Source organism: Streptomyces sp. NPDC002324, from assembly GCF_053593335.1.
Map to the genome: position 1 here is coordinate 57,672 of NZ_JBSFCF010000003.1, position 228,738 is coordinate 286,409.

General features: G+C 72.1%; 197 protein-coding genes and 4 pseudogenes (2 of these 201 running past the window's edge). 85 read left to right on the forward strand and 116 right to left on the reverse strand.

From position 1 onward, the window contains the following. The 3 genes in view from ACWCRJ_RS06325 to ACWCRJ_RS06335 are tightly spaced (each overlapping or abutting the next) and all read right to left on the reverse strand, a layout consistent with a single transcriptional unit that may run on beyond the window. A protein-coding gene (locus ACWCRJ_RS06325) for a 5-oxoprolinase/urea amidolyase family protein (protein ID WP_450938206.1) crosses the window boundary here: on the reverse strand, positions 1-525 show its 5' end (the start). 2,994 nt of this gene lie to the left of the window's left edge; 525 of the gene's 3,519 nt are visible here — the first part of the coding sequence; it begins with the start codon at positions 523-525; the stop codon falls past the left edge of the window. Further along, the gene (locus ACWCRJ_RS06330; RefSeq protein ID WP_450938207.1) at positions 522-1,193 is read right to left on the reverse strand and encodes an urea amidolyase associated protein UAAP2; all 672 of its coding nucleotides are present in this window, start codon (positions 1,191-1,193) and stop codon (positions 522-524) included. Before ACWCRJ_RS06330 ends, ACWCRJ_RS06325 begins: the two co-directional genes overlap by 4 nt. After that, positions 1,190-2,014 (reverse strand): urea amidolyase associated protein UAAP1, encoded by an 825-nt coding sequence (locus ACWCRJ_RS06335; RefSeq protein ID WP_450938208.1) that lies wholly within the window; start codon positions 2,012-2,014, stop codon positions 1,190-1,192. Before ACWCRJ_RS06335 ends, ACWCRJ_RS06330 begins: the two co-directional genes overlap by 4 nt. Positions 2,015-2,205: 191 nt before the next feature. Between ACWCRJ_RS06335 and ACWCRJ_RS06340 the strand changes: the two genes are divergently transcribed. The 6 genes from ACWCRJ_RS06340 to ACWCRJ_RS06365 all read left to right on the forward strand — a co-directional run bounded on the left by ACWCRJ_RS06340 (position 2,206) and on the right by ACWCRJ_RS06365 (position 7,860). Continuing rightward, positions 2,206-2,841: a TetR/AcrR family transcriptional regulator gene (locus tag ACWCRJ_RS06340; RefSeq protein WP_450938209.1), complete on the forward strand. Its 636-nt coding sequence runs from the start codon at positions 2,206-2,208 to the stop codon at positions 2,839-2,841. A 346-nt stretch (positions 2,842-3,187) separates the two neighbouring features. Continuing rightward, the gene (locus ACWCRJ_RS06345; RefSeq protein WP_450938210.1) at positions 3,188-4,822 is read left to right on the forward strand and encodes a sensor histidine kinase; all 1,635 of its coding nucleotides are present in this window, start codon (positions 3,188-3,190) and stop codon (positions 4,820-4,822) included. Beyond that, positions 4,819-5,226: a roadblock/LC7 domain-containing protein gene (locus ACWCRJ_RS06350; protein WP_046918179.1), complete on the forward strand. Its 408-nt coding sequence runs from the start codon at positions 4,819-4,821 to the stop codon at positions 5,224-5,226. Before ACWCRJ_RS06345 ends, ACWCRJ_RS06350 begins: the two co-directional genes overlap by 4 nt. Next, positions 5,223-5,636 (forward strand): DUF742 domain-containing protein, encoded by a 414-nt coding sequence (locus ACWCRJ_RS06355; protein ID WP_450938211.1) that lies wholly within the window; start codon positions 5,223-5,225, stop codon positions 5,634-5,636. The genes ACWCRJ_RS06350 and ACWCRJ_RS06355 overlap by 4 nt, the downstream gene beginning before the upstream one ends. Then, complete coding sequence (locus ACWCRJ_RS06360) at positions 5,617-6,270, forward strand: GTP-binding protein (protein ID WP_450938212.1); 654 nt, start codon at positions 5,617-5,619, stop codon at positions 6,268-6,270. The genes ACWCRJ_RS06355 and ACWCRJ_RS06360 overlap by 20 nt, the downstream gene beginning before the upstream one ends. 114 nt (positions 6,271-6,384) lie before the next feature. After that, positions 6,385-7,860 (forward strand): cytochrome P450, encoded by a 1,476-nt coding sequence (locus ACWCRJ_RS06365; protein WP_450938213.1) that lies wholly within the window; start codon positions 6,385-6,387, stop codon positions 7,858-7,860. Between the two features lie 18 nt (positions 7,861-7,878). Here ACWCRJ_RS06365 and ACWCRJ_RS06370 read toward each other — a convergent pair whose 3' ends face one another. The 3 genes from ACWCRJ_RS06370 to ACWCRJ_RS06380 form a co-directional block, all read right to left on the reverse strand. Beyond that, positions 7,879-8,820, reverse strand: a complete 942-nt coding sequence (locus tag ACWCRJ_RS06370; RefSeq protein ID WP_450938214.1) for an RluA family pseudouridine synthase — start codon at positions 8,818-8,820, stop codon at positions 7,879-7,881. A gap of 45 nt (positions 8,821-8,865) precedes the next feature. Continuing rightward, the gene (locus tag ACWCRJ_RS06375; protein ID WP_450938215.1) at positions 8,866-9,906 is read right to left on the reverse strand and encodes a hypothetical protein; all 1,041 of its coding nucleotides are present in this window, start codon (positions 9,904-9,906) and stop codon (positions 8,866-8,868) included. 503 nt (positions 9,907-10,409) lie between these two features. Continuing rightward, entirely contained in the window at positions 10,410-11,960 is a 1,551-nt protein-coding gene (locus tag ACWCRJ_RS06380; RefSeq protein WP_450938216.1) for an amino acid permease, read from the reverse strand. 202 nt (positions 11,961-12,162) lie between these two features. Here ACWCRJ_RS06380 and ACWCRJ_RS06385 point away from each other — a divergent pair, with 202 nt between their 5' ends. Further along, entirely contained in the window at positions 12,163-12,963 is an 801-nt protein-coding gene (locus ACWCRJ_RS06385) for an N-formylglutamate amidohydrolase (RefSeq protein ID WP_450938217.1), read from the forward strand. Between the two features lie 75 nt (positions 12,964-13,038). On the opposite strand, the gene ACWCRJ_RS06390 is transcribed toward ACWCRJ_RS06385, so the two are convergent. The 6 genes and pseudogenes from ACWCRJ_RS06390 to ACWCRJ_RS06415 form a co-directional block, all read right to left on the reverse strand. Next, positions 13,039-13,779 carry a hypothetical protein gene (locus ACWCRJ_RS06390; protein WP_450938218.1) on the reverse strand — a complete coding sequence of 247 codons (741 nt, stop codon included), beginning with the start codon at positions 13,777-13,779 and terminating at the stop codon, positions 13,039-13,041. A 152-nt stretch (positions 13,780-13,931) separates the two neighbouring features. After that, the gene (locus ACWCRJ_RS06395) at positions 13,932-15,083 is read right to left on the reverse strand and encodes an ARPP-2 domain-containing protein (RefSeq protein WP_450938219.1); all 1,152 of its coding nucleotides are present in this window, start codon (positions 15,081-15,083) and stop codon (positions 13,932-13,934) included. Further along, a complete protein-coding gene (locus ACWCRJ_RS06400; protein ID WP_450938220.1) occupies positions 15,080-16,519 on the reverse strand; it encodes a hypothetical protein in 1,440 nt (479 codons plus the stop codon). The genes ACWCRJ_RS06395 and ACWCRJ_RS06400 overlap by 4 nt, the downstream gene beginning before the upstream one ends. Before the next feature lie 156 nt (positions 16,520-16,675). Then, a pseudogene (locus ACWCRJ_RS06405) lies at positions 16,676-17,209 on the reverse strand (Tn3 family transposase). A gap of 51 nt (positions 17,210-17,260) precedes the next feature. Further along, positions 17,261-18,106, reverse strand: coding sequence for a siderophore-interacting protein (locus tag ACWCRJ_RS06410; protein ID WP_450938221.1), 846 nt, complete (start codon positions 18,104-18,106; stop codon positions 17,261-17,263). 212 nt (positions 18,107-18,318) lie between these two features. Next, positions 18,319-19,248, reverse strand: a complete 930-nt coding sequence (locus tag ACWCRJ_RS06415) for a 5'-3' exonuclease (RefSeq protein ID WP_450938415.1) — start codon at positions 19,246-19,248, stop codon at positions 18,319-18,321. 716 nt (positions 19,249-19,964) lie between these two features. Here ACWCRJ_RS06415 and ACWCRJ_RS06420 point away from each other — a divergent pair. Both ACWCRJ_RS06420 and ACWCRJ_RS06425 read left to right on the forward strand, forming a co-directional pair. Beyond that, positions 19,965-20,546: a helix-turn-helix domain-containing protein gene (locus tag ACWCRJ_RS06420; protein ID WP_046920096.1), complete on the forward strand. Its 582-nt coding sequence runs from the start codon at positions 19,965-19,967 to the stop codon at positions 20,544-20,546. Positions 20,547-20,553: 7 nt separating this feature from the next. Then, a complete protein-coding gene (locus ACWCRJ_RS06425; RefSeq protein WP_450938222.1) occupies positions 20,554-21,297 on the forward strand; it encodes a helical backbone metal receptor in 744 nt (247 codons plus the stop codon). Here the strand turns inward: ACWCRJ_RS06425 and ACWCRJ_RS06430 are convergent. Next, entirely contained in the window at positions 21,224-22,426 is a 1,203-nt protein-coding gene (locus ACWCRJ_RS06430) for a TDT family transporter (RefSeq protein ID WP_450938223.1), read from the reverse strand. The two genes, ACWCRJ_RS06425 and ACWCRJ_RS06430, sit on opposite strands and share 74 nt — an antisense overlap. 70 nt (positions 22,427-22,496) lie before the next feature. Between ACWCRJ_RS06430 and ACWCRJ_RS06435 the strand changes: the two genes are divergently transcribed. Beyond that, positions 22,497-23,420 carry a LysR family transcriptional regulator gene (locus tag ACWCRJ_RS06435; RefSeq protein WP_450938224.1) on the forward strand — a complete coding sequence of 308 codons (924 nt, stop codon included), beginning with the start codon at positions 22,497-22,499 and terminating at the stop codon, positions 23,418-23,420. Between the two features lie 216 nt (positions 23,421-23,636). After that, positions 23,637-24,590, forward strand: a complete 954-nt coding sequence (locus tag ACWCRJ_RS06440; protein WP_450938225.1) for an aminoglycoside phosphotransferase family protein — start codon at positions 23,637-23,639, stop codon at positions 24,588-24,590. A 142-nt stretch (positions 24,591-24,732) separates the two neighbouring features. Here the strand turns inward: ACWCRJ_RS06440 and ACWCRJ_RS06445 are convergent, their stop codons facing one another. The 3 genes from ACWCRJ_RS06445 to ACWCRJ_RS06455 form a co-directional block, all read right to left on the reverse strand. Next, entirely contained in the window at positions 24,733-25,425 is a 693-nt protein-coding gene (locus ACWCRJ_RS06445) for a gamma-glutamyl-gamma-aminobutyrate hydrolase family protein (RefSeq protein ID WP_450938226.1), read from the reverse strand. Positions 25,426-25,507: 82 nt separating this feature from the next. Then, positions 25,508-26,947 (reverse strand): ethanolamine permease, encoded by a 1,440-nt coding sequence (gene eat / locus ACWCRJ_RS06450; protein ID WP_450938227.1) that lies wholly within the window; start codon positions 26,945-26,947, stop codon positions 25,508-25,510. Between the two features lie 127 nt (positions 26,948-27,074). Further along, positions 27,075-27,821: a FadR/GntR family transcriptional regulator gene (locus ACWCRJ_RS06455; RefSeq protein WP_450938228.1), complete on the reverse strand. Its 747-nt coding sequence runs from the start codon at positions 27,819-27,821 to the stop codon at positions 27,075-27,077. Between the two features lie 105 nt (positions 27,822-27,926). Between ACWCRJ_RS06455 and ACWCRJ_RS06460 the strand changes: the two genes are divergently transcribed. The 4 genes from ACWCRJ_RS06460 to ACWCRJ_RS06475 all read left to right on the forward strand — a co-directional run bounded on the left by ACWCRJ_RS06460 (position 27,927) and on the right by ACWCRJ_RS06475 (position 32,597). Further along, complete coding sequence (locus ACWCRJ_RS06460; protein ID WP_450938229.1) at positions 27,927-29,285, forward strand: glutamine synthetase family protein; 1,359 nt, start codon at positions 27,927-27,929, stop codon at positions 29,283-29,285. Positions 29,286-29,431: 146 nt separating this feature from the next. After that, a complete protein-coding gene (locus tag ACWCRJ_RS06465; protein WP_450938230.1) occupies positions 29,432-30,835 on the forward strand; it encodes an aldehyde dehydrogenase family protein in 1,404 nt (467 codons plus the stop codon). Beyond that, on the forward strand, positions 30,832-31,614 hold the full coding sequence (locus tag ACWCRJ_RS06470; RefSeq protein WP_450938231.1) for a 3-oxoacyl-ACP reductase: 783 nt from the start codon (positions 30,832-30,834) through the stop codon (positions 31,612-31,614). The genes ACWCRJ_RS06465 and ACWCRJ_RS06470 overlap by 4 nt, the downstream gene beginning before the upstream one ends. 56 nt (positions 31,615-31,670) lie before the next feature. Next, positions 31,671-32,597: a DUF2510 domain-containing protein gene (locus ACWCRJ_RS06475; protein ID WP_450938232.1), complete on the forward strand. Its 927-nt coding sequence runs from the start codon at positions 31,671-31,673 to the stop codon at positions 32,595-32,597. A gap of 87 nt (positions 32,598-32,684) precedes the next feature. Here ACWCRJ_RS06475 and ACWCRJ_RS06480 read toward each other — a convergent pair whose 3' ends face one another. Next, complete coding sequence (locus ACWCRJ_RS06480; RefSeq protein ID WP_450938233.1) at positions 32,685-33,887, reverse strand: amino acid deaminase/aldolase; 1,203 nt, start codon at positions 33,885-33,887, stop codon at positions 32,685-32,687. A gap of 866 nt (positions 33,888-34,753) precedes the next feature. Further along, entirely contained in the window at positions 34,754-34,978 is a 225-nt protein-coding gene (locus tag ACWCRJ_RS06485; protein ID WP_450938234.1) for a hypothetical protein, read from the reverse strand. 606 nt (positions 34,979-35,584) lie between these two features. Here ACWCRJ_RS06485 and ACWCRJ_RS06490 point away from each other — a divergent pair. Continuing rightward, the gene (locus ACWCRJ_RS06490; RefSeq protein ID WP_450938235.1) at positions 35,585-36,559 is read left to right on the forward strand and encodes a hypothetical protein; all 975 of its coding nucleotides are present in this window, start codon (positions 35,585-35,587) and stop codon (positions 36,557-36,559) included. Beyond that, entirely contained in the window at positions 36,556-37,824 is a 1,269-nt protein-coding gene (gene mycP / locus ACWCRJ_RS06495) for a type VII secretion-associated serine protease mycosin (protein ID WP_450938236.1), read from the forward strand. The genes ACWCRJ_RS06490 and mycP overlap by 4 nt, the downstream gene beginning before the upstream one ends. Before the next feature lie 9 nt (positions 37,825-37,833). On the opposite strand, the gene ACWCRJ_RS06500 is transcribed toward mycP, so the two are convergent. Continuing rightward, positions 37,834-38,862, reverse strand: coding sequence for a serine hydrolase (locus ACWCRJ_RS06500; RefSeq protein WP_450938237.1), 1,029 nt, complete (start codon positions 38,860-38,862; stop codon positions 37,834-37,836). 149 nt (positions 38,863-39,011) lie between these two features. Between ACWCRJ_RS06500 and ACWCRJ_RS06505 the strand changes: the two genes are divergently transcribed. Further along, on the forward strand, positions 39,012-39,743 hold the full coding sequence (locus tag ACWCRJ_RS06505; RefSeq protein ID WP_450938238.1) for an SseB family protein: 732 nt from the start codon (positions 39,012-39,014) through the stop codon (positions 39,741-39,743). 15 nt (positions 39,744-39,758) lie between these two features. On the opposite strand, the gene ACWCRJ_RS06510 is transcribed toward ACWCRJ_RS06505, so the two are convergent. Then, on the reverse strand, positions 39,759-40,115 hold the full coding sequence (locus tag ACWCRJ_RS06510) for a DUF1844 domain-containing protein (RefSeq protein WP_037701706.1): 357 nt from the start codon (positions 40,113-40,115) through the stop codon (positions 39,759-39,761). Positions 40,116-40,486: 371 nt separating this feature from the next. Between ACWCRJ_RS06510 and infC the strand changes: the two genes are divergently transcribed. From infC to rplT, 3 genes are all read left to right on the forward strand, one after another. Further along, entirely contained in the window at positions 40,487-41,194 is a 708-nt protein-coding gene (gene infC, locus ACWCRJ_RS06515) for a translation initiation factor IF-3 (RefSeq protein ID WP_450938416.1), read from the forward strand. Between the two features lie 130 nt (positions 41,195-41,324). Next, positions 41,325-41,519: a 50S ribosomal protein L35 gene (rpmI, locus tag ACWCRJ_RS06520; RefSeq protein ID WP_003977225.1), complete on the forward strand. Its 195-nt coding sequence runs from the start codon at positions 41,325-41,327 to the stop codon at positions 41,517-41,519. Positions 41,520-41,632: 113 nt separating this feature from the next. Then, positions 41,633-42,016, forward strand: coding sequence for a 50S ribosomal protein L20 (rplT, locus tag ACWCRJ_RS06525; RefSeq protein ID WP_005485307.1), 384 nt, complete (start codon positions 41,633-41,635; stop codon positions 42,014-42,016). Positions 42,017-42,385: 369 nt separating this feature from the next. On the opposite strand, the gene ACWCRJ_RS06530 is transcribed toward rplT, so the two are convergent. Next, positions 42,386-42,868, reverse strand: coding sequence for a phage holin family protein (locus ACWCRJ_RS06530; protein ID WP_450938239.1), 483 nt, complete (start codon positions 42,866-42,868; stop codon positions 42,386-42,388). 145 nt (positions 42,869-43,013) lie between these two features. Here ACWCRJ_RS06530 and ACWCRJ_RS06535 point away from each other — a divergent pair, with 145 nt between their 5' ends. After that, complete coding sequence (locus ACWCRJ_RS06535; protein WP_450938240.1) at positions 43,014-43,367, forward strand: VOC family protein; 354 nt, start codon at positions 43,014-43,016, stop codon at positions 43,365-43,367. Here ACWCRJ_RS06535 and ACWCRJ_RS06540 read toward each other — a convergent pair. The 11 genes from ACWCRJ_RS06540 to ACWCRJ_RS06590 all read right to left on the reverse strand — a co-directional run bounded on the left by ACWCRJ_RS06540 (position 43,364) and on the right by ACWCRJ_RS06590 (position 56,635). Next, positions 43,364-43,861 carry an arginase family protein gene (locus ACWCRJ_RS06540; protein ID WP_450938241.1) on the reverse strand — a complete coding sequence of 166 codons (498 nt, stop codon included), beginning with the start codon at positions 43,859-43,861 and terminating at the stop codon, positions 43,364-43,366. The two genes, ACWCRJ_RS06535 and ACWCRJ_RS06540, sit on opposite strands and share 4 nt — an antisense overlap. Then, positions 43,858-44,421 carry a GNAT family N-acetyltransferase gene (locus ACWCRJ_RS06545; RefSeq protein ID WP_450938242.1) on the reverse strand — a complete coding sequence of 188 codons (564 nt, stop codon included), beginning with the start codon at positions 44,419-44,421 and terminating at the stop codon, positions 43,858-43,860. Before ACWCRJ_RS06545 ends, ACWCRJ_RS06540 begins: the two co-directional genes overlap by 4 nt. A 26-nt stretch (positions 44,422-44,447) precedes the next feature. Beyond that, positions 44,448-44,696 (reverse strand): lipopolysaccharide assembly protein LapA domain-containing protein, encoded by a 249-nt coding sequence (locus tag ACWCRJ_RS06550; protein ID WP_450938243.1) that lies wholly within the window; start codon positions 44,694-44,696, stop codon positions 44,448-44,450. A gap of 70 nt (positions 44,697-44,766) precedes the next feature. Beyond that, entirely contained in the window at positions 44,767-45,696 is a 930-nt protein-coding gene (locus ACWCRJ_RS06555) for a S66 peptidase family protein (protein WP_450938244.1), read from the reverse strand. After that, positions 45,693-47,675, reverse strand: a complete 1,983-nt coding sequence (locus ACWCRJ_RS06560; RefSeq protein ID WP_450938245.1) for an LpqB family beta-propeller domain-containing protein — start codon at positions 47,673-47,675, stop codon at positions 45,693-45,695. Before ACWCRJ_RS06560 ends, ACWCRJ_RS06555 begins: the two co-directional genes overlap by 4 nt. Before the next feature lie 27 nt (positions 47,676-47,702). Further along, entirely contained in the window at positions 47,703-49,052 is a 1,350-nt protein-coding gene (locus ACWCRJ_RS06565) for a M20/M25/M40 family metallo-hydrolase (protein ID WP_450938246.1), read from the reverse strand. After that, positions 49,045-49,878, reverse strand: coding sequence for a M55 family metallopeptidase (locus ACWCRJ_RS06570; RefSeq protein ID WP_450938247.1), 834 nt, complete (start codon positions 49,876-49,878; stop codon positions 49,045-49,047). The genes ACWCRJ_RS06565 and ACWCRJ_RS06570 overlap by 8 nt, the downstream gene beginning before the upstream one ends. 109 nt (positions 49,879-49,987) lie before the next feature. After that, positions 49,988-50,713 (reverse strand): class I SAM-dependent methyltransferase, encoded by a 726-nt coding sequence (locus ACWCRJ_RS06575; protein WP_450938248.1) that lies wholly within the window; start codon positions 50,711-50,713, stop codon positions 49,988-49,990. Positions 50,714-50,901: 188 nt separating this feature from the next. Then, the gene (locus tag ACWCRJ_RS06580; protein WP_450938249.1) at positions 50,902-53,364 is read right to left on the reverse strand and encodes a SpoIIE family protein phosphatase; all 2,463 of its coding nucleotides are present in this window, start codon (positions 53,362-53,364) and stop codon (positions 50,902-50,904) included. A gap of 250 nt (positions 53,365-53,614) precedes the next feature. Further along, positions 53,615-55,999 carry an MFS transporter gene (locus ACWCRJ_RS06585; protein WP_450938250.1) on the reverse strand — a complete coding sequence of 795 codons (2,385 nt, stop codon included), beginning with the start codon at positions 55,997-55,999 and terminating at the stop codon, positions 53,615-53,617. Positions 56,000-56,191: 192 nt separating this feature from the next. Continuing rightward, entirely contained in the window at positions 56,192-56,635 is a 444-nt protein-coding gene (locus ACWCRJ_RS06590) for an SRPBCC family protein (RefSeq protein ID WP_005482334.1), read from the reverse strand. Between the two features lie 210 nt (positions 56,636-56,845). Between ACWCRJ_RS06590 and ACWCRJ_RS06595 the strand changes: the two genes are divergently transcribed. The 3 genes from ACWCRJ_RS06595 to ACWCRJ_RS06605 all read left to right on the forward strand — a co-directional run bounded on the left by ACWCRJ_RS06595 (position 56,846) and on the right by ACWCRJ_RS06605 (position 60,284). After that, positions 56,846-57,889, forward strand: a complete 1,044-nt coding sequence (locus tag ACWCRJ_RS06595) for an Rv2578c family radical SAM protein (RefSeq protein ID WP_450938251.1) — start codon at positions 56,846-56,848, stop codon at positions 57,887-57,889. A gap of 208 nt (positions 57,890-58,097) precedes the next feature. After that, positions 58,098-59,669: an alpha/beta hydrolase gene (locus ACWCRJ_RS06600; protein ID WP_450938252.1), complete on the forward strand. Its 1,572-nt coding sequence runs from the start codon at positions 58,098-58,100 to the stop codon at positions 59,667-59,669. A 69-nt stretch (positions 59,670-59,738) separates the two neighbouring features. Continuing rightward, positions 59,739-60,284, forward strand: a complete 546-nt coding sequence (locus ACWCRJ_RS06605) for an N-acetyltransferase family protein (RefSeq protein ID WP_450938253.1) — start codon at positions 59,739-59,741, stop codon at positions 60,282-60,284. Here the strand turns inward: ACWCRJ_RS06605 and ACWCRJ_RS06610 are convergent. After that, positions 60,281-60,856: an adenylosuccinate lyase gene (locus ACWCRJ_RS06610; protein ID WP_450938254.1), complete on the reverse strand. Its 576-nt coding sequence runs from the start codon at positions 60,854-60,856 to the stop codon at positions 60,281-60,283. The genes ACWCRJ_RS06605 and ACWCRJ_RS06610 overlap by 4 nt on opposite strands. Positions 60,857-61,226: 370 nt before the next feature. Here ACWCRJ_RS06610 and ACWCRJ_RS06615 point away from each other — a divergent pair, with 370 nt between their 5' ends. The 10 genes from ACWCRJ_RS06615 to ACWCRJ_RS06660 all read left to right on the forward strand — a co-directional run bounded on the left by ACWCRJ_RS06615 (position 61,227) and on the right by ACWCRJ_RS06660 (position 73,720). Beyond that, complete coding sequence (locus ACWCRJ_RS06615; RefSeq protein WP_450938255.1) at positions 61,227-63,050, forward strand: 3-hydroxyacyl-CoA dehydrogenase family protein; 1,824 nt, start codon at positions 61,227-61,229, stop codon at positions 63,048-63,050. A 214-nt stretch (positions 63,051-63,264) separates the two neighbouring features. Then, on the forward strand, positions 63,265-64,074 hold the full coding sequence (locus tag ACWCRJ_RS06620) for a TetR family transcriptional regulator (RefSeq protein WP_450938256.1): 810 nt from the start codon (positions 63,265-63,267) through the stop codon (positions 64,072-64,074). Positions 64,075-64,492: 418 nt separating this feature from the next. Beyond that, positions 64,493-65,830: a crotonyl-CoA carboxylase/reductase gene (gene ccrA / locus ACWCRJ_RS06625; RefSeq protein WP_450938257.1), complete on the forward strand. Its 1,338-nt coding sequence runs from the start codon at positions 64,493-64,495 to the stop codon at positions 65,828-65,830. A gap of 8 nt (positions 65,831-65,838) precedes the next feature. Continuing rightward, the gene (locus ACWCRJ_RS06630) at positions 65,839-67,896 is read left to right on the forward strand and encodes a protein meaA (RefSeq protein ID WP_450938258.1); all 2,058 of its coding nucleotides are present in this window, start codon (positions 65,839-65,841) and stop codon (positions 67,894-67,896) included. Beyond that, positions 67,893-68,867, forward strand: coding sequence for an HpcH/HpaI aldolase/citrate lyase family protein (locus ACWCRJ_RS06635; RefSeq protein ID WP_450938259.1), 975 nt, complete (start codon positions 67,893-67,895; stop codon positions 68,865-68,867). Before ACWCRJ_RS06630 ends, ACWCRJ_RS06635 begins: the two co-directional genes overlap by 4 nt. Before the next feature lie 2 nt (positions 68,868-68,869). Further along, positions 68,870-69,382: a MaoC family dehydratase gene (locus ACWCRJ_RS06640; protein ID WP_450938260.1), complete on the forward strand. Its 513-nt coding sequence runs from the start codon at positions 68,870-68,872 to the stop codon at positions 69,380-69,382. A gap of 2 nt (positions 69,383-69,384) precedes the next feature. Beyond that, complete coding sequence (locus ACWCRJ_RS06645; protein ID WP_450938261.1) at positions 69,385-70,590, forward strand: acyl-CoA dehydrogenase family protein; 1,206 nt, start codon at positions 69,385-69,387, stop codon at positions 70,588-70,590. A gap of 192 nt (positions 70,591-70,782) precedes the next feature. Continuing rightward, positions 70,783-71,439, forward strand: a complete 657-nt coding sequence (locus ACWCRJ_RS06650) for a phosphatidylserine decarboxylase (RefSeq protein ID WP_327727039.1) — start codon at positions 70,783-70,785, stop codon at positions 71,437-71,439. 37 nt (positions 71,440-71,476) lie between these two features. After that, positions 71,477-72,295 (forward strand): CDP-diacylglycerol--serine O-phosphatidyltransferase, encoded by an 819-nt coding sequence (gene pssA, locus ACWCRJ_RS06655; RefSeq protein WP_005482314.1) that lies wholly within the window; start codon positions 71,477-71,479, stop codon positions 72,293-72,295. A gap of 204 nt (positions 72,296-72,499) precedes the next feature. Continuing rightward, positions 72,500-73,720 carry an alpha/beta hydrolase gene (locus tag ACWCRJ_RS06660; RefSeq protein WP_450938262.1) on the forward strand — a complete coding sequence of 407 codons (1,221 nt, stop codon included), beginning with the start codon at positions 72,500-72,502 and terminating at the stop codon, positions 73,718-73,720. Positions 73,721-73,723: 3 nt separating this feature from the next. Here ACWCRJ_RS06660 and ACWCRJ_RS06665 read toward each other — a convergent pair whose 3' ends face one another. Beyond that, positions 73,724-74,905 carry a glycerate kinase gene (locus ACWCRJ_RS06665; RefSeq protein ID WP_450938263.1) on the reverse strand — a complete coding sequence of 394 codons (1,182 nt, stop codon included), beginning with the start codon at positions 74,903-74,905 and terminating at the stop codon, positions 73,724-73,726. 153 nt (positions 74,906-75,058) lie between these two features. Between ACWCRJ_RS06665 and ACWCRJ_RS06670 the strand changes: the two genes are divergently transcribed. The 4 genes from ACWCRJ_RS06670 (at position 75,059) to ACWCRJ_RS06685 (ending at position 80,282) form a co-directional block, all read left to right on the forward strand. Then, a complete protein-coding gene (locus tag ACWCRJ_RS06670) occupies positions 75,059-76,156 on the forward strand; it encodes an ADP-ribosylglycohydrolase family protein (RefSeq protein ID WP_450938264.1) in 1,098 nt (365 codons plus the stop codon). Positions 76,157-76,221: 65 nt separating this feature from the next. Continuing rightward, a complete protein-coding gene (locus ACWCRJ_RS06675; RefSeq protein ID WP_450938265.1) occupies positions 76,222-76,713 on the forward strand; it encodes an NUDIX domain-containing protein in 492 nt (163 codons plus the stop codon). Between the two features lie 381 nt (positions 76,714-77,094). After that, entirely contained in the window at positions 77,095-79,479 is a 2,385-nt protein-coding gene (locus ACWCRJ_RS06680) for a protein kinase domain-containing protein (protein WP_450938266.1), read from the forward strand. A 68-nt stretch (positions 79,480-79,547) separates the two neighbouring features. Continuing rightward, positions 79,548-80,282, forward strand: a complete 735-nt coding sequence (locus tag ACWCRJ_RS06685) for an SIR2 family NAD-dependent protein deacylase (RefSeq protein ID WP_450938267.1) — start codon at positions 79,548-79,550, stop codon at positions 80,280-80,282. A gap of 23 nt (positions 80,283-80,305) precedes the next feature. On the opposite strand, the gene ACWCRJ_RS06690 is transcribed toward ACWCRJ_RS06685, so the two are convergent. Next, positions 80,306-81,094: a class I SAM-dependent methyltransferase gene (locus tag ACWCRJ_RS06690; protein ID WP_450938268.1), complete on the reverse strand. Its 789-nt coding sequence runs from the start codon at positions 81,092-81,094 to the stop codon at positions 80,306-80,308. Positions 81,095-81,328: 234 nt separating this feature from the next. On the opposite strand from ACWCRJ_RS06690, the gene ACWCRJ_RS06695 reads away from it, so the two are divergent. Next, positions 81,329-82,582, forward strand: a complete 1,254-nt coding sequence (locus ACWCRJ_RS06695; protein ID WP_450938269.1) for a sensor histidine kinase — start codon at positions 81,329-81,331, stop codon at positions 82,580-82,582. Further along, positions 82,579-83,280 carry a response regulator gene (locus tag ACWCRJ_RS06700; RefSeq protein ID WP_450938270.1) on the forward strand — a complete coding sequence of 234 codons (702 nt, stop codon included), beginning with the start codon at positions 82,579-82,581 and terminating at the stop codon, positions 83,278-83,280. Before ACWCRJ_RS06695 ends, ACWCRJ_RS06700 begins: the two co-directional genes overlap by 4 nt. 65 nt (positions 83,281-83,345) lie before the next feature. On the opposite strand, the gene ACWCRJ_RS06705 is transcribed toward ACWCRJ_RS06700, so the two are convergent. The 3 genes from ACWCRJ_RS06705 to ACWCRJ_RS06715 form a co-directional block, all read right to left on the reverse strand. Further along, complete coding sequence (locus ACWCRJ_RS06705) at positions 83,346-83,849, reverse strand: methylated-DNA--[protein]-cysteine S-methyltransferase (RefSeq protein WP_450938271.1); 504 nt, start codon at positions 83,847-83,849, stop codon at positions 83,346-83,348. Between the two features lie 37 nt (positions 83,850-83,886). Beyond that, positions 83,887-85,383 (reverse strand): AlkA N-terminal domain-containing protein, encoded by a 1,497-nt coding sequence (locus ACWCRJ_RS06710; RefSeq protein WP_450938272.1) that lies wholly within the window; start codon positions 85,381-85,383, stop codon positions 83,887-83,889. A 173-nt stretch (positions 85,384-85,556) separates the two neighbouring features. Further along, positions 85,557-87,506, reverse strand: coding sequence for a heavy metal translocating P-type ATPase (locus ACWCRJ_RS06715; RefSeq protein ID WP_450938417.1), 1,950 nt, complete (start codon positions 87,504-87,506; stop codon positions 85,557-85,559). A gap of 57 nt (positions 87,507-87,563) precedes the next feature. Here ACWCRJ_RS06715 and ACWCRJ_RS06720 point away from each other — a divergent pair, with 57 nt between their 5' ends. Beyond that, positions 87,564-87,932, forward strand: coding sequence for an ArsR/SmtB family transcription factor (locus ACWCRJ_RS06720; protein ID WP_450938273.1), 369 nt, complete (start codon positions 87,564-87,566; stop codon positions 87,930-87,932). A 5-nt stretch (positions 87,933-87,937) separates the two neighbouring features. Here the strand turns inward: ACWCRJ_RS06720 and ACWCRJ_RS06725 are convergent, their stop codons facing one another. The 11 genes and pseudogenes from ACWCRJ_RS06725 to ACWCRJ_RS06775 form a co-directional block, all read right to left on the reverse strand. Next, complete coding sequence (locus tag ACWCRJ_RS06725; protein ID WP_450938274.1) at positions 87,938-88,822, reverse strand: hypothetical protein; 885 nt, start codon at positions 88,820-88,822, stop codon at positions 87,938-87,940. 271 nt (positions 88,823-89,093) lie between these two features. Further along, on the reverse strand, positions 89,094-89,603 hold the full coding sequence (locus tag ACWCRJ_RS06730) for an O-acetyl-ADP-ribose deacetylase (RefSeq protein WP_450938275.1): 510 nt from the start codon (positions 89,601-89,603) through the stop codon (positions 89,094-89,096). Positions 89,604-89,757: 154 nt separating this feature from the next. Continuing rightward, complete coding sequence (locus ACWCRJ_RS06735) at positions 89,758-89,922, reverse strand: hypothetical protein (RefSeq protein ID WP_450938429.1); 165 nt, start codon at positions 89,920-89,922, stop codon at positions 89,758-89,760. A gap of 111 nt (positions 89,923-90,033) precedes the next feature. Beyond that, complete coding sequence (locus ACWCRJ_RS06740; protein WP_450938430.1) at positions 90,034-90,198, reverse strand: hypothetical protein; 165 nt, start codon at positions 90,196-90,198, stop codon at positions 90,034-90,036. Between the two features lie 28 nt (positions 90,199-90,226). Further along, positions 90,227-90,457 (reverse strand): annotated as a pseudogene (locus tag ACWCRJ_RS06745) (sugar phosphate isomerase/epimerase); the annotation flags it as partial. Positions 90,458-90,488: 31 nt separating this feature from the next. Next, positions 90,489-91,484 (reverse strand): SCO3242 family prenyltransferase, encoded by a 996-nt coding sequence (locus ACWCRJ_RS06750; protein WP_450938276.1) that lies wholly within the window; start codon positions 91,482-91,484, stop codon positions 90,489-90,491. Positions 91,485-91,578: 94 nt separating this feature from the next. Next, positions 91,579-92,991, reverse strand: coding sequence for a phytoene desaturase family protein (locus ACWCRJ_RS06755; RefSeq protein WP_450938418.1), 1,413 nt, complete (start codon positions 92,989-92,991; stop codon positions 91,579-91,581). Positions 92,992-93,148: 157 nt separating this feature from the next. Then, positions 93,149-93,994 (reverse strand): inositol monophosphatase family protein, encoded by an 846-nt coding sequence (locus tag ACWCRJ_RS06760; protein WP_450938277.1) that lies wholly within the window; start codon positions 93,992-93,994, stop codon positions 93,149-93,151. Between the two features lie 129 nt (positions 93,995-94,123). Then, entirely contained in the window at positions 94,124-95,950 is a 1,827-nt protein-coding gene (locus ACWCRJ_RS06765; protein ID WP_450938278.1) for a gamma-glutamyltransferase family protein, read from the reverse strand. Positions 95,951-96,053: 103 nt separating this feature from the next. Then, complete coding sequence (locus ACWCRJ_RS06770) at positions 96,054-96,887, reverse strand: class I SAM-dependent methyltransferase (RefSeq protein ID WP_450938279.1); 834 nt, start codon at positions 96,885-96,887, stop codon at positions 96,054-96,056. 40 nt (positions 96,888-96,927) lie between these two features. Continuing rightward, positions 96,928-97,581 (reverse strand): DUF4232 domain-containing protein, encoded by a 654-nt coding sequence (locus ACWCRJ_RS06775; RefSeq protein ID WP_450938280.1) that lies wholly within the window; start codon positions 97,579-97,581, stop codon positions 96,928-96,930. Positions 97,582-97,782: 201 nt separating this feature from the next. On the opposite strand from ACWCRJ_RS06775, the gene ACWCRJ_RS06780 reads away from it, so the two are divergent. Beyond that, the gene (locus ACWCRJ_RS06780) at positions 97,783-98,460 is read left to right on the forward strand and encodes a hypothetical protein (protein ID WP_450938419.1); all 678 of its coding nucleotides are present in this window, start codon (positions 97,783-97,785) and stop codon (positions 98,458-98,460) included. Positions 98,461-98,502: 42 nt separating this feature from the next. Here ACWCRJ_RS06780 and ACWCRJ_RS06785 read toward each other — a convergent pair whose 3' ends face one another. The 9 genes from ACWCRJ_RS06785 to ACWCRJ_RS06825 all read right to left on the reverse strand — a co-directional run bounded on the left by ACWCRJ_RS06785 (position 98,503) and on the right by ACWCRJ_RS06825 (position 109,926). Beyond that, a complete protein-coding gene (locus ACWCRJ_RS06785; RefSeq protein ID WP_450938281.1) occupies positions 98,503-100,071 on the reverse strand; it encodes an NCS1 family nucleobase:cation symporter-1 in 1,569 nt (522 codons plus the stop codon). Between the two features lie 210 nt (positions 100,072-100,281). After that, positions 100,282-101,301, reverse strand: a complete 1,020-nt coding sequence (locus ACWCRJ_RS06790; protein ID WP_450938282.1) for a TIGR03842 family LLM class F420-dependent oxidoreductase — start codon at positions 101,299-101,301, stop codon at positions 100,282-100,284. A gap of 14 nt (positions 101,302-101,315) precedes the next feature. Then, the gene (gene hydA, locus ACWCRJ_RS06795) at positions 101,316-102,719 is read right to left on the reverse strand and encodes a dihydropyrimidinase (protein WP_450938283.1); all 1,404 of its coding nucleotides are present in this window, start codon (positions 102,717-102,719) and stop codon (positions 101,316-101,318) included. A 132-nt stretch (positions 102,720-102,851) separates the two neighbouring features. Further along, positions 102,852-103,694 (reverse strand): nitrilase-related carbon-nitrogen hydrolase, encoded by an 843-nt coding sequence (locus ACWCRJ_RS06800; RefSeq protein ID WP_005482257.1) that lies wholly within the window; start codon positions 103,692-103,694, stop codon positions 102,852-102,854. A gap of 155 nt (positions 103,695-103,849) precedes the next feature. Beyond that, positions 103,850-105,415, reverse strand: coding sequence for a PucR family transcriptional regulator (locus ACWCRJ_RS06805; protein ID WP_450938284.1), 1,566 nt, complete (start codon positions 105,413-105,415; stop codon positions 103,850-103,852). A 104-nt stretch (positions 105,416-105,519) separates the two neighbouring features. Continuing rightward, complete coding sequence (locus ACWCRJ_RS06810; RefSeq protein ID WP_450938285.1) at positions 105,520-106,806, reverse strand: aspartate aminotransferase family protein; 1,287 nt, start codon at positions 106,804-106,806, stop codon at positions 105,520-105,522. Positions 106,807-106,869: 63 nt separating this feature from the next. Next, on the reverse strand, positions 106,870-107,712 hold the full coding sequence (locus ACWCRJ_RS06815; protein ID WP_450938286.1) for a nitrilase-related carbon-nitrogen hydrolase: 843 nt from the start codon (positions 107,710-107,712) through the stop codon (positions 106,870-106,872). 243 nt (positions 107,713-107,955) lie between these two features. Further along, complete coding sequence (locus ACWCRJ_RS06820; RefSeq protein ID WP_450938287.1) at positions 107,956-109,494, reverse strand: hypothetical protein; 1,539 nt, start codon at positions 109,492-109,494, stop codon at positions 107,956-107,958. A gap of 156 nt (positions 109,495-109,650) precedes the next feature. Continuing rightward, positions 109,651-109,926 carry a helix-turn-helix domain-containing protein gene (locus ACWCRJ_RS06825; protein WP_005482250.1) on the reverse strand — a complete coding sequence of 92 codons (276 nt, stop codon included), beginning with the start codon at positions 109,924-109,926 and terminating at the stop codon, positions 109,651-109,653. Positions 109,927-109,999: 73 nt separating this feature from the next. Between ACWCRJ_RS06825 and map the strand changes: the two genes are divergently transcribed. After that, a complete protein-coding gene (gene map / locus ACWCRJ_RS06830; protein WP_450938288.1) occupies positions 110,000-110,767 on the forward strand; it encodes a type I methionyl aminopeptidase in 768 nt (255 codons plus the stop codon). Between the two features lie 295 nt (positions 110,768-111,062). Beyond that, on the forward strand, positions 111,063-113,657 hold the full coding sequence (locus ACWCRJ_RS06835) for an ATP-dependent Clp protease ATP-binding subunit (protein WP_450938289.1): 2,595 nt from the start codon (positions 111,063-111,065) through the stop codon (positions 113,655-113,657). Here the strand turns inward: ACWCRJ_RS06835 and ggt are convergent. Then, positions 113,650-115,455, reverse strand: a complete 1,806-nt coding sequence (gene ggt, locus ACWCRJ_RS06840; RefSeq protein WP_450938290.1) for a gamma-glutamyltransferase — start codon at positions 115,453-115,455, stop codon at positions 113,650-113,652. The two genes, ACWCRJ_RS06835 and ggt, sit on opposite strands and share 8 nt — an antisense overlap. A gap of 182 nt (positions 115,456-115,637) precedes the next feature. On the opposite strand from ggt, the gene ACWCRJ_RS06845 reads away from it, so the two are divergent. Both ACWCRJ_RS06845 and ACWCRJ_RS06850 read left to right on the forward strand, forming a co-directional pair. After that, positions 115,638-116,399, forward strand: a complete 762-nt coding sequence (locus tag ACWCRJ_RS06845; protein WP_450938291.1) for a hypothetical protein — start codon at positions 115,638-115,640, stop codon at positions 116,397-116,399. A 106-nt stretch (positions 116,400-116,505) separates the two neighbouring features. Further along, a complete protein-coding gene (locus ACWCRJ_RS06850; RefSeq protein ID WP_450938292.1) occupies positions 116,506-118,104 on the forward strand; it encodes a CocE/NonD family hydrolase in 1,599 nt (532 codons plus the stop codon). A 155-nt stretch (positions 118,105-118,259) separates the two neighbouring features. Here the strand turns inward: ACWCRJ_RS06850 and ACWCRJ_RS06855 are convergent, their stop codons facing one another. Both ACWCRJ_RS06855 and ACWCRJ_RS06860 read right to left on the reverse strand, forming a co-directional pair. Next, complete coding sequence (locus ACWCRJ_RS06855) at positions 118,260-119,003, reverse strand: amino acid ABC transporter ATP-binding protein (protein ID WP_450938293.1); 744 nt, start codon at positions 119,001-119,003, stop codon at positions 118,260-118,262. 215 nt (positions 119,004-119,218) lie between these two features. Beyond that, positions 119,219-119,665: a DUF6278 family protein gene (locus tag ACWCRJ_RS06860; protein ID WP_046917936.1), complete on the reverse strand. Its 447-nt coding sequence runs from the start codon at positions 119,663-119,665 to the stop codon at positions 119,219-119,221. A gap of 183 nt (positions 119,666-119,848) precedes the next feature. On the opposite strand from ACWCRJ_RS06860, the gene ACWCRJ_RS06865 reads away from it, so the two are divergent. Then, positions 119,849-121,639, forward strand: coding sequence for an SGNH/GDSL hydrolase family protein (locus ACWCRJ_RS06865; RefSeq protein WP_450938294.1), 1,791 nt, complete (start codon positions 119,849-119,851; stop codon positions 121,637-121,639). A 15-nt stretch (positions 121,640-121,654) separates the two neighbouring features. On the opposite strand, the gene ACWCRJ_RS06870 is transcribed toward ACWCRJ_RS06865, so the two are convergent. From ACWCRJ_RS06870 to ACWCRJ_RS06905, 8 genes are all read right to left on the reverse strand, one after another. Then, complete coding sequence (locus ACWCRJ_RS06870) at positions 121,655-122,434, reverse strand: exodeoxyribonuclease III (protein WP_450938295.1); 780 nt, start codon at positions 122,432-122,434, stop codon at positions 121,655-121,657. Positions 122,435-122,506: 72 nt separating this feature from the next. Continuing rightward, positions 122,507-123,142 carry an MBL fold metallo-hydrolase gene (locus tag ACWCRJ_RS06875; RefSeq protein ID WP_450938296.1) on the reverse strand — a complete coding sequence of 212 codons (636 nt, stop codon included), beginning with the start codon at positions 123,140-123,142 and terminating at the stop codon, positions 122,507-122,509. Between the two features lie 59 nt (positions 123,143-123,201). Then, positions 123,202-124,500 (reverse strand): bifunctional 3-oxoadipate enol-lactonase/4-carboxymuconolactone decarboxylase PcaDC, encoded by a 1,299-nt coding sequence (gene pcaDC / locus ACWCRJ_RS06880; RefSeq protein WP_450938297.1) that lies wholly within the window; start codon positions 124,498-124,500, stop codon positions 123,202-123,204. A gap of 236 nt (positions 124,501-124,736) precedes the next feature. After that, on the reverse strand, positions 124,737-126,959 hold the full coding sequence (locus ACWCRJ_RS06885) for an SWIM zinc finger family protein (protein ID WP_450938298.1): 2,223 nt from the start codon (positions 126,957-126,959) through the stop codon (positions 124,737-124,739). Then, positions 126,956-129,802, reverse strand: coding sequence for an SNF2-related protein (locus ACWCRJ_RS06890; protein WP_450938299.1), 2,847 nt, complete (start codon positions 129,800-129,802; stop codon positions 126,956-126,958). Before ACWCRJ_RS06890 ends, ACWCRJ_RS06885 begins: the two co-directional genes overlap by 4 nt. Before the next feature lie 138 nt (positions 129,803-129,940). Continuing rightward, on the reverse strand, positions 129,941-130,522 hold the full coding sequence (locus ACWCRJ_RS06895; protein WP_450938300.1) for a sugar kinase: 582 nt from the start codon (positions 130,520-130,522) through the stop codon (positions 129,941-129,943). Continuing rightward, positions 130,519-131,667: an ROK family glucokinase gene (locus ACWCRJ_RS06900; protein ID WP_450938301.1), complete on the reverse strand. Its 1,149-nt coding sequence runs from the start codon at positions 131,665-131,667 to the stop codon at positions 130,519-130,521. The genes ACWCRJ_RS06895 and ACWCRJ_RS06900 overlap by 4 nt, the downstream gene beginning before the upstream one ends. Before the next feature lie 167 nt (positions 131,668-131,834). Next, positions 131,835-132,572 (reverse strand): GntR family transcriptional regulator, encoded by a 738-nt coding sequence (locus ACWCRJ_RS06905; RefSeq protein ID WP_450938420.1) that lies wholly within the window; start codon positions 132,570-132,572, stop codon positions 131,835-131,837. A 129-nt stretch (positions 132,573-132,701) separates the two neighbouring features. On the opposite strand from ACWCRJ_RS06905, the gene ACWCRJ_RS06910 reads away from it, so the two are divergent. Beyond that, a complete protein-coding gene (locus tag ACWCRJ_RS06910; protein WP_450938302.1) occupies positions 132,702-133,712 on the forward strand; it encodes a Gfo/Idh/MocA family oxidoreductase in 1,011 nt (336 codons plus the stop codon). Positions 133,713-133,887: 175 nt separating this feature from the next. Here ACWCRJ_RS06910 and ACWCRJ_RS06915 read toward each other — a convergent pair whose 3' ends face one another. Both ACWCRJ_RS06915 and ACWCRJ_RS06920 read right to left on the reverse strand, forming a co-directional pair. Beyond that, positions 133,888-135,078 (reverse strand): cytochrome P450 family protein, encoded by a 1,191-nt coding sequence (locus tag ACWCRJ_RS06915; RefSeq protein WP_450938303.1) that lies wholly within the window; start codon positions 135,076-135,078, stop codon positions 133,888-133,890. A gap of 36 nt (positions 135,079-135,114) precedes the next feature. Further along, on the reverse strand, positions 135,115-135,789 hold the full coding sequence (locus ACWCRJ_RS06920; protein ID WP_450938304.1) for a response regulator: 675 nt from the start codon (positions 135,787-135,789) through the stop codon (positions 135,115-135,117). A gap of 171 nt (positions 135,790-135,960) precedes the next feature. On the opposite strand from ACWCRJ_RS06920, the gene ACWCRJ_RS06925 reads away from it, so the two are divergent. Beyond that, a complete protein-coding gene (locus ACWCRJ_RS06925; RefSeq protein WP_450938305.1) occupies positions 135,961-136,989 on the forward strand; it encodes an aldo/keto reductase in 1,029 nt (342 codons plus the stop codon). A gap of 16 nt (positions 136,990-137,005) precedes the next feature. Here the strand turns inward: ACWCRJ_RS06925 and ACWCRJ_RS06930 are convergent, their stop codons facing one another. Both ACWCRJ_RS06930 and ACWCRJ_RS06935 read right to left on the reverse strand, forming a co-directional pair. Continuing rightward, complete coding sequence (locus ACWCRJ_RS06930) at positions 137,006-137,851, reverse strand: hypothetical protein (protein ID WP_450938421.1); 846 nt, start codon at positions 137,849-137,851, stop codon at positions 137,006-137,008. Positions 137,852-138,122: 271 nt separating this feature from the next. Beyond that, positions 138,123-139,424 (reverse strand): sensor histidine kinase, encoded by a 1,302-nt coding sequence (locus ACWCRJ_RS06935; RefSeq protein ID WP_450938306.1) that lies wholly within the window; start codon positions 139,422-139,424, stop codon positions 138,123-138,125. Between the two features lie 179 nt (positions 139,425-139,603). Between ACWCRJ_RS06935 and ACWCRJ_RS06940 the strand changes: the two genes are divergently transcribed. After that, positions 139,604-139,807: a hypothetical protein gene (locus ACWCRJ_RS06940; RefSeq protein ID WP_450938307.1), complete on the forward strand. Its 204-nt coding sequence runs from the start codon at positions 139,604-139,606 to the stop codon at positions 139,805-139,807. Positions 139,808-139,907: 100 nt separating this feature from the next. Here the strand turns inward: ACWCRJ_RS06940 and alc are convergent, their stop codons facing one another. Continuing rightward, positions 139,908-141,047 carry an allantoicase gene (alc, locus tag ACWCRJ_RS06945; protein WP_450938308.1) on the reverse strand — a complete coding sequence of 380 codons (1,140 nt, stop codon included), beginning with the start codon at positions 141,045-141,047 and terminating at the stop codon, positions 139,908-139,910. 52 nt (positions 141,048-141,099) lie between these two features. Continuing rightward, positions 141,100-142,440: an allantoinase AllB gene (gene allB / locus ACWCRJ_RS06950; RefSeq protein ID WP_450938309.1), complete on the reverse strand. Its 1,341-nt coding sequence runs from the start codon at positions 142,438-142,440 to the stop codon at positions 141,100-141,102. A gap of 272 nt (positions 142,441-142,712) precedes the next feature. On the opposite strand from allB, the gene ACWCRJ_RS06955 reads away from it, so the two are divergent. After that, the gene (locus ACWCRJ_RS06955) at positions 142,713-143,510 is read left to right on the forward strand and encodes an IclR family transcriptional regulator (RefSeq protein WP_450938310.1); all 798 of its coding nucleotides are present in this window, start codon (positions 142,713-142,715) and stop codon (positions 143,508-143,510) included. A gap of 68 nt (positions 143,511-143,578) precedes the next feature. On the opposite strand, the gene ACWCRJ_RS06960 is transcribed toward ACWCRJ_RS06955, so the two are convergent. Then, entirely contained in the window at positions 143,579-143,866 is a 288-nt protein-coding gene (locus tag ACWCRJ_RS06960) for a DUF5955 family protein (protein WP_005482211.1), read from the reverse strand. A 259-nt stretch (positions 143,867-144,125) separates the two neighbouring features. Between ACWCRJ_RS06960 and ACWCRJ_RS06965 the strand changes: the two genes are divergently transcribed. Together ACWCRJ_RS06965 and aceB are read left to right on the forward strand one after the other, a co-directional pair. Next, positions 144,126-144,743 (forward strand): nucleotidyltransferase family protein, encoded by a 618-nt coding sequence (locus ACWCRJ_RS06965; RefSeq protein WP_450938311.1) that lies wholly within the window; start codon positions 144,126-144,128, stop codon positions 144,741-144,743. Between the two features lie 186 nt (positions 144,744-144,929). Beyond that, the gene (gene aceB / locus ACWCRJ_RS06970) at positions 144,930-146,564 is read left to right on the forward strand and encodes a malate synthase A (protein WP_450938312.1); all 1,635 of its coding nucleotides are present in this window, start codon (positions 144,930-144,932) and stop codon (positions 146,562-146,564) included. A 5-nt stretch (positions 146,565-146,569) separates the two neighbouring features. On the opposite strand, the gene ACWCRJ_RS06975 is transcribed toward aceB, so the two are convergent. From ACWCRJ_RS06975 to ACWCRJ_RS06985, 3 genes are read right to left on the reverse strand one after another with little or no spacing between them, the layout of a single operon-like run. Further along, entirely contained in the window at positions 146,570-146,851 is a 282-nt protein-coding gene (locus ACWCRJ_RS06975; RefSeq protein ID WP_450938313.1) for a SelT/SelW/SelH family protein, read from the reverse strand. Continuing rightward, complete coding sequence (locus ACWCRJ_RS06980; protein ID WP_450938314.1) at positions 146,848-147,762, reverse strand: HipA family kinase; 915 nt, start codon at positions 147,760-147,762, stop codon at positions 146,848-146,850. The genes ACWCRJ_RS06975 and ACWCRJ_RS06980 overlap by 4 nt, the downstream gene beginning before the upstream one ends. A 34-nt stretch (positions 147,763-147,796) precedes the next feature. Continuing rightward, positions 147,797-149,401 (reverse strand): IucA/IucC family protein, encoded by a 1,605-nt coding sequence (locus ACWCRJ_RS06985; protein ID WP_450938315.1) that lies wholly within the window; start codon positions 149,399-149,401, stop codon positions 147,797-147,799. Between the two features lie 260 nt (positions 149,402-149,661). On the opposite strand from ACWCRJ_RS06985, the gene ACWCRJ_RS06990 reads away from it, so the two are divergent. From ACWCRJ_RS06990 to ACWCRJ_RS07000, 3 genes are all read left to right on the forward strand, one after another. Beyond that, entirely contained in the window at positions 149,662-151,170 is a 1,509-nt protein-coding gene (locus ACWCRJ_RS06990; RefSeq protein WP_450938316.1) for an IucA/IucC family protein, read from the forward strand. A 109-nt stretch (positions 151,171-151,279) separates the two neighbouring features. Then, entirely contained in the window at positions 151,280-152,551 is a 1,272-nt protein-coding gene (locus ACWCRJ_RS06995; RefSeq protein ID WP_450938317.1) for a VWA domain-containing protein, read from the forward strand. After that, complete coding sequence (locus tag ACWCRJ_RS07000) at positions 152,551-153,366, forward strand: hypothetical protein (RefSeq protein ID WP_450938318.1); 816 nt, start codon at positions 152,551-152,553, stop codon at positions 153,364-153,366. The genes ACWCRJ_RS06995 and ACWCRJ_RS07000 overlap by 1 nt, the downstream gene beginning before the upstream one ends. A gap of 207 nt (positions 153,367-153,573) precedes the next feature. Here ACWCRJ_RS07000 and ACWCRJ_RS07005 read toward each other — a convergent pair whose 3' ends face one another. Continuing rightward, positions 153,574-154,206, reverse strand: a complete 633-nt coding sequence (locus ACWCRJ_RS07005) for a winged helix-turn-helix transcriptional regulator (protein ID WP_450938319.1) — start codon at positions 154,204-154,206, stop codon at positions 153,574-153,576. A gap of 85 nt (positions 154,207-154,291) precedes the next feature. On the opposite strand from ACWCRJ_RS07005, the gene ACWCRJ_RS07010 reads away from it, so the two are divergent. Beyond that, the gene (locus tag ACWCRJ_RS07010) at positions 154,292-155,500 is read left to right on the forward strand and encodes a pyridoxal phosphate-dependent aminotransferase (protein ID WP_450938320.1); all 1,209 of its coding nucleotides are present in this window, start codon (positions 154,292-154,294) and stop codon (positions 155,498-155,500) included. An 18-nt stretch (positions 155,501-155,518) separates the two neighbouring features. Here the strand turns inward: ACWCRJ_RS07010 and ACWCRJ_RS07015 are convergent, their stop codons facing one another. Then, positions 155,519-156,172 carry a class I SAM-dependent methyltransferase gene (locus ACWCRJ_RS07015; protein WP_450938321.1) on the reverse strand — a complete coding sequence of 218 codons (654 nt, stop codon included), beginning with the start codon at positions 156,170-156,172 and terminating at the stop codon, positions 155,519-155,521. 125 nt (positions 156,173-156,297) lie between these two features. Between ACWCRJ_RS07015 and ACWCRJ_RS07020 the strand changes: the two genes are divergently transcribed. The 4 genes from ACWCRJ_RS07020 to ACWCRJ_RS07035 all read left to right on the forward strand — a co-directional run bounded on the left by ACWCRJ_RS07020 (position 156,298) and on the right by ACWCRJ_RS07035 (position 158,681). After that, positions 156,298-156,867 (forward strand): hypothetical protein, encoded by a 570-nt coding sequence (locus tag ACWCRJ_RS07020; RefSeq protein WP_450938322.1) that lies wholly within the window; start codon positions 156,298-156,300, stop codon positions 156,865-156,867. A gap of 10 nt (positions 156,868-156,877) precedes the next feature. Next, entirely contained in the window at positions 156,878-157,477 is a 600-nt protein-coding gene (locus tag ACWCRJ_RS07025) for a histidine phosphatase family protein (RefSeq protein ID WP_450938323.1), read from the forward strand. A 46-nt stretch (positions 157,478-157,523) separates the two neighbouring features. Beyond that, positions 157,524-158,165: a hypothetical protein gene (locus tag ACWCRJ_RS07030; protein WP_450938324.1), complete on the forward strand. Its 642-nt coding sequence runs from the start codon at positions 157,524-157,526 to the stop codon at positions 158,163-158,165. A 93-nt stretch (positions 158,166-158,258) separates the two neighbouring features. After that, positions 158,259-158,681, forward strand: coding sequence for an acyl-CoA thioesterase (locus tag ACWCRJ_RS07035; RefSeq protein WP_450938325.1), 423 nt, complete (start codon positions 158,259-158,261; stop codon positions 158,679-158,681). Positions 158,682-158,842: 161 nt separating this feature from the next. On the opposite strand, the gene ACWCRJ_RS07040 is transcribed toward ACWCRJ_RS07035, so the two are convergent. After that, a complete protein-coding gene (locus tag ACWCRJ_RS07040; RefSeq protein ID WP_450938326.1) occupies positions 158,843-160,534 on the reverse strand; it encodes a peroxidase family protein in 1,692 nt (563 codons plus the stop codon). A 466-nt stretch (positions 160,535-161,000) separates the two neighbouring features. Between ACWCRJ_RS07040 and ACWCRJ_RS07045 the strand changes: the two genes are divergently transcribed. Further along, on the forward strand, positions 161,001-163,199 hold the full coding sequence (locus ACWCRJ_RS07045) for an alpha-N-acetylglucosaminidase (protein WP_450938327.1): 2,199 nt from the start codon (positions 161,001-161,003) through the stop codon (positions 163,197-163,199). A gap of 125 nt (positions 163,200-163,324) precedes the next feature. Here ACWCRJ_RS07045 and ACWCRJ_RS07050 read toward each other — a convergent pair whose 3' ends face one another. From ACWCRJ_RS07050 to ACWCRJ_RS07075, 6 genes are all read right to left on the reverse strand, one after another. Further along, complete coding sequence (locus tag ACWCRJ_RS07050; protein WP_450938328.1) at positions 163,325-164,704, reverse strand: 8-oxoguanine deaminase; 1,380 nt, start codon at positions 164,702-164,704, stop codon at positions 163,325-163,327. A 70-nt stretch (positions 164,705-164,774) separates the two neighbouring features. Next, positions 164,775-165,677 (reverse strand): factor-independent urate hydroxylase, encoded by a 903-nt coding sequence (gene pucL, locus ACWCRJ_RS07055; protein WP_450938329.1) that lies wholly within the window; start codon positions 165,675-165,677, stop codon positions 164,775-164,777. Between the two features lie 5 nt (positions 165,678-165,682). Next, positions 165,683-166,084 carry a hydroxyisourate hydrolase gene (gene uraH, locus ACWCRJ_RS07060; protein WP_450938330.1) on the reverse strand — a complete coding sequence of 134 codons (402 nt, stop codon included), beginning with the start codon at positions 166,082-166,084 and terminating at the stop codon, positions 165,683-165,685. After that, positions 166,081-166,605, reverse strand: a complete 525-nt coding sequence (gene uraD / locus ACWCRJ_RS07065; RefSeq protein ID WP_450938331.1) for a 2-oxo-4-hydroxy-4-carboxy-5-ureidoimidazoline decarboxylase — start codon at positions 166,603-166,605, stop codon at positions 166,081-166,083. The genes uraH and uraD overlap by 4 nt, the downstream gene beginning before the upstream one ends. 162 nt (positions 166,606-166,767) lie before the next feature. Then, the gene (locus ACWCRJ_RS07070; RefSeq protein WP_450938332.1) at positions 166,768-167,136 is read right to left on the reverse strand and encodes a helix-turn-helix domain-containing protein; all 369 of its coding nucleotides are present in this window, start codon (positions 167,134-167,136) and stop codon (positions 166,768-166,770) included. Further along, the gene (locus ACWCRJ_RS07075; RefSeq protein ID WP_450938333.1) at positions 167,133-167,384 is read right to left on the reverse strand and encodes a hypothetical protein; all 252 of its coding nucleotides are present in this window, start codon (positions 167,382-167,384) and stop codon (positions 167,133-167,135) included. The genes ACWCRJ_RS07070 and ACWCRJ_RS07075 overlap by 4 nt, the downstream gene beginning before the upstream one ends. 144 nt (positions 167,385-167,528) lie before the next feature. Between ACWCRJ_RS07075 and ACWCRJ_RS07080 the strand changes: the two genes are divergently transcribed. Both ACWCRJ_RS07080 and ACWCRJ_RS07085 read left to right on the forward strand, forming a co-directional pair. Beyond that, complete coding sequence (locus ACWCRJ_RS07080; protein WP_450938422.1) at positions 167,529-168,359, forward strand: TIM barrel protein; 831 nt, start codon at positions 167,529-167,531, stop codon at positions 168,357-168,359. An 80-nt stretch (positions 168,360-168,439) separates the two neighbouring features. Beyond that, positions 168,440-169,330, forward strand: coding sequence for a 2-hydroxy-3-oxopropionate reductase (locus ACWCRJ_RS07085; protein ID WP_450938334.1), 891 nt, complete (start codon positions 168,440-168,442; stop codon positions 169,328-169,330). A 1,030-nt stretch (positions 169,331-170,360) separates the two neighbouring features. On the opposite strand, the gene gcl is transcribed toward ACWCRJ_RS07085, so the two are convergent. Then, on the reverse strand, positions 170,361-172,145 hold the full coding sequence (gcl, locus tag ACWCRJ_RS07090; protein WP_450938335.1) for a glyoxylate carboligase: 1,785 nt from the start codon (positions 172,143-172,145) through the stop codon (positions 170,361-170,363). A gap of 276 nt (positions 172,146-172,421) precedes the next feature. Between gcl and ACWCRJ_RS07095 the strand changes: the two genes are divergently transcribed. Next, a complete protein-coding gene (locus ACWCRJ_RS07095; protein ID WP_450938336.1) occupies positions 172,422-173,126 on the forward strand; it encodes a hypothetical protein in 705 nt (234 codons plus the stop codon). Between the two features lie 21 nt (positions 173,127-173,147). On the opposite strand, the gene ACWCRJ_RS07100 is transcribed toward ACWCRJ_RS07095, so the two are convergent. Further along, positions 173,148-174,740: an AMP-binding protein gene (locus ACWCRJ_RS07100; RefSeq protein WP_450938337.1), complete on the reverse strand. Its 1,593-nt coding sequence runs from the start codon at positions 174,738-174,740 to the stop codon at positions 173,148-173,150. Next, positions 174,737-176,416, reverse strand: a complete 1,680-nt coding sequence (locus ACWCRJ_RS07105) for an AMP-binding protein (protein ID WP_450938338.1) — start codon at positions 176,414-176,416, stop codon at positions 174,737-174,739. The genes ACWCRJ_RS07100 and ACWCRJ_RS07105 overlap by 4 nt, the downstream gene beginning before the upstream one ends. Before the next feature lie 105 nt (positions 176,417-176,521). Here ACWCRJ_RS07105 and ACWCRJ_RS07110 point away from each other — a divergent pair, with 105 nt between their 5' ends. The 3 genes from ACWCRJ_RS07110 (at position 176,522) to ACWCRJ_RS07120 (ending at position 181,643) form a co-directional block, all read left to right on the forward strand. Continuing rightward, entirely contained in the window at positions 176,522-177,421 is a 900-nt protein-coding gene (locus tag ACWCRJ_RS07110) for a response regulator transcription factor (protein ID WP_450938339.1), read from the forward strand. A 213-nt stretch (positions 177,422-177,634) separates the two neighbouring features. Further along, positions 177,635-180,493 carry a helix-turn-helix transcriptional regulator gene (locus ACWCRJ_RS07115; protein WP_450938340.1) on the forward strand — a complete coding sequence of 953 codons (2,859 nt, stop codon included), beginning with the start codon at positions 177,635-177,637 and terminating at the stop codon, positions 180,491-180,493. Between the two features lie 352 nt (positions 180,494-180,845). Continuing rightward, positions 180,846-181,643 carry a S1 family serine peptidase gene (locus ACWCRJ_RS07120; RefSeq protein WP_450938341.1) on the forward strand — a complete coding sequence of 266 codons (798 nt, stop codon included), beginning with the start codon at positions 180,846-180,848 and terminating at the stop codon, positions 181,641-181,643. A gap of 175 nt (positions 181,644-181,818) precedes the next feature. On the opposite strand, the gene ACWCRJ_RS07125 is transcribed toward ACWCRJ_RS07120, so the two are convergent. Next, positions 181,819-182,976, reverse strand: coding sequence for a winged helix DNA-binding domain-containing protein (locus tag ACWCRJ_RS07125; RefSeq protein WP_450938342.1), 1,158 nt, complete (start codon positions 182,974-182,976; stop codon positions 181,819-181,821). Between the two features lie 292 nt (positions 182,977-183,268). On the opposite strand from ACWCRJ_RS07125, the gene ACWCRJ_RS07130 reads away from it, so the two are divergent. Both ACWCRJ_RS07130 and ACWCRJ_RS07135 read left to right on the forward strand, forming a co-directional pair. Further along, positions 183,269-184,453: a magnesium and cobalt transport protein CorA gene (locus ACWCRJ_RS07130; protein ID WP_450938343.1), complete on the forward strand. Its 1,185-nt coding sequence runs from the start codon at positions 183,269-183,271 to the stop codon at positions 184,451-184,453. Between the two features lie 571 nt (positions 184,454-185,024). Then, positions 185,025-186,261 (forward strand): annotated as a pseudogene (locus ACWCRJ_RS07135) (IS110 family transposase). Positions 186,262-186,270: 9 nt separating this feature from the next. On the opposite strand, the gene ACWCRJ_RS07140 reads toward ACWCRJ_RS07135, so the two are convergent. After that, positions 186,271-186,708 (reverse strand): VOC family protein, encoded by a 438-nt coding sequence (locus tag ACWCRJ_RS07140; RefSeq protein WP_037699363.1) that lies wholly within the window; start codon positions 186,706-186,708, stop codon positions 186,271-186,273. A 313-nt stretch (positions 186,709-187,021) separates the two neighbouring features. Here ACWCRJ_RS07140 and ACWCRJ_RS07145 point away from each other — a divergent pair. Next, a pseudogene (locus ACWCRJ_RS07145) lies at positions 187,022-187,297 on the forward strand (hypothetical protein); the annotation flags it as partial. A 101-nt stretch (positions 187,298-187,398) separates the two neighbouring features. Here the strand turns inward: ACWCRJ_RS07145 and ACWCRJ_RS07150 are convergent. The 5 genes from ACWCRJ_RS07150 to ACWCRJ_RS07170 form a co-directional block, all read right to left on the reverse strand. Then, positions 187,399-187,863 (reverse strand): Pycsar system effector family protein, encoded by a 465-nt coding sequence (locus ACWCRJ_RS07150; RefSeq protein ID WP_450938344.1) that lies wholly within the window; start codon positions 187,861-187,863, stop codon positions 187,399-187,401. Between the two features lie 74 nt (positions 187,864-187,937). After that, positions 187,938-188,405, reverse strand: coding sequence for a hypothetical protein (locus ACWCRJ_RS07155; protein WP_450938345.1), 468 nt, complete (start codon positions 188,403-188,405; stop codon positions 187,938-187,940). Positions 188,406-188,857: 452 nt separating this feature from the next. After that, positions 188,858-190,918 (reverse strand): hypothetical protein, encoded by a 2,061-nt coding sequence (locus ACWCRJ_RS07160; RefSeq protein WP_450938346.1) that lies wholly within the window; start codon positions 190,916-190,918, stop codon positions 188,858-188,860. Further along, the gene (locus ACWCRJ_RS07165) at positions 190,915-191,802 is read right to left on the reverse strand and encodes a hypothetical protein (protein ID WP_450938423.1); all 888 of its coding nucleotides are present in this window, start codon (positions 191,800-191,802) and stop codon (positions 190,915-190,917) included. The genes ACWCRJ_RS07160 and ACWCRJ_RS07165 overlap by 4 nt, the downstream gene beginning before the upstream one ends. A gap of 87 nt (positions 191,803-191,889) precedes the next feature. After that, positions 191,890-192,666 (reverse strand): Crp/Fnr family transcriptional regulator, encoded by a 777-nt coding sequence (locus ACWCRJ_RS07170; RefSeq protein WP_450938347.1) that lies wholly within the window; start codon positions 192,664-192,666, stop codon positions 191,890-191,892. 284 nt (positions 192,667-192,950) lie between these two features. Here ACWCRJ_RS07170 and ACWCRJ_RS07175 point away from each other — a divergent pair, with 284 nt between their 5' ends. Beyond that, entirely contained in the window at positions 192,951-193,748 is a 798-nt protein-coding gene (locus ACWCRJ_RS07175; protein WP_450938348.1) for an MBL fold metallo-hydrolase, read from the forward strand. Positions 193,749-193,794: 46 nt separating this feature from the next. Here the strand turns inward: ACWCRJ_RS07175 and ACWCRJ_RS07180 are convergent, their stop codons facing one another. The 4 genes from ACWCRJ_RS07180 to ACWCRJ_RS07195 all read right to left on the reverse strand — a co-directional run bounded on the left by ACWCRJ_RS07180 (position 193,795) and on the right by ACWCRJ_RS07195 (position 197,361). After that, positions 193,795-194,490: an alpha/beta fold hydrolase gene (locus tag ACWCRJ_RS07180; RefSeq protein ID WP_450938424.1), complete on the reverse strand. Its 696-nt coding sequence runs from the start codon at positions 194,488-194,490 to the stop codon at positions 193,795-193,797. Between the two features lie 224 nt (positions 194,491-194,714). Continuing rightward, positions 194,715-195,626, reverse strand: coding sequence for an alpha/beta hydrolase (locus ACWCRJ_RS07185; protein WP_450938349.1), 912 nt, complete (start codon positions 195,624-195,626; stop codon positions 194,715-194,717). 123 nt (positions 195,627-195,749) lie between these two features. After that, positions 195,750-196,565, reverse strand: coding sequence for a VOC family protein (locus tag ACWCRJ_RS07190; RefSeq protein WP_450938350.1), 816 nt, complete (start codon positions 196,563-196,565; stop codon positions 195,750-195,752). A gap of 118 nt (positions 196,566-196,683) precedes the next feature. Further along, entirely contained in the window at positions 196,684-197,361 is a 678-nt protein-coding gene (locus tag ACWCRJ_RS07195; protein ID WP_450938351.1) for an SDR family NAD(P)-dependent oxidoreductase, read from the reverse strand. Between the two features lie 312 nt (positions 197,362-197,673). Between ACWCRJ_RS07195 and ACWCRJ_RS07200 the strand changes: the two genes are divergently transcribed. Beyond that, positions 197,674-198,462: a PaaX family transcriptional regulator gene (locus tag ACWCRJ_RS07200; RefSeq protein ID WP_450938425.1), complete on the forward strand. Its 789-nt coding sequence runs from the start codon at positions 197,674-197,676 to the stop codon at positions 198,460-198,462. Between the two features lie 73 nt (positions 198,463-198,535). Here ACWCRJ_RS07200 and ACWCRJ_RS07205 read toward each other — a convergent pair whose 3' ends face one another. Together ACWCRJ_RS07205 and ACWCRJ_RS07210 are read right to left on the reverse strand one after the other, a co-directional pair. Continuing rightward, positions 198,536-200,833, reverse strand: coding sequence for a SpoIIE family protein phosphatase (locus ACWCRJ_RS07205; protein ID WP_450938352.1), 2,298 nt, complete (start codon positions 200,831-200,833; stop codon positions 198,536-198,538). An 84-nt stretch (positions 200,834-200,917) separates the two neighbouring features. Continuing rightward, the gene (locus tag ACWCRJ_RS07210; protein ID WP_450938353.1) at positions 200,918-201,349 is read right to left on the reverse strand and encodes a PPOX class F420-dependent oxidoreductase; all 432 of its coding nucleotides are present in this window, start codon (positions 201,347-201,349) and stop codon (positions 200,918-200,920) included. Positions 201,350-201,513: 164 nt separating this feature from the next. On the opposite strand from ACWCRJ_RS07210, the gene ACWCRJ_RS07215 reads away from it, so the two are divergent. The 3 genes from ACWCRJ_RS07215 (at position 201,514) to ACWCRJ_RS07225 (ending at position 206,358) form a co-directional block, all read left to right on the forward strand. Beyond that, positions 201,514-203,187 (forward strand): serine/threonine-protein kinase, encoded by a 1,674-nt coding sequence (locus ACWCRJ_RS07215; protein ID WP_450938354.1) that lies wholly within the window; start codon positions 201,514-201,516, stop codon positions 203,185-203,187. Between the two features lie 102 nt (positions 203,188-203,289). Next, positions 203,290-205,077 carry an acyltransferase gene (locus ACWCRJ_RS07220; RefSeq protein ID WP_450938355.1) on the forward strand — a complete coding sequence of 596 codons (1,788 nt, stop codon included), beginning with the start codon at positions 203,290-203,292 and terminating at the stop codon, positions 205,075-205,077. A 342-nt stretch (positions 205,078-205,419) separates the two neighbouring features. Then, complete coding sequence (locus ACWCRJ_RS07225) at positions 205,420-206,358, forward strand: alpha/beta fold hydrolase (RefSeq protein ID WP_450938356.1); 939 nt, start codon at positions 205,420-205,422, stop codon at positions 206,356-206,358. A 73-nt stretch (positions 206,359-206,431) separates the two neighbouring features. Here the strand turns inward: ACWCRJ_RS07225 and fxsT are convergent, their stop codons facing one another. The 8 genes from fxsT to ACWCRJ_RS07265 all read right to left on the reverse strand — a co-directional run bounded on the left by fxsT (position 206,432) and on the right by ACWCRJ_RS07265 (position 218,585). Beyond that, complete coding sequence (fxsT, locus tag ACWCRJ_RS07230; protein WP_450938357.1) at positions 206,432-210,421, reverse strand: FxSxx-COOH system tetratricopeptide repeat protein; 3,990 nt, start codon at positions 210,419-210,421, stop codon at positions 206,432-206,434. Then, on the reverse strand, positions 210,418-211,758 hold the full coding sequence (fsxC, locus tag ACWCRJ_RS07235; protein ID WP_450938358.1) for an FxsC protein: 1,341 nt from the start codon (positions 211,756-211,758) through the stop codon (positions 210,418-210,420). The genes fxsT and fsxC overlap by 4 nt, the downstream gene beginning before the upstream one ends. 4 nt (positions 211,759-211,762) lie before the next feature. Beyond that, complete coding sequence (locus ACWCRJ_RS07240; protein WP_450938359.1) at positions 211,763-212,413, reverse strand: TIR-like protein FxsC; 651 nt, start codon at positions 212,411-212,413, stop codon at positions 211,763-211,765. A gap of 175 nt (positions 212,414-212,588) precedes the next feature. After that, positions 212,589-215,045 (reverse strand): FxsB family cyclophane-forming radical SAM/SPASM peptide maturase, encoded by a 2,457-nt coding sequence (locus ACWCRJ_RS07245; RefSeq protein ID WP_450938360.1) that lies wholly within the window; start codon positions 215,043-215,045, stop codon positions 212,589-212,591. A 33-nt stretch (positions 215,046-215,078) separates the two neighbouring features. After that, positions 215,079-215,234 (reverse strand): FxSxx-COOH cyclophane-containing RiPP peptide, encoded by a 156-nt coding sequence (fxsA, locus tag ACWCRJ_RS07250; RefSeq protein WP_005482117.1) that lies wholly within the window; start codon positions 215,232-215,234, stop codon positions 215,079-215,081. 341 nt (positions 215,235-215,575) lie between these two features. Beyond that, entirely contained in the window at positions 215,576-216,475 is a 900-nt protein-coding gene (locus tag ACWCRJ_RS07255) for an ATP-binding cassette domain-containing protein (RefSeq protein WP_450938361.1), read from the reverse strand. A gap of 8 nt (positions 216,476-216,483) precedes the next feature. Next, complete coding sequence (locus ACWCRJ_RS07260; RefSeq protein ID WP_450938362.1) at positions 216,484-217,560, reverse strand: ABC transporter permease; 1,077 nt, start codon at positions 217,558-217,560, stop codon at positions 216,484-216,486. Positions 217,561-217,565: 5 nt separating this feature from the next. Next, entirely contained in the window at positions 217,566-218,585 is a 1,020-nt protein-coding gene (locus ACWCRJ_RS07265; protein WP_450938363.1) for a sugar ABC transporter substrate-binding protein, read from the reverse strand. Positions 218,586-218,917: 332 nt separating this feature from the next. On the opposite strand from ACWCRJ_RS07265, the gene ACWCRJ_RS07270 reads away from it, so the two are divergent. From ACWCRJ_RS07270 to ACWCRJ_RS07285, 4 genes are all read left to right on the forward strand, one after another. Further along, positions 218,918-219,124, forward strand: a complete 207-nt coding sequence (locus tag ACWCRJ_RS07270; protein WP_450938364.1) for a hypothetical protein — start codon at positions 218,918-218,920, stop codon at positions 219,122-219,124. Between the two features lie 132 nt (positions 219,125-219,256). After that, positions 219,257-220,135 (forward strand): Cgl0159 family (beta/alpha)8-fold protein, encoded by an 879-nt coding sequence (locus ACWCRJ_RS07275; protein WP_450938365.1) that lies wholly within the window; start codon positions 219,257-219,259, stop codon positions 220,133-220,135. Between the two features lie 49 nt (positions 220,136-220,184). After that, a complete protein-coding gene (iolD, locus tag ACWCRJ_RS07280; protein WP_450938366.1) occupies positions 220,185-222,062 on the forward strand; it encodes a 3D-(3,5/4)-trihydroxycyclohexane-1,2-dione acylhydrolase (decyclizing) in 1,878 nt (625 codons plus the stop codon). A 189-nt stretch (positions 222,063-222,251) separates the two neighbouring features. Continuing rightward, positions 222,252-223,022 (forward strand): GntR family transcriptional regulator, encoded by a 771-nt coding sequence (locus ACWCRJ_RS07285; RefSeq protein WP_450938367.1) that lies wholly within the window; start codon positions 222,252-222,254, stop codon positions 223,020-223,022. A gap of 60 nt (positions 223,023-223,082) precedes the next feature. Here ACWCRJ_RS07285 and ACWCRJ_RS07290 read toward each other — a convergent pair whose 3' ends face one another. Then, the gene (locus ACWCRJ_RS07290) at positions 223,083-224,234 is read right to left on the reverse strand and encodes a Gfo/Idh/MocA family protein (protein ID WP_450938368.1); all 1,152 of its coding nucleotides are present in this window, start codon (positions 224,232-224,234) and stop codon (positions 223,083-223,085) included. A 112-nt stretch (positions 224,235-224,346) separates the two neighbouring features. On the opposite strand from ACWCRJ_RS07290, the gene ACWCRJ_RS07295 reads away from it, so the two are divergent. After that, positions 224,347-225,363, forward strand: a complete 1,017-nt coding sequence (locus tag ACWCRJ_RS07295) for a LacI family DNA-binding transcriptional regulator (protein WP_450938369.1) — start codon at positions 224,347-224,349, stop codon at positions 225,361-225,363. A 41-nt stretch (positions 225,364-225,404) separates the two neighbouring features. Here the strand turns inward: ACWCRJ_RS07295 and ACWCRJ_RS07300 are convergent, their stop codons facing one another. Continuing rightward, the gene (locus ACWCRJ_RS07300) at positions 225,405-225,905 is read right to left on the reverse strand and encodes a MarR family winged helix-turn-helix transcriptional regulator (RefSeq protein WP_450938370.1); all 501 of its coding nucleotides are present in this window, start codon (positions 225,903-225,905) and stop codon (positions 225,405-225,407) included. Positions 225,906-226,056: 151 nt separating this feature from the next. On the opposite strand from ACWCRJ_RS07300, the gene ACWCRJ_RS07305 reads away from it, so the two are divergent. Continuing rightward, positions 226,057-226,431, forward strand: a complete 375-nt coding sequence (locus ACWCRJ_RS07305) for a DoxX family protein (RefSeq protein WP_450938426.1) — start codon at positions 226,057-226,059, stop codon at positions 226,429-226,431. 33 nt (positions 226,432-226,464) lie between these two features. On the opposite strand, the gene ACWCRJ_RS07310 is transcribed toward ACWCRJ_RS07305, so the two are convergent. Further along, a complete protein-coding gene (locus tag ACWCRJ_RS07310) occupies positions 226,465-226,884 on the reverse strand; it encodes an ankyrin repeat domain-containing protein (RefSeq protein WP_450938371.1) in 420 nt (139 codons plus the stop codon). A 44-nt stretch (positions 226,885-226,928) separates the two neighbouring features. On the opposite strand from ACWCRJ_RS07310, the gene ACWCRJ_RS07315 reads away from it, so the two are divergent. Then, positions 226,929-227,252, forward strand: a complete 324-nt coding sequence (locus ACWCRJ_RS07315; protein WP_450938372.1) for a hypothetical protein — start codon at positions 226,929-226,931, stop codon at positions 227,250-227,252. 48 nt (positions 227,253-227,300) lie between these two features. Here the strand turns inward: ACWCRJ_RS07315 and ACWCRJ_RS07320 are convergent, their stop codons facing one another. Next, positions 227,301-228,569 carry a cytochrome P450 gene (locus tag ACWCRJ_RS07320; RefSeq protein WP_450938373.1) on the reverse strand — a complete coding sequence of 423 codons (1,269 nt, stop codon included), beginning with the start codon at positions 228,567-228,569 and terminating at the stop codon, positions 227,301-227,303. Positions 228,570-228,709: 140 nt separating this feature from the next. Between ACWCRJ_RS07320 and ACWCRJ_RS07325 the strand changes: the two genes are divergently transcribed. After that, a protein-coding gene (locus ACWCRJ_RS07325) for an SRPBCC family protein (protein ID WP_450938374.1) crosses the window boundary here: on the forward strand, positions 228,710-228,738 show its 5' portion. Its footprint extends 424 nt past the window's final position; 29 of the gene's 453 nt are visible here — the first part of the coding sequence; it begins with the start codon at positions 228,710-228,712; the stop codon falls past the right edge of the window.

Here is a 228,738-nt window from a genome sequence, read left to right on the forward strand (position 1 = left end):
GGCGGCGGACCGGCATGCCGACATACCGATGCCGCCGCCTCCGCCGGTGGCCTTGAGCATCACCGGGTAGCCGATGGCCGAGGCCCGGTCGAGGGCCTCGGCGAGCGAGGGCAGCAGATCGGTGCCGGGCAGGAGCGGGACGCCCGCCGCCTCCGCGGCCTCGCGGGCCGTGTGTTTCGCGCCGAACAGTTCGAGCTGGTCGGGGGTCGGGCCGACGAACACGATGTCGGCGTCCTCGCAGCGGCGGGCGAAGGCCGCGTCCTCGGAGAGGAAGCCGTAGCCGGGGTGGACGGCGCCCGCGCCCGTGTCCTTGGCGGCCTTCAGGATCAGGTCGGCGTCGAGGTACGACTCCTTCGCGGGCGCCGGGCCGAGCCGTACCGCCTCGTCGGCGAGCCGGACATGGGCGGCGGCGCGGTCGGCGTCGGAGTACACGGCGACCGTCCGCAGGCCCAGTTCGCGGGCGGTGCGGATGATCCGGACGGCGATCTCGCCGCGGTTGGCGACGAGCAGGGTGTCGAAGGTCATGTGCCGGCCTCGGTGATCGTCATCTGTACCGCCGTCGGGTCGAAGCCGTTGCAGGGGTTGTTGATCTGGGGGCAGTTGGAGACCAGCACGAGCACATCGCACTCCGCGCGCAGGGTCAGGGCCAGACCGGGGGCGGAGATGCCGTCGACGATGCCGAGGGTGCCGTCCTTCTCGACCGGCACGTTCATGTACCAGTTGATGTTCGACACGAGGTCGCGCTTGCCGAGGCCGTGCTTCGCGCCCTCGGCGAGGAAGTTGTCGACGCAGGCGTGCTGGGACCAGGTGTGGTGGCCGTACCGCAGGGTGTTCGACTCCTTGGAGCAGGCGCCGCCGACCGTGTCGTGGCGGCCCACGTCGTCGGCGGTCACGGTCATCAGCGGGGTGTGCTCGTTCGACATGAGCACGCTGCCGGTGGTGAGGAAGATGCCGCCCTGCGCGTGGATCGTGTCGGGCGCGCTGTAGCGGACGGCCGTGTCATGGGCGTCGTACACGAGGAAGTCGACGGCCTGGTTGCCGTGCAGATCGGTGAGGGTGAGGGTCTGACCTGCCCGTACGACGGAGGACCAGGCGGCCCTCGCCGGGACGACGGTCTTCACGGGGGCAGCTGTCCGTTCCGTGGCCGTGGCTGACGCTGTGGCCGTGGTCTGCGGCGACGCGGCGGTGTTCATGCGATCCCCCTCGCGGTGAGGAACTCGGCGGTGTTCAGGAAGGCGCGGCGGCCCTCGGGGGTGGCGTCCCACAGCGGGTCGCCGGGGCGGGTCGGCTCGGCGCGCCAGGCGAGTACCTCCAGCGGGGTGCTGACGTACGCGGGGCGCGGGTCGGCCGGGTGCGGGACGTTGGCGATCAGCACGGTCACGTCCTGCTCGGTGCGCAGGGTCACGGCGGCGCCGGGGCCGGCGGAGCCGGTGAAGTCGAGGGTGCCGTCCTCGCGTACCGCGACGCCCTGGAAGAAGGAGAGCGAGGGGGGCAGGTCCCGGGGTTCGAGACCGTTCTTGGCGGCGGCCAGCTTGAACAGTTCGCGTCCGGCGGGGGAGGGGGACTGCGGGGTGCCGTCCCCGTACCGCGCGGTGTTGCGTACGAGGGTGCTGGTGCCGCAGAGCGCGTCGTGGCGGCCCGAGGTGTCCGCGACGACCGAGGCGAGGACGCGGCCCTGGTCGGACAGGAGCAGGACGCCCTCGCCCAGGTAGGCGTTCCACTGGACCTTGACGGTGTCGGCGACGTTGAGCCGTTCCCAGGGGCGGTCGGCGTGGTGCAGGAGCAGATGTGCGCACGCGTCGCCGTGTACGTCGGTGAGGCGGATCTCGGTGCCCCGGGCGAGCACTCTGTGGGTGTAGTTGCCGCCCGCCACCGTCTCCGCCCACACCAGCCGTTCCGCCTCGACGGGCGGGGCCGGCCAGTGACCGGCGGGCACCACGGGCATCGCCTCGGCCCGGGCGCCCTCCTGCGCGCGGGCGTGGTCGCGTGCTCCGTACGTCGTCGATGTCGCCATCGTGGGACCTCCGGGTGCGGCGTGTATTTCTGTCGTGCGACAGAAATTAGGGGCCCGGCGGGTCGCGGCCATGTCCCGTGCGTTGCGGTGCGGTTACCGAGCCCTCACGAAGGTCTGCCTCGCCGACGGGTCCGGGAACCGTGCGACCGGTCGTCGGGATCGCGCGGGTGCCGTGTGCGAGGATCGAACGCATGGGAAGCGCGGGCGGCACCGGTGGGCGGCGGGTCGGCAGGCCCCGGGCCGACGGGCGCCCGGCGAGCGGGCTGTCGCCCCGCGACGAACTGCTCGTGGCCGCCGCCGAGTTGTTCACGACACGTGGCTACGCGGCCACCACCACCCGGGCCGTCGCCGAGCGGGCCGGGATGCGGCAGGCGTCCATGTACCACTACGTCTCCGGCAAGGAGGAACTGCTCGCGGAGCTGCTGGAGTCCACCGTCACCCCGTCGCTCGCGTACGCCCGCGAACTCCTCGCCCGGGACCGCGACCGCGCCGAGGGCCGGCTCCGGGAGCTGTGCCGCGCCGACGTCGCCCTCCTGTGCGGCGGCACGCACAACCTCGGCGGTCTGTACCTCCTGCCGGAGGTCCGCGCCGAGCGGTTCGCCGGATTCCATGCCGTGCGTGCCGAACTGAAGGACGCCTACCGGCAGTTGATCGCGACGACGGCCGTGGGCGGAGCGCTCGCCAAGAGTGAGCTGGATCTGCGTACGGATCTGGTCTTCGGGCTGATCGAGGGCGTCATCCTCGTCCATCGCTCCGATCCCGACCGCCCGGTCTCCGCCTTTGCCGAGGCAACGGCGGACGCCGCGCTGCGCATCGTCGGCGTCTGAGGAGGGGCGCCCCGGCGCGCTGCTCTCCGCCACCGGTTCACCCTGTCAAGAGGCTCTTTTCGTACACCCGTGCACCGTCACGCCCTGTGTGCGAATGATGCCCCAGCGTGTAAATGACCAGAGCGTACTCCTGTCGCGAGGGTGATTTCAGGCGGTTGCTGAATATGACACAGCGATGATCCGGTCGGACTAAGCTCGCCCGCAGCGCACCGAGTTGAGATGTATTCGGGCGCTTGTTCCAAAAAATACCGAAGATCCAGTTTGATTCGCGGATGAACCCGAGCAACCTCCGGCAACTCCCCGCAAGTCACCCGACCATCAGCCGAACCGTCTTTAGAGGGCATACATGGTGAGTGTTCAATCGCCTCCCGGTGGCCGTGAACTTCCCTACGCGCGCTTGCTGCCGCTACCGGCGATACTGATGGCCGCGGCGACCGGAACCACCGTCTCCCTGGTGACGGGGCCGGTCCGGCTCACCGTCGGCTTGTGCGGGGCCGTCGCGACGCTCCTGCTGATCGGGGTCGCCGCCCTCGCGGTGCGCGGCGGCCGTCGTACGGTCCGGGAACTGCGCGCCGAACACCAGCGGCGGACCGTCCTGCTCGAACAGCGCATCGCCGCCCACGACCAGGAATTCACCCGGCTGGGCAAGGAGATCCTGCCCGCCGCGCTGTACCGGCTGCGCGGCGGAGAATCCCCCTCAGAGGTGATTCGCCACGTCGTCGACGGTGACCCCGAGTGGCGCGAACTTCCCGCCTCCCAGCGAGACTTGCTGCGCACCCTCCTGACCATCGTCGACCGCGAGGAAGCACTGCGCGACTCCTCGCAGCGGTCCTTCGTCAACATCGCCCGCCGCGTCCAGGCGATCGTCCACCAGCAGAACAACGAACTCCGCGAGATGGAGGAGGACCACGGGCGCAACCCCGAGGTCTTCGACGACCTGCTGCGCATCGACCACGGCACCGCCCTGATCGGCCGCCTCGCCGACTCCATCGCCGTCCTCGGCGGCGGCCGCCCCGGCCGCGTCTGGTCCCGGCCCGTCCCGCTGTACAGCGTGCTGCGCGGCGCCATGTCCCGCATCCTGGAGTACCGCCGCATCGAGCTCGACTCGATCGCCAAGGTCAACGTCGACGGCGTCGGCGTCGAACCCGTCATCCACGCCTGCGCCGAACTCCTCGACAACGCCACCCGCTACTCGCCGCCCCACACCAAGGTGCACGTCACCGCGGTGGAGGTGCAGACCGGCATCGCCATCGAGATCGAGGACGGCGGGATCAGCCTCAGCGAGGAGACCCGCGCCAAGGTCGAGGACATGCTCGCCAAGGCCCAGCAGGGCGTCGACATGCAGGAGATGGGCGACACCCCGCGCCTCGGCCTCGCCGTCGTGGGCCGGCTGTCGACCATGTACAACATGCAGATCTCGCTGCGGTCCTCCGCCTACGGCGGCGTCCGCGCCGTCGTCGTCGTGCCGCGTGACCTGCTCACCGAGGAGCCCGCCCCCGGCCTCGCCCACGGCATCGGCGCCGGCGCCGTGACGACCATGGACATCGACGGCGTCGAGGGCCCCGACCGCAAGGCCAAGCGCCGCCGTCCGACCACCGGACCGCGGATCCCGAGCTCCGCGGAGGACATGGGCGAGGACCGGGAGGACGACGTCCCCGTCGTCACCGAGTGGACGGCCAACGGCCTGCCGCAGCGCCGCAGCCGGAGCAAGATCCCGCTCAGCCAGCGCTACGCCGAGGCCGCCGCCGCGGAGGCCGCCGCCGAGGCCGCCATGGCCGCCGCCCCCGTGTGGCAGGAGCCCGCACCGCAGAAGGAGCAGCCCCCGCCCGGCATGTGGGTCGAGGCGTTCATGGCCGGGCTCAAGGGCGACCCCGACCCGAACGCGTTTCGGAACCCGGACGACCCGACGGCGTCCACCGCACTCACCGCGAACACCGAGCCGGCCCGCACCGAGGCCGACGACGAGGGGGACCTCAAGTGATCCAGCAACGGGCCAATTTCGACTGGCTGCTGAAGGATCTGGCCGACGGCGTGCCCGGCATCCAGCAGATCGTCGTGCTCTCCGCCGACGGCCTGCGGATCGCCCGCCACGGCGGTGACCCGGACGCCGCCGACCGCGTCGCCGCGGCCTGCGCGGGACTGCAGAGCCTGGCCGGTGCCATGGCCGGTGAGATCCCGCAGAGCGACGGCCACATGCGGATGGTCATCATCGAGATCAACGGCGGCTACTTCTACATGATGGCCGCCGGCTCCAACGCCTATCTCGCGGTCCTCGCCAACGAGGTCGCCGAACCGGGCCTGATGAGCAACCGCATGCGTGACCTCGTCGACCGCATCGGCTCCCACCTCACCAGTCCGCCCCGGCGGAACGGGCACACCGTATGACGCCTCCGCGGCGCCAGCGGCGCCAGCCCCAGCACGAACCGCTCCCGCCGCCGGCCGAGGACGCTCCCGCGAGCGGAACGGGGGAGCGCCGGCAACCCGAGCGGCTCTACATCCTCACCGGCGCGGACGGCGAGCGAGCCCCGATCGACCTCGTCACGCTGATCGTGGCGCGCGCCGATCCGCCTCCGTCCGCGGCTCCGGAGCAGTCCGCGCTGCTGCGGATCTGCCAGGCACCCCTGTCCGTGGCCGAGATCTCGGCCTATCTCAACCTGCCGATCAGCGTGGTGACCGTCCTGCTCACCGAGCTGCTGACGGCCGAACTGGTACAGGCACGCGCACCGGTCGTCCGGCAGGCGCGGGCGGACCGTTCCCTCCTCGAAGCGGTGATGCATGGACTTCAAAAGCTCTGACACCATCACGGGTCCACGGACCGAGGACCACCTGCCGCACACCGCGCAGGCCGCGGCGAAGATCGTGATCGTGGGCGGTTTCGGCGTCGGCAAGACGACCATGGTGGGGTCCGTCAGCGAGATCAGGCCGCTGACGACCGAGGAGACCATGACGCAGGCCGGAATCGGGGTCGACGACAACTTCGGCTCCAAGTCCAAGACGGCCACCACCGTGGCCATGGACTTCGGCCGCATCAGCATCACCGACGAGCTGGTGCTCTATCTGTTCGGCACCCCCGGCCAGGAGCGCTTCTGGTTCCTGTGGAACGGCCTGTTCGAGGGCGCTCTGGGCGCGGTCGTCCTGGTCGACACCCGCCGGCTGGAGGTCAGCTTCGACGTCATGGGCCGCCTGGAGGAACGCGGTGTGCCCTTCGTCGTGGCGGTCAACGATTTCCCGGACGGGCCCCGCTACGCCGTCGAGGAACTGCGCCAGGCCCTCGACCTGGCCCGGGAGATCCCGATCGTCCGCTGCGACGCACGCCGCCGGGCGTCCAGCCGGGACGTCCTGATGACCCTCATGACCTTCCTCCACTCCCTGGCGATGTCCGGGGCGTCGGCGGCATCGGGTACGGCGCCGGGGGCGGCGTCGGCATGACCCGCACGCGTGCCCCGTACGACCCGTACGACCCCTACGTCCCCAGTGACCTTCCAGACACAGCCACAGACACAGACACAGACACCGGATCCACCTCAGTTCGGAGCGACCACCGTGACGCCTGAAGCAAACTCCCTGACCGGCACGGACGACCCCACGCTCGGGCCGCCCCCCGGTTGCCCCGCCCACGGCATGGGCCCCGGCGGACTCCGCCGCCTCTACGGCCCCGAGGCGGAGGACCTGGGAGCCGTGTACGAGAAGCTCCGCGCGGAGCACGGTCCGGTGGCTCCGGCCCTTCTCCATGACGATGTGCCGATCTGGGTGGTGCTCGGGCATGGGGAGAACATGCACATGGTGAGCACGCCGTCGCACTTCTGCAAGGACAACCGGCTGTGGGCTCCCATGCGGGAGGGCACGATCAAGCCCGACCATCCGCTCATGCCGCACTTCGCCTGGCAGCCCATCTGCGCCCACGCCGAGGGCGACGAGCACCTGCGGCTGCGCGGCGCGGTCACCGGCGCCATGTCGACCATCGACCACCGGGGCATCCGCCGTTACATCAACCGTGCGACCCAGCACCTCGTCAACAAGTTCTGCGAGGACGGCAGGGCCGACCTGGTCGGCCAGTTCGCCGAGCACCTGCCGATGGCGGTGATGTGCGAGATCCTCGGCATGCCCGACGAGTACGACGACCGGATGGTGCATGCCGCCCGTGACTGCCTGAAGGGCAGTGAGACCGCGCTCGTCAGCCACGCCTATGTCATGGACGCCCTCGACCGGCTCACCGCCCGCCGCCGTGCCCAACCGCAGGAGGACTTCACCAGCCACCTCATCACCCACCCGGCAGGGCTCAGTGACGACGAGGTCAGGGAACACCTGCGCGTGGTGCTCCTCGCCGCCTACGAGGCCACCGCCAACCTCCTCGCCAACGTGCTGCGCGTGGTGCTGACCGACCCCGGCTTCCGCGCGCAGCTGAAGGGCGGTCAGATGACCGTGCCCGAGGCGGTCGAGCAGTCTTTGTGGGACGAACCGCCGTTCAGCACCGTCTTCGCCTACTTCGCCAAGCAGGAGACCGAGCTGGGTGGTCAGCGCATCCGTAAGGGCGACGGACTCCTCCTCGGCATCGCGCCGGGCAACGTCGACCCCCGCGTCCGTCCCGACCTCAAGGCCAACATGCAGGGCAACCGCTCGCACCTCGCCTTCAGCGGCGGCCCCCACGAGTGCCCGGGCCAGGACATCGGCCGCGCCATCGCCGACGTCGGCGTCGACGCGTTGCTGACACGGGTCCCGGACGTCCAGCTCGCCTGCCCGGAGCACGAGTTGCGGTGGCGGGAGTCCATCTCCAACCGCCACCTGGTGGAGTTGCCGGTGACATTCGCGCCGCGGCCCCCTCAGGACGTCATGCAGAGGCCGGCCGTCAATCCGGTGCCTGTGAAGCCACCGCAGCAGCGGAGGGATGCCACACGGCAGCAGGCGAAGGCCGTCTCGCCCGACACCGCGGCCCCGGCTGCCGACTCCGCGCCACAGAACGAACCGGCCCGTAGGCCAGGCAGGCTCCGTCGTGTCCTGCGCTGGTTCGCAGGCAACTGAGCCGACCGGACACCCGGTCTACGTGGCCCATGCCTCGTAGGAGGACCAGGCCTGTAGCACGCGCGGGCTGACGAACCGGTGCTCGCACCCCGTGACCGGGTCGGTGAACTCCAGGCTCCGCGCCAGGAGTTGGAGCGGTCGCCGGAAGTCGCCGGCCGGTACGGGCGGGGTGACCACCGGATAGAGGGGATCGCCGAGAATCGGCACTCCCAACGCGCTCATATGTACCCGCAGTTGATGGGTCTGCCCGGTACTCGGCACCAGCCGGTACCGGGCATGCCCGTTCCGGTGTTCCAGCAACTCGACCCGGCTGACGGCGTTCGGCTCACCCTCGGTCTCGTACGCCGCCATGACCCCCCGCTCCTTGACGATCCGGCTGCGCACGGTGCGGGGCAGGACGAGCGCCGGGTCGTACGGTGCGACCGCCTCGTACTCCTTCCTCACCTTCCTGTCCCGGAACAGCGATTGATACGCACCGCGTTCCCTGGGCCGCACGGTGAAGAGCACCACCCCGGCGGTGAGCCGGTCCAGCCGGTGCGCCGCGCCGAGCGTCGGGACACCCAGCTCCCTGCGCAGCCGGGCCAGCGCCGTCTCGGCCACATGGCTGCCGCGCGGGGTGGTGGCGAGGAAGTGCGGCTTGTCGGCCACCACCACATGCTCGTCCCGGTACAGGACGCCGATCTCGAACGGCACACGCTCCTCGTGGGGCAGCTCCCGGTGGAACCACACGGACATCCCCGGCACGTACGCCATGTCCCTCGGCACCGGACGCCCGGCGACGTCCACGATCGACCCCGCGTCCAGCATCGCGTCGATCACCCCGGACCCGGCCGAGAGGCGCGCCACAAGATGATCCCGTACGGTCGCCCACAGGTCACTGTCCGGCAACCGCACCCGCACCGCGTCCACCCCGTTGCGCTGCGGCAGGGGAGAGGGCGGCGGAGGGGTACGACGTCTCATCACGATCAAGGATACGAGCGGCCGCGGCCGACCCGGCACGTCCGTTCAGGCAAGGAGCCGCGTGTTCCGGGGGGCCTGCCGCTCGCCCGGGTGGAGACGGTGAGGCTGCTCGACGTCATGTGTGTGCGGGGGAGCGGGGAACCCCGCGAGCCGGATTCGATTCGCCGCGGAGAACGCGTCGTCGAGCCATTCGTCCGTCGGTACCGTGCCGAAGAGCCGCTCAAGCTCGCTGACCATCGGCGGGGCCAAGGGGAAGCGCCTCCCCTGGCGGCGCTCTTGATAGCGGTCCTGGATCTGCACGAAGAGGAAACCGCTGCGGCCGAAGTGGACCAGTGGTTCGGGCGCGCCGGTGAAGACCAGATCGTCGATGAGGTCGAGGTAGATCGACCGGTAGCTCGCCTTCCGCTCCTCCGCCTGGTGTTTGCTCGACGTCGGCTGGTGGTCGTCCGCCGAGTAGATGCCGAGCGTGGACTTGCACAGATCCATGGAGAGGCAGTCGCAGATCGCGCTGTCCATGATCCAGGGGAAGGACACGGGCCCCGTCGCGCTGTTCCGGGCCACCATGATGGCGGTCCCGTACGCGTTTCCGGTGTTGCCCCGAAACATGACCCCGTCCCACATGTTCGGCGAGTCGTTCAGCGCGTCCTGGAGTCCGACGTGTTCGTCCCCCGGTCGGAAGTCCATCTTCTCCGCGTACTGGACGATGGCCTGCCGCACCAGCGACAGCAGCGCGTGCACCGCGTCGCGCCCCCAACCGGCTTCGTCCATGGTCCGTATCAGGTCGGGGACGGATCGTCCGTACATGCGAAAGCGGCCGCAGACAAGATCGAGCGGAGGTATGCAGATGTCGTCGATGATCGTGGCGAAGGCTATGTAGTGGAGCCCCAGTGGGTCCGCACCGAAGCGCTCACCGCACCAACAGGCCATCCACTGGACGGTGTCCCGGCAGGCGCGCGACACCGTGTCCGAGGCCTTGGCGTCATGTTTCTTCGTCCAGTCGGCATAGTGCTCGGGAGTCCTGCCGCCTCGTCCCCGCACCGCGTCCCACCGCTCCGTGACCTTCTCCAGCAGTGGCCAGACATTCACTTCATGGCTCTGGGCGACAGGGCCGGCGTACCCGTGGTCACCCATGACGGCGTACAGGTGGGCGGTCTGTTTGTTGTATCGGGACCGTGTGGTCGCGGGACGGACGGTTTCCGCCGGTTTCCGCGGGTAGTGCAGGAACGAGCAGGACGTACCGCGATCACAAGCCGATCCGCACCAGAGTTCGTGCGACCGGTGAAGCAGTTCCTGGATTCCCCTCGTGTATGACAGTTGCTCAAGAGCCTCTGAGGCGGAGCCCTTCCAAGCAAGCATGTCCGGGGTGACCATCGAGACCTCAACGCCACTTTTTGCCATAGCCCGAGCCTCCGCAAGAAGTCCCCACTTCTGGCTGCAATCCCAGCGTGCGGGCGACTGCCGCTCGCCGTGAAGGGGCGTACGACGAGCGTACTGCGGCACATAAGGGGCGCATTCGGTTGAAAATTTGTCATGAATGATACCCAGGTTGGCTGGAGTTGTCCCCTGCTTAGATCGCGAGTGTTCGGGCGTCAGGGGTGGCTGGTCGGCCCCGGAGCGGTCTTCCCGGCGGAACGACCCCGGCGCGCGCGGGTCAGGTGGTACAGGAGGCCGATGGTCAGCGTGGTGAGGAGGAACAGGAGGGTGAACCACTGGAAGTACCAGTGGCCGCCTGCGGGGTCGTAGACCTCCGCGCGGGGCCAGGCCAGGTTGACGGTCATGAAGAGGCCGTAGAGGAGGGCGAGGACGTTGACGGGGATGCCCCAGCGGCCCAGGGAGAAAAGGGGCTTGCCGGTCTCGTCGACGCCGGTGGTGGGGAAGGCGCCCTTCAGGCGGCGGACCAGGAGCGGGCCGGTGACCATCGCGTACGCCAGGTACAGCATCACGATGCAGGTGGTGCCGATCGCCAGGAACGCCTCCGGCGAGGCGAAGTTGAGGAGCAGCAGGGCCCCCGCGAGGACGCCGACGACCAGGGCGGGGGCGGTCGGCATGCCCGTGCGCGGGTTGACGTCGGCGAGCCGCGCGGCGAAGGGGAGCCGGCCGTCGCGGGCCATCGAGAACAGCATGCGGCTGGCCGACGTCTGGATCGCCAGCGTGGCCACGGCGATCGCCACCACCACGTCGGCGAGCAGGAAGCGGCCCACTCCGTCGCCGAGGCTGCTGGTCAGGACGTAGCTGAGACCGTCCACGCCCAGCCTGCCGTCGGTGAGGCTGGGCGCGGCGAGCAGTCCGGCCAGGACGAGGAGACCGCCGAGCAGACCGGCCGCGCCGAGTGCCGTGAGGATCGTGCGGGGCGCGATACGGCGGGGGTGATGGGTCTCCTCGCTCATCTCGCCCGCGCTGTCGAAGCCGATCATCACGTACGCCGCCATGAACGAGCCCACCAGCAGGGCGCCGAGGAGGTCGGTGCTGCCCTCCGCCGTGTGGAAGGTGATGCCGGGCGAGCGCTCGGAGTGGGTGAGCAGGAGGACGACGATCAGGATCGCGCCGATGATCTCCGCGGTCACACCGACCCGGTTGACCACGGACAGCACCCGGTTGTCGAGGACGTTCACGAACGTGGTGAGGGCCAGCAGGATCACACCCAGGACGGCCGCGTTCGCCGCGCCCGTCGCCGTGGTGGGTGCCGGGTCCCCGCCCACGATCTGGAAGCCCGACCAGATCGCCGGCATCACCATCTGCAGCGCCAGCGCGGCCGCCGCGACCACCACGATCTGCCCGATCACCATGATCCAGCCGGCGAACCAGCCGAACGTCGGGTTGGACAGCCGGGACGACCACTGGTAGATCGCGCCCGATATCGGGTAGCGCGCGGCCAGTTCCGCGAAGCACGCGGCCACCAGCAGCTGGCCGATCAGCACCGCCGGCCAGGTCCAGAAGAAGACCGGGCCGCCGAAGGCGTATCCGAAGGCGAAGAACTGGAAGACGGTCGTGAGGACCGAGATGAAGGAGAAACCGGCGGCGAACGAGGCGTACCTGCTCAGGCTGCGGTGCAGTTCCTGGGGGTAGCCGAACTCGTTCAGCGAACCGTCGTCGGGGGAGTGGGGTGGCTCCGGACGGACATCGGGGGCGGTGCTCGTCATGGCGGCAACCTGCTTTCGCACAAGCGGCGCGAGCGTTCGCGCCCGAGCGGCGCGAATTCCTGTCGGGCGACAGAAATTAGGGGAGGCCTGTGTCGCGCGTGTCACGCGACCGTGTCCGGAGCGAGCCCAAATCCTCACGATCGTGCCGGGGGCGCGGCCGTCGCCGTCGGGGGCGCCGGCGACGCCGTGCGAGGATCCCCGGATGGATCACCCCTTGCCCTCCCACCGGCTTCTCGCCGGCGCGCCCGAGTCACCCGTGCTGCTGCACGTGCCGCACGGTGCACGGGTGATCCCCGCCGCCGTCCGGGCCGGGATCGTGCTCGACGACGCCGCGCTGGAGCGGGAGTTGGACCACATCACCGACGCCCACACGGAGCGGATCGCCGAGCGGGCGGCCGAGCGGGCGGTCACGCGCCCCTGGAGGTTCGTCAACGGGCTGTCCCGGCTCGTGGTCGACCCCGAGCGCTTCCCGGACGAGCGGGAGGAGATGCTGGCGGTGGGCATGGGGGCCGTCTACACGCGGACCACGCACCGCGAGGCCCTGCGCGACGCCGGGTACGACGGTCAGCGGCTCCTCGACCGCTACTTCCACCCCTACGCCGCCGCCATGACCGACGCGGTGACCGACCGGCTGGATGCCGTGGGCCGTGCCGTGGTCGTCGACATCCACTCCTATCCGAGCGAGCCGCTGCCCTACGAGCTGCACGGTGACGGTCCCCGCCCGCCCGTCTGTCTGGGCACCGACCCCTTCCACACCCCGGCGGACCTGCTGGCCGCCGCCGAGGACGCGTTCGCCGGCTTCGGTGGCACGGGCGTCGACAGCCCGTTCGGGGGCGCGTACGTCCCGCTGAAGTACTACGGGCAGGATCCCCGGGTGACCGCCCTGATGATCGAGATCCGCCGGGACGTGTACATGGCCGAGCCGGGTGGGGCGGCGGGACCGGGGGCGGTGGCGCTCGCGGACGCGCTCGCCCGGCTGGTGGACGTGCTCACGACCGTCTGAAGGTTCCCGGGCCGGTGCCGTCGAGCGCCTCGATCGTCACCGACGTCGCGTGGCCGTTCCCGTCGCCCTTGAAGGTCACGCCGGACCGGTGGCGTTCTCGCCGACCGTCTCGAAGGAGTACGTGTCGCTGTCGTGGTGGGTCAGGCGGAACGTCATGGGCTTCGGGCCGAGGCGCGTGGTCAGGTCGCCGCCCATGTCTCCGGCTCGTGGATCCCGGCGGCCAGGTCCAGTCGGTCCTCGGTCGGCCTGCCGTGCCGTGTCGAAGAAGCCGAATCGTGGAGCATCTTCCACTGCGTCTTCTCCCGCAGGGCGACGCCGAGGCGTCACAGGGCGGCGATCTGGTTCTCGGCGGGGGCCTCGGTACGGTCGGAGCGGTGCCGGCCGCCGCCCGGTGCCGTTCGTCGGATCGCACTCGATCCAGCCTTGGCACTGCCGCCAGCCGATCGCCTTGCGGGCGATGGACAGTTCCCGGTTGACGGTGTCGGCGCCCATCTCGTCCGCCCGCGCCGCCGCCGGCTCGGCCAGGACCTCCGGCAGCGCCGGGGCGTCGATCACGGCGACGGGGAAGACAGGCGGGTTCGCGCCTCGGCGGGCGGGTCCGGTCGGCGGCGGTTCGCCGGCGAGCGTCCATCCCCACGTCATGAGGGAGATCCGGTGGATCCGCGCGGAGGACTGCGCGATGCCCGCGCCGGTGAGGTACCGCTCGACCGCCGCGGTGTACGACGACGGCGGGGCGGCGGACAGAGGTACGACCCGAGCGCGCGGCAACCGAAGTGCGCCCCCGTTCCCGAGTTCGGTCACCGGTTCGATCGTCATGCCGCCCCGCCCTTCCGATAGTGACGCAGTAAATGCGTTCACCTCGCCCCGGCGGGCCGGATCGGTTCGCAGCAGGTCACGGTGATCTCGGCAGGGGCTCTGCGGCAGTAGAACCGGTATTCACTGCGGCAGGCCAGTTGATTGTGTCGCGCTCAGCCGGTCCGGGTTCGTGCTTGCTTGCGGTATCCATCCATAATGTCCTGGCGGAGCAGGAAATTGAAGCCGACAGACGCCAGGCGTATCCCCAGCTGATAGCACTCGATGCCAAGTTCGTGTGCGGTGTTCGCCAGGTGCCAGTCGTTGGCGGCAAGCCTGCTGAGAAGGTGACCGCGACGGACCTGGGTCTCCGACAGACGAAACGTCTTGAGATAGGCGATCCTGCCGCTGCGGTCGGTGATGGCCTCACCGATGTGGTTCTCCTGCTGAGGACGGAACGTCGGCAGGAAGCGGGAGAGCGTGAAGCCCCGCATCCGGTAGACCGACTGCCAGGTATACGCGTGATCCAGCAGGCCGGCCGCCATGGTTGTGTCGTGAAAACATGTCCAATCATGTTCCTGCTCGGCAACTGCCGTACGCAGGTGGGCCAGGGAGCGGATCTGCGAGTCGGAGATGCGGGCCCGGAAGTCCTGTACCGGTGGCATCAGCATGGCGTAGGTGTAGATCAGTTCGCCGTACAGATCCTGCAGGAGTGTTGGGTGGAGGGCGCGGTAGTCGTCGGGATGCGGGACCACGAAGGCGGACGCGAGTGCGTCGCCGACGTAGAGCATCACACCGCATTGATCGGGGTGGATCTCGAAGATGCGCAGTGCGTCGGCGAGTCCGCTTACTTCGGCACCCGCATAGGCTTCCTCGACGCGCGGGGAGAGCCCTTGGCTGATTGCACGCTGCGACCACTCCTCCCATGCGATGGAGGGGCCGCCGAAGTGCAGTGCCAGGTAGCCTTCCAGCGCCAGGTGCATGGGGAGGAACCGCAGCCGGTCTCTTGCCTGGCGGCGGGCCATCCTGCGGTGGATGTGCAGGCCCATGGTGGCGGCGGGCGCCGCGTTGCCGTCAGCGGAAAGCTGGGTGCCGTAGGCGGCTGCCGGCGTGCCATCGTCAGTCCATGTAGCGACGAATCCATGGGGGATGTAGGAGGTATAGACAGCGCGTGGGCCGACCTCGACCAGACCGGCCCCACCGCCGTAGAGCTGAGGGCGCAGGCGGAGGTCGACGACAGGTTCGTCACGTACGAGCGGCACCAGACGGACGGCACCCCAGACCTGTGAGGGGCGGGCGGTCAGGCCGGTCAGGTCCAGTGTGGTCATCGCGCCTGCTCCTGCTGGTGTCCGCTCAGCATTTGAGCGGCACGGGTGTCCATGTACGTGACCAGTTCGGCCAGACCGGTCCGGCCTTCCGCGAACTGGGCGAGTTCCACCAGGGCGGGAAGGTCCTCGGCGTCACGGATACCCGCGGTGGGCACCGTCGAGGACAGCCGACGTACGTCGAAATCGGCCGCGTCGTAGACGGGGTTGAGATGGACGATGCTGGTGCGACGCTCGGGGTCGAGCCGAGTGCGCCAGATGCGCAGCACCTCGGCGGCCAGGCCAGGAGGTGCGTTGTCCCATCCGTCGGAAACGATCACCAGCCTGGACGGTGTGGTGTCCAGCGCGTCGAGAATCCGCCGGCCCAACGGCGTCGGCCCGTACGGGCGGGTCAGCAGTGCGTCGGTCCGCCCGGACGTCCACAGCCCGGTGTAGGTGCCGGCAAGAGCCGCGAGCAGATAGTGGCAGGCCAGTGCCACGGCCAGCGGTCGACGACGCTTGTGAACCGAACCGAAGGCGGAAAAGCTGTCGTCCAGGACGGCGGTGACCTTGCCCCAGCTCCCCCGGTGCGAGCCGGCCACCCGGTCGGCGGCCGATTCCAGGGCGTGGGTCAGCTCGGCACGTCGGCGCAGCCGGTCCTCGACCGGCAGCGAAAGCACATAGGTTGTCAACCGGGTCAGCGGCATCCGGGACAGGTCTGCCTGTACTCCTGCGATCCCGGTCTTGTGCGCGGACTCCTGCAACCGCAAGGTCTCCAGGCGGGTCATCCGCGGGGCTATGCGCTCCAGGAAAACCTTCCGGGGGATCTTGTGCTTGGCGGCGAAGCCCTCGGCAGTCGTATAGGGCAGCTCGTACAGGGCGGCCTGCTCGTAGTGTGCGCGGCGCCACGTCTCCAGGAGAGGTGTCGCGTAGTGCTTGCGGGTCAGCGGCGCAAATACGAACGCCCCCAGCTCTTCGGTGGCAGGGGCCAGGTGTGCGTGGCGAAGGGCTCGCTTGAGGCCGCTGCGGTACTTCACGGCATCGAACGCCAGGTCCGGGCGGGCGGACAGCCAGTCACGCATGATCGCGCGAGTGCGACGGTTGTTCACCCCGGCCCGGCGTAAGGCATTGAACAGCCCGTACACGCGCTGTGGCGGCAGCGTCGCCAGACGGCACGCGATCAGTCGGCCCTCGCTGCGACGCTGGTCGGCAGTGGCCTCACCGGTGGTCTCCAGCAACTGTCTGATGACGAGGACCGCGTTGTGGTCGTTGATGTCGAGCGCAAGCACTCCGGCGTACAGGTCGCGGTAGTTACCCAGCATGTATGCATGGAGGAAGTCCAAGGACAGCCGCTGCTCGCCCGCGTCGCTGTGGAATTCACGTTGGCCGGTGGAGGTGGTTGCCGCGTTGATGAAGAGCAGTACATCGTCGGCAGCGACGAGGTCCCCGTACGAATCCATCCCGTTCTTTCCTCAAGAGTGCGGATGCCGGCCGGGGAATGGGGGCACGAACTGCGAATCATTGCTGAAATGGCATTTTCCGGAAGTCGCACCGAAGTCCCGCGGCCGGCCCCAGGACCGTAACAGGCCAGCCCACAGGCCCTCTACTGATTTCCTTCACCTCGCCTCCATGCGGGGATCTCCGGAGGCCGACGATGTGCGAGGACTGGGTACCACAACCGCAGGCACCCCGAGATCGAGCGGCTTGTCCATCCCAAGCCCGAAGGTTCTGTAGGGGTTGATGTTCGACCGGAACAATGCAGTCAGCCCGCGCCGTCCCTCTGCGCCGATTTTCCTGGCCCATTCCGGTTCGGCGAGAATGTGCTGGAGCAGCAGGGTGTTGACATGCACGAGCGCGGACCGGAGCACGTGCAGGGCGAGCATGGAGGTCTCGGCGGGCTCCTTGTCCGGGCCGGCCAGGGCGCCGTCCTTGCCGTAGTGGAGCACGGTGTTCGCCGAATTTCAGTTCTCGACGACCTGGAGGCCGCCGTGGATCTCCCGGCGCAGGCCGGGACTGGCCAGGTAGTCGGACGCGAAGATCGTGCGCACCGCGCGGCCGAGTTCTTCGAGCGCCTGGTAGGTGGGGTGCTTGGGGCCGCCGCGGGTGAAGCGTCGTGGTACCTGCTCGGCCTCCGCCGTGCCCAGGCGCAGTCCGCGCCCTCGGGTGAGGGCGCGTCCGGCGGGTCGCCGGGCCCGTGGGGGTCACGCCGTCGTCGGCGTGCCCTCCTGCTCCGCCTCCACGCGCGCGTTCCACTCCTTCTTCGACGCCTGCCAGCCGTCCTCGTCGTGGCCGAGGCGCCAGTAGCCGGAGATCGACAAGTTCTCGCGGGGGACGGCGAGTTCGACGCGGAGCAGACGGCGCAGCTCCTTCACGAAGCCCGCCTCGCCGTGGACGAAGGCGTGCATCCGGCCCTCGGGGAACCGCAGTGCGCGTACGGCCTCGACCAGGGCGGCGCCGACGGGGCGGTCGCCGCGGTGCAGCCAGACGACCTCCACATCGGAGTTGATCTTCTGCTCCTCCTCGGGGCCGGCGACCTCGACGATCGCGTGGGCGCGGGCGCCGTCGGGAAGGGCCTCCAGGGACGCGCCGATCGCCGGCAGGGCGCTCTCGTCGCCGACGAGGAGATGCCAGTCGGCCTCCGGGTCGGGCGCGTAGGCGCCACCGGGGCCGAGGAAACGGATCAGCTCGCCCGGCTGGACACGGGTGGCCCAGGGGCCGGCGATGCCCTCGTCGCCGTGGAGCACGAAGTCGAGGGTCAGCTCGCCCAGTTCGCGGTCCCAGGCACGCACGGTGTACGTCCGGGTCACGGGCCACTGCGCCCGGGGGAACTCCGCGCGGATCCGCTCGATGTCGAACGGCTCCGGATAGGTGACACCCTCGGGGCCGAACAGGAGCTTCACGTAGTGATCGGTGCTGCCGCGCGGGGAGAACTCGGCGAGGCCGTCACCACCGAGTACGACGCGCTGCATGTGCGGGGTGAGCCGCTCGGTGCGCACGACTCGCGCGGAGTGGGGCTTCGGGGTCCTGCGTACCGGACGCTCTGCCATGACGGCCTCCCAAGTACCTAGCTAAGGCATACCTAAGTTATCATCTCCCCCTCGTTGACACCCCACGCCCGAGGCGTATGCGAGGACTTCACGATGTGAATCGTGCCTCAGCGTCCTCACCACCGAGTGTCACCCCACCCTCCGGCGTACGCCCCACCTCCCGGCGTACGCCCCACCCACCGGCGTACCGCCCCGTCCATGGGGCGTGCGCCTCACGCCTGCAGTGTCGTGAGCAGCCGTTGCAGCGATCCGCCGAGTCCCCAGCGTGCCGCGAGCGCCTCCAACGCCGCCGGGTCCCGCGGTTCGCGCGGCAGAGCCGTGTCGACGTCCGGCAAGGGTACGTCCGCCGCCACGAGCACCACCGTGGGTGCGACCGCGACATAGGGGCGCGCCTCGTCGAGCCGTTTGCGCTGCGAAGGCGTGAGCTTCGCCGCCGGGTCGTCGACCGCGGCCATGATCCCGGCCAGGTCGCCGAACTGGTCGAGGAGCTTGGCCGCCGTCTTCTCGCCGATGCCCGGCACGCCCGGCAGCCCGTCGCTCGGGTCGCCGCGCAGCAGAGCCAGATCCGCGTACCCGCGCCCGACCACCCCGTACTTCTCGCGCAGCCACGCCTCGTCGGTCAGCTGCAGCGTGCCCACGCCCTTCAGCGGGTACAGCACGCGCACCCCGCGGGCGTCGTCGACCAGCTGGTACAGGTCGCGGTCGCCGGTGACGATGTCGACCGGCTCCTTCGCGAGGGCGGTGAAGGTGCCGATCACGTCGTCCGCCTCGTACCCGGCGACGCCCACGCGCGCGATGCCGAGGGCGTCCAGGACCGCCTCGATCACCGGCACCTGGGGCGACAGGGTGTCCGGCACCTCCTCCTCGTCCGGCCCGGCCTCGCGCACCTCGGCGACGCGGTGGGCCTTGTAGGAGGGGATCAGGTCGACCCGCCACTGCGGCCGCCAGTCCGCGTCCATGCATGCCACCAGGTCCGTCGGCCGGTGGTCCTTGACCAGCCGGTCGATGAATTCGAGCAGTCCGCGCACGGCGTTCACCGGGGTGCCGTCCGGGGCCTTCACGGACTCCGGCACGCCGAAGTAGGCGCGGAAGTACAACGAGGCGGTGTCGAGAAGCATCAGGCGTCGGGTCACGCCCCGCATCATGCCGTACACCACCGACAGACGGCTCCCGACGCGATCGCGCACGCCGCCGGGACCTGTTGGGTGAGAGCGCGCCGGTCGACTCCGACGCCGAGCCCCGGGCGGACGGTTCGGTCGTGGGCAGGGACCCTCCGTCGCGCGGGGCCGGTCCGAACGGACGCCGGTGGTGCCGTACTGGCGTACGGGAAAGATCCGGACAACCCTCCACGGGGTCCGGCCGCCCGGTTCGGAGTCCCTTCCGACCAGGTGGTACGAGTCGCGCGCGGATCGCCAACTCCGTTCCACGACCCGCGGCTTCACGACCCGGGCGACGGAGGGCGGCCGGGTGGGCCCTGTCGTGGCTGCGCGGGGCGACCTCGGCGGGCGCCGGACGCATGGCCGCGATCCGGTGACGGGGCGTGGCGCGGAGGCCACCGCGTGCGGTCGCCGCGGTCGGGACTCCCTTTCCGGGGCGCGCGAGAGGGCAGTGAAAACAGGGGCGGGACGGTGACGGCGCTGGCGCGAAGTGTGAGCATGGACCCTCGGCCGGTTCACGGGGATGTGACGGGCGCGTGAAACGGTTTGCCGAACATGCGTAGGGTGCAGAGAACTCCTCAGGAGAAGTGCTCCCGATGAGTGCCGGACGGGTGGCCATCCGTACCGGACCAGTAACCGCTCGCACGCCCACCCGTGGGCGTCCGTGAGTCGACCGACGAGCCGAGGAGGGAGCCGGAGCGATGGGCGACCACAAAGAACAGCCCCTTCGGGTGGGCGCGGCCGTCCGGCGGCGGCGCCGGGCACAGCAGCTCACCCTCGCCGCCGTGGCCGAGCGCAGCGGCCTGTCGGTCCCCTTCCTCAGCCAGGTCGAGAACGAACGGGCACGTCCCAGCAAGCCCTCCCTGGAACGCATCGCCGACGCCCTCGGCACCACCGCCGTCGAACTGCTCGCCGCGGCCGACCCGGCGTGCAGCGTCGACGTCGTACGGGCGGCCGACGAGGACGGTTTCACGCCCCCCGATTCCTGCTCGCGCTCCCTGGTGCGCGGTCACCACCAGCTCCACGCCATGGAGTTCACCGGCGACCACGACGAGGGCCGCGAGGTCCAGCATCGCAACGACGAGCTGATGTACGTCGTCGACGGCGCGGTCGAGGTCGAGGCCGAGGGCCGCGCCCACCGCCTCGGCCGCGGCGACACGCTGTACATGTCCGGTGGCGTACGGCATCGCTGGCGGGCCACCGAGCCGGAGACCCGGGTGATCGTGGTGGCCGTCGCGGACCACATCGAGGCCCTGGAAGACCGTCACCGCCGGGGCGCGTGAGGCCGCCGTGCGCTCCGTGTCCCGTGTCGTCTCCCTGGTGCCGTCACTGACGGAGGCCGTCGCCGTCACGCTGCCCGGTGTGCTGGTCGGCGCCACCGACTGGTGCGCCCACCCGGGTGATCTCGATGTCGTACGCATCGGCGGAACCAAGAACCCCAAGACCGACGTCATCGCCCGCCTCGGCCCCGACCTCGTGATCGCCAACGAGGAGGAGAACCGCGAGCCCGATCTCACCGCTCTGCGCGAGGCGGGTGTCGAGGTCCTCGTCACCGAGGTGCGGGACGTGCCGGGCGCCTTCACCGAACTGGACCGGGTGCTGCGCGCCTGCGGAGCCCGGTCCCGGCCGGGCTGGCTGGACGAGGCGGAGTCGGCGTGGTCGGGCCCGCCGGAGGCCGTGGCCGGCCCCGGCCGTCGTACGACCGCCGTGGTGCCCGTCTGGCGCCGGCCCTGGATGGTCCTCGGCCGGGACACCTTCGCCGGTGACGTGCTCGCGCGGCTCGGCGTGGACCATCTGTACGCCGGGCACGCGGAGCGCTACCCCCGTGTCCCCGTCGAGGAGCTGCGGGCCGCCGCGCCGGACGTCGTGGTCCTGCCCGACGAGCCGTACCGCTTCACCGCGGACGACGGGCCCGAGGCGTTCCCCGGGCTGCCGTGCGCCCTGGTGAGCGGGCGCCATCTCACCTGGTACGGGCCGTCGTTGGCCACGGCTCCGCGGGTGCTGGGCGAGGCGCTGCGAGCAGCTCGCCGCTGATCAGTCCGCGCGCGGTGTGCGCGGCGGCCGTCGCCCAGGCCGCCAGCAGCAGCGCGAACAGCGCCACGGCCAGGGCGTCGAGAGCGACGAGCCCGGTGTGCCGGGCCAGCCCCTCCGCGCCGGTCGCGCAGGTGCCCACCGGGAAGGTGAAGGCCCACCACGCCATCGAGAACCCCATGCCCCGCCGGCCGGCCCGCAGGACCAGGGCCACGGCGAGCGCGAGCCAGAGCAGTGCGAAGCCCATGACGGGCACGCCGTAGAGGACGGCGAACGCGGTGAGGACGTGCGGGGACGGGGCCGGCACGGCGCCGGGGGCCGCGTCGGCGAGGTTGGCGACGGCGGTGGTCGACTGCCCGAGCGGTCCGAGGACGAGGAACAGGCTCGGCGTGAGGGCGAGCGGCAGCGGCCCCGCGGTGACCAGCCGGCCGAACACCGGCGGCAGGACGAGCAGCGTGGCCGACAGGCTCAGCCCGAACAGGGCGAGACAGCCGAGCAGCAGCGTCTGCCGGGCCTGCCCGGGCGGCAGATACGGGACCAGCAGCGGGCCGAGCGCGGCGGACACCATGGGTGCGACGAGGGGGAGGAGCAGGACGGGGGTGACGCCGTCCGGCTCGATCCGGTGCCGGACGATCATCAGGTACGGCACCACGACGGCGGCCACCAGGCCCGTGACCGTCCCGGCGCCGAAGAGCACGACGTCCAGCGCGACGGCCGCCCGGAGCCCGATCCAGTCCCGGCCGACGAGGAGGGCGCCGCCGCCGACGGCCGCCAGGGCCATGGACAGACAGCCGTGGAAGGGGGCCACGGCCGGGTCGAGCAGGTGGGCGCGGGCCTGGTCGCGGTGGTGGATCCAGTGCAGGGCGCGGGCGCCGAGCACGGTGACCAGGGCGAGGAGCGCGAGCGCCCAGAACGCCGCGCAGACCGTCCGCCGGCCCGGGAGGTCCAGCGGGAGCCCGGCACCGGCGGCGGCCACGATCGCGGTGCCCATGACCGGGGCGTACCACTGGGGGCCGAGGTGGCGCAGGGCGGGAAGGCGGGGGCGGGTGCCGGGGCGGGGCGGGGAGGGGCGGGTGCGGCGGGCCGTAGGGGCGGGGCGGGCCGTTCGGGGTGGGCGGACTGCGGTGGCCATGTGCCGAGCGTCGCGCCGCCGCGCGGGGCCCGCCAGAGAGTTCGGATGTATGGGGACATAAGCTGGGGTTATGAGTGAGAGCGAGGGGCGGGGCGGGCTGGCTCATCGGGTGCCGGATCTCGGGGCGCTCGAACTGCTGCTGGCCGTGGCCCGGCTGGGTTCGCTCGGGCGGGCGGCCCGGGAGCTGGGGATCACCCAGCCGGCCGCGAGCAGCCGGATCCGCTCCATGGAACGGCAACTGGGTGTCGCCCTGGTCGACCGGTCGCCGCGCGGGTCCCGGCTCACCGACGCGGGGGCGCTGGTCACGGACTGGGCCCGGCGGATCGTGGAGGCGGCCGAGGCGTTCGACGTGGGCGCGCAGGCGCTGCGTGACCGGCGCGACTCCCGGCTGCGGGTGGCGGCGAGCATGACCATCGCCGAGTATCTGCTGCCCGGCTGGCTCATCGCGCTGCGCGCCGCGCGTCCGGACACGGCCGTCTCGCTCCTCGCGGGCAACTCGACGGTCGTCGCGGAGCGGCTGCTCGCGGACGAGGCCGACCTGGGGTTCGTCGAGGGACCCACGGTGCCGGCCGGGCTGGACGCGGTCGTGATCGCGCACGACCACCTGATCGTCGTGACCGCGCCCGGCCATCCCTGGGCCCGTCGCCGCAAGCCCGTGGAGGCGGCCGAGCTGGCCGCCACGCCGCTGATCCTCCGGGAGAAGGGGTCCGGGACGCGGCAGGTCCTGGAGGGGGCGCTCGGGAGCCTGGCCCGCCCCCTCATCGAGCTGTCCTCCACCACGGCGGTCAAGTCCTCCGCGCTGAGCGGCGCCGGGCCGGCCGTCCTGAGCGAGCTGGCCCTCGGCGAGGAGCTGTCCGCCCGCCGCCTGGTTCCCATCCCCGTCGCCGGTGTGCGTCTGCGACGGGCCCTCCGGGCGGTCTGGCCCACCGGACATCGGCCCGCGGGGCCGGCCCGGGATCTGCTGGGGCTGACGCGGGGGCCTGCGGCCGGTTGAGGCCGGCATTTCCTCGCCCCGGCCGCCCCTGCCCGGCCCATCCCCCAGGGGCTGCGCGCCTTCGCCACCCGGCGCGGGTCGGTGGGGCTTCTCGCGCAGTTCCCCGCGCTCGCAAGGGGGCCTGCGGCTCCTTGAGGGGCGCGGGAGCCGAGGGGACAGGCCGCCGCCCGGAAAATCCTTCGCACGGGGCAGCCGGGAACCCCCACCATGGCAGTCATGATCCCCACCGCCCCACCCGCCACCGGTGTCCGGACGCCTTGGCAGGCTCTGCCCGTCGCGGCGCGTGACGCCGTCGCGGACGTGCTCGGTGCGCCGGTGACGGGGGCGGTCACCCAGTCCGGCGGTTTCTCACCCGGCGTCGCCGCGCGGGTCGTCACGGCCGGAGGCCGCCGAGCCTTCGTGAAGGCGGTGAGTGCCCACGCCAACGCCGACAGCCCGGGGATCCACCGCCGCGAGGCCCACAGCGCCGCCGCGCTGCCGACGGACGTACCCGCGCCCCGGCTGCTCGGCACGTACGACGACGGCACCTGGGTGGCTCTGGTGTTCGAGGACGTGGTGGGTCGACAGCCACATGTCCCCTGGCGGGAGGACGAGTTGCGGACCGTCCTGGACGCGGTGGGGGAGCTGAGTCGTACGCTCACGCCCGCGCCCATCGCCGCGCAGCCCCTCGTGGAGAGCCTGACGGACAACTTCCGGGGCTGGCAGCGGATGATCGACCAGGGGGACTCGGGCGAGGGACTCGATCCCTGGGCCGCGCGGCATCTGCCACGACTCGCCGAACTCGCCGCCCGCTGGGCCGATCTCGCTGTCGGGGACACCCTCGCGCACTGCGATCTGCGTGCCGACAACATGCTGTTGACAACGGACGGCCGGGTCGTCTTCGTCGACTGGCCGCACGCCCGCAGCGGGGCCGCGCCCTGGTTCGACCTGCTGTTGCTGCTGCCCTGCGTCAGGGCCCAGGGCGGGCCCGACCCCGAGGCGGTCTTCACGGCGCACCCCCTGGGCCGGGACGCCGACCCCGCCGCCGTCACCGCCACCCTGGCCGCCTTCGCGGGCTTTCTGACCGAGCATTCCCGCAGACCACCGGTCCCCGGCATTCCGACCCTCCGCCCGTTCCAGCGTGCCCAGGGAGACGCGGCACTGGAATGGCTGAGGACACGGCTCGGGTAGGAGGCGGCTCGGGGCCGGGGATCAGATCGGGGCTACATTCACCCCTGTCGCCCCTGTCGCCCCTGTCGCCCCTGTCACCCCCGGCGAGTCAGGCGCCCCCGGCCAGTCAGGTGACCCCGGCGAGTCAGGCGCCCCCGGCGACTCAGGTGACCCGGCAGGCCGATGCCTCTGTCAGGGCTTGCATCACTCGGGTGTCCTCGCCCATTTCGGGGTGCCACTGGACGCCCATGGCCCAGGCGGGGTGGGGGAGTTCGATGGCCTCGATCGTGCCGTCGGAGGCGTGGGCCGAGGGGACGAGGCCGGTGCCGAGGCGGTCCACCGCTTGGTGGTGGTAGGTCGGGACGTCGGTCTCCTCGGCGTTGATGTCCGCGTACCGCGTGCCGGGCACGGGCTTGACGGGGTGGCGGCCGAAGACGCCGACCTCGACGACGTGGTCGTCGAGGTGCTGGACGAGGGTGCCGCCGAGGGCGACGTTCAGCAACTGCATGCCGCGGCAGATGCCGAGCAGGGGCGTACCGGTGTCCAGCGCCGCCCGGATCAGGGCCAGCTCCCACGCGTCGCGCAGCGGCGCGGGCGGGCCGCAGCGCGGGGAGCGCTCGGCGCCGTAGAGGGCGGGGTCCACGTCGGGCCCGCCCGCGATGACCAGGCCGTCGAGGCGGGCGACCGCCCCGGCGGCGTACGACGGATCGTCCGGCGGCAGCATCGCGGCGACGCCGCCCGCCGCCTGTACGAGCCGGGGATAGCCGACCGGCAACAGGGCCGCCTCCAGCTCCCAGACGCCCCAGCGCGCGCCGGACTCCAGATACGTACTCACACCGATCAGCGGCCTGGTCACGCGTGCTCGCTCCCTGCTCGTCACTCGTCGAACCTGTGGAACCCCCGGGACCCGTGGCACCGCGCCGGTGCCATGGCGGCGGTCAGTCCCGTGCCAACTCTGCCTCGGCGGCGGCCAGCGCGGCGAATTCCTCCTCCGGGGCCTTCGCCACCAGGTGCCTGCGGCTGTAGAGACCGAAGTACGCCGCCGCGACCGCGTACACGACGAGCGCGATGATCGCGGCCGTCACGTCCACCAGGAAGGTCGCCACCAGCGCAGAGCACGCGAGGACGAGGGCGACCGAGGAGGTCAGTACACCGCCCGGCGTGCGGTACGGCCGCTCCAGATCCGGCTCCCGGCGGCGCAGGACGATGTGTGACAGCGACATCAGCGCGTAGCTGATCGTGGCGCCGAAGACGGCGATGTTCAGCATCCGGCCGCCGTCCCCGGTGGCGGTGGCCAGCGCGAAGCCGATCGTGCCCGGCACCAGCAGGCCCAGGTAGGGGGCCTTGCGCTTGCTGGTGAGGGACAGGATTCGGGGCAGGTAGCCGGCCCGGGACAGGGCGAACAGCTGCCGGGAGCCCGCGTAGATCAGGGAGAAGAACGAGGCGACGAGGCCGGCCAGACCGGCGTAGTTCACGAACAGGCTGAGCGGGGTGGCCTCTCCGTCCGGCTGGAGCGCCTCGACCAGCGGGTTGCCGGCGTCCTGGATCGCGGCGGAGCCGCGCGCCCCGGCCGCGGCGAAGAAGGTGATCACCGCCAGCACCACGAGGACGCCCATCGACCAGCGGATCGCCTTGGGCAGCGCGCGGGCCGGGTCCTTGGTCTCCTCGGCGGCCAGCGGCACACCCTCGACGCCCAGGAAGAACCACATGCCGAACGGGAACGCCGCCCAGATGCCCAGCAGCCCCATGGGCAGCCATGAACTGGCGCCGAACGCCGAGGAGTCGACCGGGATGTCGTCGAGGGCGGCCACGCTGAAGTCGGGCAGCGCGCCCAGTGCGAACACGATCAGGGCGAAGACCGCGAAGCCGGTGACGACGAAGCTCGCGATCAGTGCCTCGCCGACGCCCCACAGGTGGATGGCGATGAAGAACGCGAAGCAGAACAGATAGACCGGCCAGCTCGACGTCAGGCCGAAGAGGCCCAGTGACTCGACGTAGTCGCCGATGAAGATCACGATGGCGGCCGGGGCGAGCACGTACTCGATCAGGATCGCCGTACCGGTCAGGAAGCCGCCCCACGGGCCGAGCGCCCGGCGTGCGAAGCCGTAGCCGCCGCCAGCCGTGGGCAGGATCGCCGAGAGTTCGGCGAGGGCGAAGACCATGCAGGCGTACATGGTGCCCATCAGCACCGTGGCGATCGCCAGGCCGCCGAAGCCGCCCTCCGCCAGGCCGAGGTTCCAGCCGGAGAAGTCGCCGGAGACGACATAGGCGACGCCGAGGCCGGTCAGCAGTACCCAGCCGGCGCTGCCCCGGCGGAGCGTTCGGCGCTCCAGGTAGTCGTCCGCCGCATCGGCGGTGTCCGTGTCTTTCAGGGACATGGCGCACTCTCCCCACTCAAAGGAATGGATCCATACCTTTGTGGGGTGGGTGGCCGAAAAGCAATACCCCTGCGTTAAGCGAGCGTAAATACGTGCTCATCGGGGAGATCGAGCGGCGGGCGCGCACTCATCCGAGGAAGCCACGCAGCAGGGCCGCCGTGCCGGAGCAGTGCTCCCGCATGATCTCCCGCGCCGCCTCGGCGTCCTCGTCCAGCACCGCCTCCACCAGGGCCGTGTGCTGCTGCTGGGAGTGCTCCAGGTTCCGCACCAGCAGCGGGATGCAGTCCAGCAGGTCGTTGACCCCGGCGCGGACGGCCGCGTACTGACCGGCGAGCGTGGGGGAGCCGGACAGCTCGGCGATCGTGAGATGCAGCAGGGTGTCCAGACGGCGGTACTCCGTGAGCGGCGCGTTGTGCGTGCGGGTCAGGGCCGCCCGCAGCCGCTCGACCTCCTCGCTGGTCAGACCATGTGCCGCGCACAGCCCCGCCGCGCCCACCTCCAGCACCTCGCGGAAGCGCAGCGTGTCCTCGACGTCGATCCCCTTCAGTCGGCGGCGCAGCTCGTCCTCGCCCGGCGTGGCGACCCGCGGCAGCACGAACGTGCCCCCGTACCGCCCGCGCCGTGCCTCGATCAGGCCCTGGTCCTGCAGGACCTTGAGCACCTCGCGCAGCGTCACCCGGCTGATCCCGAGCCGCTCGGCCAACTCGCGTTCCGCCGGCAGCCGTTCGCCGCCCGGCACCAGGCCGAGCCGGACGACCTGCATGATCTGCTCAAGCGCCTCCTCGAAGCCGTTGCCCGCCCGCACCGGCCGCAGTACGGACGCCAGCCGGTCGTCGGCCCAGGGAGTGCCCGGTTCCGCCCCTGTCTGCGACATGTGGACGTTGCCCCTTCCCAACTAATGGTTATGGGTAATACCTTATGGCTCCCGGATGGCTGAATGCCTCCGGGGTGGCCGAAGAAGCCCCTAGGAGGCTTTCCCGTGGCAGACCGCACACCCCCGCTCACCGTCGAGGAGCTGCACACCCTCGTCGCGGCCGGTGAGATCGACACTGTCGTCCTGGCCTTCCCCGACATGCAAGGGCGCCTCCAGGGCAAGCGGTTCGCCGCGCGCTTCTTCCTCGACGACGTGCTCGCCCATGGCACCGAGGGCTGCAACTACCTGCTCGCCGTCGACACCGAGATGAACACCGTCGACGGTTACGCGATGTCCTCCTGGGACCGCGGCTACGGCGACTTCGCCATGCACCCGGACCTGAGCACCCTGCGCCGGGTGCCATGGAACGAGGGTACGGCGATGCTCATCGCCGACCTCGCCTGGAACGACGGCTCACCGGTCGTCGCCGCGCCCCGCCAGATCCTGCGCCGCCAGCTGGAGCGCCTCGCCGAACTGGGCTACACGGCCAACGTCGGCACCGAGCTGGAGTTCATCGTCTTCAAGGACACCTACGAGCAGGCCTGGGACGCCGGTTACAAGGGGCTGACCCCGGCGAATCAGTACAACATCGACTACTCGGTCCTCGGCACCGGCCGTATCGAGCCCCTGCTGCGGCGCATCCGCAACGAGATGGAGGCCGCCGGGCTGACCGTCGAGTCCGCCAAGGGCGAGTGCAACCCCGGCCAGCACGAGATCGTGTTCAAGTACGACGATGCCCTGGTCACCTGCGACCAGCACGCGGTCTACAAGACCGGCGCCAAGGAGATCGCCTCGCAGGAGGGCGTCTCGCTCACCTTCATGGCGAAGTTCAACGAGCGCGAGGGCAACTCCTGCCACATCCACCTGTCCCTGGCGAACGCCGACGGCACCAACGCCATGGCCGACGGCCACGACATGTCGCCGGTGATGCGCCACTTCCTCGCCGGACAGCTCGCCGCGCTCCGCGACTTCTCGCTGCTCTACGCGCCCAACATCAACTCCTACAAGCGGTTCCAGCCGGGCTCCTTCGCGCCGACCGCCGTGGCCTGGGGGTACGACAACCGGACCTGCGCCCTGCGGGTCGTCGGTCACGGCCGCTCGATGCGTTTCGAGAACCGGCTCCCCGGCGGTGACGTCAACCCGCACCTCGCCGTCTCCGGGCTGATCGCGGCCGGGCTGTACGGCATCGAGCAGAAGCTCGAACTGCCGGAGGTGTGCACCGGGAACGCGTACGCCGCCGGGTACGACCAGGTGCCGACCACCCTCCGCGAGGCCGCCGAGCTGTGGGAGAACAGCCCCATCGCCAAGGCCGCCTTCGGCGAGGAGGTCGTCGCGCACTACAGCAACATGGCCCGCGTCGAGCTGGCCGCCTTCGACGCCGCCGTGACCGACTGGGAGCTGCGCCGCTCCTTCGAACGCCTGTGAGTCACCGAGTAGGTCCGTGAGTCACCGACGTAGGTCCGTGAGTAACCGACGTAGGTCCGTGCGTCACCGAGCACGTCCGTGCGTCACCGAGCACGTCCGTGCGTCACCGAGCACGCCGTGACGCACCCGCTGTGAGAGGCCCTGACTTGTCCGAGCAGTCCCAGCAGTCCCAGCAGTACGAGCAGCAGCTCCAGGTACTGAACCCCGCCACCGAGGAGGTCGTCGCCACCGTCGCGGCCGCCACGGCGGCGGACGTCGACGCGGCCGTGGCCCTGGCGACGAAGGCCCAGCGGCTGTGGGCCACCACCGCTCCGGGCGACCGCGCCCGGCTGCTGCGCCGCTTCGCGGTGACCGTGGACGAGCACCTGGAGGAGCTGGCGCTGCTGGAGGTCCGGGAGGCCGGACACACCATCGGCAACGCCCGCTGGGAGGCCGGCAACGTCCGGGACCTGCTCGACTACGCGGCCGGCGGCGTCGAGCGGCTCACCGGCCACCAGATCCCGGTGGCCGGTGGTCTCAACGTCACCTTCCTCGAACCGCTCGGCGTCGTCGCGGTGATCGCCCCCTGGAACTTCCCGATGCCCATCGCGGCGTGGGGCGTCGCCCCCGCGCTCGCGGCAGGCAACGCCGTCCTCCTCAAGCCCGCCGAGACGACACCGCTCACCGCGCTGCGCCTCGCCGAGCTGGCCCGCGAGGCAGGGCTCCCCGAGGGCCTGTTCCAGGTGCTGCCCGGCCACGGCCGCGTCACCGGCAACGCCCTGGTCGAGCACCCCGGCGTCGCGAAGATCGTCTTCACCGGGTCGACGGCCGTGGGCAAGCAGGTGCTGGCCAAGGGCTCGGCACTGCTCAAGCGCGTCACCCTCGAACTCGGCGGCAAGAGCCCCAACATCGTCTTCGCCGACTCCGACCTGGAGGCAGCCGCCGCGGCCGCCCCCATGTCGTTCCTCGACAACTCCGGCCAGGACTGCTGCGCCCGTACCCGCATCCTCGTACAGCGCTCCGCCTACGACCGCTTCCTCGACCTCCTCGCCCCCGGCATCGAGTCCGTCCGCGTCGGCGACCCGGCCGACGAGGCCACCCAGATGGGCCCGCTCATCTCCCGGATCCAGCTGGACCGCGTCCGCGCCTACGTCGACCCGGACGCGCCCGGCATCCGCGGCAAGGCGCCCGAGGGCCCCGGCTTCTGGTTCCCGCCGACCGTCCTGACCGGCGTCGCGCCCGACGCCCGGGTGGCCGCCGAGGAGGTCTTCGGCCCCGTCGCGGTCGTCCTGCCCTTCGAGGACGAGGCCGACGCGATCCGCCTCGCCAACGACACCCCCTACGGCCTCTCCGGCTCCATCTGGACCCGGGACGTCGGGCGCGCGCTGCGCGTCTCCCAGGCCGTCCGCGCGGGCAACCTGTCCGTCAACTCCCACTCCAGCGTCCGCTACTGGACCCCCTTCGGCGGGTTCAAGCAGTCCGGCATCGGCCGCGAACTCGGCCCCGACGCCCTGACCGCCTTCACCGAAACCAAGAACGTCTTCATCAGCACGGAGGGCTCCGCACAGTGACATCGGAAAACATCTGCCGCCGCCTGGTCGGCCGCACCGCCGTCATCACCGGTGCCGGCAGCGGCATCGGCCTCGCCACCGCGCGCCGGCTCGCCGCCGAGGGCGCGCACGTCGTCTGCGGCGACCTGGACGAGGCACGCGGCAAGTCGGCCGCCGAGGAGGTCGGCGGGCTCTTCGTCAAGGTCGACGTCACCGACGCCGAGCAGGTCGACGCGCTGTTCAAGACCGCGTTCGACACCTACGGCAGCGTCGACATCGCCTTCAACAACGCGGGCATCTCGCCGCCCGACGACGACTCCATCCTGGAGACCGGCCTGGATGCCTGGAAGCGGGTCCAGGAGGTCAACCTCACCTCCGTGTACCTGTGCTGCAAGGCCGCGATCCCCTACATGCGCAGCCAGGGCAAGGGCTCGATCATCAACACCGCGTCCTTCGTGGCCCGCATGGGCGCGGCGACCTCCCAGATCTCGTACACGGCCTCCAAGGGCGGTGTGCTGGCCATGTCCCGGGAGCTGGGCGTGCAGTTCGCGCGGGAGGGCATCCGCGTCAACGCGCTCTGCCCGGGGCCGGTCAACACCCCGCTGCTGCAGGAGCTGTTCGCGAAGGACCCGGAGCGGGCCGCGCGCCGGCTCGTGCACATCCCGGTCGGCCGCTTCGCCGAGGCCGACGAGATCGCGGCCGCCGTCGCGTTCCTCGCCAGTGACGACTCGTCCTTCGTCAACGCCACCGACTTCCTGGTCGACGGCGGTATCGCGGGCGCGTATGTCACCCCGGTCTAGACAGTCCGCCCCGGTGACCGGAGCACCGGCACGGTCGGTGTGATTAAAGTGCCGGGATGAGCAGTTCGCCGCCCGGCTGGTACCGCGACCCGTCCTACCCGCTCACCGAACGCTGGTGGGACGGGACCGCGTGGACCGACCACCGGCGCCAGCCGGAGCAGCCCGTGCCGCCGGTGCTCCGGCCGGGGCCGCCCGCGCGCGGCCCCGGCCGCACCAAGGTCGTCGCGCTGGCCGCCGCCGGGGCCGTCCTGGTCGCCGGGGCGGTCACGGGCGGCGTCCTCCTGCTCGGCGGTGACGGGGACGCGGGCGGCGGTCAGGAGACGAGGACCGCGACGACCTCCCCGGCCCCCGACCCCGGCGGAGACGACAGCCCGACCCCGACGAAGCCCGTCACCGGGTCCCCCACCGGCGACCCGACCGTCGTCGTGGACGACCTCAACGGCATCACGTTCCCGATCCCCGACGGCTGGGAGGACGGCGACGGGTCGGCCGAGGACGACGCGGTCCTGGTCACGGACGACGGCCTCTACGACTGCCCCGGCGACAACGGTCTGTGCCGCCGGGGCACGGTCGTCTCACGGACCGTCACCGGCAGCAGCGAGACCTCCCCGAAGGTCCTCGCCGAGAACGACATCGAGGACGCGGCGGACGACGCCTACGACCGCGACGAACTCGACCGGCGCCCGTACAACGGCATCACCGGCCACGAGGTCGTCGGCTCCGGCTCGGTCGCCGTCGCCGGCCGCGCCGGCTACTACGTGCGCTGGCGCGTCACGACCGGGGCCGGACCCGGCGGATACGTCCAGTCCCTCGTCTTCCCGTCCAGCAGCGGTTCCGAGGCACCGGTCCTCGTCCGCTTCGCCATCGACGCGGGCGAGGACGGCCCGCCGGTCGACGACATCGACGAGATCGTCGAGGGCATCCGCGCGGTGGGCGACACGGACGCGGGCGGGGGAGTGGGCAGCAGCCTCGGCCCCTCGTGAGCCCGCCGCGCCCCCCCGGGCGCGTGGAGAGCGGAGAGCGGTGTACGTGGAGGACGGGAGCCCGCGCGGGACTCCCGCCGCCCCCGCCTACAGGAACGTGTGGCCCTCGCCGCGGTATGTCGGCACGGCCGCCGTCACCTCGTCGCCCTCGACCAGGTGCAGCACGTCGAACCGCTCGCACAGCTCACCGGCCTTGGCGTGCCGGAACCACACCTTGTCGCCGAGCAGCAGGTCGTCGGCGGGCGCCCCCAGCAGCGGGGTCTGCACCTCGCCGGGGCCCTCCTGCGGGTCGTACCTCAGCCCCTCGGGCAGATACGGCACCGGCAGCCGGTCGGGGCCGGGCGCGCCGGAGGCCGGGTAACCGCCGCCCAGGACCGTGACGACCCCGACACCGGGACGCCGTACCACCGGCATGGCGAACAGCGCGGCCGGACGCCCGCTGAACGACGTGTAGTTGTCGAAGAGGCGCGGCACGTAGAGCCCGGAGCCGGCACCGATCTCGGTGACCGAGTCCTCCGCCGCCGTGTGCTGCACACTGCCCGTGCCGCCGCCGTTCACGAACTCCAGGTCCGGCGCCACCCGCCGTACGGCGCGCACCACTTCGGCCCGACGCGCGGCCAACTCCTTCTTCGCGGTGGCCTGCATCATCCGGATGGCACGCGAACGCAGCGGCCGTCCGGCCACCGCGTCGCCCACACCGGCGATATGACCCTCGTACGCCATGATTCCGACCAGCTTGAACCCCGGCCGCTCGGCGACCGCGCGGGCCATGTCGGCGACCTGCGCGGGGGAGTGCAGCGGAGAGCGCAGCGCCCCGACCCGCACCCGGCCGCCGAGCAGCTTCAGCGAGGTGTCCAACTCCAGGCAGACACGCACGACTTCGGTGCCGCCCCGCCGGGAGTTGTCGATCAGCTGGAGCTGGGCGGGGTCGTCGACCATGACGGTCACGGCGGCGGCGAGCTTGGGGTCGCTCGCCAGTTCGGCGAAGGCCTCGTGGTCGGCCGACGGGTAGGCGAGGAGCACGTCCTCGAACCCGGAGCGGGCCAGCCACAGGGACTCGGCGAGGGTGAACGACATGATGCCCTCGAAGCCCTCACGGGCCAGGACCCGCTCCAGGAGCGCCCGGCAGCGAACGGACTTGCTCGCGACGCGGATCGGCTTGCCGCCGGCCCTGCGGAGGAGGTCGTCGGCGTTCGCGTCGAAGGCGTCGAGGTCGACGATCGCCAGAGGGGCGTCGAGATGAGCTGTGGCCCGGTCGTACCGGGCCCGGTCGGCGGCGCGCGCAGTCATGCACGAAGCCTGCCAGACATGATTACCGCAGGGTAGGGGGACGTTCCGGGCAGAAGCCACGGGCCGGCGTACTGGTTCCCGTTCGACGGCGGCCAACCCGTAGAGTGACGCGCACGCAGGGACGACCTCGACGGGGATGCGGATCCGCTGCCGCGGGTATGGCTTGCCCGTGGTGACGGCGACCGCGGGCGGGCGAGTCCCGGTACGCGTGACGACCGCTCCCCACGGGCGGTCGGACGCCCGGACGGCCTCCGGGCCGCACGGGACGAGGAAACGGGGGGTGCATGAGCACGGAAGCGCGGCGCGCCTCCATTCCCCCACGCCCGCCGGTCCCGCCCCGCCCGTCCATACCACCGGACCACGAGCCGTCGACCACGCCGCCCGGCACCGCGCCCCGGCCTTCGTCGAGGGAACCCGGGTCCGACAGCGAGGCGCCGGACACGTGCCCGCCGGCCTCGGGCGGCGCGTCCGCCCCGACCACCCGCCCGCTCACCGCGGGTACGCGATCCCCGGCACCGGGTAGGCCCGGTTCGGGTACGCGCGCCTCCGCCTCCGGTGCGACCCCCACGGTTTCCTCTCCACGCGGCTCCGGCCCGGTGGGAGGCTCCTCGGTCCCCCCGCCCCGCCCGGATCGCGCACCCTCGGCCGGGAACGGCCCGACCGTGCCACGCCGCCCGCAGCGGCCCCCCGTGGCGGGCGCGCCCGCACGGCCCAGCGCTCCGCCCCGCCCGTCCTCGGCGCCCTCTTCGACGCCGGGCGCGCCCCGGGACGTTCGGCACCCCCGCACGACGGACGCGCCGAACACCCCGGAGAACAGCCGGAGTTCCAGCGGCCAGGGCGGCACCCCGCCTTCCCGCGCGCACGGCTCAGACCCGGCGGCCCGTCAGGGCGGCCTTCCGCGAGGCTCCCGCCCGCCGGCCGGGCAGGGCCCCCTGCGCGGCTCCGGCGCCACGGCGTCCGGGCGCGATGCCGTACGCGGACCGGGCGAGGCGGGCCGGGCTCCCGCCCGCGGCGCCGCCCAGACGGCCGGCCGGAGCCCCGCGGGCGATGCCGCCGTGGACAGCGCCGCCGCCCCGCGTCGCGGCGAACACCCGCGCTTCTCCGACTTCCGGCGCACCGCCGCCCAGAACGGCGGCACCCCGGCCACCGCGCCGCCGCCCCCGGCCGCCTCCGCCCGCTTCCCCGACGCCCCGCCGGCGGCCTGGACCCGCTTCCTGAAGGCTCCACCGGCGGCTCCGACCCGTTTCCCGGACGCCCCGCCCACGGCGTCGTCCCGCTTCCCGGACGGCCCCCCGGCCGCCGGTCGCCCGGACGACACCCCGCCCCCGGCCTCGGCCCGCTTCCCCGACACCCCACCGGCGGCACGTGACACCGCACGGCGGACGGACGTTCCACGGTCCTCGGGTCGGGCACCGACCTCGGGTCCGGCACCGTCATCGGGCCCGGCACCGTCCTCGGGCCCGGCACGGTCCTCTGGTCCCGCACGGCCCTCGGGAGCCCGGGCGGCCGACCCGGCCCCACCTGTCGGCGGCCGATCGCCCCGACCCTCCGGCCCACCCGCAGAGCAGGCGCCACCACGCTCCTCCGCAAGCGCGCCCTCCCGCCCGGCCGCACAGCCCCCGGCGCAGGCACCCGGTGACGGCGTACCGGGCTCCGGTGGCGCCGTCCCGCCCACCGCGCCGCCCCCGCGTCGGCCCATGCCCCAAGAGCGGGCCCCCGAGGGCACGCCCCACCCGAGGCCCCTCACCCCCGAGCGTCCCGGCGGCTGGCAGCCTCCGTCGGCTTCGTCCCGGCGGTCCGCCGAAGCCCTCGACGGCGTCCTCGGCGCCGCCGCCGGGCGGCCCTTCGTGACGTTCGCGCAGCCGGACACCTCGCCGTGGACCGCGCCGGAGCCGTACACCACGCGCCGCAGGCCGCGCCCCACCAGGGCGAGGGCGGCGGCCGTGGCCGCGTGCGTGGTGCTCGGCATCGGGCTCATCGGCGGTGCGGCGGCCGGGAGTTGGCTCACCGGGGACCCCGGGGCGGACGGCTCCCGCGACACCTTCGCGGTGGCCGGACAGCTGTGGCACGGCGTACCCGTCGACGAACTGTTCCCGCCCACCGTGCGCGGCGAGGGCGCCGGACCCGGCGGCACCGACCGCACCTGGACCCGGATCGCCGTCGCGCGCGACAGCGGCTGCGCGAACGCCTTCGACCCGCTGCTGCGCAAGGTCCTCGCCCCCGTCGGCTGTCTGCGGCTGCTGCGCGCCACCTACACCGACGCGACCCGCAGCAACGTCATCACCGTCGGCCTGATGTTCACCAAGGCCGACGCCGCCGCCATGACCGCGCTCAGGAACCGCTTCGCGAAGGACGAGCTGGACCGCCGCACCGACCTGATGCCGAGGCCGTACGCCGCCGAGGACACCGTCGCGGCCGGCTTCGGCGACGACCAGCGGGCCTCCTGGACGATCTCCGTCCTCACCGACGTCCCCGTCGTCGTCTACGCCGTCTCGGGCTTCGCCGACGGCCGCACCGTCACCGAACCACAGCCGGCCGAGGACGCGATGAAGCCCGGCGCCACCACCGCACCCGCCCAGTCCGGTCTCGGCCACGAGGCGAAGGGCCTCGCCGACCGCATCGAACGCGGCCTGCGCAGGACCGCCGCGTCCGCCACGGAGCAGCCCTCATGACCGCAGGGAAACCCGGAACCCCCGGGACCGCCGTACCGGCAGGAGAGACCGCGCGGGCCGTGACGCCCACCCGGGCCGGCCGCCGTGCCCGGCGTCCGCGACTCCGCCTGCTCAGCCTTCCCCTCGCCGCCTCCCTGGCCCTCCTGCCGTCCACCGCCGCGCACGCCGACGGCATCCGGGACCAGCAGTGGGCGCTGGATGCGATGCACACACAGGAGGCATGGCGTACGACGAAGGGGGCCGGCATCACCGTCGCGGTGCTCGACACCGGCGTCGACGACGAGCACCCGGACCTCGTCGGCAACATCCTGCCGACGAGGGACATGGTCGGCTTCGGGGCCTCGCGCGGCGACCGTGCCTGGGCCCGGCACGGCACGGCCATGGCCGGGATCATCGCCGGGCACGGACACGGCCCGAACAACGCCGACGGCGTCCTCGGCATCGCCCCCGAGGCACGGATCCTCCCTGTCCGCGTCATCCTCGAGGACAAGGACGCGGCCCGCTCCAAGGCCCGCAGCACCCGCGGCAACGCCCTCGCCGAAGGCATCCGCTGGGCCGCCGACCAGGACGTCGACGTCATCAACCTCTCCCTCGGCGACGACTCCGAGTCCGCCCACCCGGAACCCTCCGAGGACGCCGCCGTCCAGTACGCCCTGGCGAAGGGCTCGATCGTCGTCGCCTCGGCCGGCAACGGCGGCGCGAAGGGCGACCACATCTCCTACCCGGCGGCCTACCCGGGCGTGATCGCGGTGACCGCCGTCGACGAGGACGGCGACCGCGCCCCGTTCTCCACCCGTCGCTGGTACGCCACCGTCAGCGCCCCCGGCGTCGACGTCGTCATCGCCGACCCGGACCGCAAGTACTACGAGGGCTGGGGCACCAGCGCCGCCGCGGCCTTCGTCTCCGGCGCCGCCGCCCTCATCAAGGCGGCCCACCCGAGCCTGACCCCCGCCCAGGTCAAACGCCTCCTGGAGGAGACCGCCCGCGAAGCCCCCGCCGGCGGCCGCGACGACTCCCGCGGCTTCGGCTTCGTCGACCCGGCGGCCGCCATCGAGAAGGGCATCGAACTCACCTCCGACGACCTCAAGACCGCGTCGTACGGCGGCAAGTACTTCGGCTCCGGCCCGGACCCGGTCGAGGAGGAGGACCCGACCGTCGGCTGGGCCGCCCCCGCCGCGGGCGGAGTCGGAGCGTTCCTGCTGGTCATGGCCGTGATGGTCTGGCGCGGACGCGGTCGCGGCCGGCCCGACGAGTACATCGTCTGAAGGCGGCGCCTACGAGGTGCCGGCCGCCCCCGCCGCACCCGTCGTGCCCCCGAACACCGAGACGGCCGCCCGCGCGGCCGCCTCCACCAGCGTGACCCCCTTCGCCTTCGTCGTGTTGCCGTGCGACACCACCGCGACCAGGTACGCCCGCCCCTCCACCGTCACCCGGCCGACACTGTTGATGTCCCACAGCCCGGTCGCGGTACGCGGCAACCACCCGTTCTTCAGGGCGAATCCTGATCCTCCGACCCCGCCCGACGCAGCCGCCGAGACGCCCCAGTCCTGCCCCGGGGCGATCCGGCCCATCAGCTCCTGGACGTACGACCGTGCGGCCGCGCTCAGCTCGGACGTGCCGTCGTCCCCGAACACCTGCCGGAGAAGGGCGAGTTGATCGGCCGCCGTGGTCTGGGTGAGGCCCCAGTACAGGCCGTCGCCGCCCTCGGTGTCCGTCAGCCCGAACCGCTCGTTCGCGGCGTCGAGGCCGCCCGCCTGCCCGATGACCTTCCACAGCGCCGTCGCGGACGCGTTGTCGCTGTCCCGGATCATCGCGGAGGCGTACGTCCGCTCCCGCGCCGTGAGCGGCCGGCCCGCGTCCTCGGCCCGCAGCAGCAGGGCCGCCAAGATGTTCAGCTTGACGATGCTCGCGGTGTCGAAGCGCGCGTCCCCGTACCCGGCCGATTCCCCGGAGGCCACGTCCAGCACCGACACCGACACCGCCGCCCCGTCCTCGACGGACACCTCCGCCAGGGCAGCCGCGAGCAGCGCGTCGTGGTCCGCCTCGGGCGCCGCCACAGGTTCCACCGAAGCCTCCTCAGCGACCGCGCCCGCGCCCGGCGCGGTGGAAGCGGAGGCCGGGGGCGGTACCGACGATGACGCCGACGACGATACGGCGGAACCCCCGCCGTCCTGCGCCCGGGCCCTCATGTACACGGACCCGGCGGCCGTGCCGCCCACCAGGACGAGGGCGACGAGCGCGAGGTGGACGAGCGGACGGCGCACGGACGGACGGGCGCGGCGACGGGCTCCGGATGACGGCATGCCGCGATGGTTCTGGACTCCGCTGTGCGTGCGGTGAGGCGCTTGTTAAATGCGTGTCAGGGACGGCTGAGAAAACCGTGAGCGATGTGACCGTCACGTTTCCGGCCTGCCGGACGCCCGGGAGACCTCCCCCGATAGGCTCGACGACCGTGGCGAACAAGAACATTCCCGACCCCGGCTTCTCCGACGACGACGGTTCCGCCGACCCCCGGCTGAGCGCCGCGCTCGCCGCCTGGGCGGAGGACCGCACGGCCGTGGGCCCCGTCCTCGAAGCCCTAGAGGGGGCCCGGCTGCTCGTGCCCGTCGTGGCCGTGCTCGGCGAGGTCGAGGTGGACGAGAGGGGGCTGCGCCGCGAGAAGACCAGCGACATGGCCGTCCCCACGCTGAAGGCCGGCGGCCGCACCGCCCTGCCCGCCTTCACCTCCACCGACTCCCTGGCCCGCTGGGACCCGGCCGCCCGCCCCGTCGCCGTGCCCCTGCGCCAGGCGCTGCAGGCCGCCGCGCACGAGAAGGCGGACACGGTCGTCCTCGACCTCGCCGGTCCCGTCACCTACGAGCTGACCGGCCGCGCCCTGCTCGCGCTCGCCGAGGGACGCACCACCACCGACCCGCTCGCCGACCCCGCCGTCCGCGACGCCGTCCGCGCGGCCGTCGCCGCCGAGCCGGCCGTGCTCAGCGCCCACCTCGGCCCCGGGCGGGCCGACGGAACCCTGGCCCTCGTCCTCGACCCGTCCGCGGACCCGGCCGAGGCCGCGCAGTCCGTCGCGGGCCGCCTCGCCGCCGACGAGACACTACGGGCCCGCCTGGTGCGCGGCCTCGACCTGGCACTGCTGCCGGCCGGGGCGACGCCACCGGGCGAGCCCTTGTACGTACGGGGGTAGCGGTCGCCGCGGGGTCTAGCCGTAGACCGGGCCCGTGTACTTCTCGCCCGGGCCCTGACCCGGCTCGTCCGGTACGACCGACGCCTCGCGGAACGCCAGCTGCAGCGACTTCAGACCGTCGCGCAGCGGGGCCGCGTGGAAGGAGCTGATCTCGGTCGTGGACGCGTCCAGCAGACCGGCGAGGGCGGTGACCAGCTTGCGGGCCTCGTCCAGGTCCTTGTACTTGTCGCCCTCCTCCGTCAGGCCGAGCTTCACCGCGGCGGCGCTCATCAGATTGACGGCGACGGTCACGATCACCTCGACCGCGGGGACCTCGGCGATGTCGCGGGTCATCGAGTCGAAGTCGGGGTTCTCAGGAGGGGTCTCACTCATGCCCCACACGATAGGCCCCGGCGCGCGCGCCCCCACCTGCGGGAGTCCCGCGCAGCCCGATTGGCACGCCAGGTTTCAACCCGGTATGGTGGTGTCAACGACCGGCTGGACACCTGTGTGCCCGGCCCGCAAGTGGAGGCTCCGAACTCCCACCTGACTGTCCTCCGGGACGGCAGGTCAACCGGTCAGACGGCCCCCACCGTTCCGTACGGACGGTGGAGTCGTCCGATACTGCGCCCCGCGGCACACCCGCGGCGGTGCTCCGGCAGTACATGGAGCCCCGCCTGTGTCCCGTCCGGGGCATTTTTCATGGCCCCTGACGGTTGGTCTCTATGTCAACCAGACATAACACGGCGGTCCGCCAGACCGGCGTGTGGTGCTACCGAGGAGGATCCATCAGCACCGAGCCCCGCATCAACGACCGGATTCGCGTTCCCGAAGTGCGACTTGTCGGTCCCAGCGGCGAGCAGGTCGGGATTGTTCCGCTTGCCAAGGCCCTGGAGCTTGCGCAGGAGTACGACCTCGACCTGGTCGAGGTGGCGGCGAGCGCGCGCCCGCCGGTCTGCAAGCTCATGGACTACGGGAAGTTCAAGTACGAGTCGGCCATGAAGGCCCGTGAGGCGCGCAAGAACCAGGCGCACACGGTCATCAAGGAAATGAAGCTCCGGCCGAAGATCGACCCGCACGACTACGACACCAAAAAGGGTCACGTCGTCCGGTTCCTCAAGCAGGGCGACAAGGTCAAGATCACGATCATGTTCCGTGGTCGCGAGCAGTCCCGGCCCGAGCTGGGCTACCGACTGCTGCAGCGTCTCGCCTCGGACGTCGAGGATCTCGGGTTCATCGAGTCGAACCCGAAGCAGGACGGCCGAAACATGATCATGGTTCTCGGTCCGCACAAGAAGAAGACCGAGGCGATGGCCGAGGCCCGCCAGGCGCAGGAAGCCCGGAAGGCGGAAGCGAAGGCCAACCCAGGCAAGTCGCAGAACGCCGCCGAGCACAGCGACGCCGAGGACACCGACGTGGAGCTGGAGCACGTCGAGGCCGAGGCGCCTGCCGAGGAGCCTGCCGAGGCGTAAGTCCCCGGGACGTGAGTCCGGGGGAAGCTCTGGACACCGTCCAGGGTGTCAACCGAAAGAAATGACGTTCCGTCGTGCCCGGTTTCGCGACCGGGCACCGGAGCGCCACTGACGAGGAGAGAACGGCGCTATGCCGAAGAACAAGTCGCACAGCGGTGCCAGCAAGCGCTTCAAGATCACCGGCTCCGGCAAGGTGCTCCGTGAGCGCGCCGGCAAGCGCCACCTGCTCGAGCACAAGTCGTCCCGCGTGACGCGTCGCCTCACCGGCAACGCCGAGATGGCCCCGGGCGACGCCGCGAAGATCAAGAAGCTTCTCGGCAAGTGACGCGGCGGCGCCTGATCGGTTGATCGAAGCGCGCCGTACGTACGTCAGGACCGGGACCCCATCGATTTCGGGTCGTGTGAGGACAACCACGGCCCCGCTACAAGGAGTAAAAAGTGGCACGCGTCAAGCGGGCAGTAAACGCCCACAAGAAGCGCCGGGCGATCCTCGAGGCGGCCTCCGGCTACCGCGGTCAGCGTTCGCGCCTGTACCGCAAGGCCAAGGAGCAGGTCACCCACTCGCTGGTCTACAACTACAACGACCGCAAGAAGCGCAAGGGCGACTTCCGTCAGCTGTGGATCCAGCGCATCAACGCTGCGGCCCGCCAGAACGGCATGACGTACAACCGCCTCATCCAGGGTCTGAAGGCCGCGAACATCGAGGTCGACCGCAAGATCCTCGCCGAGCTGGCCGTCAACGACGCCACGGCGTTCTCCGCGCTGGTCGAGGTCGCGCAGAAGGCGCTGCCGGCGGACGTGAACGCGCCCAAGGCGGCGTGACGCTCGCGTCGGCCTGAGCCGTGTGAGAGGTGACCCGGACCCGCAGGTGCTTGCCGCCTGCGGGTCCGGGTGTTTTTTCGGCGCGTTGTCGGGTGCGGGCCCGGTGGGGCTTCTACGCAGTTCCCCGCGCCCCTGACAGCCCAGGCCCCTGCGGGCCTGAAAGCACGGGGCGCAGCCCCTGCTTCTCAGGGGCGCGGGGAACTGCGCGACCAGCGGCCCCCCCCCCCCCCCCCCCCCGCCCCGGGGGCCCCCCCCGGGGTGGGGGGGTGGGGGGGGGCGGGGGGGGGGGGGCGGGGGGGGGCCCCCCCCCCCCCCCCCGCCGCACGCACACGTACCGGCCTTTCGGTGGCCCTGACTCACAGGCCCCGCTCACAGGCCCCGGTGGCGCCGGTCCTCGACGTCCGCACCTGTCGACGCGGCTCCGCCCGCGGCCCCCGTCACTGCGTCGGTCGCGGTCCCGACACCGGGTGCGACGGGCGGAGGCGGCGGATACCCGGCCGGTCCCTGGCCGCCCGGGGGTGTCCCCGGCGCCGTACCGCCGACGACCCCGTCACGGTCCGCCGAGGGCCGCGCCGCGCCCCTGAGCAGGTACGCGGCCACACCGAGCACCACGGCGGTGATCAGGGCGGCGGCCCAGTCGGGCAGGACCAGACAGAGCGCCAGCCCGACGGCCAGCGCCACGGCGGCACCCGCGTACAGGGCGAGCGCCCCGGATGCCGCGTACAGCGCTGCCCTGCGCCGCTGCTTACGGGTCTGCTGCCGCAGCTCCTCACGGATGGTCTCGCGGGCCACCTGCGCCAACTCGTCGACCAGGTGCCTGTCCAGATGTTCCAGATGATCCAAGCGGTCCATCGCGGCCGAGTACCCGGCCCCCTGCGCACGTAACGCGGCGCACGGCGCTCCGCACGGCACTCCGCACGCGGGCGGAAAAGGCACGCGTTCGGTGATCCCGCGTTTCGATCACCGTCGCCGCCCGGCCCCAACTAGGCTCGTGCGCATGGAGATTCTCGGTACCACGCTCCGCATCTGCGTCGACGACCTGGAAGCGGCGGTCCCGTTCTACGAGAGACTCTCGGGCGGACCGGCGATGCGTTTCGAACGCGGTGGCGTCCAGGTCGCCGCCGTCGGCTGCTTCCTGCTGATGAGCGGCCCGGAGTCCGAGCTGGAGGTCCTGCGGAAGGTCACCGCCACCCTCGCCGTCGAGAACGTCGACGAGGCCGGCCAGATCCTCACCGCCTCAGGCGCCAAGGTGCTGGCCGGCCCGATCCCGACCCCCGTCGGCCGCAACCTCATCGCGGTCCATCCCGACGGCTCGGTCTACGAGTACGCCGACCGCAGGGCGACGGGCTAGCCGTCCGGTCCACCGAGGCGGGTGCCGGTCGGGGGCCCGGCGGCCGGTCGGTCCGTCGGGGCCGGTTCGGCGAAGGCGCGCACGCCGATGTCCGTGGGCAGCGCGCCCGCGGTGCCGTCGGGATCCGGATCGGGGTCGTAGATGGTGACGTCGAGGTCGACGCAGTGCGGTGAGGCGACCAACGGGCGCAGCAGCGCGGTCAGTTCGTCGGGGAGGAGTCCGTCGGGGTCGGGGCTGTCGACGGCGGGCATGACGGACGGGTCCAGCACGTCGGCGTCCAGGTGCACCCAGAAGCCGCTCAGTTCGGGTGTCTCGAAGCGCTGCGCGGTGACCCGGGCGAGATCGTCCGCGCCCCAGGGGCGCGGAGCGCCGACCGTCACGACCGGGATCCTGAGCGCGGCCGGCTCCGCACGGTCGTCCGGCCGACGGCCCCCGTCCGGCCACGCGCCCGTGCCCGCCTGCCCGCGAGCCGGCTCACGGGCCGGCTCGCTCACGACTCCCGAGCGGGTCCCGGGCGTCCCATCTCCACGGTCAGCGCCCACCGCTGATGGTCCCGCCACGCCCCGTCGATGAAGAGGAAGTCCGGCGAGAACCCCTCCAGCCGGAACCCGCAGCGGCGGGCCAGCGCGATGGAGGCGGCGTTGCCGGGCTGGACGTTGATCTCCAGCCGGTGCAGCCCCATGAATTCGAACGCGTAATCGATGACCAGCCCGAGCCCCTCCCCCATGAGCCCCCGTCCGGCGGCATGCGCGAAGGCGCCGTAGCCGAGGGCGCCGCTGCGGAAGCCGCCCTCCACGATGTTGTTGATGTTGATGAACCCGGCGATCCCCCCGCCGTCCCGCTCGCACACCAGGAACCCGGCCTTCGTCGGATCCCCGATGAGCCGCCCCGCGTAAGCCGCGTACGCGGCGGGGGTGGCCGGCGGAAAGAGCCACGGGTGGTGCAGATCCCTGCTCTCCCGCACCCGCGCGGTGAACTCGGAGCCGTCCTCGGGCGTGAAGTGCCGGATGGCCACGCGGGAGCCCGCGATGAGGTGACGAACATGTCCGGACACCCCGCCACGGTACTTCGCTCCAGGTGTCACCTGCGCCGTCTCATGAAGAACGCCCCGCACACCGCCCCCACCAGGCCTGTCCCCAGCAGCGCCATCCACAGCGGCATGGTGACCTCGGTGACCAGCAGCTGGATCTCGGTGTTCTGGGTGTTCTGGAAGACGAAGACGAGCGCCAGGGCCGCCAGCAGCCCCACGACGACCCTGCCGGGTGTCAGCAGATCGCCCCACCGCTTCCGCCGGTGCGTGCCGACCCGTTCCGATGTCTTCGGGCTCATGACTCCAGGATGACGCGAGCCGTCGGAACCCGCCCGGTGGGAGCCTGCCGGCTGCCTCGGCATGCGGCTTTCAGATCAGCGCCGGCTCGTCCAGCGTCAGCGTCCCCGCCTCGGTGTCCAGCTCCGCCGTCACCCCGAACGGGATCGTCAGCGCTCCCTCCCCGTGTCCGAAGCCGAACTCCTCCACCACCGGCACCCCGGCCCCGCCGAGCCGGTCCACGAGCAGCGCCCGCACCTTGTCGTACGGTTCGCACTCCGCCCAGGAGCCGAGGACGATGCCGGCGACGCCGTCGAGCCAGCCCGCGCGGAGCAGCTGGGTGAGGTAGCGGTCCAGGCGATAGGTCTCCTCGCCCACGTCCTCCAGACACAGCAGGGCGCCCCGGGCGGATCGGCGGGCGTGCGGATTGCCGAGTTCGGCGGCGAGCAGGCAGAGGCAGCCGCCGAGGAGGACGCCCCGGGCGCGGCCGGGCACCAGGGCGGTGCTGCCCTCGGCGGCCCGGATCGTGCGTACCGTCTCGGGGGCGAACAGGGTGGCGCGCAGATGCTCCTGGGATCGGGTGTTCTTGATGAAGTCGACACCCGCCGCCATGGGGCCGTGCAGGGTGACCAGCCCGGCACGGGTGGCGAACGCCTCGTGGAGCGCGGTGATGTCACTGAACCCCACGAGTGTCTTGGGGCCCGCCGCGCGGATGGCGTCCCAGTCGAGCAGGTCGACCATGCGCTGGACGCCGTAGCCACCGCGGGCGCACAGCACGGCGGACACGGACGGGTCGCACCAGGCGGCCTGGAGGTCGGCGGCCCGGTCGGCGTCCGTACCGGCGAGGTAGGGGAAATCCGGGTGCCGGTCGAGCGTGTGCGGGGCGACGACGGGGTCGAGATCCCAGCCGCGCAGGATGTCCAGCCCGGCGCTGAGCCGCTCCTCGGCCACCGGCCCGCTGGGGGCGACGACGGCCACGCGGGCACCGGGGGCGAGGCGGGCTGGTCGGGTCAGTGGTGTCACTTGGTGAGCTCCAGAGTAGGGATACCCGGAGGATTCAACCCGAAGACCTGCGCGTACAGCGAAAGCTCCGCCTCGAGGACGCGCACGGTCGTCTCCGCCCGCCGGAAGCCGTGCCCCTCCCCCTCGAAGGCGATGTACGCGTGCGGCACCCGCCGCTCCTCCAACCCGGCCAGGAAACGCTCGCACTGCGCGGGCCGGCAGATCACGTCGTCGAGGCCCTGGAGCAGCAGGAAGGGCGCGGTGATCCGGTCGGCGTGCTCGCTCGGCGACCGCTCCACGTACCGCATCGGTTCCTCCGCGAGCGGCCCCACCAAGCTCTCCAGATACTGGGACTCGAAGTCGTGGGTTTCCCCAGACCCCCACGTCGTGAGGTCGAGAACGGGATACAGGATGGTTCCGCAGGCGTAGACGTCGGTCGTGGTGAGGGACACGGCGGCGGTCCAGCCACCGGCGCTGCCGCCCCTGATGGCGAGCCTGGTCCGGTCGGCGGTGCCCTCGTCGGCGAGGGCGAGGGCCACCGCCGCGCAGTCCTCGACGTCCATGACACCCCACTGCTCGCGCAGCCGGTTGCGGTACTCCCGCCCGTACCCGCTCGACCCCCCGTAGTTGACCTCCGCCACCCCGATGCCGCGTGAGGTGAAGTAGGCGATCGCCAGGTCGAGGACCAGGGGCGCCCGGCTGGTGGGCCCGCCGTGCGCCCAGACCACGTAGGGCGGCAGTTCGGTGCTGAAGGCGACGCAGCCGGGGTGGTGCGGCGGATAGACGTGCGCGTGGATCTCGCGTCCGGCGGGGCCGAGGAAGGAGCGGATCTGGGGTTCCGGGTAGTAGGCGGGGTCGACCGGGTCGTCGTGCGCGGCCCCGATCACGCGGGCGTCGCCGGTGGCCGCGTCCAGCTCGACCACCTCGTAGGCACTGCGGGGGCTGGCCCCGATGCCGATGACCCGGCTGCCGCGCACGGCAAGCGACGGGGCGAACTCGGTCCACGGTCCGGCGGCGTCGACGACCTGGCCGGTGTCCAGGTCGAGGATGCCGAGCGCGGTGGCGCCCCGCCCGTGCACCACGGCGGCGAGTCCGCCGTCCAGCAGCGCGAACCAGCGGTGGCCGACCTTCCACAGCGGTCCGCCGAACTCCTCCTCCCGCGCGCAGAGAGCCGTGCGGTCACCGCTGTCGGGGTCGAGCCGGTAGAGGTTCCAGTAGCCGGTGGTGTCGCTGGAGTGGACGAGGGTCCCGTCGGCCGCCCACTCGACCTGCGCGACCGACTCCTCCGGGCCGCCCGCGACGGCGCGGGGCTCGCCCAGCAGACCGTCGCCGGTCACCTCGGCGACCAGCAGTGAGGTGCCGTCCCACGGCATGGCCGGATGGTCCCAGGCCAGCCAGGCGGCACGGCGGCCGTCGGGCGACAGGCGGGGGCCGGTGACGAACCGGCGGCTGTCGTCGGTGAGTTCGCGTACGGCGTGCCGGTCCTCGGCCGCCGAGCCGTCCAGCGGCACCGCGGCGACGACCCGCCGGACGTCGGTGGGCCCGTCACCGGTGAACTCCTCCAGGACGCACCACACCTCGTCTCGTTCCGGGTGCGGGCGCGGGTCCGCCCAGCGCAGGCCGCCGCCCACCGTCGACACCGGGGTGAGCGGGACGGGCTCGCCGCCCGGTTCGAAGCCGTAGAGGCGCTGGTCGGCGTGGTTGACGAAGACCACGAGGGGACCGGTGTCCCGCAAGACGCCGGTCCAGGGCTGCCCGCCGTACTCCATGACCCGGCTGCGCACGTCCCACGGGGCCGGCAGCACCGACTCCTGGGTGCCGTCGGCCGTGCGCCGGACCAGGGCGCGCCGGCCGCCCTCCGCGGGCCGTGGCTCGGTCCACCACGCCTCGTCGCCGACGAAGCCCACGAACTCGGGATGCCCGTCGTGCGCGGCGGCGAGCGCCGCGTCGATCGGCGAGGGCCACGAACCGTACGCCAGGGTCTGCACCTTGTCCCCCATCTGCCTTGGTCCCCCGTGTGTCATCGCTCAGGCCGTCCGCAGGAAGCGGTCCAGCACATGAACGCCGAAGTGGAGCGCCTCGACCGGGACGCGCTCGTCCACCCCGTGGAACATCGCCGCGTAGTCGAAGCCCTCGGGCAGCTTCAGCGGCGAGAAGCCGTACCCGGTGATGCCGAGGCGCGAGAACTGCTTGGCGTCCGTGCCGCCCGGCATGCAGTACGGCACCACGTGCCCCTCGGGCGCGAACTCCTCGACTGCGGCCCGCATCCGGGCGTAGGTCACCGAGTCCACCGGCGCCTGGAGGGCCACCTCCCGGTGCTCGTACTCCCATTCCACGTCCGGTCCGGTGAGCCGGTCGAGGGTCTGCCGGAACTCGTCCTCGCCACCGGGGAGGTAGCGCCCGTCCACGCGGGCGACGGCCTCCCCCGGGATCACGTTGACCTTGTACCCGGCGTCCAGCATCGTCGGGTTGGCGCTGTTGCGGACGGTGGCCTCCACCAGGGCGGCCGCCGGGCCGAGCTTGTCGAGGAGGCGGTCGACGCCGCCGGGGTCGTCGAGGTCGGCCTCGACGCCGTACAGCTCGGCGAGTGCGGTGAGGGCCGCGCGGACGGTCGGGGTGAGCCGCAGCGGCCATTCGTGCGCGCCGATCCTGGCGATCGCGGCCGCCAGCCGGGTCACCGCGTTGGTGCGGTTCACCTTGGAGCCGTGGCCGGCCCGGCCGTGCGCGGTGAGCTTCAGCCAGCCGGTGCCGCGCTCCCCGGCCGCGATCGGGTAGATCTGCCGCCCCGCGCCGTCGTGGAAGGTGAACGCCCCCGATTCGCTGATGCCCTCGGTGCAGCCCTCGAAGAGTGCGGGGTGCGCGTCGGCGAGGAAGCCGGAGCCGTCCGCGGCGCTCGCCTCCTCGTCGGCGGTGAAGGCGATCACCACGTCCCTGCGGGGCCTGACTCCCGTGCGCGCCCAGTGCCGGGCGACCGCGAGGATCATCGCGTCCATGTTCTTCATGTCGACCGCGCCCCGGCCCCAGACCACGCCGTCGCGGATCTCACCGGAGAACGGGTGCACGGTCCAGTCCGCCGCCTGCGCGGGCACCACGTCCAGATGACCGTGGACGAGCAGCGCGTCCGCCGACGGGTCGGTGCCCTCGATGCGCGCAACGACGTTGGTCCGGCCCTCGGTGCGCTCCAGCAGCGTGGGCTCCAGGCCCGCCTCGGCCAGCAGCGCGGCGGTGTACTCGGCGGCGGGCCGCTCCCGGCAGTCCCCGCCGCCGCGGTTGGTGGTGTCGATGCGGATGAGGTCGGAGGTGAAACGGACGACCTCCTCCAGCGCCTGCCGCTGCGAGGACTCCGCCGCCTGCGGGAGCTTCGCCGACTCAGCCATATGTCTCCTCCACCGCGGCAGAGACGATCGTGGTGACCGCCTTGAAAGTGCGGATTCCCTCGTACATGGTCGGGCTGGTGTACGCGACCTTGCGTTCACCGGTACGGGTCACACCCGGTACGACCGTCGCGGCCATCGCCAGGTGCTCGGCGTCGAACTCCAGCGCCACGGTGAACGGCCCGCCCCTGACGGGTGTGTGCCGCACGGCGAGCGAGACGGCCTGCTTCGCCGCGGCGCGGATGTCGGCGGCCGTTCTCGCCGGGGTGCGGCACACCGCCGCGTACCGCGAGACATGGTCCTTGACCGCCACTTTGAGCGCCTCGGGCGCATACCCGAGGGCGTCCTCGCACGCCACGTCGTCGCCAGTCACCAGCACCACCGGTACCCCGTACTCGGCCACGACATGCGAGTTGAGCAGCCCCTCGCCGGCCCGCTCCTCGTTCACCCACACCCCGGTGATCGAGTTGGCGAGGTAGGTGTGGGCGAGGACGCCCTCCATACCGGCGCCCGCGTGGTAGCCCACGAAGGCGATGCCGTCCACGTCGCCGTGCTGCACGCCCTCCACCATGGACAGCGCCTTGTGCCGGCCGGTCAGCATCTGCGCGCGCTCGTCCAGCTCCTCCAGCAGCAGATTGCGCATGGTCCAGTGCGCCTCGTTGATCAGCACCTCGTCGGCGCCGCCGTCGAAGAAACCGAGCACGGCGGCGTTCACGTCCGAGGTGAACATCGCACGACACCGCTCCCACTGCGGTGTCCCCGGCAGCACGTCGGCCGGCCAGGTGACACCGGTGGCGCCCTCCATGTCGGCGCTGATGAGGATCTTCATGGCTCGAAACCGTACGCGTTCGCGCCGATCCGTGGCAGACCTGTGGATAACTCTCACCACCGCGGCCCATGGACACCCCCGGGACGGCTCACGGACCCGCCCGAGCCCCCTACGCCGGGCGCCCCGCCACGTACCACCTCGACGGCAGTTCGATCAGGGTGCCGTCGGCCGTGAGCTCCGTGGTGATCAGCGGGAGTTCGCCCTCGGCGACGAGGGTGAGGCCGGCCGCCCGCAGATACCGCGGGACCGCGGCGTCGCTGACCTCGCCCGGGGTGATGCCGTGCCGGAAGACCGGGGCGAGTTTGGCGGGAGGGCCGGCGGGGCTCCGCGCGAGGCCCATGAGCACGGGCCCCGCGGCCTCGGCGACTTCGACCAGACAGACCCGGCCGCGCTCACCCACCAGCGTGGCGACGGTGTCGACGAGCCGCTGCCGGTCGTCGGGCTCGCACTGGTGGAGCACACCGCGGACGTAGACGTTGGCGTCGCCGAGGTCGGCGTGCAGGGTCTCGGCGTCCGTGCGGTCGGCCGCGTCCAGCGCCCGGTAGGCGGCCCGGCCGCCGGGGTCGGCGCGGCGGGCCCGGTCGACGGCGGCGGTGGAGAGGTCGACGCCGATCACCCGGGGGAAGCGGTCGGCCAGGTAGCGGGTCTGGGTGCCGTTGCCGCAGCCGAGGTCGACGAAGGGCAGGCCGGGGGCCGTCAGGTGGGGCTCGAACAGGGCGAGGTGGACGGCGGCGGTCCGCTCCGGCCCGGCGTCCCAGAAAACCTCTCCCGGGCCGTCGGGGGCCTCGCGCCAGAACCCCTCCCAGGCCTCCCGGTACCGACTCGTCACACTCATGCGCAACCCCCCGTTGAACGCGTCGTGGCCCGCCGCCGCGGCGAGCCCAGATCGGTCTACCGCGCCCGGCACGCGCGGGCAAGCACCCCGCACGCACCTTCTCCTCGCGTCCAGAACCCGCGTGTCGGTGATCGTGCGTCAGCCACCCCGGCGTCAGCCACCCCGGCCCTACCCGCCCCCGCGGGTGCTCAGCGCCGCCTCGGCAGTGTCAGCTCGAACCAGACCGTCTTGCCCGCGCCCGTCCGGCTGGTCCCCCACTCGCGCGCCAGGGTCGTGAGCACGCGCAGCCCGCGGCCGAACTCGTCCGTGGGCGCCGCGCTGAGCAGGGTCGGCAGGGTGGGGTCGTCGTCGTAGACCTCGCACTGCAGGGTGTCGCCCCGGACGAGGCGCACTTCGACGCGGCGCCCGCGCGCGTGCCGTACGGCGTTGGTGACGAGTTCGCCGACCAGGAGCGCGGTGGTGTCCGCGAGGGCGTCGAGGCCCCAGACGTACAGCTGTTCGCGGACGGCGGCGCGGGCGCGGGCCGCCTCGGCCGGGTCGGGGGCGAGGCGCCACTCGGCGACGTCCTCGGGTCCGATGCCGTTGAGCCGGGCCATCAGCAGGGCCACGTCGTCCTTGCGGCCGCCGCGCGTGTTGAGGGCGCGGATGATCGTGTCGCAGGCGTCGTCCATGGAGGCGGCCGGGTGGGCAGCGGACTCGCAGAGGGTCGCGAGCCCCACGCCGATGTCCTCGCCGCGCACCTCGACCAGCCCGTCGGTGCACATCACGAGCCGGTCGCCGGGCTCCACGCGCACGCGTACCGCCTCGAACGGCACCCCTCCGACACCGATCGGGGCGCCCGTGGGCAGGTCGAGGAGTTCGGTGCGGCCGTCCACCGCGCGGACCAGCACGGGCGGGATGTGCCCGGCGTTGGCGAGGTGCAGCTCGCCCGCGACGGGGTCGTAGACGGCGTAGAGGCAGGTCGCGAGGTAGTGCTCGCCGAGCCGCTGGGCGAGGTCGTCGAGGTTGCGCAGGAGCTGCGCGGGCGGCAGGTCGAGGGCGGCCATGGTCTGCACGGCCGTGCGCAGCTGCCCCATCATCGCGGCGGAGTTGAGGCCGTGCCCCATGACGTCGCCGACGACCAGGGCGGTGCGGGCGCCCGACAGCTTCACCGAGTCGAACCAGTCTCCGCCGACCCGCCCGAGCAGGGTGCCCGGCAGATAGCGGGTGGCGATGTCGCAGCCCGCCATGTGGGCCTCGATCTGCGGGAGCATGCTGTCCTGCAGCGTCTCCGCGACGTTCTCCTGGTAGGTGTACATACGGGCGTTGTCGAGGACGAGGCCCGCGCGGGCGGCGAGTTCGGCGCCGGTGACGCGGTCCATGTCGTCGAAGACCTCGCGCTCCGGGTGGCGCAGAAGGATCATGAAGCCGAGCACCACGTTGCGGGCCTTCAGGGGCACGACCAGCATGGACCGGCCCGTGATCAGCGGCCGGATGTCGCGCTTCTCGAACTGCGCGGCGATCGCGTGGCCCATCTGCTCGCTGATGCGGGGCACGAGGACGGGCTCGCCGGTGGTCATGCACTGGAAGAACGGGGTGTGCGCCGGGAACGGCATGGCCTCGCCGACGGGGACGACGTCGTCCCAGCGGCCCGGCTCGTCCGTGTGCTCCAGGGCCACCCGGTGCCACATGGTCGTCGTGTCCGGCACGCCCTCGGGGAAGCCCTCGCCGGCGACGACCTGCTCGCGCAGATAGGTGCCGGCGACGTCGGTGAATCGGGGCACGACCGCCCGGCTGACCTCGATGATGGTCTGCGACAGATCCAGGGAGGTGCCGATGCGTCCGCTGACCTCGTTGAGGAACTCCAGGCGCTCGCGTACGGCCGCGTATTCGAGGTCCTCGTCCTCCTCCCGCGCGTCCGGGGGGACCGGCAGCCCCTCGGCGACGGCGCGCGCGGCCCGCTCGCGGCGCGCCCGGCGCTCCGCGCGCCGGGGCACGCCCCAGTCGGGGGTGACGGGCACCCGGTCGTTCTGGCTGAACTCCAGCATCGGATAGCCCAGCTCCAGGACCTGGGCGACGATGCGGGCGCTCTCGCCGACGCTCATGCTGGGCAGGATCTCGGGGAGTCTGCGGGCGAGTTCCTCGGCGCCGGGGAAGTCGGTGTGCAGGGCGAAGCCGGGGGCGATGCGCTCGACGGCGACGACCGGCTCGTCGTCCCTTCGACGCAGCGTCTCGGCGTCGGCCGCGAGGACGAGCAGACGCTCCCGGCCGGGGCCGACCAGGGGGTACGCCCACCACAGGACGTCCATCCGGTCGCGGCCGGGCACGGTGAGCCGGGCGCGGCCGGCCGCCGGGTAGGAGAGGTGTCCGTCGAGGGAGGTCTCCAGGTCGTGGCCGAGCGCGTCGTACGCGCCGTACGCCCCATGGGGCGGGATGTCGTCCTCGTCGGGGAGGGCGCCGGAGACGGGCAGCAGGTCCAGGGCGGGCCGGCCCACCGCTTCGTCCTTGGGGGTGGCGAAGAGACGGCGTGCGCCGGTGCTCCAGTGCGACACGAGGCCGGCGCGGTCGACGACGACCACGGCCAGGGGGATACGACCGACCGCGGCCCCCTCCGCCGTGCCGTCACCGGCTCCGTGGCCGGTAGTCGCGCCCGTGTCGGTGCCACGGTCCATGGCCAAGGCCCTCTCTCCCCACGGCTCCCAAGATCTGCGCCGCCCCCACTACCGTACGACCGCGTAGCGTCGCGATGTGTGGCAATACGCGAATTGCTCCCGGGGAGGCTCCGGCGCACGCGCAGGCCACACGGGCGGCGCACGATCACGCGCGCGCCCTCGCACGAACACCGGTTGATCACCGGCCGGTCAGCCGATCACCGGCTGACCGGAGGTCGGCCACCGGCCCGCTCCCCCGGTGGCCGTGGGCTCAGTCCTCGTACCCCAGCCGCAGATCCCGCTCCGTGCCGCCGCCGGCGATCTGGAGCACCGTCGCGACGGGGGGATGGCCGGTGGCGATGACGGTGTACTCGCCGGCGGCGAGGTCGGCGAACCGGAACGTTCCGTCGGCGCCGGTGGTGATCGTGCCGACGACGTCCCCGGCGGCGTCCAGGAGTGTCACGCGCGCCTCCTCCACCGGCCTGCCGCTCCCGGCGCGGACCGTGCCCCGCAGGACGGCGCCCCCGGCGAGTTCGACGTCACGGCGGGTCTCGCGGGCGGCCCGGACGGTGACGGGCAGCGCGGCCGGGCGGTGGGAATGGGTGCTCACGGCGAGGGTGTAGTCCCCGGCGACCAGCTCGGTGATGAGGTAGGCGCCCTCCGCCCCGCTGCGGGTGGTCACGACGACCTCGCCGTGCGCGTCGGTGAGCGTGACGGTCGCGTCGCCGACCGCCCGCCCGTCCGCCGTCCGTACGGTCCCGGCCAGGCGCCCCGCGCCGCCGAGCACGATGTCGACCTCGACGGGCCCGTCCCCGACCGTGACGCTCACGGCCTGCGGCTGGTGGCCGCCCGCGGCCGCGATCAGCACGTACGCCCCCGGCCCGGGGGTGGACAGCGTGTACCGCCCGTCCTCGCCGACGGCGCCGCGCCCGGTCTGCCGGCCGGTGCCGTCGATCAGGGTGAGCGCGGCGCGGGGCACGACGGTGCCGTCGGACTGCCGGACCGTGCCGCGGACGGGGACCCCGGGCACGTACGGGGCCCGTGTCTGCGGCACCCGGGCGGCCGGCCCTGGAGCGGGGGCCGAGGCGGGCGCGGGCCCGGCGGGGACGTCGTCGCGGGCCACCGGCGCCCTCTCCCGGAGGAAGCAGGCCACGAGCGCCCCGAGCACGAGCACCGGCACGAGGTACAGGAAGAGGCTCGGCACGGTCTGCGCGTAGGCCTCGACATGAGCGTCGCGCAGCGGGGCGGGCAGGGCGTGGACGAGTTCCGGGGTGAGGGAGCGGGGGTCGGGGAGCACGGCGCCCGCACGCTCCGGGAGGCGGTCGGCGAGGCGGGTCGTGAGGAGCGCGCCGAAGGCGGCCACGCCGACACTGCCGCCGAGCTGCCGGAAGTAGTCGCCGGCGGCGGTGGCGGCCCCGAGGTCGGCGGGGCGGACGGAGTTCTGCGCCGCGAGGACCAGGACGGGCATCACCATGCCGATACCGGCGCCGAGGAGGGCCGTCCAGATGCCGAACTGCAGCCGGGGCGTGTCCGGCTCCAGGCGGGACAGCAGCCAGACGCCGAGGGCGGCCAGGGCGCTGCCGAGGACCGGGTACGTCCGGTAGTGCCCGGTGCGGGCGATGAGCCGGCCGCAGACGACGGACGCGCCGACGATGCCGGCCGTCATCGGCAGCATGAGCAGGCCGGACTCGGTGGCGGAGATCCCGCCGACCATACGCAGCTGGGTCGGCAGGTATCCGGCGGTGCCGAAGAGGGCGAGACCGACGGCGATCCCGACCAGGCCGGTCACGACGAAGGCCGGGTTCCTGAACAGCCGCAAAGGAAGCAGGGGTTGGATCGCGAACCGCTCGACGACGAGGAGGAGCGCGGTCGCCAGGACCGCGCCGGCGGCGAGAGCGAGGACGAGCCGCGAGTTCCAGGCGTGCGAGGTACCGCCCCAACCGGCCAGGAGAACCAGACAGGTCGAGGCGGCGGCGAGCAACAGCGTGCCCAGGACGTCGAGCCGCCCCCTGGCGGAGGTCCTCGGCAGCCGCAGCGCGAAGGTGACGACGGCCAGGGCGACGAGCCCGCAGGGCACGTTGACGTAGAAGCACCAGCGCCAGGAGAGGTGGTCGGTGAGCCAGCCGCCCAGGAGCGGCCCGGTGACGGAGGCGAGGCCGAACACGGCGCCGACGACGCCCAGATGGCGGCCGCGTCTCCGGGACGGCACGACGGCGGCGACGATCGCCTGCGCACCGGTCATGAGGCCGCCCGCGCCGGCGCCCTGGAGCGCGCGGAACGCGATGAGCTGGTCCATGTTCCGGGCGAGTCCGGCGAGGGCGGAGCCGGTCACGAAGAGCACCAGCGCGCACTGGAACACGCCCTTGGGGCCTCGGAGTTCGCTCAGCGCGGCGTAGACGGGCAGGGTGACGGTCGCGGCGAGGAGATAGGCGGTGATCGCCCAGGACATCCGGTCGACGCCGCGCAGTGCCCCGACGATCTCGGGGAGGGCGGTGGCGACGGCCATCTGCTCCAGCGCGGCGAGGAGCAGGACGAGGAGCAGGGCGAAGAAGACCAGCCGGGTGCGGTGCGGGGCGTGCGGGGGATGGTCGTCCGCCGGTGGTGGTGTCGCGGGTGTGGTGGCCGGATCGCCCTTCACCAGTGTGATCGCGCTCATGCGTACCGCTCCCCTCGTCGCGCTTACCGCACAATTCCCGCGATAAGCGGGAACTGTCGGCAAGTGCGACGAGTTACGGCATTCCGGCGCACGTCATGGAGATCCACTCGAACCGGTGAGGGCGGCAACGCGCCCCCGAGGTGCGGTCGTCGGGCCGGGCACCGCCGGCGACGCGGCTCCCGGCCCAGGAGGTTACTTCTCCACCTCGGCGGCGAGGTTGGCGAGCAGGGCGTCGTAGATCCGGGCGAGACCCTTGGGGGCGAAGGTCTTCTCGAAGAAGCCGCCGATACCGCCGGCGCCCTGCCAGGTGGTGGTGACGACGACACGGGAGCCGCCCTCGCCGGCCGGGGTGACCCGCCAGACGGTGACCATGGAGGAGTTGCGGTCCTTCTCGACGAGTTCGCCGTCGGAGGGCTCGGTGACCTCCAGGAGGCAGTCGCGCACGCGCTTGCTGGTGGCCTGGAGCTTCCAGTGGACGAGGGTGCCCTCGCCGTCGCCGCCCTCGCGCACCTCGTACTCGCTGAAGTGCTGCGGCATCAGCTTCCCGCGCGCGCCGCTGTAGTCGGCCAGGGTGTCGAACACCGTCTCCGCGTCCGCCGCGACGACTCGTTCAGTCGTGGCCTCGACCTGCGCCATTGCACTTCCTCCAGCACTTGGTAACTCGGGGATGTGCGGAAAGCCAACCACCCCCCGGCCGGAGGGCCCAAATCGGGGTGCCCCAAGGGACCCCGGCGGTCCGCCCGGAGGACCACCGACGAGACCTCCACACGATGTTCGAAAACCAGTTCGCACGATCAAGGGAACATGTGTTCTATTCTGGCGGCAGAGCAAACCGAGGAGGCGTCCATGCGCTGGGACCATCTGGCCGAGAACCCCGCCACGGCCCGGGACGCCGCGCTGTTCGGCGCGGACATGGTGACGAGCCGGACCTTCGACACTCCCGAGTTCCGCGGCATGACCTTCCACGAGGTCCGGGCGAGGACGATCGTGAACCGGGTGCCGGGCGCCTCCCGGATGCCGTTCGAGTGGACGGTGAACCCCTACCGGGGCTGCACGCACGCGTGCGTCTACTGCTTCGCCCGCAGCACCCACAGCTACCTGGACCTCGACACGGGTCTCGACTTCGACTCGCAGATCGTCGTGAAGATCAACGCGCCCGACCTGCTGCGCCGGCAGCTGGCCTCGCCGCGCTGGCGGGGCGAGCACATCGCGATGGGCACCAACGTCGACTGCTACCAGCGCGCGGAAGGCCGCTACCGCCTGATGCCGGGCATCATCGCGGCCCTGCGCGACCACGCGAACCCCTTCTCCATCCTGACCAAGGGCACGCTGATCCTGCGCGACCTGGAGCTGATCCGGCAGGCGGCGGAGGTCACCGAGGTCGGCCTGTCGGTCTCCGTCGGCTTCACCGACCACGAGCTGTGGCGCACGGTCGAGCCCGGCACGCCCGCGCCGGAGCGCCGACTCGACGTCGTACGGGCCTTCACCGGCCAGGGGATCGGCTGCGGGGTGCTGATGGCCCCCGTGCTGCCCTTCCTCAGCGACCACCCCGACCGGCTGCGCGAGACCGTGCGGGCCGTCGCGGCCTCCGGCGCCACCTCCGTGACCCCGCTGGTGCTGCATCTGCGGCCCGGCGCGCGGGAGTGGTACATGGCCTGGCTGGAACGCCACCACCCCCGTCTCGTACGGCGTTACGAGCTGCTCTACGCGGAGGGCGCCTACGCCCCGAAGTGGTATCAGCGGCAGATCACCCGTCAGGTCCACGAACTGGCCGAGGAGTACGGCATCGGGCCCCGGCGCGCGGAGCGGCTGCGACGACCGCCGGTGCGCGAGCGTCCCGCGCCGGAGACGGCCCGGGACACGGCACCGACCCAGCTGACCCTGCTCTGACTCTCCCCGGACCCGTCCACGACGCTTCCGGCACTTGCCGAACCCTCCGCGGCCTCCTCCAGCCCCTCGGGGAGCATCCGGGCGCTTCTCCCGCCCCGAACGGGTCAAGTCCCGGGGGAACGCGTTCTTCGCGGGGCCAGATTCGGGACGATGCGACGAAGGCCGTGGCGTGCACGGCCCGAAATCCTCCGTCCTGGGAGGCCTGACGATGAAGAAACGCACGGCTGCTCTGTGCGGTGCCGTCGCCCTGTTGGCCGGAATGGTCACGGCGGTCCCGGCCGGTGCGAGCGGCGCCATGGCCGCCGCCCCGATGGCGAAGCCGGCCTGGAAGAAGTGCGCCACCGCCGACCATCCCAAGCTCCAGTGCGCCACCCTGAAGGTGCCACTGGACCACGGCGAGCCGAACGGCAGAAAGATCACGCTCGCCCTCTCCCGCGTCCCGCACACCGCGAAGACGTACCAGGGCCCCCTGCTGGTCAACCCGGGCGGCCCCGGCGGCAGCGGCCGCACCCTCGCCGGTTTCGTCGCGTCGTCGCTGCCGAAGAAGGTGGCGGCGCAGTACGACGTCATCGGCTTCGACCCGCGCGGCGTCGGCGCCAGCAAGCCCGCGCTGAACTGCAGGCCGGGCCACTTCGCGGCGGTGCGCCCCGACTCCCTGCCGGGCACCCCGAAGGCCGAGCGGGCCAACCTCGCGCGTGCCAAGGCCTTCGCCCAGGCGTGCGCCAAGAGGTACGCGGACGTGCTGCCGTACATCGACACGGTCAGCGCGGTCCGGGACCTGGACGCCATCCGCGCGGCCCTCGGCGCCAAAAAGATCAACTACTTCGGGTACTCGTACGGCACCTACCTCGGCGCCGTGTACGCCAAGCTCTTCCCGAACCGGGTACGACGCGTGGTGCTGGACTCCGTCGTGGACCCCACGGGGGTCTGGTACGACGGCAACCTCCGGCAGGACCAGGCGTTCAACGACCGTCACCGGGCGCTGATGGCCTGGATCGCCCGGCACGACCGGACGTACCGGCTGGGCACCGATCCGGAGAAGATCGAGGCCAAGTGGTACGCGATGCGGTCGGCGCTGGCCGCGCGCCCCGCGGACGGCAAGGTGGGCGCCTCCGAACTGGAGGACACGTTCATGCCCGGCGGCTACTACGACGGCTACTGGCCCTATCTCGCCGAGGCGTTCGCGGCCTTCGTGAACAAGAAGAACGACGATCCACTGGTCGAGGCGTACGAGAACTTCGGCGCCGTCGACGCGTCCGGCGAGAACGGCTACAGCGTCTACGCCTCGGTGCAGTGCCGTGACGCGCGCTGGACCCGCGACTGGGACGAGTGGCGCGACGACAACTGGGCGATGTACGAGAAGGCACCGTTCATGACCTGGAACAACGCCTGGTACAACGCGCCCTGCGCGTTCTGGCCCACCGCGTCCCTGGACCCCGTGGACGTCTCCAACACCGCGCTGCCGCCGGTGCTGATCCTCCAGGCGACGGACGACGCGGCCACCCCCTACGAGGGCGGGGTCGTCACCCACCAGCTGCTGCGCGGGTCCAGCCTGGTCGTCGAGGAGGGCGGCGGGAACCACGGCATCTCGCTGAGCGGCAACGCCTGCCTGGACAAGCACCTGGCGGCCTATCTGACCGACGGCAGGGTGCCGCGCGGCCAGGGCGAGATCGACGCCACCTGCGCGAAGCTCGCCGACCCCAAGCCCCTGAAGAACAAGGCCGCGTCCGCCTCCTCCCGGGGCACGGCGCTGCACGGTCTGCTGGGCTTCCGCGGCTGAGCCGGGGCCGTGGGGGTCCCGCCGGAAAAGCACGGGACTCCCACAGCCCGCCCCGCCTAGGGTGCCGCCATGAACGACACACCCCACGGCCTCGGCGAACTCCGCGTCCGCGAGATGACCCCGTCCGACTGCCGTGCCGTGGCCGAGATCCGCGTGGGCGGCTGGCGGACCGCTTACGCCGGCCTCGTCCCTGGGTCCCACCTCGACGCCATGGACGTGGAGGAGGACGCCGAGAAGCGCCGCGCGATGCTGGCGAAGGCCGGCAACCCCGTGGTGAACCTGATCGCCGAGCGGGCCGGCGAGATCGTCGGCTGGGCGGCGTACGGCCCCTACCGCGACGGCGAAGTCCGCACCGGGGACGCCGAGTTGTACGCCCTCTACACGCGCCCGGGGCACTACGGCACCGGAGTGGGCACCGCGCTGCTGCGGGAGTCCGCCGTGCGCTGCGAGGCGGCCGGCCACGGCGCGGTGCGCCTGTGGGTGCTGAAGGAGAACGTACGGGCCCGCCGCTTCTACGCCCACCACGGCTTCACCGCGGACGGCGCCGAGGAGCCGTTCGAGGTGGACGGAACCGAGGTGCCCGAGGTCCGGTACGTGCGGGAACTCGGCGCCTAACGCTGCCGGGGGATGCGTGCCAGCGCCCGCACCGCCGCCTCCGCGAGCGTGGGGTGCGCGAGGGCGTCGTTCAGTACGGTCCTGGCGCGGGCGTCCCCGAGGGCGCCCAGCCCGTCCACGCACGCGAGCGCCACCCGGCGGTAGGGATCGTGCGGGTTCAGACGGCGCCGGAGTGTGGTGATCAGCGCCGGGACGGACTCGGGGGCGCGGAGTTCGACGAGGAGGCGCACCGGGTGCAGGGCGTAGGCGATCCGGAGTTCGTTGGTCGCGAGGGCGGCCGCCGCGCGCGCGGTGCGTGGGTCGCCGAGCCGGGCGAGCGCGTAGGCGGCCGAGGCGCAGCGCGGTGGATCGCGGTGGTTGAGCAGGAGGACGAGGGACTCGAAGGCCCGGCGGTCCCCCGCGACGCCGAGCCGGAACGCGGCCAACTCCCGTGCCCAGAGCGGCTGCCCCTGCTCGACGAGCACTCCCGCCAGTTCGTCCGTGGACTCGGTCCGCACGAGCCGCTCGTATCCCGCCGCGCCGCCCGACTCGCTCCGCACACGCTCCGTGAGTGATCGCAACTCCTCGTCCATGTCGTCGAGCGTACGGGGGTGGGACGCTCTCGGGGGACGTACGTCACAAACACGGGGGCTGGCGCGCTCGTTACCCACCGGTTAAGCTCAGACGAGCGAGATACCCACTCGTGTTCGCTCCCGACGGTTTGGTGACGCAGCCGTCGTGAGCACAGTCGGTTCGGTACCTGGAGTACCAGTACGGCTCGGCCTCGGGACAGGGCCGGTCGGTTCAGCCGTTCCCCCGGGCGTGTGCACGCCCCGGCGACGGCACCGGGCGTGTGCGTTCATCAGCCCGGCACCACCAACACCCGCACGCCACGCGCCGGTTGCGCGCTCTTCGCGTACCCGCGGCGTATCCCTCAGTCGTCACCTCGTCTGGAGTCCCGCGATGGCCACTCCCCTTTCCGACTCGTCGCTGTCCCCTCTGTCTGCGCACCCCCCGTTCAAGACGATCGCCGTGGTCGGCCTCGGCACCATGGGCACCGGTATCGCCGAAGTGCTGGCCCGGGCCGGCCGTGAGGTCGTCGGCATCGACATCAGCGAGGCCGCCGCCGCCCGCGCCGCCGCCGCGCTGGAGGCCGCCACCGAGCGTGCCGTGGCCCGTGGGCGCCTCACCGAGCAGGAGCGCGGTGACGCCCTCGCCCGCTTCCGCACCTTCACCGACCTCCAGGCCGCGGCCGACGCCGACCTGGTGATCGAGGTGGTCCCGGAGTCGTACGAGATCAAGCAGCAGGTCTTCCGTGAGCTGGACGCGATCGTGCGTCCGGACGCCGTCCTCGCCACCGGCACCAACGCCCTGTCGGTCACACGGCTGGCCGCCGAGTCGGCGCGCCCGGAGCGGGTGCTCGGCCTGCACTTCTTCAACCCGGCGCCGGCGATGAAGCTGGTCGAGGTCGTCTCCTCGGTGCTGACCGCGCCCCAGGCCGTCGCCCGGGTCACGGATCTCGCCCTCGACCTGGGCAAGGAGCCCGTCGCGGTCGGCGACCGGCCCGGATTCGTCGCCGACGGACTGCTGTTCGGCTACCTCAACCAGGCCGCCGCGATGTACGAGGCCAAGTACGCCTCCCGCGAGGACATCGACGCGGCGATGCGGCTCGGCTGCGGCCTGCCGATGGGCCCGCTGGCCCTGCTGGACCTGATCGGCGTCGACACCGCGCGCACGGTCCTGGAAGCCATGTACGCGGCCTCGCACGACCGCCTGCACGCACCGGCGCCGATCCTGCGGCAGCTCAGCGAGGCGGGTCTGACCGGCCGCAAGTCGGGGCGCGGCTTCTACTCCTACGAGGCCCCCGGCTCCGCCACCGTCGTGCGGGACGCGCTGACGCCGCTGGACGGGGTCGTCACGGTCCCCGGCCGTACCGTCCGCTCGGTGGGGGTCGCGGGCTCCGGGACCATGGCGTCCGGGATCGCCGAGGTGTTCGCGAAGTCCGGGTACGAGGTCGTGCTGGCCGCCCGCACCGAGGAGAAGGCGCAGGCCGCGAAGGCCCGTATCGGCAAGTCGCTGGCGCGCTCCGTCGACAAGGGGCGGATGACGGTCGAGGCCGCCGCCGAGACCCTGGACCGGATCACCCCGGCGGGCTCCTACGACGCCTTCGCGGACGTCGATCTGGCGCTGGAGGCCGTGGCCGAGGACCTGGAGGTCAAGCGGCAGCTGTTCGCGACCTTCGACAAGGTCTGCAAGCCGGGCGCGATCCTGGCCACCACCACCTCCTCGCTGCCCGTGGTCGCCTGCGCCCGCGCCACCTCGCGCCCGCAGGACGTGATCGGGATGCACTTCTTCAACCCGGCCCCCGCGATGAAGCTGGTCGAGGTGGTCCGCACGGTCCTGACCGCCGACGACGTGCACGCCACCGTCCGCGAGGTGTGCGCGAAGGTCCGCAAGCACCCGGTGGACTGCGGGGACCGGGCCGGTTTCATCGTGAACGCGCTGCTGTTCCCGTACCTGAACAACGCGATCAAGATGGTCCAGGAGCACTACGCGACGCTGGACGACATCGACGCGGCCATGAAGCTGGGCGGCGGCTACCCGATGGGTCCGTTCGAACTGCTGGACGTGGTCGGCCTGGACGTCTCGCTGGCCATCGAGAAGGTGCTGCACCGCGAGTTCCGCGATCCCGGACTGGCCCCGGCGCCGCTGCTGGAGCACCTGGTGGCCGCGGGCTGCCTCGGCCGCAAGACGGGCCGTGGCTTCCGCGAATATGCCAAGCGCTGAGGGACCGGGCGACGCGGCCGGAGCGGACGCGGGCCGGTACGGCCCGGTGACGGCGGGACCGGACTGGGGAGGGCTGCTCGGTCCGGGCAGCCGTTCCGGGCCGGCCCGCCCCGCCGCCGCCCCGCCCGCCCACCTGGTCGCTTCGCCGTCCGAGCGGGGCGGGGGAAGGGCCGGACACGCGCACTCTCCTGCACGGATGCAGTACGTTCGGGGCATGTCCCAGCCCGCCAAGTCCTCACGTACACCAGCTGCGCCCGACGCTCCGGAGAGCGCCGCGGGAAGTCGCGCCGCCGCCCAACGCCTCAAGATGCGGCGGGAACTGGCGGCCGCGGCCATGGAGCTGTTCTCGACCAAGGGGTACGAGGCGACCACCGTCGACGAGATCGCGGCGGCGGCCGGGGTCGCCCGCCGCACCTTCTTCCGCCACTTCCGCTCCAAGGAAGAGGCGATCTTCCCGGACCACGACGACACCCTGATCCGGGCCGAGGCGGTGCTCAACGCGGCACCCCAGCACGAGCACCCGCTCGACACGGTGTGCCGCGGCATCAAGGAAGTCATGAAGATGTACGCGGCCCGGCCGGAGATCTCGGTCGCCCGCTACAAGCTGACCCGTGAGGTCCCGACCCTGCGGGAGGCGGAGATCGCCTCCGTGGCCCGCTACGAGCGTCTGTTCACCCGTTATCTGCTGGGCCACTTCGACGAGAACGCCCACCACGACGCCGGCAACGACGATCCGCTGCTCGCGGAGGTGGCCGCGTCCGCGGTCGTCACCGCGCACAACCACGTGCTGCGCCGGTGGCTCCGGTCGGGCGGGCAGGGCGACGTGGAGACCCATCTCGACCACGCCTTCGCCATCGTGCGCAGGACGTTCGGCACGGGCACCGGCGCCGGCCGCACCCTGGCACCCGAGCCGGCCGCCGCGACGGCCTCCACCCACGGCGAGGTCCTGGTGACGGTCGCCCGCACCGACGCCCCCCTCGACGAGGTCATGCGGACGATCGAAGAGGCACTCCGGGACCGCTGAACCCGATCCGGACCACGTTCTACTCATCGGTAACTGTGAGGACGGCCACCCTGCGGGGTGGCCGTTTTGCCATGTCAGAGGCCCTTTTGGCTCGTCGTCTGATCGATCATCGCTCACGTGTTACGTAAAGATTTCACCTGAGCGAACTTTCTGGCACTCGGTGCCTTGCGGGGTGACACGGCGTGCCATACGTTGAAGGAGTCCGGGCGGCCGGCGTGCAGAGAACTCCCGTACGCCGGCTGTCCCCGCAGACTCCGGTCCGCGCGCCCGGACGCCTGCGTCACAGGCACCCTCCGCGCCACAAAGCGCCGCCGTAGCACCACCTCCGCCGAACCGACGGCACCACTCCCACCAGCAGCACCCGACGTAACCCTCAACAGCGTCTTCCCTCAGGACGCTCGTCGCCGGAGGCACCACCGTGAAGGAAATCCTGGACGCGATCCAGTCGCCGGACTCCACGTCGGCCGACTTCGCCGCTCTGCCGCTCCCCGAGTCGTACCGCGCGATCACCGTGCACAAGGACGAGACGGAGATGTTCGCCGGGCTCACCACCCGCGACAAGGACCCCCGCAAGTCGATCCACCTCGACGAGGTCCCGCTCCCGGAGCTGGGCCCGGGCGAGGCCCTGGTGGCCGTCATGGCCTCCTCGGTCAACTACAACTCCGTGTGGACCTCGATCTTCGAGCCGCTGTCCACCTTCGGGTTCCTGGAGCGCTACGGCCGCACCAACGAGCTGGCCAAGCGCCACGACCTGCCGTACCACATCATCGGCTCCGACCTCGCGGGCGTCGTCCTGCGCACCGGCCCGGGCGTCAACGCCTGGAAGCCCGGTGACGAGGTCGTCGCGCACTGCCTCTCCGTCGAGCTGGAGTCCTCCGACGGCCACAACGACACGATGCTCGACCCCGAGCAGCGGATCTGGGGCTTCGAGACCAACTTCGGCGGCCTCGCCGAGATCGCGCTCGTCAAGTCCAACCAGCTGATGCCGAAGCCCGACCACCTCAGCTGGGAGGAGGCCGCCGCCCCGGGTCTGGTGAACTCCACCGCCTACCGGCAGCTGGTCTCCCGCAACGGCGCCGGCATGAAGCAGGGCGACAACGTGCTGATCTGGGGCGCCAGCGGCGGCCTCGGCTCGTACGCCACCCAGTTCGCGCTGGCCGGCGGCGCCAACCCGATCTGTGTCGTCTCCAGCGAGCAGAAGGCGAACATCTGCCGCTCGATGGGCGCCGACGCGATCATCGACCGCACCGCCGAGGCCTACAAGTTCTGGAAGGACGAGACCACCCAGGACCCCAAGGAGTGGAAGCGCTTCGGCAAGCGCATCCGCGAACTCACCGGCGGCGAGGACATCGACATCGTCTTCGAGCACCCCGGCCGCGAGACCTTCGGGGCGAGCGTCTTCGTCACGCGCAAGGGCGGCACCATCACCACCTGCGCCTCGACCTCGGGCTACATGCACGAGTACGACAACCGCTACCTGTGGATGTCGCTGAAGCGGATCATCGGCTCGCACTTCGCGAACTACCGCGAGGCGTGGGAGGCCAACCGCCTCATCGCCAAGGGCAAGATCCACCCGACGCTGTCGAAGGTCTACTCCCTGGAGGAGACCGGGCAGGCCGCGTACGACGTGCACCGCAACCTCCACCAGGGCAAGGTCGGCGTCCTCGCGCTGGCCCCCGAGGAGGGCCTGGGCGTCCGCGACCACGACAAGCGGGCCCAGCACATCGACGCCATCAACCGCTTCCGGAACATCTGAGGTCCACGATGAGCGAGCGTCAGCCCGCCGAGGGCGGGAAAGCCAAGGACCGGCCGTGGCTCATGCGCACGTACGCCGGTCACTCCACGGCCGAGGCGTCCAACGAGTTGTACCGGCGCAACCTCGCCAAGGGGCAGACGGGTCTGTCGGTCGCCTTCGACCTGCCGACCCAGACCGGCTACGACTCCGACCACATCCTCGCCCGCGGCGAGGTCGGCCGGGTCGGCGTCCCGGTGGCCCATCTCGGTGACATGCGCAGGCTGTTCCAGGACATCCCCCTGGACCAGATGAACACCTCGATGACCATCAACGCCACCGCCATGTGGCTGCTGGCGCTCTACCAGGTCGTCGCCGAGGAACAGGGTGTGGACATCACCCGGCTCCAGGGCACGACCCAGAACGACATCGTCAAGGAGTACCTGTCGCGGGGCACCCATGTGTTCCCGCCGGGACCCTCGCTCCGGCTGACGACGGACATGATCGCGTACACGGTCTCCCACATACCGAAGTGGAACCCGATCAACATCTGCAGCTACCACCTGCAGGAGGCCGGGGCCACGCCGGTGCAGGAGATCGCGTACGCGATGTCCACGGCGATCGCGGTGCTGGACGCCGTGCGGGACTCCGGGCAGGTCCCGGCCGAGAAGTTCGGTGACGTCGTCGCCCGCATCTCCTTCTTCGTGAACGCGGGCGTCCGCTTCGTCGAGGAGATGTGCAAGATGCGGGCGTTCGGCCGCATCTGGGACCGCATCACCCGCGAGCGGTACGGCATCGAGAACGCCAAGCAACGGCGTTTCCGGTACGGCGTCCAGGTCAACTCCCTCGGTCTGACCGAGGCGCAGCCGGAGAACAACGTCCAGCGGATCGTCCTGGAGATGCTGGCCGTGACCCTCTCCAAGGACGCGCGGGCCAGGGCGGTCCAGCTGCCGGCCTGGAACGAGGCCCTCGGGCTGCCCCGGCCGTGGGACCAGCAGTGGTCGCTGCGGATCCAGCAGGTGCTGGCGCACGAGAGCGATCTGCTGGAGTACGAGGACATCTTCGAGGGCTCGCACGTCATCGAGGCGAAGGTGGCCGAGCTGGTCGAGCAGTCCTTCGCCGAGATCGACCGGATCCAGGAGATGGGCGGCGCGATGGCCGCCGTCGAGTCCGGCTACCTCAAGTCGCAGCTGGTCTCCTCGCACGCCGAGCGCCGGGCCCGGATCGAGTCCGGCCAGGAGAAGATCGTCGGCGTCAACGTCTTCGAGTCGACGGAGCCGAACCCGTTGACCGCCGACCTGGACGCGGCGATCCAGACGGTCGACCCGGCGGTCGAGGCCCGGGTGATCACATCGCTCCGGAACTGGCGTGACACCCGCTACCAGCCGCCCTTCAACCACCCGCGCCCGTGCAAGGCGCTGGAGCGGCTGAAGGAGGCCGCGAAGGGCACCGACAACCTCATGGAGGCCACACTGGAGTGCGCCCGCGCCGGGGTCACGACCGGCGAGTGGGCCGGGGCCCTGCGGGAGGTGTTCGGGGAGTTCCGGGCGCCGACCGGGGTGTCGTCGGCCCCGGTGGCCGTCTCCGCCGAGGAGGGCTCGGCCATGTCGGTGGTCCGCCACAAGGTGGAGCTGACGGCGAAGGACCTGAACGTCGGCAAGCTCCGCTTCCTGGTCGGCAAGCCGGGTCTGGACGGGCACTCCAACGGGGCCGAGCAGATCGCCGTGCGGGCCCGCGACGCGGGCTTCGAGGTGGTCTACCAGGGCATCCGGCTCACCCCGGAGCAGATCGTGGACGCGGCCCTCGCCGAGGACGTGCACGCGGTCGGGCTCTCCACCCTCTCCGGCTCGCACGCCCAGCTGGTCCCGGACGTGCTGGAGCGGCTGCGCGAGGCGGGCGCCCACGACATCCCGGTGATCGCCGGCGGGATCATCCCGAACGCGGACGCCGCGCAGCTCAGGGCCGCCGGAGTGGCCGCCGTGTTCACCCCGAAGGACTTCGACATCACCGGGATCATCGGCCGTATCGTCGACGAGATCCGCAAAGCGAACAAGCTCAACCCCCTCATCAGCACGGAGGTCCCCGCATGACCAGCCCTGTTCCGCAGGTGAACCGCCTTCGTCCGCGGCGCTCCTGCCTCGCGGTGCCGGGAAGCAACCCCCGCTTCCTGGAGAAGGCCCAGGGCCTCCCGGCCGACCAGGTCTTCCTGGACCTGGAGGACGCCTGCGCCCCGCTCGCCAAGCCCGAGGCGCGGCACACCATCGTCAAGTTCCTCAATGAGGGCGACTGGACCGGCAAGACGCGGGTCGTGCGCGTCAACGACTGGACGACGGAGTGGACGTACCGCGATGTCGTGACCGTCGTGGAAGGCGCCGGGCAGAACCTCGACTGCATCATGCTGCCGAAGGTGCAGACGGCCCAGCAGGTCGTCGCCCTCGACCTGCTGCTGACGCAGATCGAGAAGACCATGGGCTTCGAGGTCGGCAGGATCGGCATCGAGGCGCAGATCGAGAACGCGCAGGGCCTGAACAACGTCAACGAGATCGCGACGGCCTCCCAGCGCGTGGAGACGATCATCTTCGGCCCGGCCGACTTCATGGCCTCGATCAACATGAAGTCGCTGGTCGTGGGCGAGCAGCCGCCCGGCTACCCGGCGGACGCCTACCACTACATCCTGATGAAGATCCTGATGGCCGCCCGCGCCAACGACCTCCAGGCGATCGACGGCCCCTACCTGCAGATCCGCAACGTCGACGGCTACCGCGAGGTCGCGCGGCGCGCCGCCGCGCTCGGCTTCGACGGCAAGTGGGTGCTGCACCCGGGCCAGGTCGAGGCGTCCAACGAGATCTTCTCGCCCTCGCAGGAGGACTTCGACCACGCCGAGCTGATCCTGGACGCCTACGACTACTGCACGTCCGAGGCGGGCGGCAAGAAGGGCTCGGCGATGCTCGGCGACGAGATGATCGACGAGGCCAGCCGCAAGATGGCCCTGGTCATCTCCGGCAAGGGGCGGGCCGCCGGCATGCAGCGGACGTCGAAGTTCGAGACCCCGGAGGCGTGAGCATGCAGTTCGGACGCACCTACGAGGAGTTCGAGGTCGGAGCTGTCTACAAGCACTGGCCCGGGAAGACGGTCACGGAGTACGACGACCACCTCTTCTGCCTCCTCACCATGAACCACCACCCGCTCCACATGGACAGCAACTACGCCGAGAAGACGACCGACTTCGGCAGGAACGTCGTGGTCGGGAACTACATCTACTCGCTGCTGCTGGGCATGTCCGTGCCGGACGTCTCCGGCAAGGCGATCGCCAACCTGGAGATCGAGTCGCTGCGCCACGTGGCGCCGACCTTCCACGGCGACACGATCTACGGCCAGACGACCGTGCTCGACAAGTGGCCGTCCAAGTCGAAGAACGACCGCGGGATCGTCCACGTCGAGACCAAGGGCTACAAGCAGGACGGCACGCTGGTGTGCGTGTTCCGCCGCAAGGTCATGGTGCCGACCGAGACGTACATCAAGGAGCGCGGCGGCGAGCAGCCGGGCCGCCCCGAGCTCAGGGAGCAGGAGAAGTAGCCATGGCACGACTCGCCCAGACCCACGGCCTCACGGACGTCCAGCAGGAGATCCTGTCCACCGTCCGTGACTTCGTGGACAAGGAGATCATCCCGGTCGCGACCGAGCTGGAGCACCGGGACGAATACCCGCAGCAGATCGTCGACGGACTCAAGGAACTCGGCCTCTTCGGCCTGATGATCCCCGAGGAGTACGGCGGTCTGGGCGAGTCCCTCCTCACCTACGCGCTGTGCGTGGAGGAGATCGCCCGGGGCTGGATGTCGGTGTCCGGCATCATCAACACGCACTTCATCGTCGCGTACATGCTGAAGCAGCACGGTACGCAGGAGCAGAGGGACCATTTCCTGCCGAGGATGGCGGCCGGTGACATCCGGGGCGCGTTCTCGATGTCGGAGCCGGGCCTCGGCTCCGATGTGTCGGCGATCACGTCCAAGGCGGTCAAGGACGGCGACGAGTACGTCCTGAACGGTCAGAAGATGTGGCTGACGAACGGCGGAACGTCAACACTCGTCGCCGTACTCGTCCGAAGTGACGAAGGACACCCGGAGGGCACGGCCCCCCACAAGTCGATGACGACCTTCCTGGTCGAGAAGGAGCCCGGCTTCGGAGAGGTCCGCCCCGGCCTCACCATTCCCGGGAAGATCGACAAGATGGGCTACAAGGGCGTCGACACGACCGAGCTCATCATGGACGGACTGCGCATTCCGGCCAATCGTGTACTGGGCGGCGCCACCGGCCGAGGGTTTTACCAAATGATGGACGGCGTCGAGGTGGGCCGGGTGAATGTGGCCGCACGTGGCTGCGGTGTCGCTCAGCGTGCATTCGAACTCGGCGTGCGGTACGCCCAGCAGCGCCACACTTTCGGCAAGCAGATCGCCCAGCACCAGGCGATCCAGTTCAAGCTGGCCGAGATGGCTACCAAGGTCGAGGCCGCGCATGCGATGATGGTGAACGCAGCGCGCAAAAAGGACTCGGGCGAACGAAACGACCTCGAAGCAGGGATGGCGAAGTATCTCGCCTCCGAATACTGCAAGGAGGTCGTCGAGGACGCTTTCCGGATTCACGGCGGCTACGGCTTCTCCAAGGAGTACGAGATCGAGCGCCTCTACCGAGAGGCACCGATGCTGCTGATCGGTGAAGGCACCGCCGAAATCCAGAAAATGATCATCGGTCGTCGACTGCTCGAGGAGTATCGGTTCCAGGGTTAGTCAAGGGCTGATCGAGGGCCGGTTGTCCGCTTGGGGGTGTTTTCTTCGAGAAGAAGATCACACCCCGTCAGCACGTTCCGGCTGTCGACTCGGCTTCCTGGCTTGCCCAGTTGCGGTCCGCGACCGGTACGATCCCCAGGAAAGCCGCCGTCCCCAGTCACCGCGCGGCATCATCCGCTACGAAGGTCATCCATGCCCCACAGCCAAACCTCTGCACCTCGCGACAGCCTTGCCGGTGTACGGCTCGCGCGCGGAGCATCGCCGTGGCTTCTCCCGACCGTCGCCACCGCAGCACTCAGCCTCGCCCGTTCGCGCCGCTCCGGTGCGGCACGGGCCGTGGCCGTACCCGCCACCGCGCTGGCGGCGGGCATGCTGTGGTTCTTCCGCGACCCCGAGCGTGAGATCGCCCAGGGCCGGGTCATCTCGCCCGCCGACGGAGTGGTGCAGAGCATCATGCCGTGGAAGGACGGCCGCACCCGCGTCGCGATCTTCATGAGCCCGCTCAACGTCCACGTCAACCGGGCGCCGCTGTCCGGCACGGTGACGTCGGTCGAGCACATCCCGGGCGGGTTCGTACCGGCGTTCAACAAGGAGAGCGAGAACAACGAGCGCGTCGTCTGGCACTTCGACACCGAACTCGGTGACATCGAGATGATCCAGATCGCCGGCGCCGTGGCTCGCCGTATCGTTCCGTACCTCCCCGAGGGCACCAAGGTCGAGCAGGGTGACCGGATCGGGCTGATCCGCTTCGGCTCGCGGGTGGACATCTACCTGCCCGAGGGTGTGGAGATCGACGTCGAGGTGGGGCAGAAGACCGTGGCTGGGGTGACTCGCATTGACCGTGACTGATCCTGAGACCCAACCCGGCCAGACCGGGGCCGGCTGGGTGCCCGAGGTCGACGTGGAGGACGACGCGGAGGAGATGCCGCTGTCGCTCCGCCTGTCGATAGCGGACACCCTCACGCTGGGCAACGCCACGTGCGGCTTCATGGCGGTGTACTTCACCACCACCGGCATCCTGATCCCGCACCTCACCGGCAGCCAGGAGACGGGCATGGCCCGCCACAGCGCGGCCACCGCCGTGATCCTGATGCTGTGCGCGGCGATCTTCGACCTGTTCGACGGGCTGGTGGCGCGCAAGCTCCGCTCCTCGCCGATGGGCGCGGAGCTGGACAACCTCTCCGACCTGATCAGCTTCGGCCTGGCGCCGGCGTACTTCGTCCTCGTCTACGGCATGGTCGCGGACGACGCGCACCAGCGGGTGGCCGCGGTGGGTGCGATCGTCGTGCTCCTGGCCGTGGTGCTGAGGCTCGCGAGATTCTCCTGCGTGACAGTGAAGGACGGCACCTTCCAGGGCATGCCGTCGCCGTTCGGCGCGCTGACCGTCGTGTCGATCGTGCTCCTGGAGCTGCCCTTCGTGGCCACGCTCCTGGCGATCATCGGCACGGCGTGGCTGATGGTGAGCCGGGTCGAGTACCCGAAGCCGCGGGGTCCCCTCGCGGGCGCGATGCTCTCCTGGATCGTCCTGTCGATGGGTCTGCTGATGGCCTGGGCCTTCGACGCCCCCGGCGGTCAGCTCCTCCTCCAGACCGGCTGCGCCCTGCAGCTCGTGATGGGCGCGGTGATCCCCCTCTTCGCCACGGCCCGACGGGTGAACAACTTCCGCGGCAACCGACGCGAGGCCCGCGCGGCACAGCTGCCCTGACCTTCGTTCCCGCTTCGACGGGTGTGGCCCGAGCCTTGATGGCTCGGGCCACACCCGTTTCTGGTTCAAGGGCGTCCGCGGTGTGCCCTTGACGGGTCAACTACCTGGTGTGGGGGTCGGGTTGCTGGGGGTGAGGAAGGGGAGGACGGTGGAAATGGGTGGATGGCACACGAATTGCACCCATGCGACCGTCAGGAGAGGGCCATGGCCGACTATGAACTGAGAGAGCACAAGGTCACGCACACGTCGACGGTCCCGGCGACCGCGGGCGTCGAGCTGGAGCTGCCCGTCCGGGAGTACGACGGCACCCCCGGCAACGGACACGCGCACGACCGCGAGCCGGTGCTGATGCTGCATGGCAGGAGCGTGCCGGCGCTGGCGGGGTTCGACCTCGCACCGGTGCCCGGCGGCAAGCCCACCCGCTACAGCTGGGCCCAGGCCCTCGCGCGGGCCAACTTCGACGTCTTCGTCATGGATCTCCAGGGCTCCGGTCGGTCGCCCCGCCCGGGGCAGATGGACGATCCGTACAACACCAACCCGGCTCAGCAGCAACCGGTCCTCGTCGACCACACCATCCCGGCACCCGGCCCGCCCAAGTACAAGAGCGAACTGGGCAATTCGGAGAGTGACGAGGCAGAGCTGGCCACGGTGGTGGGGTTCATCAAGAAGCAGGTCGGCCCGGGGAAGCGGATCCGCTTCGTCGGCTGGTCAGCCGCCTCGTTCGTCATGGGCCCCTACACCCTCAAGCACCCCGGGGACGTCGAGAGCCTGTTCCTGCTCGCTCCGATGTTCCCGCCGCGAGGACGGTGGTCGGGAAAGCCCGAGGACCCCTTCGGTCGTCCCCCGGGTGTCACCTCACTGCCGGTGGGCAAGCCGCCGCAGTTCAGCTTCCCGATGCACGTCACCAGCAAGACCGGGTTCAAGAGGGCACTGACCGGCACGCCCTCCCTGTGGGAGCCCGGCATCGACGAGCTGGCCTGGGCCGCCTGCATGGAGGACGACCCCGTCGCCAGCAAGTGGGGACCGCTCACGAACGGCGAACACGAGGGTGTTCTGCGGTATCGGAACACCTACTGGTGGGGCTGGAACAGCAAGACCGCCCCGCACAAGCACGAGGGCAAGTACGTGCTCGGCGAGCGGGTCCCCGTCCTCATCGCCTACGGGGAACTGGACCGGACGGCGAACAGCCCGGTCCCGATGCCCGACGACCTGTACTTCTCGGTTCCGGATCTCTACGCGGCGATCGGCGGCTCGAAGAAGCAGATGTTCTGCTTCGAGGGATCCAGTCACTCCCTGGTCTGGGAGACAACCGCCCAGGCCATCCACCACTTCTCGAAGCAATGGTTCAAGCACGGCACGGTGGAGGAGCTCGCCCCCGGCAAGTACTTCAGGGAACTGGACGGCAACCTGATCCCCCTGCCGTAGCCGTCAGGTGAGGAAGTCCCGGCCGATCTGCTCGGCCACCCGCTCCAGGATCGGGCCGGGATCGGCGATGCAGCGCTGGAGGTCCGGCTCGACCTCCGTGAGCGGATACGCCCGGCGGATGCCCGCGCGCCCCAGCGCCTCCGGCGGAAGGGCCAGGCGGCCGCAGACCGCGACGACCTCCTTGCCGGCGGCCCGGGCGGCCGCCGCGACGCCCGCCGGGGCCTTGCCGTGGAGGGTCTGTTCGTCGAGGGACCCCTCGCCGGTGATCACCAGGGTCGCCTTCTCCAGCGCCGCAGCGAAGCCGAGGACGTCGAGCATGACCTCGATGCCGGGGCGGAACCGGGCGCCGAGGACGAGGGCACCGAAGCCGATGCCGCCGGCGGCGCCCGCACCGGGCGCGAGGGCGTGTTCGGCGACCAGTCCGCCGAGGGTCTTCTCCAGGACGGCCGCGAAGTGGGCCAGGTTCGCGTCGAGCGTCGCCACGTCCTCGGGGCTCGCGCCCTTCTGCGGCCCGTACACGGCGGGCGCGCCCTTCGGCCCGGTCAGCGGGTTGTCGACGTCGCTGGCGAGGACGAGGTCGACCGCCGCGAGCCGCTCGTCGAGGCCCGACAGGTCCGCCGTCGCCAGGTCGCGCAGACCTACGCCGCCGGGACCGACGGGCTCCCCCGCCGCGTCCAGGAAGCGTGCCCCGAGCGCGGCGAGCATGCCCGCGCCGCCGTCCGTCGTCGCACTGCCGCCCACGCCGAACACGATCGTCCGGGCACCCGCGTCGAGAGCGGCGCGCAGCAGCTCCCCGGAGCCGTAGGTGGAGGCGGTGAGCGGGGCGAAGGTCCCGGCGGGCAGCCGCTGCAGTCCGCTCGCCTCCGCCATCTCGACGACGGCCGTGCCGTCGCGCAGGGCGTACGCGGCGGTGACGCTCTCACCGAGCGGACCGGCGACCCGTACCTCGCGCTGTTCGAAGCCGGCGGCGACCGCCGCGGCCACCGTGCCGTCACCGCCGTCGGCGACGGGCAGGGCCTCCACCGCCAGCTCGGGCCGGACCCGGCGCAGGCCCGCGGTGACCCGCTCGGCGACCTGGACGGCCGTCAGCGTGCCCTTGAACTTGTCCGCGGCGATCAGCACCCGCGGAACTGCCGTGTCCGTGTCGATGGACGTACCGATCCCGTCCACTGCGGCGTTCGCCACCTTGCGTTCCCCTCGCTCATCGGGCCTTGCGCACGTCAAGGCAGTCGCGCCGCTGCGACCCTAACCGCCCGGGCCCCCGTACGTCATGCCCCGTCCCGCCCACCGAACACCGCCGGACGGGCCGCCGTGCCCGGAAGTGGGTAGACCTGGACCATGACGCCCACGAGCCCCGCGACCCTCACACCCCCGGTGGGGGCCGAACTCGGCGACCGTGTCCTCGGGGGCTGGCTGGGCCGGATCGCCGGGAACATGCTCGGCAAACCGGTCGAGCAGGGCGAGCTGTGGACGCGGGAGCGTATCGACCGGTACCTCCGCGAGGCCGGGGCCCTCCCCCTCACGGACTACCTCCCGGAGCCGGCCACCGAGAGCGACCGGCGCGCGCTGCGGCCGGAGTGGCGCAGCTGCGTCCGGGGCCGGATCCACGGCAGCTGCCGCGACGACGACGTCGACTACGCGATCCTCGGGCTGCACCTGCTGGAGACGCACGGTTTCGGCTTCAGCACCGAGCAGGTCGGCGACCTGTGGCTGCTGCGGCTGCCGTATCTGCAGACGTTCACGGCGGAGCGGGCGGCCTACCGCAACCTCGCCCGGGGTCTGAAGCCGCCGGTGACCGCGACGTACGACAACCCGTACCAGGAGTGGATCGGCGCCCTCATCCGCGCCGACGTCCACGGCTGGACCTGCCCCGGTCTGCCCCGGCGCGCGGCCTCGCTGGCCCGGCGGGACGCGGTGCTCTCGCACACCGGCAACGGGGTGTACGGGGCCATGTGGGCGGCGGCGCTGGTCGCGGCGGCGTTCACGGCCACGGGTGTGCGGGCGGCCGTGGAAGAGGCGCAGGCGGTGATCCCGGCGGGTAGCCGCCTCGCCCGGACCGTGCGCCGGGTCGTCGCCCTGCACGACGCCGGGCTGGACTGGGCGGACACGCTGGCGACGGTGGGCGAGGAGACGGCCGGCCTGGGCTGGATCCATGTCGTGCCGAACGTGGCGGTGCTGACCGCCGGGCTGTTGTACGGCGGGGGCGACTTCACCCGGACGATCGCGCTGACCGTCCGCGGTGGCCTGGACACCGACTCCAACGGGGCCACCGCCGGGTCGGTGGCGGGGGTGCTGTGCGGGGCGGCGGCGATCCCGGACCGGTGGAAGGACCCCCTGGAGGACACCGTGCGCAGCGCCGTGTTCGGTTTCGACGGGGTGCGCATCAGTGAACTCGCGGAGCGCACGGTGCGGTTGGCCGAGGCCGCCGGCTCCTGAGCGCCGGTCGTCGTGCTCCCCGAGCGCCGATTTCCCGCCTCCCGCGGGCCGTCTACCCTGCCTGGATGAGCACTCCGGACTTCGCCGCGTACCTCGCGAGCCTGCCCCGTGTCCTGGCCGGCGCCGCCGCCCTCTTCCGGGACACCGAGGGGCGGATCCTCCTCGTCGAGCCCAACTACCGAGAGGGATGGGCGCTCCCGGGCGGGACGATCGAGTCGGACGACGGGGAGAGCCCGAGGCAGGGGGCGCGGCGCGAGACGCTGGAGGAGATCGGGCTGGACGTCGAGCCGGGGCGGCTGCTCGCCGTGGACTGGGTGCACGGGGTCGGGAGGCCGCCGCTGGTGGCGTACCTGTACGACGGCGGGGTGCTCGGCGAGGAGGATCTGAAGCGGATCCGTCTGCAGGAGGAGGAGTTGCTGTCGTGGCGGCTCGTCCCGCGCGCCGAACTCGCCGGGTACCTCCCGGGGGCGCTCGGCCCGCGGGTGCTCGCCGCCCTCGACGTGCTGGCGGACGGCACGGGTCCGGTCGAGTTGGAGAACGGCTGCCGGGTCGGCTGAACCGGCGATGACCGGCCACGGCGGTGGCGCTCCGCTGTTGACAGGAGTCACCTGACTTCGGGTCAACTGCCCTTGTACAGAACGTGAGAAGGGTGGAGGGGGCATTTAATGCAACTTTGAAGCGCTGGCTGAAAACGCTGCCCGTTCGTCACTCCAGCATCTAGGCTGACATCACCCCCGTCCGAGGGATGGCGCCTCGTGTCCCGCTCAGGAACCGGGGCAGCACTCGGGACACCGTGATCGGCGGCCCGGGCGCGGGCCGTGGCTCCGGGAGACCCGGAGCACCTGGGGGAACGGTCACCGGGAGCCGCCCGGAGCAGTGCGTCTCCTCCGCCCGCGGGCCGATTGTCGCCCGTCCTCACCGAACAGGCAGCTGAGGTCATGGAACCACTGGGCTCAGACGATCCCGAGGAGCTAGGTCCCTACCGTCTCGTGGCCCGGCTCGGCGCAGGAGGAATGGGACGGGTCTATCTGGCGCGCTCCCCCGGGGGACGGACCGTCGCGGTCAAGGCCATCCGTCCCGAGCTGTTGGGGGACAAGAACTTCCGTATCCGTTTCCGCCGGGAGGTGGAGGCCGCCGGAGCGGTCGGCGGCCGGTACACCGCGCCCGTGGTGGACGCCGACCCGGACGGCCCCGTCCCGTGGCTGGCCACGGACTACATCGCCGGCCCCACCCTGGCCGAGGCGGTCGCCGCGCACGGCCCGCTCCCGGTGGAGTCGGTGCTCGTGCTGGGCGCCGGCATCGCCGAGGCGCTGATCTCGGTACAGGCCGCCGGGCTGGTGCACCGCGACCTGAAGCCCTCCAACGTGCTGCTCGCCGCCGACGGCCCGCGCGTCATCGACTTCGGCATCGTCCGGGCGAGCGACGGCTACGACCTCACCCGCTCCGGCGCCCTCTTCGGTTCCTTCGAGTACATGTGCCCCGAGCAGGCCACGGGTGAGCCACTGGGTCCCGAGGGCGACGTCTTCTCGCTGGGCTCGGTGCTCACGTTCGCCGCGACCGGACACGCGCCGTTCAGCGGCACCGCGGCGGCCACGCTCCTCTACCAGGTCGTGCACAGCGCCCCCGATCTGACCGGGGTGCCCGAGCCCCTGGACAAGATCATCAACCTCTGCCTCACCAAGGACCCCCGGCTGCGCATCACTCCCGACAAGCTGGCCGCGGCCTGCGCGCCCGGGGGTGTGGAGCAGTCGACGGGAGACGACTGGCTGCCCGCGTCGGTGACCTCCTCGATCGCGCTGCGCGCGGCGGCGGTGCGGACCCTGGACACCACGCCGTACACCGAGGTCACGTTCCCCTCGGCCGGGACCGGCCCCGAGCCGGACGTCCACACCGCACGGCACAGCCGGGCCGCGTACGACTTCGAGCGGGACGACGAGGGGGCCCGCGACACCCGGAGCCCGTCGGCGACGGAGCCCGGCCGCCCGTACGACGGCTCCGGACTGCCGGGCCGCTCCGCGCAGGAGCCGGCGCCCGGCGGTGCCGGCGGCGAACCGCGCTCGGGAACCGGGCTCCGCGCCCGTGCGGAGCAGTACTCCCCTCCCGAGGAGCCTGAGCCCTACCGGTCCTCCGGCGGACACCGCCGCGCGGTGTCGCGGCCCGGCCCGTCCCGGCGCATGCTCCTGGGCGTGTCGGCCGGCTCCGCCACCGCCGCCGCCGTCGGTGCCGCCGTGGTGCTCGGCCGGCCGGAGAAGACGGCCGCACGCTCCACGAAGCCCGTGGGCCCGCCCCCCAAGCCGCTGTGGACCTATCGGGGCGGCCCGCTGGTCCAGGCGCCCGCAGTCTTCGAGGACGGCACGGCCCTGCTGAAGACCCGCCCGGGTGACATGCTCAGCCTCGATCTCAGGGACGGCACCCGGCCGAGGTGGGTCTACGAGGGCATCAGCCCGTCGCCGACCCCGACCGTGCTGGCCTTCGACGCCGCGGTCGCGCTCGGTGAGGGGGCGACGGTGATCGGAGTCGACCCGGTCGACGGAACGGAACGTTTCACCATCGACTTCGGGCCGGATTTCCGCTTCGACACGCTGCTCGGAGCCACCGACGACCGGGCCATCTCCGTCATCGGCGTCCGCCTCAAGAGACAGTCCGACGAGCAGGGCGTCGCGACCTCCACGGACACGGTGTTCAGCGTCGACCTGGCGGGCCGCCGCGCCGAGGTCATCCCGATCAGCCCGGAGGACGTCGGGGTCCGGCTGGCGCCGGTCATCGTCCCCGGCTTCTTCGTCTACGCCGACGGCCTGCGCAATGTCACCGCCCGGAACCTGGACGACTCCGGCGTCGTGTGGCGCCGCCCCGTCGGCTACGACCTCCGGCCCGGCCTCGCCGTCCTCGACCGTACGGTGTTCGCCATCGGCCGGCAGCTGGAGGCCCTGAACCTGACCACCGGCAAGCTCCGCTGGCGGGTGAAGCCCGAGCGCGGCATGTTCGCCTCCCTCGGCGGCTACGGCAACACGGTCTACGTCACCGGCACCGACCCCGCCGGCGTGTACGCCTTCAACGCCGGTACCGGCGCCCGCCGTTGGTTCTGCCCCACCCCCCGCCTCAACATCGACCAGCCGGTCACCGCGGGCCCGGGCGCCGTCTACGTCCCGGCCTACCAGAACAGGGACGGCATCTACGCGATCGGCGCCGCCAAGGGCCGGCTCCTGTGGAACTTCACCGACGGCGTGGAGACCGGAGTCAACGACTGGCAGCTCGCCTGCGACCACAGCGGCGTCCTGGTCGCCCAGCACTACGACCGCACGTACGGGCTGCCCGCCCCCTGACACCACGCGCCCGGGCGCCGCCCCGTTATCCGCTCGCCCCGGCCGGACCCCCGACCTACCCTCACCCCATGGACAAGCCCCTCGTCGCCCTCCTCAGCGGCGCCGGCATCAGCACCGACTCCGGCATCCCCGACTACCGGGGCCCGAACGGGCTGTGGCGGCGCGATCCCGAGGCCGAGAAGCTGGTGACGTACGCGTACTACATGGCTGATCCCGAGATCCGCAGGCGCGCGTGGCGGATGCGGCGGCAGAACCGGACGCTGCTGGCGGAGCCGAACGTGGCGCACCGGGCGGTGGCCGAGCTGGAGCGGTCCGGGGTGCCGGTGCGGGTGATCACGCAGAACGTGGACGGGCTGCACCAGCTCGCCGGGATGCCCGCCCGCAAGGTCCTCGAACTCCACGGCAGCGCGCGATCCGTGGTGTGCGTCGCGTGCCACGCCCGTACGCCGATGGAGGACGCCCTCGCCCGGGTCGAGGCCGGTGAGGACGATCCGCCGTGCCTGGAGTGCGGCGGCATCCTGAAGTCCGCCACCGTCATGTTCGGCGAGCGCCTGGACCCGGTGGTGCTCGGCCAGGCCGTCTCCATCGCCAAGGCCAGCCAGGTGTTCATCGCCGTCGGCACCAGCCTCCAGGTCCAGCCGGCCGCCGGGCTCGCCGGAGTCGCCGCCGACCACGGGGCACGGCTGATCATCGTCAACGCCGATCCGACCCCGTACGACGAGCGGGCGGACGAGATCGTGCGGGAGCCGATCGGGACCGCGCTGCCGGAGCTGTTGCGGGGGCTCGGTGCCGCGAGCGGCTGACCGGGCCGCCGGGCCCCCGCGCTTCAGGACGCGGCGGGCCGGCTGACGCGGAGCTTGGACTGGCCGTGCGGCAGTTTCTCCCAGTCGTCCATGAAGCGGGCCTGAAGTCCGTGCTTCTCGGCCAGGGCGACGAGCGTCTCGGTGCGGTAGTAGAAGTCCTCCCGCAGGACGTGGTGTTCCGTGCCCTCGGTGCGGTCGAAGGTGAAGTCGAACCAGCCGTTCGGGGTCAGCACCCGGCCGACGTGGGACAGGCACTCCTCGATGACGTGGAGCGGCGAGTGCGAGAAGACGCTGTGCGCGTGCACGACGTCGAAGTGGGCGTCGGGGAGGAACTTGAGGGTCAGGTCGCGTACGGGGGTCAGGGTGGGCAGGCGCGACTGCAGCCCCATCTCGACGATGGTGTCCTGGGCGGCGGCGAGGATGTCGGGCGAGATGTCGAGGCCGTAGTAGTGGCCGGGCTCCAGGTGCCGGATGAACCGCCAGCCGCCGCGCAGGTTGCCGCAGCCGATCTCCAGCATCCGGTGCTCGGGACGCAGGCCGTGGCCGAGCAGGTAGTCGAACTGCATCGCGCCGAGGGCCAGCCATCTCTCCCGGCTGCGGCTGCCGACCGCCGCGTCCGGGTCGGCGCGGGTGTCGGAGCGCATCACCGCGCGGTAGTAGTCGATGTGGTCCGGGTGGCGGTGGCGCAGCCACATGTCGCGGGTCACGCGGACGAGATGGCGCGGCACTCGGCCGGGGTGGCGCAGCGCGTAGGTGACACGGTGGCCGAGGGCGGCCCGGTTGACGGTGAGGTTCTTCTCGGTCGGCGGCACGGGGCTTCCTTCCCTGAGGACTCGGTGGTCGCGTCCCGAGGCGGCTCGGGTCGTGCTGCCAGCCTCGGGGCGCCGGCGGGGTGTTCGGTTCGGTCGACCGGCTCCGGTCCGCGGGCGGTTCGGGCGATCCTCGTATCAGCCGATCGGTTGATGCGGCCGGGAGCCGGTCACGTTAGACACAGGAGGGCGACCTGTGAAGTACCCGAGGAGCACGACAAGAGAGCCGGTGGGGCGATGAGTTGGCCGGAGCAGGAGCGCACGGACCCGGACGGCCGCTGGCTGGCCGCCGTCGTGCACGCCGCGTTCTTCCTGCTGTTGTGCTCCTCGTTCGCCCGGTTCCTGACCCGCGATCAGGGCGGTACGCGCGCCCACTGGGTGATGGCGCTGTTCGCGGTGTTCGGGCTCCTCTACGCCGTCGGGCATCTGCTGGCTCCCGCGCCGCCTCCCGGCAGCCGGCCGTCCACCCGGCATCTGGCCTGGCTGGGGTCGGTGACGGCGGTCTGGGTCGTCCTGCTCGCGCTCGCTCCGAGTGCCACCTGGTGTGCCATGCCGCTGCTGTTCGCCGGGCTCCACACGCTGCCGCCGCGGATGGCCGTGCCGCTGGCGGTGCTGCTGACCACGCTGGTGGTCGCCGCCGAGATACGGGTGTCCGAGGGCACCATCAACCCCAACATGGTCGCCGCCCCGCCGGCCATCGCGGCGGTCGCCACCGCCCTCTTCGTCCATCTGCGGCGGCAGGCGGCCCGGCAGCGCGTCCTCATCGGCGACCTGGTCCGCACCCGCCGGGATCTCGCGGCCACGGAACGGCGGGCGGGGGTCCTCGCGGAGCGGCAGCGGCTGGCCACGGAGATCCACGACACCCTCGCCCAGGGGCTGTCCAGCCAGCGGATGCTGCTCCAGGCCGCCGAACGCGTCTGGGACACGGACCCGGACGCGGCCCGTGGACACATCGGGAGGGCGGCCGAGATCACCTCCCACAGCCTGGCCGAGGCACGCCGGTTCGTGCACGACCTGGCTCCGGCCGACCTCGTGGAGCGCTCGCTCCCCGCCGCGCTCGGCGCCCTCGCCGAACGGGAGAGCGGGCCGGGCCTGACGGTGGAGTTCCGTCTCGACGGCCGCCCCGGGCCGCTCCCCGAACGCGCCGAGGCGGCCCTGCTGCGCATCGCCCAGGGCGCCCTTGCCAACGTCCGCGAACACGCCGCCGCGACCCGGGCCGCACTGACCCTGACCTGCCTCGACGACCAGGTCTCGCTGGACATCGCCGACAACGGGCGGGGCTTCGACGCGGAGCGCCGGACGGCCACCGGGGCGGACGGGGCGGCGCCGGGACGGGAGCGCGGGCACGGGCTGCCGGCCATGCGCATCCGGGCACGGCAGTCGGGCGGCACCCTCACCGTGGAGTCCGCTCCGGGCGAGGGCACGGTGGTGTCGGCGGCCGTCCCCCGTACGCCGATCGTCCGCGACACCGCCGGGGAGTACATCCGATGAGCTGGCCGGTGTCCTCGGGGCCGGCCGGGTCGCCGCCCGTCGCCCGGCCGCCGGTGCGGCTCCTGCTGTGCGACGACCACGCCGTCGTACGCGCCGGGTTGCGCGCGCTGCTGTCCAGTGCCGACGGCATCGAGGTGGTCGGTGAGGCGGGCACCGGCGAGGAGGCGCTCGCGCTGGCCGCCCGTCTGCGCCCCGACGTGGTGCTGATGGACCTGCAACTCGGCGACGGCATGGACGGGGTGACGGCCACCCGGCGGCTGACGGCGCGCCCGGCCGAGGAGGCGGAGACACCCGCCGCGCCGGTGCCCCGCGTTCTCGTGCTCACCATGTTCGACACCGACGCCGACATCAGCCGCGCCATCGAGGCGGGAGCCACCGGCTACCTCCTCAAGGCCGAGCGGCCCGACGAACTGTTCGCGGCGATCCGCGACGCCGCGACCGGCCGCACCGCGCTGTCGGCACCGGTGGCCGACCGGCTGATGGCCCAACTGCGCAGCCCACGGCCCACGTTGTCCGAGCGCGAGCACGAGATCCTGGGCCAGCTGGCCCGCGGTCTGGGCAACCGGGAGATAGCGCGGGCCCTCTTCATCAGCGAGGCGACCGTCAAGACCCACCTCGGCCGCATCTACGCCAAGCTGGGCGTGGAGACGCGGGCGGGCGCGGTGGCCGTGGCGAAGGAGCGCCGTCTGCTGTCGTGATCCGCGCCCCCGCGCCCCCGCGCGCCCGACGCGCTCCCGTTCCCCCGCTCCCCCGCGTCCTCGGGCTAGAACAGGGCCGCCCCCCGCTCGAAGTCCAGCAGCCGCCGCTTGCGTTCGACGCCACCGCCGTAGCCGGTGAGGCTGCCGTCGGAGCCGACCACACGATGGCAGGGCACGATGATGCTGACGGGGTTGCGGCCGTTGGCCAGGCCGACCGCGCGGGACGCCTTGGGGTTGCCGAGGGCGTCGGCGAGATCGCCGTACGCGCGGGTCTCGCCGTAGGGGATCGACACGAGCCGCTCCCAGACCAGACGCTGGAACGGGGTGCCGTGCAGTCGGAGTTCGAGGGTGAACTCCCGCAGCTCGCCCGCGAAGTAGGCCTTCAGCTGCTCCTCCGCCCCGGCGAAGAGCGAGTCGTCACGGGGGCCGAAGTTCTCCTGCGGCGGGCGGTGCCGCTGCTCGGCCATGTAGAGCCCGCAGAGCACACCGTCGTCGTCGGCGACGAGGGTGAGGGGGCCGTAGGGACTGTCGACGACCGTGTGCCGCTTTTGCGACGCCTGGTGCTTCATGAAAGGTCCTTGGGAGATGCGTCGGCCCTGAACGGGCTCATACGGGAAGGTAGTTGATGGGGTGGCTGTCCGTCGCCCACAGATACTGGACGGCGTACGCCCGCCAGGGCCGCCAGGCCGCCGCCCGGGCCGTGAGCGCCGCCGGGGTGGACGGCAGGCCCAACTCCCGGGCCGCGCGCCGGATTCCGAGGTCGCCGGGGAGGAAGGCGTCGGGGTCGCCGAGGGCGCGCATGGCGATGACCTCGACGGTCCAGGGGCCGAAGCCCGGGAGGGCGAGGAGGCGGGCACGGGTCTCGGCCCAGTCGCTGTCGACGCCCAGGTGCAGCTCCCCGTCGGCGAGCCCGCGTACCAGGGTGGAGAAGGTGGTCCGGCGGGTGCCGGGCATCGCGAGGGTCCCGGGGTCGACGGCCGCCAGCGCCTCGGGGGTCGGGAAGAGACGGGTGAGACCGCCTTCGGGGTCGTCGACCGGTTCGCCGTGCGCGACGACCAGCCGGGCCGCGTGCGTGCGGGCCGCTGCTGTGGACACCTGCTGGCCGAGCACGGCCCGCACGGCGAACTCGGCCTCGTCGACGGTACGCGGCACCCGGCGCCCCGGCGCCTTGCCCACCAGGGGCGCAAGGACGGGATCGCCGCTCAGCTGCTCGTCGACGGCGACCGGGTCGGCGTCCAGGTCGAGCAGGCGGCGGCAGCGGCTGATGGCGACGGGGAGGTCGCGCAGATCACCGAGGGTGAGCCGGCAGGCGATGTGGTCGGGCCGCGGTGTGAGGCCCACGATGCCGTGACCGTACGGCAGCCGGAGGGTCCGCCGGTACGCGCCGTCATGCCACTCCTCCACCCCGGGCACGGCGGTCGCGGCGAGGTGACCGAAGAGGTTGTCGGGGTTGAGCGGGGCCCGGAACGGCAGCCGCAGGCTCAGCGCGCCCGAGGTGCCGGGGGAGTCGGCGCGCTGCCTGGCCGAGCGGGTGGCCCGCCCGCGCAGTTCGCTCGGCGACAGCGCGAAGACCTCCCGCACGGTGTCGTTGAACGTCCGGATCGACGCGAACCCGGCGGCGAACGCGATCTCCGCCATCGGCAGCGCGGTCGTCTCGATCAGCAGCCGCGCGGTCTGCGCCCGCTGCGCCCGGGCGAGCGCGAGCGGCCCGGCCCCCAGCTCGGCGAGCAGCTGCCGCTCGACCTGGCGGGAGCTGTACCCGAGGCGCCGCGCCAGCCCCGGCACGCCCTCGCGGTCCACCACCCCGTCCCCCACCAGCCGCATCGCCCGTGCCACGAGGTCCGCCCGCTGATCCCACTCCGGTGATCCGGGGCTCGTGTCCGGCCGGCACCGCTTGCAGGCCCGGAACCCGGCCTGCTGGCAGGCCGCCGCACTCGGATAGAACGTCATGTTCTCCGCCTTCGGCGGCACCACCGGGCAGCTGGGCCGGCAGTAGATCCGCGTGGTCACCACGGCCGTGAAGAACCACCCGTCGAACCGCGCGTCCTTCGACCGCACGGCCCGCACACACCGCTCCGTGTCTTCGTGCATCCCGTTCCGCATGACACCAGCATCAGGGAGGGGAGCAGGGAGGGCTGGCGAGAATCCGACATCGAGGTGCGGGTGCCCCGCGGGCTCCGGGCCCGCCGGGGGCGCGGAGTACCGCGCGACCGGCCCGCGCGACCAGCCGGTGCGGACCCGTGCCACCGTCCCCCGACGAGCCCCCCGGCTCCCCCTCAGTCGCGCGCGGCCCTGCGCCAGGCCGACTCCCTCAGCAAGCGAAGCCCGTTGAGCCCCACCACCACCGTGGACCCCTCGTGCCCCGCCACCCCGAGGGGCAGCGGCAGATGACCCACCAGGTCCCACACCACCAGTACCGCGATGCACACCCCGGCGATCACGAGGTTCTGCACCACCAGCCGCCGGGCCGCCCGCGACAGCCGCACCACCGCCGGGATCGCGCCCAGCTCGTCGCGCACCACCACCGCGTCCGCGGTCTCCAGCGCGAGATCGGACCCGGCCCGGCCCATCGCCACCCCGGAATGGGCGGCGGCGAGGGCGGGCGCGTCGTTGACGCCGTCCCCGACGAACAGCACCTTCCGGCCCTCGTCCTGGAGCCCCCGTACCGCCGCCACCTTCTCCTGCGGCAGCAGCCCGGCCCGCACGTCGGCGATGCCGGTGTCCGCCGCCACCCGGGCCGCGGCACCGGCGTTGTCCCCGGTGAGCAGGACCGGCGACACACCGGTCACGGCCACGAGCGCGGCCACGGCGCCGGGTGCGTCGGGGCGCAGCCGGTCGGCCAGGGTGAGCGTCCCGACGGCCTCCCCGTCCCGTGTGACGGCGACGGTCGTCCCCTCGGCCTCCGCGCCGGAGTCGGCACCCTCGCTCTCCCCGGGCCGTCCCACCGTCACCACGCGCCCCTCGACACTCGCCCGCACACCCCGTCCGGGCAGGGCGGTGAAGTCCCCGGCGGCGGCCACTCGCAGCCCGCGGGCGCCGGCCGCGGCCACCACGGCGCGGGCGAGCGGATGCTCACTGGGGTGCTCGGCGGCGGCGGCCAGCGCCAGCAGCCCGTCCTCGTCGAGCCCGGAGCCGGGCAGCGGCCGTACGGCCGTGATCTCGGGCGCGCCCTCCGTGAGGGTGCCGGTCTTGTCGAGGGCGGCGACGTCGATCTCGCCCAGCCGCTCCATGGCGACGGCGGACTTGACCAGGACACCGTGGCGGCCGGCGTTGGCGATGGCGGAGAGCAGCGGCGGCATGGTGGCGAGGACGACCGCGCAGGGCGAGGCCACGATCATGAAGGTCATGGCGCGGAGCAGCGCGGACGTGAGGTCCTCGCCGAGGGTCAGCGGGACGCCGAAGACGGCGAGGGTCGCGACGACGACGCCGACGGCGTACCGCTGTTCGACCTTCTCGATGAACAGCTGGGTGGGCGCCTTGGTGCGCGAGGCCTCCTCGACGAGGCTCACGATGCGGGCGATCACGGAGTCGGCCGGGTCCCGTTCGACGCGGACGCGCAGCACTCCCGTGCCGTTGAGGGTCCCGGCGAAGACCTCGTCGCCGGGGGCCTTGGGCACGGGCAGGGGTTCGCCGGTGATGGTGGCCTGGTCGGCCTCGCTGTCCCCCTCCAGGACCCGCCCGTCGGCGCCGATGCGCTCGCCGGGGCGGACCAGCACCACGTCGCCGACGGCGAGCCGGTCGGTGGGCACGGTCTCCTCGGCGGAGCCGTCCGCCGGCAGCCGGGTAGCCGTGGTGGGCGCGAGGTCGAGGAGCCCCCGTACCGAGTCGGCGGTGCGGGCGGTGGCCAGGGCCTCCAGGGCTCCGGAGGTGGCGAAGATGACGATCAGCAGACCGCCGTCGAGGACCTGGCCGATCGCGGCCGCGCCCAGCGCCGCGACGATCATCAGCAGGTCGACGTCGAGGCTCTTGTCCCGCAGCGCCCGCAGCCCTTCGAGCGCGGGCTCCCAGCCGCCGGCCACGTACGCGATCGCGTAGAGGGGGCCGTACAGCCAGGCGGAGGCCCCGGCGAGGTCCAGCGGGAAGGCGAGCAGGAAGGCGACGGTCGAGGCCAGCGCCCAGCGGGCCTCGGGCAGGGCGAGGACCCGGGTGCGGCGGCGGGGGGCCGTCGGCATGGACGAACGGGGGGCGGGTGACGGAGCGAGGGTGGCAGACACGCGGCACACCATACAGGAACACATGAAGACTCATTCATGCCTTCATGTGCGATGGGTAGGATACGGGCCATGGGTCATGGAGCCGTCACCTCAGCGCAGGACGCCACCCCTCGCGTGCGCCTGGACGCGGGCAACGTCGCCAAGGTGGCCACCACCCTCCAGGCCCTCTCCACCCCGTCCCGCCTGCTGATCCTGGCCCGGCTGCGCGAAGGCCCGCTCCCGGCGACCGAGTTGGCCGCCGAGGTCGGGATGGAACAGTCGGCCTGCTCCCACCAGCTGCGTCTGCTGCGCAACCTCGGCCTGGTCGTGGGCGAGCGGCGGGGCCGTTCGGTGGTGTACGCGCTGCACGACCACCATGTCGCCGAACTGCTGGACCAGGCCGTCTTCCACGTGGAGCACCTGAGGCTGGGCCTCAGCGACGCTCCCGACGGGGAGTGAGGCGCTCACGCCGCCGGAAGCGCCGGCAGCGTCACGGGCGGCAGACCGCCGAGGAGCCCCCCGACCAGGCCGGTGACCAGGCCGAGCACGGGCTGCAGGAGGCCGGTGACGACCCCGAGGACCGGGGCGAGCAGACCGGTCACCGCGCCCAGTACGGACCCCAGGTCGAGCGAGGCCAGCGCCTTGAGCAGGCCGTCGACCGCGGACTGCAGAGCGGCCAGCAGATCCGCCACCGGGTCGGCCGCCGCGGCGGCGCGGTCGGTGCCGGCCGGGGCCGCCGCCTTCAGCTTCTCCAGCCGCTTCTGCACGGTGGTGTGGGCCGCCCGCAGGGCCGTGGCGTGCCGGGCGGCCTCGGCCGCGTCGAGCCGGCCGGAGTCCAGCTTGGCGATGGTGGTCAGCTCGTCCAGCAGCGGGGCGAGGACATCGCCCTGGTCCATGCGGTCGAGCAGGTCCAGCTGGTCCAGGAGCACGTCCGTGTCGGTCGCGACGGCGTCCGTCTCGGTGACCGTCTCCGTCCCCGTCACCGTCACCGTCTCCGTCTCGGTCGCCGTGGCCGTGGCGGCGTCCACGTCGGCCTCGATGTCCGCCAGCAGCCCGTCCATGTCGAGGTCGAGCCGTGCGAGCAGCGCGTCCACGTCGGCGATCTCCTGGCCGACGAGAGCGTCCGCGTCGGCCTCCTCCTTGGCCAGGAGGGCATCGATCTCCGCGTCCAACGCGTCGAAGAGGGCGTCCAGATCGGGTTCGGGGACCGCGGCGGCCCCGGTCGAGGTGTGGTCCGAGGCGGTGCGGCCCGCGTCGACGGCCGCGGTGGCGGTGCCGACCGGACCGAAGACCAGTGCCCCGCACACCAGGGGCGACAGGAGGAGACCACGGGAGACGAGGGCGCGCATGCACGTTCCTTTCGAAGCAGCTGTCCTTGCGCTCACCGTGGAAGGCCGCACGGCCCGCCGCAACCGATCACGGCGCCGGGGCCCGGTCTGTCAACATGCCACGCCGACGACGCTGACCAGCGTCTTTCTTCTGGCATACGGCTCCCTACGACTCCGTTCGAACCGCTCCGGCCGTTCGTCCGTCGGAGTGCGGCGGGACGACACGCCGGACGTTGCGATTCACCCCGCCGCGCGCTCGGCGCCGCTGTGGGCGCGCCGATCTGAGCCGATGTCAGCCCGTCCGTGCGGCGAAGGCCGCGTACGCCTCGTCGTCGAAGAGGACGAACCTGACCTCCTCGACCGAGGTCTCCGTGGCGCGGACGGTCTCCACGGCGATACGGGCCGCGTCGTCCATCGGCCAGCCGTAGACACCGGCGGACACGGCGGGGAAGGCGACCGTGCGGGCGCCGAGTTCGTCGGCCACGCGGAGGGATTCGCGGTAGCAGGAGACGAGGAGGGCGGAGCGGTCGAGGCTCTGGCTGTGGACCGGGCCGACCGTGTGGATGACCCAGCGCGCGTCCAGGTCGCCCGCCGTCGTGGCGACGGCCTGGCCGGTGGGCAGGCCCCGCCCGTAGTGGGAGGCGCGGAGCGCGCGGCACTCGGCCAGGATGGCCGGGCCGCCTCGCCGGTGGATGGCACCGTCCACTCCTCCCCCGCCGAGGAGGGAGGAGTTCGCGGCGTTCACGATGGCGTCGACGGACTGCTGGGTGATGTCGCCCCGGACGAGGGTGATGGTGGTCATGCCCGCCTCTATATCAGCCGCGGGGCCGTACGAGCCCCCATGTGGCGGTGCCCCGACGGGCCCATGACCCGGCCGACCACCGGCTCGTCGCCCTCCCGGCTCGTCGCCCTCCCGGCTCGGCGACCCGTCGGCCTCGCCCCGCCGGCTCAGCGACCTACCGGCTCACCGGCAACGACCGCACCCCGCGGGTCGTGCTCATCGTGAACGCGAAGTCCTCCGGCGGCGCGGTCAGGCGCAGGTTCGGCAGGCGGCCGAACAGGGCGGGCAGGCCGACCCGCAGCTCCGCGCGGGCGAGGGACTGGCCGACTGGCCGATGCACTGGTGCAGCCCATGGCCGAAGGCAAGATGGCCGGTGGTGTCGCGGCGGACGTCCAGGTGTCGGGGCCGGCGAAGCCGGACGGGTCGCGGTCGGCGGCGTGGACCGCCACGATCACGCCCTCGCCCGCGCGGATGCGGACGCCGGCGACGGGCGCGGCGGTTCCTCCACGGCGCCGGGCCACAGGCCCGCGCGCAGGGCGGCGAGTTGTCCGGGGTGGCGGAGCAGGGCCACGACCGCGAACGGGAACATGTCGGCGGTCGTGTCGTGACCCGCCACCAGCAGCAGCGGACGAGGAGTTCGAGGGGGCGCCGGTCTCGACCGTCACGTCGAGTCCGTGCCGGGCCAGGTCCCGGGCGAGGGCGTCCACCCGTCGGGGCAGGTCCGGCGCGTAGGGGTCGAGGTGGCCGTGGTCGAGGGTGAGCGCGACGCCGTCGTAGCCGAGGTCGGCGAGGACCGCGAGGACGTCGGCGAGCCGGTGGTTGGTGAAGCCGTTGGTGCCGTAGCCGAATCTGAGGGGGGTGGGGGGCGGGGTCATGTCGGATTTCCTCCGCGGAGGTCCGTGCTGTTCAGGTGGGGGAGACGCGCCGCGCGAGCCGTCGCGCGAGGGGGTGGACGACACCCAGGGCCGCCGCCGCGGCGGTGGCGCCGCTCCGTGCGGTCAGCGCCGCCTGCAGGGGCACCAGACCGAGGATCCCGGCCCCGACGGCCCGCCGTACGTTCTCGCCCGACGGCTCCCGTACGGCGCGGGCCTGGGCCGTTCCGTAGCTGCCGAGGTAGGCGAGGGCCCCGGCGGCGACCACGACCGCCCTGGCCGCGGCCGAGGGTGACCCGCCGGCGGTCCCCTGGCGCCCCGCGCGGTGGGCGACGGCCGTGGGGACGGCCGGTAGAGCCGCCGCGAGGGCGGTGGTCGTGGAGGCGGCGAGGGTCGCGGCCGGCAGCCGGGCGGGGGCGCCCGAGATCTCGTGACGGCTCAGCACGGTCAGCGTGTAGGTGTGGGCACCGATCAGCGCGGCGGGGACGGCACCGCGCAGCAGGGCGGTACCGGTCGAGGTCGTACGCTCCCTGCCGCGCCCGGCGGCCAGGGTGCCCGCGAGGACGTCCAGGGCACGTGCGCAGGCCATGGCGGCCGGGCCCGCCGGGGTGGACTTGAGCAACAGGTCGTACGCCCAGACGGCGCCGGCCAGGGGCAGCGCCCCGAGCAGACTCCGGCGACCCCCCGAGGCGGCGGCGAGCGCGAGGCCCCCGGCGGTCAGGGCTACGGCGACGGCGAGGGCGGTGCGGCGCGGGACCCGGCCCGACGGGACGGGGCGTTCGGGGCGCTCGACCGCGTCGATCGTGGCGTCGGCGTAGTCGTTGAGGGCCATGCCGGCCCAGTAGAGGCAGACGGACGAACCCATCACACCGAACGTCCGCGCACCGAGCGGATGTCCCGCCGCGGCGGCACCCGCGAGCACGTCGCCCGGAACGCTCAGGGCGGCGGGTGCGCGCACGAGTTGCGCGAGGTCGGCGAGGCCCACGGCAGGCCGCGAGCCGGAGTCCGGTAACGCACTCCGATCATTCATGGCGGCAACTTACCCAGGTGACTTGAACATGCACACGGAGAAAGCGTGAAGAACTTTGCCGGTTCGTGACATCACCCCGCGCGCCGACGGCACCTCAGCGTTCCTGCCGCAGTCTGCGCCAGACCGCCTTGGCCGCGTTGTGTCCCGACATGCCGTGCACACCGGGGCCGGGCGGGGTCGCCGAGGAGCAGAGGAAGACGGCCGGGTGCGGGGTGCCGTACGGGGCGAGCGAGAGCTTGGGGCGGAGCAGCAGCTGGAGTCCGGAGGCCGCGCCGCAGGCGATGTCGCCGCCCACGTAGTTGGCGTTGTGCGCGGCGAGTTCGGGCGGGCCCGCCGTGGCGCGCGCGAGAACACGGTCGCGGAACCCCGGGGCGAACCGCTCCAGTTGCCGCTCGACGGCGTCGGTCAGATCGCCCGTCCAGCCGTTGGGCACATGGCCGTAGGCCCAGAAGACGTGCTTGCCCTCGGGGGCCCGGCTCGGGTCGACCAGGCTGGGCTGCACGGTGATCAGGAACGGCCTGTCGGGCGCCCGGCCGTGGCGGGAGGCCGCGTCGAGCGCCGCGCCGATCTCGGCCCTGCTCGCCCCGACCTGGACGGTCCCGGCACGGCGCGCCTCCTCGGCGGTCCACGGCACGGGGCCGTCGAGCGCGTAGTCGAGCTTGAAGACGCTCGCACCGTAGCGGTACTGCTCGTAGTGACCGCCGAAGCCCGCGATCCGGGCCAGCGCGGTGGGCGAGGTGTCGAAGACGTACGCGCGCGCGGGCGGCAGGTCGTCGAGGCGCTTGACCTCGTAGTCGGTGTGGACGGTGCCGCCGAGGTCCTTCAGATACGCGGTGAGCGCGTCGGCGATGGCCTGGGAGCCGCCCCGGGCGACCGGCCAGCCCGCGGCGTGCGCGGCCAGCGCGAAGACCAGCCCCACCGCACCGGTGGCGAGGCCGCCGAGCGGGGCGATGACATGGGCGACGAGGCCGGCGAACAGCGCCTTGGCCCGCTCGTCCTTGAAGCGGCGCATCAGCCAGGTGGACGGCGGCAGCCCGGCCAGCCCGAACCGGGCGAGGGTGACCGGGTCGCGGGGCAGCGCGGACAGCGGCAGCGACATGAAGTCCCGGGCGAGCGTGTCCCACTTGGGCAGGAACGGCTCGACCAGCCTGCGGTACGCGCCCGCGTCACGCGGCCCGAACGAGGCGGCCGTCTCCCCCACCGAGCGCGACAGCACGGCCGCCGAGCCGTCGGGGAAGGGGTGCGCCATGGGCAACTCGGCGTGCAGCCACTCCAGGCCGTAGCGGTGCAGCGGCATCGCCTTGAACGCGGGCGAGTTGACGCCGAGCGGGTGCGCGGCCGCGCAGGGGTCGTGGCGGAAGCCCGGCAGGGTCAGCTCCGCGGTGCGGGAGCCCCCGCCCACGGTGGACTTCGCCTCGAACACGGCCACGGAGAAGCCGCGGCGGGCCAGCTCCACGGCAGCCGTCAGGCCGTTCGGCCCCGCCCCCACCACCACCGCGTCGAGCATCGACGGCACGTCCGGACCCCTTCGTCAGCCGATGGCCGTACTCCGCCGACGCAATCCCCGCCCGCGGACAGACCTGCGCTCAGGATATGCCCGGCCACCGACAGGCCCGGGACGAGGCCACGGCCAACCGGCGGAGGTGCTGCTTCCGCTTGTCTCGTCAGGCGCCGCCCGACAGCAGCCCCACCACCCGGCGGGCCGTGGCCGCGTCCCGGGCCGTGGTGAAGGGCAGGGCGTTGCCGCCGGTTATGCGGAAGGGCTCGCCGGACAGGGTGAGGTGGGCACCGCCCGCCTCCTCGACGAGCAGCAGCCCGGCCGCGTGGTCCCAGGCGGCCTCCCAGGAGAACGCGGTCGCGTCCAGCCGGCCCTCGGCGACGGCGAGATACTCCAGCCCGGCCGAACCGCAGGCACGCGGGGCCACGCCGTCCGTCCGGAGGCCGAGCAGGGCCCGCTTCTGCTCCGGCGTGGTGTAGTCCGGGTGCGAGGTGGCGATGTCGAGGTCCCGGCCCGGGTCGGGCGAGCCGGCGCGCAGGGGTACGCCGTCGACGGTGGCACCCCGGCCGCGGATCGCCACGGCGAACCGGTCGAGGGCGGGCGCGTACGTCCAGGAGGCGCGCAGGACACCGCCCCGGGCCAGGGCGACGAGGGTGCAGAAGGCGGGGTCGCCATTGACGAACTGGCGGGTGCCGTCCACCGGGTCGACGATCCAGACGGGCGCGTCGCCCTGGATCGCCTCGTACGACACGGGGTCGGCGTGCACCGCCTCCTCGCCGACGACGACCGAGCCCGGCAGCAGCGCGGAGAGCGCCTCCGTCAGATACAGCTCGGCCTTGCGGTCGGCGTCGGTGACCAGGTCGTGCGGGCCGGCCTTCTGGTCGACCTCGTGCGCGGCGAGCTGCCGGAAGCGGGGCATGATCTCCGCCGCGGCGGCCTTGCGGATCGCTTCCTCGACGTCCGAGGCGTGCCGCGCGAGAAACTCGTCGATGGTTTCGGTGTCTTCGATCATGCCTCCATGACAGCACGCGGCACTGACAATCCCCTCCCGTTCGGTGTATTCGGTAGGGAATCGCCGTGAACACCCGGGGCGGACGGAGCCGCCGCGAGCGCGATCCGCCGTGCGCCCCGCGCTCAGGGCTCAGCGCCCGACCGCGTACCCCTGCATCCCGCGCGGGTTGGCCGCCGCCGACAGCACCCCGCTGCGGGGGTCACGGGCGACCGCGCACAGCCTGCCCTCGGACCAGGCCTCGCCGATCACGAGGTCGTGGCCGCGCCGGCGCAGCTCCTCGACGACCTCCGGGGGCGTCCGGGACTCGACGGTGACGCTGCCGGGGCGCGTGCCGCGCGGGTGGAAAGAGCCGGGGAAGCTGTCGTTGTGCCAGTTCGGGGCGTCGATCGCGCCCTGGAGGTCGAGTCCGCCGCGCACCGGCGGGCGCAGGGCGACGGCGAGGAAGAAGTGCAGCTGCCACTGGTCCTGCTGGTCGCCGCCGGGGGTGCCGAAGGCCATCACCGGCACGCCGTCGCGAAGCGCCAGCGAGGGGGTGAGGGTGGTGCGGGGGCGGCGGCCGGGGGTGAGCGAGTTGGGCAGTCCCTCCTCCAGCCAGGCCATCTGCAGGCGGGTACCGAGCGGGAAGCCCAGTTCGGGGACGACGGGGTTGGACTGCAGCCAGCCGCCGCTGGGCGTGGCCGCGACCATGTTGCCCCAGCGGTCGACGATGTCGAGGTGGCAGGTGTCGCCCCGGGTGCTCCCGTCGGCCGCGACCTCGGGCTCCCCCGGCACCGGCGACCGGGGCCCCTTGGCGACGGTGGGCTCACCGGCCCCCATGGCACCGCCGCCCGGCTCGTCGCCGGCCACCACGCCGGCGTGCGCGCTCAGTCGCGGCGTACGGCCACCCGGGGCGCCCGGCAGCAGCTCGTACGACGCCGAGTCACCGACGAGCGCCCGCCGCACGGCGTTGTACTCGTCGGACAGCAGCTGGTCGAGCGGGACCGGCGCCGCGTCCCCGTACCAGGCCTCCCGGTCCGCCATGGCGAGCTTGCAGCCCTCGATGAGGAGGTGCATGTACGCGGCGGATCCGTGGGCGGGCAGTTCCGGCGGCAGCAGGGCGAGTTGCTGGAGGAGGACCGGGCCCTGGCTCCAGGGACCCGCCTTGCACAGGGTCCAGCCGTTCCAGTCGTACGTCACCGGGGCCTCGTAGGACGCGGACCAGCCGGCGAGGTCGGCCGACGTGAGCGTCCCGGTGTGCCGTTCGCCGCTGGTGTCGAGCGTGGGTCGCCCGGCCTGGCGGACGAGGGCCTCGGCGACGAAGCCGGCGCGCCAGACCTCGCGGGCCGCCTCGATACGGGTCTGCCGGTCCCCCGCCCCCGCGGTCTCGGCGAGGAGCCTGCGCCAGGTCGCGGCCAGCGCCGGGTTGCGGAACAGCTCGCCGGGGCGGGGCGCCCGTCCGTCCGGCAGGTACACCTCCGCCGACGACAGCCACTCCTTCTCGAAGAGGTCCCGTACGGACTCGACCGTCGCCCCGACGTTCTCCACGGGCGCGTGGCCGTGCTCCGCGTACCCGATGGCGTACTTCAGCACGTCGGCCAGGTCCTTGGTGCCGTGGTCGCGCAGCAGGAGCATCCACGCGTCGAACGCGCCCGGCACGGCGGCGGCCAGCGGTCCCGTGCCGGGGACCAGTTCGAGCCCGAGCGCCCGGTAGTGCCCGACCGTCGCCCCGGCGGGCGCCACCCCCTGTCCGCACAGCACCCGGACCTCGCCGTCCGCCGGCGCGAGGAGGATCGGCACCTCGCCGGCGGGCCCGTTGAGGTGGGGTTCCACGACGTGCAGGACGAACCCGGCCGCCACGGCCGCGTCGAACGCGTTGCCGCCGTCCTCCAGGACCGCCATCGCCGACTGGGAGGCGAGCCAGTGCGTGGAGGAGACCATGCCGAAGGTCCCCTGGAGCGTCGGTCGAGTGGTGAACACGGACGGACTCCTCGCTGCGCGACGAACGTCCGATGATCGTACGCAGCCCTCGACCGGCCCCTCAGGGACGACCACCGGCTCCTCAGCGACGACCACCGGCCCCTCAGGGACGCCGTCGCCCCACCGTCAGCACATGTCCGCTCGCCCCGAGGAGCGACGGCTCCGACTCGATCCGCCGGGTCGCCGCGAGGACCGCGTGCCTGCGCTCCGGATCGTCCAGCCAGTCCTCCACCCCGCCCATCAGCCAGGCGACCCCCTCGACGCCGTACTGCCCCTCGTGGGCGAGCCCGGCCTCGGTGAACTCGCCGGGGACGTCGGCGGGGTCGGCGAAGTAGGCGGTGGTGAAATGCGGGTCCGCCGGGGACCACCGGTGCCTGCCGTGGCCCGACACGGCGTCGGTGCGCTCGCGGCGCTCCGGGATGAAGTAGTTCCCCTGCCTGAGGGTGTCGTTGAGCCCGGCGAAGCGGTTGATCGTGGCCGCGACCACCACACCACCGGGGCGGACCACCCGGCCCGCCTCGGCCAACGCCCGCACCCGGTCCGGGCGTTCGGGCAGGTGGTACAGCGGTCCGAGGAACAGCACGACGTCGTACGCGGTGTCCTCCGCGGGCAGCGCCCGGGCGTCGCCGAGGCGCGCGGTGACCCCGGGCAGGCGCCCGGACCGTTCCACGTGCATCGGCACGGGATCGACGACCTCGACCTCGTGCCCGTCCTCGGCCAGCCATTCGGCGTGGATCCCCGTGCCGCCGCCGACGTCGAGCACGCGCGCGGGGGCACCCGGCAGGAGCCGCCGCAGGATGTCCTGGGTGCGCCAGAACTCCAGCCGCCCCGCGCCCTCCCTGAGGCGGGTGTGCTCCCCTCCGCGCTCGTAGTAGGCGAGTATCTCCCCTGGCAGGGGCGGGAGTTGGGGCTGCGTGGTGTCCTGTGACCGCGTCATGCACCCAGGGTGCTGATCGTCCGTGGGGCCCCGCAACCGGTCAAGGCCCCTCCCCGGCGATCTGTGCCCAGGCCGTCGTGCCGAGGCGTCCCGTGGTGCCGAGGTCGATGTCCCCCTCGGGGTCGATGACCTCGGCCGGCCGGCCCGGCTGGGGGGCGATGCTCAGGGTCGGAGCGTAGACGCCGGGTATGTCCGCTTCGGTGACCGTGTTGCGCCAGACCAGTTCGGTCCTGGCGGACTCGCCGGGCTTCAGGGTGACCGGGTGCGGACCGAGGTCGGGCACGCCGGTGGTGATGTGCCGGGAGCCCCGCAGGACACGTACGTCGCCGTAGGGCTCGCCGTGCTCGTCGAGCACCTGGATCGCCGGGTAGCCCTTGAGGGTGTACGGCTCGGTGCCGCAATTGGTGAGCGTGACGCCCATCGCCCGCAGACCCATCGCCGCTTCCACAGGACCGGGGGTCATGCGCACCCCGGAGGGCGGGCATGCGGCCGGGGTGCCGGTCGGCTCCCGGTCCCGCGGTTCCTCGGGCGCGTCCGTGCCGGCCGACGAGGCGGGCGCCGGGGGCCCGGCGCGGTCGGGGTCACGCTCGCGGTCCAGTTCCTCGGAGAGCCCGCAGCCGGCCACGGCCAGCGTCAGCGCCACCACGAGGAGCATGCGGGAGCGAGAGGCCCTGCGATCGCGTATCGGGATCATGAACCCGATCCTGACACGGACGCTCCGCGGAGGTCGCGACTCCGCCGCCACCACGAAGACAGTGGGCCTCTCTTGAACCGGACACCCCGGTCACCACGTATGCACGGAGAGAGTTCGCACTTTCGTCCCACAGAGAGTCATGTGACACTGACGTACCCCACCGCCCGGCGGTACCGCCGCCTCGACCCCGAGAAGTGCGCTGTGCGTGATCTCCCTCTGCCGCTCGCCCTCACCGCGCGACTGCTGCCCGTCGCCGTACTCGCCACCGCGGGCTGGGCGATGTCGTCCGGTCCGCTGTCCGCGAGCCCGGCCGGCAAGGACTCCACGCCGGACACCGCGTCGAATCCCGTCTCGACCTCGGAGTCCGCGCCGTCGACGGTGACCGCCACCAAGACGTACGCGAAGGCGCCGTCGCCCTGCTCCGGCGTCACGACGAAAACAGTCAAATCCCTTGTTCCGGGCGCGAAGACGGCCGGCAAGGAGATCGCGTCGACCAACGAGTCCGTGCGCCGCACCTGCTCGTGGAACGCGCTCAAGGGCTTCGACTACCGCTGGCTCGACGTCTCGTACGAGATCCAGCAATCGGACGAGAAGGCGCAAAGCGCCTACAGGACCCGCACCACGGAGAAGAACGGCGGCGGCGCCGTCCCGGGTCTCGGTGACGAGGCCTACTCCGTGGTGAACCTCACCACCGAGGACAAGCAGCAGACCCGCGAGGGCGTGGTGTACGTCCGCATGTCCAACGCCCTGGTGGTCGTCACCTACAACGGCAGCGACTTCGAGTCCCAGAAGGCGCCCGGCACCGATGTGATCAACAAGGGTGCCATCAAGGCCGCGAAAGAGGCGGCGGCCGTACTGGAGGGCGCCCGCCAGGGGTAGGTCCCTCCGGCACGGCCGCCGCCGCCCCGGTCGGCGTCGCCGTCAGACGGCCGCCTTCGCCGCCTGCTCCCGCACCTTCTTCCTCTCCCCGGCCATCAGCGCCACGTACAGCAGCATCGACGTACCCAGACCCACCGCCCAGCCGTAGTCGGCCAGCGGCTTGAGGAACGGGATGATGCCGTCGTGCGGGAACGGTCCCGAGGCCACACCGTCCTCGGAGACGGTCGAGTAGGAGCCGCCGACCGCGAGGACGCCGCCGACCACGAAGGCCGCTATGGCCCGCCAGTTCCAGCCGGACGCGTACCAGTAGCGCCCTCCGGGCGTGTACAGGTCCGCGAGGTGCAGGACGGTCCGGCGGATGATCCAGTAGTCGGCGATGAGGATGCCGGCCACCGTGCCGAGCAGACCGCCGACGACGCCGAGCCAGGTGAAGATGTAGAACTCGGGCGTCGAGATCAGCTTCCACGGGAAGATCAGGATGCCCACGACACCCGTGATGAGCGCGCCCGTACGGAAGTTGATGAGCTTCGGGGCGAGGTTCGCCAGGTCGTACGCCGGGGAGACCACGTTCGCCGCGATGTTCACGGAGATGGTGGCGACCAGCACGATGATCAGCGCGAAGAGCAGCCCGAAGGCGCTGTCCGTCTTGGCGGCGAGCGCGACCGGGTCCCAGATGGCCTCGCCGTAGACCACCTCGGAGCCCGAGGTGACCAGCACGGCGAGGACCGCGAAGAGCGTCATGGTCGTCGGAAGCCCCAGGGCCTGTCCCCAGGTCTGCGCCTTCTGGCTGGCACCGAAGCGGGTGAAGTCGGGGATGTTCAGGGACAGGGTCGCCCAGAAGCCGATCATGCCCATCAGGGACGGGAAGAAGACCGGCCAGAAGTCGGGGCCCCAGCCGAGCTTGGACGGCTGGTCGAGCAGCGCGCCGAAGCCGTCGGCCTTGACCGCGATCCAGATCAGCAGCACGAGCGCGCCGACGATCACGAAGGGCGCGGCCCAGTTCTCGAAGTGCCGCAGGAAGTCCATGCCCCGGTAGATGATCGCTATCTGCAGCGCCCAGAACAGGAGGAAGCAGAGCCACAGCGGCCAGGGATTGCCCGCGATCTGCCCCGCTTTCTCCCACTCGCCGCCGGTCAGCTTGGAGCCGAGCGCGAAGATGCCGGACCCGCCGATCCAGGTCTGGATGCCGAACCAGCCGCAGGCGACGGCCGCGCGGATCAGCGCCGGGATGTTGGCGCCGCGCAGTCCGAAGGAGGCGCGGGCGAGCACCGGGAAGGGGATGCCGTACTTGGGTCCGGCGTGCCCGGTGGCCAGCATCGGCAGCAGCACGATGATGTTGGCCAGGGCGATGGTGAAGACGGCCTGCTTCCAGTCCATGCCGAGGGCGACCAGGCCGGAGGCCAGGGTCCAGCTGGGGATGCAGTGGGCCATGGAGATCCACAGCGCGGCGAAGTTGTACGTCGTCCACTTGCGCTCGGCGACGGGTACGGGGCGCAGGTCCTCGTTGGCGAAGGGGCTTTCGGCGGGGAAGGCCCCGGGGGCCAGCTCGATCCGGCCGGACGGGTCGGCGGACTGGGATATCGACGACCCCGTGGGGACTGTTTCGGTCATGGGCAGGCCAATCAGGGGAGACGGGACGGGAACGAAAGGCCGTGCGGAGGCCTTGGGCCCCTTCCCTCCGGGACGGCGGAGGGAAGGGAGACAAGGTGTGGGGGGTCGACGGGTGGAGCGGTTGACGCAGGAAGGGGAGTTATCGATTCCGGTTCATTGCGGTGGCCGGATTGTCGCAGTCGCCGACCGGTTCCGGGAAGGGAGAGCGGGTCAGCCGTTGACGGCCGGGATGACCGTCGAGCCGTACACGTCGATCACCCGCTCCTGTGCGTCGTGCATGTCGTAGACGGCGAACTGGTCCACGCCCAGCGCGCGCAGCGCGTCGAGCTTCGCGATGTGCGCCTCGGGGGTGCCGATGACGCAGAACCGGTCGACGATCTCGTCCGGAACGAACTGGGTGTCGGGGTTGTCGGCGCGCCCGTGGTGGGAGTAGTCGTACCCCTCGCGTGCCTTGATGTAGTCCGTCAGCTCCTCGGGGACGGCCGCGGAGTGTTCGCCGTACTTCGAGACGAGGTCGGCGACGTGGTTGCCGACCATCCCGCCGAACCAGCGGCACTGCTCCCGCGCGTGCGCCAGCGCCTCGGGCGAGTCGTCCTCGGTGACGTACGCGGGGGCGGCCACACAGATCTTCACCTCGGACGGGTCGCGCCCGGCGGCGACCGCCGCCTCCTTGACCGCCTTGACCATGTACTCGGTGAGATACAGGTCGGAGAGCTGGAGGATGAAGCCGTCGGCCTCCTCTCCGGTCATTTTCAGGGCCTTGGGGCCGTACGCGGCCATCCAGACCGGGAGTTCGGCGCCGGGCTTGATCCACGGGAAGCTGATGACCGTACCGCCGAGGTCGGCCTCTCCTCCGCTGCCCAGCGACCGGATCACCTTCATGGCCTCGCTGATCCGGGCCAGCGTGTTGGGCTTGCGGCCCGCCACGCGCATCGCCGAGTCGCCGCGGCCGATACCGCAGACCGTGCGGTTGCCGAACATGTCGTTGAGCGTGGCGAAGGTCGAGGCGGTGACCTCCCAGGTGCGGGTGCCCGGGTTGGTGACCATCGGACCGACCGTCAGTTTCGAGGTGCTGGACAGGATCTGGCTGTAGATGACGAACGGCTCCTGCCAGAGCACGGCGGAGTCGAAGGTCCAGCCGTACGTGAAGCCGTTGTCCTCGGCGCGCTTCATCAGCTCGATGACACGCGAGGCCGGCGGGTCGGTCTGCAGGACGAGTCCGAAGTCCATGATGGGCGCCACTCCTAGTTGAGGTACTGACAGGTGGAGCGGGGGGTGTAGACGCCGTGCCCGGCGTGCCCGGTGTACTCCCGCTCGGTGATGACGAGTTCGCCGCGCGAGAGGACCGTCTCGACCCGGCCGGTGGTGCGCTTGCCCTCGTACGCCGAGTAGTCGACGTTCATGTGGTGTGTCTCGGCGGACATGACCTGCTCGGCGTGCGGGTCGTAGATGACGATGTCGGCGTCCGCGCCCGGCGCGATGGTGCCCTTCTTCGGGTACATGCCGAACATGCGGGCCGGGGTGGCACAGGCGATCTCGATCCAGCGGCGGCGCGAGATGTGCCCGTCGACGACCGCCTGGTGGAGGAGATCCATGCGGTTCTCGACGCCCGGAAGACCGTTGGGGATCTTGGAGAAGTCGCCGCGGCCCAGTTCCTTCTGGCCGACGAAGCAGAAGGGGCAGTGGTCGGTGGAGACCACCTGGAGGTCGTTGGTGCGCAGGCCCTGCCAGAGCTTGGCCTGGTGTTCACGCGGCCGCAGGGGCGTGCTGCACACGTACTTGGAGCCCTCGAAGTCCGGCTCCGCGAGGTTGTCGGTGGAGAGGAACAGGTACTGCGGACAGGTCTCGCCGAAGACGTTGAGCCCCTCGTCGCGTGCCCTGGCCAGCTCGGCGACCGCCTCCATCGCCGAGACGTGCACGACGTACAGGGGGGCGCCGGCGACCTGGGCGAGCTTGATGGCGCGGTGGGTGGCCTCGGCCTCCAGGAGGGCCTTGCGGACCTCGCCGTGGTACCGGGGGTCGGTCTCGCCGCGGGCCAGTGCCTGCTCCACCAGCACGTCGATCGCGATGCCGTTCTCCGCGTGCATCATGATCAGTCCGCCGTTCTCGGCGGAGCGCTGCATGGCGCGCAGGATCTGGCCGTCGTCGCTGTAGAAGACGCCGGGGTAGGCCATGAACTGCTTGAAGGAGGTGACCCCCTCCTGCACCAGCAGGTCCATCTCCTTGAGCGTGTCCTGGTTCACGTCGGACACGATCATGTGGAAGCCGTAGTCGATCGCGCAGTTGCCCTCCGCCTTGGCGTGCCACGCGTCGAGGCCCTCGCGCAGGGCGTGGCCGACGCTCTGCACGGCGAAGTCGACGATCGTCGTCGTACCGCCCCAGGCGGCGGCGCGGGTGCCGGTCTCGAAGGTGTCGGAGGCGGAGGTGCCGCCGAAGGGCAGCTCCATGTGGGTGTGGGCGTCGACGCCGCCCGGGATGACGTACTTGCCGGTGGCGTCGAGGGTGCGGTCGGCGGTCCAGGCGTCGGCGGTGCTGGTACCGCTGGCGGCGAGGGCGACGACGCGGCCGTCCTCGATCAGGACATCGGCGTGGGTCTCATCCGAGGCTGTGATGACGAGACCGCCGCGGATGACTGTACGGCCGCTCATTCGGTCACGCTCCGTTCGGTTGTCGGGACAGTGCCGGTCGTTCGTTCGTGGCTGGTCGCGCCCACGCGGCGGTAGCCGCATATCGGGCACCGCCCCGCGCCCCTTGGGAGCAGGGGGCGCGGGGAGGCTTCGCTACGGCGCCGTCAGCGGGCCGTACGCGTCCGGGCGGCGGTCGCGGAAGAACTGCCAGCGGTCGCGGACCTCGCGGAGCTTGGCCAGGTCCAGGTCGCGGACCACCAGTTCGGTCTCCTTGTCGCTGGCGACCTCGCCGACGAACTGTGCCTCGGGGTCCACGAAGTAGGAGGTGCCGTAGAAGTCGTTGTCGCCGAGTTCCTCGACGCCGACCCGGTTGATGGCGCCGATGAAGTACTCGTTGGCGACCGCCGACGCCGGCTGCTCCAGTTGCCACAGGTAGCGGGACAGACCCCGTGAGGTGGCCGACGGGTTGAACACGATCTCGGCGCCGCCGAGGCCCAGCGCACGCCAGCCCTCCGGGAAGTGCCGGTCGTAGCAGATGTAGACGCCGATCTTCCCCACGGCGGTGTCGAAGACGGGCCAGCCCGCGTTGCCGGGGCGGAAGTAGAACTTCTCCCAGAATCCGGGGACCTGCGGGATGTGGTGCTTGCGGTACTTGCCGAGGTACGTGCCGTCCGCGTCGATCACGGCCGCGGTGTTGTAGAGGACGCCCGGCTGCTCCTCCTCGTACATCGGCAGCACGAGGACGAGACCGAGTTCCCTGGCGAGCGCCTGGAAGCGCTTGACGATGGGGCCGTCGGGGATCTGTTCGGCGTACTCGTAGAACGCCTTGTCCTGGACCTGGCAGAAGTAGGGCCCGTAGAACAGCTCCTGGAAGCACATGACCTGCGCGCCCTGCGCGGCGGCGTCGCGGGCCGCCTGCTCGTGGACCTGGATCATCGACTCCTTGTCGCCGGTCCAGGCCGTCTGGAAGATGGCTGCGCGGATGACTCTGCTCATCGGGACCTCCGGTCACTCGGTGTGCAGTGAGAGTAGGAAGTCCGGGAAGCCGGTTTGAGTTGCACGGTGTCACGTCTGCGGGCCTTCTCCGTTCCACCGTGTCACCCCTTCGCGGGCGCATGTTTCACCGCCGTTTTCGCAGGTCCCGGCATGTTTCAGCTCTGTTGCGCGTCGTGCGCGAGGAGGGCGATGTGCACGGACGCGGCCTGTTCGAAGTCGTCGAGGTCCACGCCGAGGCGGGCCTCTATGGCTTCGAGCCGGCGGTACAGCGCGGGCCGGCTGACGTGGTGCAGCTGGGCCGTGTGCGACTTGTTGCGGCCGGTCGCGAGATAGGTGCGCAGCACGGGCAGCAGATCCTGTTCGGCGTGCCCGTCACCGCACAGCAGACCGTCCAGCTCCCGTTCGGCGAAGGCCTGGACGTGCGGGTCGTCCCGCAGCAGCCGGACCAGGCCGCGCAGATGGACATCGCGCAGCCGTACGACGAGGGGCAGGTCGAGCCCGGTCGTCGCGGACTGGGCGACGGCGTCCGCCACATGCCGCGCCTCCCGCAGCCCGCCCGGCACGTCCTCCCAGGTGGTGCGTGCCTCCGCGGCCGCCACGACCGTCCCGCGAGCCCCCGACTCCGACCGCAGCCGGGTCGCGAAGTGTGCGGTGAGCGCGACCGCGTCCTGGTCCCGGGCGAGACTGAGGAGGACGGCGGTGGCGCCCTCCGCCAGTTCGGCGACGAGCCCGGGCAGTCCCAGCATCCTGAGCACACGGTCGAGTTGGGCCGGATCCTCCTCCCGCACGACGAGCGGCACGAAGGTACGGCGGTTGACCGGCAGCCCGGCCGCCCGGGCCCTCGGCAGCAGCTGTCGCGCCGGTACGACCCCGGAGACGAGGTCCGTCAGCAGGCTCTGCGCGGACTGCTCCTCCCAGCTGTGCGCCGAACCGCCGAGCATGCGGTGCAGCACGAGCGCCTCGGCGGCCCGGTCGGCGAGCAGTCGCGCCGTGGCGGTGTCGCCCCGGTGCCCGCACAGCACGATCTGGCCCCAGCGCTCCCCGCGCCCGCCCAGCTCGGCCCGTACCCAGCCGTCGCCCTCGCTGCCGCCCGCCTGCCGGGAGATCCGCTCCCAGTCGCGCAGCACGTCGTCGACGGCCGACCGCTCCCCCGCCGTGGCGAGGACGCGATGGGCGAGATTGGTGACGACGAGCGGACAGCCCGCGTGGTGGGCGATCTCGTCGAGGAGCCGTTGCAGCGGGGCCCCGGCGGTGATCAGGGAGGTCAGGGCCGTGCGGACGGTCTCCGACAGGCTGACGGCCGCGAACTTCCGCCGGACCAGCCGGGACTGGACCTCCTCGGTCAGTTCGGCGAAGGGGAACGGCCGGTGCAGGACCACCATGGGCAGACCGCACCGCTCGGCCGCCCGGCGCATCACGTCGGGCGGCGTGGGGAAGGCCCGGCCGAGGCCGAGGACGACCGCGGCGGCCTCGGCCCGGTACAGCGAGCGGATGTACTCGGCCTGGGCGTCCTCGTTCCCGGCGAGCAGGACCCCGGTGGTGAGGACCATCTCGCCGCCGGTGAGCATCACGCCCACGTCGGGGGCCTCGGCCACGTGCACCCAGCGCACGGGCCGGTCGAGCTGACCGGCGCCGGCCACCACCTCGGGCTCTCCGGCGAGGACCCGGTCCAGGTTGAGGACCTGGCGTACCGACAGGGCGGGTTCCAAGGCGGTGGTCATGCGGCGTGCCCCTTATTTCTGCCGGCTCGGTCGCCGCCGGAGCGCCCCCGTCCGTGTCAACGGGTGCGCTCCTTCGGTTCACTCGCCCTTGCTCGGCTCGTGCGCTACTGGATGCTCCGCAGAGCGCGTTCGAGGGCTTCGGCGCCCTCCTCCGCCTCGGCGACGGTCAGTGACAGCGGGGGCGCGATGCGCAGCGCGCTGGTGTTGTGGCCGCCGCCCTTGCCGATCAGCAGTCCCTCCCGGCGGGCGGCTTCGAGGACGGCGGACGCGGCCTCCGGGTTCGCCTCGTCGGTACCGGGCCTGACCAGCTCGATGCCGATCATGAGGCCCCGGCCGCGCACTTCCCGTACCTCGGGGATCTGGGCGGTGATCGCCCGCAGCCGTTCGATGAGGAGTCCGCCCACGCGCCGCGCGTTGCCCTGGAGGTCGTGCTCGACCAGGTAGTTCAGGTTGGCGAGCCCGGCGGCCATGGTGATCTGGGTGCCGCCGAAGGTCGAGATCGAGTTGCTGTCCAGACAGTTCATGACCTCGGCGCGGGCGACGACGCCGCCGATGGACATGCCGTTGCCGATGCCCTTGGCGAAGGTGAGGATGTCCGGCGGGCCGTTCTGCCCGTGCGCCTGCCAGCCCCAGAAGTTGTCGCCGGTACGGCCCCAGCCGGTCTGCACCTCGTCCGCGATCCACAGCACGCCGTGCCGCTGGAGCACCTCGCGGAAGGCGGCGTACAGGCCGTCCGGCGGTGAGGTGAAGCCGCCGACGCCCTGGATCGGCTCGGCGATCAGCGCGGCGGGCGGGCGGCCGTGACCGAGCAGGTCCTCCAGGTCGGCGACGCAGGCCGTGATGAAGTCGGCGTCGCTCAGGCCGGCGTACGGGCCGCGGGTGCGGACGCCGCCGTGCACGTACAGCGTCTGGAGCGGGGACAGCGAGGTCGGGGACCAGCCCTTGTTGCCGGTGATGCCGACCGCGCTGAACGAGCGGCCGTGGTAGCTGTTGCGCATCGCCAGGATCTGGTTGCTGCGGCGGTAGGTCGTCGCCAGCATCAGCGCGGTGTCGTTGGCCTCGGTGCCGGAGGTCGTGAAGAAGACGCGGGCGTCCGGGATGCCGGACATCTGGGCGATCCGCTCGGCGAGTTCGACCATCGGCCGGTTGAGGTAGAGCGTCGAGGAGTGGATGATCCGCCCGGCCTGCTCGCTCACCGCCTTGCTGACCTCGGGCAGCGCGTGCGCCGTCATCGTGGTCAGGATGCCGCCGAAGAAGTCGAGGTACCTGTTGCCCCCGGCGTCCCAGACGTGCCGGCCCTCGCCGTGGGTGATCTCCAGCGGGTCCGCGTAGTAGAGCGCGAGCCAGTCGGGCAGTACGGCCTTGTGGCGTCCGAGCAGTTCGTCGGTCACGGCTGCACCACTCCTTTCACTCCTGTACGGGTTCTGCGTGTGTCACGGCTGTACGTGCCCACGTCAGGGCTGAACGAGTCCTTCGTACGCGTCGGGCCGGCGGTCCCGGTAGAACGCCCACTGCTGCCGCACGTCCTCGATCAGGTCGAAGTCGAGGTCCCGTACGACCAGTTCCTCGCCCTTGTCGCTCGCGACCTCGCCGACGAACTTGCCGCGCGGGTCGACGAAGTAGGAGGTGCCGTAGAAGTCGTTGTCGCCGTACTCCTCCACGCCGACCCGGTTGATCGCGGCGACGAAGTACTCGTTGGCCACGGCGGCCGCGGGCTGTTCCAGCTGCCACAGGTGGGAGGACAGGCCCCGGTGGGTCGCGGAGGGGTTGTACACGAGCTGGGCGCCGTTCAGACCGAGCTGGCGCCAGCCCTCGGGGAAGTGGCGGTCGTAGCAGATGTAGACGCCGACCTTGCCGACGGCCGTCTCGAAGACCGGCCAGCCGAGGTTCCCGGGCTTGAAGTAGTACTTCTCCCAGAATCCCTTGACCTGGGGGATGTGGTGCTTGCGGTACTTGCCGAGGTAGGTGCCGTCGGAGTCGATCACGGCGGCGGTGTTGTAGTAGAACCCGGACTGCTCGACCTCGAAGACCGGGACGACGATCACCATGCCGGTCTCGCGGGCCAGTTCCCGCATGCGCGTGACGGTGGGGCCGTCGGGCACGGGTTCCGCCCAGGCGTAGTGCTCGGGTTCCTGGACCTGGCAGAAGTAGGGGGCGTTGAAGACTTCCTGGAAGCCGATCACCTTCGCGCCCTGCCGGGCCGCCTCGCGGGCGTGCTCGACGTGCTTGGCGACCATGGATGCGGTGTCGCCGGTCCAGGTCGCCTGGACGAGGGCGGCGCGTACGACGTGGGCCATCTCAGCTGCTCCTTCGACAGGGACCTCAGAGAGCCTCTACGCCCGTAGACGAAGGCCGTAGAGGCTTGAAACTAAGCCCCGTCGACGGGCTGGGCAAGACCATCGTCGTCAACCGGCCGAGTCGATCACGTTTCGCACTCCAGTGGGTGATCACGGCCGTGTTTCGCGTGCGGCACCGGCCCGCGCCGTCGGGCGCGGGCCGGTGGGCCGGGCGGGGTGGACGTGGTGGCCGTGGCCGACGGGTCAGGTGAGTCCCTGCACGCGCAGCGCGTGCACGACGTCCCGGTAGCGCTGCTCCGAGACACCGCGGGCCGCCGCCAGCACGAGGGGCCTGAGCCGTCGCGGATGGGCCTCCGCGGTGCGCGCCGCCTCCTCCGGCGTGCGCACGCGTACGTAGACGTCGAGCAGCGCACGCGCCTCCCGTTCGCGCCCCTCGGCGGTGAAGGCGAGCACCGCCTCGCCGATCTCCTCGGCGGGCCGCGAGACACCCTGCCGCAGCAGCTGCTCGCCGTCCGGGGCGCGGCCCACCACGGTGAGGGCGTCCGCCACCGCGACCAGCCGGTCGGCGGGCAGCGAGCCGGCCTCCCACAGCAGGGTCGCCCAGTCGGCGCCGAGCCCCGCGCGGTGCAGATCGGCCGCGAGCAGCGGGAACCGGGCGGCGGGCCAGCGCGCGGCCTCCACGAGGAGGGCGTGCGCCTCGCCGCTGCGGCTCTCCCGGCGCAGCCGGACCAGTCTCTCCACGGTCTCGGCGACCTCGCGCCGCGCGTCGTCGTCCAGCGGCTGTCGCGCCCGCGGCTGCCGAGGCGCCGGCGCCTCGCTCCGCTCCGCGACACCGGCGTAGCGGGCCCCCCGTGGAGCGCGCCCCTCGCGATCGGCGGCCGGTGCGGCGGCGGGCACGACGGGCGGATCCTGCTCGGCCTCCACCGCCCCGGCGAAACGCGCGCCTCCGCGCGGGCGGCGCTTGGCGCGCTGCCTGGCGGGCGCCTGGGCGGCGGGTTCGGGGTCGGCGCCCCCGGGGGCGGGTCCGGCGGTGCCGGAGCCGGCGACCGGAGCGGTACGGGCGCCCGCGTCGGGCTCGGCGAACACGCCCGCGGCGCCGTAGCGGTCCTCGCGCGCACGCTGTCCGGGGTGCTCCGCCAGGTCGGCCGGGTCGGCCGTGGGTTCGCCCGCCTTCGGTGCTTCCACCCGCGCATCCACCCGTGCTTGCACCCGGAAGACGTCGCCGGCGGTGTTCCCGGAAACGTGTACCGCGTCCCGCACCGGGTCGTGCGGGACGCGGCGGTCGGCGTACTCGATGCGGGTGCGCAGTTCTGTGCAGCGGGCCGTGGCGCGTTCGCGGTCGTCGTGCGCCCAGGCCAGGTCGAGGCGGACGGAGTCGGCCTCGACCTGGGTGGTGGCGGACTGGAGCCGGCGGGTCAGCTCGGCGGTGCGTTCGGCGGCGTAGCGCTGTTCGCGGAGCATGACGTCGAGCCGGTCGCCGAGGGCGTCGCGGCCGCCGGGCCGGGAGTCGTGGGCGGCGAGGGAGGCGCGGTGCAGGGCGCGGGCCCGCTCGGTCTCCTGGGCCGCGGCGGCGGGGCCGTAGGCGGTGTCGAGGTCGTGCATGAGCGCTTCCACGACGTCCCAGGGCGGCACCTCCAGACCGTCCAGGCAGGCGCGCATGCCGTCGGGATCGCGCTGCCAGAAGACGGCGCACCAGCCGCCGCCCTGGTCCAGCTTCGCCATCAGCTTGTTCAGGTATTGCGCGAACTCCCGCACTTGTCCCGGGAGTTGATCCACAGTCATCGCATGCTCCCCGGCCGACTGGAGTGCTCCGACCCGCAAGAAAACACCAGTTGTGTTACGGCGGGGCTACGTGAAGTTTTCGGAGTGGACGCGGTGTGCCGTACGCGGTCGTGTGACGGCTGTGCGTGACGGGTTCCAGCCAGGACGGGATACGAGTCAGGCCACCGCGGCCGTCGGTACGGTCTCGGCGGCCGGTGCGCACCGCGTGACCAGTTCGTCCATGGACAGGCCCAGGGCGCGGGCGAGGGCGGCGATCGTGAAGAAGGCGGGAGTGGGGGCCCGGCCCGTCTCGATCTTCCGCAGGGTCTCCGCGGAGAGGCCCGCGTGAGCGGCGATCTCCGCCATGCTGCGACCACCGCGGGCCTCGCGCAGCAACCGGCCGAGCCGCTCGCCGCGTTCGCGCTCTTCGGGGGTCAGGGGGGTGCGCACCATGACCCCATTCTAATACCGATCCACGCCAATGGACCGGTATTTTAATTGGGTAGTGAGCGGTATAGTAATTGGCATGGTGGAACTGAAGACGGATGCGTCGATGGACGCGATGTACGAGGCCGGGCAGGTCGTGGGGCGTGCGCTGACGGCGGTGCGGAAGGCCGCCGACGTGGGGGTCTCCCTGCTCGAACTGAACGAGGTGGCACACGAGGTGCTGCGGGAGTCGGGGGCCTCGTCGCCGTTCCTCGGCTACCGGCCCTCGTTCGCGCCCACGCCGTTCCCCGCCGTGATCTGCGCCTCCGTCAACGACGCGATCGTGCACGGCATCCCCACCGCGTACCGGCTGCGCGACGGTGACCTCGTCTCCATCGACTGCGGCGCCGTACTGGACGGCTGGGCCGGTGACTCGGCGATCAGCTTCGTGGTGGGCGAGCCGCGCGCGGCCGACCTCCGGCTCGTCGACACGGCCGAACGCGCCCTCGCGGCGGGCATCGACGCGGCCGTCGTCGGCAACCGCATCGGCGACATCGCGCACGCGATCGGCACCGTGTGCCGTGCCGCCGGGTACGGGATCCCCGACGGGTTCGGCGGGCACGGGATCGGGCGCCAGATGCATGAGGACCCGGGCGTGCCGAACGAGGGTCGGGCCGGGCGGGGCATGAAACTGCGGCACGGGATGGTCCTGGCGATCGAGCCGATGGTCCTCGGTGGGGGCGCGGACGGGTTCCACGCGGCACCGGACGGGTGGACGCTCCGCACGGACGACGGATCCCGGGCGGCTCACGCGGAACACACGGTCGCCGTCACGGGGACGGGCCCCCGCGTCCTGACCGCCCGCTAGGGGGCCGGTGGGGGTGGGGTTCGGGTGCTGTTGCGGGTGCGGCTTCGGATGCGACTTCGGGTGCGTGGGGCTTCTCGCGCAGTTCCCCGCGCCCCTGCAAAGGGCAGGCCCTGCGGGCCCGGAGGCGGCGGTGCCGCGCACACCTTGATGATGCGATGAAAAGCCGGGGGCGCAGCCCCGGATCTCAAGGGCGGGGAACCGCGCGGGCCACCACGACGCACCCGCGGTCACACGAGCACCGGGACCCCCACGGCGCCCCCGCATAGCCGAACCGCACCAGGGAACCCGGTGGCGAATGAACAGCGGATTCCCGGGGCCCGAGGGCTACGGTCCGGACCCCTTCAGTGAGTTCCTCGCCCGTTTCTTCGGCGGCCCGCGCCCCCGGCGGATCGAGATCGGCCGCCTGATGAGCGGCCCGGCCCGCCGGCTGGTGGCCGACGCCGCGGCGTACGCGGCGCGGCACGGCAGCACCGACCTGGACACCCAGCACCTGCTGCGCGCCGCGCTCACCGCCGAACCGACCCGAAGTCTGGTGGCCCGCGCGGGCGCGGACCCCGACGCGCTGGCCGGTGAGATCGACGAGCGGTCCGGCCCGGAGCGCCACCGACCGGGCCAGGGACCGGCACCCGCGTCCCTGGCCCTGACCCCCGCGGTCAAACGGGCGCTGCTGGACGCGCACGAACTGGCCCGGGTCACCGGCTCCGGCCACATCGGCCCCGAACACGTCCTGAGCGCCCTCGCCGGCAACCCGGACTCGGCGGCCGGTCACATCCTCGGCGCGGCACGGCTGTCGGCCGCCGCCCCACCGCCGGACGCGTCGGACCCGTCGGCGGACACCCCGCCCGCCGGGATCCCCCTCTCCGGACTGCCGCATTCCGGGCTGCCGCACTCCGACCTGCCGCGCCGCACCCCGACCACGACCACGACCCTCGACCGGTACGGCCGCGATCTGACCGACCTCGCCCGCCAGGGCCGTATCGACCCGGTGATCGGGCGCCAGGAGGAGATCGAGCAGACCGTCGAGGTGCTCTCCCGGCGCGGCAAGAACAACCCCGTGCTCATCGGCGAGGCGGGCGTCGGCAAGACCGCGATCGTGGAGGGGCTGGCCCAGCGGATCGCCGAGGGGGACGTGCCCGACGTGCTGGCCGGACGCCGCGTGGTCGCCGTGGATCTCTCCGGGGTCGTCGCCGGGACCCGCTACCGGGGCGACTTCGAGGAGCGCCTGACGAACATCGTCGACGAGATCCGCGCGCACTCCGAGGAACTGGTCGTCTTCGTCGACGAGTTGCACACGGTCGTGGGCGCCGGTTCGGGCGAGGGCGGCGGCATGGACGCGGGCGACATCCTCAAGCCGGCCCTGGCGCGCGGCGAGCTGAACATCGTCGGGGCGACGACCCTGGAGGAGTACCGGCGGATCGAGAAGGACGCGGCGCTGGCCCGCCGGTTCCAGCCGGTGCTGGTCCCCGAACCCAGCGGCGAGGACGCCCTGGAGATCCTGCGCGGGCTGCGCGACCGGTACGAGGCCCACCACCAGGTCCGCTACCTCGACGAGGCGCTGACGGCCGCCGTCGACCTGTCCGACCGCCATCTCGCCGACCGCCGCCTGCCCGACAAGGCCATCGACCTGATGGACCAGGCCGGGGCCCGGGTCCGGCTGCGCGCCCGGACCAAGGGGACGGATCTGCGCACCCTGGAGCGTGAGATCGAGGAGCTGACCAGGGACAAGGACCAGGCGGTCGCGGGCGAGCAGTACGAACGGGCCACCCGGCTGCGGGACCGGATCGGCGAGCTGCGGCAGCGGATCGGCACGAACCACGCCGGAGGGCGGGCCGACGACGGGCAGAGCCTGGAGATCACCGCCGAGGACATCGCCGAGGTGGTCTCCCGGCAGACCGGAATCCCCGTCAGCAGCCTCACCCAGGAGGAGACACAGCGGCTGCTCGGACTGGCGGAACGGCTGCGTCGGCGGGTCGTCGGGCAGGACGAGGCGGTGGATGTGGTCGCGGACGCCGTGCTGCGCTCGCGCGCCGGGCTCGCCGGACCCGAACGGCCGATCGGCAGCTTCCTCTTCCTGGGCCCGACCGGCGTCGGCAAGACCGAACTGGCCCGCGCGCTGGCGGAGGCCCTCTTCGGCGCCGAGGACCGGATGGTGCGGCTCGACATGAGCGAGTACCAGGAGCGGCACTCGGTCAGCCGGCTGGTCGGCGCCCCGCCCGGCTACATCGGCCACGAGGCGGCCGGCCGGCTGACGGAGACCGTACGGCGGCATCCGTACGCGCTGCTGTTGCTGGACGAGGTGGAGAAGGCCCATCCGGACGTCTTCAACCTGCTGCTGCAGGTCCTCGACGACGGACGGCTCACCGACGCGCAGGGCCGCACGGTCGACTTCACCCACACGGTGATCGTCATGACGAGCAACCTGGGCTCGGAGGCCATCGGCCGCGGCGGGGCCGTACCGGGCTTCGCGGCGGCCGACGCGGAGGCGGCCGAGGAGAACCGGCGCGAGCGGATCCTGCGGCCGCTGCGGGAGCACTTCCGGCCCGAGTTCCTCAACCGCGTCGACGAGATCGTGGTGTTCCGTCGTCTCACCGACGAACGGCTGCGGCGGATCACCGACCTGTTGCTGGAGGGCACCCGGGACCGGCTGCTCGCACGGGGCGTCACCATCGAGTTCGGCGAGCGGGCCGTCGCCTGGCTCGCCCGCCACGGCGACCAGCCCGAGTACGGAGCCCGCCCGCTGCGCCGCACGATCCGGCGCGAGGTCGACAACCCCCTGTCGCGCCTCCTCCTCGACGGCCGGCTGCCGTCCGGCAGCCGGGTGACGGCGGAAGTGGAGGACGGACGGCTCGCCTTCCGTACGACGCCGCCCACCTCCAGCGGCTCTACCTGACGGGGCGCACGACCATCGCCGCGCCGCCCCCGCGCCGTACGGTCTCCGCGGCGGCCAGCCACTTGCCGTCCGACAGGCGTTGGACGGCGGTGGCCGCGCCGATCTCCGGGTTCTGCCGGAAGCCGTGCCCGATCGCTTCGAGGTCCGTCCGCAACGGGCTGTTCCACAGGCCCGGTTCGAGTTCGGTGGTGGTCTGGTTGCGCTGGCTGGCGCGCGGCGCGGCGATCGCGTCGACGAGCGGCAGGCCCCGGTCGAGGAAGCCGGTCAGGGTCTGCAGCACGGTCGTGATGATGGTCGCGCCGCCCGGCGAACCGAGCGCCACCACGGGCTTGTCGTGCCGGTCCAGCACGATCGTCGGCGACATCGACGAGCGCGGCCGCTTGCCCGGACCCGGCAGGTTGGGGTCGTGCACGGCCGGGTTGGCCGGGGTGAAGGAGAAGTCCGTCAGCTCGTTGTTGAGCAGGAAGCCACGGCCCGGCACGGTGATGCCGCTGCCACCGGTCTGCTCGATGGTGAGCGTGTACGAGACGACGTTGCCCCACTTGTCGGCGACCGTGAGATGGGTCGTGCTGTCGCCCTCGTAGGTCGTCGGCGCGGCGGTGCCACCGGTCCCGCAGGCCGCCGGATCACGCGGATCGCCCGGCGCGACGGGGCTGGTGAGCACCGCGTCGTCCTTGATCAGGCACTCGCGCGAGTCGGCGAACTTCTGCGACAGCAGTTCCTTCGTGGGAACGTCCTCGAAGGCGGGGTCGCCGACCCAGCGGCCGCGGTCGGCGAACGCGATACGGCTCGCCTCGATGTAGCGGTGCAGATACCGGACGTCGCTCGCCTTGGACAGGTCGGTCCGCTCAAGGATGTTGAGCGCCTCGGCGACCGTGGTGCCGCCGGAGGAGGAGGGGGCCATCCCGTAGACCCCAAGACCTCGGTACGACGCCTTCGTGGGCGCCTGGCGCTTGGCCCGGTACGCGGCGAGGTCGGCCGCGGTCAGATCGCCGGGCCGGGCGTTGTAGCCCGAACCCGGGTCCACCGGGGGCTTGTTGACCGTGTCGACGATGTCCTCGGCGAGGTCGCCCCGGTACAGGGCGCCGACACCCTTGCGGCCCAGCAACGCGTAGGTGCGGGCCAGATCCGGGTTCTTCAGGGTCGAGCCGACCACCGGCAACTGCCCGCCGGGGAGGAAGAGGTCGGCCGTGGCCGGAAAGTTGCGGAACCTGGCCTCGTTGGAGGCGGTCTGGGCGCGGAAGGTCGCGTCGACGGTGAACCCGTGGCGGGCGAGCTTCACGGCGGGCTTCAGCAGCTTGGCGAGCGGCTTGCTGCCCCAACTGCTCAGCGCCGTCTGCCAGGTCGCCGGGGTGCCGGGCGTGCCGACGCTCAGCCCGCTGGTGACTGCCTCGGCGAACGGGATCGCCGTGCCGTTCTCCAGGAAGAGGCCCTCGTCGGCGCTCAGGGGCGCGGTCTCCCGGCCGTCGATGGTGTGCACCGTACGGGAGCCGGCGTCGTAGTAGACGAAGTAGCCGCCCCCGCCGATACCGGCCGAGTAGGGCTCGGTGACGCCGAGCGCGGCGGCCGTGGCGACGGCCGCGTCCACCGCGTTGCCGCCCTTGCGGAGCACCTCGATACCGGCGGCGGAGGCGTCCGGGTCGACGCTGGAGACGGCACCGCCGTAGCCGACGGCGAGCGGAACCTTCTCCACGGGGTCCGGCGCGGCCGAGGACGGCGGGGCCGCCCCCACCGCGACCACGGCGGACGTCGCCGCCAGTACCGCCAGTTTCCGCGCGACAGGACGACGCAGACGCATCCGTACCTCCAGTCAGGACCGTCCGCGCAGACTAACGCGGGTGCCATGGCCCCGGCAGCGGCGTCTCGGCCATCCGGCGGTGCCGCGTGACCCCCGCGACGGCGGGGCGAACCGGGACACCGAGCCCTGAATCGGACACGGATTCGAGCGCTGTTCGGCCGTGCCCGCTACCATGCGCGGCCATGAATGACGACGTGCGCAATATCGTCCTCGGCGTGATCGCGGCGGGGCTCAGCGCCTCGCTGGGCTGGTTCGTCCGGACGTACCTGTGGAAGCGAAAGCTCCGCCGCAAGCAGACGTTCTTCGGGCTGCCCGACAACTCCGAGTCCCTGCTGGTGGTCAACCGTGACCCGTCCAGCGCGGACCTGGCGGTCCACCGGTACGACGTGTTCGCGCTGCTGGAGCTGTCCGCGCTGATCAAGGACTGCGGCTCGCACGCGCAGATGATCACCCAGGACGCGGCCCAACAGGGGTTCGGCGAGCGCACCGAGTTCTGCGTGGGCGGTCCGATCTCGAACCGCCGGATGGCGGCGCACATATCGGCGATGCTGCCCGGCGTCAGCTTCAACAACGACCCCGAGCCCGGCCCCCACCGGGCCGCCTTCCAGATCGGCGGCGAGCAGTACCGCCTCGACCCCGGCATCACCGAGCACGTCATCCTCGCCCGGCTCACCACCGGCCAGCCCGACCAGGCCCGGCCCGTCTTCCTCTTCTGCGGGCAGCGCGCGATCACCAACCAGGCCGCCACCCGCTACCTCGCCCGCAACCACGAGCGCCTGCACCGCAAGTACGGCACCGGCACCTTCGTCCTGCTGCTGAAGGTCGTCAACTCCCAGGCGTACGGCCCCGACCTGGTCGAACTCGTCGCGGACGTCACCCGCGCGGCCCAGGCCCCGGCCCCTGCCCCTGCCGCGCCGGCCCAGATCTCGCACCGCGCCTCCTAGTTCGCCGCCGAACGTTACCGTCACGTAACTTACCGGGGAGTTACTTCCGGTAAGGGTGTCCGGTTACCGTCGGGTCACTTTGCACTTACACGAGTGAGGCGACCCCATGAGACACCAGCACGGCACCACCTCGCGTACGGCCAGGGCGCTGCGGACGAGCGCCGTGGGCGCCGTCTCGGCCACCCTGATCGCCGGCACGGCCCTCGGTCTCGCCCCCGCCGCCCAGGCGGCGTCCGGCTCCCCCGCCGCCCCCACCACCCGCTTCGTGGACATCGCGGGCGACGGCGGCACCGTCCTCAAGGCCAACGTCGTCGCACCCGCCGACACCTCGCGCGCCTACCCGCTCCTCGTGCTGCCCACGAGCTGGGGCCTCCCGCAGATCGAGTACCTGGCCCAGGCACGGAAACTGGCCGACGCCGGTTATGTCGTGGTCAGTTACAACGTCCGCGGCTTCTGGGAGTCCGGCGGATACATAGAGGTCGCGGGCCCACCCGACACGGCCGACGCCTCCAAGGTGATCGACTGGGCCCTCGCCAACACCCCGGCCGACGCCGCGCACATCGGCATGGCGGGGCTGAGTTACGGGGCGGGCATCAGTCTGCTCACCGCCGCGCACGACAAGCGCGTCAAGGCGGTCGCCGCACTGAGCGGCTGGGCGGACCTGATCGACTCGATCTACGGCGGGCGCACCCAGCACCTCCAGGCCGGCGCCCTGCTGGACGGCGCCGGACGGATCACCGGCCGCCAGGGCCCCGAGATCCAGCAGATCTTCAAGAACTTCTACGCCTCCGACCTGACGACGGAGGAGGAGATGATCGCCTGGGGGAAGAAACGTTCCCCCGAGACCTATCTGGACCAGCTCAACACCAACGGCACGGCCGTCATGCTCGCCAACGCCTGGGGCGACTCCGTCTTCCCGCCCAACCAGTACGCCGACTTCTACGAGAAGCTCACCGGCCCCAAGCGGCTGGAGCTGCGCCCCGGCGACCACGCGACCACGGAGCTGACGGGCCTGTTCGGGCTGCCGAACGACGTGTGGACGGACACCCAGCGCTGGTTCGACCGCTATCTCAAGGGCACCGACAACGGCATCGACCGTGAGCAGCCTGTTCGGCTCAAGTCCCGTACGGGCGGCGCCTTCGAGGGCTATCCGGACTGGAAGTCGGTCACCGCGACCCGTCAGAAGATCGCCCTGACGAGCGGCACCACGATCCGAGCGAACGTCGACTCGGGCGCGAACGGCGGGATCGTCTTCCTGTCCAGCATCCTGGACCAGGTGGCACAACTCCCGCCCGTGGCCTCGATCCCGCTGCTGCCGCGCCGCTGGGCGGCCGTCTGGCAGTCGGAGAAGTACGCGACGGCGCAGGCCGTGCGCGGCACCGCGAAGCTGCACACCACGGTGACCCCCACCAAGGAGAGCGGCACCCTCGTCGCCTATCTGTACGACGTGGGCCCGCTCGGCCTCGGCAAGCTGGTCAGCCACGCGCCGTACACCTTCCACGGCGAGACACCCGGCGAGTCCTTCGGCCTGGACCTGGAGTTGCTCTCCACGGCCTACGACGTTCCGGCGGGCCACCGTCTCGCCCTGGTCGTCGACACGGTCGACCCGCTCTACATCGAGCACAACCCGACCGGCGCGCAGCTGACCTTCTCCTCGCCGCCGAACGACCCGTCGTACGTGTCGATCCCGCTGCGCGAGCAGTGATCTCCGGCTGCCGCCGGACGGGCCTGGCCCCTGGCCGCCGCCTGTCCGGCAGCGGCTTCCCTGTTTCGGCCGGGGTGGCGTCCACGGCCTCGCTCACCCCAAGTGGATGAACCGCTCATCGTAGTCGAGGCCCGCACCCGGTCCGGTGGCGGAGGTCAGTGCTTGAGGATCTTGGAGAGAAAGTCCTTGGCGCGGTCGCTCTCCGGGTCCGTGAAGAACGCGTCCGGAGCGCGGTCCTCGACGATGCGGCCGTCCGCCATGAAGACGACCCGGTTGGCGGCGGAGCGGGCGAAGCCCATCTCATGGGTGACGACGACCATGGTCATGCCCTCGCGCGCCAACTGCTGCATGACTTCCAGGACTTCGTTGATCATCTCCGGGTCGAGGGCCGACGTCGGCTCGTCGAAGAGCATGACCTTGGGGTCCATGGCGAGGGCGCGGGCGATGGCCACGCGCTGTTGCTGACCGCCGGAGAGCTGCGCCGGGTACTTGTCCGCCTGGTCGGCGAGACCGACCCGGTCGAGAAGCTGGCGGGAGCGTCGGTCGGCGTCCTCCTTCTTCCTCTTGCGGACCTTGACCTGACCGAGCGACACGTTCTGCAGGACCGTCTTGTGCGCGAAGAGGTTGAATGCCTGGAAGACCATGCCGACGTCCGCGCGGAGCGCCGCGAGGGGTTTGCCCTCGTCCGGCAGCGGCTGCCCGTCGAGCAGGATCGTGCCGGAGTGAATGGGCTCCAGCCCGTTGATCGCCCTGCACAGCGTCGACTTCCCCGACCCCGACGGGCCGATGACCACGACCACCTCCCCCTTGCCGACGGTGAGGTCGATGTCCTGCAGGACATGCAGCTCGCCGAAGTACTTGTTCACGTCGTGCATCTCGATCAGCGGATCGACCGCCATGCCCTGCCCGCCCTACTCGCTCTCGGCCGTGCGATGGTGTGCCATGTCCTGTCGTGCCCAGGGTGTCGAGCCCTGGCGTGTCGTGCCCTCGCGTGTGTCGTGTCGCAGGTGCCGCAAACTATCCGGACGGCAGTGGCCCCCGTACGCGACACGCGCGGCCGTGGATCAGCCGTATTGTCGGGGACCGACGGCGGCGAGGGCATGGTGAGGGGCCGTCAGCTCTCCGCGACCTCGGCGTACAGCTGGGACAGTTCCGGTGCGCCGCTCGCGGCCCACTCCTGGCCGGCCGCGACCACGTCGATCTCACGGCCGGACACCAGCCGCACCACGGGCTGCCCATTGGGCCAGATCTCCCAGCGGGCGCCGGGGACGGTCCGTACGACGACCGTGCCCAGATAGAGCCCGGCGTCGTTGCCGAGCCAGGCCGCGGTCTCCTCGTCGTCGCGCCAGCGCGGGACGAGCTGGTCGAGGGCTTCCAACGAGGACGCGGAATCGTCCAGTCGCACACCGGCCTGTGCGGCCTGAGCGCGCAGCAGTTCGCATTCGGCGAGGAGTTCGGCGAGGCCTTCGTGACCATCGTCGTCACCGTCGCCGGTGAACACCGCGACCCCGAAGGCGGGACCACGCCTCTTGCGCCAGTTGCCCAGGAAAGAGATGTTCATGCGCTCAGCGTGTCATCCACCTCACCCTCGGCACCACAGGCGCGCGGGTCCCTCTGTTCGTCGGGAGTTCGTTCGCCGTTGACGCACGCCTCATTGACGGGTTCCTGACGCCTCTTTAGGTTCATGACACATCAGCCGCCTCGTCACCGTACCCATGCCGCATCCGTCATCATCGTCGCCATCATGGTCATCAGCGAACGGGAGGGGTCCCGCGTGCGCCCACGCGTCTGGGGAACGGCCTGCGTACTGGCACTCCTGGCGACGGCCGCGCCGCTCGCCACGGCCCGTGCCGCCGACGCCGGAGGGGGCGAACCGGCGCCCCTGGAACGGCTCTTCGACAACCGGGCGGTCAGCGACGACGCGCGGCCGGCCGACGCCGACTTCGACGGACTCGGCGGTTCCCTCTCCGCCGGCGACCTGACGGCCGCCGGGTGGACGCCGGGGCGCGCGCTGACCGTGCAGGGCGCGCGTCTGACCTGGCCGCGCCGCGCGGCGGGCGAGCCCGACAACGTACGCGCCGCCGGCCAGTCCGTCCGCGTACGGGGCCGGGGCGACGCCCTCGTCTTCCTCGTCGCCGCCACGGGCGGCACCGAGGCGACCGGCACCGGGACGGTCCGCTACGCGAACGGCGCCCGCACCGCGTACCGCCTCACCGCGCCCGACTGGCGCACCGGCCCGCTCGCCACCAAGGCCGTCGCGCTCCCCCACATCAACACCCCCGGCGGTCAACTCGCCGAGAAGGCGCGGCTGTACGTCGTCACCGTGCCCGTCGGGCGGGGCCGCGAGGTCGCCTCCGTCACCCTGCCGCGCAACGGCGACCTGCATGTGTTCGCTCTCTCCGTCCGCCCCGAGTCGCGTGGCTGGACCGGCGGTTGGGCCGCGTCCACCTCCGGCTACACGGCCGTCGGCCCCTGGACCGACCGGACGCTTCGGCTGGTCGTGCACACCTCTGCGGGCGGGCCCCGGGTGCGGATCCGGCTCGACAACACCTTCGCGTCGACGCCGGTACGGGTGGGGAGCGCGACGGTGGCGTTGCGGGCGGAGGGCGCCGCCGCCCGCAGCACGCCGGTGGCGCTGTCGTTCGGGGGCGCGGCGGGCACCCGGATCCCGGCGGGGGCACAGGCGTTCAGCGACCCGCTGGGCTTCGAGGTGCCCCCGGACACCGACCTCCTGGTGAGCTTCCATCTGCCGGACACGGTGACGGCCGCGCCCGTGCACCGGCTCGCCCAGCAGACGTCGTACGTGAGCGGGCCGGGCGACCACGCGGGCGAGACCTCGGCGGCGGCTTACACCTCGACGGTGACCGCCTGGCCGCTGCTGACCGGGGTGGACGTGGGCGGCGGGCCCGGCTCGGTGGTCCTGCTCGGGGACTCGATCACCGACGGCGAGAAGGTGACGGTCGACGCGAACCGGCGGTGGCCGGACGTGCTGGCCGGGCGGCTGCGGAACCAGGACGGGGTCCCGCGCTACGGCGTCCTCAACCAGGGGATCTCGGCGAACCGCGTGGTCACCGACCGCTATCCCGGCGACGGCGTCTCCACCGACACGGGCGGCGTGAGCGCCCTGCACCGCCTCGACCGGGACGTCCTCGCCCAGACCTCCGCCCGTACCGTCGTCGTCTTCCAGGGCGTCAACGACGTCCGCTGGGGCACGACGGCCGGCGAGGTCGTCGCCGGGCTGCGGGAGATCGTGGCCCGGGGGCACGAACGGGGCCTGCGCGTGCTGGTGGCGACGATCGCACCGTGCGAGGGAGAGACCCGCTGCACGGCCGCCGCGGACGCGGAACGCGTCGCGGTGAACGAGTGGATCCGGGGCGACGAGGACACCGACGGCGTCCTCGACTTCGACGCGGTGCTGCGCGACCCCGACCGCCCGGCCAGGCTGCTCCCCGCGTACGACAGCGGGGACCATCTGCATCCGAACGAGGCGGGGCTTGCGGCGCTGGCCGGGTCGGTGGACCTCACGCTCCTGTGAGCGTGGGGGGCGGCTCTACACCTCCAGGTCGACCACGACCGGCGCGTGATCCGAGGCGCCCTTGCCCTTGCGCTCCTCGCGGTCCACGTACGAGTCGGTCACGGACTTCGCGAACGCCTCGTTGCCGTACACCAGATCGATGCGCATGCCCCGGTTCTTGGGGAAGCAGAGCTGGCGGTAGTCCCAGTACGTGAAGGGGTGGTCGTACTTCAGGGGGCGGGGGACGACGTCGCTCAGGCCCGCCTCGCGCAGGGAGGCGAGGGCGGCGCGCTCGGCGGGGGTGACATGGGTGAGGCCCTCGAAGGCGGCGACGTCGTACACGTCGTCGTCCGTCGGCGCCACGTTGTAGTCACCCATCACCGCGAAGGGGCGGCTGCCCGCCGCGTCACCGGCGACGGCGGCCTTGAGGGCCTCGAACCACTGGAGCTTGTACGCGTAGTGCGGGTGGTCGACCTCGCGGCCGTTCGGCACGTACACCGACCAGACGCGGACCGGGCCGCAGGTCGCGGAGATCGCGCGGGGCTCCACCGAGCCGTCGTACCCGGGGTCGCCCGGCAGGCCCTTGACCACGTCCTCGATGCCGACGCGGGAGATCACCGCCACGCCGTTCCACCGTCCCGTGGCGTGCACGGCCGCCTCGTAGCCCGCCTCGCGCAGGGCGTCGGACGGGAAGCCGTCCTCGGCGATCTTGGCCTCCTGGAGGCAGAGCACGTCCGTGCCGCTGCTCTCCAGCCAGGCCAGAAGCCTCGGGAGGCGGGCGGTGATCGAGTTCACGTTCCAGGTCGCGATGCGCATGTCCACCAACCTACCGGGCGGGTCCGACAACGCCGGGTCCCGCCCGGTCACGGGCGAGGACGTACGCCCGGCTCAGACGTCCGCCGAGGCGCCGGGGGCCAGGCGCAGGTGGTCCGCGCCGCCCAGGGCGCCGATCTGGCGGTCGTAGATGGGGCGGGCGAGGTCGGTGAGGAGGGCGTCGTGGATGTCGTACGCGCGGTGCGGCTTCACCTCGCGGACGTAGTCGATGACCTCGGAGATCTTGCTCCAGGGGGCCATGACGGGGAGCATCAGCGTCTCGACGGCGTGGTCGGGGACGGTGAGGGCGTCGCCGGGGTGGAAGACGCGGCCGGCGTCGACGAGGTAGCCGACGTTGGTGATGCGGGGGATGTCCGGATGGATCACGGCGTGCAGTTCGCCGTGGACCTGGACGTCGAAGCCCGCGGCGGTGAACGTGTCGCCGTGGCCGACGGTGTGCACCCGGCCGGGAAAGGCGGCGGAGACCTTCTCGGCGACGGAGCGCAGGGTCCAGATCTCGGCGGCCGGGTTGCCCTCCAGGGCCGCCCGCAGCCGTCCCTCGTCGAAATGGTCGGGGTGCTCGTGCGTGACCAGGACGGCGTCCGCGCCGGCCGCGGCGTCCTGCTCGCTGAACCCGCCCGGGTCGATGACGAGCGTGCGTCCGTCCTTCTCCAGACGGACACAGGCGTGCGACTTCTTGGTGAGCTTCATGGGTCCATCCTGCCCCCGTCACCGGTGCCGGGCCCCCCGGCCGCCGGCGCGGTCCGGGCTCACTCGTCGGGGGTGGTCTCCTCACGGATGACCTGCTGGGCCACCCGGAAGGCGCTGTTCGCGGCCGGCACCCCGCAGTAGACGGCGGCCTGCAGAAGGACTTCCTTGATCTCGTCCGGGGTGAGGCCGTTGCGCAGGGCGGCACGGGTGTGGAAGGCGAGTTCGTCCAGGTGTCCGCCGGCGACGAGCGCGGTCAGCGTGACACAGCTGCGGGAGCGGCGGTCGAGGCCGGGCCGGTCCCAGATCTCGCCCCAGGCGTAGCGGGTGATGAACTCCTGGAAGTCGCCGGAGAACTCGTCCGCCGTGGCCAGCGCCCGGTCGACGTGCGCGTCCCCTAGCACCTCGCGGCGGACCTTGAGCCCGGCGTCGTACGGGTCGGGTCTCCCCAGCGCCTCCGGCTGGGCGGCCGCCGGGGCGATCGCGGCGACCGGCCCCGCCTGCGGCGGCACGGCGGCCAGGACCGGCTTGACCGGGGCGGCCGGGACGGCGACCTGGCCGGTGGTGGAGTCGTAGGCGGGCTGCCAGGCCGTGGAGAAGTGCCGGACCAGGAGGTCGGTGACGGCGGCGGGCTGCTCGACCGGGACGAGGTGCGAGGCGCCGGGGACGACGGCGAGCCGGGCGTCCGGGATGCCCGCGACGAGCGTGCGGGCCTCGGCGGGGCCGGTGACCTGGTCGTCGGAGCCGACGAGGACGAGGGTGGGGACGCCGATGCGGCCGAGTTCGGCGCGCACGTCGAAGGAGGCGAGCGCCTCGCACGCGGCGATGTAACAGCCGGGGTCCGTGGTGCGGACCATCTGCACCGCCCACTCGGTGATCGCGGGCTGCGCCGCCGCGAACCCGCCGGTGAACCAGCGGTCCGGGGACGTGCGGGCGATCGGGTCGAGGCCGTTCGACCGGACGATCACTCCGCGCTGGCGGAACTCGTCGGCCGTGCCGAAGCGGGGCGAGGCGGCGATCAGCGCGAGCGAGGCGATGCGCTCGGGGTGACGCAGCGCCAGCTCGGCCCCGATGGCGCCGCCGAGCGCGCAGCCCGCGTAGCCGAAGCGCTGCACCCCTACGGCGTCGAGGGTGGCCAGCAGCCGGGCGGCCAGCTCGGTGACCGAGCCACCGGGGTACGCGGGGGCACCGCCGTGGCCGGGCAGGTCGAAGCGGAAGATCCGCCACTGCTTGGCCAGTTCGGGGACCTGCCGGTCCCACATGTGCCAGGTCGTGCCGAGCGAGGGTCCGAGGATCAGGACCGGGGCGTCGTCCGGCCCGTCGAACCGGTACTGGAGGGCGGGGGTCTGCGTCTCACTCACCGCTCCACGCTAACGTCCCTCGGCCGGTGCTCGGTCCCGGGCCCCCGAATCGGCCCGGACGACTCCCGAACATCGGCGGGCTACTCTCACATCGTCTTCACCTGAGCGCAGGTCACAGGGCGGGCGCGCGGTCCGCGCCGAGCCACGGTCCACGGTGTCGAACACATTTCCCCGCGTGTCGTGTGCCGTGTCGCGGCGCGTTCGGGGTCGCCGGATCGCGTGCGGGCCGGGGCGTGTCAGCCGTCGGTCGCTCCCAGGCCGGTCAGGGCGCCCACCGGGTCGAGGTCCGGGGTGCCTCTCGGCCACCAGTCGTCGTGGCCCGGTTCGGACTCGTACGCGTACCACAGGCCGTCGCGGCCGAGGCGGAGTTGCACGTGGCCGCGGGGGTGGGTGAGGTGGTTGCGCCAGGGGCGGAAGGCCGGCAGGTCGGCGGCGAGGAGCAGCGGGCGGGCGCGGTCGAAGCGGCCGGCCGGCGGGTCCCAGGGTTCCTCCAGGACGGTCAGCGCTTCGAGCCCGCCCTGCCGCCAGGCGGCGACCGCGCGGGCCAGGTCGGCCGGGGTGCGCCCGGTGGCCGCGGCCAGGGACGAGTACAGGGCGCGGGTCGTGGCGGTGAGACCGGAGCCGGGGCGGGCGGCGGCGAGTCGTACCGCGTCCTGCCACAGCGTCAGTTCGGCGACCGGGTCGCGGCCCGTGGTGAGCAGCGCGTGCGCGCGGGCGGCCGCGTCGGTGGCCAACTGGTCCAGTGCGAAGGGGTCCGGGCCGCCGGGCGCGGCCGGGTACACCGGCGGCTGTTCCGGGTGCGGCGGCGGGGGCAGCGGGGCGGGCAGCGGGGGGAGGGTGCGGGGCGCGAGGGCGTCGCGGGCCCGGACCCCCGGCTGTGGGATGGGCTCCTGCTCCTGGGCGGCACGCGCGGCGCGGGCCGCGTTCCGCCGCGACAGGGCGTCCAGCAGCTCCCGCTCGCCCCGGCCCCGCAGCAGCAACAGGACGAACGGGTCCTCGTCCAGCAGCCGCGCCGTCTGGTAGCAGAGCGCGGCCGCGTGCTTGCAGGGGTGCCCGAAGTCGGGGCAGCTGCAACGGGGTTCCAGCTCACCTGGGCCGGGCAGCAGGCGCACGCCGCGTCCGGCGCTGGGTACGGCTCCGGGTGCGGGCTCGGGCTCGGCCCTGGGTACGGCTCCGGGCGCGGGCTCGGGCTCGGCCCCGGGCGCGGGTCCGGGTTCGGCGAGCGTCTGGGGCAGTTCCTTGTCCAGCAGCGCGGCGATGTGGGCCGGCTGCTCCGCCGCCGCGTCCAGGAAGCGGTCCCATTCTTCGTCGCCCAGTGTCCGCAGGCGCAGCTGGACCCGGTAGGGCCGAGCCCTGCCACCGTGCACGTACGCCAGCACCAGCCCCGGTGTGACGGTGACCGCGTCCACCCGCCCCTTGTCGGCGTAGGCCCGCCCACGCGCCAACCGCGCGGGGTCCAACGCGCCCTCCTCCAGCGCCGCCACCCACGCGTTGCCCCACCAGCTCTCCGCGAACGCCTCCCCGGCCGAGGGGCGCGGCGGGAACGGGCGGAAGGTACGCCTCAGTTCACCGTCCCGGGAGGGGGCGGCCATGGTGCGGGGGACACGGCCGCCTGTGGGTGGGGACGGGCGGGGTGACGGTGACCCAACAGCCTCAGGTGACTCGTCAGGTGCCCGACCGGGTTCATCCCACAGCGACTTCGGGTCCCCCGTCTCCGGGCCCGGGCCCGCCGTCTCTCCGGTCATGGTGTCCGGACCCGGCTCGGAGGTCCCGGCACGTTCGTGTGCCGCCTCGGACGGCAACTCGAAAGCGTCGGCCGGCAGTTCGCGTACGGCGCGCACTTGGCCGGCGGAGGCCCGGTCGCGTCCCGTCGCCGCGCGCCGAGGAGTCCGGTCCTCCCCGGCGGTGGCCTCGGCGCGCGTGCTCTCGGCCTCGGCCCTGGCCCGGCCGGTGGCCTCACGGGCGGCCCGCAACGCCTCGCGGGCGATGTCGCCGGGGCGAACGGCGGGCCTGCTTCCCTCCCCTGTCGACGCGCCCGGGCCGGGCCCGCCGGGGAACGGGGGGTCCCCGGGATCGGCGGAAACACGCTCCGCCGGTCGCCGGCCCGGAGCGCTCGGCGTCAACGACCCGTCCTCGACCGGCCGTTCCGTCGGCTCCTCCGCTTCCGGCTTCACCGCTTCCGGCATCGCCGCCGGCTCGTCGAGGCCCGCCGCCCGGGACCGCACGGCCCGGCGCAACGCGTCCCGTGCCGCGTCACCCGGGCGACCGGGGGCCTCGCGAGCCGTCCGGGCCGCGGGCGCACCGCCCGCCGCCGAGTCCTGTGGGTCCTCGGCCTCGGCGCCGTACCTGTCGCGCTCCCGCGCCGCCCGCAAGGCCCGGCGGGCCGCGTCGGCGGGCCGGGTCCCGGCCGCACGATCCGGCCTCTCCTCGCCCGCCGGTGTCTCCTCCTCCCCGCTCACGCCGACCTCCGCAACGACACCAGGTCGGTCAGCTCCCGGTCCGTCAGCTCCGTGAGGGCCGCCTCGCCCGAGCCGAGGATGGCGTCGGAGAGGGCCCGCTTGGACTCCAGCATCTCGGCGATGCGGTCCTCGACGGTGCCCTCGGTGATGAGGCGGTGCACCTGGACGGGCTGGGTCTGGCCGATGCGGTAGGCGCGGTCGGTGGCCTGTTCCTCCACGGCAGGGTTCCACCAGCGGTCGAAGTGGACGACATGACCGGCGCGGGTCAGGTTCAGTCCGGTGCCGGCCGCCTTCAGGGACAGGACGAGCACCGGGGTCGCCCCGCTCTGGAAGCGGTCCACCATGTGTTCGCGGTCCTTGACCGGTGTGCCGCCGTGCAGCAGCTCGACCGGGACGGCGCGGGCGGCGAGGTGTGCGGTGATCAGACGGGCCATGCCGACGTACTGGGTGAAGACCAGCGCGGAGCCGTCCTCGGAGAGCAGCGTGTCCAGCAGCTCGTCCAGCAGGGCCAGTTTGCCGGAGCGGGCGGCGAACCGGTCTCCGGTGGCGCTGCCCGGCTCCTCCTTCAGATACAGCGCCGGGTGGTCGCAGATCTGTTTGAGGGCTCCGAGCAGTTTCAGGACCAGGCCCCGGCGGGCGATGCCCTGCGCCGTCTCGATGGCGAGCAGCGACTCACGGACCACGGCCTCGTACAGCGCGGCCTGTTCGCGGGTGAGGGGGACGGGGTGGTCGGTCTCCGTCTTGGGCGGGAGTTCGGGGACGATGCCCGGGTCGGACTTCTTGCGGCGCAGGAGGAAGGGGCGGACGAGCCGGGCGAGCCGGGTCACGGCCTCGTCGTGGCCGGGGTTCTCGCCGTTCTCCACGGCGCGGGCGTGGCGGGCCCGGAAGGACTTCAGCGGACCGAGGAGCCCCGGTGTCGTCCAGTCGAGGAGGGCCCACAGCTCGGAGAGGTTGTTCTCGACCGGGGTTCCGGTGAGGGCGACGCGCGCGGGGGTCGGGATCGTGCGCAGGGCCTTCGCCGTCGCCGAGTAGGGGTTCTTGACGTGCTGGGCCTCGTCGGCGACGACCATGCCCCAGTCCTGCTGGGCCAGGCGCGGGGCCGTCGAGCGCATGGTGCCGTAGGTGGTGAGGACGAAGCCGCCGTCGAGGTCGTCCAGGGTGCGGTCGGGGCCGTGGAAGCGGCGCACGGGCACGCCGGGGGCGAAGCGGGCGATCTCGCGCTGCCAGTTGCCCAGCAGGGAGGCGGGGCAGATGACCAGGGTGGGTTCGGGGCGGGCCCGGCGCAGATGGAGGGCGATGACCGTGATCGTCTTGCCGAGGCCCATGTCGTCGGCGAGGCAGCCGCCGAGGCCGAGGGAGGTCATGAGGTCCAGCCAGGCGAGGCCCCGGAGCTGGTAGTCGCGGAGGGTGGCGGACAGGCCCGGGGGCGGGTCGACCGGGCCGACGCCGGCCGTCAGCCGGTCGCGGAGGGCCGCCAGCGCGCCCACCGGCACGGCCTCCACCGTCTCCCCGTCGACCTCCGCGGTGCCGGAGAGGGCCACGGACAGGGCGTCCACCGGGTCGAGGAGGCCCAGTTCGCGTTTGCGGGCCTTGCGGACGAGGGCGGGGTCGACGAGGACCCACTGGTCGCGCAGGCGCACGATCGGGCGGTGGGCCTCGGCGAGGGTGTCCATCTCGGCGTCGGTGAGGGGATCGCCGCCGAGCGCCAACTGCCAGCGGAAGCGCAGCAGTTCCTCGCCCTCGAAGAAACCGGTGCCGTCCGTGGCGGAGCCGGGCGCGGGGCGGACCTCGGCGCGGGCGCTCAGGTCGTGGGCCAGGTCCCTGGGCCAGTGCACGGCGACGCCGGCCGCGCCGAGCCGGGTCGCGGCGACGCCGAGCAGGTCGGACAGTTCGTCCTCGGAGAGGGCGAGGACGTCGGGCACGTCCTGTTCGCAGAGCCGGTCCAGGGGCGGCCAGACGCGCGCGGCGCGGCGGACGGCGAGGGCGGCGTCCACGCGTGCGCGGGGCCCGAACGCCGCGTCCGCCTCCCCGGCCCACAGCGCGGCGGCGTCGACGACGAGGGTGGGGTCGGCGAGGCTGTGCACCTGGACGACCGCCGCGCCCGCCCGCAGGGCACCTTCGCTGTCGTCGAAGAGGTCGTGCGCGGCCAGGTCCAGCCGGAGGGAGACGCGTACGCCCGCGTCCATGCCGGCGGCGACCTCGGCCGCCCAGTCACGGGCCTGCGGCAGCCGCTGTCCGGCGTGCGCGGCGAACGGTTTCCCGGAGACGTACGGCGCCGCGGGGCCGCGCGGCAGCGTGTCGGCGACCGCGTCCAGGAAGGACCGCACCAGGGGCTCCGGTTCGGGGAGCCGCAGCGGCCCCTTGCCCGGCAGTGGGACCGCGTGGCCCTCGTACGGCAGTGCAGCGGCGACGGCCCTGAGGTGGGCGATGTCGTCCGGGTCTAGCGGTCCCGCCCGCCACGCGTCGTACCCGTCGGCGGTCAGTCCCGGCAGCAGCCGCCCCCGGGCGACCAGGCGCAGCGCGTGCAGCGCGGCCGCGCCCCAGCAGGCCGTGGCGGGGTGGGCGGCGGGGTCGCGGCGGGCGCGGGTGAGCAGGGGGAGGGCTTCGCCGACCGTCACGTACCTGGCGGGCACGGTGCCTCTGCGCGCTCCGGAGCCGTGCTGTCGTACGACCGTGAGGTCCTCGGTGGCTCCCGGTGGCGGCTCGCCGCCCGCCGGGTCCCAGAACGCGAACCGGCCGTGGCGGGGCAGCGGGGCCGGGAGGAAGACCGCGGCCAGCCGGGCGGGCACGGCCGGCCGCGCGGGGGCGGCCGTGCCGGCCTCGGGAGCAGCCCTGTCCCCCATGTGTCCGGTCACCCGCCTTCGGTCGCGGGAGCCGCCTGGGGTGCGGCTCCGATCAGCTGCCTCCGACTCTACGGGCGGGGTACGACAATCGACGCCGGCGACCGCGGGCGCGCGCGCCCGGACCGGGATTCGCCCTGGTCAGGGCACGGTTCGCGAGACCACGTACACCATCGGATGGTCCGGGTTGGTCCGGTTCACGACGATGTCATGGGTGGGGGCGGGGTTCTTCCGGTCGCTGACGAGGCCGTACCAGGGGCCGACGCCGGTGAAGTCCCAGCCGACGATCCCCCGGTCGCGGGCGTTGATGGCGATCTTGTCCTTCCTCAGGTCGGCGGTGCTGACGCCGACCTGGCCGAGGAAGCTCTCCAGGCCCTCGTTGCTCGTATAGAACTGCACGTAGAGACGGCTGGTCCGCCAGTTGTTCGTCTCGTAGTACGCCACGTGCTTGGAGTACGGCGGGATCGGCACCTGGTAGAGGCGCTGCTGGACCCGGGAGGGCCAGTGGGCGGTGAGACCGGTCGCTGAGTACTTCTCCTCCTTGTCCTTGCCGCTGTCGCGGCTCTGGTTGGCGGAGATCACCAGGTAGCCGGCGGGTACGCCGATGAGCAGCACGATGATCGCCAGGGTGATCGCCCGGCGGCGGTTGCGGTGCACGCGGTCCTCCGCGGGCCGCTCCGGCTCCTCCGGGGAGGAGCCCTGGCGCGGCACCGAGGTGGTCACGCCGTGTCCTGGGTGGTGCGGCGGGCCGCCTCCACGTACCGCGCGTAACGCTCGTAGCGCTCCACCCGGCGCCGGTTGGCGCGACGGAAGCGGCGGGCGACGAGTCTGGCGAGGTCGGCGGCGCCCACCATGCCGGCCTCGGGGCCCAGCTGGGCGCGCGCGATGCGGGCCTCGGGGCGGTAGCCGCGGCCGGTGAGGTGGCGGCGGAAGGCGTCCCGGGCGGGGCCGATCAGCAGGTCGTCGGCGGCCGAGACACCGCCGCCGATGACGAAGCAGGACGGGTCGAGGGCGGCGGCGAGGTTGGCGATGCCGACGCCGAGCCACTGGCCGATGTCCTGGAGCAGCTCGATGCACATCGCGTCGCCCTCACGGGCCAGCTCGGTGATCATCGGGCCGGTGATGTCCCCGATGTTCCCCTTGACGTGCTCGATGATCCCGTACGCCACCGGCGAGTCGGCTGCCGCGAGTTCCCGCGCCTCTCTGACCAGGGCGTTTCCCGAGCTGTACTGCTCCCAGCAGCCGCGGTTGCCGCAGGGGCAACGGTGGCCGCCGGGCACGACCTGCATATGGCCGAACTCGCCCGCGACGCCGAACTTGCCGCGCTTGACCTGACCGTCCTCCAGGATCGCGCCGCCGATGCCGGTGCCCAGCGTGATCATGACCAGGTGGTCCTCGTCGCGGCCGGCGCCGAACCGCCACTCCGCCCAGGCGGCGGCGTTGGCGTCGTTGTCGACCAGGACCGGGACGGCGAGCCGGCCGGCGAGGCGGTCGCGCAGCGGCTCGTTGCGCCAGGACAGGTGGGGGGCGAACAGGACCCGGTTGCGCTCCGCGTCCACCCAGCCGGCGGCGCCGATGCCGACGGCGTGCACGTCGTGCCGGTCGGAGAGGTCCAGGACCAGTTCCGTGATGGTGTCCTCGACGACCTGGGGGCTCTTGGACTTGTCCGGGGTCTCCGTGCGGAGCTTCTCCAGGATGTTGCCGTCGGCGTCCACGACGCCCGCCATCACCTTCGTGCCGCCGATGTCGATGCCGACGGTGGGGACGCGGGGGGCCGTCAGATGGGAGCGGCGCTCGCGCGTTCCCACGGTCCGCAGGACGGTGGCCCGCGCGGAGCCGCGGTGGGTGGAGTCGCGGTAAGTGCTCATCGGGCCGATTCTGCCTTAGCGCTCCGCTTGGTGCGGCGTGGGGGCGGGGGGTGCCGTGGGTTGTTTTTCGGGTGCGGGTGAGTGGGGGCTGGTCGCGCAGTTCCCCGCGCCCCTTTGCGGCGGCTGCGCCGCCTTCCCAGGGGCGCTGCGGGCCGGAAAGGCATTCCTTACGCCCTCACCAGCAATTGGAAGTCGAACGAATAGCGGGACGCCCGGTAGATGTGGGTGCCGTATTCGACGGCGCGGCCCGTGTCGTCGAAGGTGGTGCGCTGCATGGTGAGGAGGGGGGCGCCCTCGGGTTCGGTCAGGCGGCCGGCCTCGTCCGGGGTGGCCGCCTTCGCGCCGATGGTCTGGCGGGCGCTGTGCAGGGTGATGCCCGCGGCGCGCATGAGGCGGTAGAGACCGGTGGCTTCGAGCTGGGGGGAGTCGAGGTCGATGAGGTCGGCGGGGAGGTAGTTGCAGAGGTAGGCCATGGGTTCGCCGTGGGCCAGACGGAGTCGCTCGATACGGTGGACTTCGCCGCCCTCCGCGACGGCCAGGGCCGCTGCGACCTCGGCGGAGGCGGCGACGGTGGTGTTGAGGAGGACGCGGGTGGCCGGGCGCTGGCCGGCGGCCTCCAGGTCGTCGAAGAGGCTGCTCAGTTCCAGGGGGCGTTTGACCTGGCTGTGGACGACCTGGGTGCCCACGCCGCGGCGGCGTACGAGCAGTCCCTTGTCGACCAGGGACTGGATGGCCTGGCGGACGGTCGGGCGGGAGAGGCCGAGGCGGGCGGCCAGCTCGATCTCGTTGCCCAGCAGACTGCCCGGAGTCAGCTCGCCGTGCTCGATCGCCGCCTCCAGCTGCTGGGACAGCTGGAAGTAGAGCGGGACCGGACTGCTGCGGTCGACGCTGAGCTGGAGCGACACGGTCGGAGCCTCTTCTGGTTTCGGCACGGGCCGAGCGTAGCCCCGGTGCCTGGTGACGGGAAGTTGCGTGGTTCGGTTGTCCGGACAAAGCATTGACACAGCGGCGGGTACGACCCCACTTTGTTTCCCATGCGCATCGGACTCATCGGCGCGGGTCGCATCGGGACGTTTCACGCGACCACGCTCAGCCGCCACCGTGATGTCGGCTCTCTGATCATCACGGACGTCGATCCGGCTCGGGCCCACGACCTCGCGGATCGCCTCGGCGAGACGGTGGCGCCGGGAGTGGACGAGATCTTCACCTGGGGTGTGGACGCCGTGGTCATAACGGCCGCGACCTCGGCCCACGGCGAACTGATCGGTCGGGCAGCACGCTCGGGTCTCCCGGTGTTCTGCGAGAAACCCGTCGCCGTGGACCTGCCGAGCACGTTAAGCGCGCTGACCGAGGTCGACGCGGCCGGGACGGTGCTGCAGATGGGCTTCCAGCGGCGCTTCGACTCCGGCTATGTCACCGCGCGGGAGGCGGTACGCGCGGGCCGGCTCGGGCGGTTGCACACCGTACGCGCGCTCACGGCCGACCGGACGCCGCCGCCCGTGCACTACCTGTCGGTGTCCGGCGGGATCTACCGGGACACCCTGATCCACGACTTCGACATCGTGCGGTGGGTGACGGGGCGCGAGGTCGCCACGGTGTACGCCACCGGGTCGGACGCGGGGCACCCGATGTTCCGGGAGGCGCACGACCTGGACACCGCCGCCGCCGTGCTCACGCTGGAGGACGGCACGCTCGTGACGGCGACGGCGGCACGGGTGAACGGTGCCGGGTACGACGTGCGGCTGGAGCTGGCCGGGGAGCTGGACACCGTGGTGGTCGGGCTGGACGACCGTACGCCGGTCGCGTCCACGGAGCCGAAGGGGCCACCGCCGGCGGACAAGCCGTGGACCGGCTTCCTGGAGCGCTTCGCCGCCGCCTACGAGGCCGAGATCGCCGCTTTCGTGGAGGTGGTGCGCGGGGAGCGGGCCAATCCGTGCGACGGGCGTGAGGCGCTCCAGGCGCTGCGGGTCGCCGAGGCGTGCGAGCTGTCCCGGCTGGAGCACCGGCCCGTGAACCTCGGAGAGATCGCGGGGGGTCGGGAGTAGGGGTTGGCCTGCGGCGTGCGGGGTCCGCTTCGTCCGGGGGGCCTGGGTGGGTTTCGCGGCCGCGGGTCCGGTGGGGGCTTGTCGCGAGGTTCCCCGCGCCCTTGAGAAGGTGGGGCTGCGCCCCTGCCGTCTCAGCGCCCCGGCCGGGCTGTCCCGGCTCGGCGCAAACCCGCCCTCACCAGCGCAGCGGCAGGCTCCGTACCCCCCGTATCAGCATGCCCGGCAGCCACTCGCCCGGCGGGCCGTCCGGGGCCAGGTCGGGGCAGCGCCGCAGGAGGGTCCGGAGGGCGACGCCCGCCTCCAGCCGGGCCAGCGGGGCGCCGAGGCAGAAGTGGATGCCGTGGCCGAAGGCGAGGTGGCCACGCGTGTCGCGGTGGAGGTCGAAGCGGTCGGGGGCGGGATACCGGGTGTCGTCGCGGTCGGCGGCGGCCAGGCCGATCAGCACCGAGTCGCCCGCCGGAATGGCCGTGCCCCCTATCTCCAGCGGCTCGGCGGCGAAGCGGAACGTCGCGTTCTCCACTGGGCCCTCGTGCCGCAGGGTCTCCTCCACGACCGCGTCGACCAGGTCCATGTCGGCCCGCACCTCGGCGAGTTGCCCGGGGTGGGTGAGCAGGGCGTGGACGGCGCCGGTGATGAGGTTGACCGTGGTCTCGTGGCCGGCGACGAGGAGGATGAAGGCCATGCCGCGCAGTTCGGCGGGGGACAGCCGGTCGCCGTCCTCGTCGGTCGTCCGGATCAGGGCGCTCAGCAGATCGTCGGCGGGCGGCGCGCAGCGTTTGTCCTCGATCAACTCGCCCAGATAGACGCCGAGTTGCAGGATGGCCTCGTACTCGCTCTCACCGCTGGTCGGCGCCACCGCCTCCGTGGACAGCTTGCGGAAGGCCGCCCGGTCGATCTCGGGCACACCGAGCAGCTCGCAGATGACGGTGAGCGGCAGCGGGTACGCGAACGACTCCACGAGATCGGCGCGGCCCCGCGGCACCATCGCGTCCAGCAGCGAGTCGGTGATCTCCTGGATTCTGGGCCGCAGCCGCTCGACCCGGCGGCCGGTGAACTCGCGGGTGATCAGCCCCCGCAGCCGGGTGTGCCGGGGCGGGTCGGCGACCAGCAGGTACGGGCCGATCAGCTCCTCGTCGAGGAATGTCGTCCCGATCTTCGAGCCGTCCTTGGACAGCCGGGGGTCGGCGAGCGCCGCCCGCGCCTCCTCGTACCCCACGACGAGCCAGACCTCGTGGTGCGCGTCGTGCTTCGGCAGCCGGACCCGGTGCACCGGGCCGCGCTCGCGCAGTTCGGCGTAGACGGGGTGCGGGTTCTCGGTGAACCCCGGCCCGTACTCACCCAGATCGATCACATGCTCATGCCCCATGACTTTCCCCCTCGCCCCTTCAACTCCCCGCCCGGCTCAGGAGTGCCCGTCGTCGTCCAAGAGCCCCGCGTCGTACGTCAACAGGGCGATCTGCACCCGGTTGTTGAGGCCGAGCTTGGCGAGGATGCGGGAGACGTGGGTCTTGACGGTGGCGACGCTCAGGAAGAGTTCACCGGCGATCTCGGCGTTGGAGGCACCCCGGCCGACGGCGACGGCGACCGCGCGTTCGCGGTCGTTGAGGACGGCGACCCGGGAACGGGCGGCGCCGCGGCGGGTGTCGGGGGCGCCGCCGGCGGCGTGGGCCATGAGCCGGCGGGTGACGGCGGGCGAGAGGACGGGGTCGCCGGCCGCGACCCGTCGTACCGCCTCGACGATGTCGGCGGGCGGAGTGTCCTTGAGGACGAAGCCGGCGGCGCCCGCGCGCAGGGCGCGCAGGACCTGGTCGTCGGCGTGGAAGGTGGTGAGGACGACGACCTGCGGCGCCTCCGCGCGGGCGCGCAGCCGCTCGGTGGCCGTGAGGCCGTCCACGGTCGGCATCCGGATGTCCATGAGGACGACGTCGGGGCGGGTGCGGTCGACCAGGGCGTCCACCTCGTCGCCGTCGGCGCCCTCACCGACGATCTCGATGTCGTCGGCGCCGCCCAGCATGAAGGAGAGCCCGGCGCGCACGAGGGGGTCGTCGTCGACGAGGAGCAGTCGGATCGCGGTCATCGGCCCACCGTTCGGGAGTCGGTCGTGAAGCACGTACGGGAGTCGGTCACGGGGCATGCCCGGTGTCGGTCATGGGGTCCTACCGTAATGACGCCCGGCCCGGACCGCCGCGTCGCCACGGCCGACCCGTTAGTGTCGGCCGGTACGGCATTCAACTGACGGAGGTTTTGGGTGCGTTACCGACTCCTGGGCCGGACCGGGCTGCGCGTCTCCGAGCTGTTCCTGGGCGCCATGACGTTCGGGGAGCAGGGTGGGGTGGGGGCGCCCCGGGAGGAGTGCGCGCGGATCCTCGACGTGTACGCGGAGGCCGGCGGCAATGTGATCGACACGGCCGTCAACTACCGGGGCGGGGAGAGCGAGCGGATCGTCGGCGAACTGCTCAAGGGGCGGCGCGACCGGTTCGTGCTCTCCACCAAGTACACCGTCTCCCGCGACGGCAGCGACCCCAACGCCGCCGGCAACCACCGCAAGAATCTCGCGCTGTCCCTGGAGACGAGCCTGCGGCGCCTGAACACCGACTACGTCGACATCTACTGGGTGCACATCTGGGACCGGAACACGCCGGTCGAGGAGACGATGCGCGCCCTCGACGACGCCGTACGGTCCGGGAAGGTGCTCTACACCGGCATCTCGGACGCCCCGGCCTGGGTGGTCGCACGCGCCAACACCCTCGCGGAGTGGCGGGGTTGGTCGGCACTGTCGGCGCTCCAGGTGCCGTACAGCCTGCTCAACCGGGACATCGAGCGCGAGCTGCTGCCGATGGCGGAGGCGTTCGGCATGTCGGTGGCGGCCTGGAGCCCGCTGCAGAACGGCCTCCTGTCCGGCAAGTACACCCGCCCGGGCGGGGTGGCGCCGGGCACCGCGACGCGGCTGTCCGCCGAGGCGGTCGGGGAGCGTGAGCGCGCGGTCGCGGAGGCCGTGCAGAGCGCCGCGGACGAACTCGGGGCCACCCCGGCGCAGATCGCCATCGCCTGGACCATGGCCCACTCCCCCGCCGTGCACCCCATCCTCGGCGCTCGCCGTGTCGAGCAGCTCATGGACAACCTGGGCGCGGCCCGGCTCGTCCTGCCCGAGGAGGTGCTGGCCCGGCTGGAGGAGACCACCGCCTTCCGCCTCGGCTTCCCGGGCGACTTCATCGACGAGGCGTCGGCGTGGGTGTACGGCTCGGCGGGGCAACGGGTGGTGCCGCGCTCGGTGTGACGTCGCCGGGCGCTCCTCAGGCACGCAGGCGTACCCCGTACCGGGTGCGCAGGCGGCGTACCTCCCACCACGCCACGGCGGTCACCGAGGCCGGGCCGCCGATTAGGGCGGCGAGCTGCACCAGGGGCGGGCCCGGCGGCGGCCCGCCGACGGCCAGGCTGAGGGCGGCGAACTCCCACACCAGGGCGCCGGTGAGCAGCGCCGGGAGCGCCGGATGCACATCGGCGGTGTTGAAGGCGCTGCGCACGGCGGGGCCGGAGGCGAAGGCGATGAAGAGCAGTACCCAGAGCAGGGGCACGAGGAGGGCGAACGGCGCCCAGACGTTCATGTCCGGCGCCAAGTGGGTGCGTGCGTAATAGATCGCGCCCGCGAGGAGCGGCACCGCCGTGAAGGCGCCGACGTACCACAGGGCCGATTTCCCGGCGGTGCGCAGCGGGGCGCGCATGGCCCGGCGGGTGGCCGGCGACGACCAGTGGAAGAGGGCGGCGACGACCACGGGCGCGCTGAGCAGCAGCAGCCACGGGGTGACGAACAGCCGCATCGTGAACTGCTGCTGCGCCTGGTCCACGTCCTCGGGCTTGCCGTACACCGCCAGGATCAGCAGGGACATGAGGGTGGCCGTCCAGGCCCGCCGCTTCTGCATCCGCGCCACGTCGTCGTCCACGAGGCGGTGGCGGGCGCGGGAGGGAAAGATCCGCCGGGCCGGGCGGCGGGCGGAACGGGCCAGCGGATAGCCGACCAGCAGGCCGACCACCATCGGCCAGGCGCACATCACGGCCATCGCCCACAGACAGCCGTGCAACCGCAGCCCGCTCAGGAACTCCCGCAGCGGCGGCCATTCGTCCTCCCGCAGCCGCCGCACCAGGGTGGGCGGCACCTGCGGACCGTACGGGTGAGGGGGGTGGGGGTACGGCGGCGGGCCCGGCTGGGGTGGTACGTACGGTCCCGGGGGCGGGGGGTGGGGTCCTCCGTTCGGCTGCCAGGGCGGCTGATACGGGTTGTGTCCCCCGAAACTCACTGCGCTTTCCTCCCGAGACACCAGGTGTGCTGTGCCGCACGGCACGCACGCGTCGGTACGCGTCAACTGGCCATGATGGTGGACGAGATGACGTCGCGCACGCCGTAATCCGTCGTCAGTCCCAGGGCAGCCGGGCCCGCACGTGGTACCCGCCGTCCGGCTCGGGGCCGTGGTCCAGGCTGCCGCCGGCCAGTGTGGCGCGTTCGGTGAGGCCGATGAGGCCCTGGCCGGAGCCGGGGACGTGCGGGACCTCCCCCGGGGGCGCCGGGTTGCGTACGACGACGGTGAGTCCGTCTCCCGGGGCGCCCGTGACGGTGACGGTGACCTCGGCGCCGGGGGCGTGCTTGCGGGCGTTGGTCAGGCACTCCTGGGCGACGCGGTAGGCGGTGCGGCCGATCGAGGCGGGGACGGCGGCGCGGTCGGTGACGTGCTGGTCGAGGGCGACCTTCATACCGGCCTCCCGGCACTCGGAGACGAGCGTGTCGAGCGCGGCGAGGGTGGGCTGGGGGCGGCCCGCGTCGTCCGGTTCGCCGGCGCGCAGTACGCCGATGATCTCCCGCAGGTCCTGGAGGGCCTCGTGGGCGCTCTCCCGGATGACGCCCGCCGCGCGGACGATCTCGGCGCGGGGCGCGTCGGGCCGGAACTCCATTGCGCCCGCGTGCACGCTCAGCAGGGTCAGACGGTGCGCCAGGACGTCGTGCATCTCGCGGGCGATGGCCTCACGGGCGAGCCGTTGCGCCTGCTCGGCCCGCAGCGCCGCCTCCCGCTCGGCGCGCCGGGCGCGGTCCCGGAAGCTGAGCATGAGCTGCCGCTTGGAGCGTACGAACATGCCCCAGCCGACGGTGGCGGCGGTGAGGAGCACGGTGAGGAGGACCGCCCAGGGGTAGGCGACGTCCGGGTCGGGGCGCAGCCAGAAGAACAGCGGGTTCAGGACGAGGCTCGCGCCGCCGATCCAGGCCACGTAGCGGAAGGGCCGGTGCACGGTGAGCGTGAAGAGGGCGACGAGGCCGGCCCCGCCCGCGGTGTTGGACACGAAGCAGACGGGGACCATCGCCACGGCGAGGCCGACGGGCCAGCGGCGGCGCAGCCATACGGCGGCGCAGGCGAGGGCGCCCATGACCTGGTCGAGGACGGCGAAGGCCTGCGGCAGGTCGTGCTCGTTCCTGACCGCCTCCACGCCCAGCAGACCGATGAACACGGCCAGCAGGAAGCAGGTGAAGTCGACGACCCAGTCACGCGCGGTCCGCCCGGGCCGGCGTCCGGGGCGGCCGGACTCCCGCGCGGGTCCGGGGCTGGGGCCAAGGCCGGGGCTTTGGTCGAGCCCGGGGTCGTGGTCGTCGTCGAGCAGGGCCGACGGCAACAGCCAGCTCCGCCCGGGGAAGGCCGGGGGCTCCGGCACCGGCTTGTCACCATTCACGGTCGACAAATCTACGCAGGACCGGAGGCTGCCACCTCCCTCACGCCGGTGGTCGCGACGAAAGTCGCGGTCCGGGCTACTTCGGTCGGTGCCCGGCCCGGTGGATCGGTACTGAGGTCGGACAGGCCTCGCCCCGCGGCCGATGCGGGTGGGGAGGCGGCGGGACGAGGATCCTGGACATGAAGCAGTTGTTGGAGCTTTTCGGATTCCTCGCCCTGCTGCAGGGCACGGGCGGTCTCGTGTACGAACTCACCGGCAGGCTGGGGTGGGGGGTGACGCAGCGGTGGAGCGCCCTGGACGGCTACGAGCTGTACGTGAGCATCGCGCTGATCGTCCTGGCCCTCGCCCTGTTCGCGGCGGCGGAGAGCCGGAAGTCCGGGTGACCCCGCCTGCCGTGACGGGCCGTGCCGCGGGGCGGGCGTTCTGTGAGGCGCAGCCGCCCCAGGCCCCCGCCGAGGGGCTCCGGGGTGGCGGGGGCGCTGCTCAGCCGCCCAGTTCCTGGTGGCGGGTCGACAGGTGGGTGCTGCCCTTCTGCGTCAGGGAGCCGAAGAGGCGCAGGCGGGAGATGCCGCCGTCGGGGTAGATGTCGACGCGGGCGTGGGTGGCCACGACCGGGGTGTCGAGGACGAAGCGGTGCGGGGTGTCGGGCTGGAGGCGGGTGCGGGGGAGGATCTCGGTCCAGTCGCCGTCGTCGCCGTCCTCGCCGTCGCGCACCGAGACCGTGGCCCAGCCCGCCGCGTTGCCCTTGAGGTAGGCCGTGTCGATCTCCAGGGCGCGGATCTCGGACTGGGCGGCGAGGCGGTAGCGGATCCAGTCGTTGCCCCGGTCGCGGCGGCGGCGGGTCTCCCAGCACTCGTGCATCACCCGGGCGCGGCCGGGCTGGATGGTGTTGGTGGCGGGTGAGTAGAAGAGGTTGGAGGCGTCCTCGGCCAGGCCGCCGTTCTCCAGGGCGACCACGTCGAAGGTGCCGAGCGCGGCCAGCCAGGCGGGGTCCGGCACGACCTCGCCGTACACCCGCAGGCGGGCGATGCCGCCGTCGGGGTGCTGGTTCAGGCGGAGGTGGGTGAAGCGCTGCTCGACGGAGACCTGGAATCCGTTGGCCGCGTGGCCGCCGACCGGGGTGCGCGGGACGAGGGTCGTCCACTTCACGTCGTCGGCGAGCAGGTCCTCCGGGGAGGGGGCTCCGGCCACGCACGCGGCCTCGACGGAGACGGCCTGCGGGTAGTTGCCGCGGAAGTGGGCCGTGTCGACGACGATCCCGCGGATCACGCCGGGCGCGCCCAGGCGGATCAGGGCCCAGTCGTGGTCCTCGGCGGTCGGCCAGGGGTGGTCGGCCGAGGCGCCCCGGCGGCGGCGGGTCTCCCAGCCGTCCATGATCTTGCCCTTGTGCCCGAAGTGCTCGGGGTCGAACTCGGCGCGCTCGGGCACCAGCAGGTTCTCGCGGTGGGCGAAGAACTCGTCGTTGGCGGCGATCACACCGGCGCCGAGCCTGCGGTCGGCGAGGTCGGCGTACCGGGTGAAGGGGAAGTCGGCGGTGCGGTAGTCCGCGTACGGGTCGCCGCCGCCGTACGGGTTCGCGTCGCCGGTGAAGCTCGCCGACGGGGAGTGCTGCTGCGCCGTCACGATGATCAGGTCTGCCTTTCGGTGGTCGTCCGCCGCGGGTGCGGTGGGTGGATCAGGGGGTGCGGGTGAGGAGTCGTCCCTTCGGGGCGGTGAACCGGCCGTCCGCGACGATGCGTTCGCCGCGCAGCCAGGTGGACTTGACGACGCCGTACAGGGTCTTGCCGGCGTACGCGGTGACGCGGTTGCGGTGGTGGAGCGCGGCCGGGTCGACGGTGAAGGTCTCGTCGGGGGCGAAGACGGCGAAGTCGGCGTCGCGACCCGCCTCGATGGCGCCCTTGCGGTCGTCGAGGCCCACCAGTTCGGCCGTGCGCGACGACATCCAGCGGACCACGTCCTCCAGGCCGTGGCCGCGCCCCCGGGCCGCCGTCCAGACCGCCGCGAAGCTCAGTTGCAGGCCGGAGATGCCGCCCCAGGCGGTGGCGAAGTCGTCGGTCTTCAGGTCGGCCGTCGACGGGGAGTGGTCGGTGACCACGCAGTCGATCGTGCCGTCCGCGAGGGCCTGCCAGAGGAGGTCCTGGTTGGCCGATTCCCGGATGGGCGGGCAGCACTTGAACTCGCTGGCCCCGTCCGGGACTTCCTCAGCGGTGAGGGTGAGGTAGTGGGGGCAGGTCTCGACGGTGATGCGTACGCCGTCGCGCTTGGCCTCGGCGATCAGCGGGAGCGCGTCGCCGGAGGAGAGGTGCAGGACGTGGACGCGCGCGTCGAGGCGGCGGGCTTCGGCGATGAGGGTCGCGATGGCGGTGTCCTCGGCGTCACGGGGGCGGGAGGCGAGGAAGTCGGCGTAGCGCGGGCCGCCCCGCTGGGGTGCTGCGTCGAGGTGGTGGGGGTCCTCGGCGTGGACGATGAGCAGGCCCCCGAAGCCGGCGATCTCGGCCAGGGAGCGGGCGAGTCCGCCCCTGTCGAGGTGCGGGAACTCGTCCACGCCCGAGGGGGAGAGGAACGCCTTGAAGCCGAAGACCCCGGCGTCGTGCAGCGGCCGCAGGTCCTTGACGTTGTCGGGCAGGGCGCCGCCCCAGAAGCCGACGTCGATGTGCGCCTTGTCGGCGGCCACCTCGCGCTTGGTGCGGAGGTGGTCGGGTGTCGTGGTCGGCGGGAGGGAGTTGAGCGGCATGTCGACGAGGGTGGTGATGCCACCGGCCGCCGCGGCGCGCGTGGCGGTCCAGAAGCCCTCCCAGTGGGTGCGGCCGGGGTCGTTGACATGGACGTGGGTGTCGACGAGGCCGGGCAGCAGGACGTGGTCGCCGAGATCCTCCAGGCGGGCACCGGACGGTACCTCGGCGTCGTACGGGAGTACGGCCGTGATCCTGCCGTCCGCGACGGCGACCGCGGCGGGGCGCGATCCGTCGGGGGTCAGGACACGCGTCGAGCGCACCACCAGTTCAGCCTCGGACACCGGGACCCCTCTCGCCGTACCGCTGTTCACTTCCGCGTCACGGTATTTACTTCCGCGTAACGGAATTCAACGTTCTGTTGAAGGAGTTTTCACCCCCGCCTCCGCCCCGTCAAGGGCGCACCCCTCCACTCTGCCTCGACCGCATCCACTCTGGATGTTTTCACAAGACGGAATTAGAATTCCACTGAGCAGAACGTAGTGACGCACAAGCGAGCAGTCAACGAACTGCCCGGTAGGCTGCGACCTCCCTGCCATCCGAAAGGACCGTGCCCGTGCCGACCTCCAGCGCCAGCGCCACCGAGTCCACCAAGTCGTCCTCCGGTGGCGTCCAGTCCCTGGAGCGCGCCTTCGATCTGCTGGAGCGGATGGCGGACGCCGGCGGCGAGGTGGGCCTCAGCGAGCTGTCCGCGAGCAGCGGGCTGCCGCTGCCGACCATCCACCGGCTGATGCGGACGCTGGTCGTCTGCGGCTACGTGCGCCAGCAGTCCAACCGGCGGTACGCCCTCGGCCCGCGTCTGATCCGTCTCGGCGAGTCCGCGTCCCGGCTGCTCGGCACCTGGGCGCGCCCCTACCTCGCGCGCCTGGTGGAGGAGACCGGCGAGACGGCGAACATGGCACTCCTGGACGGCGACGAGATCGTGTATGTCGCCCAGGTGCCGTCCAAGCACTCCATGCGGATGTTCACCGAGGTGGGCCGGCGGGTGCTGCCCCACTCCACCGGCGTCGGCAAGGCCCTCCTCGCCGACGTCCCGGCCGACGAGGTCCGCGCCCTGCTGGCCCGTACGGGCATGCCGGCCGCCACGGACAAGACGATCACCACCCCCGACGGCTTCCTCGCCGCCCTGGAGGACGTCCGCGCCCTCGGCTACGCGGTCGACGACAACGAACAGGAGATCGGCGTCCGCTGCCTGGCCGTCTCCGTCCCCGACTCCCCCACCGCCGCCGCCATTTCCATCTCCGGCCCGGCGGGCCGCGTCACCGAGGCGGCGACGGAACGCATCGTGCCGGTGCTGCGCCAGGTGGCCGTGGAGCTGTCGGAGGCGCTGGCGAGTTCGGGGACGGGCAACTGAGGCAGTAGGGGCGGGTGTTCGGCTGAGAGTTCAGCGGGGCCGGGCGACGTAGGCCCGGCCCGGCCCGGTCAGCGCCGAGGCGGCTCCCCGAACAGTTCCACCGCCGTACGCACATCGGCCAGCCCCCGCGACAACGCGCTCACCGACCCGATCGACCCCGCGATCAGCAGCAGGGACCGACGCAGTCGCGGCACCTCGGGCATCCCGGTGACCGCCATCGCCGCGAGCGCCGCCAGCTCGTCCTCCGCGATGCCCCGGTCGGGGAACTCGGCCGGATGCGCGGCCAGTTCACGACGCAGCCGGGACACGGCCGACCGCAGCCCCGCCACCTTCGGATCCTCGTCACTGCCGGTCACTGGCCTCTGCCCCAAGCTCCGCAACACAGCTCTCCCCCCTCTCGCCCACTCCCTCGTGCGCGAGCCTGGCCGCGCGCCGGAGCACGGCCGGCCACCCGTGGCGTCGGTCGGGCGCCGGGGGTGGCGCGGGACAGTTAACGCCAACGGTGTGGCGAACGCCACCACGGGGACCGAAATTCAGTCCCGGGGCATCGCAAAGCCCCTCCCCACTCCGTCCGGCCGCGCGGGACAGCTGCGTCCGGTCGGGTATGCAGGAGACATGACGCACCACGAGGCCCGGAGACACCCCGGGAGCCCGGTCGCCGGACTGCTGCTGGCCGCCGGCGGCGGGCGGCGCCTCGGCGGCCGCCCCAAGGCCCTGCTGACCCATCGGGGCCGCCCCCTGGTCGAACACGCGGTCGGGGTACTGAGGGCGGGCGGCTGCACCCGGATCCACGTGGTCCTGGGCGCCGACGCGGCGACCGTACGCGCCCGTGCCGAACTGCCCGGCTGCGTCCTGGTCGACAACCCGGAGTGGGCCGAGGGCATGGGCTCGTCGCTGCGGGCCGGACTGGAGTCCCTGACCGGGACGGGCGCCGACGCCGTCCTGGTCTCGCTCGTCGACCAGCCGGGCATCGGCCCGGAGGCGGTGGCCCGCGTCCTCGCCGCGTACGGGTCGCGAGAGTCGCTCGCGGCGGCCGCGTACGAGGGCGAGCGGGGTCACCCGGTCCTCTTCGGCGCCGGCCACTGGGCGGGGATCGCCGCGACGGCCACCGGCGACCGCGGGGCGCGCGCCTATCTCCGGGCCCACGGCGACGCGCTCGCGCTCGTCGAGTGCGGGGACGTGGCGCGGCCGTACGACATCGACACCGAGGCCGACCTCGGCCACCTGGAGTGAGGGGCGTGGCACCCGGCGCCGCCTGCCTCGACCCGAAGAATCTCGACATCAACAAAAGATTGAACTTCCACCATGAGGAAACTAGTATCCACTGTTCAGAAGCGCCCGACTCATCCGCGGGCGTTCACCGCCCCACCCGGGTCGACCGACACCCGGTGCCGCGCCCGCTGAAGGAAGTGACCGCTCATGTCCGCACCAGCGCCGTCCCCGCTGGCCATCGTCGACGCCGAGCCCCTGCCCCGCCAGGACGAGGTCCTCACCGAGGCCGCCCTCGCGTTCGTGGCCGAACTGCACCGCCGGTTCACGCCCCGGCGTGACGAGCTGCTGGCCCGCCGCGCGGAGCGGCGCGCCGAGATCGCCCGCACCGCCACGCTCGACTTCCTTCCGGAGACCGCCGCGATCCGCGCCGACGACTCGTGGAGGGTGGCCCCCTCCCCCGCAGCGCTGGACGACCGCCGCGTCGAGATCACCGGCCCCACCGACCGCAAGATGACGATCAACGCCCTGAACTCCGGGGCCCGGATCTGGCTCGCGGACTTCGAGGACGCCTCCGCGCCCACCTGGGAGAACGTGGTCCTCGGCCAGGTGAACATGGCCGACGCGTACACCCGGAGCATCGACTTCACCGACGAGCGCACCGGCAAGTCGTACGCCCTGCGCCCGAACGAGGAACTGGCGACGGTCGTCATGCGCCCGCGCGGCTGGCACCTCGACGAGCGGCACCTCGTCGACGCCGACGGCACCCCCGTCCCCGGCGCGCTCGTCGACTTCGGCCTGTACTTCTTCCACAACGCCCAGCGGCTGCTGGACCTCGGCAAGGGCCCGTACTTCTACCTGCCGAAGACGGAGTCGCACCTGGAGGCCCGCCTCTGGAACGAGGTCTTCGTCTTCGCACAGGACCACCTCGGCATCCCGCGGGGCACCGTCCGCGCGACCGTCCTGATCGAGACGATCACGGCCGCGTACGAGATGGAGGAGATCCTCTACGAACTCCGCGACCACGCCTCGGGGCTGAACGCGGGCCGCTGGGACTACCTCTTCTCCATCGTGAAGAACTTCCGTGACGGCGGGGCCAAGTTCGTCCTCCCGGACCGCAACGCGGTCACGATGACGGCCCCGTTCATGCGGGCGTACACCGAACTCCTCGTCCGCACCTGTCACAAGCGCGGCGCGCACGCGATCGGCGGCATGGCCGCTTTCATTCCCTCGCGGCGCGACGAGGAGGTCAACAAGGTCGCGTTCGAGAAGGTCAAGGCCGACAAGGACCGCGAGGCGAACGACGGCTTCGACGGTTCCTGGGTCGCCCACCCCGACCTGGTGCCGATCGCCATGGCCTCCTTCGACGCGGTCCTCGGCGACCGGCCGAACCAGAAGGACCGCCTCCGCGAGGACGTCGACGTCAAGGCCGCCGACCTGATCGCCGTCGACTCCCTGGACGCCCGGCCGACGTACGCCGGATTCGTCAACGCCGTGCAGGTCGGCATCCGGTACATCGAGGCCTGGCTGCGCGGTCTCGGCGCGGTCGCCATCTTCAACCTCATGGAGGACGCGGCCACCGCCGAGATCTCCCGCTCCCAGATCTGGCAGTGGATCAACGCGGGCGTCGAGTTCGAGCACGACGGGAGCACGGTGAAGGTGACGCCGGAGCTGGCCCGCGAGGTCGCGGCCGGCGAACTGGCCGCCGTCCGCGCCGAGATCGGCGAGGAGGCCTTCACGGCCGGCCACTGGCAGCAGGCCCACGACCTGCTCCTCCAGGTCGCCCTCGACGAGGACTACGCCGACTTCCTGACCCTCCCGGCGTACGAGCAGCTCAAGGGCTGACCGCCCTACTCCCCCGCCGGCCCGTCCGAGTGGCCCAGGGACCTTCCCGGGGCCACTCGGTCGCGTACGGCCTGCTTGACGGCCGTCGGCTCCGGGAAGCCCTGGTCGCGGCGGTCCCACACCACCTCGTCGTCGACCCGGACGACGAAGACGCCACCGGTGCCGGGCTTGAGCGACAGCTCGGTCAGCTCCGTCTCGAAGGTGGTGAGCAGTTCCTGCGCGAGCCAGGCCGCGCGCGGCAGCCAGCGGCACCGGGTGCAGTACTCGATCTGTACGACGGGGCTCATCCGAGATGCACCGACCAGTCCTGTTCGGCCGCCGGCTCGCCGTGCAGGTCGGGGACCTGTTTCAGCCAGTTCGGGCGGTCTCGCCGGGTCTTCGCCGCGCGCAGGGCCTGCTCGGCGGCGAGTTCCTCCCGGGTGGGGAAGTCGGTGGGGAGCCAGGCGGCCGAGGCACCCGCGCGTGCGTGGAGGTAGCGGACGTAGGCGTCGCGGACCTCGTCGGGCGAGGCGAAGCCGTCCTCGGTGGGCAGCCAGGCGTCCGGGACCTCGGCGACGATCCGCCGCAGCAGTTCCTCCGTCACCTTCGGCGCGAGTTCGGCGTCCGCCGCGCGCACGTCGGGGGCGTAGTGGCCGAGCGCGTGGTGGCGGAAGTCGTACGCCTTGGCGGGGTCGGAGGCGTCCCAGCGGTGGTGGAAGACGAGGGCCGCGCCGTGGTCGATCAGCCAGAGCCGCGCGGGCGCGACGCCGAGCGTGGGCCAGACCATGAGGTTCGAGCTGTGCACGGTGCGGTCGACGTTGACGGTGAGCGCGTCGAGCCAGACGATCCGGCCGGCTTCGAGGGAGTCCACCCGGAACTCCTTCGCGACCTCCGGGGTGAAGTCCTGCGCGCCCGGCAGATAGTCCATGCCGAGGTTGAGGCCGGCGCTCGCGCCGTGCAGTTCCCGCACCTCCTGGTGGGGCTCGCTCTCGGCGATCGCCGGGTCGAAGTGCGCGAGGACCAGCTCGGGGAAGCGCAGGCCGAGCGCCCTCGCCAGCTCGCCGACGATCACCTCGGCGACCAGCGCCTTGCGCCCCTGCGCGGAGCCGGTGAACTTCACGACGTACGTCCCCAGGTCGTCGGCCTCGACGACTCCGGGAACCGAGCCGCCCGCCCGCAGCGGGGTCACGTATCGAACAGCGGTCACTTCGCGCAGCACACCGGCCACTGTAGATCAGCGGGCGTCCGGACGTTCAGACGGACGGTCGCCCGCCTCGGCCGGACGTCCGCCCGAACGGGTTGGGCAGCGGCAGGTAACGCGCGTCCGCGCCGTCGGCCCCCGTCCACCTCAGCAGCAGGTTCGTCTTGCCCGGCAGCGTGGGCGAGTCGAGGAGGCCGGCGACCTCCGGTACCTCGCCGTGGCACGCCAACTCCTTCCGTACGGCGGGCCAGGGGTCGCACCCGGGGTGGTGTTCGGCCAGGGCCGCGGCGATCTCCAGGATGTTGTTGACGAACAGGCAGTAGACCAGCCGTTCCCAGCCCGCCTCGCGCGTCACCTCCGGGAGGAGCTTCACGCCCTCGGCGTCGCGGTAGAGGGCCCGCACGGGCGTCCCCGAGGGGCCGCAGACGACGAGGGTGTTCTGCAGGTGGGCCTCCAGGACGACCCCGTGGCCGTGGAAGGCGGCCAGGGCCGGCGGGACGACCGCGCGCAGGTACGCCTCCCACCAGGCGCCGGGGTCGGCGGCGCGGGCCAGCGGGTTGTCCGGGAAGGCGTCGCCGTCCTCGGTGAGGGCGGCGGCGAGGAGGGGGGTCGTGCCGGGGGGCACCTGGCCGCCGAGGCCGTCCCGGACCAGGACCGCCAGCTCCTCGAAGGCGAATTCGGCGGTGCGGTACCCGCGGTCGCCGAGCCACGCACCGGGCGACCCGGCGAAGGCGCCGACGACCGCCCGGTCCGTCCGGCGCAGCCTGAGCAGGTCGTGGCGCCACAGGCGGCGGATGTCGTTGGTGATCCGCACGTCCAGGCTGAACTTGAGGAAGAGGTCGGAAGCGGCTGGACCGGCCCCGGGCGGGACCTCGGGCACGTACACCGTGCGGATCGCCGCCGTCGGCCACACCTCGGCGTCGGTCCGGCCGAGGCGTACGAGGCGGCCGTCGGCGAACGCCTCGGCCAACTCCGCTCCCACGAGATCGAGTTGCCAGGGATGGGCGGGCAGGAGCCGGTAGCCGGGCGGGGCCGCGCCGAGCGCGTCGAGGGCACCGGTGTCGCCCTCCTCGACCACCGCGTCCGCACGGACCCCGAGAAGGACCAGCGGGAAGGCGGCGTACGCCTCGGGCGCGTACGGCAGCCAGCCGGCGACCGGGCCGCCGCCGCGGGCCTTGGGCGCGGGATGGAACGGGTGGCCGGTGATCAGGGACTGCTCGGAGCGCCGGTACGGGTCCTCGGGCGCCGGCGTGCGGGCGCGCGCGGCGAGGAGGGCGGCCACGGCCTCGCGGCTGTCGAGCATCTCGGCGGGCAGGTCGGGGTTGGACAGTCCGGTGAGAGCGCGGAGTTCCTCGGCGGCGAGTTCGACGAGTTCGGCGTGGCCGAGCGCCTGCCACGCCCCCGCCGCACGCACCTCGGGGTGGGCGGGACGCCGGGTGCCCCGTACCCGCACAAGCCGCCCCCCGGCCCGGAGGCGATGCACCACGGCCCCACCCGCCGCCTCGACGGGCTCCGCCGCCTCCCGCAGAAGGCAGTTGAGCAGCGGAGCGGCGGCGTACGCGTCGGCGGCGAGAGCCGTGGCGTCGCGGGGCGGATCGGGGGTGGCACCGGGCAGGCCGGTGGTGTCACGAGGCGGGTCGGTGTCCACGGGGTCCATTCGTTCCTTACGGTGCACTCGTGATCAGTATGTCTGCCCGTCGCTCCGCGTCGTGAGGCTGTCGGGTGCGGTTCCGGCGGGAAACGGCCACGGGCCGTCCCCCGCGGGGGCGGGTCGTGCGCGTCGGCGTCGCGAAGCGGCCATGTGGGCCGCGCCGCGCTGCCGTCGGGCGTCGCGGCGGAGGCGGGCGGGCAGTGGTCGTACGCCGATGTCGATACCGATGCGGGTGCCGTGCCCGTCCCTCACCGAGGAGCCCGTCCGTGGACCGTCACCCGTTGTCCGACGCCGAGGCGGCGCTGGGCGCCGAGTTGGGCGCCCAGCGCCCCGATCTGACGCTGCCGTACACCGCCGCCCTGCCCGGCGCCCGGGCGGCGGTGCTGTCCCGGCTGTGGCGCGGCCTCGTCCATGAGCCGCTGCCGTGGGTGGTCCGCCGGGACACCGGCGGCGACGGGGTCACGCTCCACCTCGCCGACGGCCGCCGGATGCACGGCCCGGCCGTGGACCCGTACGGCACCGACGCGCACACCGAGGAGGTGTGGCTCGACGAGCGGTCCTACGCCCGTCCCGCGCGGCTCATGACCGCCCTGGCGGTGCCGCACAGCGCGGCCTTCTCGGTCGAACTCGACCACAGCGTGGCCTCGTTGGCGCTCTCCCGCGCCGATCGGGCGGAGTCCGTCGCCGACCCGGTCACCAGTTGGGAGTGGGAGCAGCGGATCGTCGACGGTCACCCCTTCCACCCCAACTGCCGTTCCCGGCCCGGTTTCTCGGCCGGCGACCAGCTCGCCTACGGGCCCGAGCACCGGCAGGTCGTACGGCTGGGGCTGACCCCGGTGGAGGACGCGCTGGTCGTCGGGGAGTGGCCGGCCGAGTTCCGGGACGGCGGGCGGGTGCTGGTTCCGGTGCATCCGTGGCAGGCGGCCCATGTGCTCAAGTGCCCGCCGGGGATGCCGGGGGAGGTGATCGAGGCGCATCCGCTGATGTCCCTGCGCACCCTCGCCCTCGCGGACGGCGGCCCGCACGTCAAGACGGCACTGAGCGCCCGGCTGACCTCGTCCGTCCGGGACATCTCGGTCTACTCGATCGAGACGTCCGCGATCGTGTCGGACTTCATGGCGGAGGTCGCCGCCCGCACCGGGGGACTGCTGCACGTCACACGCACCCTCGGCGCGGTCACCGCCGGTTCGCCCGATCTCGCGGCGGTGCTGCGGGAGTCGCCGGAGACGTACGCGGACACGGCGACCGGCGAACGGGTCCTGCCGGTGGCCGCGCTCGCGGCGACCGGGCTGCCCCGGTCGCCGTCCTGGCTGGCGGACTTCGCCCGTCTCGCACTCACGGTCTCCCTCCGGCTTCTCGACCTGGGCGTGGCCCTGGAGGCGCACGGACAGAACCTCCTGGTGGTCCTGTCCCCCTCGGGTGCCCCCCGCCGCCTCGTCTACCGGGACCTCGCGGACATCCGGGTCAGCCCCGCCCGCCTCGCCCGGCACGGCATCCCCGCCCCGGCCATGACCGGCCGCATCATCACGGACGACGAGACCACCCTGCGCCGCAAGCTGTTCGGCGCCCTGATCACGGGCACGCTGGGCGCGACCGCCGGTTCGACGCCCGTGCTGCGCGAGGCGCTCCTCGCCGCCGTACGGGATCTGCCGCGCACGCCCGATCTGGGCACATTGCTGGAGGGGCCCGTACCGACGAAGGCGTTGACGCTGATGCGCCTTTCGCCGGAGCGGCCCGGCGACATCTGGGCGGAGATGCCGAGTCCGCTGGGGTGAGCGGCGGGGCCGAAAGGGGCCGTGCCCGGGCGTCGTCCGTCCGGTGAACGGATCGTCAACAGGCGGTCTCGTTTTGAAGCGTGACCCTCTGGATCAATAGGATCCGCCGATGATCACAAGACAAAGGCCGGCGACAGGGGTGTTCCTCCTGCTCGCCGTCCTGACGGCCGGGATCGCGGTCCCGTTTACGGCAGTCGCCGACGAGATTTCGGCCACCGCGCCCAAGGTCAACCTCCTGCTGGACGTCAGCGGTTCGATGCGGGCCAAGGACATCGACGGCCAGTCCCGTATGTCCGCGGCGAAGCAGGCGTTCAACGAGGTACTGGACGCCACGCCCGAGGAGGTCCAGCTCGGCATCCGTACCCTGGGCGCCGACTACCCGGGCGACGACCGGAAGACGGGCTGCAAGGACACCGCGCAGCTCTATCCGGTGGGGCCGCTGGACCGCACCGAGGCGAAGACGGCGGTGGCGACGCTCGCACCGACCGGCTGGACCCCGATCGGCCCGGCGCTGCTGAAGGCGGCCGACGACCTGGAGGGCGGCGAGGGCACCAAGCGCATCGTGCTGATCAGCGACGGTGAGGACACCTGCGCCCCGCTCGACCCGTGCGAGGTGGCCCGGGAGATCGCGGCGAAGGGCATCGGCCTGACCATCGACACGCTCGGCCTGGTCCCGAACGCCAAGATGCGGCTCCAGCTGAGCTGTATCGCCGAGGCGACCGGCGGCACGTACACCTCGATCGAGCACGGCGACGAACTCACCGACCGCGTCAACCAGTTGGTCGACCGCGCCGCCGACCCGGTGGTCGTGCCGAAAGCCGTCGAGGGCGCCGAGGCGTGCGCGGAGGCGCCGACGCTCACGTCGGGGCTGTACACCGACCGTGAGGAGTTCGCACGGCAGCGCTGGTACCGCGTGGACGTGAAGCCCGGCCAGGAACTGCGCGCCTCGGTGAGCGTCGCGGCCGACCGTGACGTCAACCCGGACTACGGGGTGCTGCTGCGCGCGGTGACCACCAAGAACCGCGAGATCGTGCGCGGTGAGGCGGCCGGGAACGGCCGTACGGACGTCATCTCGACCGGTCTGCGCTACCCGAAGGCGGAGGCCGAGGACGAGGACGACGGCGCGGACGGCGCCGAGACCGTGTGTCTTCAGGTGACCCACTCCTACTCACCGACGGCCGGTGTGAAGACCACGCCCGGTCTGCCGCTCGAAATCACCGTCGACGTCGTGGAGGGGCCCGACCGGGCCGGCGACGTGGCCTCCTTCGGCCTCGGCCGCGGCTGGTGGCTGCTCGGTGTGCTGGTGCTCGCCGGGTTCCTCGCGGGTGTGCTGTGGGGCTGGCTGTCGCGCTGGCGGCTCGCGGTCTGGAGGACCAACTGATGCGGATCACACGTGTGCTGGGCGCTGCCCTGCTGATGCTGGGCCTGGCCGTGTCCCCGGCCGTCGCCGACACCACCCCCTCCGCGAGCCCCGCGAAGGACGGTGACGCGCCGACGAAGGCGGGCACCTCCTTCCGTACGGCCACGGAGTTCGAGCAGGGGCAGACCGCGACGGCGAGCGCCTCGACCGGCGACTACCTGTACTGGTCGTTCCCGGCCGACGCCGGCCAACGGCCCACCGTACGGGCGACCGTCAAGCTGCCCGAGGGCGCCGGGACCGCCTCCACCTGGCAGATCGACGTGTACGACGGGCTGCGGCGCCGCCAGGCCTGTCAGTACGGGGCGCAGACCCGGACCGCCGGGGCGGGGGCGGCCTCCGTCGAGCTGGCCTGCACCCTGCGCACGGTGCGCGCCTGGTCGGAGCCGTGGGCCGACGATCCGCTGCCGGGCACGTACTACGTCCGCCTCACCACGGTCCGGGTGGCCACGGCCGATCTGGGGCTGCCCGTCGGCACCGAGGTCGGGGTCGAGTCGAAGGACATGGGCGGGGCCGCGGCCGTCGACGGTTCGCTGGCGCGGCCGCTGGTGCCCGGTGTCGCCGTCACCTCCGCGCAGGAGGACGCCGAGGACGACTCCTCCACGGGGGCCGTCCTGTCCTCCCTCGAACCCGACGACGGCTGGTCCTCGGGCTGGTGGAGCGACCGCTGGGTCTGGACGGCACTGGGCGCCGCGCTGGCCGCGCTGGCGGGTATCGGCGGCTACACCCTGACCCGAGGCGCAGGCCGCCCGACCCGGGTACCGCCCCCGGCCGCCTGACCGGTGGCGGCAGGCCCGCCGAACCGTAGGACACGGTTCGGCGGGCCTTTCCCTACCCCTCGCCCCCATCCGCGGGCCCGGCGGGGCCTGATCGCGCAGTTCCCCGCGCCCCTTGCACCCCACCCGCACGCCCTGCGGGGCCTGGGTTTTCAGGGGCGCGGGGTACTGCGCGAGAAGCCCCACCGGAGCCGCGGTCGACGATGAACCTCAGGCGTCCCGCAGCTCCTTCGCCAGCGCCCCCTCCCCCGTCACCTCGACCAGCCCCCGCCGCACGGCCTCACGCAACCCCAGCTCCCCCCGGCCGAGCACACCGCAGGTGCCCGCGTCGAGGGACAGCCGCACGTCCGCCTCCCCCGGCGCGGCCCCCTCCCCGTACACCGGCCCCTCCCCGGCGCCCACCCGCACGTGGAACTCCCCCTCCTCCAGCCGGACTTCGACCAGCCCCGCGCTGCCCCCCTCCAGCGCACGCAGCAACGGCAGCGCGAACCAATGGGCCCGCACGGCGTCGGTGGGCCGGCGCTCCCCGAGCGCGGACTCGCCCCACACCCCGAGCGCCTGCAGCACCGGCAGCAACTCCCGCCCGCGCGGGGTGAGTTCGTAGACGTAGGCCGCCCCCGGCGGCGGCAGCCGGCGGCGCGTGGTCAGCCCGTCCCGCTCCATGTCCTTCAGCCGCGACGCGAGGACGTCCGTGCTGACCCCCGGCAGGTCCGCGTGCAGGTCCGTGTAGCGACGCGGCCCGGCCAGCAGCTCCCGCACGATCAGCAGGGTCCAGCGGTCCCCGACGAGGTCGAGCGCCCGCGCGGCGGAGCAGTACTGGTCGTAGCTTCGGCGAGGTGACATGGAACGCAGTCTAGACATGTCGTTGGACTTTCCAAGCGCCTACTTGGTAAAACCAAGCAACACACGAACCGGAGGGCGAGGGCGCATGGAGTTCCGGCAGTCGAGCAAGCTCAGCGAGGTCTGTTACGAGATCCGCGGCCCCGTGATCGAGCACGCCGACGCACTGGAGGAGGCGGGCCACAGCGTCCTGCGCCTCAACACGGGCAACCCCGCCCTCTTCGGTTTCGAGGCACCGGAGGAGATCCTCCAGGACATGATCCGGATGCTCCCCCGGGCCCACGGCTACACGGACTCGCGCGGCATCCTCTCGGCCCGCCGCGCGGTCGCCCAGCGCTACCAGGACCGCGGCCTCGACGTGGACGTGGACGACGTCTTCCTCGGCAACGGCGTGTCCGAGCTGGTCTCCATGGCCGTACAGGCGCTGATCGAGGACGGCGACGAGATCCTGATTCCCGCCCCCGACTTCCCCCTGTGGACGGCGGTCACCACCCTCGCCGGCGGCAAGGCGGTCCACTACCTCTGCGACGAGCAGGCCGACTGGTACCCGGACCTCGACGACATGGCGTCGAAGATCACCGACCGCACCCGGGCCGTCGTCATCATCAACCCCAACAACCCCACCGGCGCGGTGTACCCGAAGGAGATCATCGAGGGCATCCTCGACCTCGCCCGCCGCCACGGCCTGATGGTCTTCGCCGACGAGATCTACGACCAGATCCTCTACGACGACGCCGTGCACCACTCGGCCGCCGCGCTCGCCCCCGACCTGGTCGTCCTCACCTTCTGCGGCCTGTCGAAGACGTACCGCGTCGCGGGCTTCCGTTCCGGCTGGCTGGTCGTCACCGGCCCCAGGCAGCACGCCCGCGACTACCTGGAGGGCCTGACGATGCTGGCCTCCATGCGGCTGTGCGCCAACGCGCCCGCCCAGTACGCCATCCAGGCCGCGCTCGGCGGCCGCCAGTCCATCACCGACCTCACCACGCCCGGTGGCCGCCTGTACGAACAGCGCGACGTGGCCTGGCAGAAGCTCAACGAGATCCCCGGTGTCTCCTGCGTGAAGCCCAAGGGCGCCCTCTACGCCTTCCCCCGGCTCGACCCCAAGGTCCACAAGATCCACGACGACGAGAAGTTCGTCCTCGACCTGCTCCTGCGCGAGAAGATCCAGGTCGTCCAGGGCACCGGCTTCAACTGGCCCACCCCCGACCACTTCCGCATCCTCACCCTCCCCCACGCGGACGACCTGGACGCGGCGATCAGCCGGATCGGCCGGTTCCTGAGCGGGTACCGGCAGTAGCGGCCCCGGTCGCACGCGTCACTCCTCGGCCTTGCGGGCCAGCAGTTGGACCTCCTTGAACTGCCTGCGATCGGTGGGCTGCGGCTCGCGCACCATCCGGGCGACCTCGGCCAGCCCGGATGCGCGCAGCATCGCGGCGAGGTGATCGGGCCACCACCGGTGGGCGGGCGCGACGGTGTGATCGAAGACCTGCGTGGGGTGGGACGGCCCCTCGCTCGCCGAGAAGCCGATGAGCAGGTGGCCACCGGGTGCCAGCACACGGTGGAACTCCGTGAGGAGGACGGGGACCTCGTGCGGCGGGGTGTGGATGATGGACCAACGCGACAGTACGCCGCCGAGCGCACCGTCCGCGATGTCCAACGCGGCCATCGAGCCCACCTCGAACCGCAGCCCGGGGTGGGCCTGCCGGGCCAGCTCCACCATCGCGGGCGAGGCGTCGACCCCGAACGCCTCCAGCCCCGACTCGGCGAGATGAGCGGTGACATGGCCGGGCCCACACCCCAGGTCCGCGACCCGTCCGCCCCCGCTCGCCCGAGCGACCTCGGCGAAGGCACCCAGGATCGCGCGGTCCAGGGGGCTGTCCCGCAGCGAGTCGCCGAACAGCCGCGCATAGGTCGAGGCGACGGCGTCGTAGGCGTCGCGCGTGGCAGCGAGGACATCGTGGTCGGCCATGCCCGCGACAGTAGTCGCCCGCTCGGCGGTGCGCCGGAGGAACAATCGGTGAGCTTCGGCCCCGCGTCACAAAGGCGGTTGAGGACGCACGCGAGGCGTCGGCCCGTCATGGGTAGACCCTTCCCATGACGAGCCGACCCCTGCTCCTCCTCGACGTCGACGGTCCCCTCAATCCCTTCGGCGCCCGGCTGTGGCGTCCCCGTGGTTATGTGACCCGGCGGGTGCATCCCGCGAACTGGTCCTCCCGGCAGAAACCGGGCTCCCGCCGGCTGCGCCGGGGTTTGCGGATCCGGTTGAACCCGGCGCACGGGGAGCGACTGCTCGCGCTGCCCTACGAGTTGGCGTGGGCCACGACCTGGATGCACGAGGCCAACGAGATGATCGGGCCGGTGATCGGGCTGCCGAGCGATCTGCCGGTCATCGAGTTCGGCAACCTCTTCGCCACGGACGCCGACGGGCTGTACTGGAAGACCCGGCGGGTCCTGGAGTGGGCGGCGGGACGGCCGTTCGTCTGGGTCGACGACATGATCACCGACGTCGACGTACGGCATGTGGCCGAGCACCACGGCACACCGGCCCTGCTGCTGCGGATCGATCCGCGCCGGGGGCTGCGGGAGGAGGAGTTCACGGAGCTGGAGCGGTGGGCCCACGCCCTGGGGGGCGGCCGGGATGGCGTCGGTGCGGCGGGCTCGTAGCCTGGGGGGCATGGGTGATCTTCTTCTGGTGCGGCACGGCGAGACCGAGTGGTCGGCGTCCGGGCAGCACACCAGCTGGACCGACATCTCACTGACGGACCACGGCCGCGAGCAGGCGAGCGGTCTCGCCCCGCTGCTCGCCTCGCACCGCGTCGGCACCGTCTTCGTGAGTCCTCTGAAGCGGGCCCGGGAGACCGCGGAGCTGGCCGGGCTCACCGGCGCGCGCGTCGACGCGGATCTCGTCGAGTGGGACTACGGCGGGTACGAGGGCGTCACGACCGTCGAGATCCATCGCACCCGGCCGGACTGGTTCCTGTTCACGGACGGGGTCACGCCGGGTCCGCCGGAGCATCCCGGCGAGAGCCCGGAGGAGGTCGGGGCGCGCGCCGACCGGATGCTGGCGAAGGCGCACGCGGCGCTGGCGAACAGCGAGGGGAGCGTGGTGCTCGTGGCGCACGGGCACGTCCTGCGGGTCCTCACGGCCCGCTATCTCGGCCTGCCCGCCTCCGGCGGCGCGCTGTTCCAGCTGGCCACGGGCACGGTCTGCCGCCTCGGCACGGAGCACGGACGCCCGGTCGTCGCGGGCTGGAATGTCAGACCCCCCTCGTAGTCTTCGCGTGGGGTGACCCCAGCGGGCTCGGGTGAGGGAGGGTGCCGTGACACGACCGCCGACCGCCGCGCAGCGGCGGATCATCGACGCCGCCGAGCCGGTGACCGGGCGGCTGACGGGTACGCAGGCGCAGCTCGCCGCGCTGGTGAAGCGGGGGCTGGCCTTCCGTCATCCGCGCCCGCCGCACGACCACTTCCTGACACCGGCCGGGCACCGGGTACGGGAGACGGCACCCGTCGACGCCGCTCGGGCGGTTCCGAAGGAACCGGCCCCCACCGAGAGCGGGGTCTTCGCCGCGCGGGTCGGGGGTGAGGAGGCCGCCGTCGGCGGGCCGGCCCGCGACCGTGAGGTGCACAGCGCCTGGCAGGGGCTCCTGGAGCTGCGCCGGATGACCGATCCGGGCGGTGCCACGGACCGTCCCTGCGGCTGGGAGCGCGCGCATCTGGTGCGGGCCGCCGCGCTGGCGCTTGAGGCCGCGGGTCACCGGCCGGCGGGCGCGGACCCGGCGAGCGGGGGTTACCGCGTGCGGGCCACCCCCCAGCCGGAGGCCGTCGCCGTGCGGGAGCCGGACACGGCGACGCTGGGGGCCTGCGCGGCCACGCTGGAGAAGGCCGGCTGGCAGGTGAGCGAGCACACCGATCCGCGCACCCGGGAGCGGTATCTGCTGGCCTCGCCGAGACGGGCCTAGCGGCGGGCCGCGCGAGGGATGCTGAGCAAGCGCTCAGTAAGGTGGTGCGCGCGTTCCGTTCGCTTCAGCCTCAAGTTTCAGTAGGGGGAAGTCATGGCCGAGCCGTTCTCCGTTCCGGTGACCGTGCGGGGGTACGAGACCGATGTGCAGGGGCACCTGAACCAGAGCGTGTACCTGCAGTACGGCGAGCACGCGCGCTGGTCCCTGCTGCAGGCCGCCGGAATTCGCCAGGCCGACCTGATGGCCAAGGGCGTCGGGCCCGTGGCGCTGGAGACGACCATCAGCTACCGGCGTGAACTGCTGGCCGGCGACGAGGTCGAGGTGAGCTGCGTCTTCGTCTGGGGTGAGGGCAGGACGTTCCGCATCGAGCAGACCGTACGCAGGACGGACGGCACCGTCGCGGCCGAGATCGCCGGCGTGGGCGGCCTGCTGGACCTCAAGCTCCGCAAGCTGGTGGCCGACCCGCGGGCGTACTTCCGGGCGCTGGCGAAGGACCCCTCGCTGTTCGGACTGTGAGGCCGCACACCGCCGACCGGGCCTCGGGCGGCGTCGCCCGCGGCCCGGTCGGCGACCGTCGCGTCACGGCGTCCGGCCCGCGCCGGACGGGACGTGTGGCGGACGGAAGGTGCGCCGGACGGGATGCGTGCCGGACGGGTGGGTGCCGGACAGGTGTGCGCTCAGCCCAGCGGGTTGAGCAGCTCCGGGTCGTTCTCGAAGGCGAAGAGGAGCAGGTCCGTCATCGTGAACCTGCCCCTGCGGTGGGACGGGAGGCTCGGGCGCCAGCCCGGGTGCTTCACGATCGACCTCCGGCTGCCCTCGATCGCACGGTGGAAGACCTCGGCGACGAGGGTGCCGCCGACGCCGGTGAGCCTGCCGGGGCGGGCCTCGTTCACCTCGGCCTCGCGCAGGACGTAGAACCACAGCGGTGTGTGCTCCACGAGCTGGGCGCGCTCGGGGTCGGTGAGACCCTCCAGCGCGGCGCCGCCGTTGCCCCGCAGGATCTGGTCCTCCGTCAGCGGCTTGAAGCCCATCTGGGCGGCCAGCTGCGGCCCGGTGGCCAGCTCGACCATCGCGGCCCGCGTGAGGTTGCGGAAGGCGAGGTTGCGCTGGATCGGCGGCGGGGCCGGGCGGCCACGACCGTCGAACGTGCCGGTCGGCAGGGTGGACAGCGGGTCGACGAGGAGCGTGTCGAGGCGCTTGGCGGTGTTGAACTCGCCCACGGGCACGACCAGGTCGTCCCGGCCGATCTCACCGAAGTCGAACAGCCGCCGGAAGTCGACGATCCAGTTGCTCGGCAGCCGCAGGTTCTCCCCCGCGTTCGGGTCGTCGAGGTCGCTCAGGTCGTCCGGGCCCGGCGTGAGGTTGCCCGCCGTGCCGCTGAACCGGAACAGCAGCCCGAGCGAGGCGATCGGGCCGGGACCGCCCGCGCGGAACACGCTGTTCCACTGGTAGGCCCCGCGCACCATGCTGTGTCCGAGCCGGTAGGCGGCGACGGAGAACTCGATCGGCATCGTCGGCAGGTCGCCCGGCCGGGTGTAGCCGGGGCGTTCGAAGTGCCGGCGTCCTCGGGTGAAGACGCGTTCGACGATGTCCGGATCGACGATGCGCGGCAGGAAGTCGGTGCGCAGCACCCACTGGTAGTGCTTCACGACGAGGTCCCGGGCCGCCTGGAACAGCCGGTGCTCGGGCACTCCGCGCTCCGCGAGGAGGTCGACGACGCGGTTGTGGAAGCGGATGAAGGCCAGGTGGATCTGGCCGACGGCCAGGTTCTCGTCGTTGCGCGCGTCCGGGATGAGCGCGGCGCGCCGGTCCGCGCGGGTGCCGCCGGCCGCCTCGCCGGCCCTCGGCAGATCGAAGCCCTCGTGGTCGGTGTTGGACGTCGACTCGGGCGGGAAGCCCACCCCGAGTGTGATGCCCGTCCGCAGCCGCCCGCCGGACTCGTAGAAGCGGGCGCTGCTGCTGTGGTGCGGCCCCAGGCCGTAGAGCGAGTCGAGGTCGAGGGCGGGGCTGCGGCCCTGTACCAGATCCTGGACCGGGACCGGTTCGCCCAGCCCCACCTGGGTGCGGTCCAGGGTCAGGTCGTGGTCGACGAACTGACCGAGATAGGTGAAGCCCGCCGGGACCGCCTTGCCGCCGAGATCCCCCGAGTCGGGGTCGGCGCCGCCCGTGCCCGTGGTCATGGCCTCGGCCAGCTTGGCGCGGAGCGCCTCGTCGAGCTGGACCCCCTTCCCGCCGAACCGGGAGAAGCGGAAGGCCATCTGCTGCTCGGTCGCGCTCGGTACGCGCGCGACCGCCTCCCCCTTCTCGAACTCCAGGATCCTGCCCTCGTCGACGACGTAGTAGGTCTCGCGATGGTGTCGATGCACCATGGGTGTCCCCGTTCTGTCCCCCTGCTCCGCGAACGGTCACAACCGGATCTACCGGTTCTCTCCGTCGGTACCGGCCCCCACCGGACGCGAAGCGATCATTCGGATAAATCCCTGCTTCCCGACAACGTGTCGTCCGCGAAGCGAGGTTCCCGAACCAGGAAATCTACTCGTATCAATCTACTCATATCGACGTAGCGACGGGTCTTCGCCCCCGGCCCCGAAATCCGGGTGCGGCGCCGGAGTCCGGCCGTCATGATCGCCGTACGACAGCGGCACGCCGGATCGGGCCCGGCCTGTACATCACCGTCGAGCTGATGACCTGGGACGGCACCGATAAGACGGCCCGCCTCGGCGGAAGGAGTCGTTCATGCCGGGTTCTCCCCCGTGTGGCCCTGTGTCTGCGCACAAGTGCGGTTCCGGCGGGTATTCCTCCGACGGCGTACCCCCACCGCACCCCGGAGACACCATGCCGCTCGCCCGCCGTGCCCTGCTCGCCGCCCTCGCCGCCACTCCCGCGGTCGCCTGTACCCCGGCCCGCGCGATCCCCTCGGACGACACGCCACGGGCCGACAAGGCGCTGCGGACGGCCTCGGCGGCGGCCCGGCGGCTGCTGCCGGACCACTGGCGGCAGATCACGTTCACGGACACCAGGGAGCTCGACACCTTCCGCGTGTCGGGGAGCACCGGGCGCGTCACGGTCGCCGGTGACACACCGGCCACCCAACTCACGGGCCTCAACTGGTATCTGCGGCACATCGCGTACGCCGAGATCAACTGGGCGGGAGAGCAGACCAACCTCCTGCCGCGCGAGCTGCCCGGCCTCGACGGCTCGGTCGCCCGGCAGGCCAACGTCACCCACCGCTTCGCCCTGAACGACACCAACGACGGCTACACGGGCGCGTACCTGGACTGGACGTACTGGGAGCGCGAGCTGGACGTGCTGGCGCTGCACGGCTACAACGAGGTCCTCGTCTACGCGGGCGCGGACGCGCTGTACCACCGGGTGTTCCAGGAGTTCGGGTACGGGGAGGAGGAGCTGCGGACGTGGGTGCCGGGCCCGGCCCATCAGCCGTGGTGGCTGCTGCAGAACCTGTCGGCCTTCCCGTCCCCCGTCTCCCGGCAGCTCCTGGACGCGCGGGCCGTCCTCGGGCGCCGGATCGCCGACCGGGCGCGTGAGCTGGGGATGACACCGGTGTTCCCCGGCTACTTCGGGACGGTCCCGGCCGGGTTCGCGGAGCGGGTCCCGGGGGCGCGGACCGTCCCGCAGGGCGAGTGGATGGGTTTCGCGCGCCCCGACTGGCTGGATCCGCGCGGGGCCGAGTTCGCGCGGGTGGCCGCGGCCTTCTACCGGGCGCAGGACGAGATGTTCGGCCCCTCGTCCCTGTACAAGATGGATCTGCTGCACGAGGGCGGCGACCCGGGTGACGTGCCCGTCGCCGACGCGGCGAAGGGTGTCGAGCGGGCGCTGCAGCGGTCCCGGCCCGGGGCCACGTGGGTGATCCTCGGCTGGCAGCACAACCCGCCGCGCGCGATCGTCGACGCGGTCGACAAGCAGCACATGCTCGTCGTCGACGGACTCTCCGACCGCTTCCCCACGGTCACCGACCGCGAGGCCGACTGGGGCGACACCCCATACGCGTTCGGGTCGATCTGGAACTTCGGCGGGCACACCACGCTGGGCGCGAACACCCCCGACTGGGCCGCGCTGTACGAGAAGTGGCGCACCAAGGACGGCAGCAGGCTGCACGGGATCGCCCTGATGCCCGAGGCGGCGGACAACAACCCGGCCGCCTTCGCCCTCTTCTCCGAACTCGCCTGGCGAGAGGGCGAGTTGGATCTCAAGACCTGGTTCGCCGAGTGGGCGCACGCTCGGTACGGGGCCCGTGACCCGCATGCGGAGGCGGCCTGGGACATCCTGCGCCGCACCGCGTACGGCACCACGCGCGCCGACTCCTGGAGCGAGGGCGCCGACGGCCTGTTCGGCTCCCGGCCCGCGCTGAACGCCGTACGGGCGGGCCGCTGGTCGCCCAAGCAACTCCGTTACAGCGCGGCCGACTTCGAGCCCGCGCTCGGCGAGATGCTGCGGGTACGGCCGGAGCTGCGGGCGTCCTCCGCGTACCGCCGCGACCTGCTCGACGTGGCCCGTCAGGCCCTGTCCAACCGCAGCCGGGTCATGCTGCCGCAGATCAAGGCCGCGTACGACGCCAAGGACGCCACGCGGCTGGCGACGGCGAGCCGTGACTGGCTCTCCCTGATGGACCTGCTGGACGAGCTGGTGGCCACCGACTCCCGTCATCTGCTGGGGCGTTGGGTCGCGGACGCCCGCTCCTGGGGTGCGGGCGCGGCCGAGCGGACGGAGCTGGGTTACGACAACCTGTCGCTGCTCACCGTGTGGGGGACGCGGGAGGGCGCGGACGCGGGGCTGCGGGACTACGCCAACCGGGAGTGGGCGGGGCTGGTCGGCGGGCTGTACCGGTTGCGCTGGTCGACGTACTTCGAGGAGCTGCGGGCCGCGCTGGCGGCGGGCCGGGCGCCGAAGAAGATCGACTGGTTCGCCCTGGAGGACCGTTGGGCGCGGAATCCGGGGCCGCTCGCGACCGAGCCGACCGGGGACACGTACGCGGTCGCGACACGCGTCCGGGACCGGCTCACCGCGCTCTCCTGAGCCCTACGGCACAGTGGGCCGCTCCGGGGCACGCGTGTACGCGCGCCCCGGAGACGGCTGCCGTGGACCTCGCCGGGTCCACGGCTCCGGCCGAGGGCCGTCCCCCTCGACCGGAGTTCAGCGGGTCACGCCTCGGCGGCGATCCGCGCCAGCCGCCGGGCCTCGTCCCTCGTGGAGCGGGCGATCGCGTCCTCGTCGACGTGCAGCAGGCGGCCGTCCTCCACGATCTGCCGGCCGTTCACGAACGACGCCGTCACCGGGGCGGCCGCGCCGAGGACCAGGGCGGCCACCGGGTCGGCGATCGAGGCGTGGGCCAGGGTGTCCAGCTTCCACAGGACGAGGTCGGCGAGCTTGCCGGGCTCCAGGGAACCGATCTCGCGGGCCCGGCCGAGGACCTGGGCGCCGCCGAAGGTGCCGAGGCGCAGTGCCTGGCGGGCGGTGAGGGCCGCTTCGCGGTGGGTGCCGAGGCGGTTGACCAGCAGCGCGTTGCGCAGTTCGGTGTGGAGTTCGCCGGACTCGTTGGAGGCCGTGCCGTCGACGCCGAGACCGACCGGGACGCCGGCGGCCAGCATGTCCGGGACGCGGGCGATCCCTGCGGCCAGCCGGGCGTTGGACGAGGGACAGTGGGCGACCCCCGTCTTCGTACGGGCGAAGGCGTCGATGTCGGAGTCGTTCATGTGGACGCAGTGGGCCATCCACACGTCCTCGCCGAGCCAGCCCGTCGAGTCGAAGTAGTCGGTGGGACCCATGCCGAACAGCTCGTGGCAGAACTTCTCCTCCTCCACCGTCTCCGAGCCGTGGGTGTGCAGCCGCACCCCGAGGCGGCGGGCCAACTCGGCGCCCTCACGGAGCAGTTCGGTGGAGACCGAGAAGGGGGAGCAGGGGGCGACGGCGATCTGGGTCATCGCGCCGAAGGAGGCGTCGTGGTGCTGCCGGACGGTCTCCTCGGTGGCGGCGAGCGCGCCCTCCAGGGTCTCGACGGCGAAGTCCGGCGGCAGGCCGCCGTCCTTCTCGCTGCGGTCCATGGAGCCCCGGGCGAGGGTGAAGCGGACGCCCGTCTCGCGCGCGGCCCGGATGATGGAGCCGGACAGGTCGCCGGAGCCCTTGGGGAAGACGTAGTGGTGGTCCATGGCCGTGGTCACACCGCCGCGGGCCATCATGCCCAGCGAGCCCTGGGCCGCCGCGTACGTCATGCGCTCGTCGATGCGGGCCCAGGTCGGGTAGAGCGCGACGAGCCAGTCGAAGAGGTTGTGGTCGGTGGCCAGGCCCCGGGTGATCCACTGGTAGAAGTGGTGGTGCGTGTTGACCAGGCCCGGGGTCACGAGGTGGCCGCTCGCGTCGATCCGGCGTACGACGTCCGTCAGGCCCTCGGGGGCCCGGCCCGCGCCGACCGACTCGATGACGTCGTCCGCCACGACCACATGACCGGACGCGTACTCGGTGCCCTGCGCGTCCACGGTCGCGATCGCCGCGTTCTCGATGACGATGCGCTTCGTTGCTGCCATGGTCCGTCCTTCGGAGGTCTCTTCGGAGGTCACTGCGGGGGGCGCTGCGGAGGTCACTGTGGAGGTCGCCTCACAGGTTGGTGAGGTCCGCCGGGATCCTCGCCTCGCACCCGTCCCGCAGGACCGTGGCCTCGATCAGGCCGTAGGGGCGGTCGGCGGCGAAGTACACGGCTCCGTCGGGGGTGTCGTTCTTCAGGCCGAAGGGGGTGAGGTCGACCAGGAAGTGGTGCTTGTTGGGCAGGGAGAAACGGACCTCGTCGATCTCGCTCCGGTTGTCTATGATCCGCGCGCCCATCTGGTACAGGGTCTGCTGGAGCGAGAGCGAGTACGTCTCCGCGAACGCCCGGAGCATGTGCTGCCGCACCTGCTCGTAGGACGTCTCCCAGTCGGGCATCTCCCCCGCTTCGTCGGTCCAGTTGAAGCGCCAGCGGCCGGAGACCTCGGTGGCGAGGATGCGGTCGTGCGCCTCGGGCAGGGTCGTGTACTTGTCCTTGACGTAGCCCCAGAACTCGGAGTCGGTCGAATTCATGACGGTGAGGTCCTTGAGGCCGGAGAGGACCTCCCACGACGAGCCGTCGTAGGTGATCTGCGCCAGCCGGGTCTCCTGCCCCGCGCGGACGAAGGAGTGCGCGCCCTCGCCGCCGTGCTCGATGCGCTCCCAGGCGTACTCCTCGATGCGTATGCGGGCCCGCTGGATGGCCGGCTGGGAGGTCACGAAGTGCCGGGCCAGGTGGATGCCGAACTGCTCGGCGGACTCGATGCCGTGCTCCTTGGCGAACGCGTACACCGTGTTCTTGGTGGTGTCCGTCGGCAGGACGTTCGCGTTCGAGCCCGAGAGATGGACCTCGGCCATGTCGCCGGAGAGCGACACGGACACGTTCAGGTCCTTGATGTGGTGGGTGGCGCCGTCCCGAGTGATCTTGACGACCCGGTTCTCGGCTTTGCCGTACTGGTTCGGTCCCAGGATGGGCATGGGTGCTAGCTCCCTCGGTATACGGAGTAGCCGAACGGGTTGAGCAGCAGCGGTACGTGGTAGTGCTCACCGGGTGTCACCGCGAAGGTGATCACGACCTCGGGGAAGAACACGGCACCGCTGTCCCGGTTCGCGGGGGCGTCCTGCTGCGCATCGGCTTGCTTGTTCACGGTCTGTGCGAGGTACGGCTCGACCTCGAAGTGGAGCCGTACGTGGGTCGTGCCCTCCGGCGGCGCCGGGAGGTCCTTGCAGCGGCCGTCGGCGTCGGTCGCCGAGCCGCCGAGTGCCTGCCAGTCGCCGTCGCGTCCCGTACGGGCGGCGAGGTGGACGGCGACGCCCGCGGCGGGGCGGCCGACGGAGGTGTCCAGGATGTGCGTGGACACCGAGGCGGTCGTGCTGGTGCTCATGACGGGGCTTCCTCTTCCACTTCGACGAGCCGGGCCAGGCGAATGCGGTTGATCTTGCCCAGTTCGGAGCGGACGATCTCGCGTTCCCGCTCCGGCACGTTGCCGATCCGCTCCCTGAGCGCGTCGCGCATCTGTTCTCCGGTGCGGCCGGTGGCGCAGATCAGGAAGACATGGCCGAACCTCTCCTGGTACGCCAGGTTCAGTTCGAGCATCTCCGCCCTGAGCCGGTCGGAGGCGCCGGCCATCCCGTGCTGTTCACGGGCGGAGGTCGGGTCGCCCGGCTTCGGGCGGCCGATCGGCGGGTGCCCGGCCATGGCCTCCGCGAGATCCCGCTCGGTCAGCTCGGCCATGGCTGCGTCACTGGCGGTGAGGAGTTCCTCGACGGTGGTGTACGGGCGAGCGGCGAGGACTCTGCGTCCCCAGGCCGCCGAGGCGCACGCCTCGTGGAGCGCCGCGGTGGCCGCGGGCTCCTCCAGGGTGTTGAAACGGGCGAGGCCCGGTGCCGAAGAACGCGAGATCACGGGAGCCTCCGTTAGCCGTGGTGCTGGACTGGCTACGGCAAGCTAACGCCTCGCGACGACATTGCGTCAACAGTTTGTTGAAAAATCGCGGTTACGGGCGGCCCCTCAGAGGCATTCACGAGGCGCCGGAGCCGCCGGGAAGCCCTCAGGACCCGGAAGTCCTCAGACCCCCTTCTCACGGTTGAGGTAGTTGTAGACGGTGAAGCGGCTGACGCCGAGCGCGCTCGCGACGGTCTCCACGCCGTGGCGCACGGAGAAGGCGCCGCGCGCCTCCAGTGTCCGTACGACCTCCTGCTTGGCCCTGCGGTCGAGGTCCGCCAGCGGCCGGCCCTTCTGTCGCTCCATCGCGGCGAGGATGTGGTCCAGGGACTCGGCGAGCTGCGGCAGGCGTACGGCGACGACGTCGGCGCCCTCCCAGGAGAGGACCACGTCGTCGGGGCCGGCCTCGTCCGGCGGCAGCATCAGCCCGCCCATGGCGTCGACGAGCGGCTTGACGGCCGCGACGAAGGGTTCGTCACCGGCGCGGGTCACTCGCCGTTCTCCCCGAGCACGTTGATCTGGAGCGAGATCCGGGTGGCGCCCGACTCCAGGGTCCGGCGCAGCAGGGCGTCCACGGCGGTGAGCACCGCGTCGGCACCCCCCTCCGCCGTGTTGCCGAACGGGCCGACGTCGACCGCGTCCAGTGCGGCCGCCTCGACGACCTCACGGGCCACGAGCGCGTGCGCCGGGGCCTCGTCCAGGTCGAAGGGCTCGGTCGTGAACTCCACTCTCAATCGCACGGGCACAACCTAACGCGCGGCGCCGTTTTCCACCGAGCCCCCTTGACAAGCCTCGAAGACCGACGGCACTCTTCCATTAGGCAGAAACAAAGTTCCACAATATGGAAAATGGAAATCGGTACGGAAGGGAGCGCCGGAAGCCCCATGGGATTCGCGGAGCAGCGCTACACCGTCAACCTGTCGATCCTCTTCACGGAACTCCCGCTCCTGGAGCGCCCCGCGGCGGCCGCCGCGGCCGGCTTCACCGCGGTCGAGCTGTGGTGGCCGTGGGTCGACTCCCCCACCCCCGCGCGGTACGAACTGGACTCCTTGCGAAGCGCGTTGCAGGGCGCGGGTGTGCAACTCACCGGGCTGAACTTCTACTCCGGTGTCCTACCGGGTCCGGACCGGGGCGCGCTGTCGGTCCCGGGCGAGGAGTCGGAGAGGTTCCGCGCCAACATCGAGGTGGCCGCGGCCTTCGCCGAGTCGGTCGGCTGCACGGCGCTCAACGCCCTGTACGGCAACCGCGTCGACGGGGTGGATCCGGCGGAGCAGGACGCGCTGGCCCTGCGCAACCTGGTGGCGGCGGCCCGCGCGGCCGACCGGATCGGCGCGATCCTGCTGATCGAGGCCCTGAACCGGGTGGAGTCGCCGCGGTATCCGCTGGTGTCGGCCCCGTCCGCCGTCGCTGTCGTCGACCGGGTCGACGAGGCGTCGGGCCTCGGCAACGCGCGCTTCCTGATGGACCTCTACCACCTGTCCATGAACGGCGAGGACCTGCCGCGGGTGATCGCCGAGTACGCCGCGAGGACCGGCCATGTGCAGATCGCCGACAACCCCGGTCGCGGCGCCCCGGGCACCGGCACCGTCCCGCTGGAGGACCTCCTCGACCAGCTGGCCGAGGCCGGTTACGAGGGCCTGGTGGGCCTGGAGTACAAGCCGGGCGACCGCCCGAGCGCCGAGACCCTCGCATGGCTCCCCCGAGCGGCCCGCTGAGGCCCCGCCGTCGCAGGCCCGTCCCGCGGGCGTGGCCCTCCCCGAAGACGCAGCAGAGCAGTCAGAGAGGCACCCTCACCATGAGCAATCTCCCCAAGGTCGCGTGGATAGGTCTCGGCATCATGGGTTCCCCCATGTCGGAGAACCTGATCAAGGCGGGTTACGACGTCACGGGCCACACCCTGGAGCAGGACAAGCTCGACCGGCTGACCGCCGCCGGCGGGACCGCGGCGGCCTCCGTCGCCGAGGCCGTGCGCGACGCCGACGTGGTCGTCACGATGGTGCCCGCCTCTCCTCAGGTCGAGGCCATCGCGTACGGCCCCGGCGGCGTCCTGGAGAACGCCAGGCCCGGCACGCTGCTGATCGACATGTCGTCCATCACCCCGCAGACCTCCGTCGACCTGGCGAAGGCCGCGCGGGAGAAGGGGATCCGGGTGCTCGACGCCCCGGTGTCCGGCGGCGAGGCGGGCGCGGTCGAGGCCGTGCTGTCCATCATGGTCGGCGGCGAGCGGGCCGACTTCACCGAGGCCGAGCCGGTCTTCGAGGCGCTCGGCAGGACCGTCGTGTTGTGTGGTCCGCACGGCGCCGGGCAGACCGTGAAGGCCGCGAACCAGCTGATCGTCGCCGTGAACATCCAGGCGTGCGCCGAGGCCGTGGTCTTCCTGGAGAGGTCGGGCGTGGACCTGGCGGCGGCGCTCGACGTCCTGAACGGCGGGCTCGCGGGCTCGACCGTGCTGACCCGCAAGAAGGACAACTTCCTGAACCGCGACTTCCGGCCGGGTTTCCGCGTCGACCTGCACCACAAGGACCTGGGCATCGTCACCGACGCCGCCCGCGCCGTGGGCGCCGCGCTGCCCGTCGGCGCCGTGGTGGCCCAGCTGGTCGCCTCACTGCGCGCCCAGGGCGACGGCGGCCTCGACCACTCGGCCCTGCTGCGGGCCGTGGAGCGCCTCTCCGGCGCCCGGGTCTGAGGCCGGCACCTCCCCGAACTTCCGGTCCGCGGCGGCGCCGACATCTGTCCTGTCGCGCCCAGGCGCCGCCGCGGGCCGGAACCACCGTCCGTCCTACGCCGACTTCCTGAGCGGCGTCGGCGGCGCGTCATGAGGCGCGTACGCCGCCTGACGGTGGGTGAGGGCCCGGCCGAGGTCACGGGGGCGCGCCGGGCTGCGGGAACCGCACGATCCGGCGATCGACTTCCAACATTCCCGAACGGCGTCCGGTCCCTGATGGTCACCCATCAGCCACCGGACGCACCGCCCGCGACCGTTTCCGACCGACCCGGATGAGGGGTGGGTGTCGGACGCGCGCGGGCAGGGCACGGACCGCGGCGGCGTGCACGCCAGTGCGGTGGTGAAGGCTCCGGCCCGCGTCTCGACGTGAGGGACGCGAAACCGGCGCCGACGCATCCGCCGCGGTCCGGGCCCGGCACGGCGAGCACCGGCGCACCGGCCCGGTGGGAGCCGCCGAGGACCGGCGCCGCCTGCGCGGTGCCGGTCCTCGGCGGCTCCCGGCAGGTGGTCGACGGACCGCGCCCGCGCCGACAGCGGTTCGGTCCGACGACCCGATCACGGACGACGCCGTCGTCCTCCTGCCTACGCAAGCGTGCGTAGGCCGTCTACGGAATCCTCAAATCAACCTCTGAACCCGTGCGTGGGGGCTTCAACTACCAGTGAGGCAGGGCACATTCTCGTCACAGGAGGCCCGCCGGCACGGGGGCGGCGGGCCTCCACGGGGGAAGCCTCCACGGGGGAACGCGGAGGCACGGGGGAAACGCACGGGGGACCACGGGGGAAACGGGGGGCCCGGGGATCGGGGGAGACCCGGGGTGGCAGGGGGAGGCCCTGCGGCGGCACGACAAAGCGGCTCGCGTCCAGCGGGGTCGCGCCGCCGCAGGGCCTCCCCTCGTCGCGCTCACGTCCGCCGCCCGCTCTCGTACTCACGCTGTGCCGAAGGGGGCGGCCCACCCCCCGGATGAGCCGCCCCCCAGCCGCGTACGACCTCTCAGACCCGCAAGGACCTGATCGACGTGGGCGCGTGGCCCGGCTCCGTCGCGATCTCCTCGAACTCCACCACGTCGCCGATGTCGTTGGTCGTGGACATCGCGATGTTGGTGACGCGCTCCAGGATCGCCTCGACGACGACCGGCACCCGGTACCGGGCCGCGAGCTTCTTCGCCTCTTCGAGGGCGGCGCCCAGCTCGGCCGGGTCGGTCACCCGGATCGCCTTGCAGCCGAGCCCCTCGGCGACCTTCACATGGTCGACGCCGTAGACGCCCAGCTCGGGCGAGTTGACGTTCTCGAACTCCAGGTTGACCTGGAAGTCGATGTCGAAGGCGCGCTGGGCCTGGCGGATGAGGCCCAGGTAGGAGTTGTTGACCAGGACATGGATGTACGGGATGCGGTGCTGTGCCCCGACCGCCAGCTCCTCGATCATGAACTGGAAGTCGTAGTCGCCGGACAGGGCGACCACCGACGCCTCCGGGTCGGCCTTCGCCACGCCGAGCGCGGCCGGGACCGTCCAGCCGAGCGGGCCCGCCTGGCCGCAGTTGATCCAGTGGCGCGGACGGTAGACGTGCAGCATCTGGGCGCCGGCGATCTGGGAGAGGCCGATGGTGGAGACGTACCGGGTCTCGGGGCCGAACGCCCTGTTCATCTCCTCGTACACGCGCTGCGGCTTGATCGGGATGTCGTCGAAGTGAGTACGGCGCTGGAGGCGGGCCCTGCGGTCCTGCGCGCCGGCCGCCCACGCGGAGCGGTCCGGCAGGAGGCCGTCCGCCTTCAACTCCCGTGCCACCGTGACGAACAGCTCCAGCGCGGCCCCGGCGTCGGACGCGATGCCGTAGTCGGGGGCGAAGATGCGGCCGATCTGGGTGGGCTCGATGTCGACGTGGACGAACTTCCGTCCGGCCGTGTAGACGTCCAGCTTCCCGGTGTGCCGGTTGGCCCAGCGGTTGCCGATGCCGAGGACGAAGTCGGACTCCAGGAAGGTCGCGTTGCCGTAGCGGTGCGAGGTCTGCAGACCCACCATGCCGGCGTTCAGCTCGTGGTCGTCGGGCAGGACGCCCCAGCCCATGAGCGTGGGCACCACCGGAACACCGGTCAACTCGGCGAACTCCACGAGGAGTTCGGCCGCGTCGGCGTTGATGACACCGCCACCGGCGACGATCAGCGGCCGCTCCGACGCGTTCAGCAGCCCGATCGCCTTCTCGATCTGGGCACGGGTGGCGACCGGCTTGTAGACCGGCAGCGGCGCGTAGGTGTCGGGGTCGAACTCGATCTCGGTGAGCTGGACGTCGATCGGGAGGTCGACGAGGACCGGTCCGGGGCGTCCCGAGCGCATCAGGTGGAAGGCCTGCTGGAACACTCCGGGAACCTGCGCGGCCTCCAGCACGGTCACGGCCATCTTGGTGACCGGCCCGGCGATGGAGGCGATGTCGACCGCCTGGAAGTCCTCCTTGTGGATCACGGCCGTGGGTGCCTGGCCCGTGACGCAGAGGATCGGGACGGAGTCGCCGGTCGCCGAGTAGAGGCCGGTGATCATGTCGGTCCCGGCGGGCCCGGAGGTGCCGAGGCACACGCCGATGTTGCCGGGACGGGTGCGGGTGTAGCCCTCGGCCATGTGCGACGCGCCTTCGACGTGCCGGGCCAGGGTGTGCTGGATCCCGCCGGCGGCCTTCAGAGCCGCGTAGAAGGGGTTGATCGCCGCTCCGGGGACACCGAACGCGTCACGCACACCCTCACGCTTGAGGATCTCGACTGCCGCGCGGGCAGCGGTCATACGAGCCATGTGCTCACTCCTGCTTCAGCTGCCGGACTCACTCCCGTCGCGCCCCGCGGCGAGCACTTCCGTCATTCCGTCAGTGACCTTTCCGCTCTTGTTCCGTAATGCGGAAAAGTTTTTCTGCTATCTGGAATCAGATTAGAAGGGGCGGCAGGGAGCGTCAAGGGCACGGGCAGCGCCGATCCACCCGTGCGTCTCGGGGTGTTTCCCTGCCGCACCGGCCCCTGCTGGAGGACGATGAGGAGGCGTTCTCGGTGCGGCTCGGGTGGTGGGGTGGGGATCATGAGCGAGAGCATGGCGGTGCGGTGCCCGGACTGCGGGCGGGAACACCAGTACGCCGCGCCGGCCTACCCCTGCGCGTGCGGCACCCCGGTCGCCCCGCCCCTGAACCGCCGCGGCACCCCCACCTCCGTCACCCACCACACCTGGGAGGAGGACTGGGTCACCGTCCGCTGCGGAGGCTGCGGCCGCGCCGGGGAGTGGCCCCGTCCGGAGCTGGGCTGCGCCTGCGGGACCGTGCTGCGCGTGCCCGTCGCCGGCACCCTGCCCGCGCCGAGCCCGGGCGGCGCCCTCGGCACCGCCGGAGCGCCCGCCGGTCCCCGGGCGGCCTTCCGGCCCTTCACCATCCGCACGGCCCGCGACGCGGTCACCGCCGTCGCCCTCTATCTGCGCTGGCTGGGCTACCGGGACATCCGGCGCGCCGACCAGCGCCAGCCGTCCGGGATCGGCCTGGCCGCGCGGGGCGTCCTGGCCCAGGTGGACCCGTCGGTCCGCCCGGCCTCGTCACGTGATGTCGAGTGCCTGTGGCTGACCGCCATGACGGAGTCCACCGGCTGCCTCTACTTCTCCCTCGCCGGGTACGGCGAGGACGCCCGCGACCGCGCCGACGGCCTGGGCGTCTGCCTGTTCGTCCTGGACCTCACGGGCACCCCGCAGCCGGTGAACGGCGCGGCGACGGAGCTGGCCGCCCTGGGTGCGGGGGCCTGAGGCGGCGCTCGCGCGCGGCGGCTATCCGGCGGCGTACCGCTCCCGCAGCTCGATCTTCCGCACCTTCCCCGACACCGTCATCGGGAAGGAGTCGAGGACACGGAGCGCGCTCGGGATCTTGTAGTGCGCCAACTGTCCTTCGCAGTAGGCCCGTAGCTCCTCCAGGGTGAGCGGTTCGGCGCCCTCGTGCGGGATGACGCAGGCCAGCACCTCCTCGCCGTACCGCTCGTGCGGTACGCCCACCACCTGGACGTCGGCGATCTTCGGGTGGCCGTACAGGAACTCCTCGATCTCGCGCGGGTAGATGTTCTCGCCACCCCGGATGATCATGTCCTTGATCCGGCCGACGATCTCGACATATCCGTCCTCGCGCATGGTCGCCAGGTCGCCGGTGTGCATCCACCGGCCGGGGTCGACGGCCTCGGCGGTCTTCTCCGGTTCCTCCCAGTAGCCGAGCATCACGCTGTAGCCGCGGGTGCACAACTCCCCCGCCGTGCCGCGTGGTTGCGTCACCCCGGTCACCGGGTCGACGACCTTCACCTCGATGTGCGGCAGGACGCGGCCGACGGTGGCGGTGCGGTGTTCCAGGTCGTCGTCGCGCCGGGTCTGGGTGGAGACGGGCGAGGTCTCGGTCATGCCGTAGCAGATCGAGACCTCCCTCATGTGCATCTCGGTGACCACCCTCTTCATCACCTCGACCGGGCAGGGCGAGCCCGCCATGATGCCGGTGCGCAGGGAGGAGAGGTCGTACGCGCCGAAGTCGGGGAGGTTCAGCTCCGCGATGAACATGGTCGGTACGCCGTACAGGGAGGTGCAGCGCTCGCGCTGGACGGCCTCCAGGGTGGCCTTCGCGTCGAAGGACGGGGCAGGGATGACGACGCAGGCGCCGTGCGAGGTGGCCGCGAGGTTGCCCATCACCATGCCGAAGCAGTGGTAGAAGGGCACGGGCACACAGATCCGGTCCTGCTCGGTGTAGGCGAGCGACTCACCCACGAAGTAGCCGTTGTTGAGGATGTTGTGGTGGGAGAGGGTCGCCCCCTTGGGGAAGCCGGTGGTGCCCGAGGTGTACTGGATGTTGATCGGGTCGTCGCAGGACAGGTCCTCGAACGGCACCGGTGTCCCTCGCCCGATCAGCGCGTCCCAGCTCGGGTCCCCGATGTAGACGGTCTCCCGCAGCCTCGGGCAGCGGGTGCGCACCTCCTCGACCATCGCCCGGTAGTCGCTCGCCTTGTGGCTGAGCGAGGCGAAGAGCAGGGACACGCCCGCCTGGTTGAGGACGTACTCGACCTCGTGGGTGCGGTAGGCCGGGTTGATGTTCACCATGATCGCGCCGATGCGGGCGGTGGCGTACTGGACGAGCACCCACTCCGGACAGTTGACGGCCCAGATGCCGACCCGGTCGCCCTTGTCGACGCCGCTCGCGCGCAGCGCGTACGCCAGCGCGTCGACGTCGGCGGCGAACCGGGCGTACGTCCAGCGGCGGCCGGACGGCAGGTCGACGAGCATCTCGCGGTCGGGCCAGGCCGCGACCGCGCGGTCGAGGTTGACACCGATGGTGTCGCCGAGCAGGGCGGTGCCGCCGGTGCCGTGGGTGTAGGACAGTTCGCCGCTCACTTGTAGTCCTCCTCGCGGTACTCCGCGTCCGAGCCCGCGGCCGTGGCCTCGCGCAGCTCGATACGGCGGATCTTGCCGGACACGGTCTTCGGCAGGTCGCCGAACTCAAGGCGGCGGAGCCGCTTGTAGGGGGCGAGGACGGTCCGGGAGTGCTCGAACAGCAGCTTCGCGGTGTCCGGGCCCGGCTCCCAGCCGGCCGCCAGCACGATGTACGCCTTCGGCACGGCGAGCCGCAGCTCGTCCGGCGCGGGCACGACGGCCGCCTCGGCGACCGCGTCGTGCTCCAGCAGGGCGCTCTCCAGCTCGAAGGGGCTGATCTTGTAGTCGCTGGCCTTGAACACGTCGTCCGCGCGCCCCACGTAGGTGATGTAGCCGTCCTCGTCGCGGGAGCCGATGTCACCGGTGCGGTAGAAGCCGCCGGCCATCGCCTCCGCCGTACGGTCCGGGTCGCCGTGGTAGCCGGTCATCACACCGACCGGGCGGTTGGAGAGGTCGAGGGCGATCTCTCCCTCGTCGGCGCCGGGGGCGCCCGAGACGGGGTCGAGGAGGACGACCTTGAAGCCGGGGCCCGGCCGGCCCATCGAGCCGGTCTTGAGTTCCTGGCCGGGGCTGTTGGAGACCTGGACGGCGGTCTCGGTCTGACCGAAGCCGTCGCGGATGTCCACGCCCCAGGCGCGGCGCACCTGCTCGATCACCTCGGGGTTGAGGGGTTCGCCGGCGGCGACGACCTCGCGGGGCGGGGTCCTCAGCTGGGTGAGGTCGGCCTGGATCAGCATCCGCCACACGGTCGGCGGGGCGCAGAAGGTGGTGACTCCCGCGCGGTCCATCTCCGACAGCAGCCGGCCCGCGTCGAAGCGGGTGTAGTTGTGGATGAACACCGTCGCCTCCGCGTTCCAGGGGGCGAAGAGGTTGGACCAGGCGTGCTTGGCCCAGCCGGGCGAGGAGATGTTGAGATGCACGTCGCCGGGCTTGAGGCCGATCCAGTACATGGTCGCCAAGTGGCCCACGGGGTACGACACATGGGTGTGCTCGACCAGCTTGGGCCGGGCGGTCGTGCCCGAGGTGAAGTACAGCATCAGCGGGTCGGAGGCGTTGGTCGGCCCGTTCGGCTCGAACCGGGCGGGGGCCGCGTACGCCTCCTCGTACGGCCGCCAGCCGTCCATCGTGCCGCCGACGGTCGTCCGGGTGTAACGGCCGGGCACGTCCGCGAACTTGGGGGCCTCCTCGGCCCGTACGATCACGTGCCTGACCCGGCCGCGCTCCACCCGGTCGCGCAGGTCGGCGGGGCCGAGCAGCGGGGTGGCGGGGATGACGACGGCCCGCAGCTTCATCGCGGCGAGGGCCGTCTCCCACAACTCCGCCTGGTTGCCGAGCATGACGAGGATGCGGTCGTCGGCGCGGACGCCCCGGTCCCGCAGCCGGTTGGCGACCCGGGACGAGCGCTCGGACATCTCGGCGAAGGAGACCTTGGTCTCGGTGCCGTCCTCCTCGACGATGTGCAGCGCCGCGCGGTCGTTCCCGCGTGCGATCACGTCGAACCAGTCGAGCGCCCAGTTGAAGTACTCCGGGCGTGGCCAGGTGAAGCCCTCGTAGGCCGCGGCGTAGTCCTCACGATGGGCCAGCAGGAAGTCCCGGGCCGCCCGGAACTCGTCCGTGGCGCTCGTCCTCGCCGACATGTGTGTGTCCTCCTCATTGCCGGACCGTTGCCTGACATCGTGTAATGCGTGATACACGTCTCACCACCCCCGAACGGGGGTGCGTCGCGCGGAAGGGGTGAGTTCGTGGCATCCGATCCCTCGGATCCCCTCGGGACGGTCCGGCCGGAAAAGGCGGACCTGCGGAGCGCTCTGCGCGTCCTGCGGCGGTCCACCGGGCTGCCGCTCGCCTTCGCCGGGCTGGTCGAACCCGGCTCCGGGCGACTGCGCATCAGCGAACTCCAGGGCCACAGGACGGCCGCGCTCAGCGGTCTCGCCGTGCACTCGGGCAACGGCCTCGGCGGCAGGACGCTGGCCCTGGCCCGCCCCTGCTGGGTGACCGACTACTCGCTGTCACGCCAGATCAGCCACGAGTACGACGCTACGGTCGCCGCCGAGGGCATCCGCTCCGTCCTCGCGGTCCCCGTCGTCGTACGGCGCCAGGTGCGCGGGGTGCTGTACGGCGCCCTGCGCGCGGCACAGCCGCTGGGCGACCGCACGGTGGGTGCCGCGCTGGACGCGGCGCGGGACCTGGAGCAGGCGCTGGTGGTGCGGGACGAGGCACGAAACCTGCTGGTCACGGCCCAGACGACCGTCGAGCACGGGGACTCGGCCGGGGCGTGGGAGGAGGTCCGGGAGGCGCACGGGGCGCTGCGCGCGCTGGCCCCGCGCATCGACGATCCGGCGCTGCGGGCGGAGCTGCTGCGGGTGTGCGGACGGCTGGCGGGCGCGTCCGCCTCCGGCGAGGAGGCCGCCGGACCGGCCGTGCCCGCCCAGGGCGGCGGTGAGCGGATCGTCCTCACCGCGCGTGAGGTGGACGTGCTGGCCTGTGTGGCGATGGGCGCGACGAACGCGGTCGCGGCGCGACGGCTGGGACTGCGTCCGGAGACCGTGAAGGCGTATCTGCGGTCGGCCATGCGCAAGCTGGGCGCGCACACCCGTCTGGAGGCGGTGGTGGCCGCCCGGCGGGCGGGGCTGCTGCCCTAGAACTCCGTCCCCGGCGGCCCGGCGGGGGCTCGTCGGGCGTGGTCCCGTGCCCCGACGGGGGCGTTGCGCAGCTCGGCTTTCATGTAACGGGCAGGTGAAATTCCCTGTGCCGTACCCTTCCTGTTATTTCCCACACCAGGTCTACGTGCCGAAATTCAAAGACCGGACGCCTAATATTGGCCCGGACACGACACTCGAGGGGAGCGGTGGCCCGTGCGACGGGAGTACAAGGAGCCTGGGAGACCCCGCCCCGACCTGGTCATTGGCCGGGAGGAGCTGTTCACGGCGGCTCGTGAACAGCTGGCGCGGGGCGGCAGCGTGCTCGTGCACGGCTCCGCGGGTATCGGGAAATCGACGACCCTGCGCGCTCTGGCCGCCGAATACGAGGAATCGGCACGAACGGTCCTGCGCTGCTCGGCCACCGAGTCCGAGTCGCATCTGCCGTTCCTCGCGCTGACCGATCTGCTCGGGCTGGTCATGGACGAGGTGTCCGAGCAGCTGCCCGCGCCGCAGCGCACCGCGCTGGAGTCCGCGCTCACCGGCCGTGGCGAGTCCACCCTCCAGCGCGACGGGCTGGCGCTCCGGCTGGCCGTGCTGTCGACCCTGCGCGCCCTGGCCGCCAAGGGCCCGGTGCTGATCGTCGCGGACGACCTCCAATGGCTGGATCCGGCCAGTGTGGAGCTGCTCGGGTTCGCCGCGCGGCGGCTGGGCGAGCTGCCGGTGCGCATGCTGTGCGCCGTGCGTACCTCGACGGACCCGCACGGTCACGAGCAGGACAAGTATCTACGCGCGTCCCCGCCCGACACCCTCGCCCTCCGGCTCACCCCGCTGTCGAGGACGCACGTCGCCGAGCTGCTGGAGCACCGCGGCCACACCGGTCTGCCCCGCTCCGCCGTGCGCGACATCCACCGCACCAGCGGCGGCAACCCGCTCTTCGCCCTGGAGCTGGGCCGTGCCCTCGCCGACAGCCCGACGCCGCCGCGTCCCGGTGAGCAGCTGCCCGTGCCGACCTCGCTGCGGACCCTGGTCCTGAACCGGCTGGACATGCTCTCGGCCGAGGCCCGCCGCACCCTGCTCGTCGCCAGTGCCGGTGCCCGGCCCACGGTGGCGCTGCTGCGCGCCGCCGGGCGGGAGAACGCCGAGGCCGAGGCCGCGCAGGCCGTCGAGCTGGGGCTGCTCGCGCCGGAGCGGGAGGGTCCGGGAGTACGGTTCGCGCACCCCCTGGTGTCGGCCGCGCTGTACGCCGAGGCGACCGCCCAGGAGCGGCGGGCCGCCCACGCCGCGCTGTCCACCGCCGCCGTCGACCCCATCGAGCGGGCCCGGCACCTGGCGCTGTCCACGCACGGCGCGGATCCGCTGGTCGCCGCGCGGCTCGGCGAGGCCGCGGCCGTGGCCCGGGACCGGGGCGCGCCCTCGGTCGCCGCCGAGCTGGGGCTCCTCTCGGCCCGGCGCACCCCGGCGGACGCCACACCGGGGCCCGACGAGCGGCGGCTGCAGGCCGCCGAGGACGCGCTGACCGCCGGGGAGAACGACCTCGGCCGGGACATCGCCCGTGAGGTGCTGAGCCGGGCCACCGAGCCCGCCGAGCGGGTCCGGGCCTGGATGGTGGTGATCGACGCGGCCGGGCAGTCGCTCGCCGAGGTCGACGCCGTGTACCCGCAGGTCCTCGCCGACGCGGGCGACGACCCGCGGCTGCTCGGCCTGGTCCGCTACCAGCTGGCCTGGCGCGCCCTGGTCCTCGAAGGCGACTTCGCGCAGAGCCGGGAGGAGGCCGCCCGGGCCGCGGAACTGGCGGCGCGGGCCGAGGACCGGCGCACCGAGCTGCTCGCGCTCTCCTTCCAGGCCCAGACCGAGATGCTGATGGGCCACCCGGACGCGCCCATGACGATCAAGCGGGCGCTGAAGGAGCCACAGGACCCGCAGCTGGCCTGCCACCACAACGGGGCGGGCGCGACCCGCTTCCGCTGGCTGATGATGAGCGACCAGCTCGGCGAGGCCCGCGCGACGATCACCTCGCTGCTGCGCGAGGTGCGCCGGCGCGGCATGGTCGAGAGCGAGGTGCACTACGTGCGCTTCCTCGCCGAGACCGAGTTGCGCTCCGGGCACTGCGGCCGGGCGCTCGACCTCGCCCGTGAGGGCTATGTCCTCGCCCGCGACTCCGGTATCGGCGAGGGCGCGTCCGCCATGCTCACCTCGCTCGCGGAGGCCGCCGGCGGCGATGTGGAGCGGGCCCGGGCGCTCGCCCGCGAGGCCGCCGACCGCGCGGAGCAGGACGGCGACCTGATGTACCTCTCCCGCGCCCTGGGCGCCCTCGGGCACGCCCAGCTGGTCGCCGGGGACGCGCCGGGCACGGTGCAGTCCCTGCGCCGCGTACGGGAGTTGGAGGACGGCCTCGGCATCTACGATCCCGCGCGCGGCCGGTGGCACGGCGATCTCGCCGAAGCCCTGGTGCGGGTGAACGAGTTGACGGAGGCCCAGGACGTCATCGACGTCACCCGACAGCAGGCGCTGCGGCTCGGCCGGGAGAGTGTGCTCGCCGTCCTCGACCGGGCCGAGGCGCTGGTGCGCGCGGCGCGGGGTGAACAGGACGCCGCCGTACGGCAGTTGACATCGGCGCAGGACCGGCTGGCCAAGCTCGGCTACGGTCTGGAGGAGGCGCGGGCCGCGTTCGCCCTCGCGGGGCTGCGCGCCCTTCCTCAGGGGCCGGGCCTCGCCCGGCCGGGGGCGGCGCCGGCGTCCGGGCCCGGTTCGTACGACGAGGCGTCCCGGCTGTTCCGCCGCTGCCGTGCCCTGCCGTGGCTGCGTCGGGTGGAGGAGGCCTCCGTCGCCCCGGCGCCCCCGCAGCAGCCCGCGATCGCACCCTCGGCGCTGGACGCCCTCGCCGTGCTCGCGGCGACCGAACGACAGGTCGCGGAACTGGTCATGGAGGGTGCGACCAACCGGGAGATCGCCGGCCGGCTCTACATCAGCGTGAAGACGGTCGAGGCGACACTGACGCGCGTCTACCGGAAGCTGGGCATCCGGTCGCGTGTGGACATCGTGCGACTGGCGGCGGGACACCGTACGAACTGACCTCCCCGGGACCGGCTGACGAGCCCCTCCCGGGACCTGGGCCCTGTCGTCGCGTCCCCGTCCGCCGCGCCTCGGCGGGACCAGGTGCGCGCAGCGACCTTGCGGCTCCAGCCTAGGCTCAAACCCCGGCCCGGGTCATCGAGGGTTTTCCCTTCCCAACTCCCTTAGGGGGATCCCCCCTTGGGAGGGGATCGCTCCGGCTCCTATTTTTTGTGACGTGCCGCACGCCAGGGCACACAGACCGGCCCGCCGCCCCCGCTCGGCTCCCCCGAGCGGGGGCGGCACCGCAGGCTCTGTGCTCCACCCCCCCACCCGCGCGTCCCCCACCGGCAACTCCCCCCTGAGGAGAACCATGTTCGGGTTCAACCGCGTCAAGAAGTCGATGGTCGCCGCCGCCGCCACCGCTGCCGCCGCCGCGGCCGCGCTGCTCACCGCGCCGGGCGCCGTCGCCGCTCCCCAGCCCATCGTGGGTGGTACGACCACCACCGCGAGCGCGTACCCGTACGTCATGCAGATCACGAACGCCTCGCAGAGCCAGTTCTGTGGTGGCACCCTCGTGTCGCCCACCAAGGTGATCACCGCCGCGCACTGCATGGTCGGCAGAACCACCTCCAGCACCCGCGTCGTGGGCGGCCGCACCTACCGCAACGGCACCAACGGCACGGTCAGCACGCTCAGCAAGATCTGGATCCACCCGAACTACAACAGCTCCACCATGACCAGCGACGTGGCCGTGCTGACGCTCGCCGTCGCGCAGCCCTACACCACGGCGTCGTACGTCAGCGCCTCGCAGACGGGCGTCTACGCGGCCGGCACCACCGCCCGCATCATCGGCTGGGGCACCACCTCCTCGGGCGGCTCCTCCTCCAACCAGCTGCGCACCGCGACCGTCCCGGTCGTGGCCGACTCGGTCTGCGGCAGCTCCAGCTCCTACGGCTCCGAGTTCGTGGCTAGCTCCATGGTTTGCGCCGGATTCTCCTCCGGCGGCGTCGACACCTGCCAGGGCGACAGCGGCGGTCCCCTGATGATCGGGGGCGTCCTGGCAGGCATAGTTTCCTGGGGTTACGGCTGCGCCGACGCGCAGTACCCCGGCATCTACACCCGGCTGACCACCTTCTCCAACACGGTGGCCGCGCAGATCGCCTCGTAGCCGAGGCCCGGCGCGCGCCGACGGACTCCCGGGGTACGCCCCCGGGAACTGCCAGGGGGCGCCGCGAACCTGCCACGAGCGGTTCGCGGCGCCCTCTCTCCATGCGTGGGGCGGGCGCCCGGCTCACGTGGCCGCGATGGCTCAGCGGATCACGTGGCGACCGTGCCGAAGCGGATCACGTGGCGACCGTGCCGAAGCGGATGTCGCACGGTCCGTCGCCGGGCAGGGTGCGGAGCGTCCGCTCGGCCTCCTCCACCAGGTCGGTCCGCTGTTGCCCGGTGAGAGCGCCGAACGGTTCCAGCGTGAGGAGGTGCCCGTCGAGCTTCCACACACCGGCCAGGAACCCGTCGACGAGGAAGGTGCGATAGGCCTGGTTCCCCTGCCAGGAACGGCCCTTGAGGTCCGGCGGGACCACACGGGAGCGGTCGGCGTGGGAGAGGAGCAGGTTGTCGAACTCGGGGAGCAGCCGGGGCGGCGCCGGGGTCTCGGGGTCGGGGCGAGGCGCGTCCGGGAGGTCGAAGAGTTCGGTGCCGCGGTCGTCGCGGAAGACCAGCAGCTCCGGTCGCAGCCGCTCGAACGCCTCGCGCAGGCGGGTCACTCCGGCCCAGGCCTGCATGTCCTTCACGGAGGCGGGCCCGAAGGCGGCGAGATAGCGCCGGACGACGGTCTCGGGCGCGGGGGCCTGCTGGGCGGGACGCCCGAGCCAGTGCTCGGCGGTGGTCAGGGCGACCTGTCCGCTCCTGCCCCACAGGCCGCGCGGGGTGACCTGCACGAGCGGCAGCCGGCAGCGCGCGGCGAGGCCGAGGGCGAACGGGTCGGCGTCCGGCCACTCCACGATCAGGGCTTCGCGCAACTGCTTCAGGGTGCGCGGCTCCTCCTCGACGAGTTCCCGCGCGATCGCCTCCAGCCGCTCCAGGTCGACCCCGGCCAGCCCCTTGCGGAACATGTTCAGCTCCCGCTCCCGGGCCGGCTGCACCAGCGGCCGCAGGGAGAGGCAGTCGTCGGCGGTGTGCGTGTGGATCGTGGACCGCATGGTGACGATGCGCACGACGTCCCGGTCGGCCATCAGCGCCGACAGTTGCTCGGGCGCGAAGCCGTCCAGCCGGGCGGCGAGGGCGTAGTACGGCGGCCGTACGTTCTGCGCCTGGAGCCCGAGGAGGTGGGTGATGGCGGCGTGGGCGGACATGGGCGGGGGTGTGTGGCCGCCGGTCGCCCGGGCGGCGGCCTCGGCGGACACGGGCGCCCGGTGCAGCAGGAGCTGGCGGGCCAGGGTCGCGCGGTTGAGGGCCTGGGTGCCGAGCCGGGGGGCGGTCTGGGTCGCCTTGTTCGTCATGCCGCGCACGCTAGCGGGAGTTGCGGACAGCTTCCGTCCGCGATGGTCTCGACGCGCGCGCTCCGTGTTCGCGGCGATCTGCTCCTCACCGGGCGCAGCGGTGTGCGACGACGCGCTCCGTGCTCCCGCCGCCGGGCATGCCGCGGCACCCGTCCACGGCCCGCGACGCCGTCACCGCCGCGTCTCCCGCGTCGCGTCGTCCACCCCTCACCACCCCCGCGCCGTTTGCCCCGTATATCCTGCTCGTTGATCGCACAGTCGTACGTGACGCGCAACTCGGAAGGCATCCACGATGGCCGATCGACGCGCACGCCGGGGCTCGGAGAGCGCCGGCCCTGCCCCGAGGGGCGGCCGGAAGTCCGGCTGGCGCCGCGCCCTGCCCCCCGCGTCGGCACCACCCGCCCCGCCCGCGACCCCGAGCCGGGAACCGGCGGCGCCGACCCCGGCCGAACGGGCGGCCAGCGTGGTGGAGGCGGCCCTGTACCAGGACGGCGTACGCGTCTCCTCCCCCGCCACGCTCGCGGACACCTTCCGCGAGCTGCGGGAGGCGCCGGCCGGGATGGCGTGGATCGGCCTCGCTCGCCCGACCGAGGGCGAACTCCTCTCCCTGGCCGCCGAGTTCGACCTCCACCCGCTCGCCGTCGAGGACGCGATGGAGGCCCACCAGCGTCCCAAGCTGGAGCGCTACGGAGACACCCTCTTCGTCGTCCTGCGCGCCGCCCGCTATCTCGACGCCTCCGAGGAGGTCGACTTCGGTGAGCTGCACGTCTTCGTGGGGCCGGACTTCGTCATCACGGTCCGGCACGGCGCGGCACCGGACCTGTCGGCCGTCCGCCGCCGCATGGAGGACACCCCGGAGCTGCTGAAGCTCGGCCCCGAGGCGGTCCTCTACGCCATCCTCGACGCGGTGGTCGACGGGTACGCGCCCGTCGTCACCGGGGTGCAGAACGACGTGGACGAGATCGAGACGGAGGTCTTCCGCGGCGACCCGGAGGTCTCCCGGCGCATCTACGAACTCTCCCGCGAGATGGTGGAGTTCCAGCGCGCCACCCGCCCCCTCGTCGGCATGCTGCACAGCCTCATGGCCGGCTTCGCCAAGTACGAGACGGACGACGAACTCCAGCGCTACCTCCGCGACGTCGCCGACCACGTGACCCACACCAGCGAACGGGTCGACGGCTTCCGCCAGGCCCTCACCGAGATCCTCACGGTGAACGCCACCCTCGTCACCCAGCAACAGAACGCGGAGATGCGGGCGTTGGCGGAGGCGGGCTTCGAACAGAACGAGGAGATCAAGAAGATCTCGTCGTGGGCGGCGATTCTCTTTGCCCCCACGCTCGTGGGAACTATCTACGGCATGAACTTTGAGCACATGCCGGAGTTGGGCTGGAGCTTCGGATACCCCTTCGCGATCTGTCTGATGGGGGTTGTTTGCGTGAGTTTGTACGTGATTTTCAAGCGGCGGGACTGGCTCTAGGGTCAGGCGATCGCACCTCCAGTCACTGACTCTGTTTACTCTCGCATCTCTCGAAAATGGCGCCGTAACCGGCTTTGGGGAGCCGCTGGGGAGAAGTGATGCGGGTGATCTCCTCGCCCTACCTCCAAAGAGCCCCTGACCAAGCCTTTTGCGCACTTGCTGCCGCTGGGGAGAATCCGGGGAGAAACGAATGACAGCCCCCGCCTCGGATTTTTCGGCAACTGGCCCGCATGGCTTCCTGTTCGGCACCCCCGCGCGACATCACCGCCGCTGCAGCCACATCACAGACAGTGAGAATTTTCGGCTGCCCCTGTTCGCCGACGATCCTGTCCAGTCCACCTTCCCTGCGTTGTTCTGCGGGACGTGTTGAGCCCTTCGTATGGTTCATCCACCCGGGGGCGTCGGGTGTGGCTTTCAACCTTCTGCCACTTGTGGCTTTCATCGATTGGCCGCCCGATGCCCCACGACGACTCGGCTGCCAATTAGGAATTGCGAATGATCGCTCCGTAGGGAATCGACAGCGAGGTCGTCCGTCGGGAGGCACCAGCACCACACCGTACGGAGGCACCACATGGCCGCGATCTGGACCGGCATCGACGCAGGCAAAGCCCACCATCACTGCGTCGCGATCGACGAGAGCGGCCGCCGGCTGCTGTCGCGACGCGTCGCCAACGACGAACCCGAACTACTCGAACTCCTCGCCGACGTCCTGGCCCTGGGGAACGAGGTGACCTGGGGCATCCACCTGGCCGACGGCGGAGCCGCCCTGGCCATCGCTCTCCTGGTCAACCACGACCAGCCGGTCCACTACATCTCCGGCCGGGCCATCCACCGCGCCTCCGAGAGCTACCGCGGCGAGGGCAAGACCGACGCCAAGGACGCCGCCGTCATCGCCGACCAGGTCCGCCTCCGCCGGGACCTGCACCCCTTACGCACCGGCGACGACACCGTCATCGATCTCAAGATCCTCACTGGCCGCCGCATGGACCTGGTCGCCGACCGGACCCGCACCGTCAACCGCCTCCGTGCCCAGTTCACCGGCATCTTCCCCGGCCTGGAGCGGGCCCTGGACCTCACCAACACCGGCCCGCTCACCCTGCTGACCGGCTATCAGACCCCCGCAGCCATTCGCCGGATCGGCGCCAAGCGGCTGGAGACCTGGCTGCGCAACCGCCACGTCGTCCGCCCCGACCGGCTCGCCGAAACCGCGGTCCAGGCCGCCGAACGGCAACACACGAGCCTGCCCGGCGAGAAGCTGGCCGCCACGTTGGTACACACCCTGGCGAAGGAAGTGATGAGCCTCAACCAGCAGGTCGCCGAGCTCGACAAGGCCATCGAGGCCCGGTTTCGCGACCACCACACCTTCGAGGTGATCACCAGCATGCCCGGCCTGGGCATCATCCTCGGCGCCGAGTTCCTGGCAGCCACCGGCGGCGACATGACTGTCTTCCGCACCGCAGGCCGCCTCGCCGGCTTCGGCGGCGTCGCCCCGGTGCCCCGCGATTCCGGGAAGCTGAGCGGGAACCTGCGCCGCCCGCCGCCCGCAGCGATACAACCGCCGCCTCCAACGCGTCTTCTGCACCTCGGCGTTGTTCAGCATCCGCCACTGCGAGGAATCCCGGCGCTTCTACGATCGCAAACGTGCCGAGGGCAAGCGCCATACCCAGGCCGTCCTGGCTCTCGCTCGCCGCCGCGTCAACGTCCTCTGGGCCCTTCTGCGCGACGGACGGCGCTACGAGCCAGCTCCGCCGGCAAGGGCTGCCGCACAGGAAGGGACGCGACACGCTGCGCGCGGCCAGTTGGCCTGACCGACCCCGTCAGACCAGGCAAAACTCGTTACCTTCCGGGTCTGCCATCACCACGTGATCCGGCCTGCCCTGCAACTCGTCCTCACGGACCACGGTCGCGCCCGCAGCGGTCAACCGCTCCACCGCCTCGACCACGCGCGGCCAGCGCACCTCCCACGGGGTTTCACGGCCGCCACCAACTTGCACGTCGATATGCAGCCGGTTCTTCGCCACCTTCGGCTCCGGCACCTTCAGGAAGGACAAGGTAGGGCCCACGCCGTCCGGATCTGAGAGGTACGCCCCGTCATCCCACTCGTCCTCCGGAACCTCATGATGCGAGAACCACTCCTCCCAGCTCCCGAACCCTGCGGGCGCGGGCTTCTCCTCGTAGCCCAACGCCAGCGCCCAGAACGCGGCCAGTTTCCCCGGGTACGCGCAGTCGATCGTCAAGCTCCACTTGGTCGCCATGAGCCCTCCCCAGTCGGATGAACGGACTGTACCGCGCACCTCCGACACCTCCTGCCCGCTACCTCAAGCGTGCGCCGCGGCTTGACGAACGGCATTGGGAATCGATGACGGCCAGCTGTACGGCTGTAGGTCTTTTCCATCGGAAGGTACGGTGGCGGCCGCTTCCTGCGACTGAGAGTCCGTCCGTTCCCGCACCGCCCGTTCCCGGGCATCAGTACACACAACACGCACCGACAAAAGAGCAGGTCGAGACCTTCGCGAGTTGGTGCGAGGGTGGCCACACACTCCATGTGATGCGCCATCGGAAAGGTGTGGAGCGCCCCGCGACCTGATCGACGTGTTCGCAGCCTCCCGCCGCTGGACCAATGCCGAGCTCGAAGAGTTCGGCCGCCGCCACGCCCGCGGCCGCTTCGAGCGCGAGGACCTCCAGGCGAACCTCACCGGCGCCGAGTGGACCGACGACGAAGCCTTCACCGCCTACGGCCTCGACGGCGCCACGATCACCGCTCTACGCGCCTGGGCCGTGGAATGGGCCGACGATCTCGCGACGCGTCTCCTCGAAGAGTCCGGTGACCCCGACATCGACTGATCACACTCGGGCGGGAATCCCTCTGGCAGATACCTCCGTGCCAGCGGATCGGTTGCGAAGCTTCCGAGGGCCCTCCGAGCTTCTGCGAGACGGTGCGCCGGTCAGTGACCGAGCGCAAGCATCAGGAACGCCGCGGTGATCGCCGGCAGCAGCAGGACTATGGCGTACCGCACGCAGCGGTTCTTGGCTCGGGCGATCCTGCTGGTCTCTCTCAGCGCACGGAGTAGCCGGGGGTGAGGATCCGAACCGTCCCTCCTGAGCCCAGCCGACAAATCGGCGCGCGTCTCCGCACGCACCACGTCTTCGTAGTATGCGAGGAGGCCGCACCCCTCTCCGGCTCGTGCCCCACGGCGCGGGGCGAGAGCCAGGAGGAGAAAGACCAACGCCCCGGTCGTGGTGGTCGCTGCCGTCCACCACAGGGGAACGGCCCACACGGCATCAAGGGGACGCCGTACGAGAAAGAATCCGAAGAGTGTTCCCCCTGTAGCCAGAAGAATGGCCGCCTTGCCGTCAGCCCGCCCGATCTCCAAGTAGTTCTGCGCGATGAGTTCTCGCGACAGAACCACCGCGTGGTCCGTGTCCGAGGCATGGCGTTCGGGCCGGGTCCTCAACCGGGCGGGGCGAGACGACAGACCCCTTGTCACGGCGTCCCTCCGTGAAAGCCGTTCGAGCCGCTGCGCGGTACACCCGTGTCATCCAGCCCGCGCAACACCTCCTCACCCTGGGGTACCCCGACTTCGCCGAGGAGGCGTGCCAGGTTCACCCCGACGAAGCCCCGGTCCTCCTTCGTCAGCCCCTGGAGCGTTGCGGCCAACGTCCGCTCCCATCCATCCCGCTCGGTGAGCAGCTTGTCGTGTGCGACCGTCCAGTCGAGCACCTCCCTGGCCTGGTCCGGGTGGTGGAGCAGCCAGAGCGCCGCCAGACCGACCGGCCCACCGGCAACCACCTCGCGGTAGAAGCGGTACGCCTCGCGGTGGGCCTCACCGAAGCCCGACGGAAGGAGGAGTTCGGCCGGATGACTCGAAGCCGGCAGAAGGCCGGCTGGAGGGTCCAGGAACCAGTAGGTCAGACCCGACCCGTCGATGCTCCGTGGCTGGCCAGGGGGCACGACCTGAGTCGTCCCGTACAGAATCGGCGGCTGTCGAAGGGGATCAGAAGCACCCGGCAGTCCGCCACTTCCACGGACGTCCTGGTCGATCAGCCGGCACGCGGTGTCCTCCGTGAGGCCACTACGCGCCGCGACCACCGGGTTGCTGACCTTCCAGGCGACTTCGTAGCGTGCTCGCGATGGGGTGGATGTCGCGGGGTCCCGGCGTGGCACCTCCACCACGGTCCGGCGTTCCGCCAGCGAGACCCACCCGAACGAGTCGAACTCCCACCGGAAGGCGGTCCGGAACGACGGTCGGGGGTACCCCCAGAAGTCTCCGCCTCGAGGGGGTTCGAGGCGGTCCCCCTCCTGATCCGAGAGGAAGACCAGCGCGCGATCCGAAGTCGATCCGAACCGCTGCCGCAACAGCTGCCGGACCGGTGCAGACTTGACCGGGGCAAACAGTGGCCTACTCATGACACACCCACCTTTCGCGACGCGTTCGTGTGATCTCGGTGGCGCCCCAGTAGGAAACGGATGACTCCCCGCCGATGGCGAGCGGTACGGGAGAGCTCGCTCAGCACATGGCCGAAGGCCGTCCTCTGGATCATGTCGGGCTCGGTTTCGATCCGCCCCAGCCCTTGGGCCACCGCTTCGTAGGTGGCGGGATCGTCAAGGCCCAGCACGACGATGGCGAAGCCCTGCGCCGGACAGCGCTCCAAAGTCTGGGCCAGGCTCATCCGGCCGGCGCCTGGTGCCCCCGGCTGAGGGAACGTCGAAAGCGACAGGGAGTGGACAACGTGCACCGCCAACGTGTGCCGGGGTGTTCCCCGGCCGGTTTCCAGCCACCTCGCCACCGTCTCCAGGACCGCGACGTGGTTCCCCTCCTCGGTGAGGAGAGCGCCCAGCGCGAAGGCGACGGCCGCACGCAGCTTCGCCTCCAGCTCCGGTGAGGAGCCGTCGAGGATGGTGTCCAGGAGCTTGAGAGCCGCGGCCGGCCTGGCGAGACCGTAGCTACCTGCACAGGTCTCGGCGACCGTGCAGCGAAGAACCGCGGACGATCGGCTCCACCGGCGCATCTGCTCCTTGACCGCACCCGACACCAGCGGATGCTGGACGATCTCTCCCAGCGCGACTGCGACCAGACGTCGGCGCCAACGGTCGCTCGAGGAGGCGAAGCGGTGCAGCTGAGTCAGCGCGCCGGGGCCGGTGGCGTGCGCGAGTACCCGGCCTATGGCCTCTCCTGCGGCCAGATCGAGGCCTGGCTGATAGCGCAGCTGCTCGAGCGCTTCCCACAGCACTTCCGGCATGCCTTCGAAGTCCAGCCACAGGTGCCGCAGGAGTGTCGCCGAGCGGTGCCTGCCGGAGAAGACGATCGGCTGCACGGGGTAGCGGTACCGGTCGGCGGTAGACGTACGAGGTGCCAGTGGGCGGGCACCGATGGATTCGAGTCGGTCCTCGAACGAAGGGCCGAGGATGTCCGGCAACAGATCCTCGGGGCTCTCGTTCTGTCCCTTCTTGGCCGCACGCGAACCAAGCAGGGGGCGCATCGCTGTGGCGAACTGCTCGATCACCGTGCGGTCCTGTCCAGGAAGCAGGGCGATCGCCGCCATCAGGGAGACCTTGTCGGCACTGTGCCGAGCCTGAGCGAGTGCGGACCGGGCGGCAGCTTCGGTGCCGGTCAGGAGGTCCTTGAGCACGGACCCGGTCGGTGCCGAGGTCTCCACGGACTGCAGCAACGCATGCGACACGTCGACGGCGTCGCCGGGCAGCGGATGCGTCGAGAGGTAGTCGGTGAACTCGGGGGAGGCCAGGTGCCCCAGTGAGACGTCCAGTCGTGCACTGTCGAGCCCCTCTTCAGCGGCCGCGAGCCGTAGTCGCCTCTCAGCGACCTCGTGCGGTCCGGGCGCGGCATGCACCGCTTCCCACCGGCTGGTGTCTGACGGCAAGCAGGTTTCCTGCGCCATGGTGACGACCAGGTGCGCCCCGGCGGCGTGCAAGGCCTCGGCCAGGCCCGCCAGCCGTACGTCGTCGAGGGTTCGGGCGGATGCCGCCGGCAACCCCTGTAGGAGGTACCCACGGTCGACCTGAGGGCGCCATGTCGACAAATCCACCATCGCGTCCAGGCCCGTGACGCCACCCTCGCCGTGCCTGTCAGCGAGAAGGGCGAACGCCGCCGTGCCGACGCCCGTTCCGGCCCTCGCTCTGAGCAGCACGACCCGGCCGTCCAGCGCCTTCCGACAGCGTGCGTACGACGGCGGTTCGACGAATCCGTACAGCCGGCCGCGCACCTCTTCCGCCGGATAGGGCCCCTCACGCAGGCGCGGCTTGAGGATTCGCTCGGTGGCCTCGTCGTTCCACGCACTGATGTTCAGGTAGGTGAAGTCACCGCCGACGTTTCCCATCAACGCGACGCCGCTGTCCACCCGTTGCCGGCCCTCACGGAGGGAACTGCGCTGAGCGGCGCCCGGGCCGGCCGACAGATCAGGCTGGTCGGTGTCCGGCTCAGCGGCCGGGTCCGGTCCGGCGTTCACCGATGATCCCCGTCGCCGGCCCGCTTGTCACCCGCGACGTTGTCTCCGCTGCCCCAGTGCTGGTTGGTTCCGCGGTACGTAGTAGTGGGCGCGCTATAGGTGAAGTCACGACCGACGTTGCCCATGACCGCGGCGCCTTCCCCGACATGCTGGGAGTTTCCGCTGTACTCCGCGCCTGGCCCCCTGTCCGGCGCCGCGGCGGGCGCCGTCGGCACCGCGCCCACGGGTTCCTCACGCGGCTGGATGCCCGCCCGCACAAGGTTCCCGGAAGGCGAAGGGACGTACAGCCAGGCCCGCTGCGAGAAGCTCTTTCCTTCGACGGTGGCCGACACCTCGACACACCGGTCGGGGTGGAGCCCGGTGTAGGCGCCCAGCACGACGTCTTCGTAGACCCGTTCCGAAACGATTGCGGCGAGGTGGGTCACCTCCTCACTCGCCGCGGCGAGGATCGCCTTGACCGGACGTGCGTCCAGGAGCCGGTGCAGGTCGTTGCGGGCCGTACCGTTGCCGTCTCCGGGCTCGCCCCCGTCGGGCAGCGGGCCGACGTGGACGCTGGCCCGGAGTCTGATCCGCGGTCCGACGGCCTGCCGGTTGTACGAACCGAGCACGTCGTCCAGAACGCCCAGGAAGGGCCAGAGCACGAAGGGCAGATGCATCGGATCGAACCCGAAGACGACGCCGTCCCCGGTATTGGCGGGAAACCTCTGGGCATCGCGCAACTGGTGCAAGCCGGCCCGCTCGAGGGCCTGGTCCACGAGTTGGGGAATGAGCTGGCTGACCGGGCCGTGTTGAGCGGCGGGCAGGCCGGTGAAGTCCTTGGCGTCAACTGCGAACAGGGCACGGTAGGGCGGGAGCGGTCGGCTTTCGGCATACGGATGAGGCATGGGGACGGGCACGCGGAATCTCCTGACGAATGGTCCGTTGAGCAGCCGTAGTCGGTCTGCTTCGAGGTTCCATCCGTGCCGCTCCGCTCAGTGCACAGCGCTGGGCGCATGGAGTGTGGCCCGGGTCACAGACCGTCGGCAATCGGCCGCCGCCCAGCGCTGCAGGGCTTCCACGTCCCTGATGACGATCACCCGCCGCGCCGTTTCGATGAGCCCGACGGCCCGCAGTTGCCCCAACGCGCTGATGACCGCATTGCGTGTCACGCCGTTTGCCTGCGCGACCTCTTCCTGGTTCAGGCCAGTGAGCCGAACGGCGTTGCTCTCCGCCGTCTGACCGGTGAGCGCGGCCAGCCTCAGGAGCGTGCGCGCCAGCCGCACGACCAAGGGCAGGGTCTGCAGTTCACCTCGGTGGAGGTCCGACTCGCGCATCCTGGCGAGTGCCTGGCGCATCAGGTGGATGACCAGTCCGCGCTCCTCGACGAATCGCACGAAGCGCTCGGCGTCCAGGACGACCGCAGCACAGGGTGTCAAGGCGACAACGTCTGCCGTGCGTGTGGTTCCGTTGAAGACCGAGACCTCGCCCAGGAGGTCCCCCGGCCCTCGGAACGCGAGCCAGGTCTTGGCACCGTTGGGCTCTCGGCACACCACCTTGGCCAACCCGGAGGTAAGGGCCAGGAGGTGTGTCCCGGGGGATCCTTGCCGCAGCATCACGCTGCGCTGTGAAAACGTCCTGGTCACGCCTTGACTGCGCAGGTCGCGCCAGACTTCGTCGGACAGCACGTGTCGCCTTCCCATCACGCCCGCACCGGTGCACATCGGACCCACGAGTTGTACGCCGATGTTGCGGGCGACATCGGCGATCAAATGACGTTGACCGAAAGCGATCGTGGCGGTCCGGCCCAGCTCGCTGCTCGGCCGCGAGCACACCGCCTTGCACGAGGTCGTTAGGCTCCGGCGGGGCGCATCCTGGCTGCGGGATCCGGAGGGGAGTGACGCGCTGAGGAGCCCGATCACCAGCACCTGTCGGGAGCCCCGGTCCCCGCCTCGTGACCGGAGTGACGGCCGTACGCTGTCTCCCGGTCCTCTTGGAAGGGGGCCGGGAGCGGGTCACGTCGCTCTCCCGTCGACGTCGCGAAAGCGGTGCTGCCGTGAAGGTCCACCACCTCAACTGCGGGACCATGCTCCCGCTCACCGGCGCGCTGGTCTGCCACGTCCTGCTCGTCGAGACGCCGGGCGGGCTGGTGCTGGTGGATTCCGGGTTCGGGTTGCGTGATGTCGCCGATCCCCGGCGCCGGCTGGGGCGGGACCGGCATCTGCTCAGGCCGGTGCTCCGGGAGGAGGAGACGGCCGCGCGGCAGGTCGAGGCGCTCGGGTTCCGGCGGGACGACGTGCGGCACATCGTCGTCACGCACTTCGACCTCGACCACATCGGAGGGCTGGCCGACTTCCCCGACGCGCAGGTCCACACGACCGCCGCCGAGGCCCTGGGGTCCATGGTCTCCCCGTCGCGGCGGGAGCGTTCGCGCTACCGGCCGGTCCAGTGGGCCCACGGCCCGAAGATCGTCGAGCACACCCCGGACGGTGAGGCGTGGCGGGGTTTCGCCGCCGCCGAGGAACTCGACGGCGTCGCCCCGGGGATCGTGCTGATCTCCCTGCCGGGGCACACCCGGGGCCATGCCTGCGTCGCGGTGGACACCGGAAGCGGCTGGGTCCTGCACGCCGGTGACGCCTTCTTCCACCGCGCGACGCTCGACGCGCACGCCCGGGTGCCGGGCGCCCTGCGCGCGGTGGAGAACCTGTTGGCGGACGACCGGAGGAAGGTCCGCGACAACCACGCCCGGCTCGCCGAGCTGCACCGGCGCGAGGAGAGCGGCCTGAGCATCGTCAACGCGCACGATCCCGTGCTGTGGGAGAGGGCTCGCGGTACGGCCCGAAGGACGGCTTGAAAGCCGGTCGGGGGCGCTCCGGTTCGCGGGGCGGGCGGCGCGGACGTCAGATCCAGCCGTCCAGGGACTTCATGAAGCCGTCGAAGTCGTCGCGGTGGATGGTGTGTCCCGCGCCGGTGACCGTACGGACTTCGAAGCCGCTCGCCCGGAGCCAGTCGGCGTCCGCGGCCCCCACCAGGAAGCTGGGGTCGGCGAGTTGGACCAGGGAGGGCACGGCGGGGCGGTCGGGGACGAAGCCGGTGAGTGGGCGGCCGCCGAGGAAGTGCGCGGAGGCGGCGTCCCAGGCGGCCAGCGTGGCCATCTCGATGTCGACGTCCTCGGCGTCCCAGCGCGGGTTGAGCGCGGCGGTCTGCGCGCGGCCTGCGCGCTTGAAGGCGGCGAAGATCTCGGGGCCGATGTGCCGGGCGGGGTCGGCCGAGGACCAGGCCGGGTCCGAGTAGACCGCCCGCAGGGGCCGCAGCCGCTCCACGGCGAGTGACAGGGTGAGCCCGCCCAGGGAGTGACCGAGGGCCAGGTCCGCCTGGCGGGGCAGCGTGTCGACGAGGTCGTCGGCGAAGAGTTCCGGGCTGTACTCACCGCGCGGCGAGACCCCGTGGCCGCGCAGGTCCACGGCGATCACCCGGTAGCCGCGCTCCACGAGCGCCGGGGCCACGCGCCGCCAGGTACGGGAGTCCGACATGATGCCGTGCACGAGCAGGGCCGTCCGTTCACCCGCGCCCCATTCCCGGGTGTGGAGCCGCACATCGCGCCTTTCGTCCACGGAGACCGACGGAGCGCCGGCCTCTCGCTGCGCCTCAGGCTAACGCCATCGGTCCCCGGGCTTCGAGCGCCCCGGACCACCCGGCCGTTCCCGCCGCGGCGAGACCTCCCGCGCTCAACGATGTGACGGGGGAGGTCTGTTCGGCCGTAGATGGCATGCGCGCAGCGCTGGGCGAGGGGTGAGGCCGGGCCGTCGCCGGGGCCGCGTCAGGCGGCGTCGGGGACCGTGGCGTCGAGCGCCGTGCGGAGGGTCTCGGCCATCAGGGCTATGGCCTCCTTGCCCTCCGGCACCGGGCCGGTGTGGGTGAAGTAGTGGTCGACGCCCTCGAAGAGGCGGTGGGTGACCGGGACGCCCGCGGCCTGGAGTGCCTTGGCGTAGGCGTCGCCCTCGTCGCGCAGACGGTCGTTCTCGGCGGTGATGACGAGGGCGGGCGGCAGTCCGGTGAGGTCGTCGGCGAGGCCGGGCGAGACCAGGGGGTCGACGAGGTCGGCCGGGTCGGGGACGTAGGCGGCGGTGAAGATCCGCATGAGCTGGGGCGTGAGCAGCGGCTTGGCGATGCGGGACCGCTTGGTGGCCGGGTCGGCGCGCATGTCGAGCGGGGCGGAGTCGATGATCTGGAGGCGGGGGGTGAAGGTGCCCCGGTCGCGGGCCGTACGGCAGACCCCGGCGGCCAGGTTGGCTCCCGCGCTGTGTCCGCCCACGGCGACCCGTGAACCGTCCCAGCCGTGCGCCGCGCCGTTCTCGACAATCCACTCGGTGACGTCGTAGGCCTGCGTGACCGCGGTGGGGAAGACTCGCCGCGGCGCGACGGCGTAGTCCACGTTGATCACCACGCAGCCGGACGTGGCGGCTATGTAGCGGCAGATGTGGTCGTCCTGCTCGGGGCGGGCCACGACGAAGCCGCCGCCGTGGAAGTTGACGTACACGGGGGCCGGGGCGGCGGTGTCGGCCGGCGGGCGGTAGACCGTGCACGGGACCGGTCCGGCGCCGGTCTCGATCCGAAGGGTTTCCGTCCGCGTCGGGACATCGGTGAAGCGCAGGTCCTTGTGGACACGGGTCATGACGCCGCTGAGCAGCAGCTGGACCCCTCTGGCCTTGAAACTGGCACTGAACGGCATGATCGGCCCCGCCCATCCCTACAACGTTGAATTAACAGGATTCCTGTTGATGGGATGATGGCCGCTGTTCCTGTTTCGCGCAATGGTCGGGAGCCGGGACATGCGGTCCCGCGGGCGCGCCGGTCAGCTCTCGGCGGGGGCGAGGAGCACGAAGTCCGCGCGGGACGGGTCGAGACAGACGGCCAGCCGGCCGACGCCCTCCATGTCCACGGGTCCCATCTGCACACTGCCGCCGTGCCCGGTGACGGCGGCGACCGCGGCGTCGCAGTCGGTGACGGCGAAGACGGGGTGCCAGTAGGGCCGTCCGTCCGTCAGTGCGAGGTCCTGCGGGCCGAGTTGCATCACACCGCCCTGCATCCGCTCCTCCGGAAGTCCGGCGGGCGTGACGAGGCTGTACGTGCCCGCGCCCTCCGGCAGGGGCATGTCGCCGAACTGCCAGCCGAAGACGCCGCCGTAGAACTCCTTGGCGGCCGCGGCGTCGGTCGTGTACAGCTCGGTCCAGGACAGTGAGCCCGGCTCGTCGGCCAGCTCGAACCCCGCGTTGTCGCCCGGCTGCCACGCCGCGAACTGGCCGCCCTGCGGGTCGCTGAACTGCGCCATCCGCCCCCAGTCGCCGAGATCCCGCGGCGCCACGCGCACCGTGCCTCCGGCGCTCTCCACGGCCCGGGTCGTGGCGTCCGCGTCGGTGACGGTGTAGTAGATCATCCAGGCCGGGCGCGCGCCTTTCTCGGTGAGTTCGCCGAGCCCACCGACGATCTTGCCGTCCTTCCGGAAGACCCCTCCCTCGCCCTCCATGCCCTCGTCCGCGTCCCCGCCGCCGCCCATCGGCTCGTACTCCCAGCCGAGCACCGACTGGTAGAAGGCCGCCGCGGCCGGTACGTCGGGGGCGCCGAGGTCGAGCCAGCAGGGGGAGCCGGGAGTGAGGTCGGTGGTGATCACGGGATACCCCTTCGCGTTCGCGGATCCGGTGATCCCAGCCTGACACCCGCCCCGCGCGACCGCGCGTCGGCCGCGTCACGGGCGGGCGGGCCTGTCGCCGGCGGCCCGGGCGGGTCCCCTACGAGGCGTCGAGGTCGTCGAGGTCGTCGGCGAAGTGACGGAAGCCGTGCCGGTCGCGGTGGATGCCCCACAGGGTGTCGGCGAGGACGGCCGGGTCCTTCCTGGGGTGCCCGGGGACGATCGCTCCGGGCACGACCAGCTGGGCGACATGGATGCCCTCTCCCGCGAGGGTGTCGTGCAGCATCCGGCCGTACGCGCTCTCCGCGGCGAACGCCACGGACGTGCCGGCCCGGTCGGGGTGCGGGACCGCGGCGGTGCCGCCGTTGACGAGGAGGACCGTGCCCCGGCCGAGTTCGCGCATGCCGGGCAGCACCTGGCGGACGGCGGCGACCGCGCCGTAGACGGAGAACTCGATCGGGCCGACCAGGTCGGCCGGGCCCGTCCGCAGCACCGGCAGCATGAAGTCCCGGTGCGGCAGCGGGCTGTACTGCAGGACCTCGACCGGCCCCAGCGCCGCGTGCGCCGCCTCCAGCGCGGCGGTCAGGGCGTCCGGGTCGCGTACGTCCGCGGCGAAGCCCTGTGCCGTGACGCCCTGGTCGGCCAGGTCGGCGGCGAGCGCCCTCGTCCGCTCCGGGTCGCGGGCGACGAGCGCCACGGCGAACCCCTCACGGCCGAAGCGACGGGCGACGGCCGCGCCGAGGCCCGGCCCGGCTCCGATGACGGCGATGGTGGTCATGGCTTCCAGCTTTCCTGGCCGAGGGACGGCGCGGCCCCTCCCCGGGGACGCGCTTGACGGTCCCCATCGTGACGCAGGGCGCGCCCGCGTCGGCAGGACGCCCCCGGTCCGTCCACGGCACGGTGACCTGGTACGGCCGCCCGCGGGAGCGCCGACGGGCGGCCGTACGCTGGCCCCGTGGAGGACTACGACATCCTGGACACCCCGGACAGCGACATCCTGGACAGCGGCAACCTGGACAGCGAGACCCCTGACCGCGAGAACACGGACAGCGACACCACGGGCGGCCCGCAGCCCCGCCCGCAGTCACTGATGCTCGCGTTCTTCGGCAACCACGTGCTGGAGGAGGGCGATCGCGACCGGTGCGTGTACTCGGGCAGCATCATCGACGTGCTGGGCCGGGTCGGCGTCGGCGAACAGGCCGTACGCTCCACGCTGACCCGCATGGTCAACCGCGGTCTGCTGCGGCGCCGGCGCGATGGCCGCAGGATGTACTTCGGCCTCACACCGCAGGCGACACGCGTCCTGATGGACGGCCGCACCCGCATCTGGCGGCAGGGCGCGGTCAACGACGACTGGGACGGCACCTGGACGCTCCTCGGCTTCTCCCTCCCCGACTCCTGGAAGCGCCAGCGGCACGACCTGCGCTCGCGACTGACCTGGTCCGGGTTCGGCGCCCTCTACAACGGGCTGTGGATCGCCCCCGGGAACGTCGACATCGCCGGTGCCGTCGCGGAGCTGGGACTCACCGGCCACGTCAAGGTCTTCCACGCCCGGGCGGACGTCGCCACCGACATCGAGCTGATGATCCGCGACACCTGGGACCTGGAGGGCATCGCCGCCCGCTACGTCGCCTTCGACAAGCGCTGGACGGCCGACCTGGGCGCCGGTTCGGTCGAGGACCCGATCGCGACGCGTCTGCGGCTGGTCAGCGAATGGCTCCGGACCGTCCGCGCCGACCCCCGCCTCCCCGCCCTCCACCTTCCCCCCGACTGGCCGGCCCGCCCCGCCGAGGACACCTTCCGCCGGGTCGCGGAGCGGACCGAGGAGCCCGCCCGGCGGATGGCCGACACCCTCCTCGACACGGTCGCGCCGAGCTAGCCCCGGCCCGCCGCCCGGCCCCGCGCGGCTCTTTCACCCTCCAGAAGGCCTACAGAAGGCCCCCAGAAGGCCCCTAGAAGGCCGCCAGGGCCGCGAGCGGGACGGTGGCGGAGTCGTTCAGCTCGGCCCAGACCGTCTTGCCCCGGCGGACGCGGCGGGTGCCCCAGTGCTCGGCGAGCTGGGCGACCAGGAGGAGGCCGCGGCCGCCCTCGTCGAAGACGCGGGCGCGGCGCAGGTGCGGGGTGGTGCCGCCGGAGTCGGAGACCTCGCACAGGAGGGTGCGGTCGCGGATGAGGCGCAGCCGGATGGGGGGCCGGCCGTAGCGGATGGCGTTGGTGACGAGTTCGCTGACCACCAGTTCGGCGGTGAACTCCAGCTCCGCGAGGCCCCAGTCGCCGAGCTGCCGGGTGACGTGGGCCCTGGCCCTGGCGACGGCGGCGGGTTCGGCCTCCAGGTCCCAGGTGGCGACCTGGCCCGCACCGAGGCGGCGGGTCCGCGCCAGGAGCAGGGCGACGTCGTCGGGCGGCCTGGCGGGCAGCAGGGCTTCGAGCACGGCGTCGCAGGTGGCCTCCAGCGAGGCGGCGGGTCGGGCGAGCGCGTCACGGAGCCGGTCCAGGCCCGCGCCGATGTCGTGGTCCCGTGCCTCGACCAGACCGTCGGTGTAGAGCGCGAGCAGGCTGCCCTCGGGCAGTTCGATCTCCGCCGTCTCGAACGGCAGCCCGCCGAGGCCGAGGGGCGGGCCCGGGGGCAGGTCCAGGATGTCGACGGCGCCGTCCGCCCTCGCCAGGGCGGGCAGCACATGCCCGGCGCGGGCGAGGGTGCAGCGGCGCGAGACGGGGTCGTACACGGCGTAGAGGCAGGTGGCACCGATGTCCCCGCCTCCGCCGCCGGCATCGGCTCCCGCGCCGGCCCCGGCCACATCGTCCGCGTCGTCGTCCTCCACCTCGGCGGCCAGGCGGATCACCACGTCGTCCAGGTGCGTGAGCAGTTCGTCGGGCGGCAGGTCGATGTCCGCGAGGGTGCGTACGGCGGTCCTGAGGCGGCCCATCGTGGCGGCGGCGTGGATGCCGTGGCCCACGACGTCACCCACGACGAGGGCGACCCTGGCCCCGGAGAGCGGGATGACGTCGTACCAGTCGCCGCCCACCCCGCCATGGGCATCGGCAGGCAGGTACCGGAAGGCCACGTCGACGGCGGACTGCCGCGGGGTACGGCGCGGGAGCAGGCTGCGTTGCAGGGTGAGGGCCGTGGCGCGGGCGTGCGTGTAGCGGCGGGCGTTGTCCACGGCGACCGCCGCGCGGGCGGCGATCTCCTGGGCCAGCAGCAGGTCCTCGTCGTCGAACGCGTCGGGGTTGCGGTCCCGGCAGAACTGCGCGACACCGAGCGTGGCGCCCCGGGCGCGCAACGGCACCACCAGTGTGGAGTGGACCGTGCGGGCAGGGCCGGGAGGCTTGCCGTCCACGCTCGCCGGTCTCCCCTCCCCCACCGTGCCCCCGCCGCCCCCCGCGCCCTCCCCCGCGCAGCCGTCGGCCGCGGGCTCCGCCGGGCCGTGCGGGCCGTGCGGTCCCCGGCCGCCGTCGTCGAGGCGGTGCCTGGTCGGCTGGCCCGTGGCGAGAGCGCGGGCCGGTGGCGAGCCGGGCGGGAAGGTGTGGGGGTGCCGTCGGGAGGGCGCCGGGTCCGGGTGGGTGGCCGACCGCTGGGCCAGGCGGTGGAGTGCGGGTGACGCGGGCGGTTCGTCCGCCGGGGCGTCGTGGGCGGTGAGCGTGGAGCGGAGCAGGTCGACGGTGACGAGGTCGGCGAAGTGCTCGGTGGCGAAGTCGGCCAGTTCCTGGGCGGTGCGGGCGATGTCGAGGGTGGTGCCGATGCGCATGCTCGCCTCGTTCACCATCGACAGCCGCCACCGCAGCCGCCGGTCCCGTTCCTCCTCGTACGCCACGACGCCCTGCTCGGAGGTGCGGTCCACGTACCCGGTCGCCGTGGCGACCAGGCTGCGCGTGGCCTCACTGATCAGGGCCGCGTCGTCGGTGCGCCGGGCCATCTCCTCCAGCAGCCGGTCGAGGATGATGCCCTGGCCGAGCCGGAAGGCCCGCAGCACCGCGCTGACGGGGATGCCGTGCCGGGCCACGCGACGGACGCGCTCCAGCTCGGCGTCCGGTACCTCGATGCCGTCCGGGTCGACGCCGTACTGGAGGGCGGACAGCACCGCCATGACGTGTTCGGCGACGTTCCGGGAGGACATGGCGTCGGGGTGCGCCCACAATTCGGGCATCTCCCGGCGCAGGCACCACTCCACCTCGGCGGTCAGCTCGTCCGCCCGGGGGACGAGCTCACGCGCGACGCGGGACACGAGACCCTCAACCGTGAGGTCCACAGTCACGACGGTACGCCGAACCACCGCCTACGCCCCACCGCTGGCCCCCGGCCCGGCCGGCCCCGGCCCACGGCCACCGCGCCGTCAGCCGAGCGCGGCCCCGTAGACGTGGTCGACCGTCAGGACGACGAGGACCCGGCGGTCGGAGACCATCACCGAGCGGTACTCGTCCCAGTCCGGGTGCTCCCCGGCGGCGGCGCGGTAGTAGTCGACCAGGGCCTGGACCTCCGGGCCCTCGGGGTCGGTGCCGGGTCCGACGAGGTGGACCGTGCCCTCGGCCGTGGCCCAGGACATGCCGTCGGAACTGGTCACCTCCAGTGCGGCACGCGGGTCCCGGCGCAGGTTGGCGGTCTTGGCGGTCGCCTCGGTCGTGGAGATGCGGATGACCCCGGCCTCCTCGTCGTAGGAGGGCATGACGGGCGACAGCTGGGGGCGGCCGTCGGCCTTGAGAGTGGCGAGGACACCGAGCCGGCTCTTCGCCAGCAGGGCACGCGGATCGAACGAAGTGGCGGTCATCCGACCATCATCGGCCCTCTCCACGGTTCCCGGGCGAGAGCGCCACGCCAGGCGGGGCACCGCCAACCGGTGCGCCCCGAACCCGCTCCTCCTGTCGGGCCCCTGCCCGGGGCCGGATAGGCTGACGAGGCGAATCGAACGTATGCGGGGCTGGCGGAGGGCACGTGGTGTCGGACGTAGGGCGGCTCGTCGCCGGGCGTTACCGGCTCACGGAGCAGATAGGCCGCGGCGGCATGGGCACGGTGTGGCGGGCCGGGGACGAGGTCCTCGGCCGTCAGGTCGCGGTGAAGCGGTTGCACGTCCAGCCGCACCTGTCCCCCGACGACCTCGTCACCCTGTACGAGCGCACGCGCCGTGAGGCCCGGAGCGCGGCCCGGATCGCCCACCCGAACGTGATCGTCGTCCATGACGTCGTGGACGACCATGTGGACGGCGTTCAGGGTGGTTTCGAGGGCGGCACCGGTGACGGCCGGCCCTGCATCGTCATGGAGTACGTACCGGCGCCCACGCTCGCCGACCTCCTCACGGACGGCCGGACCCTGCCGCCGGAGGAGGCGGCCCGAATCGGTCTGGGCATGGTCGCCGCGCTGCGCGCCGCGCACGCCGCCGGCGTACTGCACCGGGACGTCAAGCCCGGCAACGTCCTACTCGCCGCCGAAGGACGGGTCGTCCTCACCGACTTCGGCATCGCGATGACCGCGGACGCCTCCACCCTGACCAGGACCGGCGAGATGGTCGGCTCCATCCACTACATGGCCCCGGAGCGCATCCGCGGCCAGAAGCCCGGCCCCGCGTCCGACCTGTGGGCCCTGGGCGCGACCCTCTACCAGGCCGTCGAGGGCCGCCCGCCGTTCCGCCGCCTCACCGCGATGGAGGCCGCGTACGCCATCGCGGTGGACCCCCTGGAGCCCCTGAAGCAGGGCGGTGCCCTCGAACCCCTCATCGAGGCCCTCCTCGCCAAGGATCCCGCCGACCGTCCCACCATCGAACAGACGGAACGGGCACTGCGGGCCGTGGTGGCCGGCCAGACGACGACCGCCCTGCCGATACCGGGAGCCGGGGACGGCCTCGTCGACGGGGCTCGGGACAGCCGGGACAGCGGGGATCCGGTCGTCGGGGACACGTTGCTCGCCGGCCGGTCCACCGGCAAGTCGTACACCGGTCCTGGCGCGGGAACGGCGACAGGCCCCGACGCCGACCGACCGTCCCGTCAGGGCCGGAAGAAGCGCCGGATCCTCGTCCCGGTCGCCGTCGCGGTGACCGTGGCCGCGACGGTCGTCGGGGCCGCGCTGTACGCGACCGCGAACCCCGACAGGAACACCGTGTCATCGAGCGGCGGAAAGACGGCGACCGCCACCCAGCCCTCCGCCCCGCCCTCCACCCGGCCCGTCCCCGACGGCTTCCGTCTGGTCTCGGAGAAGGGGCTCGGCATCTCCCTCCCCGTCCCGGACGGCTGGACGGTCAGCAAGCGGACGGCCGAGTCGGTCACCTACACCGACGAGACGAAACTGGCCGGACTCACGATCGGCATCGTGGACCCCGCCGGCTCGCACCCCATGGCCCACTTCGAGGACATCGAGGCGAACACCAAGCTCAACTACCCCGGTACGTACCGCAGGCTGCGCATGCAGAAGACGACCTTCCGTGAACTGCCCGCCGCCGTCTGGGAGTTCACCTTCCAGGGCCGCGCCCGCGCCTTCCGCGCCATCGACCTGGGATTCGGCCGCGAGGGCGAACGCGAGTATGACGTCTACCTGTCGGCCCCGGACCTCGACTGGGACACCTACCGCCCCGTCTTCGACACGGCGAGGGACGGCTTGACGACGGGCGTCTCCTGATCCGGGGCTCGCGCCACGGCGTGGGCGGCGGGGCCGGTCCTGCGCCCCTCCTCCGCGAGACCCCCTTCCTCATCAGGCGCCCGTCTGCCTAGCGTGCGCCCCATGGACGACCACCGACAGCAGCCGCCCGTGGCGCACTCCGACCGTTTCGACCACTGCCCCTGGCTGTTCGAGAAGGAGGCGACGGCGGAGCAACGAGCCGCGCAACGGGAACGGCGGCGGTCCCTCGGCGGCGACAGCGAGGTGGGCGAGCGTTGCTACGTGGCCGGGTCGGCGGCGGTCTTCCCCGACCGGCTCCGCCTCGGCGCCGACTCGTACATCGCCGCACACGCCTACGTCACCGGCGACCTCACCACCGGCACGGACTGCACGCTGAACCCGTTCACCGTGGTCCGCGGGACCGTCCGCCTGGGCACCGGCGTACGCATCGGTGCCCACACCTCGCTCCTCGGCTTCAACCACTCGACCGCTCCCGACCGGCCGGTCTTCCGGCAGCCCCAGACCAGTCGGGGCATCACCGTCGGCGACGACGTCTGGATCGGCTCCCATGTGGTCGTGGTCGACGGGGTCACCATCGGCGACCACTGCGTCATCGGCGCCGGGGCGGTGGTGACGAAGGATGTGCCCGCGTGGTCGGTGGCCGCGGGGAATCCGGCGCGGCGGATCCGGGACCGGCGGGAGACGGGCGGTCGGCGGGAGACAGGCGGCCTGAGGGAGACGGGCGGCCTGAGGGAGACGGAGGGCCGGACGGAGACGGAGGGCCGGCGGCGCCCCGAGGGGCGGGAGGTGACGGGCAGCGGGGTCACCGGCGACGCGCTGGCCCGGTTCGCCGACACCGCCCGCGCCCAGGCCGCCGACATCATCGCCCGCTGCTGGAACGGCGACCACTACACCGACCGCCCCGGAGTCGCCCCCACCGTGCGGGCGCACTGCGACGCGGTGGAGATCGCCGACCTCCTCCTGGCCTCGGTGCCCGGACAGTTGACCAAGGAGCGGCACATCGAGCGCCTTGCCTCGCTCCAGGACCCGGAGTCCGGTCTGGTGCCCGAGTTCGGCGACCGGCCGCCCACCCTGGACGCCGACGGCTTCGTCGGCGAGGGCCCGGAGCTGTACCACGTCCTGTCCGTCGGTTACGCGCTGGATCTCCTGGGGTCGTCGTTCCCTCGATCGATAGGCGCTGTGCGCGACATGACGGCCCAGCAACTCACCGCTCGTCTGGAGGAGTTGCCCTGGCGGGACCAGGCATGGGGAGCCGGCGCCTGGGTCGACTCCTGGGCCACCGCCGCCCATTGGAGCCTCCGGCACCCGGACGCCACCGGGCTCACCCCGGGCACCCTCGAAGCACTCTTCGGCTGGCTCCTCACCCGCGCCGATCCCTGGACCGGCATGTGGGGCAGCCCCTCGGCCGTCACCGGGCGCCTGCAGGTGGTGAACGGCTACTACCGGCTCACCCGGGGTTCCTTCGCGCAGTCCGGGGTACCCGTGCCGCATCCGGAAAGGGTCGTGGACGCGGTCCTGGACCACGCCCGCGACACCCGCCACTTCGGCGCGGGCCGCGAGAACGCCTGCAACGTCCTCGACGTCGCCCATCCGTTGTGGCTGTGCACACGGCAGATCGGCGGCCAGGGCGCGAGCGCCGACGGATACCGGTCGGCCGAGATCCGCGGCTGGGCCGAACGGCGGCTCTCGGCCGTCCTGACCCGCTGGCAGGACGGCAGGGGGTTCGGATTCGGCCCTGGTCCGGCGGGGCCCGGCCCGGAACCGGGGTTGCAGGGGACGGAGATGTGGCTGGCGATCGCCTGGCTGCTGGCCGATCTGCTGGGCCGCTCCGACCTCCTCGGTTACCGGCCGCGCGGTGTGCACCGTCCCGAAGCGGCGCCGGGGGCGTGACGCGTGCCACTTTCCGGAACGTCAGCGTCCGTCATGCTCCGTACGGGTGGATGTGTGTTCACCCAGGTGCCGGGCATCACGAAGGAAGGGAACGGACGCCGCAAGCGCGATGAGGGGGCATACCTCATGACTCACTCGGTCACCACGAATTCCCTCCTGATCCGGCGACCCGTGCCCGTGTGCACTACCTTGGGGCGTGAACAGCCGAGCGGCCCACGTTTACCCAATTCTTGCCACATGAAGCCAGAACGGCTGAGCAGCTACTAGGAGCGGGGCTTCCCATGCGTGATGCTGGGAGGTCCCGCGCTTCACTCCACAGCCGCTGGCACGGGAGGGCATCGGGTGGTCAAGACAGTGAAGACGCCGTCCGGCGGACGGACGATCGCCTACGAGACCTGGGGCGATCCGGACGCACACCCGGTGTTTCTGCTGCACGGAACTCCCGGAAGCCGACTCGGGCCCCGCCTGCGCACCTTCGACCTCCACAAGCTCGGCGTGCGGCTCATCGCCTACGACCGGCCGGGGTACGGCGGCTCCGACCGCCATGGCGAACGCACGGTGGTCGACGCGGCCCATGACGTCAGTGTCATCGCCGAGGACCTGGATCTCAAGAAGTACTCCGTGGTGGGCAGATCGGGCGGCGCCCCGCACGCCCTGGCCTGTGCGGCCCGGAACATCGGCAGCCAGGTGGCGAGTGTCGCCGCGCTGGTCTCGCTCGCCCCGCCCGACGCCGACGGCGACGGATTCGACTGGCACAGTGAGATGTCCGAGTCGAATGTGTCGACCTACGATCTGCTCGACCGCCACGCCCCCGACGTGACCGAGCTGGGTGCGCTGCTGGCCCGCAACGCCGAGACCATCCGGCGCGATCCGACCGTGTTCCTCGCGTCCCTCCGGGAGGAGATGCCGAGCGTCGACCGGGTGATCGTCGAGGACGCCGGCATCCGTGAGCACCTTCTCCGGAACTACCTGTCGGCGGTGGGCCGGGCGGAACAGGGCGAGGAGGAGTCGGTCGATCCGCGCGCACCGATGGGCTGGGTGGACGACCTGGTCGCGTTCCGGACGCACTGGGGGTTCAAACTCCAGGAGATCGACGGCTCGGTGCCCGTGATGCTGTGGCACGGCGAACGCGACGTGTTCGCCCCGGTCGCCCATTTCCACTGGCTGACCAAGCAGATCCCCTCGGCCAAGGCCGTGCTGCAGCCGTCCGCCGCCCACTTCGCGGCGCTGCCGGCCCTGCCCCAGGTGCTCGCCTGGACCCGGGACGCGGCCGGGCGCTGACAACACCGCCCCGCACGGTGTGTACGGCCGGCCGCCGACACCGGCACCGGCCGCACATCCGGGCCCGTCGCCGTCAGATCGGGTGCGGCTCCAGGTCGAGGCAGCTGAGTTTCCACCCCTGGAGGGCCACCACGCGGGGGTGTTCCCGGCCGATGCGCTTGCTCAGCGCGGCCAGGGTGTCATGGTGCTTGGTGCGGGCCTCGTCGGCCCGGCCCAGATGGCTCAGGACGACGGCCAGGTTCCCGGCGCAGGTCAGCGTCGACGGGTGCGTGGGGCCGAGGACCTCCTTGAGCAGTTCGTAGGCGTCGTGACTGGTCCTCCTGGCCTCCTCCCACTTGCCGAGGGCGGCCTCCGCGACGGCGAGGTTCGCGCGGCAGATGAGCACATAGGGGTGGTGGTCGCCGTTCAGTTCGCGGAACGTCGCCCGCGCCAGGCGCAGCAACTCCCATGCCTTGTCGGCCGCTTCGGGGCGGATCGAGGCGACGTCGTCGAGCAGCAGGACGGCGTAGTTGACCGAGCAGGCCACGGTCTGGGAGTGGCCGTCCCCCAGGTTGTCCCGCAGGTCGTCCAGCACCCTGCGGATGAGGGTCAACGCCTCGTCGACGCGGCCCTGGGCGGCCATGTCGCCCGCCAGGCTCATCTCCAGCAGCGAGCGTTCCGAGGACGATCCCTTCTCTCCCTCGGGGGTGCTCTTCAGGACGTGGCGGACGAGTTCCTCGGCCTCCACCGGCTGGCCCGCGCGGCGCAGTGAACCGGCCAGGCCCTTGGCCGTGTTGAGCACGGTCGGCGAGCCCTGGGTGAGGCGCGGGTTGCGCAGACAGCGCTCGTAGGTACGCTTCAGCAGGGTGACGGACTCCTCGTAGTCCCCGCAGTCACGCAGGTCCCGGCCGAGGTTGACGGCTGATTCGATGGTCAGCGGATGGTCGTGGAGCTGGATCGCCTCCCGCAGTTCCAGTGTCCTGCGGTCCAGTTCGCGCGCCTTGTAGTAGTCGCCGGAGAGCCGCAGGGCGACCGCGAGGTTGTTGGCCGCGCTGAGGGTGCGCGCGTGGTCCTCGCCATAGATCAGCTCGTATCTCTGGTACGTCTCCTCGTCGTACCGCAGTGCCTCCGTCAGGCGGCCCAGACCGCGAAGGTCGGCCGCGATGCTGCTGGTGGTCATGAGGATGTGCTGGTCGTCCTCGTCGTCCAGCACGGCGAGCTGCCGCTCCAGGATCTCCTGGTCCAGGGAGAGCGACTCCTCGTATCTGCCCTGGGCGCGCAGGATGTTGGCGATCTGGAAGCGCATGTGGAGCGTCCAGCGTTCGTCCGGCGGGCCCAGTGCGGTCCAGGCGTCCACCCGGCGCACGCTGTAGTCCATGGCCTGGGTCAGTTCGCCCCGGCGGCGCAGCTGGCGGACGCGGTCGACGAAGAGTTCCCTGATGCCCTCGTCGGAGGACGTCTCGGCCCAGGGTGTACCGAGGTGCGGCCAGATGATGCGGTACTTCTCCCAGGTGTTTGGGTTCTCGGGGTCGTCCCCGTTGGGCCGGGCGGCGATCAGCGAGCGGTAGACCACCTCGCGGGCGTCCTCGCGCTCCGCCTCGGTCATCTCCTCCCGCATGGCGATCTGCATCATGCGGTGCACCGTCAGGCTTCGGGCCTTGCGGTCGACCGTGACCAGGGAGAACCGGCTCAGCTCCTTGTAGGCGCGGGAGACCGTGCGGGCCCCGCCCAGTGCGCGGGAGACCTCGACGCCCTCCAGCAGGTCCATGGAGATCGGCTCGGGGCTGTAGTAGGAACAGATCTGCAGGAGCTTCACCGCCGGCGGGAAATTCTCCTTCAGCTGTCCGAGCGCGAACTCCCAGGTGTTGGTGCTGGACTTGACGACCTCGCCGACCGTGTTGTCGGCGGGGGCTCCGGTGGCCTGGGGCTGGAGCTGCTTGATGTAGCCGCGGACGTCGACCCGGGTCTGCTCGATGTAGGCCGCGGCACGCTCGATGGCGATCGGCAGGTCGCCCAGCGCCTCCGCGATCTGGTCGGCCTCCGGCCAGCCGCAGTCGGGCAGGCGGCTGTGCAGGTGGGCGATACTCTCGTCACGCTCGAACACGGGGACGTCGACGGTGTCCACGAACCGGCCCCAGCCCTCGGAGCGCTGACTGGTGATCAGGATGTGGCCGCCGCGGCCGTCCATCATGAACTCGGGGAGGTGGTCGGCCTCGGTCACGTTGTCCAGGATCAGCAGCCAACTGCCGTACGGCTCGCCGTGGTTGAGGGCCTCGTACACCGTCTTCGCGGTGTCCGTGGGGTTGGTGCGCTCCGGCAGGCCCAGCGACTCGGCCATGCCCGCGTACCGCTCGACGGCCAGGATGCGCTGCTCGGCCTGGATGTGCCAGATGACGTCGTAGTCGCTTCGATAGCGGTAGGCGAACTCCTGGGCCAGCAGGGTCTTGCCCACGCCGCCCATGCCCTTGAGGACCAGGGCCCGGGTGTCCTCCCGCCACAGCTTCGCCCGGATGCCCTCCAGCAGTTCGGTGCGGCCGGTGAAGGACGAGGTCTGCAGCGGGACCGAGAAGATCGGTGGCCACGCGCCGGGGAATCGGGGCAGCTTCTGTTCGGCGCCCGTGAAGCCGTTGCGGGTCAGTGACTCCGCCGACCGGCCGAAGCTGCTCAGCAGCGCCTCGCGGCCGGCTTCCCCGGTGTCGCAGCGGGTCATGTCGGCCAGCTGCTCCGTGAAGGGCGCGTCCAGCGACAGCTTGCGGTCGACCTGCATCGAGACCAGCTGGTGGGAGCGCCGGTCACCCTCGGCGTAGACCGCCTCCCAGGTGGTGCGGAAGCGGGACGATCTCAGATAGGCCTCGGAGAAGATGACCAGGGTGTGCGAGGCCGACTCGACGCCGCGTTCGATCTCGTCCCTGCGCTGCGCGCTCTCGACCGTGCCCTCCTGCGCGAGGTGCACCTTGAAACCGGCCTGCTCCAGGACCGCGCCCGCCCAGTGCGCCCAACTCCGGTCCTGGGGAACGAAACTGACGTAGACGTCGGAGATGCGCGGCGGGCGGTGGCGGGTGTACCGCTCCAGGGTCTTGCGGCGCAGCGGCTCGTCGATGCGCGGCATGGAGGTGACCTGGCCGTCGGTGATGACCTCGGTGAGTCGCTCGTAGGCGGCGAGCAGGCTCTTGGGGTCCCCGGGCTGTTCGCGGAAGGGGGCCAGCGTCTCCTCGTAGGAGTAGATGGGCCGGTAGGGGATCTCCACGCTCCCCCAGTAGTCCTCCGGGTCCTGGTGCGGGATGTGTTTGCGCACGACGCGGTCGAAGCGGTACTGGATCTGTCCACGGGCGGCGTCCAGCCGGTCGGCCTCGGCGTTCTCGACGCGCATGGGGACGGGCAGGATGCGGATGTCCCGGTTGCCGTACATCCCGTCGATGCGCTCGGCGACGCCGGCCGCGCCCTCGATGCTCTGGCTGCTCGGGGTGAAGCAGGTGACCAGTGTGTGCGGCAGGTTGACGGTGCAGATGTCGGAGATGTCGTTGAGCCCGGTGCGGCTGTCGATGAGGACGTAGTCGAAGTTGCCGACGAACTCCCGCTTGAGCGCCTCCAGGAACCTGGTGGCCAGCGGCCCGTCCATGAAGGGCTTCCAGTCGAACTGCGAGAACGCCGACAGATAGCCCTTGTTCTTGGTCCCCGCCGGGAGGTAGTAGAGCTGGCCGCCTTCGGGGAAGTCCCAGTCGACCTGGATGAGACAGCTGTTGAGGGGGATGCCGTCGGCCGCCCACATGTCGACCGAGATCGGCGATTCGGAATCCAGTTCGCCCGGGCGCTTCTGCTCCGCGACGGCGGAGGACTGGAGCATGGACTGGGTGGAACGGCTGACCAGTTCGAGCACCCCGGGCGTGGAGCGCAGCTGGTTCTCGCTGAGGAAGGGATGCAGGAAGCGGTCCAGGCCCGGAGCGTCGAGGTCCCAGTCGACGACCAGGACGGCCTTGCCCGCGGAGGCCAGGATCCAGGCCGTGTTGGCGAGCGCCATCGTCCGTCCCGTACCACCCTTGTACGAGTAGAACGTGATGATCCTGCCCGCGTCGTCGCCGGTCATGGCCTGCCCTCCACGCGACGTCCGTCGCTCGGTGCCCCGTCGTCCCTGTCGGCGTCGGGCCGTCGGGGCAGGTCCGCACCGGATTCCGGAACATCCCGGGCGTCAACGGCGCCCCGGGACAATTGCGAATGAATGTACCGTAGATACCGGATCTTGGTCGCCTCGGCCAGCTCGCTGAACCAGCGGGTGAAGACATCCGCCCCGGCCAGACCGCGTACCGCCTCCTGCTCCCCCGTCCGCCCCTCGCTGAGGAAGCGGGGGAAGTGCGTGAGCAGCAGCCCGCGCAGCCGGTCGGACTGCTCCTTGGTCTGCACGTCGTCCCCCGCCAGGGTACTCAGCACTCCCGTCCACGGCCGCCGGGCCCTGTCGAACTCCCGTGCCTGCGCGGCCATTTGGGGATTCTCCAGGGCCCAGGGGTCCACCACCAGGATCCAGGGCGCCGTCGGGATCTCCGCACTCCGCAGCTCCGCCTGGTGCTTGTGGAAGGGGTGCACGGTGGGCTCGAAGCCGAGGTTGCGGGCGAGGGCCTCCATCTGCTCGACCAGCGGTCCCACCGCCTGCCCGTAGGGCCGCCAGTCGTCGACGCGGGGTCCGTAGCGCATGTTGTCCCGGCCGACCGGTAACTGTTCCTCGGTCGGGGCGAGCACGGTGATGTGCAGCGGGGAGGCGAAGGGCGGGTCGGCGAAGGCGTCGTCCAGCCCGGCCAGTGTCGTCGGTTCGGCCGTCCGTCCCCCGCCGGAGAGCGGCGGGGTCTGCCGGGGGACCGCGGCGGCCTCGTCGACGATGCGCCGGGCGAGCCAGTCCGTCAGCTGGGCGACCTGGGCGGAGAGCTGCGCCGCCGTGTGCTCGTCGTCGGGGTCCGGCCGTTCGGTCAGGTCGAGCACCTGGTCGAGCAGCCGGTGCAGGCCCATGGAGGCGTAGTTCTCGGCGGCCTCGCCGAAGCCCTCCGGTACCTCGGGGTACTGCTGCTTGACCCTCTCGGGCAGGGACGTGGGCGAGTACGGCGTCCACAGCACGGGGACGATGCTCGGCCGCACCCCCTGGGTGGTCTGGCGGGTGACGGCGGTCCACTGACGCCCGCACTGCGGATTGCTGAAGTAGCGCTTGGAGTACAGCGGGACGAAGACCTGGCAGCCGAGGAGCGCCTTGATCGACTTCTCCCCCGGCGCCCCGGGCCGCTCGACGAAACCGGCCTCCTCCCGCGGCACTCTCGCGTGGCGGGCCACCTTCCCGCACAGTTCGTCGAAGAACTGGAAGACCAGGCGGTTGGGGTCCTGGGAGATGTCCCGGTGCCGGGGAGCAGGAACCCGCGCATAGCTCATGAAGAACATCGGCATCCCGCTATTCCCCCTCGAAGACGTTCCGGAGGTCACTGAACAGCTCCACGTCGCACGGTTCAAGGCTGGTCTGCTGAGCCACTTTGACGATCATCTGGGCGAGCGCCCATACGGAGCTGCGGTACTTGGCGTGGCGGCCCGCCTGCTTCAGTCCGTAGAGGCCGGACTGCAGGTAATCCTTACCCAGATCGGAATGCGCGTACTGCACCTTGGCCGCGACGGACGGCAGCGTCAGGTGCTGCTCGCCCACCCACAGGACGGGGATGATCGCGTTGCCCGTGTAGGGCCCGGTACGCAGCCGCTGACGCCGCGCGAAGGCGTCCCATTCCTTACCGCACCATTCCCGCCTGAAGTACCGGCTGTTGTAGATCGGCACGAACACCCGGCAGGTGGCGAGGGCCTGTTTGAGCCGGCCCTCCCAGTCGTCGCCGGGATGCATCCTCTTGTCCAGGAAACCGGGCAGTTCCTGACCGTCGTGGTCGGTCAACTGCATGATGTCGCTGCATAACTGGACATGGAACTGCTCCAGCGCCACGTCCGACGCGTCTTTCCTGGCCCGCATCCCCGCCAGTGGTGTCCGCGCGTAGCTCATGAAGAACACGTACGGATCGGAGGAATCCGCCGACTGCGTCGCCTGAGATACCGCCTGAACCATGGACTCGCCTTTCCCCTCCCCCGTAGCCCACCGCGGGCCCCTCCCAGGCCCCGACCGTCGCAGCCGGATCTCCACCAAGGATCCATTGGAACGCGAAAACCACCGCCGGTGCCAGGGGTCGGGCCGGAGCAAGTTGCACCGGACACGGGTGCGAAGGACAGGAGTTGGCTGGCCATTACACCGCGATCGGACCCGTTTCGGCCACTCCGCCCAGCGTTTCCGCCTCGCCCCGCAGCCCGCGTACGAAGCGGTGCCCGAGGGCCGTCAGGGAGCCGGTTCCGGCCACGGTGTCGAGGGCGTCCAGCACGGCCGTACGCCACTTGTCGGCCTCCGCGCGGGAGCGTTCGTACAGGGTGGCGCCGACACCGGCCGCACCGCGCCGGACCCTGATCCGCCACACGTCGGCGACGGCGTGGTGGGCGTAGGCGCCCTGGAGGATGGCGTCGAGCGGCCGGGGGTCGGGGCGCCACAGCACTCGGTAGCGGCGCTCGTCGACGCCGTCGAGCAGGTCGAACATGTCGAGCATCGCGCCGAGTTTGACGTGCTGGTACTCGTGGACGAGCAGCATGGCCAGGTCCTCGGCCGTGCGGGGCAGCGCGATGCCCACGGCCCCGAAGGCGTGCCGGGAGGTGGCGCTGACGTCGTCGCCGGACGGTGCGGGGGTGAGCGGGGTGACCGTGGTCAGGCCGGCGGCGATGCCCTGCGCGTAGTCGGCGTACTCGGTCCGGATCAGCTGCCAGGCCTCCTCGAACATCACCTCCCAGCGTCGGAATTCGGCCTCGGAGAGCCGGGGCCGGGGCTCGTAGCCGTAGCAGTCACGGGAGGGGTCCAGGTCGTCCAGGGCCACGTCCAGCCCGTCCGAGGACAGACGGCGCAGCGGCTGCCAGATCATGCCGTCGGGTGGCCGCTCCCGGCCCAGGGTGCGCCCTTCGATGGTGAGGGCGGCGTCGGCCGCGGTCACCGTGAGCGTCCGGGACGGCCGGTCACGGCCGCCGCCCCGCAGCAACAGCCGCCCGATGCCGGGCAGATGGACCGCGGGGCCCGCGGAGCCGTGCCGCAGCGGTACGGCCAGGGTCAGCCGGCCTCCGGTGCGCGCGACGGCCGACAGCGCGGCCTCGGCCGGGTGGCCCTCGGCCCGCCGACGCACCGACTGGCCGCAGGCGAGCGCCCACACGCGCAGGTACGGGTCGGCGAGCAGCACGTCCAGCGCGGCGGCGGGCAGGGCGAGGACCGCGTCCCAGCCGGGGGCCGAATCCGCCGAGCCGCCGGTCACCGGGCCGTACCTCGAATCCGAGCCCGAGCCCGAGGCCGTCCCCGTGCCCGCGCCCGCGCCCGGCGCCGGGGTGCCCGGCCCCTGGGTGTCCGCGCGGCGGGCTGCCGCCAGCAGCGCGCGCCGCTGGCTGTTCTGGGCCGCGGCGAGTGACCGGACCGCGGCCGTGCTGCCGTGTCCGGCGGCCAGTTCGTCGAAGTGACCCCAGGACAGGCCGTGCCAGCCGTGCCGGACGTCGGCGTCGTCGCGTTCGGTCGTCTGGACGTACTCGATGATCCTCAGCAGGTCCGCGCAGTAGACGGAGGGGTTGTCGAAGCCGTTGGACCTGCGGTGACGGTGTCCGTAGAGGCCCCCGCCGCAGACCGACACGACGGGACAGGCGCGGCACTGCGCACTCAGTCCGTCCAGTCCGGCGCGGCGGGCCTGGATGCCCCGATGGGCGGCGGCCTCCTCCAGGCGGTGGGTGTCGATGTGCATGCCGGTCCCGGGGGCTCCCGGATAGGCCGTCTTCAACCAGTCCGCCTGCTCGATGGCTCCGTCGGTCTCCACCACGAGCAGGTCCGAACTGCCCAGCCCCAGCGCCTCGGTGAGGCTGCCACGGCCGCGGCTCAGCCGGCTGATCGACTCGAACATCCGGATCCGCATCGGCATGCCGTCGGCGGTCCACTGCTTGTGCACGGCGATCAGCCAGTGGGCGTACTCGGAGCCGGTCTCGCCGCCGGGGCGGGGCGGCGGGTACTCCCAGGTGGCGTGCGGCAGCAGGAAGTCGACTGCGGGCGGGGCGAGTTCGGCCAGTGCCCGGTACACCTCCACCGGGTCGTTCTCGACGTCGATCGTGCAGAGCAGCCCGCCGAAGGCGCCGCGGTGGGGCGGTGAGCCGAGCAGGCGCACCGCACGGACCACGTCCCGGTAGGAGCCGGAGCCGTCCCGTCTGATCCGGTGGCGGTCGTGGGACACCTCGTCCCCGTCGAGCGAGACGCTGGTGACGATGGACTCCTCGACGAGCATCGCGCAGAACGCGTCGTCCAGCCGGAGGCCGTTGGTCTGCATCCGCAGATCGAGCGCGGCCACGCCGTCGAGGGCCGAGCGCAGTTCGCGGGCGTAGGCGCGCAGCCGTTCCCGCCCGGCGAGGAGGGGCTCGCCGCCGTGCAGGACGACATGGACGCGGGTGAGCCGGTGCGCCGCGGCGTGCTCGGCGATCCGCTCGGCCGTACGACGGAACGTCTCCTCGGACATCGTCCCCGGACGCCCGCGCCAGCTCTGGTCGGCGTGCTGGTAGACGTAGCAGTGGTCACAGGCCAGATCGCACCGGCTGTGCACCTTGATCACGAACTGGCGGAAGGGCCGCGCCGCCACCGTCACCGGTAGGGTTCCCCGTCGTTCCGGCCGGACCGGTCAGAGCGAGGACTGGAAGGCGGCCACCGGCTCTCCGCCACCTGCGAGCATCCTTGCCATGGCCGACTCCTGAGCGGACTCCGGTACCTCGTCCAGTGAGGTGTCGTGCAAGTCCCTGACGACGCTCGTGGCGAAGGGCTGCTCGTACCTGTCCATAGGCGTCTCCTCGAGCGTACGGCTCCGGGCGGCACACCTCATGGTGACGGCCCGGTAACCGAACAGCAAGGCGATCGCCAGCCAAGTCGTGGATCGGGGAGACGGAAGACATCGCCACCGCCTCGGCGGCGGTGTCACGACACGGGGCCGGGGCCGGTGAACCCCGGTGAGCGGCAAGGGTTTTCGCCGTCCGCCGGGCGCTGTCGGCGTGAACGGCCGCGGCCGTCAGGATGCCTCTCCCGGTCGCCCCTTCGGTCGAAGGGGCCGTCGTGGCGGAGAGCCGTCCTGACGGCCCGGCCGTGCCGGCGGCCGGACCGCTCGCGGGGAGCGGCCGCCGGGTGTTACGCGGCCCCGTCCTTCGCGGTGCCCACGGGTGCCGTGAGGTCCTCCGCTTCGGGGAGTTTGTCGACGTCGACGCCGCGCACCTGGGCGAGTTCGTGCTTGAGGGCGGCGAGTTCGGTGCCCCCGGCCATGTGGTTGGTGAGTTCGTCCAGGGTGACCTGGTCGCGGGCGGCGCTCAGTTCGAGGGTGCCGAGGCGCAGGACGCTGAAGTGGTCACCGACCATGTAGGCGTGGTGGGGGTTGTGGGTGATGAAGATGACGCCCAGACCGCGGTCGCGGGCGGCGGCGATGTACTTCAGCACCACACCCGACTGCTTGACGCCGAGGGCGGCGGTGGGCTCGTCGAGGATGAGGACACGGGCACCGAAGTAGACGGCACGGGCGATGGCCACGCACTGGCGCTGGCCGCCGGAGAGGGTGCCGATGGGCTGGTCCAGATCGTCCAGGACGATGCCCATGTTGCGCAGTTCGGTGTCCGCGGTCTCCTTCATCCGGGCGATGTCCAGACGCCGGACGGGCCAGGGGCCCTTGGTGAACTCCGAGCCGAGGAAGAAGTTGCGCCAGACCGGCATCAGCGGGACGGTCGCCAGATCCTGGTAGACGGTGGCGATGCCGGCGTCCAGTGCCTCGCGCGGGGTGGTGAAGCGCACCGGCTCGCCGTCGACGAGGACCTCGCCCTCGGTGTGCTGGTGCAGGCCCGAGATGATCTTGATCAGCGTGGACTTGCCGGCGCCGTTGTCACCCAGGACGCAGGTGACACGGCCGGGGTGGACGGCCAGGTTCACGCCGTGCAGGGCGCGGACGTTGCCGTAGGCCTTGCCGGTGTTCCGCAGCTCGACCACGGGGGCCTCGCCCGCGCCCGAGGTCGCGGGGGTGGTGGTTTCGTTGCTGGTGGTCATGGGGTGGTTCACCTCCGGGTGGCCTGGCTGCGGACCCACAGATTGACGAGGGCGGCGATCAGGAGCATCACGCCGAGGAAGGCCTTGAACCAGTCGGGGTTCCAGTTGGCGTAGACGATGCCCTGGGAGACCATGCCGAAGATGAAGGCACCGATCACCGGGCCCACGGCCGAGCCGTAGCCGCCGGTCAGCAGACAGCCGCCGATCACCGCGGCGATGATGTACAGGAACTCGTTGCCCACACCCTCGCCGGACTGCACCGTGTTGAACGAGAACAGCAGGTGCATGCCCACGAACCAGGCGCCCGCGCCGACCCCCATGAAGAGGGCGACCTTGGTGAAGTTCACGGGCACGCCGACGGCCCGCGCACTGTCCTTGTTCCCGCCGACCGCGAAGATCCAGTTGCCGAACTTGGTACGCAGCAGCAGCCAGGTCGCGATCGCCGCGAACGCCAGCCAGTAGAAGACCGTGACCTTGACGTCGACGCCGCCGATCGACACCTCCGAGGCGAAGACGCTCTTGGCCTGGTCGAAGCCGTCCATGTCGCTGATCGAGTCGGACGCCACGTTCTCGGTGAAGATCTTCGTCACCGCCAGGTTCGAGCCCTGGAGGATCAGGAACGACCCGAGCGTGACGAGGAAGCTGGGCAGCCCGGTCTTGATCAGCAGCCAGCCGTTGAACGCCCCCACCGCCAGCGACACGATCAGCGCGACGATCACGCCGGTCCACACGTTCACCGTCAGCTGGAAGCTGAGGATGCCGGCGGTGAGGGCGGAGGTGGTGACCGCGACACCGGCGGACAGGTCGAACTCGCCGCCGATCATCAGCAGGGCCACCGGAATCGCCATGATGCCCATGACGGAGGCCTGGTAGAGCACGGTCGCCAGCGAACTGGCCTCCCGGAAGGACGGGGCCACCGAGAAGAAGAAGACATACACCCCGATCGCGGCGATCAGCGCGCCGACCTCCGGGCGGGCCAGCAGCCGGCGTCCGAGCGAGCGCTGTGCGGTGCGCCCGTCCTTCTGCGTGCCGGCCGGCGGAGCCGGCGGCGAGGAACTCGCCGCCGGAGCCGTTGTTTGGGTCATTCAGATCACCGGGTGCCCTTCGCGGCGAACTCGGCGATCGTGTCGACGTTCTTCTTGTCGACGAACGCGGGGCCGGTCAGCACCGCTTCCTCGCCACCGCCGCTGTAGTTGCCGTTGTTCTTGTAGAGCCACATCGAGTCCACGGCCAGGTAGCCCTGCAGATACGGCTGCTGGTCCACCGCGAACTGGATGTCACCGCTCTTGATGGCGTCCGTCAGTTCCTTGTTCAGGTCGAAGGTGGCGACCTTCGCCTTGCTGCCCGCGTCCCCGACCGACTGGACCGCGGTCAGGGCGTAGGGCGCACCGAGGGCGACCACGTAGTCGATGGCGGTGTCCTGCTTGAGCTTGGCCGTGATGGTCGACTTCACGGACGGCATGTCGGTGCCCGTGACGTTGAGGATCTCGGTGTCGCCCTCGAAGGTCTTCTTCACGCCCGCGCAGCGCTGCTCCAGGCCGACGTTGCCCTGCTCCTGGACGACACAGACGGCCTTCTTCGCGCCGACCTCGTTCAGCCGCTTGCCGAACGCCTCGCCCGCCACGCTCTCGTCCTGCCCGAAGAAGGACATCAGACCGAGCCGCTGCCAGTCGCTCAGACCGGAGTTGAGGCCGACGACCGGGATTCCCGCCTTCGTCGCCTTGGCCACGACGTCCTTCATCGCGTCGGGCTTGGCGAGGGTGATGGCGATGCCGTCGACCTTCTGGTCGATCGCGTTCTGCACCAGGTTGGCCTGGTTGCCGGCGTTCGGGTCCGCCGAGTAGATGAGCTCGATGTTGTCCTTGTCGGCCGCCGCCTGGGCGCCCTTGCGGACGATGTCCCAGAAGGTGTCACCGGGTGCCTGGTGGGTGACCAGCGCGACCTTCATCCGGGGCGTGTTCGCCTTGCCCGCGGAGGCGTCCGCCCCGCCCTCCTCGGACTCCTTCCCGCCGGAACTGCTGGAGCAGCCGGCTATCAGCAGCGCGGACGCTGCGGCCATGGCGAAGAAGGGAGCCACTCTGCGTGAGCGGGAGTACAACGTGCGGTCCATCTTTCCTGCACCTCACTGTGCGACAGGTGGAAAGGGATCGGGACAGCGTCGGGCGGAGCGCCCGCGCGGGCCCGGACTTCGAAAGTCCGGATCATTGTGCCGGTAGGCCGACTGCGCTGATTCGTTGGGACGGGATACAAACCCCTGACGGACCCCCCTGTCAAGACTTTGTTAAGACATCATTTCACGAGCAAGTCAGGATGTCAGTACAAAGTCTTGACAGGGGGCCGCTTCGGGTCCTACACCTGGGATACATCCGGACCCGAGTGCGCGCATCCCCGCGCGCCGCGGACCTCCGGTGGCCCGCATCCCCGCATTGAGGAGCGACGCGCATGCCGGAGTCCGCCGAATCCTTCGATCCGCTCACGACAAGCCGTGTCGCAATCGATCTCGATCCGTTGCAGACCGGCGTCCCTCTCGCGCGCGTCGAGTCCTTCGGCGGGTTCCTCGGCAGTGCCTCCCCGGCCCACGCCGTGTGGGCGGCCCCATGCCGACGGCAGCCTGATGCCGGCGGCAGCCTGATGCGGGCGGCAGCCTGATGCGAGCGGCCTGACGAGCGTCCGGCGGCGCAGCCCCCGCGTGTCTGGGGGCGGGAACCGCGCGACCAGCCCCCACGCACCCGCACCTCTCCCGCACCCGCACCCGCACCCGCCGAACAACAGGAGCCCCACTTGACCGTCCGCATCCCCGACCTCGTGCGCGTGCGTGCCCGGCACCCCGAGGCCATCGCCGAGGCGGCGGCGCGCCGCACCCGGCGACCGCTCGTCGGCGACACCGGCCGTCTGATGATCGTCGCCGCCGACCACCCCGCCCGCGGAGCCCTCCGCGTCGGCGACCGCCCGCTCGCCATGGCCGACCGCGCCGACCTCCTCGAACGACTCTGCCTCGCACTGGCCCGCCCGGGGGTCGACGGTGTGCTCGCCACCGCCGACATCCTGGAGGACCTGCTCCTCCTGGGCGCGCTGGAAGGGAAGGTCGTCATGGGCTCCCTGAACCGCGGCGGGCTCGCCGGCGCCTCGTTCGAGATGGACGACCGCTTCACCGGCCACCGTCCACAGGACCTCGCGCGGCTGCGCTTCGACGCGGGCAAGCTGCTGCTGCGGATCGACCACGACGACCCCGGGTCCCTGCGGACGCTGCACTCCACGGCCCGGGCGGTCGACGAGATGGCGGCCCGCCGACTGCCGCTGTTCGTCGAGCCCTTCCTCTCCCGCCGCGTCGACGGCAGGGTGCGCAACGACCTGGGCGCCGACGCCGTCACCCGTTCCATCGCCATCGCGGCCGGGCTCGGCGGCACCTCCGCGTACACCTGGCTCAAGCTGCCCGTCACCGACGACCCCGACGCCATGGGCGAGGTCCTGGAGACGTCCACCCTGCCGGCCGTGCTGCTCGGCGGCGAAGTGGGCAGGGATCAGGAGGGCGTCTACGAGAAGTGGCGCAAGGCCCTGCGCCTGCCCACCGTGCAGGGCCTGGTCGCGGGCCGCTCCCTGCTCTACCCGGCCGAGGGCGGCGTGGAGACCGCGGTCGACACCGCGGTCGGGCTGCTCTGAGCCCGCCCCGCACACGAACCCACCACCACCCCCAACCCGTGAGGTCCCGATGTCCCAGTCCCCCACCCGCCGTCTGACCGTCGCCCAGGCGCTGGTGCGGTTCCTGTCCGCGCAGTACACCGAGCGCGACGGGGAGCGCCACCGGCTGATCGCCGGGACCTGGGGCATCTTCGGCCACGGCAATGTCGCGGGGCTCGGCCAGGCGCTGCTGGAGGCCGGTGAGGAGGCGATGCCGTTCCACCAGGGCCGTAACGAGCAGTCCATGGTGCACGCCGCCGTCGGTCACGCCCGCCAGCTGAACCGGCTCTCCGCGCAGGCGGTCACCACCTCCATCGGCCCCGGCGCCACCAACCTGGTCACCGGCGCCGCCCTCGCCACCGTCAACCGCCTCCCCGTGCTGCTCCTGCCCGGCGACTACTTCGCGACCCGCACCGCCGACCCGCTGCTCCAGCAGCTGGAGCACCCCACCGAGGCCGACGTCTCGGTCAACGACACCCTGCGCCCGGTCTCCCGCTTCTTCGACCGCGTCACCCGCCCCGAGGCCCTGATCCCGGCCGCCCTCAACGCCATGCGGGTCCTCGCCGACCCGGCCGACACCGGCGCCGTCACCCTCGCCCTGCCGCAGGACGTCCAGGCGGAGGCATACGACTGGCCGGAGGAGTTCTTCGCCGAGCGCGTGTGGCGCGTACGGCGTCCCGCGCCCGACCCGGTGGAACTGGCGGAGGCCGTCCGGGCGATCCGCGCCGCGCGGCGGCCGCTGATCGTCGTGGGCGGCGGCGTCCACCACAGCGAGGCCGAGGAGGCGCTGAAGGCGCTCGTCGACGCCACGGGCATCCCGGTCGCGTCCACCCAGGCGGGCAAGGGGTCCCTGCGCTTCGACCACCCGGCCGACCTCGGCGGCATCGGCCACACCGGCACGGCCGTCTGCGACGACATCGCCCGCACCGCCGACCTGGTCATCGGCGTCGGCACCCGCTACACCGACTTCACCACCGCCTCGAACACCCTCTTCCAGACCCCGGACGTCCGCTTCGTCAATCTCAACATCGCCGCGTTCGACGCCCACAAGCTGTCGGCCCGGACGGTCGTCTGCGACGCGCGGGCCGGTCTGACCGCGCTCACCGAGGCGCTGGAGGGCCACCGGGTGAGCGAGGCGTACGAGGCGGAGTACCAGGCCGGCAAGGAGCGCTGGGAGCAGGTCGTGGAGGCCGCCTACACCCCGGCCGACGAGCACGCCGCGCCCACCCAGACCCAGGTGCTCGGCGCCCTGGACGCGGTCGTCGGCGACGACGACGTGATCATCAACGCGGCCGGCTCGCTCCCCGGCGACCTGCACAAGCTGTGGCGGGCCCGCAGCCCCCGCCAGTACCACCTGGAGTACGGCTACTCCTGCATGGGCTACGAGATCCCCGCCGGGATCGGTGTCCAGCAGGCGGCGCCCGGCACGGTCGTCTGGTCGCTGGTCGGGGACGGCACGTATCTGATGATGCCGACGGAGATCGTGACGGCCGTCCAGGAGGGCCTGCCGGTCAATCTGGTCCTCATCCAGAACCACGGGTACGCCTCCATCGGCGGCCTGTCGGAGTCGGTGGGCGGCGAGCGCTTCGGCACCGCCTACCGCTACCGCGCCGCCGACGGCACCTTCTCCGGCGCTCCGCTCCCGGTGGACCTGGCGGCGAACGCGGCCAGCCTCGGCATGGACGTCATCCGCGCCAAGACCGTGCGGGAACTGCGCGAGGCGCTCGCGACGGCCCGCGCCTCGGACCGGCCCACCTGTGTGTACGTCGAGACAGACCCGGCGCCCACCGCTCCCCCGGCGCAGGCCTGGTGGGACGTCCCGGTCGCGCAGACGGCCTCCCGCCCGGCGGCGGTCGAGGCACGCGCGGCGTACGACCGCGAGGCGACCGGCCGGCGGCGCCATCTCTGACGGGCCCGCCGAACCCTCCGAGGGGCCCGCACACCGGAGCCCCTCGGTGACCTGCTTCCGGTCGGACTCGCGGCCGATCCCGTATCGGTCTCCCGGCCGATCCCGGGCCGACCTCCCGGCCACTCTCGCGCCCATGTCAGGACAATGCGATGACAGGGGTTCCTGTCATCCGGACGGACGGCTACTCTCATGGGCGTGACCAGCGCGACCACGGGGAGTACAGGGAGTCTCGGCCTCAGCGTCGACCGGAGCAGCCCGGTGCCGCTGTACTACCAGCTTGCCCGGCAGCTGGAGTCGGCGATCGAGCACGGCGCCCTCGGCCCCGGCAGCCTGCTGGGCAACGAGATCGAGCTCGCGGGCCGGCTCGGCCTGTCCCGCCCGACCGTACGGCAGGCCATCCAGTCGCTCGTCGACAAGGGCCTGCTCGTACGCCGCCGGGGTGTCGGTACGCAGGTCGTGCACAGCCAGGTGAAACGGCCGCTGGAGCTGAGCAGCCTGTACGACGACCTGGAGGCGGCCGGTCAGCAGCCCACGACCAGGGTGCTGCTGAGCGAGGTGCGGCAGGCCTCCGCCGAGGTCGCGGCCGCCCTGGGCATCGCCGAGGGCGCCGAGGTGCACCTCTTCGAGCGGCTGCGCCTGACCCACGGCCAGCCGGTGGCGTATCTGGCCAACTTCGTGCCGGGCGGGCTGCTGGACCTCGCCACCGAGCACCTGGAGTCGACGGGCCTGTACCGGATGATGCGCAACGCCGGCATCACCCTGCACAGCGCCCACCAGAGCGTCGGCGCCCGTATCGCCACCCCCGAGGAGGCCGGGCGTCTCGGCGAACCGGAGGGCGCCGCGCTGCTCACCATGCGGCGCACGGCGTACGACGACACCGGCCGCGCGGTGGAGTACGGCACCCACATCTACCGGGCCTCGCGCTACTCCTTCGACTTCCAGCTTCTCGTCCGCAACTGAAGCCCGGGGCAAGGGAGTTCGGGCCCGGGAACGGTCCAAGAGCTCCGCTCACCCCCGGGTTCAGAGGTTCACCCATGCCCCCGACTCGGCCGAGCGGCTCATCGCGTCCAGCGCGGTGGCGCTGTGCACGGCGTCGGCGAGGGTGGTGCCGTACGGGGTGTCCTCGGCGATCGAGCGCAGGAAGTTGTACGCCTCCACGACCTTGAGGTCGTCGTAGCCCATGGCGTTGGCGGAGCCCGGCTGGAAGGCACCGTACGCGCCGTGGCCGGGGCCGACGAAGAGGGTGTGCACGGACTGGTCCTGGTAGGCGTCACCGCTGCTGACGCCCAGCTCGCCCATGCGACGGAAATCCCAGAAGAGGGCGCCCTCGGTGCCGTGGATCTCGAAGCCGTAGTTGTTCTGCTCGCCGACGGAGACCCGGCAGGCCTCCAGGACACCCCGGGCGCCGGAGGAGAAGCGGAGGAGGCAGCTGACGTAGTCCTCGTTCTCCACGGGGCCGAGTTCGCCGCCCGAGGCCCGGGTGTGACCGGCGGTGGCGCCGGTGGGCCGGGCCCGCTCGGGGACGAAGATCGCGGTGTCTGCGGTGAGGGAGGTGATGTCGCCGAGCAGATGACGGGCCAGGTCCACGCCGTGCGAGGCGAGGTCGCCGAGGACGCCGCTGCCACCGCGCTCCCGCTCGTAGCGCCAGGTCAGGGCACCCTCGGGGTGAGCGGCGTAGTCGCTGAACAGACGGATGCGAACATGCGTGACGGTGCCGATCCGGCCGGCGGCGATCAGCTCGCGGGCGGTGGAGACGGCGGGCGCGTTGCGGTAGTTGAAGCCCACGGTCCCCTGGACCCCGGCCCGGGCGGCCGCGTCGGCGACGGCGCGGGCGTCGGCGGCGGTGAGCCCGACCGGCTTCTCGATCCAGATGTGCTTGCCGGCCTCGGCCATGGCGACGCCGATCTCGCGGTGCAGGAAGTTCGGCGCGGTGATGCTGACCGCCTGGATGCGGGGGTCGGCGGCCACCTCGCGCCAGTCCCGGGCGGTCGAGGCGAACCCGAACTGCCGGGCGGCCTCCTCGGCGCGGCCGGGCACCTCCTCGACGACGGTGACCAGCTCGGGCCGCAGGGCCAGCTGCGGGAAGTGATGGGTCACGCGGGCGTACGCCTGGGTGTGCACCCGTCCCATCCAGCCGAACCCCACGACGGCGACACCGAGCGCACCCACCATGACTGCCCTTCTATTGGACCGTTCCAAACGCGTACGCCGCCCACACTGGGGGCAGGCTCCGGGACTGTCAAGCCCTTTGACAGGGGCACCCTGCTGTGGAACGGTCCAGGCCATGAGACCCGGACCCGCGACCCCGACGATCCGCGACGTCGCCGAGCGGGCCGGTGTGTCCAAGTCCCTGGTCTCGCTGGTGCTGCGCGGCTCGGAACAGGTGCGCGAGGAGAAGCGGCAGGCCGTGCTGACGGCCGTGGACGAGTTGGGCTACCGGCCGAACGCCGCCGCGCGCAGCCTGAGCGAGCGCCGCACCCGCACGGTCGGCGTCCTTCTCCACGACATGCGCAACCCCTGGTTCGTGGAGCTGCTGGACGGCCTCAACTCCCGGCTGCACGACAACGGTCTGCGCATGCTGCTGGCCGACGGCCATCTCAACCGGCGGCTCGGCGAGGACCTCACCCGCACCTTCACCGAGCTGCGGGTCGACGGACTGATAGCGGTCGGCACCCTGCCGCCGTCCGAGGCCCTGCGCACGGCGGCCATGCTCATCCCGACCGTGGTGGCGGGCGCCCGGGAGCCCACGCTCCCCCACGTGGACGTCGTCGCGGGCGACGACCAGCTCGGCGCCCGCCTCGCCACCGAGCACCTCATCACCCTCGGACATCGGCGCATCGCGCACATCGCCGGGGACGGTGTGGTCGGCGCGCTGCGCCGCCGCAGCTTCGAGACCGTGATGCGCGAGCACGGGCTGGGCGACCTGGCGTCCGTCGAGCGGGGCGACCTGACGGAGGAGGGCGGCTACCGCGCCACGGTCCGGCTGCTCGGCGCCCGCCAACGCCCCACCGCCGTCGTGGCTTTCAACGACATGGCCTGCGTGGGCGCCCTCTCCGCCGCCGAGGAGATGGGCCTGAAGGTGCCGCGCGACCTCTCCCTCGTGGGCTACGACAACACCTACGTCGCCCGCCTGCGCCACCTCTGGCTCACCACCGTGGACAACGCCAGCCACGATGTCGGACGGGTCGCCGCCCAGTGCCTCCTCGACCGTATCGCCGACCCGACGCGCGTCGGCAAGGTCGTCCTGACCACGCCGACGCTGGAGGTCCGCGGCACCACGGGCCCGCCGGCCGGCCACTGAGGCGTCGGCCGCCGGTCTCCCGTTCGCTCGGGGCCGCGCCGTCAGCTCGGCGGAGGCACGCAGTGGTCGTCCGGCGCGACGCTGCGCCAGACGCGCCGCCCGATGTCCCGCAGCTGCCGCTGCTGGGTCCTGGTGAGCGCGTCGAACACCAGGTGCCGCAGGGCGTCGGCGTGCCCCGGCGTGCTCTCGACGATCTTGGCGTGACCGGCCTCGGTGAGCACGGCCAGCGTGTAGCGCCCGTCGGAGGGGTCCGGCTCCCGGCGCACCCATCCGCTCCTCTCCAGCCGCTTCACGAGATGGGACAGCCGGGACAGCGACGAGCCGACATGCCTGGCGAGGTCACTCATCCGCAGAGTGCGTTCCTCGCTCTGGGACAGCATCGACATCACCAAATACTCCACATGGCTGATCCCCGAGTCCTGCTGGAGGCGCGTGTCCAGAGCACTCGGCAGACGGACCATCAGGCCCGCCAGCGCGTGCCAGGTCTCCCTCTCCTCCTCGGTCAGCCCACGCGACTGGTGCGGTGTCTCCATGGCCTCCATGACGCCCACTCTACGTGCCGCTCCATGTGACCCCCCGCGGCATGACCTGACGCTCCGATGACTTGACGTTTCAAGTCACACGGTCCTACGTTGAGCCCCGCATCCCTTGAACGTTCAACTCACCAGAACTCATGAACCGGACGTGCCCACCGTGAACGCCACCCTCTGGATCATCGCGAGCGTGCTCGCGGCCGCCTTCCTCGCCGCCGGCCTGATGAAGACCACCCAGCCCCGGGAGAAACTGATCGCCTCCGGTATGAACTGGGCCGAGGAGTTCTCCCCGGGCGCGATCAAGGGCATCGGCGCGGTGGAGGCCCTGGGCGCCCTCGGCCTGATCCTCCCGGCGGCACTGGACATAGCCCCGGTCCTCGTCCCGCTGGCGGCCACCGGCCTCGTCCTCACCATGCTCGGCGCGGTCGGCTTCCACGTCCGGCGCAAGGAGATCAAGGAGAGCGTCCCGAGCCTGGTACTGCTGATCCTGGCGGCCGTGGTGGCCTGGGGCCGCTTCGGACCGTACGCGTTCTGACCGTCCCGCACGGGTACCGCGGCGGTGCGCAGGTCAGGACGAACGCGCCCCCGCGGCCAGCAGCAGGGCCGCCGTCTCGGGGTGGGGGCCGGCGGTCGCCCAGTCGAGCGGGGTGCGGCCGGTGCCGTGGTCCTCTCGCAGGCCGGGGTCGGCGCCGTGGGCGAGGAGCACGCGCACCGTTTCGGTGTGCCCCCAGCACGCGGCGCCGCACAACGGTGTGCCCTCCGTGCCGCGTCCGCTCTCGGTGTCGGGCAGGGCCCCGGCGGCCAGGAGCAGGCGGACGGTCTCGGCGGCCCCGTGGACGGATGCCGCGTACAGGGGCGTCGTCCCCTCGGCGTCGGCCGTCTCGGCGGGCGCTCCGGTACGCAGCAGCGTGCCGACCCCGGCGGTGTCACCGATCATCGCGGCCCACACCAGCCGCCGGGACAGCTTCTTCCGCCGCCGTGTGTTCACCGTGCGCTCCCCCTCCTGAGGACATCCCGGGCGTCACCCCAGGTTTGATCCCGGTTGACCATGCCCTCCACCAGGAACCGCTGGAAGGCCAGGACGCCTTCGACGGCAGCGAGGGCCGCGTCGAGCTGCTGGTGGAGGAGTCTACGTGGACACGGCCTCGGGTACGGGTCACCGGGTCGAGCCAGGTCCTGCACGGCGGCGGCGATGTCCGTATGCCGGCCGACCTGTTCGGCGAGCGCGCGCCGGACGCGCTGGGGCGGGCGGCCGGCGCGGTGGACGGAGCGCGGTCGCTGGTGACGGGGCCGGCGGTGAACCGGTCGCCGGAGACGGGGATGCCGGTGGCTGCGCGGGAGTTGGGGGACGTGTGAGCCGACGTCGGACCCTCCGCGCGCCGGCCGGCGTGCATGCCGTCCGGGTCACCAGACGAGTTCGAGGCGTTCCGGGGAGCGGTGGATCAAGGTCGGGCGCATGGTGATGTGTTGGCCGTCCGCGAGGCGCAGGCCCGGCAGGCGGCTGGTCAACAGCTCCAGGGTGAGGCGGAGTTGTTCGCGGGCGAGCTGCGAGCCGGGGCAGGTGTGGGTGCCGAGGCCGAAGGAGAGGTGGCGGCTGCCGGCGGGCCGGGTGATGTCGAAGTCGTCGGGGCGCGGGTGGCGCGAGCCGTCCCGGTTGGCGCTGGCGAAGGCGAGGAACACCGGTGCCCCGGCGGGGAGTTCGGTGTCGGCGAGGGTGACCGGCCGGGTGGTGACCCGGCGGAAACCCTGCAGCGCGGTGTCGTAGCGGGCGGCTTCCTCGATGGCGGCCGGGATGCGTTCCGGCTCGGCGCAGAGCAACTCCCACTGCCGGCGGTCGCGCAGGAGGTGCAGGAGGGTCGTCCCGATGAGGGCTGTCGTGGTCAGGTGCCCGGCGATGAGCAGGTTCTGCAGGTGGGCGACGACCTGATGACGGTGGTCGAGCGTCAGCTCACCGGCGCCGGCTCCGGCGACGGACCTGATGAGTTCGGTGCCCAGGTCCTCGCGGGGGTCGGCGTGCCGGGCCCGCACGAACGCGTCGAGACGGTGGGCCGTGGCGACCACGTCCTCGGCCGCCGCGATCTGTTCGGCCTCCGTCATGGGCCGGAACAGCAGTTGCTCGGCCCGGTGACCGCCATGGACCAGCTCCGGTACGTCGTCCGGATCGAAGCCGACGAGGCGGCCGATGACCTCCCCGGGGAGGCGGCCCGCGTAGGCGGACATCAGCTCGACCCGGCCGCCCTCGCCGTGCGGCCCGGTCCCCGCCCCCGCGGCCTCCTCGGCGTCCTTGACGAAGCCGTCGATCAGGGCTTCGGCCCGTTCGGCGGCGTACGGGAGGACCGCCGCGACCCTCGCGGGCGACAGGCCCCGCACGATGGGTGCCCGCAGCTCCTGGTGCAGGGCCCCGTCGGCGGTGACGACGACGGGGCGTCCGCCGAAGCCGCCGCCGAGCACGGCCAGCGCGGCGGGCGCGGGCATGACGTCCGGCCGCAGCGCGTTCGCCGACGAGAAGTCCTCCGGGCGCCGCAGCACCTCCCGTACGTCGGCGTCCCGCGCGACCAGCCAGGAGTCCAGCTCGGGGACGTACGTCAGCCCCTCCGCCGCCCTGGCACGCGCGTAGTGCGGATACGGATCCCGCTGCAACTCGTCGAGCCTGCCGTGCAGTTCAGCGTCCACGGGAGCACCTTCCGGCCGGGGCGGGCGTGCGGTCGCGCTCATGGTGCCGTACGGTGGGGCGGCGCGGTAGAGGCTCCGCGCGGGGACGGCCCTGCGGGTCGGGAAGGGTGGGAAGGGGCCTACGCGCCTACGATCGCCCCGTGGTTCTCTTCGTCCTGGAACGCCTCCT

Coding starts and splice junctions, on each gene's coding strand:
- ACWCRJ_RS06410 (WP_450938221.1), bottom strand. CDS start 18,106: ATGGCAGAGCGTCCGGTACGCAGGACCCCGAAGCCCCACTCCGCGCGA.
- ACWCRJ_RS07210 (WP_450938353.1), bottom strand. CDS start 201,349: ATGACCGCCACTTCGTTCGATCCGCGTGCCCTGCTGGCGAAGAGCCGG.
- ACWCRJ_RS06340 (WP_450938209.1), top strand. CDS start 2,206: ATGGGAAGCGCGGGCGGCACCGGTGGGCGGCGGGTCGGCAGGCCCCGG.
- ACWCRJ_RS06535 (WP_450938240.1), top strand. CDS start 43,014: ATGGAGATTCTCGGTACCACGCTCCGCATCTGCGTCGACGACCTGGAA.
- ACWCRJ_RS07265 (WP_450938363.1), bottom strand. CDS start 218,585: ATGGACCGCACGTTGTACTCCCGCTCACGCAGAGTGGCTCCCTTCTTC.
- ACWCRJ_RS06635 (WP_450938259.1), top strand. CDS start 67,893: ATGACCAGCCCTGTTCCGCAGGTGAACCGCCTTCGTCCGCGGCGCTCC.
- ACWCRJ_RS07120 (WP_450938341.1), top strand. CDS start 180,846: ATGTTCGGGTTCAACCGCGTCAAGAAGTCGATGGTCGCCGCCGCCGCC.
- ACWCRJ_RS06600 (WP_450938252.1), top strand. CDS start 58,098: ATGAAGAAACGCACGGCTGCTCTGTGCGGTGCCGTCGCCCTGTTGGCC.
- ACWCRJ_RS07290 (WP_450938368.1), bottom strand. CDS start 224,234: ATGGTGGGTGCGCTCGGTGTCGCCGTCGTGGGGTTCGGCTGGATGGGA.
- ACWCRJ_RS06660 (WP_450938262.1), top strand. CDS start 72,500: ATGGCCGACTATGAACTGAGAGAGCACAAGGTCACGCACACGTCGACG.
- fxsA (WP_005482117.1), bottom strand. CDS start 215,234: ATGGACAGGTACGAGCAGCCCTTCGCCACGAGCGTCGTCAGGGACTTG.
- ACWCRJ_RS06685 (WP_450938267.1), top strand. CDS start 79,548: ATGGACAAGCCCCTCGTCGCCCTCCTCAGCGGCGCCGGCATCAGCACC.
- ACWCRJ_RS07240 (WP_450938359.1), bottom strand. CDS start 212,413: ATGGTTCAGGCGGTATCTCAGGCGACGCAGTCGGCGGATTCCTCCGAT.
- ACWCRJ_RS07165 (WP_450938423.1), bottom strand. CDS start 191,802: ATGCCTCATCCGTATGCCGAAAGCCGACCGCTCCCGCCCTACCGTGCC.
- ACWCRJ_RS07085 (WP_450938334.1), top strand. CDS start 168,440: ATGAGCAATCTCCCCAAGGTCGCGTGGATAGGTCTCGGCATCATGGGT.
- eat (WP_450938227.1), bottom strand. CDS start 26,947: ATGTCCCTGAAAGACACGGACACCGCCGATGCGGCGGACGACTACCTG.
- ACWCRJ_RS06790 (WP_450938282.1), bottom strand. CDS start 101,301: ATGGACTTCGGACTCGTCCTGCAGACCGACCCGCCGGCCTCGCGTGTC.
- ACWCRJ_RS06420 (WP_046920096.1), top strand. CDS start 19,965: ATGGGCGACCACAAAGAACAGCCCCTTCGGGTGGGCGCGGCCGTCCGG.
- aceB (WP_450938312.1), top strand. CDS start 144,930: ATGTCCGCACCAGCGCCGTCCCCGCTGGCCATCGTCGACGCCGAGCCC.
- ACWCRJ_RS06865 (WP_450938294.1), top strand. CDS start 119,849: ATGGTCATCAGCGAACGGGAGGGGTCCCGCGTGCGCCCACGCGTCTGG.
- ACWCRJ_RS07220 (WP_450938355.1), top strand. CDS start 203,290: ATGGACGACCACCGACAGCAGCCGCCCGTGGCGCACTCCGACCGTTTC.
- ACWCRJ_RS06605 (WP_450938253.1), top strand. CDS start 59,739: ATGAACGACACACCCCACGGCCTCGGCGAACTCCGCGTCCGCGAGATG.
- ACWCRJ_RS06595 (WP_450938251.1), top strand. CDS start 56,846: ATGCGCTGGGACCATCTGGCCGAGAACCCCGCCACGGCCCGGGACGCC.
- ACWCRJ_RS07015 (WP_450938321.1), bottom strand. CDS start 156,172: ATGGCCGACCACGATGTCCTCGCTGCCACGCGCGACGCCTACGACGCC.
- fxsT (WP_450938357.1), bottom strand. CDS start 210,421: ATGACCGGCGACGACGCGGGCAGGATCATCACGTTCTACTCGTACAAG.
- ACWCRJ_RS06680 (WP_450938266.1), top strand. CDS start 77,095: ATGGAACCACTGGGCTCAGACGATCCCGAGGAGCTAGGTCCCTACCGT.
- ACWCRJ_RS06870 (WP_450938295.1), bottom strand. CDS start 122,434: ATGCGCATCGCGACCTGGAACGTGAACTCGATCACCGCCCGCCTCCCG.
- ACWCRJ_RS07025 (WP_450938323.1), top strand. CDS start 156,878: ATGGGTGATCTTCTTCTGGTGCGGCACGGCGAGACCGAGTGGTCGGCG.
- ACWCRJ_RS06345 (WP_450938210.1), top strand. CDS start 3,188: ATGGTGAGTGTTCAATCGCCTCCCGGTGGCCGTGAACTTCCCTACGCG.
- ACWCRJ_RS06800 (WP_005482257.1), bottom strand. CDS start 103,694: ATGAGCAGAGTCATCCGCGCAGCCATCTTCCAGACGGCCTGGACCGGC.
- ACWCRJ_RS06670 (WP_450938264.1), top strand. CDS start 75,059: ATGACGCCCACGAGCCCCGCGACCCTCACACCCCCGGTGGGGGCCGAA.
- ACWCRJ_RS06615 (WP_450938255.1), top strand. CDS start 61,227: ATGGCCACTCCCCTTTCCGACTCGTCGCTGTCCCCTCTGTCTGCGCAC.
- ACWCRJ_RS06825 (WP_005482250.1), bottom strand. CDS start 109,926: ATGGTGCGCACCCCCCTGACCCCCGAAGAGCGCGAACGCGGCGAGCGG.
- ACWCRJ_RS06920 (WP_450938304.1), bottom strand. CDS start 135,789: ATGACCGCGATCCGACTGCTCCTCGTCGACGACGACCCCCTCGTGCGC.
- ACWCRJ_RS06710 (WP_450938272.1), bottom strand. CDS start 85,383: ATGCGGAACGGGATGCACGAAGACACGGAGCGGTGTGTGCGGGCCGTG.
- ACWCRJ_RS07035 (WP_450938325.1), top strand. CDS start 158,259: ATGGCCGAGCCGTTCTCCGTTCCGGTGACCGTGCGGGGGTACGAGACC.
- ACWCRJ_RS07080 (WP_450938422.1), top strand. CDS start 167,529: ATGGGATTCGCGGAGCAGCGCTACACCGTCAACCTGTCGATCCTCTTC.
- ACWCRJ_RS07105 (WP_450938338.1), bottom strand. CDS start 176,416: ATGTCGGCGAGGACGAGCGCCACGGACGAGTTCCGGGCGGCCCGGGAC.
- ACWCRJ_RS06750 (WP_450938276.1), bottom strand. CDS start 91,484: ATGAATGATCGGAGTGCGTTACCGGACTCCGGCTCGCGGCCTGCCGTG.
- fsxC (WP_450938358.1), bottom strand. CDS start 211,758: ATGCCGATGTTCTTCATGAGCTATGCGCGGGTTCCTGCTCCCCGGCAC.
- ACWCRJ_RS06860 (WP_046917936.1), bottom strand. CDS start 119,665: ATGAACATCTCTTTCCTGGGCAACTGGCGCAAGAGGCGTGGTCCCGCC.
- ACWCRJ_RS06620 (WP_450938256.1), top strand. CDS start 63,265: ATGTCCCAGCCCGCCAAGTCCTCACGTACACCAGCTGCGCCCGACGCT.
- ACWCRJ_RS06630 (WP_450938258.1), top strand. CDS start 65,839: ATGAGCGAGCGTCAGCCCGCCGAGGGCGGGAAAGCCAAGGACCGGCCG.
- ACWCRJ_RS07285 (WP_450938367.1), top strand. CDS start 222,252: ATGGGCGTGACCAGCGCGACCACGGGGAGTACAGGGAGTCTCGGCCTC.
- ACWCRJ_RS06770 (WP_450938279.1), bottom strand. CDS start 96,887: ATGACGCGGTCACAGGACACCACGCAGCCCCAACTCCCGCCCCTGCCA.
- ACWCRJ_RS07045 (WP_450938327.1), top strand. CDS start 161,001: ATGCCGCTCGCCCGCCGTGCCCTGCTCGCCGCCCTCGCCGCCACTCCC.
- ACWCRJ_RS06565 (WP_450938246.1), bottom strand. CDS start 49,052: ATGGCTGAGTCGGCGAAGCTCCCGCAGGCGGCGGAGTCCTCGCAGCGG.
- ACWCRJ_RS07140 (WP_037699363.1), bottom strand. CDS start 186,708: ATGGCGACCAAGTGGAGCTTGACGATCGACTGCGCGTACCCGGGGAAA.
- ACWCRJ_RS06415 (WP_450938415.1), bottom strand. CDS start 19,248: ATGCGGGGCGTGACCCGACGCCTGATGCTTCTCGACACCGCCTCGTTG.
- ACWCRJ_RS07260 (WP_450938362.1), bottom strand. CDS start 217,560: ATGACCCAAACAACGGCTCCGGCGGCGAGTTCCTCGCCGCCGGCTCCG.
- ACWCRJ_RS06645 (WP_450938261.1), top strand. CDS start 69,385: ATGGCACGACTCGCCCAGACCCACGGCCTCACGGACGTCCAGCAGGAG.
- ACWCRJ_RS06650 (WP_327727039.1), top strand. CDS start 70,783: ATGCCCCACAGCCAAACCTCTGCACCTCGCGACAGCCTTGCCGGTGTA.
- ACWCRJ_RS06335 (WP_450938208.1), bottom strand. CDS start 2,014: ATGGCGACATCGACGACGTACGGAGCACGCGACCACGCCCGCGCGCAG.
- ACWCRJ_RS07255 (WP_450938361.1), bottom strand. CDS start 216,475: ATGACCACCAGCAACGAAACCACCACCCCCGCGACCTCGGGCGCGGGC.
- ACWCRJ_RS06815 (WP_450938286.1), bottom strand. CDS start 107,712: ATGGCCCACGTCGTACGCGCCGCCCTCGTCCAGGCGACCTGGACCGGC.
- ACWCRJ_RS06975 (WP_450938313.1), bottom strand. CDS start 146,851: ATGAGCCCCGTCGTACAGATCGAGTACTGCACCCGGTGCCGCTGGCTG.
- ACWCRJ_RS06965 (WP_450938311.1), top strand. CDS start 144,126: ATGACGCACCACGAGGCCCGGAGACACCCCGGGAGCCCGGTCGCCGGA.
- ACWCRJ_RS06575 (WP_450938248.1), bottom strand. CDS start 50,713: ATGAGTGTGACGAGTCGGTACCGGGAGGCCTGGGAGGGGTTCTGGCGC.
- ACWCRJ_RS06855 (WP_450938293.1), bottom strand. CDS start 119,003: ATGGCGGTCGATCCGCTGATCGAGATGCACGACGTGAACAAGTACTTC.
- ACWCRJ_RS06755 (WP_450938418.1), bottom strand. CDS start 92,991: ATGCTCGACGCGGTGGTGGTGGGGGCGGGGCCGAACGGCCTGACGGCT.
- ACWCRJ_RS06720 (WP_450938273.1), top strand. CDS start 87,564: ATGGGTCATGGAGCCGTCACCTCAGCGCAGGACGCCACCCCTCGCGTG.
- ACWCRJ_RS06400 (WP_450938220.1), bottom strand. CDS start 16,519: ATGGATTCGTACGGGGACCTCGTCGCTGCCGACGATGTACTGCTCTTC.
- ggt (WP_450938290.1), bottom strand. CDS start 115,455: ATGCGTCTGCGTCGTCCTGTCGCGCGGAAACTGGCGGTACTGGCGGCG.
- ACWCRJ_RS07130 (WP_450938343.1), top strand. CDS start 183,269: ATGGCCGATCGACGCGCACGCCGGGGCTCGGAGAGCGCCGGCCCTGCC.
- gcl (WP_450938335.1), bottom strand. CDS start 172,145: ATGGCTCGTATGACCGCTGCCCGCGCGGCAGTCGAGATCCTCAAGCGT.
- ACWCRJ_RS06760 (WP_450938277.1), bottom strand. CDS start 93,994: ATGATCGAAGACACCGAAACCATCGACGAGTTTCTCGCGCGGCACGCC.
- ACWCRJ_RS07010 (WP_450938320.1), top strand. CDS start 154,292: ATGGAGTTCCGGCAGTCGAGCAAGCTCAGCGAGGTCTGTTACGAGATC.
- map (WP_450938288.1), top strand. CDS start 110,000: ATGGTGGAACTGAAGACGGATGCGTCGATGGACGCGATGTACGAGGCC.
- ACWCRJ_RS06610 (WP_450938254.1), bottom strand. CDS start 60,856: ATGGACGAGGAGTTGCGATCACTCACGGAGCGTGTGCGGAGCGAGTCG.
- iolD (WP_450938366.1), top strand. CDS start 220,185: ATGTCCCAGTCCCCCACCCGCCGTCTGACCGTCGCCCAGGCGCTGGTG.
- ACWCRJ_RS07125 (WP_450938342.1), bottom strand. CDS start 182,976: ATGACGAACAAGGCGACCCAGACCGCCCCCCGGCTCGGCACCCAGGCC.
- hydA (WP_450938283.1), bottom strand. CDS start 102,719: ATGAGCGGCCGTACAGTCATCCGCGGCGGTCTCGTCATCACAGCCTCG.
- ACWCRJ_RS06510 (WP_037701706.1), bottom strand. CDS start 40,115: ATGAGTGAGACCCCTCCTGAGAACCCCGACTTCGACTCGATGACCCGC.
- ACWCRJ_RS07000 (WP_450938318.1), top strand. CDS start 152,551: ATGCGGATCACACGTGTGCTGGGCGCTGCCCTGCTGATGCTGGGCCTG.
- ACWCRJ_RS06805 (WP_450938284.1), bottom strand. CDS start 105,415: ATGACCACCGCCTTGGAACCCGCCCTGTCGGTACGCCAGGTCCTCAAC.
- ACWCRJ_RS06695 (WP_450938269.1), top strand. CDS start 81,329: ATGAGTTGGCCGGAGCAGGAGCGCACGGACCCGGACGGCCGCTGGCTG.
- ACWCRJ_RS06490 (WP_450938235.1), top strand. CDS start 35,585: ATGCCCCAAGAGCGGGCCCCCGAGGGCACGCCCCACCCGAGGCCCCTC.
- ACWCRJ_RS06430 (WP_450938223.1), bottom strand. CDS start 22,426: ATGGCCACCGCAGTCCGCCCACCCCGAACGGCCCGCCCCGCCCCTACG.
- ACWCRJ_RS06560 (WP_450938245.1), bottom strand. CDS start 47,675: ATGGGGGACAAGGTGCAGACCCTGGCGTACGGTTCGTGGCCCTCGCCG.
- ACWCRJ_RS06550 (WP_450938243.1), bottom strand. CDS start 44,696: ATGAGCCCGAAGACATCGGAACGGGTCGGCACGCACCGGCGGAAGCGG.
- ACWCRJ_RS06480 (WP_450938233.1), bottom strand. CDS start 33,887: ATGACTGCGCGCGCCGCCGACCGGGCCCGGTACGACCGGGCCACAGCT.
- pucL (WP_450938329.1), bottom strand. CDS start 165,677: ATGCCCATCCTGGGACCGAACCAGTACGGCAAAGCCGAGAACCGGGTC.
- ACWCRJ_RS07005 (WP_450938319.1), bottom strand. CDS start 154,206: ATGTCACCTCGCCGAAGCTACGACCAGTACTGCTCCGCCGCGCGGGCG.
- ACWCRJ_RS06940 (WP_450938307.1), top strand. CDS start 139,604: ATGAAGCAGTTGTTGGAGCTTTTCGGATTCCTCGCCCTGCTGCAGGGC.
- ACWCRJ_RS07295 (WP_450938369.1), top strand. CDS start 224,347: ATGAGACCCGGACCCGCGACCCCGACGATCCGCGACGTCGCCGAGCGG.
- ACWCRJ_RS06570 (WP_450938247.1), bottom strand. CDS start 49,878: ATGAAGATCCTCATCAGCGCCGACATGGAGGGCGCCACCGGTGTCACC.
- ACWCRJ_RS06850 (WP_450938292.1), top strand. CDS start 116,506: ATGAGACACCAGCACGGCACCACCTCGCGTACGGCCAGGGCGCTGCGG.
- ACWCRJ_RS06730 (WP_450938275.1), bottom strand. CDS start 89,603: ATGACCACCATCACCCTCGTCCGGGGCGACATCACCCAGCAGTCCGTC.
- ACWCRJ_RS07195 (WP_450938351.1), bottom strand. CDS start 197,361: ATGACCACCATCGCCGTCATCGGAGCCGGGCCGGGCCTCGGCGCGGCC.
- ACWCRJ_RS06475 (WP_450938232.1), top strand. CDS start 31,671: ATGAGCAGTTCGCCGCCCGGCTGGTACCGCGACCCGTCCTACCCGCTC.
- ACWCRJ_RS06875 (WP_450938296.1), bottom strand. CDS start 123,142: ATGAAGCTCACCAAGAAGTCGCACGCCTGTGTCCGTCTGGAGAAGGAC.
- ACWCRJ_RS07040 (WP_450938326.1), bottom strand. CDS start 160,534: ATGGTGCATCGACACCATCGCGAGACCTACTACGTCGTCGACGAGGGC.
- ACWCRJ_RS06385 (WP_450938217.1), top strand. CDS start 12,163: ATGGATCACCCCTTGCCCTCCCACCGGCTTCTCGCCGGCGCGCCCGAG.
- ACWCRJ_RS06585 (WP_450938250.1), bottom strand. CDS start 55,999: ATGAGCGCGATCACACTGGTGAAGGGCGATCCGGCCACCACACCCGCG.
- ACWCRJ_RS06910 (WP_450938302.1), top strand. CDS start 132,702: ATGCGCATCGGACTCATCGGCGCGGGTCGCATCGGGACGTTTCACGCG.
- ACWCRJ_RS06915 (WP_450938303.1), bottom strand. CDS start 135,078: ATGGGGCATGAGCATGTGATCGATCTGGGTGAGTACGGGCCGGGGTTC.
- ACWCRJ_RS07050 (WP_450938328.1), bottom strand. CDS start 164,704: ATGGCAGCAACGAAGCGCATCGTCATCGAGAACGCGGCGATCGCGACC.
- ACWCRJ_RS06705 (WP_450938271.1), bottom strand. CDS start 83,849: ATGAAGCACCAGGCGTCGCAAAAGCGGCACACGGTCGTCGACAGTCCC.
- ACWCRJ_RS06440 (WP_450938225.1), top strand. CDS start 23,637: ATGATCCCCACCGCCCCACCCGCCACCGGTGTCCGGACGCCTTGGCAG.
- ACWCRJ_RS06330 (WP_450938207.1), bottom strand. CDS start 1,193: ATGAACACCGCCGCGTCGCCGCAGACCACGGCCACAGCGTCAGCCACG.
- ACWCRJ_RS06530 (WP_450938239.1), bottom strand. CDS start 42,868: ATGGACCGCTTGGATCATCTGGAACATCTGGACAGGCACCTGGTCGAC.
- ACWCRJ_RS06455 (WP_450938228.1), bottom strand. CDS start 27,821: ATGTCGCAGACAGGGGCGGAACCGGGCACTCCCTGGGCCGACGACCGG.
- ACWCRJ_RS06985 (WP_450938315.1), bottom strand. CDS start 149,401: ATGGACCCCGTGGACACCGACCCGCCTCGTGACACCACCGGCCTGCCC.
- ACWCRJ_RS06370 (WP_450938214.1), bottom strand. CDS start 8,820: ATGAGACGTCGTACCCCTCCGCCGCCCTCTCCCCTGCCGCAGCGCAAC.
- ACWCRJ_RS06390 (WP_450938218.1), bottom strand. CDS start 13,779: ATGACGATCGAACCGGTGACCGAACTCGGGAACGGGGGCGCACTTCGG.
- ACWCRJ_RS06395 (WP_450938219.1), bottom strand. CDS start 15,083: ATGACCACACTGGACCTGACCGGCCTGACCGCCCGCCCCTCACAGGTC.
- ACWCRJ_RS06675 (WP_450938265.1), top strand. CDS start 76,222: ATGAGCACTCCGGACTTCGCCGCGTACCTCGCGAGCCTGCCCCGTGTC.
- ACWCRJ_RS06995 (WP_450938317.1), top strand. CDS start 151,280: ATGATCACAAGACAAAGGCCGGCGACAGGGGTGTTCCTCCTGCTCGCC.
- ACWCRJ_RS06380 (WP_450938216.1), bottom strand. CDS start 11,960: ATGACGAGCACCGCCCCCGATGTCCGTCCGGAGCCACCCCACTCCCCC.
- ACWCRJ_RS06590 (WP_005482334.1), bottom strand. CDS start 56,635: ATGGCGCAGGTCGAGGCCACGACTGAACGAGTCGTCGCGGCGGACGCG.
- ACWCRJ_RS06360 (WP_450938212.1), top strand. CDS start 5,617: ATGGACTTCAAAAGCTCTGACACCATCACGGGTCCACGGACCGAGGAC.
- ACWCRJ_RS07300 (WP_450938370.1), bottom strand. CDS start 225,905: ATGGAGGCCATGGAGACACCGCACCAGTCGCGTGGGCTGACCGAGGAG.
- ACWCRJ_RS07200 (WP_450938425.1), top strand. CDS start 197,674: ATGCTCGCGTTCTTCGGCAACCACGTGCTGGAGGAGGGCGATCGCGAC.
- ACWCRJ_RS06785 (WP_450938281.1), bottom strand. CDS start 100,071: ATGACCGAAACAGTCCCCACGGGGTCGTCGATATCCCAGTCCGCCGAC.
- ACWCRJ_RS06900 (WP_450938301.1), bottom strand. CDS start 131,667: ATGAGCACTTACCGCGACTCCACCCACCGCGGCTCCGCGCGGGCCACC.
- ACWCRJ_RS06580 (WP_450938249.1), bottom strand. CDS start 53,364: ATGGACCGTGGCACCGACACGGGCGCGACTACCGGCCACGGAGCCGGT.
- mycP (WP_450938236.1), top strand. CDS start 36,556: ATGACCGCAGGGAAACCCGGAACCCCCGGGACCGCCGTACCGGCAGGA.
- ACWCRJ_RS06435 (WP_450938224.1), top strand. CDS start 22,497: ATGAGTGAGAGCGAGGGGCGGGGCGGGCTGGCTCATCGGGTGCCGGAT.
- ACWCRJ_RS07185 (WP_450938349.1), bottom strand. CDS start 195,626: ATGCCGTTCAGTGCCAGTTTCAAGGCCAGAGGGGTCCAGCTGCTGCTC.
- ACWCRJ_RS06715 (WP_450938417.1), bottom strand. CDS start 87,506: ATGGTGTGCCGCGTGTCTGCCACCCTCGCTCCGTCACCCGCCCCCCGT.
- ACWCRJ_RS06640 (WP_450938260.1), top strand. CDS start 68,870: ATGCAGTTCGGACGCACCTACGAGGAGTTCGAGGTCGGAGCTGTCTAC.
- ACWCRJ_RS06725 (WP_450938274.1), bottom strand. CDS start 88,822: ATGCGCGCCCTCGTCTCCCGTGGTCTCCTCCTGTCGCCCCTGGTGTGC.
- ACWCRJ_RS07270 (WP_450938364.1), top strand. CDS start 218,918: ATGCCGGAGTCCGCCGAATCCTTCGATCCGCTCACGACAAGCCGTGTC.
- ACWCRJ_RS06845 (WP_450938291.1), top strand. CDS start 115,638: ATGAATGACGACGTGCGCAATATCGTCCTCGGCGTGATCGCGGCGGGG.
- ACWCRJ_RS06775 (WP_450938280.1), bottom strand. CDS start 97,581: ATGATCCCGATACGCGATCGCAGGGCCTCTCGCTCCCGCATGCTCCTC.
- ACWCRJ_RS06890 (WP_450938299.1), bottom strand. CDS start 129,802: ATGGGGGACAGGGCTGCTCCCGAGGCCGGCACGGCCGCCCCCGCGCGG.
- ACWCRJ_RS06500 (WP_450938237.1), bottom strand. CDS start 38,862: ATGCCGTCATCCGGAGCCCGTCGCCGCGCCCGTCCGTCCGTGCGCCGT.
- ACWCRJ_RS06700 (WP_450938270.1), top strand. CDS start 82,579: ATGAGCTGGCCGGTGTCCTCGGGGCCGGCCGGGTCGCCGCCCGTCGCC.
- ACWCRJ_RS06820 (WP_450938287.1), bottom strand. CDS start 109,494: ATGACTGTGGATCAACTCCCGGGACAAGTGCGGGAGTTCGCGCAATAC.
- ACWCRJ_RS07020 (WP_450938322.1), top strand. CDS start 156,298: ATGACGAGCCGACCCCTGCTCCTCCTCGACGTCGACGGTCCCCTCAAT.
- ACWCRJ_RS07095 (WP_450938336.1), top strand. CDS start 172,422: ATGAGCGAGAGCATGGCGGTGCGGTGCCCGGACTGCGGGCGGGAACAC.
- rpmI (WP_003977225.1), top strand. CDS start 41,325: ATGCCGAAGAACAAGTCGCACAGCGGTGCCAGCAAGCGCTTCAAGATC.
- ACWCRJ_RS06355 (WP_450938211.1), top strand. CDS start 5,223: ATGACGCCTCCGCGGCGCCAGCGGCGCCAGCCCCAGCACGAACCGCTC.
- ACWCRJ_RS06835 (WP_450938289.1), top strand. CDS start 111,063: ATGAACAGCGGATTCCCGGGGCCCGAGGGCTACGGTCCGGACCCCTTC.
- uraH (WP_450938330.1), bottom strand. CDS start 166,084: ATGAGCACCAGCACGACCGCCTCGGTGTCCACGCACATCCTGGACACC.